Here is a 230,686-nt window from a genome sequence, read left to right on the forward strand (position 1 = left end):
GTTTCCTGTATCAAACAAACCCACTACATCGCCAGGATAAGCATCATCAACCACATTCTTCTCTCGTGCCATAAAAGAATATGGGTTAGAAAAGCGTACATCTTTATCTAAGCGTACATGGTGGAAGTATTTATTGCGTTCAAACTTACCTGAGCATACACGCAAGAAGGCGATACGGTCACGGTGCTTAGGATCAAGGTTGGCGTGAATCTTAAAGATAAAGCCACTGAACTTTTCTTCGTTTACTGCTACAGGGCGTTTATTGGTTTCGCGGTCGCGAGGAGTTGGTGCAATGCGAATGAATGTATCCAGCATTTCTTTTACACCAAAGTTGTTGATGGCAGAACCAAAAAATACAGGTGCCACATCGCCGCTCAGATAGCTTTTTGTTTCCAGTTCACCATATACGCCATCAATAAGTTCTACATCTTCACGTAAAGTAGCAGCATCACGATCTCCTATTGATTCATCCAATACGGAAGATGACAGATCTGAAAACGAAATAGTATCGTCATCAGTTGCCTTAGTATTGGCAGTGAAAAGACGCAGGTTTTTATTATGTAAATCGTAAACACCCTTGAAGTCCTTACCTTGGTTAATTGGCCAGGTCATAGGATGCAAGGAAATAGAAAGTTCTTTTTCAATTTCTTCTAACAGATCGAAACGGTTCTTACCATCGCGGTCCATTTTATTAATGAAGACGATAACAGGAGTTTTACGCATACGGCACACTTGCATTAAGCGGCGTGTTTGTTCTTCTACCCCGTTTACGCTATCTACTACAAGGATAACACTATCCACAGCGGTTAAGGTGCGATAAGTATCCTCAGCAAAGTCTTTGTGACCAGGAGTATCCAACAGGTTGATCAGTGTATTATTATACTCAAAGCTCATTACAGAAGTAGCCACCGAGATACCTCTCTGGCGCTCTATTTCCATAAAGTCAGAAGTAGCCCCTTTCTTTATTTTGTTGCTTTTTACGGCTCCCGCCACTTGGATGGCACCACCAAAAAGCAGGAACTTTTCCGTCAGGGTCGTTTTACCGGCATCCGGGTGCGAGATAATGGCAAATGTTTTCCTTCGGGCTATTTCGTTATCGTATTTCATGTCAAAAGTCAATAGTCAATGGTCTATGGCCAATAGAGGGTATTCTAATGCCCATCCACCTGAACTGTTTTAGCGGGTGCAAAGGTACGTTTTGAAGCCTTAGGGGTTTGCAAAAATGTAAGTTCTAAGGGCTCGTGGAAGAATATTTAAGTAGATGTTGAGGTTTGGGGCTTCTAAAAGTCCAATTATTCGCATCAGGGTTGCATGACACCTCATCCGTAGGACTACAGAGCATAACATTCTGTGTTAAAAGCGATTAACAAAAAGCAGGGTTCTTCTTCCACACTATTAGTCTAAACCCCTACCCGTCTTGCGACCCATTTTCCACAGCAGTTAGATTTTAAAAGGGAGTAAAAAAAGGCATCATTTTTAGCCTATTAGGAATTAAACGTTGTGAAAATGGAACAACCCAGAAAACGCGACGGTCGCACCAACGATGCAGCCAAACGGAATGTGAAGCAAGAACAACGACAGAATAAAGCACCCCAGGGATTGGAGGGAATGAACTTTGAGGAGCAACGGGGTAGCCTGAAAAACAGTGATTATGGTGGAGCAATTCGTAATACCAGTAGTGGACGTAACAGTTCGGATGTGAGTCAGGATGAAATTAAATGAGTTGAAAGGAAGAGTGCTTTTAGTTGATTCGTGTGGGATGGAAAATTTTGAGTACTAAGAGTAATGTGTGAAGGGAAGCCTTTAGGCAAGCGTTCAGTTGGTGAGTAAGCGTCTGATCATTTTGGTCAGACGCTTTTTTTGACCGCAGATGGATTGGATTTGGTAAAGATTAATAGGATCAAGTTGCTAACAGCTTTGTACTCTAGTAATAACCACTACGTTACTTATAAATAAAGAAAGCCCGTCTAAGTGACGGGCTTTCTTTTAGTAATTTTTTGATTATCGCAGATCAACTACTTCTACACCAGGGTATTTCTTTTTATCAAACACAAAATCAGCATCGGCTACAGAAGCTGCCGGCTTAAAGGTGTTGATAGTATAGCTATAGCGGTTACCACTTTTCTCTAAAATCTTAGCGCTATAGATTGTAGAAGAAGCTTTATCAACCCAAACATATACTTTGTGATAAGGACGTGTTTTATTGTTGGGTGTCAGTTCTATTTCTTGTATTGTTTTAGAACCTACTTTTTTCTCGCCGTTTAACTTATATAAGAAGTCTTTATCGTAAAAGTTAGTGAATAGCTTTTGAGGGGTCATTTCAGCGCCACTGCCATCTACATCTTTTACGGTTACCTCGTTTGCACTTTTGTCAAGGTTCCAGCTGGTTTTTCCATCACTAAAGATTTCCATCCCCGGGATCGTTACACGGTATTTTGTACCCTTCATAGTAACAGTGCCTTTCTTTGTAGAAAGAGCTTTCCCCTGAGCATTTTCAATTACATAAGTAAAACTAGCCTGCGGTGTTTTATAAGTCTTAAACTTGGCACTTACCGCATCAAGAATCTTTTTTGCATCAGCGTCGTTATTAACCGGGTTATTGGATGTAATCTTTTGCGCTCCTGCCAAAAATGTAGCAGATACAAAAGTCAAAAGCGTAAACCATCTCTTCATCTTATACTTTTATTTTGTTTTTAATAACGGGCTAAATATAGCCGTTTGTATACTTGTTAGAGGAATAAATGAGCCAATCGTTTAACTGCATCATTTTCTTAACAGCTTTCTAACTTAATGTTTGCAGATACTCAAATAGATCAGCATCTGTTTTAATAAGCACCTCTCTTGCTTTACTTCCCTGATTTGGCCCCACAACGCCAGCAGCTTCTAATTGATCCATTAAGCGGCCAGCTCTGTTATAGCCTAGCTTCATACGGCGCTGGATCAGTGAGGTTGACCCCACCTGGTTTTGTACAATAAGACGTGCTGCTTCTTCAAAGAGTGGGTCGCGATCTGAAGAATCAAAGTCGCCCCCTTTTTCCAATTCTTTTTCATCTACATATTCCGGCAACATAAAGGCTTGCGCATAACCGCGCTGATCGGAAATAAACTCAACAATCTTCTCTACCTCAGGCGTATCCACAAAAGCACATTGCAAACGAACAATCTCACCATTATAAGAGATCAGCATATCCCCCTTACCTATCAGTTGCTCAGCTCCTCCAGCATCCAAAATAGTGCGGGAGTCAATTTTTGAAGATACTTTAAAGGCAATACGTGCCGGGAAGTTGGCTTTAATTGTACCTGTAATAATGTTAACAGATGGACGCTGTGTAGCAATTATTAGGTGAATACCAATGGCACGGGCTAACTGAGCCAAACGGGCTATCGGCATTTCTACTTCCTTACCTGCTGTCATGATCAGGTCGGCAAACTCATCTACTACTAATACGATAAATGGAAGGTATTGGTGGCCTTTTTGAGGATTCAGCTTCCGCTTAACAAATTTCTCGTTGTACTCCTTAATGTTACGCGCTCCAGCCTCCTTTAGTAAGTCGTAGCGGTTATCCATCTCAATACACAAAGCATTCAATGTATTGATCACTTTCTTTGTATCAGTGATAATCGCGTCTTCTTCACCGGGTAGCTTAGCAAGGAAGTGACGCTCAATATGGCGGTATACACTAAGTTCCACCTTCTTAGGATCGATTAGAACAAACTTTAACTGAGAAGGATGTTTTTTATACAATAAGGAAACGAGTATAGCATTTAACCCTACAGATTTACCCTGACCAGTAGCCCCCGCCATCAGCAAGTGTGGCATGGTAGCCAGATCCACAATAAAGTTTTCGTTATCGATCTTCTTACCAATGGCAATAGGCAGACTATGTGCACTATTGGCAAATTTCTCTGAAGACAGCAGGGTTTTCATACTTACTACGGTCTTCTTCACATTGGGCACCTCAATACCAATAGTACCTCTACCTGGTATTGGGGCAATAATACGAATACCCAAGGCTGCCAGACTTAAGGCTATATCATCTTCCAGGTTCTTGATACGAGAGATACGTACACCAGCAGCTGGTACAATTTCATACAATGTAACTGTGGGACCTACGGTAGCACTGATCTTTTGAATGGTGATATCGTAGTTCTTCAGCGTATTGATAATCTGATTTTTATTAGCCTCCAATTCAGCAGGATCCTGAACGATCTTTTCACTACCATGAGTTTCCAGCAATTCGATTACCGGGTATTTATAGTCGCGGAGATCTAGCGTAGGTTCATAAGGTGGTAAATCAGCATACCCTTTTTCCCTTTCATCTTTCTCTTCAGCCGGTTTTTCTTCAGCCGATTTGATTTCAAGCGGCAAGTCTACTGAAGGAGGTGGTGGTGGTACAAAAGCCACTTTAGGTGGCAATGTTGGGTAAACCACTTCTTCCTCTGGCATTGCAACAGGCTCCTCTTTGGGTTGTTCTATAAATAATGTGGCACCTGAATACTTTTCTTCAATTGACGATTCTACCTCTAGTTCAACGTCCTCTTCTTCCTCAATTACTTCTTCCATTTCTTCTTCTTCCGGCAATTCTTCCAACTCTAATTCTTCAGAAGCCTCTTCCAATTCCAGCTCTTCTTGTCTTTCAATAATTTCAAATACAGGCCCATTTTCCTTATCAGTTACTACATTATCCGCAATCAACCCACCTTCTCCTTTCAAACTATTGCCTTTCTCGGCATACATATCATTAATAGAAGGTACATCAGTAGCAGCCACAGCGGGTGTAGCTGGTACGATAACAGGTGCTGTATTACGCTTTTCTCCTTCTTCTTTCAACTCCTCTTCCAGCGGAAACTCAATTTCTTCTCTTGGAATAACTGGTTTTCTTTCTGGCATCTTAAACTTTGGATTGAACTGCCAAATCAAATAGCTGGCACCTACCACCAGTAATAAAGCAGCCGTACCAAAATGGCCAAGGAAGTTAATTAACCAGTTATTAATCATTCCCCCTACTCTGCCACCAAAGGGGAAAGCGGCACTTGGAGAAATGAAAGCAAAGGTTACGGAAGCTATGAGCAGTCCAAAAGTTACATATTTCAGGTTACGCCAAATGGAGAATACTTTACGTTCAAATAATAGGTTGATACCTACCACAAAAAAGAACGTGCAGAATAACAAAGATGCTATTCCGAAACCACGGTAAATAAAGAAATGAGAAATATATGCGCCCAAGCGTCCCAATAAGTTGGACACCCGGACCTCATTATCGCCCAAGAAACCCGCATCATTATTTAAAACCTTATCCTGGTCTTCTTTCCAGGTAAAGAAATATGAAATAAAGGCTATAAATAAGAAAATAGATATTAGGAGGGAAACTGTACCAATGATCTTCCAGGTACGTTCATCGCGGGCAAGCTTTTTAAAATCAAGCGTTTCCTCTCGATCCTTTTTAAACTTTTCTTCAGCAGGAGCTTTTGACTTAGGTCTTGCAGCCTTCTGAGGTTTTTCCGCTTTAACCTCTTTTTCAGTTTCCTCAGGTACAGGAATAGTGGATTTCTTGAGCCGGTTCGCCATAACACAAAAATAGTGATGGAATGGATGAAATACTGATGAACAGTAGCTTATCGCTAAAAATAGCTATTTATTTTTTAAGTACGGCTACTAATAGTAAGACCCACCCCGCAATAAAGAACAGTCCTCCTATTGGTGTAATTATACCCACTCCCGAAAGTCCCACCTTATTCATCGCTTTTAAAGAAGCTAACAAGTATAATGAGCCCGAAAACAGTACAATACCCGCAATAAATAAGGCTCCTGCATAATTTAGCAGGCTATTATTCAGCCTTTCATAGAGCATTCCCACTATCAATAAGGCAAAGGCATGATACATTTGATATTGTACACCTGTTTGGTAGGTAGATACCGTCTCCAGGCCTACCAGCTTTTTTAAGCCATGTGCACCAAATGCACCTAGAATAACTCCTAAACCCGCCAAAAAAGTACCAATGCCTAAAAATAGTTTTTGCATAATGTTAATTTAATTGAGACACCCTGTCAATGATGCTGTCACCAGACACTTCATCCTCTGTTAATATAATTTTAGCCTGCTGGTAAAATATTCTCCGATCCCCTACTTTTCTCATTACATACAGATGCAGTTGTTCATCATCTAAATCCTTAATAAGGGGACGCTTTTCTTTTTCATCCTTCAAGCGATTTACCAGGCAGGTAGTGGAACAATCGATCCATATAGTTGTTCCTTTCTGATTCATATAATCTATGTTGTTGTAAAAGCACGGAGTTCCACCCCCACAGGCCATTACAAAACTCTCATGACTTTCTACTAATAAATGCAGAACCTCTTTTTCCAATAACCGGAAATATTCTTCGCCTTTTTCCTCAAACACTTCATTAATTGACTTTTCTTCTTTCTCTTCAATTTTCTGGTCAAGATCAAAGAACGGAATTTGCAGCTTATCACTTAACACTTTCCCCCAGTGCGATTTTCCACTCCCCATAAAACCAATAAGAAATATACGGCCGCCTATGGCACCTGAGGCAGATGACGTAGAAGCTTTTCTATTTTCTAGTGCAGGCATACTTGTCATTTTATTAAATAATACGCTAAATCTGCAACAATGGTTTTGCTATCTATGTTTATAGTTAGCCAATTTTTGCCGTGAGCCATAAAATTAACCAAGCGCTCTACCATAAGCGAATTCTGCACTTATTTAAAGGCATTAAAACCGGTAACATCCATACCCGTAACCAATAAATGGATGTCGTGAGTACCCTCATAAGTAATCACACTCTCCAGGTTCATCATATGACGCATGATTGGATATTCACCAGTGATGCCCATACCACCCAACATCTGTCGTGCGGCACGTGCAATATTTGTAGCCACTTCACAGGAGTTGCGTTTTGCCATAGACACCTGCTGTGGAGTAGCTCGACCCTCATTCATCAAAACACCCAACCGCCAGTTTAATAATTGCGCTTTGGTAATCTCAGTAATCATTTCAGCCAACTTCTTTTGCTGCAATTGAAAAGCACCAATTGGCTTGCCAAATTGTACACGCTCTTTACTATAGTTCAATGCAATATCATAGCAATCCATAGCAGCGCCAAGTGCACCCCAGGCAATACCATAACGCGCTTTTGTCAAGCACCCCAATGGGCCTTTCAATCCTTTAACCTCGGGAAAAATATTTTCCTTTGGAACTTTCACATTATCAAAAACCAATTCGCCGGTTGCAGAGGCCCGTAAACTCCATTTTCCATGAGTAGTTGGCGTACTAAAACCCTCCATTCCCCTTTCTACAATTAGCCCTCTTATATCTCCGGCTTCATCTTTTGCCCAAACCACAGCCACTTGTGCGTATGGTGCATTTGAGATCCACATTTTGCTTCCATTGAGGATCACATGATCACCAGCATCCTTGATATTGGTAAGCATGCCTGCAGGATTACTACCATGATCAGGCTCCGTTAAGCCAAAGCATCCCAACCATTCTCCACTTCCCAACTTCGGCAGGAATTTATTTCTTTGCTCTTCACTACCATATGCATAGATCGGAAACATCACTAAAGAACCTTGAACAGAGGCTGTAGAACGCACACCGCTGTCTCCTCTTTCCAATTCCTGCATCATCAAGCCATAACTGATATAGTCTAATCCTCCACCACCATATTTTACCGGAACAGTAGGGCCAAAACAACCCAGGTCCCCCAACTGCTTAACAATATGCTCAGGAAACTCTGCCCGCTGCGCATAATCTTCAATAATGGGTGAAATCTCTTTCTTAACGTAATTACGTACACTATCGCGAATGAGTTTATGTTCATCGGATAATAATTCATCAACTAAAAAATAATCTGGGGATTGAAACAAATCAGTTTTTGCAGCCATGTGTAGACATTAAGTGGCCGCTAATGTAAGAAAAACACCATTCATACGGATACCAAACCATTCTTTAAAACTATTTATAATTTTTAGGTGCCTCCATGCAACATTTTTAAACTTATTGTGACTTTATAATAAACAACATAATCAACCCGCTTGGAACTAACTGCTCCCCAACCATTGACCGCTTTACTAGCAGCCTGCAAACAGGGGCACACGGCCAGCTACCAGGCCTTGTATAACAGGTATGCCAAAGCCATGTACAATACCTGCTTGCGCATAGTAAACAACACTGCCGATGCAGAAGATGTGTTACAAGAGGCTTTTTTAGTGGCGTTCCGAAGTTTAGAAACCTTTGAGTGTGAAGCAGCTTTTGGTAGTTGGCTAAAAAGGATTTGTGTGAATAAGGCTATAAACAAAGTTAAGCGAGAACGAAAGCGATGGCTTCAAATGGATGAAGCCCCAATTATAAACTTTCAAGAAGAAGAAAGCATTGATGAAGATGAGTTTGCCTGGAAAATAGATGAAATAAAAAGGGCTATTCAAGCGCTGCCTGATGGATACCGTACGATACTATGCTTACACCTATTAGAAAACTATAAACACCATGAGATTGCTGTGATGTTGGACTTATCGGCATCTACAGTAAGAACACAATACATCCGTGCAAAAAGCAAATTATTACAACTAATAAATGGAGAGAAATGAAAGAGCGCCTGGAAGAATTTGTCAACACTAACCGTCAAGCTTTTGACGATGAACCAGTACCCGCATTTATATGGGATGAAATGAGCCAGCAACTTGATCAAAAACGCAAGCCTGCCAGAATAATCCGTTTGTCACGCTTTAATGTATGGGCGGCAGCTGTTGCAATGATCATAGCAGGTATCGTAATTTTTCTAATTGCAGAAAACAATCAACTCAAATCAGACCTAACAGCATCGCAGCAGCGATTAAAACAGCATCAGTTAGAACTTAACACAACAACCAACTATGATCAGGAGCTTGGTCAGTTTATGCAAATCGTTGCCAGCAAACAAAATCAGCTTTCTGGTATTCGCAAGGAATACCCCTCTTTATACCAATCGTTTACTGCTGACATTAATGATCTAAATGAAGAGTATAAAAAACTAAAAGAAGAACTCACTTCTGTACCAGAACAGGACCAGATATTGGATGCCATGATCCAAAACCTGAAGCTTCAGGCCGAACTTTTAAATGAACAATTGCTCATTATACAACAACTAAAATCGTCTAAAAAGAATAAAAATGAAAAAGCAACGTCTGTTATCTAATTTATTTATCCTGCTTACCTTTTCAGCCACCATAGCTTCAGCCCAGGACAAGCAAAAGAAGAAATATGAATTTGTAAAGGAGCGCGACTTCTCTCAAACCTATACTACTTCCGCAAATGATAAGCTAAAGATCTCTAACCAGTTTGGTACAGTAGATATCAAAACATGGAACAAAAATGAAGTTAAAGTAGACGTTCATATTGCCACTTCTTCAAACATTAAAGAAGCCAATGACGACCGATTTGAAAGCATAGAAATTAAGCATAGCAAAGAAGGTAACAATATCTACTTTGAAACTGAAATGAATAACACTGGAAACAAAAACTATAAAGGAAACCAAAACAACACGATTGATATTGATTATGTTGTTTACATACCAGCGACTATTGCCTTAAATGTTAAAAACAAGTTTGGGAAAACAACTGTTCCTGACTTAAATACCGAGGTAAAAATTGAACAGCAGTTTGGAGAACTTGTAGCCGGCCGCTTATCACAAAATGCAGATATTGAGGTAAAGTTTAGTAAGGCTTCTTTTGAATCTTTAAATAATGCGGACCTTACTATAGAATTTGCTAAAGATCAAGTAGTGATTAAAAATGCAACAGGCAAGTTAGATATCAACGTAAAGCATTCTAAGCCAGGCGTAACCGTTTATGCCGATCAATTAACGGAACTGGAAGCAGATGTTGAGTTTTCAAACTTTGGTTTAGTACTTACCAAAAATGCCTCCGCCGATTTTCGGATTAAAACCAACTTCGGTTCATTGAGTAATAAAACATCTTTTGCTATAAAAGACGAGGACGAAGACCGTGATGAAAGAAAATATGGCCCCACTTTCAGTCATTCATATAGAGGTACTGCCGGCAACGGCAAACTAAAAGTAGATGTTGACGGAAGACATTCCGACATCATTGTAAGTAATGAAGCGCCAGATTTTACTAGCATTAAACCCAAAAAGAACAAAGTAGTTATCTAATCCACTTCTTTACTACATACAAAAAGGTACCAATTGGTACCTTTTTGTATGTAGTAATAGCTCTACAATACCATCTTATTTCACTATTTCTTACTTAGTATTTTCACTTATTAAAAAAGAAAAGATAATTTGGCAATACAACGCTTGCTAATGAAAACTTTGATTATAACCATTACTTTCATTGTTGCCATTGTTACTGCGTCTAGCAACAAATCTGCATCAGGAAATCCAACTGCTTCAAAAGCTGATAACACGCCCGCTTATGACATGAAGAAATACTGGCTGGTGTTCTTGAAGAAAGGCCCCAATCGAAATCAATCTAAGGCTGATAGCGAAAAGATCCAGGCCGCACACTTAGCCAACATTACGCGCTTACACGAACAAGGCAAGATCATCATGGCTGGACCCATTGGTAATGAAAACGATGTTTTAGGTATTTTCATTATGGATGGAAAGGATTCCACTCAAATTGCCAGCTATGTAGCTGGCGACAGCGCTGTTATTACAGGCCGCCTCCGATTTGAAATACTGCCGTGGTGGACAGCGAAAGGGAAATATGAGTTTAAGTAAAGCCCCTCCCGGCCTCCCCCAAAGGGGGAGGAGACCTAAGGCACAGAGGCTCGCTTTGCAACGATACTTGACTTTTACAATTAGATAATAAACAAAAGCACTCCCTGAAGGAGTGCTTTTGTTATGTAATACTGTATCATCTTCTAGCGCTATGCGGTGGCGAAGTCCTCCCTTCGGGAGGATTTAGGAGGGCCACTCCTACCTCGCTCCGAACTCTTGCGTCCAAAAGTTTCCAAATCGGCCAACGCCCATTTCCTTGTAAAGCTTACTCATAATATTCTTACAGTGGCCTGGACTTTCAACCCAACCCTTCACCACTTCTTTTTCTGAGGTATAGCCGGCTGCAATATTTTCACCATAGGCCATCCAAGGATAGCCTGCTCTTTTAACCCTTACACCTCCATTTGACCCATCTGGCGCAACGTGAGCAAAGAATTTGTTCTTATACATATCCTCACTATGGCTAACAGCCGCTGTAGCAAGCTGGTCATTCCATTTTACTGCAGGCGCAGGACCATAATAGGTATCACCGCATTTACAGCCTTTCTTTCGCACATCGTTTACTAACTGTAATAGAACAGTCTTATTAACAGAAGTAGGAAGTGGTTTAACTGATGTTGTTGGTGGATCAAAAGGACCAACCGCTTCATCGTTAGCACCAACACTCATGATCAACGTAAAAGCTACTATATACAGGTTCATATCAGGTTGAGTATTTCCATTTAACTATTACCTACAACCTTTTATTGTCATAGGCTTCGTTAAAAAATTGTTGCATAAAAAAACCCGGAGTAAAACTCCGGGCTTCAAATAATTAACTTTTTATAAGGCTGCTCTTTTCTTTTGCCCGCTTAATTCTACTTCGCGGTTCATTTCCACCATATCAACGGGCTCTTCTTTGCCTTCCAATAAATATTCTTTAAAGTAGTCGGCCATTCTCCAGAAAAAGTATTCTGTCATGTCGCCGTAGCCGTGACGTTGGCCAGGCAGGATTAACATATCAAAACGCTTATTCGCCTTAATCAGGGCATTCACCATGCGAATAGTATTGGCCGGGTGTACATTGTTATCAATATCACCATGTGTTAACATCAAGTGACCTTTAAGGTTCTTTGCCAGCTCAGGGTTCTTTTCTATTGCATAGACAAACGAAGTATCACCTTTATCTCCGATTATTTCTTTCACACCATGGTGCTTTTCGCTCCACCAGCGATTGTAAATAGCATTATCATGATTACCCGCGTTAGAAACGGCTACTTTAAAGAAATCAGGATATACCAACATGGCTGCAGTACTCATGAAGCCGCCACCCGAGTGACCTTGTATACCTACACGATTGATGTCGACATATTTATAACGGTCTGCTAATTGTTCTACAGCTGCTTTTTTATCAGCTAGTCCATAGTCACGCAGGTTTCCATAACCATAGTTGTGATACCATTTTGAGCGGCTTGGATGTCCACCACGGTTACCTACAGTAACAACAATAAAACCTACTTGCGCCAGTCGATCAATACGATCCATACCTCTGCCCCAAGCTTTGTTCACAGCCTCTGTTTGTGGGCCTGGATATACATACTCGATGATGGGGTATTTTTTGGAAGAATCAAAATCAAATGGCTTATACATTACACCATACAAATCAGTAACACCATCATCAGCCTTTACTTTAAACACCTCTGGAAATTTGTAGCCTGCGCTCATTAAAGAAGACAGGTCGGCTGTTTCCAAGTCCATAACTTTTTTACCATCGGTAGTATATAATACCGATTTGGGAACCGCATTTACTCTTGAGAAATTGTCAACAAAATATTGCTTGCTGTCATTCAGGTTCATGTCGTGCTCATACTCACCCGGATTCAACAAGCGTAGACCAGTACCATCAAAGTTTACACGATACATGTGCTGATAGTAAGGATCCTCATTTTTTTCGCGTCCATTGGCAGCGAAGTAGATAACACGTTTGCTTTCATCAATACCTACTATATCTTCAACATGGTAACCTCCAGATGTGATCTGGTTTTTCAATTTACCATTGCCATCAAATAAATATAAATGTGCCCAACCATCACGCTCACTCCAATGAATATATTCTGTACCGCCATTTACCACACCTAAGCGACGTGTTTCAACGTAGGTATTCATTTCCTCGCTGATCAAGGACTTAACGCTTTCCGTATTAACATCAACTAAGCAAACATCAATACGCTTTAGGTCGCGACTAGTGCGCGTAAAGTATAAATTATCCTTAGTACCTAACCATACCAATGGACGATAATCATCATCACGAGAACTTTGCAGTTGCGGTGCGTTCCAAATTCCAATAGCCTGGTCTTTAAACTGTTTAATATCCAGTTCTTTTTGTTTTTTGGAAGCCAGGTCAAACAATAACACATGTGCAATAGGGGCATCTTTTTCACCCGGCATGTGATACTTATATGTTTCCAGTGTAGGGCGAGGTTCTGCTATACTATTGATCACCCATAGGTCTTTCACTAAGCGATTGTCGGTGCGTACCAGCACAAAACGTTTAGCGTCCGGAGACCAGTAAACAAATGCCTGCTTACGCTTATTCTTATTCTTTTCGCGGTCAACATTTGTTTCATTATAAGAATCGCCATAAGCATAGTTATCTACACCATCTGTTGTTAACTGGTATTCTTTAATTGTACTGTCTTCCTCATTTTGTAAAGCTTTCTCATAGTTAGCTTTATCCATCCAGTACAAATTGAAGTTGCGTGCAAATACTATCGTCTGACCATCGGGTGAAATAGACGCCCAATTAGGACGGCGCTTTGGTTTTTTAAAATCACTTAACTCAACCAGTTCGCCACTATTGATATTATACTCAAAGAAAAACTTCTTGCGTTCTTTTTTGGGAGGCGTTCCTTTCTTGGCCGTAGAATCTTTTATTTCAATTTCTTGTGAACTCAGTACTTCAAATTGGATCCAGTTCTCGTCTTTCACAAAGCGCATACTGTCTATGTTCAAGTGCTGGGCATCCATCGGATCCTTTACCCGTTGTGTTAACAAGGCAGCCAGCTTTTCATTATCAAACAACAAACGTTTTTCTCCTTTGTCCGGATTAACAATGAACCAGTTTTTGCCTGCCGTTGTTTCATACATATACCAAAAGCGATTGCTCTTTTTCAGCCAGTGCGGATCTACCGACGTGCTAAAAACCAGCTTGTCCAACTTCTTGGGTGAAAAACGGGCAGCGAGTGGATAGTTCGCCGTGATGGCAGGCGTTTGCGCCGATGCCAAGGCTACCATTGATATGGATAGCACAAGACCTAACAATTTTCTCATAGTGTGTAAAGTATAATTATTCCTAAAGGGATGTAGGATAAATGGATATGCCATTTATAACTGCTAAATATACTGCATTTAACGTTTGAACATTATTGCTTAATATATTGCTGCATTTCCACCTGGTATTGTTGTGCAATAGCTGCTGCCTCTTGAGCAAAATCTTCTTTCTCAGAAGCGTAAATAATGGCACGGCTGGCATTGACCAACAAACCACACTCACTGATCATTGCCTTTTCTGAAATCTCTTTCAGGCTGCCCCCTTGTGCACCCACACCTGGAACCAAGTAAAAATAGTTGGGGGTGATAGTGCGAATGTTCGTGAATTCATCAGCCTGTGTTGCGCCCACAACAAACATCAAGTTATCAGGCGTGCCCCACTCCGAAGCTTTGCGTAAGACTCTTTCATAAAGAAACTCTGTTTTATGTGAAGCAACATCCAACGCCAGTTCTGCGGACTCAACGCCAACCTTTGATTGTTGAATAACACGTTGCAATTCAAAATCAGCAGATCCTTTATTAGAAGTTAACCCTAGCAGGATCGTCCACTTGTCTTTGTATTCCAAAAAAGGTTGAATACTATCCGCTCCCATATAGGGGGCTACCGTTATCGCATCAAAGTTCATCGTCTCAAAAAACGCCTTGGCATATTGAGTAGAGGTATTGCCGATGTCACCCCGTTTTGCATCGGCAATTTTAAAATGGGTATCGGGAATATAATTAGTGGTACGCTCCATCGCTTCCCAACCTTTTACTCCTAGCGCTTCGTAAAAAGCGGTATTGATTTTATAGCTAACACAATAATCTTTAGTAGCGTCAATGATCTGCTTGTTGAATTCAAAAACAGCATCGGGATGACTTTGCAAATGTTTTGGAATCTTAGTTATATCGGTATCCAATCCCACACACAAATAGGATTTTTTTTGAAAGATCTGAGCTACTAATTGTTGGCGTGTCATGTTATAAAGTCGAGAGTTAAAAGTTAATGGTTACTAGTTGTCAGTTCGATCATTGAAATTGTTCACACGTTGTTTTCATGATCTGGGCAAACTGCCAAACTTCTTCAAAGGTATTGTACATCGGTACTGCGGCAATACGAATTACATTGGGTTCTCTCCAATCGGCAAATACCCCAGCATCGGTTAAAGCATCAAAAACTTCACGACCGTTACGCAACATCAACATCGACACCTGACAGCCTTTGTTCTCTTTTGGCGTAAGCACTTGTACAATTGGCTGACTGCTGTTTGCATTCAAATCCTGCAAAAGAAATAATAAATAATCACTCAGTTGCTGTCCTTTTTGATATAATGAAGACATGCCTGCCTTCTCGAACAATTGCAATGAAGAATAGTGAGCAGCATACAGCAATACCGAAGGCGTACTTAGCTGCCAACCTTCTGCAGAGGGAATTGGATCAAAGCCAGGCTGCATTTTAAAACGTGTAGCTTTATTATAACCCCACCAACCAGCAAAGCGAGGCAGTTCTTTATCATTATGAAAACGCTCATGTATATACACGCCCCCAATGGCGCCTGGACCCGAGTTTAAATATTTATAACTGCACCAACAAGCAAAGTCCACATCCCAGTTATGTAATTGCAGTTGTATGTTACCGGCAGCATGTGCCAGGTCAAAGCCAACCATAGCGCCAACCGCATGAGCGGCAGCTGTAATGGTTTTCATATTAAAAACCTGCCCGGTATAATAGTTTAACCCACCCCAGAATATCAGCGCCAACTCGTCTTTATTAGCTTCAATTGCAGCCAATACATCTTCATGACGAATATTCACTTCCCCTTCTCTTGGTGCTACTTCTACAATCACGTCTTCGGGTTTAAAGCCACGTTGCTTTACATGTGTCTCCAAAGTATATTGATCTGAAGGGAAGGCTTTGGCTTCACAGATGATTTTGTTCCGCTTTCCCTTGGGCTGGTAAAAGCTTGCCAGCATTAGGTGCAGGTTTACTGTAAGGCTGTTCATCACAACGATCTCACCAGGCAACGCACCTACTATTGCAGCCAGAGGCCCAACTAATTTGTCGTGGTATTGCAACCAAGGCTTGTCGCCTTTAAACCAGGATTCTACGCCTAGTTCCTGCCATTGCTGCATTACTTCAGCCATATCTGTAGCCGTACGTTTTGGCTGTAATCCTAAAGAGTTACCTAAAAAATAAATCGCATCTTTTCCATTATGCTGAGGGAAAAGAAATTGTTGACGAAACGAACGTAAAGAATCAGCAGCATCTAACTGCTGGGCAAAATCTTGTGTGTTTAGAAATTTCATAATTGCAATCGTTAAATTGTCCCCGTGCGTCCACCATCTACCGGTATACTCACTCCATTTACATAAGATGCTGCTGGCGAAGCCAGGAAGGCCGCCACTGCTGCTATTTCAGCGGCTGTACCAAACCGTTTCATGGGAATGCCTTTCGCAATCTCCCCAGCCACTTGTTCTTCGCTAGTTCCCGCTTTATTAGCCAGATTATGAACCAGACTCTTCAAACGTGCAGTCTCCGTATAGCCGGGCAAAACACTGTTTACGGTTATATTGAATTCGCCTAGTTCGTTGGCCATTGTCTTAGCCCAGGAAGCAACAGCCCCTCTAATGGTGTTAGACACGCCCAGGTTATTTAAAGGAATTTTTACTGAAGTAGAAATAATGTTTATGATACGGCCATATCCAGCATCTTTCATTCCGGGCACTACCGCTTTGGTTAAAATATGATTACAGATCAAATGCTGCTGAAAGGCATTAAAAAATGCCTGTTCTTCAGCTTCAATAATCGGTCCTGCAGCAGGCCCGCCTGTGTTATTGATTAAAATATGAACCGGATGTTCACCAACAATCGCTTCAATAGCTGCTCTCACTTGTTCGGTTTCTGAAAAGTCGGCAACCTTATAACTGTGCACCTGCTGCAATGAGTTATCCAGCAATTTCACATTGGTTTCCAATGTTTCTTTATTTCTTGCTACAAGGGTACAATGTGCTCCCATTGAAGCCAGTTCTTCTGCAATAGCTAACCCAATTCCTTGTGTGCTGCCACAAATAACCGCATGTTTACCTTCCAGTGATAAATTCATTTATGAATGTTTGAAAAGTGAATGTTGTCGCTGCTTCATTTCATCGGCAATACCTTTTGCTTCTGCATCGCCTTTATCCAGTTCGCCAATGATATTTTCATAGCTACGCTGATCTCTATTCTGGCTCAATTTGAAAACATGATCGATCGCCGTCACTTCTATTTCAAACCCCACAATTGCTTGACTCAATCGCTGTACATAGTCTTCAGGCAGGTTATGATAGGAAGCCGGTGACTCATCATTATTCTCATAATGGCGCGTTGTTCTTTCTAAAATTGATAATAGCTCACCTTGGCCTACGAACTGTACTTGCCCTCGTGCATGCACGCTCATATAATTCCAAGTTGACGCATTTTGAGGGGCCGTATACCAGCTGGCACTTACGTATGTATGTGAACCTGTAAAAACACACAACACATTGGAATTGGATTCTAATGCTTTATGATGATCAGTATTTCGCATCACATGGCCCAGCAAAAAAAATTTTCCTTCTCTTTCTTCAATAAGTAAAGGCACTTGTGTAGCCACAGGAATACCATTCATACTGCCTATCAGCATAGCAAAGGAATTTTGCCGCATAAAGGCTTTGATCACTTCAGGATCCTTTTCTTTAAATTGAGGTAGACTATACATATGACAGTTTTCAATAAAACGCCCCAAAAGTAAGGCAGTTTCGTGCACGACATCCTCCCTCCAACAGTCATTTATTCACTACTTTATTCACCTACCCTTATTCTCTCAACATAAATGGCTCTGGCTGAAGTAATCAGCCTATCACCGTTGACCGAAATACTTCTCTTTTAGTATTGATTGCCAAATACTATCTCTTTTTGTATTTTTCACTTCTCTAAACACGTATATGAAGAAAACAAGCTTATCCCTCCTTATGGTTACGCTGGGCCTGTCTGCCATTTCGCAAACAAGCCCCTCCTGGTTGCGCTACCCTTCTATATCGCCCGACGGTAAAACCATTGCCTTTACTTATAAAGGCGACTTGTATCGCGTAGCAGCTACAGGAGGTACCGCAATACCCCTTACCCAACATGAAGCGCACGACTTTATGCCCGTGTGGAGTCATGATGGAAAATCCATTGCATTTTCCTCTGACCGCTATGGCAACTTTGACGTCTTTACCATTCCAGCTACAGGAGGTGAGGCCCAGCGTTTAACGTATCATTCAGCCAATGAGTATCCTTACGAGTTCAGCCCGGATAATAAAACGGTTTACTTTGGCGCTGCGCGCTTAGATGCTGCTACTAACCGGCAATTCCCTACGGGCTCTATGCCTGAATTGTACGCTGTATCTGTAAATGCAGGACGCGTAGAGCAACTATTAACCACGCCAGCCGAAGATGTTAAATGGAGCAAGAACGGCAAAGTAATGCTTTACCACGATAAGAAAGGCGGTGAGAACGCCTGGCGCAAGCATCATGTATCTGCTATCACCCGCGATATCTGGATGTATGATGCACAAAGCGGCAAGCACACCATGCTTACCTCTTTTGCAGGAGAAGACCGCAATCCGGTTTTTGCCGATAATGATAAGACAGTATATTACTTAAGCGAAGTAAGTGGCAGCTTTAATGTGCTCAAAATGTCGCTCGACAAACCGGCAGCCACAACAGCTGTTACAAACTTTAAGAAACACCCTGTTCGTTTTTTAAGTACCTCGAATGATGGGACGCTTTGCTTTAGCTATGATGGTGACATTTATACTAAACAATCCAATGGCGCACCACAGAAAGTAGCCATTACCATTGCTGCAGATGCCAAGAACAATAATGAACGCACTGTTACTGTTACCGGTGGTGTACAAGACTTGTCTGTATCTCCAAATGGTAAGGAAGTGGCTTTTATTTACCGCGGTGAAGTATTTGTTACTTCCGTAGAAGGCGGCACCACTAAACGCATTACCAACACGCCAGAACAAGAGCGCAACGTATCGTTCTCACCTGATGGCAAATCCCTACTCTATTCGAGTGAACGCGGAAAGGGGTGGAAGATCTATCAATCACAAATAGCACGCAAAGAAGAACCCTATTTCTTTGCATCAACTGTTTTAAAAGAAACGCCGTTAATTGAGAATGACAAGTTGAATTACCAGCCTCAATTCTCACCCGACGGCAAAGAGATTGCTTTTATAGAAGACCGGCAAAACCTAAAAGTGTACAATATTGCTACTAAGCAAGTTCGCACACTTCTGACAGATAATGACCTGTTTGCTATGACGGAAAACGATCAATATTTTGCCTGGAGCCCTGACAGTAAGTGGATCCTGTTTCAATTCTCTGAACCTGGGTATTGGAATGGTGAAATAGGAATTATTTCAGCTGATGGCAAAGGAAAAAAGATCAACCTGACCGAAAGTGGCTTTCAGGATTTTGCACCTAAATGGACCAGCAATGGCAATATCCTGATCTGGAACAGTACACGTGAAGGCATGCGCAGCCAGGCCAATAGTGGTGGCGCTCAGTCAGACATTTTCGCAATGTTCCTGACACAAGATGCATTTGACAAATTTCGCATGACAAAGGAGGAATATGCCTTATGGAAAGAAGCCGATGAAAAAGAAGCAAAAGCTGATTCAACGAAGAAAGCCAAGGGCATCAATCAACCCGTACAAATTGACTGGGACGGTTTGAATTATCGTAAAGCCCGCCTAACCTTACACTCTTCTAACCTGGCCGATGCCGTAGTAGCCAAAGACGGTGAAACGCTTTATTACCTTGCCCGCTTTGAAAAAGGATACAACCTTTGGTCTACCAACCTGCGAACAAAAGAAACCAAAATGCTGGTGCCTTTAAATGCTAACAGTGCACGAATGCAGTGGGACAAAGAAGCCAAAAACCTTTTCCTGTTAAGCGACGGTCGTATTATTAAACTTGATCCCGCTACAGCCAAACAAGAAAGTGTAAATATTAATGGCGATATGAACCTGGATGTAGCAGCTGAACGCATTTTTATGTTGGACCATGTGTGGCGCCGCACGCGAAACACTTTCTATACCGCAGGCTTTCATGGCATTAAGTGGGATGAACTGAAAAAAGATTATGACAAATACCTCCCACACATCGGCAACAACTATGAATTCACAGAGATGCTGAGCGAATTGTTGGGCGAGCTAAATGTATCTCACTCCGGAGCTTCTTATGGAAATTCTGTACCCAATGCAGACGCAACAGCTTCACTAGGCATCTTCTATGACCAAAACTTTAATGGCAATGGTATGAAGATCGTTGAGATATTACCGGAAGGTCCATTGAGCAAAGCCGGCATGAACCTGAAGCCAGGAATGATCATTGAGGCAATTGATGGAGAAACACCTACTCCTGCAAAAGATTATGCGCAATACCTAAACCGGAAAGCCAACAAAAATGTATTGCTTGCCATATTTGACCCAGCTACCAATAATCGCAGGGAGCTAACTGTAAAACCTGTATCTCTGGGTGAAGAAAGCAGCCTCTTGTACAAACGCTGGGTTCGTCGAAATGCTGAAGAAGTGGACCGTTTGAGCAATGGCCAATTGGGTTACGTTCATATTCCAGGCATGAATGATCCAGCCTACCGTACCGTATATGAAGAAGTAATGGGCAAGTATGCCAATCGTCGCGGAATGGTCATTGACACGCGTAACAATGGAGGTGGTGACCTGGTTGCCGACCTTGCTATGTTCTTAAGTGGAAAAAAATTCTTAGATTACACCACAGATACCCGCTCGGTGGGTCTGGAGCCTTCTTTCCGTTGGACAAAACCTAGCATTGCACTGGCCAATGAAGCAAATTATAGTGATGGTCATTGTTTTGCGTTTAGTTATGTAGATTTGAAACTGGGCAAATTGGTAGGTATGCCGGTACCGGGTACTTGTACTTTTGCAGGCTGGGAGTCGTTGCAGGATAACAGTGTTCGCTGGGGTGTACCTCCACTGGGTGTAAAAGATGTAAAAGGCCACTACTTAGAGAATGCTCAAACCGAACCAGACATTAAAGTGAGAAACGAGTATGAAGTAGTTAGTAAAGGAAAAGACCAACAATTAGAAGCTGCCGTAAAAGAACTATTAAAAGAAGTTATATAGTTTTAAAAGAAGTTATATAGTTTCACAATTCAGCACATGAGAAAAAACAAAACCCCGGAATATTCCGGGGTTTATTATTACCACCTAAGTATGAATCATACTATTTTCAATTGGAGCCTAGAAAGGGAAATCCGAAAAATAAAATATCGAGAATCGAATGACAGGAACAAATTCCAAATATTCGATGCAATATTCTCTAATTGAATCGGCATTAGAAGTTATTAGCCGTCATTGCTTTTTCAATGCTATTAAACAAATTGGTCATTTCGGTATTTACCATGTCGACGATCTTTACAGCTTCTTTTTTACCGTTTTTAGCTTGCTCATTAGTTTTTACCAAATCCACATCTGGGCTTAAAGTAGAGTAATTACCATTACGGATAGATGGATCAATTACTTTAACGCCATTTAAGATGATTTTAGCTTTACCATCCTTAGACAGAATTGTTACCAGGTATTCTATTTCCATTTCTTTATCTGCACCCAACATTCCTTTATAAGAAGCCTTCTTCATTGATTTGATAGCAAATTGACCAGCGTTTGAATCGTCTACTTTTTTTGTAGAAGTTGACCAGTTTCTAACATACGTATCATACCATGCTCTGGCATAACCATGGATCTGACTTTTGGTTGCATCGTTTAACGTGATTACTTTTTCATAACTCACTTCACCATTTACTAATGGAAGTTCGGTGTTTTGAGCTTTTACCAATGCAGGAATTAACAATAGGGCAAGGATTAATCTTTTCATAAATGAACAGTAGTTTTAATTGTTCGCGAAAGTATCAGAAGCCCTTTTAGGTAGTAGTATGTACTTGCATGAATACGCAAAAACCGAGAATCAATTAGACTAAAGAGAACGTAAATATTGATCACGACCTCTATTTAAAGTCACATAGAAAAACACAGTAATACAAAGAACTATTTTACACTTGTACCAGAACGTTACAACCATTATTATTGATATAAAAATACCCCGGATCTCTCCGGGGTATTTCGTTAAACAGCTAGACATTTTTATGTCTCACTATTCTATAGTTAATTATTCATTATTGAACATTCTCTCTCTTCTTCCTCATCCTTCCTTGCGCTCTTTTATCTCCTAGCTCTATTCCTCCACTACCTCAGCAATTTCCTCGCTCTTCATATGCGCATTCCGCATAGAAACGCTTCGGGCTACGGCACCAGCAAACTCCGCAAAGGCTTGCTTGGTGATCTCATCATCGCTCATCATGATAGGCACTCCAATATCACCGCCTTCTCGGATACTTTGTACCAAAGGAATTTGTCCAAGGAAAGGCAGGTCATATTCTTCAGCTAAGCGCTTACCGCCTTCTTTTCCGAAGATGTAGTATTTACTGTCAGGCAGCTCGGCTGGCGTAAAGTAACTCATATTCTCTACCAACCCAATAATCGGCACATTCAGCTGGGCCTGGCCAAACATGGCTATACCCTTCTTGGCATCGGCCAAGGCCACGTCCTGTGGCGTTGTAACCACTACCACACCTGTAACCGGAGCTGTTTGCATTAGTGTTAAGTGAATATCACCAGTGCCAGGCGGCATGTCTATGACCAGGTAGTCTAGTTCACCCCATTGCACATCAGTAATAAACTGGCGGACAGCACTGCTAACCATAGGACCTCTCCACACTACAGCAGCCTTTTCATCTACCAGCAAACCAATACTCAACAGTTTCATATCGTAGCGGTCTAGTGGAATAATCATCCCCTTACCGTTGACTTCGGTCATCATGGGACGCTCGCCACGTACGCCAAACATAATGGGTACGCTAGGTCCGTAAATGTCGGCATCCATCAAACCTACCTTTGCGCCGCCTTGAGCTAAAGCCAGGGCCAAGTTGGCCGATACGGTACTCTTTCCTACACCACCTTTACCTGAAACTACGGCAATAACGTTTTTCACGCCAGGCAGGGCTGTATTTTTATCCGTACGGATAGTAGTGGTGCTGGAAGTAAACTTTACGTTTACTACAGCATTATTATTTAAAGTGGATTTGATAGCATCCACGCAGTCTTTCTTGATTTTATCTTTCAAGGGGCAGGCTGGAGTTGTCAATACAACGGTGAACGACACGTAATTGCCATCAATCTCAATATCGCGAACCATATTTAGTGTCACCAGGTCCTTCCCTAAGTCTGGCTCCTGTACACTACTGAGGGCTTTCAGCACATCATCATTTGTCATGGTGGTATTTGTTAATGAAGTGGCAAAGTTACGAGCAAACAGTTAAGCATTTTAAGAGATATAAAAAGTGTTGAGTTATTTTTGAAAGAGGTTACCCGTAAATTCGGGATACCAATCAGGCTATCCGCCCTATTGACAACGATCAACGAATGAAAAGATTTCTACCCATATTGCTTTTGGTTTTGTTTGGCGCTTTAAAGGCTAATGCTCAATTTGAAACAGTTAAAGACTCGGTGGTGCAGCTCTATGGGATTGTAATGACAGCCGACAGCCTGGTGGGCATACCAGCGGTAAGTGTTACCGTAAAAGGCTCCAACCGGGGTACCATGACCAATAACCAGGGGGTCTTTTCCATTGTTGTCTTAAAAGGCGACGAAATTGAGTTCACCCACGTAAGTTATAAGACAAAGGTTGTCACGATTCCACGCGACCTAAAGGGTTCACAACAAAGTATAGTTCAACTAATGGTAGAAGATACCGTCTACCTGCCAGCTACGATCATTCGCCCCCGTCCTACCCCACAACAGTTTGAGCGAGATTTTGTTAAAACCAAAGTACCTGACGATGATATTGAAGTAGCCAGACAAAACAACAGCGTAGCCAAACGTCGCGTTCTTATGCAATCGGTGCCTTCAGATGGCGCTGGAGCTACAGCTTTACAGTTCCGAAATATGGCCAACAAAGCAACTTATTATGGCCAGGTGCCTCCTCAAAACATCTTTAACCCTGCTGCCTGGGCGGAGTTTATCAAGGCCTGGAAACGGGGAGACTTTAAGCGTAAGTCGTACGATGAGTAGCGTGTTGAGCTGTGAATGGTGAATGGTGAGTAAGCAGCTGCGCTGCCGGAACCACGGAGGCACAAAGTACACAGAGAGGCACAGAGAAAATTAAAGGATGCATTTTCATTGAGATGCAAAAGTCCGTCCCATGAAAAAAGTCAGGTTCAAATACTAAAACACGTAATCCTGTCCATCCTACCAATTAATCCGCGGCCCAAATCAGACATTCTTTTTCTTAAAACTTGCTAATCCGCGGACCGCATTGTTGCCAGATCCTGTCCAAACTGCAACAAGTAGCCATTATTATCATAAATAGCAAATTCCCGCATCTCCCATTCAAAATCTTCAGGCTCATAGCAAACATTCGCCTTATCCTTTACACTTTCCCAAAGCTGATCTACATTATCTGTATTAAAATAAAAACTTCCTGTAAACACCGGACCGTCAAATGGAGTATGCGCATTAGGCTTAGCCAGCATAATTTCAACATCATCTTTAATCAAAGCGGCCCACCCCCAGGCATCATTTTTTTCACCTAATTGAAAGCCCAATAAGTTGCAATAAAAATCAATAGTTCCTCGTAGATCATTGGTCCATAACATAGGACGTAAAGCTGTCAGTTTCATAAGTAGCGCGATCAAGAAATTAAAATAATTAGAAAAATAAGCACCATTTCCAGCTTCACATACAGGCCAAGGAAATCTCATTAAGGAAGAATACGCTTCTTACTCAATTCCTTAAAAATAAGATTTGAAATCTGATTATAGCGACTGTCTTCGGCAAGGTCAAAATCCACTTTTAAATCACCTTGCCAAACTAATTGCATGCCCTCCTTCTTTGTATATAGGCTGACAGTATATTTATCTTTATATTGATTACCATAACCCGCTACGGTAGCGCCTGTAATGGCCACCCCTGTATACTTCACCTTAGTCATGTTCAAATACACATCGTCAGAAGCTTTAAATACCAGGCAGGCATCAAATGGAGCTGTAACCAAACTATCCAGTTTCAAATTTGCCAATTGCGGCACTTTACCAATGTATGAAAATTCAGAGGACACACCTTTGCGTTTAAACGTTTCCATCATCTTTGAAGAAAGATTATCCAAAAACATTCTGGACGCAATAGGCCCAGTACCTACCAACAAAACATTAGTAATATCTACTTCTTGTTCGCTGTAATTGGTTGGCTGTAAAGAAACCCGCCCTGTATAGGTAGGAACTACAATACAACCCGAAAGAAAGAAGCCAAGAATGGGTACAAATCGTTTAATAATAAGCATTAGTTTGGTTTTGTAGTATAGCAATAAGGCGGACAAGATATAAAAAACAGACAATAGTGGTTTCAATTGTAAAGGTTCACAAAAACTTTTGTACATGAAGTTGGCTATTCAAACCATCTTTTTAATGAGGTAACTTTGTATGGCTTGAAAGGCTATCATAACCCTAATGTTTTCGCTCGGCTGTATTGGACCGACAACCATTAGGGTTTGCTTTTAGACGCTTTTCCCAGCTATATAATGCTAGCTCTTTTTTGTCTTTGCAGCATTTTCTTTAACCCGAAATACAACAATTCGTTTTATTAAATCGAAAGGAATTGGTTTATCCAATGAAAACTGCACAGAGCCTTTCCCCTGCTTATATTTAGATAATTCGTCAGCAAAGGCAGCATGTCCTGTAGGAGTAGCATAAAATCCAATATGCTTTTTATAACCTGCAAAATAAACCAAGGGTTTTCCATTCATCTTGTAGGCCGGCATTCCATAACCTATTCCCTCCACAGCTTCAGGAGCATTTGATTTTATAACCACACGAATCTGTTTCAACAATTCTTGCGTTTCTTGAGGGAAAGAGTTTATGTATTCATCTACGGTTTGGAAAGCTGCATCCATATGCTGCTAGGTTTTGTTTATTGCTTTAATTCGATGACAGTTTATCAAAACAAGACTGGGTCACCTCCAGAATAAAATCAGGTGCTTGAAGTGTTTTGATAAATTCAAAAAGCGCATTCTTTTCAATATGCTCATTAACATATGCACGCCCGGCATCTGTTAGTTCAAAGAGAACCGGTGTATCATTGTCCATATATTGTGTTACCCACACCAATTGCAAGTCAAAAAGTACTTTCAGGTTCTCGCCTAGCAGGAATGGATAGTCTGCTCTTTCGTACACATTTACCATGGATTTGATATCCTTAATACCCGGATCGCAGTATAAAAGGAATAGAATTAGTTTTTGTTTATCTGAGATAGCTTGCAAAACGTATTGGCTTTATAGAAAACTAAAAATAGAATAAATCTGTTGCACTGTTTTAATAATCGACGACTTATAATAACAACAAACGGCAATTAATTAACTTTATATATGCACTTCCAACTATCAGTCTTTTACCAGGGCGGCTTGTTTTTATATAGCATTACTTCAGAAGACAAGCAGACTTTTCAATTTCAGCTAAAAAGCGCTCCGCCTGATAAAGAGGCTCCTCAACAATTCAATGTCCTTCACCCCGAAAAAAATGTATGGCAATTTGACCAGGAGTTTGATGAGAACTTTAAGGAAAATGTCATCCGCGTAATGAAACGCACTAAACTATAAAAAAGCTTTACCCAAGTTTCTTCTTCAATAAAAAATAGGCGATCACTAAAACCAGCAAGATCACAATCACAGGCACTAGCCAAGATGGTCTACCTGTTCCTTTTGATGTCTGTTCAGGAACAACATTCCTTTCACGGGTGCCACCTTGCTCATTCACAATAGTTGCTAGAGAACTGCTGCCCCCCTTTTCTATTATTTTCAGATAAGTAATAGGATGCACTTCCCAGGCAGTAGCACGCCAGTTTCGCTGACCAATTGCATCATCAGGATCATTGGCATAGGCCGCTGTTTCATGCTCCACATCATAGGTCAGCCAGCCGGCCAGTTCTACCCACTTCCCCTTAATCGCTCTACGCAGGGCAGCCGTAGACCAGTCTTCTCCCTTTTCTTTCATCTTAGCACGTAGCCTTGGCGTTACCTCTGCAATTACGCGATAGGCGGCATCCGTATATGCGTCATCCAGAACCAGTTCAATATGTGTATCGCGAAACTGCGGGTCTTTGGTTTTACAATTACAGGTTTCTACACCTCCCATTTTTACATCGTAAACATAACCGCGCAAAACAGCCGCTTTATTTTGCGAATACTGGTTAGGGTCACCGCTCTTCATTAGTGCTGCCAGTGTAATAGTCGTATCAAAATCGCTAATGGCTGGTGAGTTGTATCGGTTTTTAAACGCATTCAATGCATAAGCATCTTCTTTTTTAGCATTGCCATGTATACCACAGGGTTTACCATCGATAGTTATTTGTTCCTGAAGATGGGGATGAAGTGGTAAAAAACAAAATGCCACCAATAGTATAGAACCCAAGTAGCCAATTACTTTCTGCAATAAAGCGTACGAAACTGTGCATTTGGGTGTAATCATGACCAGAAATCTTGATGATTTAAAATCCTCGATGGTGTAGTTGAAACGACGTAGCAGGCCCAACTAACAATAGTAGTAAGATAGCTAACTTACGGTAAATCGTCTTGCTTTTTCAATGGTATTTATAAACACTGAATAATGTCTCAAACACTAACCTTGGCAACAAACAAATAAGAATAATAGTCCAAGCCTTAGACGTATACCTTTGATGAAACAAGCTTTTTTGGTCGCTCCAACAGCAATATAGTGGCAACTCCAAGGGTATAGGCCAACATATCCCACCACTCAAACCCATAGCCGATAACAATTTTCGCCATCGTATTACCTGTCAGTCCCAGTCTATCTACTATTCTAAAGTATTGTAATACCTCTATGGCGTAAGCAAACAGCAATACCCCAAATGCTATCTTCCATGTAGAAGCATTGACAAATGTTCGCACAGCACAATAAATCAATATAACTACCAGGTAGTCTCCAACGTATGGCCTTACAAAATGGTCGTGGACAAACAAAGCAATCAGCACTTCTATGATAAAGAGAACAAGAGCAAAGAAGAAATATTTCAGATTGAATGTTAACATAGTTCTGGATTGATGAAGTAAATACAGGCTACAAATATCGGGAAGAGGAAAATCCGAAAAAGTAAAATAGCGAAATCCGAATAGAGAGATCAAAATTCTAATTTCCAGCGATCAGAAGGAACCACTTTATTACCCTTACGCAGGTCTTATGAATGGAAAAGTATTTCTATTCATAAGACACAGCGTTCTAACAATTAAAGGGCTCGTACTAACTTCCAATTTGGAAACAGTCAGCTATAATGAATAGGATTGGATTTTGCTTAGCTACTGCTATTTAAAAGAGCGCAGCAGCCAGCGATTCATGTGGCCAAAACTGATGGTGTTGAGCCATTAGGGTATACAACTTATTGAATATTGCTTTCCTTATACTGCAGTTCCATTTTCAGTACTTTTATCTGTACATGGATCTTTTTCAGTAAAGAACGGTCACCATCTCCAATAAACTGCTCAACAAACTGCTCCTCCAAGGTGCTAATTTGATGGCATAAATCCCTTACTTCCTGGGAATGATTATGAGTAGCGACAATGTTCATGTAAATAAAACTTGAGAAATATTTGCCATGCGAATTTAGCCCTACCCCATTCCTTAGAAAATAGAACCCGGGGTCCTACTTTAACATCCTAGGTGGATTTTCTTATTAAATAATAATACTAAGTGTTGCACCTTTGCTGCCGTGTTTCCACGTCCACTATCCTTTAAACAATGGGGCTTTGTAATAGTACTTTGCCTGATCACAGTTTCAGGTCGTGCTGAGACTATTACACTTTCCGAAAAAAGCTTTACTCAACTTCCCTTACAGCCCTACTTTTCTGCCTGGGAAGATCTAACTGGTAAGACTAACGTTCAAGGGGTTATTCAACATCCAGAATCCTTTTCTCCTTTAAACAACCTGTCTTATTCATCTCCCACAAGTGTGTATTGGCTGAAGGTTAACCTGTCCTATTCTGGGGCTATAGACCCATCCATGGTGCTACGGTTTAACCATCTCACTTTCGTAGATGCCTATCTGTACAATGCAGGCCAACTAATTTGGCATCACCAGGCTGGAGCCTTCCGGCCCCGCTCTCAACTGGAGCCAGGCGATAGTCGCTTTCATTTTCGGCTACCACTGCAGGCTGGGCAAACCTATACATTACTACTTCGTGTCAATCACACAAAAGGTTATCGCCCCTTTTTTGATTTTACCTTACAAGACCAGGAGCAGTTTATGGAGGATACCCACACCCGCGAGCGGGCAGATACCTGGTCTCAGGGAGCCGTAGCTATTTTCCTGATCTATACCCTGATTTCCTGGTGGGTTAGCCGCTACCGACCCTACCTTTGGCTAGGGTTGTTCATTGCAGGCGTTAGCCTGTATGGCCTTTGCTCGGGGCGATATTTTATTGACTGGTTTTTGCCAGAAAACCCAACTACAGGTTGGCTCTTTAATGGTCCTTTCCTACACCTGGGACTTTTAGGATTTTATTTATTGATCGTTGATTTCTGGCAGCTGCCGAAGTATAATCCCACCATTTACCGTTTTGGCCAGCTTTGCATTGCTGCTTTACTATTGGTTTCAACCAGTGGTGTGTGTATCAATTATTTTACCGGCAATTTTAATCTTGCCAATACCATCAACCTTTGGGCTTTTGTTTTTCCATTTACGTTTGTTGTTTTCCTGATTGCTTGTTGCTATCGTAGGCTAGACAGAGCCCAGAAGTACTTGTATTATGGTATTGTACTATTTGTAGCAGCAGGCCTCTTTGTCACCTTAAGTTCAGCTATCATTAAAGAGCGGGCGCTGTTGATAGCGCCTTATGTATCTAACTTTACCTCGTTGGCCATATTCCTACTCTTTTCCACGGGACTGAAAGAGGCCCTGCGCCAACACGAGATCGACAAGCTGGCTGTATTACATCAACTAACACAGTTGCAGAAGGAACAAAACATTTTATTAGAAAATAAGGTAACTGAACGAACAGAAGCGTTATTTCAATCTAACCAGCTGCTTCAAGAGCAGGCCGACTTGCTGGCTAAGCGCAATGCCACCATTGAAACACTGATCAATGAATTGAGCCACCGCGTGAAAAACAACCTCCAGCTGCTGTACAGCCTAAACAGCCTGCAGCTGCCCCATGTAAGCGATGCAACGGCCAGCCATATGCTTAAAAGTAACCTAGCCCGTATAAAAGCCATGATGCTTGTCAACCAAAAGCTAGATTACATTGAGGACACTAGCCAAGTAAGCCTGGCCTCCCTGGTTATAGAGCTAACCAGACATCTGCAGGACATTTATGACCGGCCCAGGAGAGTAAAACTGCAGCAAAACATTGCCTCCGCTATTGAGCTGCCTTCCCACCAAGTGTTATCACTGGGATTGATTCTGACAGAAATGCTCACAAACTCTTATAAGTACGCATTTCCTAACATTTCGGACCCCTGTATTTCTATTTCCATTTCTCTGTCAGCTACTGGCCATATTCAATTAGTATATGCTGATAACGGTATTGGGATTCAACCTAAAGAAACAACACACGCTTCTTCCATGGGGTTATCGCTGATCAAAGACCTAACCCGACAACTCAATGGAAACGTATGTACAAATGGAGAACACGGATTGGCTTATACAATTGCAATACCGGCTTAAGCATTGCCATAAAACAAGATGCAGTAAGTTTACATCACGATCCTGCATAATATTTAAAATTCCTACCGGTGACACTACGAATATTAATTGTTGAAGACGAAATCATCATTGCCCGGTTTATTGAGCAACAACTAAAGACCAACTTTTCCTGTACCACTCAGATTGCCTTGTCTGCTAAGGAAGCACAAGTGGCTATGGAAAACTTTCAACCACATTTGTTGCTTTGCGATATTCACCTGGAGGAAGAATTAACCGGTATTACGTTGGTAACCGAACTACGCCAGCAGTATTACTTTGAGGTGATCTACATTACCTCCTACCAAAGTCGCCCCATCATTGAAAAAGCATCTGCAACTAACCCAGCCAACTACCTGATCAAACCAATTGATGAAGCGCAGTTATATGCGGGTATACAACTAGTGCTCCCCAAGATTCAAAACCAACCACAGTCAGGTAAAAAACCAGAAGCCCCTGATGCATTACTGAACGAAACAGAACTGCGTATATTGCAACTAATCAGGGAACAAAAAACGACTAAAGAAATTGCAGCCGATTTGCACCTTAGCCCCTACACCATAAAAAACCACCGCCACAAGATCTGTCGAAAGTTGGAATTGAAAGATGAAAATAATGCCTTATTGCGCTGGGCATTAGAGAACAATTACCCTGCTGGTAATTGATTTGAAAAAAAGTTAAGTGCAAGAGCTTTGCAGCGCCAAAGGGACTTTGTTTAAAATACTTAAACAAAGCTAAGACTTACGGATCACACTTACCTGTAAAGATCATTTGCCTTTTAGCACCTTTACACTCTAAGCTACTTATGTTTTATATCAAGGGATTGAAGTGTGCTACAAAACAGTTGCATTTGATTAATACGAATATTGCCCATTTTATGATTAAACAATCGGGATTTGAAATCCAAACGTACTACCCTCACCAAAAACACTTTTTACCCAAACCTTCCCACCCATTGCCTCCACAAACTCTTTACAAATAGCCAGGCCAATGCCGGAGCTTTTGGCATCTGACCGGCCAGGCACTTGAAAATAGCGCTCAAAAATGCGTTTCAGGTATTTCTCTTCGATTCCAGGTCCATTATCTTTAACAGAAAAGGTAATCATTCCATCCGCAGCCATTACAGCTACAATGATTCTACTTTCAGCTGGTGAATACTTGATAGCATTCGTCAAAAAATTATTCAACACCCATGTGATCTTATCGCCGTCTGCATAGCAGGCTGGCAAGTCATCTCCCAGCTCTTTAAATATTTCTACTTTTTTTTCCTTTGCCGACGTTGCTATTGCCTGTATGGAACCTTTAACTATAGCATCTGGCTGAATCATTTGCACATGTAGTTTTATTTTACCCGCTTCTACCTGCGACATATTTAGCAACTCACTTAAAATACGTAGCATCCGTTGGTTATCAGCTTTCAGATTTTGAATCAACTCTTTTTGCTCTTTTGATATAGCACCCACCCGCTCATCTTCTAATAGTTTTAAACTAAAGTCTGAAGAAGCCAATGGTGTTTTTAGCTCATGGGAAACAGTAGCAATAAAATTAGTTTTAGCCGCATCAAGCTCTTTGAACGTAGTAATGTTTTTCAAAATGATCACTTTACTAGAAGAACCTTCCTGTACTACGTCGACCGTTTCTTTGGTATAATAGTTCTCTCTATTGTCAACCACAATTTTAAAGGGCGTATTCCCTTTGTCTTCCAGTAGATACCGAAATAAATCATTACGCATACGTACGTTTGCCGCATCCTTACCAACAACATCTTTTGCTTCTAATCCCAGCAATTGTAAGGCTTGATTATTGGCAAAAAGAATAATATTGTTTTTATCAATACCTATACTGGCATCTCTCAAACTATTGATAACGGCTTCTGCCCTGGTTTTCTCAAATATGAGTTTGTTCAGGTTGCTGCTTTCAAAATATTCCAGGCGTTCAGCCATTTCATTGAAAGCATTAGCCAACTCACCAAATTCGTCTTTTGATTCTATATGAATGCGATGCTTATAATTCTTTTGAGCAATTTCTTTGATCGCCTCAGTAAATCGGCGAATAGGATCGGTAATGATGCCAGGAAAATTTATAACAAACGTAAAGCTCACCAGAAAAATGATAGATACGATTGTTATTTGGTAGGTCATTGCTTTTTGAATAGCTGCCGCAGCTTCATCACTTTTACGGTCAATGGCAACCATATTCAAACGAAGAATTTCCTGTAACCCAAAACGAATTGTTTTAACAATTGAATCATTACTATACCTCAATCTTTCAAACTCACGTCTTAGTCGTAGCGTAGCTTCAGGCTCACCAAGTTCTGTAATATTTGCTTCTTGTTTTTTTAATAGTAAATCAAACGTGTCCAGGTAGTTAATCTTTCCCTTTTCGATACTATCCAAGGCTACCTGCATTTGCAAAGCAAACTGAAGTGACTCGTAATTGGCTTTAAGGATGTTCTTGGACTGGGATTGAAGCTTAACCAAATAGTAAATACTAAAGCCCCCAGAGAGGAGGACTAAGAGGAAAAGGAAGATGGTACCTGCGCGAATTTTATTTTTTACACTGCTGGTCATTATGATAATATAACGAGGTCAACATCGTTTTTTGAAAGGGTTTTCAACAACTGGTTAAAAACATTTGTCTTTAGTATGATCTGCCATAATTTAAGGTGGGGCTTACCTATACAAACCGTTGTGATATTTTTTCTTCAATGGTTTGAATAATAGCTTCGGCAATATGCTCACCTTTTTTTTGAATGATCTCTGCACCCAATTCGGTTGCATTCTTAAAGTTATTAATTAAATGGCGTTGTTTGTCCAAGGGAATTTTGTCGTGAGCCTCTCTTGCTGTTTGTACATAAAGCACGCACCACTGACTGTTGTAGTAGGAGGCTAATCGTGCGGTTTTACGAATAATACGTTGTGCCATTTCATGATTACTGGAAATACAGGCCAAAAAGCGCTCATGACGGAAGGGATTTTTCTGGTAGGTAATGGAGTAATCCACTTTTCGTTCAACCTGGCCCGCCACTTCTTTTAATGCGAGTTCACGAAGCTGTAAAATCTTATCGGGTTGAAAAAAATTAGTAAGCGCTTGTTGAATTTTAGTCGAATCGTAAATCTTCCCTTCCCGAAGCCTTCTTATCAATTCATCTGCCGGCAAATCAATATTTACTACTTCATCTGCTACCTGTAAGATCTTGTCCGGTACACGCTCCTGTACTTCAACCCCGGTGATCTGTTTTACCTCTTCATTAATGCTTTCAATGTGCTGAATGTTTACAGCGCTGATAACATTAATACCGGCGGCTAATACCTCTAATACATCCTGCCAGCGTTTTTCATTTTTAGAGCCGGGTATATTGGTATGTGCTAATTCATCTATCAATACAATATCGGGGCGCGTCAATAAGATAGCTTGTACATCTAGTTCTTCTAGTTTTTTCCCTTTATAAAATACTTCTCGTCTGGGTATAGCCGGCAGTCCTTCTACCAAAGCAGCTGTTTCCAAACGTTCATGGGTTTCTATGTATCCAATGCGAACGTCTACACCGCTTTTTAGTAGCTGGTGTGCTTCCTGCAACATCCGGTAGGATTTGCCCACACCTGCACTCATGCCGATATATACCTTGAGCTTGCCTTTGTTGTTCTCGGCTTGTTGCACGCGCTGCAACCACTCTTCGGGTGTATACTTTTTTTCTAACATTAAAAGGAAATAGCTGTTGAAAATGTAATTGCATTATTACTGCTCACCTGTGTTCCTTCTTTTTCAAAGATATTGTCTTTGCTTTTGAGGAATCTTCCTTCCATTCGGATGGCCACATTTTTCATAGGCAGATAATCTACATTCACAGAATAGCCAACAGTTTTAAATCCATTTGGGGTGCCGGTGCTGATGATTACTCCATCTTTATCACTATAATATTCGCCGCGTGCGGCTATAGCGCATTTTTCATTTGGTGTAAAACGCAGGATACCTACTGGGGTAAACCAATCTGATTTTTGATTGCCATCTTTTTCCTTTTGCTCTTTGCCATAGTCAAAACCTGCAATGAGACCTATTTTGTTTGTGAACTGCATGATAGCAAATACATCATGAAAATAACGCCACTTGCGGTCAACATCGGGCTTGTCTGTTCCAAAGAATGTGCTGTAGTTAATTAATATTTTTTCAGAAGGTTTGAATTGTACTTGCGTACCCCAGCTCATTAAAGAATTACTATCCACCCGTTGAATACGTTGCCAGCCATTTAACGCTAATGCACTTACCAGCCACTTACCATTATTAGATATGTAAGTCAACTTGGCACCTGTTTCATAATATGGCGAGTTGTCGGCAGCCATGCTGCGAGTGAGTGTCCAGCAACTGGGTGCATGTGCGGACTCCCAACCTATGTGTGAAGGCATGATTCCGATATCAAACCAAAGGTTACGGATGTTACTTAGTTTGTAGCCCGCATCCGCTTCATAGATGTTTTTTAAAACGCCAGGCTCTGCGGCATAATTGGCGTTCATATAGGTGCCAGCAGCTAATGTCAGATTAGCCCTTACTCTTTCGGTTGTATAGCTGCCTTTTAAAAAAGCCAGGTTTATATTGAACTCATTGTGCCGGTTATGACTATAAATGAAGGCCGGCCGTTGATGGTTTGCCGGCTTATTGAAATCATAACTATAATAGCCTTCCACAAGTCCACTAATTGTAAGTGGATTTGTGCTTTTATCTTTAGTTACTACTGTTGTGTCTTGTGCAGTACTTGTCATTGCTAGAACAATAGCTGCAGCTGTTAGTTTTATTTTCATTGTTTCTATATCATCCATTTAAAACTTAGTGCCATTCTTTAATTCATCTAATGCTATGTTGAGTTTCAGCACATTGATCACATCTGGCCCAATGGGATTTTTCTTTATGTGCTGGTCAACCAAAGCGGCTATTTTATCTTCTTGAAGGCCACGCGCCTTGGCCACGCGCTTTACCTGAATATAGGCTGACGCAGGAGAAATATTAGGATCGAGACCGCTTCCTGAAGCCGTTACCATTTCTGCAGGAATTTGCTCTTTTGTAACACTTGGATTGTGTACCAAAAAAGTATCAATCCTATCTTGTACCATCTTTATATAGTCGGTATTGGAAGGGCCTTTGTTAGAACCAGCAGATCCGGTGGCATTGTAGTCAACAGCAGAGGGGCGCCCCCAGAAATAGCGATCTTCTGTAAACTTTTGACCAATGTTGGCATAGCCAACCACTTTTTCATTTACACGTAATTTTTCTCCGCCACCATTGCCGGGCGTTAGTTTACCCACACTGGCAACAAGCAGAAAGTAAATGCCGCAGCAAAGCACCAGCATTACCAGGGTTAATTTTATAGAGGGCAATAAATACTTTTTCATACAATTCAATTCACTTGTTTTATAAGAATAATCCAATGATCAGGTCAATCAATTTGATACCAATAAAGGGAACAATCACGCCACCAACGCCATAGATCAACAGGTTTCGCCTAAGCAAGGCTGAAGCGCCAATAGGTTTGTAGGCAACACCTCGTAAAGCCAACGGGATCAACAGTGGTATTATCATCGCATTAAAAATGACGGCTGATAGAATGGCACTTTCCGGACTGTGCAAGTTCATAATGTTCAAACCTTGCAGAGCTGGTATAGAAGCCACAAACAAAGCGGGTACAATTGCAAAGTATTTGGCCACATCATTGGCAATGGAGAAGGTGGTTAACGTACCCCTGGTGATCAGCAACTGCTTTCCTATTTCCACTACCTCAATCAATTTAGTTGGGTCATTATCTAAATCTACCATGTTGCTAGCTTCTTTCGCAGCCTGTGTACCACTGTTCATTGCTACCCCTACATCGGCCTGCGCCAGAGCAGGTGCATCATTGGTACCATCACCCATCATAGCTACTAGTTTGCCACCTTGCTGTTCCTTGCGTATGTAATTCATTTTATCCTCCGGCTTGGCTTCTGCAATGAAGTCATCTACGCCTGCTTTGTCAGCAATATATTTAGCTGTTAATGGATTATCACCGGTAACCATAACGGTTTTTACACCCATCTTGCGCAAACGCTCAAACCGCTCTTGTATACCAGGTTTAATAATATCCTGCAGTTCAATAACGCCTTGCACCTTTTTATTCATAGCAACCACTAACGGCGTACCACCGTTTTCGGCAATTAGTTTAACCCGGTTCTCTATTTTCTGCGGAAAATCATTACCTGCCTTTAAGCACATATTTTTAATGGTATCATAGGCCCCTTTTCTTATTTTACTTCCATCAGGCACATCTACCCCACTACACCTGGTTTCGGCTGTAAATTGAACAAAGTGCATGGACTCCTGCTTTGATTTTGAAATGCCTTTACTAGAAGCCAGCTCAATAATTGACTTACCTTCTGGTGTATCATCGGCCAATGAGCTTAAAGCTGCCATTTCAATAAAGTCGGTTTCTTCTACGCCATTTGCCGGGTAAAAATGAGTAGCCTTACGGTTCCCAATAGTAATTGTACCCGTTTTATCTAACAGCAAGGTATCCACGTCGCCAGCCGTTTCAACTGCCTTACCACTTTTAGCAATCACATTAGCGCGTAAGGCCCGGTCCATACCGGCAATACCAATGGCGCTTAGTAAGCCACCAATAGTGGTGGGAATCAAACAAACAAATAAAGAGATAAAAGCAGCTATGGTAATTGGCGTGTTAGCATAATCGGCAAACGGCTTCAAGGTGACACATACAATAATGAAGACCAGTGTAAAGGCCGCCAGAAGAATAGTGAGAGCAATCTCATTTGGTGTTTTTTGCCGGTTAGCGCCTTCTACCAAGGCAATCATTTTATCTAAGAAGGTTTCACCGGGTTGCGTGGTCACCTTTACCACAATCTTGTCGGATAAGACCTTTGTACCCCCGGTTACAGAGGATTTATCACCACCAGCTTCCCGGATCACAGGCGCTGACTCACCTGTAATGGCACTTTCATCAATTGTTGCGATTCCTTTTACAATCTCACCATCCATAGGAATGATATCGCCGGCTTCACACACAAACAAATCTTCCAATTGTAACTCGGAAGAATGAACCTCTCTTACTTCATCCACATACATTTCCCCAACTGGAAAGATCTTTTTAGCGGGTGTATCCTGGCGGGTTTTTCGTAAGGAATCGGCCTGCGCTTTACCTCTCGCTTCAGCTATGGCTTCAGCAAAATTGGCAAACAACACCGTTAGGAATAAAACTACAAATACAGCTATATTGTACCAAAGCGGGCCTTCCGAAATATCCCCCGTGGCTAAACTATAAATTACTACTAGCAACATTACAACAGTACCTAATTCGACGGTAAACATCACTGGGTTCTTTACCATCAATCGAGGATTGAGTTTAATGAAGGATTGCTTGAGCGCAGTTTTTACCAGTGCAGGCTCAAACAAACGATACGTTTTTCTTCTATGAATTGACATAATTAGTTCGGATTTAATAAAGTGAGAAATATTCAGCCAATGGTCCCAAGGTTAGTGCCGGGAAGAAGGCTAAGGCAGCAATAATGGCAATCACGGCAAAGGTCATCAGGCCAAATGTGTAGCTGTCCGACTTTAAAGTGCCAGCACTTTCCGGAATGTATTTTTTCTGTGCCAGCAAGCCTGCAATGGCAATAGGACCAATGATAGGTAGGTAGCGTCCTAGGATGAGCGCAAAGCCACAGGTTACATTCCAGAAAACATTGTTATCTCCCAAGCCTTCAAAGCCACTACCATTGTTAGCAGCACTGGATGTGTACTCATAGAGCATTTCACTAAAGCCATGATAACCTGGATTATTCAGCCAACTGGCCGGCTTAACCGCCCAATTCGCTTCCGGATTATGCACCAACACATATGATGACAGGGCTGTAAATGCCAGGATAATTAATGGATGCAGCAACGCAATGATGGAGGCTATTTTCATTTCCTTCGCCTCAATCTTACGACCTAAAAATTCTGGCGTCCGGCCTACCATCAGACCTGAAATGAATACGGCGATGATGAGAAAAATAAAATAGTTGAGAATACCTACGCCACATCCGCCATAAAAGGAGTTTATCATCATTCCTAACAATAGCATAGCGCCGGTTAATGGCATGGTACTGTCATGCATGGAGTTAACAGAGCCGGTAGATATAATCGTCGTAACCGTACTCCAATAGCCAGAGATGGCGGGACCAAACCGCACTTCTTTACCTTCCATGGCACCGGTAGGCTGAAGCACGCCCATTTTTGCAATGGCTGGACTGCCTCCTATTTCTGAAACCATTGTAGGTATGAGCAGACAAAGAAAGCCTACTGTCATGACACCAAAAATTACATAAGCCAGCTTGCGGCGTTGCAAATAAAAGCCAAGAGCAAAAACCAGTGCAATGGGAATAAGCACCTGTGCCACCAGCTCAACAGTATTCGTCAGGTAATTGGGGTTTTCAAGAGGATGTGCGGAATTAGCCCCAAACCAGCCACCACCATTTGTGCCCAGGTGTTTAATAGCAATCATGCCAGCAGCAGGCCCACGGCTTACTTGTACACTATCACCTTGCAGCGTTACAATACTGTCTTTTCCTTCTGCAGAAGTAGGTGTGCCATTAAAAGCCAGGATAACAGCTATTACAAAAGCAATAGGCAATAAGAGTCGCGTAATCGATTGTACAAAGAACACCCAAAAGTTGCCTAACTTATCAGTTACTTTATCGCGCAAGGCCTTAAATAAAATGAATACAACAGCAATACCGGTAGCTGCCGAAACAAATTGAAAAAAGGCAATGGCTGCTATCTGTGTGAGGTATGTAACGCCAGTCTCACCAGAGTAATGTTGCAGGTTGCAGTTAACAATAAATGAGATGACAGTGTTAAATGCCAGATCTGGAGTCATGGAAGGGTTGCCGTCTGGGTTTAAAAACAGGGATCCCTGTGTGATCAATAGCACAAAGCCATAAATAAACCAAACCAGGTTTATGGTCAGCATGGCCTTCAGATGCTGCTTCCAGTTCATTTCATCATTGGGATCTATACTGCAGAAGCGATAAATAGCACTCTCTAAAGGAGCCATAAAATCCCATATCGACTTTTCACCACGCAACCACCGTGCAATAGCTTTTCCTAGCGGAATAGCTAATATCAAAGTGAAGCCGTAAGTAAGAAATACACCAATCAATTCTTTGTTCATAATGGTTCGTCTTTAAAATTTTTCAGGTTTTATCAGCACATAACAGAGGTAGATAAATACCAGAATGGAGAGAATAAATAAAGCGGTCATCATAGCATTATATTTTTTCAAAAAAGTCAATCGATTTATAAAACAACCAGAAGCAAATCAGTCCTACGAGTAGTAATAAAAACGCCAGTAACATATTGTATTTTTCCAACTATACAGGAATACTGTACCGGAGAAATGTATAGACATGCCAACCCTGAAAAGATGGAGTACAGTAGCGGCTTTGATAGAAATAAATTATTATTCTGCAAAATGCGCGTCATAAAAAAACCCTTTCAAAATGAAAGGGTCTATTCCAAAATGAAAGGGTTTGTTTATTTGGGAAGCTCATATTCGTCCAGCTTTCGATATAGGGTTACCAAACCAATACCTAAGATTTTAGCCGCCTGTGTTTTATTACCATTTGTATAAGCTAATATCTTTTGGATATGCTGTTTCTCAACTGCGGCTAATGATACCGGGCTTAGCACATCGGTACGGTGTTGCAATTCATAAGGCAGGTGCATTGGCAATATCTGGCTTTCATCCGTTAATATAACAGCACGCTGCATCACATTTCGCAATTCACGGATATTGCCTTTCCATGAATATGATTTCAATAATTGTATAGCCTCTTTGCTTAAAAGTAATTGCTTGCCCTCTTGTTGACTAAATTGTTTGAGGAAAACCTGGCTCAATGTTTCTATATCTTCCAGACGTTCCCTCAATGGGGGGAGTTGAATGGTAAAGGCGTTCAGTCTGTAATACAGGTCTTCCCTAAAATGTCCTGTTTCTATTTCTTTTTCTAAGCTCCTGTTTGTTGCCGCAATGATGCGTACGTTTACCTTCGAAACCCGAGTATCGCCTAATTTAATATACTCTCCATTTTCCAGTACGCGTAGCAACTTAGCTTGTAAATCCGGATGCAATTCACCAATTTCATCCAGGAACAAGGTACCACCATCAGCCATTTCAATAAGGCCTTTTTTATCCTTACTGGCACCGGTAAAAGCACCGGCCCTGTGACCAAACAACTCACTTTCTAATAAATCTTTTGCAAAAGCACTACAATTTAGAGCTATATAGGGATGGTCTTTTCGTTTGCTGGCTACATGAATTGCATTAGCAAACACCTCTTTTCCTGTACCGGTTTCACCTAACAATAACACAGTAGCATCGGTTGGTGCTATTCTCTTTGCCAATGAAACTGCCTGCTGGATACTTTTACTTTCTGCAGCTATCGAATCAAATGAAATGACAGATGGGGTATTTATTTTAACAGCGGCTTTTTTCTGAGCAATCACTTTTCCCATAGCTTGGGAAAGGAGCGGAAGTATGCGGTCATTATCATTGCCTTTTGTGATGTAGTCAAACGCACCATTTTTAATGGCCTGCACCCCATCTATAATATTGCCAAAAGCCGTCAGGAGTATAACCTCAGATAAAGGAGAAAGTTTTTTTACTTCTTTGATAAACTCAACGCCATTACCATCAGGCAGTTTTACATCGCAGAGGAGAATGTCGACGTCTTTCCTTTTTACTATTCCTAAACCCTCTTTTAATGACCCTGCCTGTTCAACCTTATAGCCTTCTAAACCGATAATCCGACTTAAGAGTTTTCTTAGTTGCTCCTCGTCATCTATAATAAGAATACTGCCTTGCATAATAGAACAAAGCTAATATTTCAATTAAAATGACACCTTACTATTACAACTTGAAGCAATAAGCCAATTTACTGACAGAAACCAATAGCTACTTTCATTAATTCCGCATACAAAGTAGATTGCTGTAACAGCATCATACAAAGTGTAACGAACCCTTTAAAAAATAGCCACAAGCTTACAAGTTTTCCTACACCATTTTTGATACAACCAAGTAGCCCAAACATGGAAGCAAGGCGTACATTCACCTTGCATTTTTGTTATAATCATAAGACACTCCTTATGTCTTTTAGTGAACAAAACTTTGGCTTAGCACTTTTACACTTCACACAAACTAGAGAAAGTACAATCACAGTTAACGTATTTGCCCTTTACAAAAAACTATTTAGAGCCTTTGTATTGTTCATCTGAAACTTTTTCCATCCAATCCACCACTTTTCCGTTTAGATTTTCCTGAATGGCGATATGTGTCATACCATTAGTTGCAGTGGCACCATGCCAATGCCTTTCGTTGGGCTCAAACCATACAACATCGCCAGGATGCACTTCTTCAACAGTACTTCCCTCCTTTTGCACCCAGCCACAACCAGCTGTTATAATAAGCGTTTGTCCCAGCGGATGCGTATGCCATGCGGTTCTAGCTCCCGGCTCAAAAGTTACACTTGCTGCAGCTCCACGTCTTGCATCGTTTGGTGCAAATAAAGGATCAATACGTACAGCACCAGTAAACCAATCTTCTGGTCCTTTTGAGGAAGGCTGTGAACCGATTCTTGTTATTTCCATTATTATCTTTTTTGTCTTTTCACCAATTCTATTGTTTTAAAGAGGCCATATCTATAACAAATCGATATTTTACATCGCCTTTCAGTAAACGTTCATACGCTTCATTGATCTGCTGAATGTTGATCATTTCTATATCAGAAACAATATTGTGTTTACCACAAAAATCCAGCATCTCCTGTGTTTCAGCGATACCGCCGATCATAGAACCAGCAAAGTTTCTGCGATAAGGAATGAGGCTGAAAGCCGCCACTGGCAGGGGATGTTCCGGTGCACCTACCAATGCCAGGGAACCATCTACTCGCAATAGACTTAGGTAGGCGTTGATATCGTGCTGCGCAGAAACGGCATCTAATACAAAGTGCAGCTTACCTGCGTAACGCGCCATTTGCTCATCATCTTTTGACAGCACCACATCATCAGCTCCCAAGCGCTTTGCATCCTCAACCTTTGAAGGAGAGGTCGTAAATACAATTACTTCCGCACCCAAAGCCTTTGCCAGTTTAACACCCATGTGCCCTAAGCCACCTAAACCAACAACACCTACTTTCTTACCGGGCCCTACCTTCCAATGCTTGAGTGGTGAATAGGTAGTGATGCCCGCACATAATAACGGTGCTGTTGCAGCCAGGTCAAGGTTTTCAGGTACTCGTAGAACAAAAGCTTCATCTACTACAATGCTCTCTGAATAACCGCCAAAGGTTTGTGTACCCAATAATTTATCGGGCGAATTATATGTTCCAGTATTGCCGGCTTCGCAATATTGTTCCAAACCTTCCTTACAGTAATCGCACTGGCGGCAGCTGTCAACCATACAGCCTACTGCGGCCAGATCTCCTACTTTAAACTTCTTTACATGATCACCTACATTTACAATTTTGCCAACGATTTCATGTCCGGGCACACAAGGATAAATTGTACTGTGCCATTCGTTTCGTGCAGTATGAAGGTCAGAGTGACAAACACCACAATACAATATCTCTATTTCTACATCATGCGGTGTGGGTTTTCTTCGCTTGATAGTTAACTGGTCTAATGGTGCCGTTGCTGCCTCTGTACCAAATGCCTTTACATCCTTTGCCTTGATGGTTGTTGCGCCTTCTGTTGTTGGTCTTACTGCTTCCATATGAATGAGTTTTTTATTGCTGATTAAGAGTTATTAATTTATCTATTTTTTCATAGCTGGTAACTGTTGAACGTAGCACCCTTTGCAAGAAATCTCTTACGAGTGCAATCATCGTGTTGTTTTGTTTTCCATTATGTATTGCAATACGTTTTGATCAGTTTACTTTAACGCGCTATTTACCAGAATCTTGATGTCCTTTACTTCCACTACGTTTTTTTCGTAACCATTTTGTGCCGCATAAATCATTGCCTGCCCTACCTGGCGTAACGTGCTTGTCGCATTTGGTAACACAATTTTGAAAACAGGATAGAGACGTGATAGGAATTTGTTCATCTTGGAAACATTTTTTTGTCCCTCGGTAAATTTCATAGCACCCGGACGGAACGCAATCACCTGCTTGAACGGCAGTTTCATCAAATCATTTTCGGTTTTACCTTTGACACGTGCCCACATTAACCTCCCCTTTTCGCTGCTATTGGTACCAGCGCCACTCACATAAGCGAATGTCATTTGAGGCTTGGGGCCAACGGCTTTGGCGAACGTAAGCGTCGTGTCATAGGTAATGCGGGTGTATTCCGGTTCTTTCATACCTACGCTACTCACCCCTGCACAGAAAAAACAAGCATCATAACCGTTCAATGTTTTATCCCCCTCCTTCAGCAACAAGAAATCTGCCACGATGTATTCCTTTAGTTTGGGATGAGTCATGCCTGTGGATTTTCGGCTAACACTTAACACTTCCTTTATTTGTGGGTTTCCCAAACATTCCTGCAAAACCCCTTCACCTACCATACCAGTTGCTCCTGTTACAATGACTTTCATATACATTTTTTTACTGGATAAATTTATAAGTTATAGTGTTTGCTGGGCGAAGAAGCGGCCCCTTGTTTCTTTGGATTTTGTTATTGCTTTGGTATCCACTCATCAGTTGCCCATATATTATTTATTTACTCTGATTCAAAAATAACCGTTACACTTCCGGAACCCACGGCAGCAGCAAGTCCAGAAGGGTCATCAATACGCCCAAGCCTAGTGTAATTATAGGAGGTAGAAAATGTTTTATAAAAGAGTACCAGCGTCGAAGAACCGTATAGCATCAAATCACCCGCTTGAATAGTTCCGGGATTGGAAGCGTTGGTTGAGAGACTACGGGATAAATCAACATACTTCTCATTTCCATTCAGCTCAACCATACTAACGGTCATTGGTAGCTGGGCTTTGAATGCAGCTGCAGTGGCATTGTCGTACAGCGTTGCAGTGAACGTGCTGGTTCCAATTTTTATTTTCATTTTACCTCCCGCCGGGTTTGTGTTATTATTACCATTTCCGGCGATGGCAACATCACCGTTCTTATCACATGATGCACAACTGGTGATAAGTGAGAATGCACTGAAAACAAGCAAGAGTATTCTTTTCATAAAACTCGTTTTAGAATGTTGCCGCATCGATCACATAACGGTAACGCGCTTGTTTGTTCACCACTTTTTCCCATGCATCGTTAATTTCTTCAGCCTTGATGATTTGTATTTGCGGATGAATTTTATTTTTAGCACAATAGTCCATCACTTCTTGTGTTTCAGGAATACCACCAATTAGTGAGCCATTGAAATTCACCCGGTTAAAAATCATATTGAAATTGTTAATCGTGAGTTCGCCGTTTATGGGTTGGCCCACTTGTGTAAAATAACCATAAGGCTTTACACAAGAAATATAGTTGGACATATCGTAAGCATAGGGGACGGTAGAAATCATATAGTCCAGCTTGCCGAACCAAGATTTTAATTTGTCTGCTCCATCAACCACGATGACTTCCTTCGCGCCAAAGCCTTTGCAATCACTCACTTTTGAAGAAGAAGTAGTGAACGCATATACTTCAGCACCTTTTGAAACAGCGATTTTAATTGCCATGTGTCCTAAACCGCCAATGCCAACCACGCCTACTTTATCACCTTTTTTAATTTGGTATTGCATCATGGGCGAGTAAGTAGTTATACCCGCACAGAGCAGGGGTGCAGCGTGCTGCAAGTCAATGTTGTCCGGTATCTTAATAGCAAAGTGATCTTTTACTACAATATTGTTTGAGTAGCCCCCTTGCGATATACCTGAGGGTGAGGATTTTTCAGGTGAACCGTAAGTGCCTGTAAATCCCATGGTTTCGCAATGATGTTCTTCACCTTTTTTACAGCTTTCACATTGCATACAACTGTTTACCATACAACCTACGCCGGCTTTATCACCCACTTTAAACTTGGTTACATTTTTACCAACGGCCGTAACAACGCCTGCAATTTCATGGCCCGGCACCTGTGGATATTGTTGTTTTCCCCAATGGCCTCTAATGGTATGTATGTCGGAATGGCAAATGCCGCAGTATTTAATCTCAATTAAAACATCGTTGTCTCCAACTGCCCGGCGTTCAAAATTCCACAGGGCTAATTTTCCGTGTTCGTCTTTTCCAGCATAGCCTTTCGATTTGATATTGTATGCCCTCGTTCCTTGTTCATTTGCCGTTGCCAATAACTGTGCAGGTTTAGCAAGGATAACACCTGCACTCAAAAATGCAGACTGCTGAATAAATCTTCGTCTTGAGTGATCACACGCATGCATGCTGTTGCTGTTTTCCATTTGTAAAGTGTTTACTGGTTATTGTATTCCTGATCAGTTACAGGTTGCAACCATTGCACAATACCTTTTTCGGTATTGGGTACAATGTACAATTGCTGTAGTCCTGTATCTGGGCTGGCGCCATGCCAATGTTCAACATTTGGCGGACATTTCACTACAGCTCCCTTTCGAATCGTTTGCCGGGGCTGTCCTTTTATTTGGTGGTAACCCACACCATCCGTAATAATCAGGATCTGACCGGCCGGGTGTGTATGCCAGTTGCTTCTTGCACCCGGCTCAAAATAAACGTTGCCTACAACAGTATTATATAGACTATCATTGGTCACCAATCCGTAATTCCAGGCCTTACCGGTGAAGTTTTCATCAGGGCCGGCATCTCCTTTTGGGAAGATGCTTTCTGACTCATTATTGCTGGCATTCTTACCTGCTTGCTTATTACAACCTAGGCTTAATAGCGTTGCAAAGGCAAGGGAGGTAATCATGAATCGTTTCATTCAGTTCCGTTTTATGTGTTACCTAATTCCCAATGGCTGCGTTTGCCACAACTTTACCGTTTGCCTGGCTCAGGTGTTCGTTAAAGAAGGCCGTTAGTTTATCAAAGGAAATGATATTGACCCTGTCATATAAATCAACGTGACTGGCATTTGGGATAATCATCAATTCCTTTGGCTCAGCTGCTGCCTTGTAGGCGTCTTCACTAAAATAACGGGAGTGCGCTTTTTCGCCGGCAATCAACAATACTGGTCGGGGTGCAATTTCTTTAATATAGGTCAGCAGCGGCATATTCATGAATGACAGCGCATTAGTAGCAGTCCATGAACCGTTTGAATTGGGCGAATTTGGATGAAAGCCTCGTGGAGTGCGGTAGTAGTTGAAATAATCCACCACAAATTGAGGTTCGTTACCTTCCAATTTTTCAGGTAAAATGCGTGGGCCGGGAGCTGAAGTTCCCTTCTCTGCATCTTTCCAACGTTGCAGCCCCATTTGCTCCAGCATGGTTGTGCGTTGCTCAATGGTCAACTTATCATAGTATCCTTTTGCCATAACGCGTGACATATCATACATGCTGGTGGTAGCAACGGCCTTGATGCGTTTGTCTACAGCGGCAGCGTTCAGCGCCATGCCAGCCCAACCGCAAATACCAATGATACCTATCCGGTTCCTGTCAACAAAAGATTGCAAACCGAGAAAGTCTACTGCTGCACTGAAATCTTCCGTATTGATATCAGGTGATGCTACATTACGTGGCTCACCCCCACTTTCACCTGTGTAAGAGGGGTCGAATGCAAGTGTAACAAAGCCACGCTCGGCCATTGTATTAGCATATAGTCCCGAAGCTTGTTCTTTAACCGCACCAAATGGACCACCAATAGCAAGTGCTGCCAAGGACTCACTGCCACGATTTTTAGGAAGATATAAATCACCCGTTAGGATAATACCATAGCGGTTTTTGAAAGTCACTTTTTGACGACTTACCTTATCACTTAATGAAAATGTATAGTGATCTGTTTGCTCTTTCATACTCATCTTATCTGCTTTTTTTATTTGTGAAAAAGCCTGCCCCAACAATAGAAGGGATGCGGCCATTATGAATGTCAGCTTCTTCATGTCCTGCTATCTTTTAATTGTATTAAATGATTTGTTTTGTTTTTAATCGATGGTCTTAATAAGTTTTGCAGGGATGCCGCCTACAACTGTATTGGCTGGCACATCCTTAGACACTACGGCTCCAGCTGCTACTACTGCATTTTCACCAATGGTAACGCCTGGCAGTATGGTAGCGCCAGCACCGATCCATGCGTTGCGCTTAATTAAAATGGGCTTACAAATAAGGGCTCTTCTATCTGCTGGATCTAAGGGATGATTTTCAGTGATTAGATTCACTTTTGGTCCAATTAGCACCTCATCTTCTATGGTAATTCCACCCATGTCAAGAAAGGAGCAGGCGTGGTTGATAAATACGTTTTTACCGATTTGGATGAACCGGCCGAAATTGGTGTAGAAGGGTGCAAATACGGTCGTGCTTTCATCCAGTTGCGTACCAATAATTTTACTTAACCGTTCCCTTATTTGCTTTACGTCAGTAGATGCATTGAGATCAGCAGACAATGCTATGGTACGGTTGACCACGTCCAATACTTTAAAATATTCCGGATCATCTAATCGGATGGGCTCACCGGCTTTCATTCTCTTAAAAATGTCTTTATTGCTTTGATGAAAGACATTTTGACTTTTCAATTGATCCATTGTCACTGCATTTGATAACATACCTCAAAGGTATTTTAGCTATTACCCTCACTAGTAATGATTATCAAACCAATGATTAAGAATTTCAAACCTCTTGCGCCCGTAAAGCCTTTGGGTTTGTACCGGTGATGCGTTTGAAGTAGTTGTTGAAATAGGTAGGGTATTCAAAACCCAGTGCATATGCTATATCAGCAATGTTCCAGTCGGTATGTTGCAACAGGGCTTTGGACTCACTAATAATGCGGTCGCTGATATGGGCGGTAGTTGATTTACCAGTCACTTCCTTTACGGCACGGTTCAGGTAATTAACATGCACAGAAAGGCTATTAGCATAGTCCTGGGCCGTTTTTAACTGAAGCGGTCGGTCAGTACCTTCAATAGGAAACTGTCGTTCTAAAAGTTCCAGAAACACAGCCGTAAGTCGGGAAGCGGCGTTTTTGTGTTGATCATAATTATCAGAAGGCTGCAGCTTTAAGGCTTCGTGAATGATCAGGTGGATATAATTGCGAATAAGGTCGTCTTTGTAGGCATAGTCACTCTGTTGCTCCTGTATCATTTTCTGGAAGATGGCATTTAAAAACTCACGCTGCTGGTCTGTTATCTTTAAAACAGGAGTACCCCCAATCTTAAATAACGGTGACTGCAACAGGCTTTCAGAGCGATCACCTGCCTTTAGAAAATCTTCTGAAAAGAGGACTGTGTAGCCTATATAACTGGTGGAAAGGGTTTCCCAGGAATAAGGGATGTGCGGGTTGCCAAAAAACAAAATAGTGCCCTCGGTTTCAAAACTGCGGTCAGCATATTTGATGACACTCTTGCCTGTGGTCAGGCAGATCTTGTAAAAGTCTTTGCGGCTGTAAATGCGGGTAGCAGCTCCATCGCTTTCTATTTGAAACACATTAAAGCCCTTTAGCTTTAACTCATTATTGAAAGAGGAAACCGAACGCACTTGCTTGCTTGCCATTTAGCAAAGTTAAGAAAATCAAATCTGGAAGGCATCATAATGCTTTGTTATAGGCTAATGGCTAAATCTATTATTTTCTGCCTATAATGACCAAGCCAATGTTATGGGCTGCCTTTTACTTTTCTTTTCGATTGTTCAATAGTAGCTTCATCATGATGTCTGTCTGCTCATCATTGCCTAATTTGAAAATATGCTTATCAAAGGCAACAAAGCCATTTTTCTTATAGAAGTTTAGGGCTCTCTGATTTTCTTTCCAAACGCCTAACCACACATAGTCCACTTTTTTATGAATTGCAACCTGAATAGCCTTTTCATAAAGTAGTTGCCCAACTTTTTTCCCATAATATTCCTTGATCACATAGATCCGTTCTATTTCCAGAGCTTTGTCGTCCTGTAATTCAGTTTGAGAGGGTCCAACGTTTAGCTTTAAATAACCAACTACATTTTGATCAGAAATAGCAAAATAGAATTCAGAGTTTGGGTTATTCAGTTCTGCCGTCAACTTTTCATTAGCAAAGCCTTCTACCAAATATTTTCTCATATTCTCCTCTGTATTGTATGCTGAGAAGGTCTCATAAAAGGTTAGCCGCCCAATCTTTTGCAATTGGTCAATATCGATTAGCGTTACTCTTTTTACGACTATATCTTCCATAATTTATAAACGCGATTGATTGTAAGATCACCCCTAACTATTAAGCTTACACCGACAACCATCTTTTTAAAAAAGATTGCAGTTATTTACTATTACGAAACGTTCACCAACCACCCATATACACTTTTAATAGCGCCACCATGGTCATAATTAGCCAAATACTATTAAGCACCCAACTGGCATGCGCCTTTTTAGAAAGGGCATACAGGATCAGGAAGAAACAACCGAAAATATTCATCAGCAAATAGGCTACAGACTGACTCCCAACGATGTTTAGGCTATTTAAACTATATGCGCTTAAAGAGATCGTAGCGCCTGTCCAACCCACCAGCTCCATCTTATATTTTCTTAAAATGACCATGACGCTTAATTTTAAGTACAAAGCACGTACGAATTAACCGGCAAATCAATGCCGGTTTCTCATTGATTAATGCATTTTACACATTAATAGATTCATGGAGCTACAACAGATACAATACTTCCTCACCCTTGCGCAAGAGCTGCATTTTTGGAACAGCGCAGAGAAACTTTTCATTACCCAATCCGCCCTAAGCCGGCAGATAAAAGCGCTGGAGGAAGAATTAGGCATACAGCTATTTGAACGCACCAAACGCACGGTAAAGCTAACCGAGGCTGGTATTTTTCTTAGAGACCAATGGCTTCGCATGATGGATGATATAGACCGTATACACCGGCAAGCCAAGAGTATAAACGAAGGGGTATATGGCACTATCCGCATTGGCTATCCAGGTTCTATATCCTTTGGCTTTTTACCTGAGATAATCAGCAACCTTTCCACAACGCTACCAGATGTACGCATTGAACTCATAGAGCCGACCGATATCAGCTTTGAGCAGCTATTGCTCAACTATAATATGGACATCGCCTTTCGCAGAGATCCGGCCGAGAATCCAGCTCTGCAATCCATTTGTTTATATGCAGAGCACTTCTCATTAGCAGTACCCCATAATCACCATCTGACGCAAAAAAACTTCAAGGGTCTGCAGGATGTAAAGAACGAACGATTTATTCTCTCCGGCCTTCACCATAAAACGCTTTATGTATCCAGTCTGCGGCAGATATTTAGTGATTACAATTTCACACCCGATGTATATATTGAATCAGATTATGGTAGCATTATACTAGGGTTGGTTGCCAAAGGGGTAGGCATATCTGTACTACCGGGCTCCTATGCCTTTAGTGCGCCGCCAGATGTGCGCTTTATACCTCTTCCTCACTCTACCAACCTTTATGTTACCTGGCGAAAAGATGATCACAGTCGGTTGTTACAAAATGTGCTGTTGCTGGTGCAGGAACAGGCAAAGGTGTTTAGTAAAAAGCAGTTGTAGGAGACATTCATAGCATCGAGAGCGCTACCATTGAACAGTCCTACCTATAGACGCAGCCCAACAACCGAGAGGCTAATTTTTTCCGAACACCAATGGTGAGACACGAACTACAGGAAAGGCGGTAACCGAGAGAGATTCAATTATAATTCTTATGTGAATCCATAATATCATTTGCTGCCAGTTGTAACTGGTTTCGGCATCTGCTGTTGCCTAAAAGGAAGAATAAGTACATTTAAACCTCTTCGCTTTGGGAGCATTTTCGGCTCTGTTTATTCCTTTTATTTTATGATTGATGGATGTTCAATGAAGAGAGGAGTAGTATAGGAGGATGGTAGGAGGCGTAGTGAATGTGGAAGGCAGGTAGAGGGCTTTATCTGTGCAGTTGGTACGGACTTACCTACAGAAGAGGTACAGATTAGGTACAGACTAGGTACAGGAGAGGTACAGGCTAGGCACACCCCCAGCCCCTAAAGGGGAGCACCCGCGCACAAGAAGACTCCCGCCGCTAGCGCGGATTGACCACGGAGCATTTATGATATTAGCAGTGGCCTACATGTGTATAAATAAAGGGGGTGAAAGGTTTTGAGGGGGGCCTTTAGTTGGGTAGATTTGCTAAGATAATTAGTAATCAAGACTCAGGGGACAAGATCCAGGAAGCAAGTGGAGGCCTGGATTTCACACCTTGGACTTTACACTTTTAACTCTCCACCATTAACCTGTACTCTTTATGGCAAAACAAGTAGGCCCCGTCTTTATTACCGGCACCATTGATGGCATCATCTTTTATAAGTTAGGAGATACGTATTACCTGCGTAGCAAAGGCGATTATAAAAGCGCTAAGAGGATGCGCAAGGATCCCGGCCTCCAGCGCACGATGGCCAATGCCGAGCGGTTTGGGGTGGCTGCCAGGATGGTGAAGCGGGTGTACTACCGCCAGCTTCCAGGGACCGTGCGCAAACCTGGTTTGTTTGCCAGGCTAACAGGTATGGTAAACCGCTGGATGTACCAGGGCAAGACCAAGGAAGAAGCACAGGAACTGCTGCTGGCCCATTGCCAGAAATTAGCTGCCAAGCCAACGACAATAGAGGCTACGCCTTCTGTACGTACAACTGCACCTGTGTTGCCACCACTGTTTACTTCAGCGCCTGCTACCACAGAAAAGAAAAAGGAGATAACAAAACCAACTTCTCGTGTTAAGCAGGCCCGCTACCTATCCAAATGGAAGGTTAAACGCAATGGGCGCCTGCAAGTACCAAGAAGCGAGGCCATGAATTTATCGCTAAGTAGGTCTGAACAAAAGCTTGACAATAAGGAAAGGACTATTACACAGGTATTAGAAGATCCAAAGCATTTAAGCACAGAATTACCAAAGCACAATCCAAGAGAATAAAGAATCACTTAAATAATTAGTTGATTAGCTGATGTGATAATTAGCTGATGAAAGAGTAGCTGCAAGCCACACGCTGCAAGCTGCAAGCTAACAGCCACGCAGAATAACGAACAAGGAACAAGGAAGGATGAATAATGAGTGATGAGTAAGGAGAGAAGAAATGTTCAATGCTCAATTCTCAACGATCAATACTCAATGGAGAAAGAATTGGAAATTTGGGATTTGGAATTGGGGAATAAAAAGGGCCCCTGGTAGAAACCAAGGGCCGAGCTTATCTGTATTTACTGTTAAGTGGTTAAGGGGTCTCTTTATTGAAGTATGGTTACCGAGCCGGTAATGGGCTGGAATCCATTTTTCAGTGTAATCACATAATAGTAGGTGCCCTGTGGCAGAACTTGTCCGGCCACTTTTCCATCCCAAGACTGTGCGTAACCGGTAGAACGGTAAACACCCTGGCCATAGCGATTGAAGACTTCTACGATGGCGCCGGGGTAATCAGAGAGATTTTGGATCTCCCAGCGGTCGTTAATGCCATCGCCATTGGGCGAGAACGCATTGGGCACTTTTACTGGTAATAATATTTTTACGCTTAGAAAATCACTGGCTTCGCAATTACCATCATTTGCATACAAAGTATACGTTTGGTTGGCATTGGCTACCATTGTTGGTCGAAGTACAGTTGCATTGGATAGTCCAATAGATGGCGTCCAACGGAAGGTGATTGTTGAATCATTCACCTTCGGATTGAAAGTGATAAGCGTTCCTTGAGGAACCACAAAGGAAGGTCCCGCATCTACCACCGGCTGCACCAGTACCACCACTCTCTTTTTAAAGGTATCCGATACGCAACCAATGGTATTGGTTACCGTTAAGGCTACATCAAAATTTCCTGCTTTATTGTATTTCTTTTTAGGATTTTGAACAGCAGAAGTTGTACCATCGGCAAAAGACCAGCTCCACGCTTTCAATGTGCTATTCGGCGCTGTACTTTGATCGGTAAAGCTATTCTCTGCGCCCTGGCATAAGATCTGTGGCGCCACGGCAAATGCCGCAATTGGTTTGTTATAGAAGGAACTAAAGGTCTTGGCAGTGTCTTTGCTACAACCGTATGCTGATGTTACCTTCAATTGAATCTTATAGCTTCCTGCTATTGCATAGATATGTGAAGGATCGGCAACCGTACTTTGCGCACTACCATCGCCAAAGTTCCATTGGTAACTTAATGCGGAATTATCTGAAACAATTGAAGCATTGGTAAACCCTGCTGCACCATTTGGCATACAAACACCCGCAGGTAATACAAAATCAGCCATAGGCAGAGGATGAACCGCAAGCGTTTGTGAAGCGGTATCACTTACGCAAGATTTATCACTAACAGCGACAAGTTTTACTGTGTATGTTTTATCCGTTGTATACGACCTGGTAAATGGACTGTTGTTGGTATACGATATTTCTGGTGAACCCTCGCCCAAGTTCCAGTTCCATTTTACCACACTACCAGAAGTAATGGTAGTTCTATCTGTTAGCGTAGCTACTCCCCCACTACAAATATCTGGCGTTAGTGTGAAAGAAGCTTGTGGTTTAGGATAGACTACAATGGTTTGTGATACTGAATCAACACAACCGCCCGGTGTAGTAAATACAAACCAAATAGTATGCGTGCCTGATCTAGCAACAGATGGACTGAAATTACCAGCCGCATCTGTACCAGCTCCTTTATATACACCAATGCCAGGAACGCCATTGGTTACTGATCCTTTTGCTATGGATACCGTACCCTTCACACTTTCACAAACAGCTGCAAGGGTAGCAAAGCCCAGTTGAGGCTTAATACTAAACGTGGCAGTAATAGTGGTATCGGCACTACAACCATTCACTGAAAGTGCTGACAACCTGATGTTATATGTACCGGGTTTGGTATAGTTATGCGTGGGGTTCGTTTGTGTTGATGTATTTGGGTTCGCGGCCGTTGCATTGGTATCGCTAAAATCCCAGGTATAGGTCATCGATTGGCCATCGCTAATAGTGGCCGCATTTGTAAACGCTGCCAGTCCGGAGGCCGGTAAACAAGCAAGGGGATATTGGAAATCTACTTTCGGTTTAGCATAAACGTTAATCTCCTGAGAAACAGAGTCCGTACATCCACCATTAGTGGCATACACATACCATATTGTATGTTTACCAGCCCCTGCCTGAGAGGGCGTGAATTGTCCGGTGGTGGTTGTAGCGGGTCCTTTATATACCCCATTGCCCGGCACACCATTGGTTACCAAGGCCCTGGCCACTGTAATGGTTCCTGTCTGTGACTCACACACTGGCGACAGTGATGCAAACGTCAAAACAGGACGCACACTAAATGTAGCCTTTACAGTGGTATCCTTTGTACAGCCGTTTATTGTTATCACTTTATAGTTTATAGTATAGCTGCCATAGGCATAGGTATGTGAGGGACTTGCCTGAGAAGAGGTATTTAAATTACCGGCCGATGCATTGGGGTCGCCAAAGTTCCAAGCATTGCTACTAATAGCCTGTCCGTCCGGTACCGTGGTAGTAGAATTAAACTGCACTACCCCATTTACCGGCAGGCAGCCCACGGGATATGTAAAGCTCGGTTTTGGATTTGCAAAAACGGTTATCACCGAACTGGCCGTATCACTGATACAGGTTTTGCTGGATGCAACCGCATGACGAATTGTATACTGCTTATACGTGGGATAGGTTATCGTTTGCGGATTATTGTTAGTTATTGTAACGGGTGTACCGCTTCCCATATCCCAGTACCAGCTATTAATAGCCGGGCCACCTGTTATCGTTGACTGATCATTAGCCACTACACTCCCGCCTTCACAAAGAGACAAGGCTGAAACAGACAAAGCCGCTGTAGGTGGGGCAAATGTGGTAATAGCTATAGCGGTGTCTCCAACACAACCTTCATTTGAAATAGCTTTTAATGTAATAGCGTTACTTCCTGAAGCAGGGAGTTTTACAATTGGGTTTTGCAGATTGGAAGTTGATCCATCCGGGAATGTCCAATTCCATTTACTAATTGCAAAGTCATTGGCGGCGCTATTAGAAGCAGAAAAATAAACAGAGTCTTTTATACAACCCGTATGAGTAAACGAAAATTGGGCATTAGGCGTGTTGCGCACTTTGACCATAAATTTGATCTCTTCGCTCTGGTCGCAACGCTCCAGGCTGGGACTGGTAGAAACTACTGTTATCTCATATTCACCCGTATCCTTGAACTGGTAGCTTTGAGGAAGTTGGAAGCGATAGTAATCGACACCCTTTACCGTAACCGTATCTATTGCTTTAGGGTTGGTGAGTGTAACATCGCTGCTGAGTGAAATGGCATTACCCAGTTTGCTTAATTGCCAAACCATTTTGGTGGGTTGATAGGCCACTCTTACGCCAAGCTGAACAGGTGTGTTAGCACAGGTATACTCGTGCTCTGACTTAGTGGAATCCAATTCATTGTGCAGCGAGCCCATGATACGCAGGTTATTGATCATGGTACCGGCATTATAGGCATAACTTTCCGCATCTCCCAAACCATATGTGACGGCGGTGAAGGCGGAATCACTTTCTGCCCAGCTTTGCGCTTTACCGGCACTCCAACGCTTAATCACTATTGAGTACCCGGGTAGCTTTGGATGTACCATTGTTGTATAACCGGAAGTACTGCCATCAATTTTTAAAGACTGAACACCTGCCGTTGGGATGATAAGGGTTAGATAATTGACTGTAATAATTTCTTTGTTATTGCGGTAAAAGCCAATTTTATTGATACCCTGTTCTAGTGGACTAATAAAAAACATCTCCGGATCGCCATCACGGTTTGCTGCATTAAGACAAGGCGATCCTCCTGTCATAAATTGCCCTACCAATATCGGTTTATCCGCTATAATGTATTCCGGTTTATTACTTTCAAACTGGTAATAACCTCCTGGCAGAAGCGGTCCTAATGTGCCACCCGTACGTGTGACCTTTGTTGTTGGATCTTTTACTACTACCTTAAAGGTATTGGTCATAAATGAGGTAGTAGAAGTGGAATTGGAGGTGGGGGCAGTCAAATAACGTTTTCCCCAAGCCTGGTAGGGGAATAACTGCTGATTATCATTATCACCGCCACCCTGGCCACATGAGGCTGGATTATAGGTACGACTACTACCCGAAAAAACGGCGATGGGATAACATTTTCCGGCAGAATTCGCAATGGAACGAACCTGGGTACCTGTTAACTCATAGCCAGCGGAACCTCCCATATTTGCTCCAATGATCTGGTAGGCCTCCCCTTTATTAAGTGTTGCTGTAAAAGGCTTATTTGCCGGCTTACCATAGCGTGTGGGAACAGAAGGCGTTATTTCTACAACTGTATTATCATCCTTAGCAATCACATACATCCAGGAATAACAATCTGCCGCATAATCCTGCTTACTATTTACTGAGGTATAAGCATAACCCCAGGTATCTACAGGCATCAGCATGGTAGCGCCAGATGATGTATTTCCGTAGATATGTGCATAAGCCACAATGGGTACATCGCTTACAATATGAATGGCTTTATTGGTAAAAGCTCCTTCCCCACCCGTACCACCATAAGACGGTGGAAATGTAAAGAAACGGGCATCAATGGTTCCTGACTTAGGAATAAAATCTGATACAATAACTGTATTTGCAGGTACGGTATAGTTTTTCACCCAAGCGCCTCCCGCCATGCTTACTGTAACATGGGCAGTTTGTTCTGCACTTAAGTAGATCACCATTTCCTGGCTATTCGCAAACAGACTAGTTGGATTTGTAACAGACCATTCCATATACTGATGGTGGCCATAGCCTACCCAGAACTCTTTCCCTTTGTTGGAAAGATCCTGGGCAGTGCTTGCCATTCCAATGAGTACTGAAACCAGTACTGTAAGCCGTTTTATTGTGTTCTTCATAAGGTTAGATTTAACGTACCAGGTTAATGCTACCCTTCTTATTTACCACTGTTCCATCATTTAAAATCAATCTGCACACATACAGATACACTCCCGATGGTTGCAGCTTGCCTTTTTGGGTACCATCCCAAGCACGCTTCTGATCTTTCGATTCATAGATCTTTTCACCCCACTGGTTATACACCATGAACTGCATTTCTTTTATTACATAACCATATACTTGCAACACATCATTCATTCCATCACCATTGGGCGAGAAGCTGTTAGGAATATAGATCTGGTCTACTTGCGCTTTTCCTGTAACGGCTAATGACTGCATGTCTTTACAACCACCTTTGGCTTTCACCGTCAGGGTTACGGATTGTAATGGCATCAGACCTGATACCGTATGTGTTAGACTGTTAGGTGTTGTTGCTTCCCAAGTGTTGCCACCATCTGTAGACACATCATAGGAAGTAGCTCCTTGTACAGCGCTCCACTTAAAGCGAACCATGTTCACACTTGCAGAATCTATGGTAACAACCGGTGTTGCCAGATCGATCAACTGCGTAGCTGTTACTTTTTTGCGGCTGGTGCTTGCACAACCTGTACTAATAGCTTCCACGAAATAATCGGAAGTGCCGTTCACGGTAGTTGTGAAATTGGTACCCGTGCCTACCTGGTTGCCTCCGGTAGCTGCATTGTACCATTTGTAGGTTACTGCAGCAGCAGGGTTCTTAATCGTAAAGGTGACATTGCTACCCTTGCAATTAGAAAGCGTATCTTTTACTACGTCTACTGTTGGACGTGCATTTACCGGCACCTTCTTGGTTGTATCGCCCACACAACCATCCGGAGTTACCAACTTCAATCTTACATTAAAGGTGTCGCTTGTACCATATTGTTTGCTTGTGTTTTGGGTTGCAGCAGAAGTACCATCGCCAAAGGTCCAGTTCCATTGGGTTACGGTTACACCATTTCCACCTGAACCACTGAAGTTGGCTATATCTCCAATACAGTTTGTATAATTTACTGTAAAGTCAGCTTTTGGTGCTTGAACCACCTTCACCGTCAACATCGTCTCCAATGTATTGTTACAGCCTTCAATCTCCGGATGTGAATAGCTAACCGGAATATTATACGTACCTACTTTGCTAAACGTATAATCCTGCGTTAATGTGAATTTGTAATACTTCTTATTGTTAACCACTACTGAATCAATAGCAACAGGGCTTAGCAGGGTAACATCTGTTTTTGGATTTAACTGAGGTACCTGGCTAAATCTCCAAGTGAGTGAAGTAGGTTTCACTGGCACCAGTACCGTTACCTTAAATGGTGAATTGGTACAAGCATATGCACTGGTAGCTCCTGTTGTGCTCAACGTGTTAGTAATAGAAGACAATACATTCAGGTTCTTCACCAATGTACCCAGGTTGTATCCATAACTTTCCTGGTTGCCTTCACCATACACAATACCTGTAAAGGCAGAATCACTCTGCACCCAGCTTTGTCCTGAAGTGCCACCCCACTGCTTCACCACTACTGAGTATCCCGGCAAATTAGGATGCGGATAGGTATGATTGAACGTGTTAGAACCGTCAATGGTTAATGAATTCAAGCCATTGGTTGGGATGACCAACGTGAGATAATTGACATTAATGGCATCCAGATTATTTCTATAAAGACGCGTCTGTTTAACAGCCTGCTCAATTGGGCTTAGGTAGAACAGTTCCGGATCGCCATCTACTAAGGAGCTACTTCCAGGACAAGAGCCGCCTGATGATGCCATATACTGGGCTACCATTACTGGTTTATTAGCTTCGATATAGTCGGCTGTGCCACTTTCAAACTGGTAATAACGATCATTTACCAAACCAAACAGTGTTGTGCCATTTACTTTCACCTCTGTTGCAGGGTCTTTTACCATTACGCGGTAAATACTGGTCTGGAAGTTTTTAGGCGAAGCCGCAATAGAAGTAGGCGCTGTCAGGTAACGCGTACCCCATGCCTGAGATGGGAATACTTGTTGGAAGAGCAGATCTCCCCCATCACCTTTCGATGTACTACATCCTAAACGGGTACGAGAACTTCCGGAGAACACCCCAATAGGGAAACACTTTCCACTTGCGTTAGGCACTGACACAATCTTACTTCCTGTCAGATCAACACCGTCAATACCATTTAAGTTGGCACCCAGTACCTGGTATACTTCTCCTTTATTCAATGTAACTAAAAAAGGTACATCGGCAGGGTGGCCTCCCACAGTTTGATTCGATGGTGTTATTTGTATATAAGTACTGTCGTTATCAGCCACTACAAAGAATGACGAGTAAGTCGGTTTGCCGGTAGCACCTGGATAGCTTTGTCTTGCATTCAAGCTGTAATATTCATAGCCATAAGTGCCTACTGGCAGCAACATGGTAGCGCCAGAGTTTTTAGAAGAATAAATATGCGCATAGGCTACAATTGCCACATCACTCTCAATGCTAATACCTCTATTTGATTTACCTTCTATCAACAGACGGCTATCATAGAAACCTGTTTTAGGCATCCTGTCTGAAGTAATAGCCGTGTTGGCTGGAATGCTATAGGTTTTCATCCAGTCGGTACCATTTACTTTAACCGTAACGGTAGCAGGTTCTGCACCTGTACTTAAGTAAAGCACCATTTCCTGAGCGTTCTGATCTATAAAGTCATAGCTATTAGCATAACCTACCCAGAAGCGTTTACCCGTATTAGAACTATCTGTCTGCAGGGTAATTACCTGTGGTGGCGGAACTGCATTTACATCGGACAAGCCGGTAAAGCGATATAGCTGATTCAATGCTTCTTCCGTAATAGCATTGGCGGCTGTATCTACGGTACTGTTGGCACCTACCAACCAACTACCAATGGCATCGGTTCTACCCATGCGGATCTGGAATTGGTGGTTGATAAAGCCTTGCCAAGGATCAATGAAAAAGTCTTTCTTGGTAAAGCCAGTTGCACTACCAGTTGTTTGTACATCTGTGTAATAGTACATATATGGCGTAGCTGATGTTAAGCCCGGAGGTGTAACTCCAGAATAACGGCGCATTTTCACTTCCGTTGGCACGGTGGTACCCCATGAGATCGTAGATACAGTATCCGTACCCATCATAAAGGTTTGCATACCACCAGCCACTGGTGTAGCCGGAATAGCGGTTAACACCGGAGGTACAGATGTAGGTACAAACTCATAGGCACCTAAATCGGGCACACCGGCTGTTAGCGTTGTTGGCCTTGGCGCATTATTGAAATCATAATCGTTACCCGCAATCTGCACACCACGACCATGCATAGCCCACACTGCTGAATCAGCTATATTAGGCTGCAGGTCTACCTCACTCATAAAGGCTGGCTTGTAGGCAATGGAATTCAGATCCCACATACTTGCATTTCTCCATCCGCGGAGGCTAGAATAGAACCCTGTAGGTGTTTGTATTATTGAAGACCCGCTTGAATACAACATGTTGTAATCACTGGCGGTAAAAGATTGATTAAATGTATAGAAGGCTATTCCTCCGCCATTGTGCGCAAAGATGTTGTTGCGGATATCTACCGTGTTATTGGCATGATAGAAATATGCTGCATAATTATGACGGGTAGAAGCAGAAGCGCTATAAATAGAATTGTTATAGTATTTCGTGCTATCGTCATTAAAGCTATATAAAGCGTAAGAGCTATCAGCTGTGGTTGCCGTTGTTTTAATACTCACCACGTTGTTGACGGTATTGCTGTTGGTTGTGTAATAGTTACTCAAACCATAAACCTTACCGGTGATGTTGTTGGTAGCCAGTACGGTATTTCCCGCCACCTTACCACGCTCCGCATTCGTACCATCGCTGTAAAACATGTAAATACCTTTTATAGTATCCTTAGCATTACTAAAGGTTACCTTATTGCCAATAACCTGGTAAGCCGAATCAGCAAATCCAGCATAAACTCCATATGAAATAGAATTCAATGGAGCAGCCTGATTGACGGTATTATTACTAATACGAATACGGCTGGTATAGGATGTATGAATACCGTGATGATAGGCACCATTTATGGTATTGCTATCAATGACATTCAAGGAAGTTAAATTGGTTTCTGATGTACCACGGAAGTAAATACCGTTGGAACCATTGGTGATGGTATTCTTTTTAATGACATTATTTCCTCCCTTTAAATTATTGGCATAAATACCTACTACGTTTTGCGTTGTCGTTGCAGTTACCGGAGCACTAATCGCTGTGGTATTAATTCTCAGGTTTACCAAACTGTCGTAAGAGGTTGTATTAGCCATATCAATTACACGCCCGTTGGTAGCGTTCAGAGCGGCAATAGTCATGTCCTTATAAGTAATATAGCTGGCACTATCCAATTGCAGCACATAGTTTTTGGTAGCACTAGTAGCATTAAAATTCAATGTTACAGAAGCTGGATCGCCATTCGCACTTTGGAAAGTAACGCGGCTGTTTGCACCAGCACCAGGTACTTTGTGCATACGTACTTGTTCTGTGTATATACCAGGGGCCACATTAAACGTTACACGACCTTCAATACCGCATTCCATAGCTAAAACTGCATCTTTAAATGACACGTAGTTTTTAGGAGCTGCTCCCAATGCCGGATTTATGGTGTAGTCATCCGCCGCCATCAAGCCCGAGTTCAACGATATCGATACCGGTAATGTACGCACTGTGTTACCGCTACAAGTTACCGCTACGCGTATGTCCATAGAAGCACTGGCTTCAATTACTGTATCAGGGAAAAGCTTCGGCGCGCCCAAGGGCAAATAAGGTCCACCGGCCTTTGAGTACTCCCACTGGAAGGAAATGCCACTACCGAACGTATTTCCGCTTAAGCTTAATACTATAGGTGTACCCATACAAATACCTGATGAAGGTGTAGCTGTAACGCTACCTGCGGTAGGAGGCGTGGTACATGCCGGCACTGCTATTTCATACGCACCTACATCTGGCGTTGTGGCAAGACGAGCGTTTCCTTCAATATCGTCTGCGATAATGACACCCGTTCCCCTATTATCGAAATTCGGAGAGGTAGGCTTCAGGTTGCCGGTAGCCGGGCTAGTATAAACCGGATCAATATTACTTGAGTTCAGGTCTTTACCTGTATTGGATCTCCAGGTAGCCAGGCTAGTACGGTTGGCACTTAGGAAACCTATATATGACGAAGCCACAGGTGCCAGGTTAAAGTTGTTATAATCGGAAGTAAATCGAGTGGTAGGTGTAAAGAAGTACAGACCATATTTATTTCCTGTACCGCCACGCATGATGGTGAAAATATTGTTTTTCAGATTAATGCCTTCAGCATCTGTAGTCTGGTAGAAACCATACGTAGGATTCGTTGAAGTATTAGCTGTATTATCTAATGAAATGGTATTATGATAATAGGCAACGTTATCTGACCCAGCATTATAAATACCATACATTTCCCCTTGTCCATTGGTGTTATAGATCAGGTTATTGCTAACCAGGTGCGGCCGGTCAATGGCTGCATCTGTACCGGTAAAGTAAATACCATAAAACTTAGCTGTGCTAGATGACAATTGATCAAAAGAATTATGGATCCGGTTTTTAGAGATACGCATTCCATCACTTACACCTGTTGCGTAAATAGCATAAACATCTGTTGCTGTAGAAGTGTTACGCAATGGACGATAAAGTTCATTACCCTCTACCAGTGTATTAGTGGTGTTACCCAAATAAATACCATAAACATGGTAATCTTTTACCTTATTATTTATAACGCGGTTATCAGTAATCAAAGCGTTGGTATTACCAACTACAGTAATACCCCACTGACCACCATTGACAGTATTACCTTCAAACGTATTATTATCACACATTGAATTTCCAGCAATACCTCCACTTGTATTAGACGCATTAATTATAATACCGGCGTAGGAAGTTGTTGTGCCACTAATATTCGCATTGACTGTACACCTTCTGATCCAATTGTAATCTGCGTTGTTCATCAAATGCACACCAAATTTGAATGCATCGATTGTCAGGCTATCAAAGGTGACATAATCCGCTCCATTCAACTTAATGACTGCCAGCTCTGTAGTGGAATTAGAATTAAACGTAAGGGTGTTACCATTACCATTGAATGTAACGGTGTTAGTGGCCGAAGTACCACGGATTGAGTCCAGGATCACCTGCTCGAAATATGGCCCACTACCGCTTACAACATCAAAGACAACAGGCCCGGCGATACCACAGCCCATGGCATTTTTGGCTGCATTGAAGCTAACAAAGTTGGTAGCAGAAGCAGGGGCATTTTTATTGATCGTATACGTACCACTAGACAGTGGTTGTGTTACAGTAATCAATATAGGTTCGGAAACACTGGTAAGTCCGCTACACGTTGAAGTCAGTCGGTAGTATAAGTTAATAGATGGCGCCAAAATAGCTGTATCCGGATTTGAAAGGGCATAGCCCAGATTGCTGAATGGCCCTGCAGCAGTAGTGGCATATTGCCACTGGAAAACCTGGCCTACACCAAAGGAGTTACCTGTAGCTGTTAACATCACAGGCGTTTCGCTACAAACCGGGGTTTCGCTTACGGCAATAGAGCCAACAATTGGCGGTGTCACACAAGCTGGTGCTGTAAACTCAAGAGCACCCAAATCAGGACTAGTAACATTGCGCACTACACCATCAAAATCGGTAGTGATGCCTGTAGGAGTACCTCTATTGTCAATAGAAGCATTTTTAGGTTTCAGATCACCGTTAGCCAGATCCGTAAAGAATGGATTGCTGGAAACGGAGTGGGCATCCTGACCGGTTGCGCCGCTCCAGCTGGCCAATGTTAATCGCGCTGCATTCCAGAAACCTATATTATTTACTCCGTTAGTGGAAGAAATGTAAAAGTCGTTATTATCGGACAGCAACAAGTTAGTACCCGCATTCATATACACCGCCGCCTTGGAGCTGGAACCATCGCGGGTAATGTTTATGATATTGTTTTTCAACTCAACACCATTCACATTATTGCCTTTTTGGTAATAGCCGTAGGATTCTTGAGTTGTTGTACTGCTAACAGGTTTTCCATCTATGGATAGCGTGTTGTGATGGAACCAAACGTTGGATGAACCGTTGTTATAAAATCCATAAACATTAGAGCTACCGGTGAGATTATAGATCTTATTGTTGCTCACCATGTTTTCGAAAGTAGAAAGAGAAGCAACGCTATTAAAATAAATACCGTAAAAGGCAAAAGTGGCGGCAGGATACGCTCCAAACGGATTTGTTATAATATTCCTTGTAACGTTGGCCTTGGTGCTTAGATTGGTAAAATAAATTCCATAGAAGTCTTTATCCAGCACTCTTTCAGGACGCGAAATGGTATTACCTTCTACAAGTGTATTAAATGAATAAGCTACATAGATACCATAGTTAAAAAAGTCCTTGACGGTATTATTAATGATCTTATTACTACCTAGTGCGTCCGTAGCGCTTCCCACCAGGATCACACCATAATGCCCTCCATTAACTGTATTTCCGCTAATGGTGTTGTTATCGCATTTTGCAGGCCCTGCATCTGTAGGGAAGCTTGCTGCATTACTCACCACAATACCGGCAAGGCTAATGTTTTGCGTAGTAGCAGACTGGTCGATATTGACCGTACAATTATTAATTGTATTGTTATCAGCGTCGTTTAATAAATGAACGCCATATGCATTTTGTGTGCCCTTAGCTGTTATAATAAGGTCATTGAAGGTGATATAATCTGCCCCATTCAACTTAATTACAGCTGGATTAGTGCTGCTCGTTGAATAGGAAAGCGTATTACCATAACCATTAAAAGTAATATTGTTGACCGCTGAAGCACCCGTTATTGGTTGTATGGTCAGCTGTTCGTCGTATGGCCCGCTACCAGCCACTACGTTAAACGTTACCGGGCCACCGATACCACACTTCAAGGCATTATAGGCGTCATTGAATGACTGGAAGTTCGATGCACTTTTTGGCGCCAATTTATTAATGGTAAATGTCCCTGTAATGGTAGCTGAATTGCTAACTTTCACACCTGCAGAAGGAGCCGAACTACCACCATTTGAACAGATTACCTTTACACGATAATATGTAGTAGCAGACTGTGTAGTAGTAAGCGTTGAAGCAGTAGCATTATTAATATCATTCCAATTGATACTATCTGCAGACGATTGCCATTGGTAAGTGATACCAAGCGCTTCTGTAGCACCGGTAACGCTTAATGTAAATGTCTCAGTACATACAAACGCTAAAGAAGAAACGGCAGTACCTCCTACTGGTGTACCCGTACAATCCGGGAAATCAATTACATTGATATTATCTAATCCAATATCTGAAACTGATGCATCTGATACGCCCTCAAAACGCAAGACAGTAGCAGCTGACGTAGCGTTGAAATACAAGGTTTTTGTTCTCCACACAGCAGAAGCCCGTGCACTATCCAGCCTGGTATAAGTAGCCCCGTTATCGGTAGACAATGATATCACCAAGCTATCGTTACCAGCTGCATTGATGTAATCGAACATCAGTCTTTTCCTGGCGACCACGGTATTGGCATTTAGATAAAGATCCAATTTACCCTTGGTGCCATTTGTTGAATTAGCAGAATGGAAACGAGCGGAATAAACCCCAGCCGAAGCAGCTGGTGTATATGAACCATTACCAGATGTCCATTTAGCGGAGCTAATATCATCAGACCTGCGCCAAGCGTTATTACCAGTAGCAGGGCTGTTACGCCAGTAGCTATTTGGCACATCACTCACATCGCAAATACTTCCCCATGCAGCTTCAAAGCTCTCGCTATAAGGTAGCGAAGCATAAGTTGGGGTAGCAAAATTGACCATTACCGAATTGGTATAAGTTGTATTGCCCGAACAAATAATTGCTCTTCTGAAATAGGTAGTACTGTTGATACCGCTGGAAGTATAATCTTTGATTGTAGCAGCAGGAATATCTGTCCAGTTACTATTATCCGTAGAACTTTGCCACTGGTAAGTGATACCTGTACCGGTAGTCGCACCCGTTACAGTGAAAGTAAAGGAAGTGCTGCTATTACACACACTAGAGAGTGAGGATACTGCTACACCTGGAACAGGCGGCGTAATACAGGCGCCTATTGTAAACTCCATAGCACCAGCATCGGGTGTAGTTAATGAGCGAGATCTATCATCAATATCTTTATCAATATTTACATAGTCGCCAAGATTATCAATAGAAAGATCAGTAGGTGTATAGTTTCCAGCACTTGCATTTGCAAACAGCGGATCCACGTTTTTGCTTAGAAGATCATACCCTTTTGAGTTCCAGTTGGCCAAGGACACCTGGTTTCCAGAATAGAATCCTATACCATTTGTACCCGCAGGTGAGTTTATATATAAAATGTTATTATTAGAAGTGATCGTCGAGGTAGTTGTATTAAAATAAAGACAGTTCTTGGCTCCGCTTCCGCCCCTGGTAATATAGAATATATTGTTCTTCAAGTCGATACCAGTTGCTGCAATTGTCTGGTAAAAACCACAGGTGGCGCCGGCTGTAGCAGCTGCATTATCCAGCACTACCGTATTGTGATAATACTGCGCATAGTCTGAGCTGTTATTATACAACGCATATATAATTCCTGAACCACTGTTAAACTTATAGATCAGGTTATTGGATATCTTGTTTTCTGAACCGCTTGTAGCATCACAGGCATTTGCATAAATGCCATAGGCATTTTTTGCTTGTGTTGTAGCATCGGAAATTGTATGCGTGTCGTGGATGCGATTGGCATTTACTATACATTTTTTATTTCCTGCAGCTAATTGAATACCTGTGAAAATGTCACCATCCACCCTGTTTCCACGACTGATGTCATTAAATGAAACCACTGCACCATTGTTGTTGGACAGATCAATACCATTAGCATAGAAATATTTGATGGTATTGCGTGTAATAGTATTGCTTACTGCGTTCAAGCTACCTGCTGCGCCATAGATAATAACCCCTTGAAAAGCACCGGTAATTGTATTATTACTGATGATATTGTTGCTAGCGCTTCCTGTAGCTGTTACAGAAGTATTGGAATTAGAAACTACAATACCGGCACTGTTATTTTGAGTTGTATTGGTAACAGCCGAAATATCGATGTTACAATTGGTAATGTTATTATTATCGGCACCATTGGCTAAATGGATACCCCAGCCAAAGCTTGAACCAGCCTTGGCTTTTATAGTAAAGTTGTTGATGGTCACATAATCGGCTCCATCTAAACGGATAAGATACGGTGTAGCACTGAGTGGTAAAGCCTGGATGGTGGCGCCGTTCCCATTAAAAGTTATGGTATTTGCAATCGATGCCCCATTGATAGCGGGAATGATCACCTGCTCATTATAGGGTCCGCTGCCGGATTGAACATTGAATACTACAGGTCCGTTTATACCGCACTTCAGTGAGTTAATGGCATCTGTAATTGTCTGGAAATTGCTTCCGCCTGTTGGTAAGGCTGCATTAATAGTAAAGGTTCCTGAAATAGCCCCTCCACCAGTTACTCGCACGCTGGCAGAATATCCTGTAATGCCAGTACAAGTAACAGCTACGCGATAGTATGTAGGTGAAGACTGAGTTGTTGTCAATGCGGGAGAAGCGGAAGATGCACCTAAATTAGTCCAGGTGGCATTATCCGGTGAGCTTTGCCATTGGTAAGTCTGACCGGTACCAATAGAGCCACCCGTTACATTCAATGTAAAGTTGGTGCCCTCGCAAGCACTTGTTGCAGAAGCTATAGCCTTTCCTCCTAATGGCGGTGTGGTACAGGCTACCGATGGCTGAAACGCAATACTGCCAATGAAGCCAACTGGCGTTGTGGCAGGCGCGGCCGAGAAAGCGCCCGCATAGCCTGGACTAAGTGGATTATCCTGCGTATAGATCTCCAGACCGCCTCCTTTATAAACGTTAGGCGTAGAACCAGCCAAACCATACGAAGGGCCATTTGCTGGCCCTGAAATAGCGAAACGATAGGTAGTATTGGCAGGTAGAATAATATTTAAACCTGTAAACAGGGGGGTGATACCCGATGTAGCGGGGGCACTCTTGGTAACATTAGCTACTGACACCCAGCCATTTGCCGTGTTAATTGCTAATGGAGCACCAGTTGTGCTAGATGTATTATACCATAATGAGAATGAGCCGGAAATGCTATCCGGAACATAATTACTAACATCGGTAATAACGATGGGCGTAGCATTGGTGTTTCTAACCCCGAAAACAACAACACCGGGTACGGTTGCTGAAGGGGGAGTGATACTTCCAGATGCCGGCACCGGCGAAGTGACCGTCATTTGCGCCTTCAAAAAGGTCACAGACAGGACTGTTATTAGAAGAAATAGTACTTTACTTCTAAAGGCAGCCATACAGCTTGTTCTCATAGCAAGATTTTATATTGTACAGATCAGTAATTAACCAATAGTTAAAGCCGTAACTACATCATTCAACACATGCATGATCACATTCCATTTTCCACTTGCAGATAGGGCGGTATATAAAAGCATTAGCAATCCTTAGGTTTGCTAATGCCAGCATATCATTTTCTTTTTTTGTATAAAGGATAGTATTTCCACATCCACTTCCCTCTCTTCTCTCCTACCCGATTTAAACAATCATTAAACAGGATAAGACGTCATATGACGCCTATTTAAAAATTAGTGACATGTGTACAACAGGCACAATAGCAAGCAATCGTTCATTCGTAAATCTGAATGTGCCTGTACATTTATTGAATACACACAGAAACAGAAAACGGGGGGATAGATGTTAAAGAAATTTTAAAGGAGCTAAGAGGTTAAAGAGGGAAAGAGTATGGTTCACAGGTTGAAAAGTTGACAAGGAATAAGGAAGAAAGAAAAGCGAATATTGAACAAGGAACAAGGAATGTTGAATTTTGAACAAGGAATGTTGAATTTTGAATGAGGGAGGGAATGTTCAAGGTACAAAGAGGGAATTGAGAGATTAAGGTAAAAAGGGCCCCAGGTTGAAACCAAGGGCCGAGCTTATCTGTATTTACTGTTTATGAAGAGACTCTTTTATCTATATATACAGCACACAAGGTTCATACTGGTTTTTCTCTGAAAACCAGATACCTGCAGTGCATCGTTTTAGCTATCACCATTGGATAGGAAACTGTTGGGATACGGCTTAACCAACCCAGCCTTTTACCTTTAGCCATTACACGCCTTTATAATACCTATTTAATTAATAGAAAGGCTTTGAATGACACCTTATTATTAAGTTGAAAGCACCTCTCCAAGAGATGAAAAGGCAAGCAATCGTTTCACCGTTTGACGTATACAAATGATGGTGTCGGTTAAATACAAACGCCAGTGTACTATAAATACAGTGAACACAAGAAATGGGGGGATTGGGTTAACGAGTTTTTTTTAAAAAACTTTAAATACGGTATCCGTTCAAGTAGTGACCAACCAATTATTATTTCAGTTTTTCCATTTTATACATTTGCATTATGATCACCTCTCTACATATAAGCCCTGCCACAACTGATGACATTCCTAACCTTGTTCGGCTGGTTAATAGTGCCTACCGTGGGGATAGTGCCAAAAAAGGATGGACACACGAGGCCGACCTGATCAGTGGGACTGAGCGTATTGATGTTGCGTCAATTAAACAAATGCTGAAGAAACCCAGTTCGGTTATACTAAAGTGTACAGATGACACAAACACAATTGTGGGGTGCGTATACTTGGATAAGCAGGCAGATAAATTATACCTGGGTATGCTTACCGTTTCCCCCGACATCCAAGCCCGGGGCATTGGGAAACGTTTATTACAGGCAGCTGATGAATATGCCCAGCAGAATCAGCTGCACCATATTATTATGACAGTCATTAATGTTCGTAAAGAGTTGATTGACTGGTACAACCGCAACGGTTATACTGATACGGGTGAGCGCCAACCCTTTCCTACCGATGGTCGCTTTGGTTTGCCTCAAACCCAACTGGAGTTTGTCGTATTGCAAAAGACCATATCTGCCGCTCCCTAACATCAGAAAAGCCGTCCCGGTTATTTGCGTTTCATTTCTTAGGTTTGCGCCTCTTAAACTATATGAATGAAAAAAGTAGCTGTAATAGGTGCGGGTACCATGGGTAATGGTATTGCACACGTTTTTGCACAGAATGGTTTTTCTGTAAACCTTATTGATGTTTCTCAACCGCAGCTGGACAAAGCGCTGGAAACTATCTCCAAAAACTTTGACCGACAGATTGCAAAAGGCAGCATTGGAGCAGAAATAAAGGAGGCTGCCATGAATAATATTACCTGTTTTACTACTATAGGTGCTGGTGTTGAAGAAGTAGAATTGATTATAGAAGCCGCTACCGAAAATGTAGACCTTAAGCTGGAAATTTTTAAGCAGATAGATGTTCATGCACCAGCCAACTGCATACTTGCTACTAACACGTCTTCAATATCTATTACCAAAATAGCCTCCGTTACCAATCGTCCCGAGCAGGTAATTGGTATGCATTTCATGAACCCGGTTCCAGTAATGAAACTGGTGGAGATCATCAATGGCTATGCTACAACAAAAGAAGTATCTACTACCATTGTAGAATTAAGCCGCCAATTAGGCAAAGTACCTTGTGTAGTAAACGACTATCCTGGCTTTATTGCCAACCGCATTTTGATGCCTATGATCAATGAAGCTATCTATAGCTTGTTTGAAGGTGTGGCTGGCGTAGAAGAAATAGATACCGTAATGAAGTTAGGTATGGCCCACCCAATGGGGCCGTTACAACTAGCCGACTTTATTGGCCTGGATGTATGTCTTAGCATTTTGAATGTATTGCATGAAGGCTTCGGCAATCCCAAATATGCTCCTTGTCCCCTGTTGGTTAACATGGTTACCGCCAAGAAACTTGGTGTCAAATCTGGCGAAGGTTTCTACACCTATACAGCCGGCAGCAAAGACATGGTAGTTAGTAAAAGTTTCAAGAAATAACAAAGGGCTGCAAAAATGCAGCCCTTTTAAATATTAATTCATTTCTAATGTGGCACTAGCAAGATTGCAACTACTTTCGCGACGTCAAGTACTAGTCAATAGAAATCGAAAAAGTTGGAAGGGTGTTAATTCACTTTCCTAACATCTAAGGAATGCAGTTCTTTTAATTGTTTTAGACAGGAATCTTCATCAGCTTTTGGCACACCTATTTTAGTCCGGCAAAAGAGCTGCATTTCATTTTCTAATACCACACAACCGAAACGTTTTACAATCAGCATCACCTCATTCATTAACGTATAGTCGAAGTTAAGCTCATATTCTACCAGTACAGGCTTTTGCAAAATACGTGTCAACTGCAGGGCTAATGTAGTTGAAGTTTTATAGGCATTGATCAAACCAGGCACTCCTAACAATGTACCTCCAAAATAACGTACCACTACTACGGCAGTATTAGTCAACCCCTTGCTATCGATCTGCCCTAAAATTGGCTTGCCGGCTGAACCAGAAGGTTCTCCATCATCACCAGCCCGAAAATTGTTCATATCAAATCCTAAGCGGTAACCAAAACAATGATGCACCGCTTTTGGATGTTCTTCTTTCAGCGCTTTCCAACGCTTCTTAAAGTCTTCTGCAGTTTGTATAGGAAAGGCATAGGCCAGAAACCGGCTTCCCCGGTCTTTATATTCGGCCACCGCCTCTTTCTCAATCGTATTGTACGTATCCTTCATGAAGGCCGCAAAAGTAGGCATAAATGCTATGTTTCACGCAGAAGGGAGAATTTCATATTGCAGGTTGCAAATTACCTTAACCAAATGCGATTAAGGCAATGGCACCAATAGCCAGAAGTATTCCTATCCAATTAATAATCGATAGTTTTTCTTTAAACAGTAAAGCTGCCATTATAGAGCTAAAAAGTACAATGCCCATATTGTTCATAGGAATAATGGCTGCGCTGTTACCCGGGCTATCTTTCAATACTTTAACCAGGCACCAGATGGAAAAATAATTGGGTACACCAATTAATATACCAGCTAAAATACTGTAAGGGTTAAAGCGTTGCTTGCCTTTAAGAACAAAAATTAGTAAGGCGATTAAACCAAAGGTGCTGGCTGTACCAAATGAAGCAATGAGGTATGCATTACTATTTGATTCATTCAAGAAGCTTTGCTCTACATACTTTACCAGTGTATCTAACGATCCGCTTCCAATGAATAAAATAACAGGTAGTATTATAGGCAATAAACCCAACGGCTTTTGCTTATCCGTAGGATCTTTTTTGTGCGGTATACAGGTAAATATTACAGCAACCAACGCCAAAAGCACCCCCACTATTTTTAGCCATGTTGGCTCTTCATTGTACAAGTAAATGGAAAAAGCAAAAGGAATAACCAATGAAAGCCTGTTGGCAACAGACGCTACCGTTACCCCCAATTTTTGTGTAGTGTACCCTATGACATTAAATAGACTTATAAATATAGAGCCCATAATCAAGGCCCACTTAAACCAAGGCTCTTGAATGGATTCACTATTTAACGGGAAGGCGCCATTTACAATAGAACCCGTTATCACACAGGTCAAATAATTAAAAACAATTGCCTGAAAAGCAGGAATATTATAGCGCTCTACTACCTTAAAAGACAGTGTGAGATAAGACGTTAATACAATGGATCCAAGTAAATAGAACAAAGGTGTACAGTTTTAGTCGAGCAATTTTTTATAGGAACGGATACAGTCTGATTGCACTATTTGCGAGAGAACTAAGTCATGGTTTTTTAAAATTGGTGCTGCCAATCCTTCACCAAGAGCCAGCTTCTCATTTGTAATTACACAAGCCTCATCCCACATACCCTCATCAATAAAACTTTGTAGTAGTCGCGTCCCTCCTTCTACCAGCACAGACTGTATATTTAGCTGGTATAAGGCATTAGTGATCTGGTGCACAAGACTCAAATCTTCCGTAACCTGGTAAGATTGAAGACCAACCAGATACCAGTCAATATTCTTTTGCAACTGGAGTGTGTGCTTATGCTTATTAAAAACAATTGTAGGAGTAACGCCATCGAACAGCTGCAATGTTGAGGGCAAACGCAGATCCATATCTACCACCAGGCGAATGGGGTCTTTACCAGGCCAAAGCCTTGTGGTTAGTGAGGGATCATCATACAAGGCAGTATTCGTTCCTACAAGAATTGACATTTGTTGGCTACGCCAGAGATGAACCAATCGATTCGTATAGGCGTTACTGATAAGCACACGACTATAATCATCATTAGCGATTTTACCATCAGCAGTTTGCGCCCACTTCAATACAATAAATGGCCGGTGCTTGGTATGAAAGGTAAAAAAACGTTTATTGATAGCGAGGCACTCCTTTTCAAGAACCCCCAATGTTACTGATACACCAGCCGCTCTTAGTTTCTCTATGCCTTTTCCATTGACTTCACTAAATGGATCGCGGCAACCAACCACAACTTGCTTAATACCCTTTGTAATGATCAGATCGGCACAGGGTGGCGTTTTTCCAAAATGCGCACAGGGTTCTAATGAAACATAAATTGTAGCTTCTGGTATCAAGGACTTGTCCTCATCCGCCACACTATTAATACAATTCACTTCAGCATGCGCCTGACCATATTGGCGGTGATAGCCCTCACCTATGATGCGGCCATTATACACCAACACAGCACCAACCATAGGATTGGGAGCAACGGATCCCTCTCCTAGTTGTGCCAACTGCAGACACCGGTACATGTATGTTTCGTGCATTGCCAAAATTCAAAAGTAAAGAGTAAAGTTATAACTCCCTTTAGTAAACCTAATAAGTTCGGGATGCGAGAATCGGCAATCGGGTGCAGCTTACAGCAGCAAGCTCCAATGAATCGTTTTAAGGTGTACTATCATGATTGCCGATTCCCGCTTCCTAATAAAAACGCTATTACCATTTAAGATAACTTCTCACTAAGTTTGATCTGCAAAAGTATTGTCTTCAAATAATATGCGATGAAAACAGGAGCAGCAGAACAATGGTTACGCCAGCAGCTAAAGAATATATACGAGGAAAACGAGGCTAATAATATAGCAGCCATGGCGATGGAGCACATTACACAGGCCAATAAAATGGAGCGGGTTCAAAGACAAGAAGAATTATTAAATGAAAAACAGCTGCAGCAACTAACAGTGATAGAACAGCGATTACATCAACATGAACCCATTCAATATGTTTTAGGAGAGGCCTGGTTTTACAACATGAAGCTGTTTGTAGACAAACATGTTTTAATTCCCCGCCCTGAAACTGAGGAGTTGGTGTATTGGATAATCAATGATGTTAAGGCAAAAGGTCTTGATGTATTTCAACGTGGTTCTGCCGATGCCACTTCACAACTTAAAATTCTTGACATAGGCACAGGCAGTGGCTGCATTGCTTTAGCGCTTAAAAACGAGATACCGAGAGCTGAAGTTTGGGGATGTGATGTAAGTGAAGAGGCCTTAAATGTAGCCCGTAGAAATGGTTCAGAGCTTGATATCCGGGTCGACTTCCAAGGTGTCAATATTTTGGATGACGCACAGCAAAAATTATTACCAACAGTTGATATCATTGTCAGCAACCCGCCCTATATCCCACTAAAGGATAAAAACAGCATGCATGCCAATGTGCTAAATCATGAGCCGCACCTGGCCTTATTTGTTCCGGATAATGATGCGTTGAAGTTCTATAAAGCCATTGCCCATTTTGCAAAGAAACGGCTCCACGCCAATGGCCTTCTTTATTTTGAAATACATGAAGATTTAGGAGAAGCTGTAGTAGCCTTATTAGAAAGCGAAGGATATCAAGCCGAACTCAAAAAAGATATGCAGGGGAAAGAAAGGATGGTGAAGGCGGAAAGAATAATGAACAAGGAACAAGGAATGATGAGTGATGAGTGATGAGTAATGAGAGATTGAATGTTCACTGTACAATATAGATAGCAGAAAATTAAATAGAAAAGCACTCCGCCAAGTGGAGTGCTTTTCTATTTAATTGCTCTTTTTATTCTATGCGTTTCTCCGTGTTTCTGCGCCTTATCGAGAAGCCTAGCCCTCCCTTTAGGGGCCGGGGTGCTGCGCTGGCCTTTCACGTCTCACGATTGACGTTTCACGATTTTCTTTACTGCCCATTCTTATCTACTGCCAGCACCGACTTCGCTCCCATTTCACGAGCTACCCGCATAACTGCTACCACGTAGTCAATAGGAACTGTTTTATCAGCATTGATAACAACCGTAGGGTCTTGTGTTTCTTTTTGAATTAAAGGGCGTAATGCTGTAACCAAGGCACTGTCGCTCTCTACGCGTGCGGTGCCTACATAGTAAACTTTATTCGCATCAATGGAAACAACCACTGTTTGCTTGGCTTTTGTATCGCTTTTTGATTTTGGAGCAGACAACTTAATTACGTTGGGATTTGCCAAAGTTGCCGCTATCAAAAAGAATAACAACAGGATAAACAAGATATCATTTAATGGCCCTGTATGTATTTCTGTATGTGCCTTTAACTTTCTTCTGATGTTCATAGAACCAAGATTAATTAAATGAGAGGATGAAGTTTCTTTAAACAGGTATTTATAGTCAAGATATTTAACTATAAACTACATCCTATCTCGTTGGCTCCTGTAGGATATCAATAAACTCCGCACTGGAAGCTTCCATTTTATTGGCTGTCTTGTCTACCTGGGTAGACAGATAGTTATGAGCGATATAGGCTAACAAACCAATGATCAAACCCGTGGCAGAAGTCACCATCTTTGTATAGATACCATTAGCCATGGATTGGATGGTAAACTCACCCGTTGCGGCTAGCTTATAGAACAATTGGAACATACCCACAATGGTACCCAAGAAACCAAACATAGGGGCAATACCAGCAATCAGGGAAAGAATACCCAGGTTGCGCTCCATATTGTACAACTCCAGCTTACCCACATTTTCCATGCTCTTTTCGATATTATCGATTGGTTTTCCAATGCGCTGAATACCCTTATCAATGATACGCGCCACTGGATTATTGGTATTTTTTGCAAAGCTGCGGGCTGCAGTAACATTCCCATTTACAATATGGTCACGAATAATATTCATGAAATTACTATCAATACTAGACGCCTTGCGCAACGCCATTAGACGTTCAAAGAAGACATAGATCGTGGCCAGGAACAAAACAGCAAGTGGTACCATCAACCAGCCACCGAGTGTCAGCAACTCTCCTAAACTAATACTTCCGTCTTTATTGGCATCGTTTTCGGCTACGGCATTTGCAATTCGGGTAGTGGTATCAACGATCTGAAGCAGGTTTATCATATCCTTTTGGTCTTTAATGTACTAATCGGTTCAATAACGTTTGGCAAAAATGAATATTGTTTCAAATATAAGAGGTAAAAAAAATGTCACCGTTTAAGTGACATATAAGATTGTTAATTCTTTAACAAAGCTCCCTATACCCCGTTTATTCCGTGTGTCGTTCCCGCTTGTTTCACCATTAAGGCCTGGATCTGCTTCATGGTCTTTTCCATTCCATCGGCACTGCCATCCAGGAAAATGATGTTTCCTTTACCATATTCAGCAAAATTCTTTACAGCCTCGGTCCACATACTGAACAGGATCACATTGGTATCCAGGTTCGCTTGCTTCATTTGTTCGGCCGCCTCTGTCATACCGCGTGCTACTTCTTGGCGGAACAGGGCCACCCCTTGACCACGCAAACGGGCCGCTTCGCGCTCGGCTTCTGCGGCAATCTTTATGGCATTACCTTCTGCCTCAGCACCTTTTGTTTTAGTAATCAATAAGGCTTGTCCTTCATTCTCAGCTGCCGCTTTCAAATTGTTAGAAGCCACCACCTTACTCATACTGTCCATAATAGCTTTATCGAACGTAATATCATTGATCTGTAGATCTTGTAAATGATACCCCCATTGCTCCAGCGTATGGTCAATCTGGTCTTTTACATAATCAACGATTTCCTTTCGTTGTCCAAGAATCTCTGATTGCCGCTTCGTAGCCACAAAGGCACGTATAGAACCTTCAATCGTTCGGGTTAATGCCTGCATTAAATCTCTATCACTGATAAAAACAAAAGCTACCCGCTTAATGGTTTCTTCATCTTGGTTTTGAACGGAATAAAGCAGCATGCTTTTAAAATAAACATTGGCTTGGTCAATCGTTACAGCCTGAAATTCCATTTCTACTGATCGGTTCTGTACCGATATTTTTTTCATTACTTGTTCCAGGAAAGGAATTTTGAAATTGAGTCCCGGCCGGGCGGCACGACGGTATTTACCAAACATGGTAATAACGCCTACATATCCTTGGTTGATTGTAAATAAACCACTAAAAAAAATCAGGATAATTAAAATAAGCCACCAATTGTTGGCCAGCCATTGTGCGATATTCATAAGTGTCAGTTTTGAAATGTGATACAAATTACGAAGGATGGCGCAATAAAAACGAAATGACTATTCACGTTTATACAATAGTATCTCTACTCGTCTATTTTTTTGTCTACCTATAGCTGTCTGATTATCTGCCACTGGGCGTTCACTACCGTAGCCCCTGCTAATAATTGATTGATGCAACCGCTGCTGTAAATAAGAAGCAACTGTATTTGCTCGTCGCCATGACAATTCACAATTTGCCATATCAGTTCCCCTGCTATCTGTATGCCCATTCACTATTATAGAATCGATTGTAGCAGCGCCTATCTTTTTAGAAATACTATCCAGTAGGCTTAGCGTTTGTTTTGTAACAGTAAAACTATTGGTAGCAAAATAGATCTCTGGCACAAGGAAAGTATCCACCTTCAAAGTAATAGTAGCCGAAGGTAGTGGTACCACTGGTGGTGGGTTTGTTTTATATTTCAGCATTAGCATAGCCTGGTACTCATGCCGTTCATCCTCTGCATATATATCGTCCCGGGTTAGTCGCCAATCTTTACACAATACTTCGTTGGGATCAGTAATCAAAAGTTCTACTTCATCAAAGAGCACAAAAAAGCTATTCTCTAAAGGAATACCAGTGGGGCCTGTTATATCCCTTTTACTGAAGTTGCCAATTGCTATAAACACTTCATTCCCTTGTGCTATATAATCAAAACTTATTTTTTGCCACCCGGTATCTCTTGTTGGTTTATTTTTTCCATTACTGAAATAAAAGGAAGGCTTGATCTTTTGATAAGGCTGTTTTTCAAACAAAAAATCATAGGATGAAAAATAGACGCCCATACTGTCAAGAATCGGATGAGCTGACTTTATATAACATTGGAACCGATAGGTTTTTCCCCTTTGTAACTGACAAAGCAGGCGACTTCTAACAAACGTCCGGTAATAAGGCTTTTTTGCATGACCTGCAATCAACGCCACAAAATGTTCACCATTGTGCGCTAAAGCCCGGTCTTTGAAATAATAGATGAAAGAAGGTACTGTATATATCCAGGCTTCCGGAGCACAATTCACCTTGTATTCAGAACAAATATTCTCTTCCTCAAAATCCCCGTTAACCAACAAGTTTTGAGCATGTGCCTTTAGGGCTACAAGTAGTAGTATGAAGGGTACTAAACGCATTTATTTTAAGACACCAAAAGCAAGCTTAATGGCTGCATCAGCTTCTCTCTTCCCAGATCTGCGCCAAGTGTACAATGGTCTCTACCGCCTTATTCATATCCTGAACAGAGATGAATTCTTTTTTAGAGTGTATGGCCTGCATACCTGTAAACAGGTTGGGACAAGGCAGGCCCATAAACGATAAGCGACTACCATCTGTACCACCACGAATACTTTCCATTCTAACCGTAAAGCCTGAACGTTGTATAGCCTCTCTGGCATATTCCACTACTTGCGGATGCTGATCCAGAACTTCCTTCATATTCCGGTATTGTTCAGTAACCTTAAATTCAAAAGAGGCAGTTGGATAGTTTTCCATTACCATTTCCACAACACTCAACAGGAAATCTTCCTTTGTTTTCAAGCCAGCCGTTACAAAGTCACGGATAATAAAATCAATTGTACATTGCTCTGCAATTCCGTCTAAACGTATTGGATGTATAAACCCTTGTTTTCCCTCTGTGGTTTCAGGGGATAGCTCAGCCCTAGGTAAAGAGGCCAGTACATCACTTGCAATTTTCAAGGCATTGACCATTTTATCTTTTGCATAGCCAGGGTGGGTAATTACACCTTTAATGATCACCTGCACACCATCCGCACTAAAAGTTTCGTCCTCAAGATCTCCGGCTTCACCTCCATCCAGTGTATAACCAAATTGTGCACCCAGCTTTGGTATATCTACTTTAGCAGTACCCTTCCCTACCTCTTCATCAGGCGTAAATAAGATCTTGATCGTACCATGTTTAATTTCAGGATGGTTGATCAAAAAGTTCGCTGCATCCATAATTTCAGCTACGCCTGCTTTATCATCCGACCCCAATAATGTTGTACCGCTAGCCGTAATGATGTCGTGTCCTATTAGTTTATTCAAATAGGCAAAGTCATTTTTGCTCAGCACAATACTTTTATCGTCTGGCAATACAATATCCTCACCTTGATAACTCTTATGCAACAATGGTTTTACACCTTTACCGCTGGCATCGGGAGCTGTATCTACATGCGAGCAAAAACAAATAACAGGCACCTGCTTTTCTGTATTGGCCGGTATAGTTGCATACACGTATCCCCATTGGTCCATATGCGCATCTTCAATGCCTATTGCTTTCAACTCTTCTACTAACAAACGTGATAAATCTTTCTGTTTTTCTGTAGTTGGGTGCGTATTTGAAAGCGGGTCGCTTTGTGTATCAAACTGTACATATTGCATAAAGCGCTCGGCTGCTGTAAAGGTGTAGTCCTGAAACATAATTAAAAATACAAAAGTAGAAGTATGGAATTTGAAATTCGAAATCTGAAATTTGAAATCTGAAGGCTATATCAACAAGAAGGCTGAAAACAATACTGTTTTCAGCCTTCCTATTTGGAATTTATTATTTGGGATTTCAACCAACTTATGGCATGATAATACGAGAAGTTGGTACAATCTCAACCAATTCAATATCAAAAATCAAATCTTGACCTGCCAGGGGATGGTTCGCATCTAAGATCACACTTTGATCTTTTACTTCAACAATAGTTACTGGAAATTGCTGACCAGAGCCATTGTTCATCATTAACTGCATACCTACTTCAGGATTCATATCCGGAGGGAATTGATCTTTAGGGAACTCAATGATCATTTCCTGGCTTTTTTGGCCGTATGCATCATCCACAGCAATTTCCACTGTTCTTTTATCTCCTACCTGCATGCCTTTTACGCCTTCATCAAAGCCTTTTATTACCTGGCCACCACCTACTGTAAACTCTAATGGATCACGACCCTGAGAGGAGTCAAACGTTTCGCCACTACGAAGTTTACCGTGATAATGAACCTTTACTTTATCGCCTTCTTTAACCTGTTGTTGCATGATTTTTATTTTTAAAATAACGATTGAATAACTAGTGTCCTTCGCTACGACGCATGGCTGTAATTAACGTTTGCATGCCCAACTAATAGGTTGCAGGTTGTACTATACGGCGAATGAAGAACTGGCAAGGTACAACAAACTGCCGATTCTCACCTAAACCACGGAAGGTTGCCTTTAACAAGTCACTTTTAAATTTCTACCTACTTTTAAGGTCACAGATTACCGTTCAAAATGATTACTATGATTCGTAGGCTAAAAACTATTTTGTTATTCTTTACCCTTTTAACGTCATCTGCTTTAATGGCACAGCACAAATCCGCAGTGAAAAATCAATCATCACAAATCATGCCCGCTGCGGAACGTTTGGATAAATACCTGCCCTTATTAAAAGGCAAAAAGGTGGCAGTATTTGCCAATCAAACCTCTACTGTCGGCAATACACATCTGGTTGATACTTTGCAGAAAAGTGGCGTAACCATTAAGGTGATCTTTGGACCAGAACATGGTTTCAGAGGCACAGCAGACGCGGGAGAAAAAGTAGAAAGCACTATTGATCAAGCTACCGGAGTTCCCGTTGTTTCATTGTATGGCAAAAAACGAGTGCCTTCAAAAGAAGACCTGGAAGGTGTTGATGTTATGTTATTTGACATACAAGACGTAGGTGTACGTTTCTACACCTATATCTCTTCCCTGCAAGAATACATGGAAACAGCTATCAAATACAATATTCCACTGATTGTTTTAGACCGGCCTAACCCTAACGGACATTATGTAGATGGTCCGGTATTGGAAACAAAATACAAGTCATTTGTAGGTATGCAACCTGTACCTGTTGTATACGGAATGACCGTTGGTGAATATGCTAAAATGCTACTGGAGGAAGGATGGCTGAGCAAAGAAGCAATGGATGCCTATACTCAAAATGTATTAGCGGCTACCTACCCTCCGGGGGCTTCTTATTTCTCACTAAACGTTATCCCCAATGCCAATTATACACATAAAAGCAAATATGTATTACCTGTAAAACCTTCACCCAACCTGCCCGATATTCAATCGATCTATTGGTATCCCTCTACCTGCTTTTTTGAAGGTACCGTTTTAAGTGAAGGGCGAGGCACTGATAAACCTTTCGAGATCTTTGGACATCCTTCTATGCCAAAGAACTTATATCAGTTCACACCTACCTCTCGCGATGGCGCTAAGGATCCAAAATTAAAAGACCAGGTTTGTTATGGTTGGAATGTTAGCGGTACACCGGCTGAAGTATTGAAGAAAGTAAATAACAAAGTTCAATTAAGCTACCTGCTAAAGGCCTATCAACTATTCCCAGAAAAAGACAAGTTCTTTATTCTGCCAAAATCAGGTAATGCTGACGAAAGTTTCTTTAATAAGCTGGCAGGTAATGCTAGCCTCATGCAACAAATAAAAGCTGGTAAGTCGGAGAAAGAGATTCGCAAAAGTTGGGAGACAAAGCTGAAAGCGTTTAAAAAAATACGTAAGAAGTATCTTCTTTATCCAGACTTTGAATAGAGTGAATAAGTTGACAGGTTTACAAGTTGAAAGGTGATACTTTCGCATCTTAACAGGTTAGTACAGACTCAAATTGTTAACCGTAAACCTGTCAACTTATCAACTTAACTATTTTGAAATACTATAAAGATCTCCGCATTGTTTTCATGGGCACTCCTGAGTTTGCTGTTGCTTCCTTGGATGCTCTGGTAAATGCAGGCTGTAATATTGTTGGCGTTATTACAGCTCCCGACAAGCCCGCAGGACGTGGTATGCAATTGCAACAAAGTGCTGTAAAGAAATATGCTGTTGAACACCAACTACATGTGCTTCAACCCGAAAAACTAAAGAATCCACAATTCCTGGAAGAACTTAAAGCCCTACAGGCCGATCTTCAGATAGTGGTGGCCTTCCGTATGCTTCCGGAAGTAGTCTGGAATATGCCTCACATGGGCACTATTAATGTACACGGCTCTTTACTCCCTCAGTATCGTGGTGCTGCGCCTATCAATTGGGCTGTGATCAATGGTGAAAAAGAAACGGGCGTTACCACCTTTAAACTCAAGCATGAAATTGATACGGGAGACATTTTACTCCAAGAACGCTTTCCCATTGGTGATAACGAAACCTCCGGCTCTGTACACGACCGCATGAAAGAAATTGGAGCCCAGCTACTTGTAAAAACAGTGCAAGGATTGGCAGAAGGCACATTAAATGAAACCCCTCAATCAGACATCACCCATCAGACATCAGACATCAAACATGCTCCTAAGATCTTTACTGACACCTGCCGCATTGATTGGAACAAGCCAGTAGCTGATATACATAATCAAATAAGGGGTTTATCGCCCTTTCCTGGAGCCTTTACCCAACTGGAAGGCAAAACATTTAAGATCTACCAAGCCACAAAAGAAGAAGGTAATGCAACCGAAACGCCGGGTACAGTTCTTACTGACAAAAAAACGTTCTTGAAGTTTGCCTGCGCAGATGGCTATCTTAATGTAAAAGAGTTGCAACTAGAAGGTAAAAAGCGTATGCTAACAGAAGACTTCTTAAGAGGCTATCGCTTTCAAGAGTAAGCACACAAAAACTCATTAAACTAAAAAGCCTGCAAAGAACATTTATTCCTTGCAGGCTTTCTCATTTTATTAAGAATCTTGGCAATCCTTTCTAAATCCAATTAATCTGCGGTCGTTAGTAGTTGACTTTCACAACAAACTTCTCTGCGTCTGTAATATCCAGCACACTGGCGGCCGCATTACTGATGCGTACATCCAGTCCAGCGTTCTGACGAATGCCGCTCATGCCTCCTAATACTTTGGCATAAATCGCCTTGTTGTTAGAGGGGTTTATCACACGAATTATTGTACCAGGATCTACACCATCCATTAATGCATAATACTTTGTATCCTGCCAACCACTAGCTGTTTTGAAGATGCTTGCTGTTGCGGTGGATTCCTTATTTGCATTCATGGATTTCGACTGTTGTTCAAAGGCCGATTTAAAATAACCACCATTCGCATCTCTAACAGCTGTTTGCGCAGGCACTGTAGCTATTGACTTAGCTGGCGCTTCTTTTGGAGGTTCAGTTGAAACCACTGGCTCTGCCTTCTTAGGCTCTTCTTTTGGTGCCTGTGGTTCACCTTTAGTAGTAGTTGAAACGGGCGTCGTAGTTACTGGTGTAGTAGTAACAGGCGTCGTAGATGCTACAGCGCCATTTTCTGATTTAACATAACCTACAATCAGTTTCTGACCTGCAGAAATAGCATCACTACTAAGGTTATTATACTTGCGCAGTGTAGCCATCAACACATTATTATTTTTTAAGCTTACACGGTACAATCCTTCCTTATCGCCTACTTTATAATACACGGGAATGTTAGCAGTAGTAGTTTGGGTGAAGTTGGAAGCCGTTAACGGAATCATTACCTGCTGCCCCACGTTCAAACCATTATTCATATCCAAGCTGTTGTAGGTAGCAATTTCTTTTGGAGCAATGCTATACAACCGACCAATAGAATAAAAATTTTCTTTAGACTGTACAGTATGTGTTATATAAAAGCCCTTGTTGCTATTTTGGATAAGCAGCTCGTGTTGAGCAAAAAGGCTTATCGTAGTGAAAAATAAAAATAAGGATAAGACAAGCTTTTTCATGCGGTTCCAGTTTTTCAATAGTGATTTTAATTCCTGTAAATAAATACTTGGTACGAAGCGTTCATTTACAGCAGATTAGCAAATACAAATATGCCTATTTTTTAGTTGCCACTGTCATAATACTGCTTCAAAATACGCATTTCTTTGGGATAGTAATTGTTTATGCGGTTAGGCAAAGCATTTATCCACCCTAAAACCTGATTTTGATAAGTAACTACTTGCCAACCTTTTACAGGTGGATCTATTGAAAGATCGGCCCGTTGCAGGTAACGGATGGCTTCTTCTAGGCTTAATTCAAAGCGCGTGATATTGGCTAATAACATGCCACTTACGGCTAAAGCATGGTCAGGCACCAATTTATTTTTCATGATCTCACCCAATGTAGTACCCGCATATTGCAGGTATAAATTGGCTTGTATGACTAAAAAAGCTTCTATCAGTATTTTTGGTAAAGCAAATAACATATCCCCTTGCTTTAGTACTTCTAATTGATTTAAGTTAATATATGTCTCTAACAATGCTTTCTCCTTTGCTGTAGCTATATCTGGCTTCGCCATCTTATACCGGCGCTCTCCTCCTTCTTTTTTGCGAAAGCAACTAAGAAAGAATCCTTCCCCTTTTACCTTATCAGGGTAAAAGCGATAGCCCTCTGCTCCTGCTTTCGATGTGGTCGTTACAATCTTCCATTCTGCAGGCACTTGCAAGGCTATGTTTTCCATTCCTTGCTCTGTTACCAACCAATCCATTATTTCTTCATCTTCTTCCGTAGAGTAAGAACAGGTAGAATAGATCAATACACCATCCTGTTTTAAGGCAGGTAAGGCATCAGCCAATATACGACGCTGTCGGCCACAACAAAGTTGCACATTATCAGGGCTCCACTCTTCTATAGCTTCCTCATCGCGACGAAACAAGCCACTGCCGCTACAAGGGGCATCTACCACCATCACATCAAAAAAACCTTCCAAGCGGTTAAAATGCTGAGGATCGTTATTAGTAACAATCACATTACTGGCACCCCATTTTATGATGTTCTGCTTCAAAACGCCAGCACGCGCCTTTATCACTTCATTACTGACCAGTAAACTATCTGGAGAAATCAATGACTGTATATGGGTAGACTTACCACCCGGAGCAGCGCACATATCCAGCGCTTTAATAGGTTTAGTCAGATCAACGGTTTGCTTTAATGCCTGCTCCAAAAACATACTGGAGGCTTCCTGAACATAATAGCAACCGGCATGAAATAAAGGATCAAAGGTGAAGGAAGGACGCTGTGAAAGATAATAGCCATATTGTGTCCAGGGAACAGGAGTTATTTCAGATTTCAGATTTCGGATTTCAGATTTCTTTCTTGGGTTGACTCGGATAGAAGTAATCTGTTCGCCACTTTGATGAACCGTTTCAAAGGCCTCTTTGTCAAAGCCAGGCAAACCTTCTAAGGATGCTATAAATTCTTGAGGTAACTGCACCAAACAAAACTAGTAACAATCAGGCATCAATACGTTCTTAATCTAACGTTTTACAGCTTTCAGAAGTACCGTTATTTTGAAGACTTCTGCTTGATTTACGTCCTAATGGCAATTTGACATCTAGGGGGGCAACTCTTATTCGTCAGCCCTTATTTTGAAAGCTGATGCTGCTTGCTTCGTCTGCAAAGATGTAAAACACTTCCACCAAGCGTCATTTTTTTGAGCTAATTTCCGTTGGTCTATTTTGGTTTTATCAAAATTCATATTGCTCATAGCGTGTTCGATAAACTCACTAGGAAGCCAAACACTATGTTCTTTGATGTAATGGCTTAATCCCTCTGGCCACGCAAATGTGCCGTCTGTTAAATCAGAACATCCCATTTCCCATTCTGGCTTACCACAATTGAACCGGCAAAAGCTATGTCCTAAATAATGAAAGAATGCAAGGCCGTTTTCCAAGTACTGAATAATTGCTTGCCTTTGCTCAGTTGAAATACTAAAATCAATGAAATTATGCGGGTCTGGTAAATCTGGCAAACTTACAGATTTCCAGTAGCCTATTGCTTTTGGTTGTATAACATTCTCGGGATATGTAATCATTGGGGCCTTAGGTCAAAATAGAGTAAAACAGAGATTGCAATATTGAATATCTCTCCGAGCTAAAAATACTTACAGATTTTTAATCTCTCCAATCAGATCCTGCAATACTTTCTTAGCATCACCAAACAACATCGAGGTTTTAGGTTGAAAGAACAGATCATTCTCAATACCTGCATAACCGGGCTTCATACTACGTTTATTGACAATTACTGCTTTTGCCAACTCTACATCCAACACGGGCATTCCATAGATTGGTGACGCAGGATCTGTTTTAGCAGCAGGGTTTACCACATCATTGGCTCCTAATACCAACACTACATCTGTGGTACTGAATTCATCATTCGCCTGCTCCATTTCCAAGAGCTTATCGTATGGTACATCGGCTTCTGCCAGCAGCACATTCATATGCCCAGGCATACGACCAGCAACTGGGTGAATGGCGTATTTTACATCAACACCTCTTTCATTCAACATCTTCTCTAATTCATGACAAGCATGCTGCGCCTGCGCTACTGCCAGACCATAACCCGGCACAATCATTACTTTATTGGCATAGGCTAACACCACAGCCGCATCACTTAAATTGATTTCTTTAAACTGCCCTTGCTCCTTTGTAGCGCCACCTGATGCCGTGGCTCCCCCACCAAACGAACCAATCAATACATTCTTCAAAGAACGGTTCATAGCCTTACACATCAGGATGGTTAGCAAGGTACCCGCTGCACCTACCAGTATACCACCTGTCAACATCACTTTGTTATCATAAAGGAAACCACCACAAGCTGCAGCCACACCAGTAAATGAGTTTAATAAAGAGATCACTACTGGCATATCTGCACCGCCAATTGGCAAAACGAACAAGATGCCGTATGCCAATGAAAACACCAAGACAGCATAGAACACCGCATAGGTAGATGCCGAGAATTCTATCAACTTAATACCCCTGCCAAAACGTATGCGGTGCGCATTATTGATTACTTCGTCAGAACTAATCTCAAAGGAGTTGCTGATCACTTTCAGCAAGCTAAAGGTTAAGACAATGATGGCCACCAACAATGCTATGTTTACGATATGTTGTCCTTTAAATGAACGGTCTTTTATAGTACCATTCAGTTTACCAAATGCCACCATACTGCCTGCAAAAGAAACAGAGCCAATGATCAATCCTACGAAGATCGTGATCAACATGCCTGTTGGCATGGGTAATTGAAATACAGCTTCTTCCGTCATACCATTTGCTTCCAGGGCTTCAGAGATCTGCAGCGTAAAGTCGGTAGATGCAAAATGATGGAATTCTACTATCGATATCAGCATAGCACAAGCACCACCCATACCGTTAAACAAACTCACCATTTCCGGCATCGCGGTCATCTTCACGCGCTTGGCAGTTACAGTACCAATGATACTACCGATAATAAGCCCGCTAAAGATCCAGGCATAATTATGCAAGCGTTCATCAGAATTGGGATCCTCATATAAAAAGATGGTACCAAAAATGGCAAGCCCCATTCCCGCTGCCGCTACCAGGTTACCTTTCCTGGCTGTCTCCGGATGCGAAAGCATTCTTAATCCTAAAAGGAATGTTACTGAGGCTATAAGATATATGACACTTAATAATTCCATGGGTTACTTCTTCTTTTTGGATTTAAACATTTCGAGCATTCTGTCAGTTACTACAAATCCCCCAACGACGTTCAGGGTTCCTAAAACGACTGCTAAGAAACCAAGGATCAAGGCCAGATAGTTGCTGGTTTCCGCCCTACCCATTATAATGATGGCCCCAATAACAACCACACCATGAATAGCGTTAGCGCCACTCATTAATGGGGTATGTAACACACTCGGCACGCGACCAATCACCTCGATCCCCACAAAAATCATGAGTATGACGATGTAAATAATTTGCTGATGAAAGGCAATCCAGGTAAGTATATTATCCATTAAAGATTACTTATTTTATTTTAAAACTTCTTTTATTGTTGACAGCTGTCTTTTTTAGTTGACGGTTGTTAGTTGACAGTTGACAGCCTTATATCCCCTCATGCCCTTCTATCAACTGTCATCCATTTTTATTTTCTGTCAACAGTCAACTTTCATCTGTCATCTATTAACTTAAAAAACTAAGCCATTGCTGTTTTTACACGCTCATGAACAACCTCTCCTTGATGCGTTACACAAGATCCTTTTACCAAATCATCTTCCCAATTCAAATTTAGGTTACCCTCTTTCGTTAGAATAAGGTTGAAGAAGTTCAATATGTTCTTGCCATATAGCTTGCTGGCGTCTGATGGCATGGTGCCTTGCAGGTTACTATTACCCACAATGGTCACACCATTATATACTACCGTTTCTCCATTTTTAGTGCGAGGCGTATTACCACCCGAAATGGCCGCCAGGTCTATGATCACCGATCCATTGCGCATGGTATTCAACATTTCTTCTGTGATCAATATAGGCGCTTTCTTTCCCGGAATCTGTGCCGTCGAAATTATGATATCAGCCTTGGCGGCACTTTCAGCTATACGTTGCCGTTGCTTTTGTTGGAATTCTTCTGATTGCTCCACGGCATAACCGCCCGCTTTGGAAGCATCAGCAGCACCCTCTACTTCAATAAACTTAGCACCCAAGCTCATCACTTCTTCTTTCACAGCCGGGCGTGTATCAAATACTTCCACTACAGCTCCTAAACGACGGGCTGTGGCAATAGCCTGCAGTCCCGCCACACCGGCGCCCAATATCAGCACTTTTGCAGGAGCAATACTACCGGCTGCCGTCATAAACATAGGCAGGTAACGCGGGTATAAATTAGCTGCTAACAATACAGCTTTATAACCAGCTATATTGGCCTGCGACGATAATACGTCCATGCTTTGCGCCCGCGTGGTACGCGGCAGCATATCCATACTAAATACCGTATTTTGTTGGGCAGTCCACTGTTGTACCAGCGCCGGATTGAACAGCGGCTGGTATACACCAATCAAGATCTTGGAAGATGTTTGAATAGTAGGCGTGTTGATGGACAATATCACATCGGATTGCGTAGCTATAGCTTCAGACTTACTAATGGAGGCTCCTGCCTTTTCATAATCTGCATTAGAAGCAGCTGCATGTGCGCCTGCACCATCTTCTACCCATACCGTAACTCCTTTTTTTGTCAACGCACTCACTGCCTCTGGCAGCAATGAAACTCTTGTTTCGCCTAAAGATTCTTTTAATACACCTACAATCATAAGTTCAAATTATAAAACTTTTAATTGTTAACCCGATTATTTCTTTTGTTTTGAGAATAACCACATCAAAAAATCTGGCTCTTTAAAGGCATTGCCCCAGCTATCATGCTTTACCCCCGGATATTCTGTAAAACGTACATCTGCATGAAGCTTGGTCAACTTATTATAATAATCCTGGGAAAAGGATACGGGAACCACATCATCTTTTTCTCCATGTATCAACCAGAGCGCTACTTGATTGCTGAAGCGTTTTGCCGTACTTACATTACCAGCCCCACAAATGGAAATGCCGGCAGCAAATGTCTGCGGATAACGAGCTACAAGATCCAGTACTCCCATGCCTCCTTGCGACAAACCAACAATATAAATACGCTTAGTATCGATTCGCTCCTTCTGTACCAAAGAGTCTATCAATTCTTTTAATACGAAAGAAACGGTTGTTGGTTTCCTTTGAAACGGGAACTTCCAGTCTTCCGCCTGCCCGGTAGTTTCATTGACCTTATTTTCAAAATACGCCCAGGAGTCCAGCTCGGGACATTGCGGGAAGAGAACATAGGACGGATAGGCCTTACGAACCGAATCTCTCAAAAAGAAACGGCCACCTATCCTTAGCTGCGTTTCGTTATCTCCCCCTTTCTCAAAAGCTCCATGCAAAAAGATGACCAAGGGAAATGAAGAACCCGATCCCAACTCCAAAGGCTTCAACAACCGGTAGGCCAACCGTAGATCCTTTGCATCGTAATAATGCTTCTCATATGGCGTAAAATCTTGTGCCTGCAAAGTGGAGAATATACTCAGGCCAAGCAATAGAAAGCTTATGGCCCTAATACCGGATGGTAAAATGCTGTTCCTCCTTGAATTCATTTCTGAAAAATACAAAGCCTAAAAAGAATATATCTACCGTACATGTAACAGCCGGATGCGCCTTTATCTGCTCCCAGGCCTGCTCCATTTCGGCACTCCAGTGAATATCATCGAAAATAAGGATCGTATCGTTGTGTGCATGTTGCAAAAACTGCTCAAAATAGGAAAGCGTGGGCGCTAACCGGTGATTGCCATCTATATACCCCAAGTCTACCTTCGGCAAGTGCTGAAGCACTTGTGGCAGCACGTTATCAAAGTTTCCCTGCAACGCTTCTATATTACCAAGCTTTAATGTTTTAAAATTAGCTTGTGCTACCTGGTGAATGGCTTCACTCCCTTCAACAGTGATCACTTTGGCTGCCGGGTTAGCAGTAGCTACATAAGCAGTTGTAATGCCCAAAGAAGTTCCTAATTCTACGATCGTTTGTGGTTGATACCGTTTTACCAAACGATACAGCAGCTGACTGTATTTCTTTGGCTTAACTGCACTCTTTGCCAATTGCTGCACACTGCGCTGTTTGCCAGCACCCGTACGCGAACCAGCACCCATGTCTTCTATGTTCAAGACAGTAGTATCTTTTAGCAAATGCTTACGTAAGGCTTCTATAGTTGCCGGCGACTTATAATGGCTATTGTTATTCAGCACATGCAGAATAAACTGGAACACAAAGGGCGAGTGCATGCCATGCCCTTTTCCATTGAGTGCTGTACGGTAATAATGCAGGTATTTTTTGGACAGTTGAAGCGGACTATACACAGTTCAAAGGTAAGTGGGAAAATCGATCGGCTATTTGCGTTCCCACACTTCAAATGTATGAGCGTATGCATTCTTTTCATCGGCCTCACAGTGCTTGGCGCTTACCCGCTTCCATTTTGTTTCATCAATGGGAGGAAAATAAGCATCACCCTCTACTTTGTGATGTATGCGGGTCATATAAAGACGATCTGCTTTATCAAATGAAGTATGGAAGATCTCGGCACCACCAATCACAAAGATTTCTTTTACATCTTGCTCTTTGGCATAGTTGATAGCTGCCTCTACCGAATGCACCACTTCTACATTCTCGTGCTTCCAATCTTTATTGCGGGTAATCACCACACTTTTTCTACCCGGCAATGCCTTACCAATCGACTCAAACGTCTTGCGTCCCATGAGTATGGGCATACCCCATGTAAGATTCTTAAAGTATTTCAGATCATTTGGTAAATGCCAAGGCAACTGGTTTTCCTTACCAATCACATTATTTTCAGCAGCGGCAACAAGAAGACTTAAAACCATTGGATTGTAGATTTTAGATTGGCGATTGCAGAAACTTTAATCTAAAATCTGCAATCTGCATTCTGCAATTTTATTTACACAGCTACAGGTGCTTTGATCGCCGGATGAAACTGGTAGTTTTCCAACTGAAAATCTTCAAACTTGAAATCAAAGATCGACTTCACATCTGGATTGATCTTCATGGTAGGCTGGGCGTGCGGCTCGCGTGTTAGCTGCAGCTTCACTTGTTCCAGGTGGTTGCTATAAATATGCACATCGCCAAACGTATGTATGAACTCACCGGGTTGCAGATCACAAACCTGGGCCATCATCATTGTAAGCAATGCATAAGAAGCAATATTGAAAGGCACACCCAAGAATACATCGGCGCTGCGTTGGTACAACTGGCAGCTTAGCTTACCATTGATCACATAAAACTGGAACAAGGCATGGCATGGCATCAGTGCCATTTCAGGCAATTCGGCCACGTTCCAGGCACTTACGATCAGGCGACGGCTATCGGGGTTCTTTTTGATCTGATTGACAACATCGGTGATCTGGTCTATGGTCTGTCCATTGGCCCCCGCCCAGCTACGCCATTGCTTGCCGTATACCGGTCCCAGCTCGCCATTGGCATCAGCCCATTCATCCCAAATACTTACGCCATGCTCTTTCAAGTAGGCAATATTGGTCTCGCCTCTCAAAAACCACAACAGCTCATAAATAATGCTCTTTAAATGCAACTTCTTGGTGGTTACCAGCGGAAAACCCTTTTGCAGGTCAAAACGCATCTGGTAGCCAAATGTGCTGATTGTTCCCGTACCAGTACGATCGCTCTTTTCTACACCATTATCCAATATATGTTGAAGAAGTTGTAAGTATTGTTGCATGGTCGCAAGTTACAAATACAGGGCTAAACTCCTACCCGTATTGGCTTTATAAAGTTGTTCACCATATGTGACAAACTAATTATCCAAAAAAACACTGATTAGCCCTCCATTCTATTTCCCTACCGTTAGCCATTACTATAGGTCGGGGTATCCTAAAACGCTTATAACCCATATATAAGCTGTATATAACCCGCCTATAAGCCATATATAAGCCGCCCCTATTAGAGACGGTTTATATGTGTATAACTAACAGGTAAAATTGCTAAATTATTTAGTATATTTAAGGAAGAAATATCCAAGAAACATGGAAAGCCCTATCACTTAAGTAATCCGATTAAAACCCTATATAATGGCACAAATGACACCCGGCTTTATGTTTACCGGTTCCATCAGCAATCTATCTGCTTATAAACGATGGGATTCTGACAAAGTAATACTTCGCACTAAAGGCGGTGCTTCCAAAACAAAGATCAAGCAGTCCCCTGCTTTGAGAAAACAAGAAAGATCAATGTAGAATTTGGTGGCCGTTCTACGGCTTGTAGTTGGATACGTAAAGCCTTATATCAACAACTGCCACTAGCCGACTATAATATTGCCGGTCCATTAAACGCCTTGCTCAAACCAGTGCAGGCATTGGATATGGATAATGAACCCGGCAGGCGAAACATTTATTTAAGCCGTCAGCCCCAACTACTATCGGGCTTTTCACTCAACCGCACCTATACCTTTGATAGCATAGTGCGAAACACTTTACCGTTTGCCCTTTCCCGTGATACGCTTTCTGGTTATGTAGAGATACCCGCCCTACTACCCGGCATCAACTTCCAGGCTTCTGATAAACACCCACTTTACAGCTTTATAGCTGCATTAGGTGTAATACCCGATGTAGAATATAATGGGGTGAAATATGATGCTCCAACCGAATACCAGTCGTCTGGGGCTATAGGAACTGAAAGCGCGTGGTATCCTGTGCTCAATGGCTCTCCGGCCTTTCGTCTGGATTTGAATCTACCAATAGTACCTCCGGGTCCTGCTTTTAGTTTGATGTTATCGATTGGTGTCCGTTTTGGCACCATAGCCGAAGGTGGTACTGTGCAGCAGGTGAAGCATGCAGGAAGCGCTAAGGTATTGGCAATGGGGTGAGAATTTCTTTCTCTATAAGTTCTACTGATAAATATTAAATACAGTCAGATGTAAACAGAGGCATTGTATAAATAACAATGTCTCTGTTGATGATTCCATATCCAAAAGGCAGCTGTAGTATGCAGTTAGAATAATTAAATGGACAAACAATAAAGGCTTGTTTATTATCTGTAATAGTAAATAACATCAACCTATCAACTCCTATTGCATTTTGTACGCATGTTGCTACAGTTTACACCACTTCCACTTTAGCCAGATAAGTCCGTAAGATACTTTTACAAATAACCTTAATTAATTACACCGTTATGCGTAAAATTTATCTGGCCGTTGCAGCCTTATCGTTAACCTTTTTTACTATTTCCTGCAGTAAATCTTCAGGTGGCGAAGAACCTGGAGATCCAATAGACAACAGTACTTCGTTTGCCCTAAAAGTGGGTGGAACTGCCTATACATTGGATAGCTTTATAGTTACTGAAACTTCTCAAGGTTATTACATCAGGGCCTCACAAAAAGGCAATACGAATAATGCTTACGGTGTTTCTCTGTTTATCAATACCAAATCATCTAATAGCAGTACAAGTTTTGGAAAATTATCTGAGGCTGGAAAAATATTTGTAGGAGCCAGTCTGGGTACGGATAAGAATGTAACGTCAACCTATACCAATCCTGCTAATGGAACAGTTACTACCAGCAATGGTACTGTGAATGTAGTCGTAAGCAATAGTACCATTACAGCAGCGGTTAATACCCAATTGTATGATGCGGTTACAGGTACACCTGTATCATTTGAATTCTCCCTTAGAACACCAACTTCTGTACAACCAACGAATAACCCAAGCCAGGAGTTTTTTGACTTTGAATTCAATGGCGCTACGTACAATCTGAGAGCGCTGTCAGCAGCTGCTTTTGATAAAGGATACTTAATTTCAGGACTTGCATCTAATAACCAATCTGTAGCGATTGTTATCAATACAAAAACATCTGATAATAGTATTCCGTTTGGAGATTTAGAAGAATCAGGTAAAGCTTCAGCCAGCTTCAACCTTCCAAATGAGTCAGTTGTATATCTTACAACTGGTCAGAATTGCCAAGGTCAGGATGTTCACAACCAAGGCAATGCAAAATTGACTTCTATTGGAAATATAGGCGGTTATGTTGAAGGTTATATATCAGGTTCCGCCTATAAAAATGAAAATGCTTGTGGCGAAGGTGGTAGAACAGTAGATAGCAAACCATTCACTGGTTATTTTAAAATACGTAGGTTCAATTAAACATTTGATAACCGTAAAAATTAAAAGCCTGGATGTTAGTCATCCAGGCTTTGTTCGTTTAAGTGTTTATTGAAGAACACTAATTCGTTGCTATATGGTTGTTATAGTGGGCTGTGTCGGATTCGAACCAACGACCCTCACGTTGTCGACGTGATGCTCTAAACCAACTGAGCTAACAGCCCTCCCAACAAATATCAGGTAAAAAGTTTAAATGCTTACGACTTTCGACGTTTCAATTCTTTTTGAATCAAACTAAGCTCGCGTCCTGTCTGTCCACCTACAGATGTATTCTCCTGTGCACGGCGCATCAGGTAAGGAATTACATCTTTAATAGGTCCAAATGGCAGATACTTACTTACACTGCATCCAGCTTTTGCCAGGTTGTACGTAATATTATCGCTCATACCATATAGTTGGCTAAAGTGCACATGCGGATGATTAAGCGGCAATCCTTTTTCACGTAACAGTTGCGTTGCTAATAAATTGCTGTATTCATTATGCGAAGCCACGATCAAACCAATACGATCCAGGTTATCTATACAGAAACGAACACTTGCATTGTAATCGTTATCAGAAGCTTCTTTAGTAGGCTGAATGGGAGATTCATAACCTTTTTCAACTGCACGCTTGCGCTCTTTTTCCATATAGGCACCGCGCACCAGTTTGGCACCCAATAAGAAGCCACGTTCTTCAGCTATCTGGAAGCTTTCTTTTAAGAAAGCGAAACGATCATGACGATATAATTGAATGGTATTGTACACCACAACTTTTTCTCGGTTGTAGGCATCCATCATCAGTGTGGTCAATGCATCTACCGGGTCTTGGATCCAGGTTTCCTCTGCATCAACCAATACACCAATGCCTTGTTGCTTAGCAGCTTCACAAACACGTTTGGTGCGATCATATACTTTCTGCCACTCTTTCATTTCTTCAGCAGATAACTGCTGCAGTGCGTTGTTATAATCCAGTATCAGTGAATTATCCTTAGAAGCCTTCATTAAAGCATCTAATTTTTCCAGTAAGCCAAAGCGGGCAAAGCCTGTCACTTTAATGCTCATGAATGGAATATTGGGCTGTGTAGCGGCGTATTCAATAACACGAATGAATTCATCGCGCGCATGGTCAAAGGCGCTCTCGCCTTCCATACCTTCTACACCATAGTCCAGTATCACCTGCACATTGCTTTCGGCAAGCTTCTTAGCTACTGTTGCTGTTTCACTTAAGGTTTCGCCACCTACAAACTGTTTGAAAATGGTTTGACGGATAAGCCCCTTCACAGGCAAGCCAACCTTGATAGACCATGGAGCCAACCGGGTACCCAATTGTACCAACCAAGGCTTTCCCATCATAGAAAACAGGAAATGAGAATCTTTTAGGTCTTTATTGGATTTGTGGGCAAAAGCTATTGCGGTATTGTCAAAAGAAATTATTGGGTGAGCTTCCATAGCAATCATTTGATCGGGGCAAATTTAGGAAAGAATGAATGAGTTTCAGTTGACAGTTATCATATTGTAATTGAGCCCTGTCATTTTAACTTTCCGGGTTTTTAGAAGTTATTAACACAAATACAGCGGGGAATCATTGGACCTTGAGTGAAAGTGGAAACATTTTTCACCCAAGGCAACAGCGGTTATCTTTGCCTCAAATTACGCGTATGCAAACAAGAACTCCAGCAGAGAGTTATACATCAATGACTGAATTGGTTTTACCTAACGATACAAACTATTTCGGCAACCTTATGGGCGGTCGATTAATGTACTGGATGGATATAGCAGCGGCTATTGCGGCACAACGGCATTGTAATGCACCAGTGGTGACAGCCTCTGTAGATAATATTTCTTTTGAAAACCCAATTAAACTGGGCAACACGGTTCATATTGAGGCGAAAGTGACCAGAGCCTTCAACACCTCTATGGAAATACATTTAAAAGTGTGGGGTGAAGATTTTACACAACAATACAAATACAAAAGCAACGAAGCCTACTACACATTTGTAGCGTTAGACCCAAACCGCAAAGCGCGTCCTGTACCTCAATTAGTACCAGAGACAGATGAGGAAAAGAAACTGTTTGAAGGTGCCCTGCGTCGTCGCCAGGTACGCTTGATCCTAGGTGGTAAAATGAATCCAAACGATGCCGCTGAATTGAAGGCGTTGTTTATTAAGGAGTAAGTCTGTCTGAACCAGGATTTGGGGGATTAAGAGATTTAGTAGAAAATGGTCGATTGATTAGAATTACAACTATTAAAAAAAAAGCTATTTATAAAACAAAAGCTGGCACATATTGCCAGCTTTTTCTATTTACTCAAGTAAAGAAATTGAATTATCAAATTCCCTGTAAACTTATCAACTTGCCTACCTGTCAACTACCCACTATCATTTGTCAACTACTCTTCCTCCTAATCCCTTCATTTCCCCAAATCCCGGTTCCGACTATTTCAAATACGCCGAATACATCCACACCAACTTCTCCTGCTGGCGTATATAATCACTTATTAGGGCATTTGTGCCTTCATCTGAGGCATCTTGCGCAGCAGTGAGTATTTCGCGTTGTAATGAGAGAATATTACCGAAATTATCAACTATTGTTTGTACAGCTTTTGTGCCTTCTGAGATATTGGTAGCCTCTTTTACAGAAGATAGTTTTAAATACTCTGTAAACGAATGCAACGGAGTATGTCCTAAGGTTAAAATACGCTCTGCTATTTCATCTACTTTTTCCAGTAAGTCGTTGTAGAGTTCTTCAAACTTTACATGCAATACAAAAAACTTGTCGCCAGTTATGTTCCAATGCAATCCTCTAACGTTGATATAAAACACCTGGTAGTTTGCCAACAAGTTATTTAGTTTTTCTGCCAGGTCTTTACTTTTCGTTTGGTCTAAGCCAATCCAATTCTTCTTTGCCATATTGTTTAGTATTTGCTTGTAATTAAGCCATCAAACAATATGCTAGATGTAGAAGAGTAAATTTAAATAGTCAAAGAAGATGATAAATGCGAAGGAGAATGTTTGAAACAGGTGAAGTCTAGATGGCTTTCTTTATTTCAGGTTCTGTTTTCCAATGATGAGCACCTTTCATCATATGCTCTTTGCTTTGTTCAATAGCATCCATTATCTGGGCTAAAATATTATCAGCAGTGTCGTTATAATCAATTTTCATTGGAGGTTTAAAGGTTACAGTTAACTGTACCCCTTTCTTTTTAAACTTCAATCCTTTCTTATCAAACGCTCGCCAAAAGCCTTGAATCACTACGGGTATAACTATAGGCTGGCAATGTTTAATTATATAGGCAGTACCCTTACGTCCTGGTGCATAAGGTTTTGTAGTTCCTTGTGGGAAGGTTATTACCCAAGCATTACTTAATGCTCTCTCAATCTTGCGTGTATCAGAAGGGTCTAAACCGCGACGAACTTCACTACCATCCTTTTTCCATGTGCGTTTAACGGTTAACGCCCCTGCCAGTGTAAACAACCGGCTGATAAAACTACTCTTCATTGTCTCTTCTGCCGCTACATAATAAACACTCGTGAAAGGATTCAACAAATAATAAGGCATACCCAAACGGTTACGCTTACGCCATTTTACAGCACAAAATATATGTAGAAAGGTAATAACGTCGGCAAAGTATGTTTGATGGTTGGATACGAAAAGAACATTGCGCTTTGGCAGGTTCTCTATATGCTCCGTGCCGCTTATTTTTAGTTTGTTTACTATAGCTAATCCTGGATAGGAAACAATACCCACAATAGCATACACTACCTTCCTTACCAATTTGAATTCAGCTAATCGTTTCCATAAACTCATCTGCTAGCAATTGTAGTCGTAAAGTTATGGGTTTACAATTTGTTAACTATAAAACCTGTGCCAATAAAAAAGGCCCCACTTTCGTGGAGCCTTCAGTATTAGTAAGAAAAGATTACTTCTGATCGTTGTTATCTTTTTCTTCTTGCTGTAATTTTTCTTTGATCTGAGCCAAAGCACCTAAGTCACCCAAGGTAGCTTTTTCAACTTTGCCTTGAATAGTCTTCACAGCTTTCTTTGTTTTTTCAGCATCAGCTTTAGCCTCTTTTCTAGCGGCGTCTTTTTCGTCAGCTGCCGCTTGTTCCCAAATACGAGCGTGAGAAACTACAATGCGTTTTTCGTTGCGATCAAATTCAATTACCATGAATTCTGCAGTTTCATCAGCACCTACACTCTTACCATCTTCTTTTGCTAAGTGACGGTTAGGAGCAAAGCCTTCTAAACCATAAGGTAATTGTACAATAGCACCTTTGTCATCTTTACGGCTTACAGTACCCTCATGAATAGTACCTACAGCGAATGTATCCTGCAGGCTGTTCCAAGGATCTTCTTCCAGTTGTTTATGACCCAGTTGCAATTTGCGGTTTTCTTTATCGATACCTAAGATAACCACATCGATATTTTCACCAACCTTAGTGTATTCACTTGGGTGGTTAAAACGCTTCAACCAGCTCAGGTCAGAGATGTGGATCATACCACCAATACCAGGAGTTAATTCTACAAACACACCGTAAGGAGTGATGTTCTTAACTACACCAGTATGACGGCTACCTTCTGGGAATTTAGTCTCGATATCAGACCAAGGATCGTCAGAAAGTTGCTTGATAGACAAGCTCATCTTACGGCTTTCTTTATCAAGAGTTACCACTTTAGCTTCATGCTCATCACCCAGCTTAAAGAATTCTTTAGCGTTGATTGGCGTGTTAGCCCAAGTGATTTCAGAAACGTGTACCAGACCTTCAACACCTGGCAGGATTTCCAGGAATGCACCGTAATCTTCAATGTTCACAACTTTACCGCGAACAGTTGAGCCTTCTGCAATTGTTTCAGGCAGCACATCCCATGGGTGTGGAGTCAATTGCTTCAGACCTAAAGAAATACGCTTCTTCTCGTCGTCGAAATCCAATACCACCACGTTGATCTTCTGATCCAACTTCAACACCTCTGAAGGGTGGTTGATACGACCCCAAGAGATATCGGTGATGTATAACAAACCATCTAAGCCGCCAAGGTCCATGAACGCACCGAAGTCAGTGATGTTCTTAACAGTACCTTCCAGTACCTGACCTTTTTCAAGCTGACCGATGATCTGAGCACGTTGTGCTTCAATATCGCTTTCAATAAGAGCTTTGTGAGATACAACTGCGTTCTTAATAGCTTCGTTGATCTTAACTACTTTGAACTCCATTGTTTTACCTACAAACTGATCGTAGTCAGTTACAGGCTTCACGTCGATCTGAGAACCTGGTAAGAATGTTTCCATACCAAATACGTCTACGATCAAGCCACCCTTTGTTTTGCTAGTAACAGTACCGGTAACGATTTCACCAGTTTTGTGAATCTCAACGATACGCTCCCATGCGCGGGTAATACGAGCTTGCTTACGGCTTAGGTTCAGATTACCATCACGGTCTTCTTTCTCAACCACCATAACTTCTACTTCATCACCTACTTTCAGGCCTTGTAAGTCGCGGAATTCGTTCAAAGAAACCAGACCATCAGATTTGAAACCGATGTTCAATACCACGTCAGTTTTAGTGATACCTACTACTGTTCCTTTGATCAATTCACCGTCATTCAGTTGTACGAAAGTGTTTTCATACACTTTGTCGTACTTTTCTTTTTCTTCATTGCTGTAAGAAGCAACATTACGTTTGTCTACACTCCAGTCAAAATCATCATGAGCAGTAGCTACTTCTTGAACTGGTTGTTGAACAGGTACATTTGTTGTCGCTGTAGCAGCTTCTGCAGATGCAGCAGCTTGCTCCTGTCCTTCAGCGTTTGGGTTAACAATATTGTTATCAGACATAAAATAATCCCGAGGGTTTTTGTTCGGGTCGGCAAAGATACACTTTCCTTCGGGCTTTGAGAGCCACCCGAGCTGTTTTTTGATATTATTAAGGCTGTCTTTGATCGTATTTATCGGGTTCTACAGCCCTTTTAACGACACCTCATCCATTCTTTTCAACCTTTATGGCCTGTTAGTTATGGAAAACTGGAAACTATTGCTCAGTTTTGCACCTACTACCAATGCTATTCACCTGCTATGAAAAGCCTGAAACAGACGCTTCTTTACTTATTGGTTACGGTAATCGTTCATTCAACGACTCAAGCACAACAATGCTTCTTTAAACGCTCTTCCTTGGGCTCCCAATTTCATTACGGATCTTTTTTAACCAATGCGCCTAAAGCAGTTTACGTAAGAGATAGCTACTCCTATTTTGGTGAACTATATTTCCAGCAGCCAGCATTCAATGCCAGCAGGCCCAACCGTCCTTTAACACAATGGGGAGCAGGACTTTTCTTTGGACAAACAGGAAGTAAGAAATACATAGGCAAAATGGGCGGCGCTTTTTCCTATATCAAACTCCCGGTTTTTAAATACAGATCGCTAAACAGCAGTATACGTCTGGGAGCTGGTTTAGGTTGGATTGAAAAGCCCTACAATACCGTAACGAACCATAAAAATGTGATTATCGGATCAGCTATCAATGGATACATCAATGCACTTTGGCAAAACGAGTTTTCTGTTTCTAATAATGTGTCCCTAAATGCAGGACTCAGCTTCAGTCATCTCTCAAACGGCTCTTCTACCCTTCCCAACTTGGGTTTGAATATTCCTGCGCTGTCCTTAGGCGTTCGTTATCATGTAACACCCAACAAATCACGGGTTTTACCAGTAGGAGAAGGTAAAACAGGAAAATGGTCGCTAGATGTATTTACTTCTGTTGGCGTTAAACAAGTTCCATGGATCGGTAGCAAACGTTATTTAGTCAATGTGGCCAATATAGAGACAGCAAAGAATGTATCATTAAGAAGCAGCTTTGGCGGTGGTATTTTTCTATTCTACGATCGCACCTATAAACTGGATATGTCTGATATTTATCCATATACGCGCGATGTAAGTAATGCCCAAGCTGGTCTTTATGCCCTATATCGTTTTCAAGCGGGCCGAGTGACTATTCCAGTACAGTTTGGTGTCCCCTTAGTGAATAAAGAAGCTAACAGTCAACTTTTCCAACAAGTTGGTGCTCGATACGCTATTTCAAAAAAATGGTCAGGACAGGTTTTACTAAAAACCTTTGGTGGAAAAGCTGACCTTATTCATTTAGGTGTTGGCTATAAAATCAAGTGATGCTATGCGAAAGGTTTTATTCAAAATATTAATTGGCTGCTGTTTTCTTTTAACCCAATGTAAGAAGCCCGGTTGCTTTGAGAACGCAGGTACAGTAACTACAACAGATCGTATTTTACAACCGTATAATAAGATTTATCTCAACGATGATCTTAACCTTATTCTGACGCAGAGCGAGGAGTTTGCTGTGAAAGTAAATGCTGGACAAAACTTACAGCCTAATATTACCACTATTGTAAAAGACAGTACACTTATTATTGAAAATACAACCTCGTGTGATTGGCTCCGTAATCCTAATGAAACCATCAATGTATCAGTATCCATTCCCAATCTTAAACGCATTGATTATGATGGCAGCGGGTCAATAACATCAACAAATACAATACTGGCAGATACCATTATGATCTACTCTTATTTAGGAGCTGGGAATATAGATCTAAATTTGAACGCCAAGCATACAACAGTTCATTTACAAGGACAAAACGCAGATGTAACACTTCACGGAAAAAGTGATTATTGTTACACACTTATACATCCCCGCAGTAGTATTTACCTGTCAGATTTTGAAGTAAAAAATATGGATATGGTATATGTAGGTGTTAGAGACGCTTTTGTAAATGTAACAAACACACTGAACGCCTATGTTTGTCATCTTGGAAACATATATTACAAAGGAAATCCCAACACTGTTGTACCAACTTATTTTAGCTCAGGCAGATTAATCAAAGCACCTTAATGAGTTGCTAATTGACTAATAGCTTTAGCAGCAATCCAGCCACTAGCCCAGGCATGTTGAAAATTGAATCCACCTGTTATTCCATCAACATCAAGTATTTCACCAGCAAAAAACAGATGTGACAGCTTTTTACTCATCATGGTATTGGCATCAACTTCCGATAAGTGAATACCTCCAGCCGTTACAAACTCATCTTTAAACGTTGTTTTCCCTCTCACGTCTACTACAAAATCGATTAAATATTTGATCAGCAAATTCTCTACTTTGGCGGGCAAATCAGCCATACGCATGTCGTCATTTACACCCGCCTGCTCCAATAAGAATTGCCATAATCGATTCGGCAAATGGCCAATATTTTGATTGCTCACCTTTTTGCCGGAAGCACTACCTCTTAATTCTTGAAACTTAGACTTTAACGTTTGCTCATTATAGTTAGGCAGCCAATTGATGTGCACTTTAAACTCGTAGTTTTTTTCTTTTAATTCTCTAGCCCCCATGCACTTAAACGTAATACAGATGGCCCACTCAAGCCCCAGTGCGTAATGAGAATGGGGCCTTCTTCTTGAAGTTTCGTCCCCTCTATCTTTACCCTTGCGCTCTCTACACTAACGCCCATCAAACTATTCAAAGGGTGTTTCGGCAAATTAAAAGTAAATAAAGAAGGTACCGGTTCCGCATTAGTATGTCCTAAGTCTAACAGCCATTGAAACATCGCTTGTTTAGGATAACCTCCGCAGGCTATGCACGCATAATCCGCCTTTAAACTTTCACCACTTGCCAGCTTAACCTGAAATTGGTTAAGCCTTGTTTCATTAGCTGAATTAGGAGCAATTAACTCTTTTACATCTGCGTTCATTCTAATTACAACGCCATATCCTCTAGCTTCATTTAAAAGACAATCAATAATGGTTTCAGAAGAATCCGTAATGGGAAACATCCTTCCATCTGGCTCCGCCTTTATCTTTACGCCACGTTCTTCAAACCATTTTATGGTATCCGTTGTATTAAACTGATGGAATGTTTTCTTAACGAAGTTTTGCCCTCTTGGATAGCGTTTACTTAATTCAGTAATATCAAATAAATGGTGCGTTACATTACAACGCCCACCACCTGAAATACGAACTTTTGATAAAAGCTTATTGGTTTTCTCCAATAGAATAACTTCTAAGCTAGGCTGCAAACGGGCTGCATTTATCGCACAAAAAAAGCCAGCCGCCCCACCACCAATAACTACCAAACGTTTTTTACTCATAAAAAAGAAAGCCCTTTCGGGCTTTATTAATACTCGGCAAAGAGATTAGGATTTGCTTTTTCAGCAGCTTCTATGGTGCTATAATTTGAAAGGACATCAGCTTGACCCTTTTTAATACAAACATCATGTTCAAAATGCACAGAGGGCTTACCATCTGCGGTACGTACTGTCCAACCATCGCTATCGGTAAACACATCTTTTTTACCCATATTGATCATGGGCTCAATAGCCAGCACCAGACCTTCTTTTAACACTGGCCCAGTACCTCTTCGTCCATAGTTGGGTACTTGTGGGTCTTCATGAAGGTGACGCCCTAAACCATGTCCTACCAACTCACGCACTACACCATATTTATGCTTCTTTTCCGTATGCTCCTGAATGGCAAAAGATATATCGCCTAGGCGGTTACCAGCTACAGCTTTTTCAATTCCTTTATACAAGGACTCTTTGGTAATCTTTACTAATTGAATCACATCATCGGCAGGCTTACCAATCATAAACGTATAAGCATGATCTCCATGCCATCCGTTTTTAATCACACCTACGTCTACGGAAACAATATCGCCTTCTTTTAACTCTTGTTCATTGGGAAAACCATGTACCACTACATCGTTTACGGAAATACAAGAATTAAATGGGTAACCATTATAATTCAAAAAGGAAGGGATAGCCTTATTATCCCTGATAAACTCACCTATTATTTTATCAATAGCGAGTGTGGTTAAACCAGGTTTCAAGATAATAGCCACTTCAGTCAGTGCTTTACTTACCAGCAAGGCACTTTCCCGCATGAGCTCTATTTCCTGATCATTTTTATAATAAATCATATTGGCTGCAAAAATAAAAACCTGGCAAGTAGTCTCACCAGGTTTTTATGATATTCTAAAAAAATTAAGCTTAGTATGAAGCCTGAGTTACAGTTTGACGTCCTTGAATACGACCGCTCTTCATTAAGCCATCATATTGACGCATCAATAACTGAGTTTCAATTTGCTGTAAAGTGTCAAGGATTACACCTACCATGATCAGCAGTGAAGTTCCGCCAAAAAAGGTAGAGAAACCATGAGTTACACCTAAACGCTGAGCAATACCAGGCAGAATACCAACTAATGCCAATAACAAGGCACCTGGTAAGGTAATGCGATCCATTACCTGGCCGATATAATCAGCTGTAGGCTGACCAGGTTTTACACCTGGAATGAATCCATTGTTCTGCTTCAGGTTATCAGCAATTTGCTTTGGATTAAAGATCAACGCTGTATACAAGAAAGTAAAACCAATTACCACTACGGCGTAAATGACCATGTACCAAACATTGGAATGATCAGTAAATACCGAAGCAATGCCTTGGCCAGTTGCGGTACCTGTAAAGTTGAACAATGTTGGCAGGAACAATACAGCCTGAGCAAAGATGATAGGCATTACACCAGCGCTATTTACTTTGATTGGCAAGAATTGACGTGCACCACCAAATTGACGGTTACCTACAATTTGTTTAGCATAGTTTACAGGGATCTTTCTTGTACCTTGAACCAGCATGATACAACCCATAATGATTGCAAACAGGATAGCTAATTCAATGATGAAGATCAGGATCTGACCAGTACGTACTGACTTATTGGTAAATTCTTGTAAGAACGACTGAGGCAGACGAGCCAAGATACCTACCATGATGATCAGAGATGTACCATTTCCTAAACCTTTGTCAGTGATTTTTTCACCTAACCACATTACGAATAGAGTACCAGCAGTTAGAACAATCACTGTAGAAAGCCAGAAATAATCAGCATATCCTGGAATAATGGCTTGTGATTGAGAAGTTATTTGGCGTAAATATGCCACATATGCAGAAGCTTGAACCAAGGTAACTCCAACTGTTAGGTAACGAGTCCACTGGTTAATTTTCTTGCGACCGCTCTCCCCTTCTTTTTGCATTTTTTGAAACTGAGGAACTAAAACAGTCATCAGCTGCATAAAGATAGATGCAGAGATATAAGGCATGATACCCAATGCAAAAATGGAAGCCTGGGAAAAGGCACCACCAGCAAAAGTATCGATCAAGCCCAAGATACCACCACTTGCAGAGGCACCTAATTGCTGTAATCGAGTTGGATCAATACCGGGCAATACAATATGAGTACCTACTCTGTAGATGAAGATCAATAGAAGTGTAAAAAGGATTTTGCTACGCAGTTCCTCTATACTCCAGATATTCTTTAGTGTTGCAATGAATTTTTTCACGGAAAATTGAAAGGTTTACGGTCCTGAAACAAAAAAAGACGCACTTGTTGCGCGTCTGTGCAATTTAAGGAAAATTAAGCTACAATTTCAACAGAACCACCGGCTCCTTCAATAGCTTCTTTTGCTTTTCCGCTAATTGCGTTCACTTTAAAAGTAACTTTTGATTTCAATTCACCATTACCTAACACTTTCACGCGGTCAGTTTGGCTGATTAAACCATTAGTATACAAGTTTTCTAAAGTAAACTCCGTGATACCATATTTTTCAACAATTTGATCAATTTGACCTAAGTTGAATACTTTGTACTCAATGCGGTTGATGTTCTTAAAGCCACGCTTTGGAACACGACGCTGAATCGGCATCTGACCACCTTCGTGAGCCATTTTACGCTGATAACCGGTACGAGATTGTTGGCCTTTGTTACCTTTTGTTGAAGTTCCACCATGTCCGGAACCTTCACCACGACCTAAACGTTTTTCTTTGTGCACAGCGCCTTTCGCAGGGCGTAAATTGTGTAGTTTCATTGTATTTGATTTTTACTCTACGGGGAATCACCCCTCGCTTTGTTAACAAAAAGTTCGCAAAAATAAAAATGTAAAATGATATAGCCTGAGATTTCAGGCTTTCATTTTACATTTTACAAATATATTATCCATTAACTTCTACAACAGATACCATATGTTCAACTTTGCGAACCATACCTAGGATCTGTGGAGTAGCTTCAACTTCTTTAGTAGCATTCAATTTATTCAAACCTAAAGCTTTCAAAGTCTCTTTTTGACGCTCTGGTCTGTCGATTGGGCTCTTTACTAAAGTGATTTTAATTTTTTTCATAAAAAGTCTTTTGTCACTAATCAGCAATCATTGGCTTAAGTCAAAAAATATTGACCATTGACCATTGACCATTGACTAATTATTATCCGTTAAATACTTTCTTTAAACCAATTCTTCTGGTTTTAGCCACATCAATTGGCTCGCGTAATAAAGCTAAAGCTTTGAAGGTTGCTTTTACCACGTTATGAGGGTTAGCAGAACCTAAAGACTTAGCTAATACGTCGGTAACACCAGCGCTTTCTAATACTGCACGCATAGAACCACCGGCAATTACACCAGTACCGTGTGCAGCTGGCTTGATTAACACTTTAGCAGCACCTTCTTTGGCTAACTGATCGTGAGGAATGGTACCGTGCATTACTGGAACTTTGATCAAGTTTTTCTTTGCATCTTCAATTCCTTTTGTAATCGCTTCTTGTACTTCTTTTGCTTTACCTAAGCCATGTCCTACAACACCTTGTTCATTACCCACAACCACTAAGGCAGAGAATGAGAAAGCACGACCACCTTTAGTAGTTTTTACTACACGATTGATAGCAACTACCTTTTCTTTTAATTCAAGGTCGCCTGCTTTTACTCTGTTTAAATTAGCTTTTGCCATTGTAATATTTAGTAATTACGTTTTAAGATTAATTAGAATTGCAAACCACCTTCTCTTGCACCATCAGCTACAGCTTTTACACGACCATGGTAAAGATTACCACCTCTGTCAAAAACTACAGTTTCAATACCAAGGTCTTTAGCTTTGCGAGCAATAGCCTGACCTACTAATTTGCTTTTCTCTGATTTTGTACCTGTTTGAGCTTTAATGTCTTTATCTCTTGAAGATGCAGAAGCAATAGTAACTGCACTAACATCATCAATCAACTGTACATAAATATCAGCATTGCTACGGAAGACAGACAAACGAGGCTTTTGAGCAGAACCAGAAATCTTTGTTCTGATACGGTAGCGAATGTTTTGTCTTCTTGTTGTTTTTGCGCTTGTTCTCATTTTTATTCTATTTATTTCCCTGATACTGCCAGGGAAAAGAAGGATTTATTTTAAAAAAGCTGAATAGTTGATGAATTCAACATCAACTATTCAACTAGTTAACTTTATTTACCAGCAGCTTTACCAGCTTTCTTACGTACCACTTCACCCATATAACGTACACCTTTTCCTTTGTATGGCTCAGGCTTACGCAGGCTACGGATTTTAGCAGCTACCTGACCTAGTAATTGACGATCAATACCAGTCAACGTAATTTCAGGATTTTTACCCTTTTCTTGTGCTGTAGCTACAGTCAGTTCTTTTGGAACTTCAAAAATGATATTGTGAGAATAACCCAGAGCTAAGTCTAAAAGGTTACCAGTGTTAGAAGCTTTGAAACCTACACCAATTAATTCCAGTTTCTTTTCGTAACCATCAGTTACACCTTTAACAAGGTTAGCAACTAAGGCGCGAGAAAGACCATGTAAAGCACGATGACGGATTTGATCAGTAGGACGAGTGATGTTAATTTGACCATCTTTCAATTCTACTTTGATATCGCGATCAATTGGCTGCTTTAATTCACCTTTAGGTCCTTTCACGGTAACAACGTTATCGTTACCTATTGTAACTGTTACACCGCTAGGAACTGTAATGGGAGCTTTACCTATACGAGACATAATTTATATTTTTTGTTCTTCCGACCGGTCAGCCTTGTATAGGAAGGCTTAATGTATCGAAAGAAAGTTTGAAAACAGGATTAATAAATGTAGCAAAGAACCTCGCCACCTACGTTTTGAGCTTTCGCTTCTTTGTCAGTCAAAACACCTTTAGAAGTAGAAATGATAGCTACACCTAAACCGCTTTTAACACGACGGAAATCAGCAGGCTTAGAATAGTGACGCAAACCTGGACGGCTTACTCTTTCTAAGCTATGGATTGCTGGTTGCTTAGTTTGTGGATCATACTTTAAGGCGATTTTGATTACACCTTGTTTGTTATCATCTTCAAACTTGTATTTCAAAATGTAACCTTGATTGTACAGGATCTCTGTCATACGCTTTTTCAGGTTAGAAGCTGGGATCTCAACGATTCTGTGACCAGCCATTTGCGCATTACGGATTCTTGTCAAGAAATCTGCTATAGGATCTGTTACCATATTATGTGCCCTCCTACATCTCGCCAGAACGAGATAATTGGAAAAGTTTTGTAGTTAATTGTTTAGTTATTCCGGTCGGCAATTTTCATTGCTTTCGTGGGTAGTGATTGTCAAGAAAAACTCTAGCCATTCACCATTGACCATTCACGATACTACCAGCTTGCTTTTTTCAAACCAGGAATTTTTCCGTTTAAAGCCATGTCACGAAGAGCAACACGAGAAATCCCGAAGTAACGAGAATATCCTCTTGGGCGTCCAGACAGCTGACAACGGTTTTTCAAACGCACTTTAGAAGAGTTTCTAGGTAATGCATCTAATGCAGCCCAGTCTCCAGCAGCTTTTAACGCTTCTCTTTTCTCAGCGTATTGAGCTACCATTTTCTCTCTCTTACGTTGTCTGGCTTTTATTGATTCTCTAGCCATAGTTCTATATGAGTTTTAGAATTTATTTTTTAATGTTTTTGAAAGGCATACCTAACTCTTTCAGTAATTCGTATGCTTCTTCATCAGTTGTAGCTGTTGTTACAAATGAGATATCCAAACCAGTAATTTTATTTACCTTATCGATATCGATCTCCGGGAAGATAATTTGCTCAGTTACTCCCATTGTATAGTTACCGCGACCATCAAAAGACTTTTCATTGATACCTTTGAAATCACGTACACGAGGAAGAGCTACAGCGATCAAACGATCTAAAAATTCATACATCTTCTCACCACGTAAAGTTACACGTGCACCAATTGGCATGTTCTTACGCAGTTTGAAGTTAGAGATATCCTTTTTAGAGTATGTTGCAATTGCTTTCTGACCGCTGATAGTAGTCATTTCTTCGATAGCGATATCGATTAATTTTTTATCAGCTACAGCACCGTTTACGCCACGGTTAATAGCAATTTTCTCTAATCTAGGAACCTGCATGATAGATTTATAGCTAAAGCGCTTCATCAAAGCAGGAACGACTTCGTCTTTATATTTAGACTTTAGACGTGGTTTAGTTGATACAGTTGCCATTACTTAATTACCTCCCCTGATTTTTTAGATACACGAACTTTTGTTTCACCCTGCTTTTCTCTCTTCACTTTGGTAGCTTGCTTGCCATCCCACAACATAACATTGCTGATATTGATAGGAGCTTCTTTCTTTACAATACCACCTTTTGTGTTTTGTGCAGACGGTTTGGTATGCTTAGTAATGATGTTAACACCTTCCACAATCACTTTACCTTCTTCAACCAGTACTTCCTTTACCAGGCGTGGTTTTTTCAGATCTTTATCATCACCAGTGATAACAACAACCTGGTCGCCTTTCCTGATGTTATACTTTGGTTTGAATCTTGTTTTCATTTTTTTATCCTCTGGTTCCGAAGAACCGTTTTACTTTCCTGATACTGCCAGGAAACCTATTTAAGTGAACGTTAGTTATTAATTCAACTGCGTCGTGATTTCCGATACATCGGATATTCCCAGGCTTACAGAACTTCTGGAGCCAAAGAAATGATCTTCATGTAACCTTTATCACGAAGCTCTCTTGCTACAGGTCCAAAGATACGAGTACCTCTTGGCTCATCAGCAGCATTTAAGATAACTACAGCATTATCATCAAAACGGATATATGAACCATCTTTACGACGCAGCTTGTTAGTAGTACGTACAATTACAGCTTTAGCAACGGTACCTTTCTTAATACCACCGGCAGGGATTGCATCTTTTACAGTAACGACAATTTTATCACCCACTCTTGCGTAACGCTGACCGCTATTACCCAATACACGGATACAAAGTACTTCTTTGGCACCACTGTTATCCGCTACATTCAAACGGGATTCTTGCTGGATCATTTTTCTAAGCTTTGAGCTATGAGCTGCTAGCGTATGGCTGCAAGCTGATAGCAATTAAAACAATTATATTTCAATAAGTACGGCTCGTAGCACATAGCTCGTAGCTCGTCGCTTTATTATTTCACTTTCTCTACAATCTCCACTAATCTCCAACGCTTCGTCTTACTAAGAGGACGAGTTTCCATGATGCGAACGATATCACCAATGCTCGCCTCATTCTTTTCATCATGAGCATGGAACTTAGTCGTCTTTTTAACGAACTTACCATAAATTGGGTGCTTTACTTTACGCTCAACCGCTACAGTGATGGTTTTAGTCATCTTGTTGCTGGTTACTACCCCAATTCTTGTTTTTCTTAAATTTCTAATAATTTGAGTTGTTGTCTCAGCCATATTATTAAGCTTTACGCTTCAAGCTTTATGCTACAAGCTTAAGGCTTATAGCTTGCAGCATGCAGCTAGTTATGCACTTAGTTGTTTCTTCTTTAATTCTGTTTTCAAACGAGCCACTTCTCTGCGCAGGTTACGAATGCTCATTGGATTTTCCAATGGAGAAAGGGCGTGAGCAAATTCAAGCTTCTTTAAGCGCAACTCATCTTCTTTTATACGAGCTTGCAAATCTTGCTCGCTTAAACCTTGAATGCTTTTTTTGAAATCAATTGTCTTTGACATCTTCTTCTAGTTTATAGATGGTTTAGGCGCCTATTAAATCACGACGCTTCACAAATTTTGTTGCGATTGGTAGCTTTCCAGCTGCTAAGTGTAAAGCTCCTTTTGCAATTTCTTCAGTTACACCATCAATTTCGAAAATGATGCGACCTGGTTTTACAACAGCAGCCCAGTACTCTAAGTTACCCTTACCTTTACCCATACGTACCTCTGCTGGCTTGTTGGTAATTGGCTTATCAGGGAAAATACGGATCCACACGTTACCTTCACGTTTCATGTGACGGGTCAAAGCTTGACGTGCAGCCTCGATCTGACGATCGGTGATCCAATGACTATCCAAAGCTTTTAATGCAAAAGAACCAAAGGAAATAGTAGTTCCTCTTTTAGCATCGCCTTTCATGCGACCTTTCTGCATTTTCCTATGCTTCGTTCTTTTTGGCTGTAACATTTTATATCAATTTGATAATTCGAAAATGGTTTTCAATTAGCTAATTAGTTCATTAGCTAATTAGCTAATTTTTAATTTATTGGTGTTGACCTCTTCCGCCACGACCACGAGAGAAATCACGACCACCTTGTCTTCTGTCGTCTCTTCTATCGCCTCTTTCGCCGCCTCTTCTTTCACCACCCTGTGCACCGGCTTCTTTACCACCGATGAAGTTTGGATTCAGATCTCTCTTCGCTAATACTTCACCTTTAGAGATCCATACTTTGATACCGATTTTACCGTATACAGTTTGTGCAAATACGTTAGCATAATCAATATCCATACGGAATGTATGAAGAGGTACACGACCTTGCATGAACTTCTCGCTACGGGCAATCTCAGCTCCACCTAAACGACCGCTTAACTGGATTTTGATACCTTCAGCACCCATACGAAGCGCAGAAGCAATTGCCATTTTAGTAGCTCTTTTGAAGTTGATACGGTTCTCGATCTGACGAGCAATTGTATCACCAACAATGTTTGCATCTAATTCTGGACGACGGATCTCCAGGATATTGATCTGAACATCATCTTTACCAGTAAGTTTCTTCAACTCTTCTTTGATGCGGTCTACTTCACCACCACCTTTACCAATGATGATACCTGGCTTAGAAGTATGGATTGTAACAATCAATTTACCTAAAGTGCGCTCAATAACAATCTTAGCGATACCGCCTTTGTTAATACGTGCATTCAGATAAGTTCTGATTTTGTTATCCTCAATCAGCTTATTGGCAAAGTCTTTTTTGCTACCATACCAGTTAGATTCCCATCCTCTGACGATACCTAACCTGTTACCAATAGGATTTGCTTTTTGACCCATGTTTATTGGTTATTCTTTAAATGTTTTAATTAAGATTTCGCGTCAACAATTACAGTTACGTGATTGCTTCTTTTACGTACACGGTATCCACGTCCCTGAGGAGCTGGGCGCATACGCTTTAATGTTCTGGCACCGTCTACAAAAACGGTCTTTACAAACAACTGACCTACTTCACCACCTTCATTCTTCTGCTTCCAGTTGCTGATAGCGCTCAACACCAATTTACGCATAGGCACTGCTGGATGTTTTGGATTGTGCTCCAATACAGCCAAGGCCTTTTCTACTTGCATACCACGGATCAAATCAGCCAATAAGCGCATTTTACGTGGAGATGTTGGATAATTTCTCAGTTTTGCTACTGCTTCCATTTTATTATTAGTTTCCAGTTCTGAGTCTTTAGTTCTGAGTCTTTTATGAACTCAGAACTAAGAACTCTAAACTATTTATTAACCTTTTTTACTTGAGTGTCCTTTGAAGTTTCTTGTAGGAGCAAATTCACCTAATTTATGACCTACCATAAATTCTGTTACATAAACAGGAATGAATTTGTTACCATTATGCACAGCGAAGGTGTGACCTACAAAATCAGGAGTGATTGTAGAACGACGGCTCCAGGTTTTAATCACGCCTTTTTTGTTTTTGCCTTCATTAATAGCAACCACTTTCTCTTCTAAGTGAGCGGCTACATAAGGACCTTTTTTAATTGAACGAGCCATGTTATTTAATTTCTAGTTTCTAGTTTAATGTTTCTGGTTGACTTCAGTAACAGGCTTATTTAGCCAGCTTGCTACCATTCTTACGTTGGATAATCAGTTTATCGCTTCCTTTACCCTTCGTACGTGTTTTCAAGCCACGAGAGTACTTACCAGTTCTAGAACGAGGTTGACCTCCAGAAGCTCTACCTTCACCACCACCCATTGGGTGATCTACTGGGTTCATCGCAACACCACGGTTTCTTGGTTTAATACCTTTCCAACGGTTACGACCAGCTTTACCCATTGATTGCAATTGGTGATCGCCATTTGAAGCAACACCTACAGTTGCATAACAATTGATCAATACTTTTCTTAACTCACCACTTGGCATTTTCAACACAGCATATTTCTCTTCTTTGTTAGAAAGCTGTGCAGAAGAACCAGCGCTTCTTGCAATCTTACCACCTTGACCAGGCTGCATTTCAATGTTGTGAACAACAGTACCTAAAGGCATGTTTTTCAACATCAAAGAGTTACCTAATTCAGGAGCTACTGCATCACCACTAACAACAGTCATACCTACTGTTAAGCCCTGAGGAGCTAGAATATATCTTTTTTCACCATCAGCGTAGTTCAACAACGCGATGAAAGTTGTACGGTTTGGATCGTACTCGATAGAAGCTACTGTAGCAGGGATTTCTTTCTTATTACGTTTGAAATCAATGATACGGTAAGCCTTCTTATGACCGCCACCGATGTAGCGCATAGAACGACGACCAGATGAGTTACGGCCACCAGTGCCTTTTTTGCTTTCTACTAATGATTTCTCTGGAACGTTAGTAGTAACCTCTACATATGCATTACCGATTCTCCAACGAGTACCGGCCGTAATGGGTTTAAATTTTCTTAATGCCATGACTTACTTTTCTTTATCAACATTTGCGGCTGTTGAGGCCATTCGTGTTAACTAATTAAATATTAGAATACAAATCAATTGTTTCACCTTCAGCTACAGTTACCAAGGCTTTTTTATAAGCAGATTTCTGTCCTTTAGTAAAACCTTTTTTTGTATAGCGGGTTTTGTTTTTAGCTGGAACTACTACTGTATTTACATCAGTGATAGTAACACCATAAAATTCTTCTACCGCTTTTTTAATTTCAAGCTTATTCGCTTTACGAGCCACTTTGAAAGCGTAACGACGCAAGCTCTCTTGCTGGCTATTTGCTTTCTCAGTTAAAATGGGCTTTATCAATACTTCAGAAAGTTTCATCTGAATTCTTTTTAAGTCTTTAAAAATTAAGCTGCTACTTCAGCTTCTTCGCTTGCAAAAATTTTTGCAACGCTTTCAGTTAACACTAATACTTCAGAGTTAACGATGTCGTATGTATTTACATCACTCAGTAACACACCTAAGACAGATGGAACATTACGTAAGCTTGCATATACTACATCATTGTACTCAGGCAGTACAAACATCATTTTCTTCTTAGCTACTTTCAAGCTGCTCATGATGTTCATGAAGTTTTTAGTCTTTGGAGTTTCGAAGTTTAAATCTTCTACAACTACAATAGCATTATCTTTTGCCTTATGAGAAAGAGCAGAGATCTTAGCCAGGTCCTTCACTTTACGATTCAATTTGATATCGTATTTGTGAGGTTTAGGTCCGAAGATCGTACCACCACCCTTATATAAAGGGTTACGGATATTACCTTTACGAGAACCACCAGTACCTTTTTGCTTATGCAGCTTACGGCTGGCACCTTTTACTTCAGCACGGGTTTTTACTTTGTGTGTACCCTGGCGCTGTGCAGCTAAATATTGTTTAACAGCTAAATAGATAGCGTGGTTATTTGGCTCAACACCAAATATTTCTTCAGGAAGCTCAACAGTTCTACCTGTTTCTTGTCCTTGTATGTTTAATACTTTCAGTTGCATGATTACTTCTGGATTAAAACGATTGAACCATTGTGGCCTGGAACAGAACCACTTACCAATATGTAGTTTTTGTCAGCAAAAACCTTAACGATTTTTAAGCCTTTAACTTTTACTCTGTCAGTACCCATACGGCCAGCCATTCTCATCCCTTTGAATACTCTTGAAGGATAAGAAGAACCACCGATAGAACCTGGAGCTCTTTGACGATCGTGCTGACCGTGAGAACCTTCACCCACACCAGAGAAACCATGGCGTTTAACAACACCCTGGAAACCCTTACCTTTTGTAATACCCACTACATCAACTTTTTCGCCTTCAGCGAAAATGTCAACAGTGATAGTATCACCGATATTTTTTTCTTCAGAGTAATTTCTAAATTCTTTTACGAATTTCTTGGCCGCAGTATTGGCCTTAACGAAGTGATTTTTTTCAGCAGCAATAGTGTGCTTTTCTTTCTTGTCGCCGTACGCGATCTGGAGGGCATTGTAGCCGTCAGTAGCTTCAGTCTTAACTTGGGTAACTACACATGGACCGGCTTCGATAATTGTGCAGGCAATTTGCTTACCACCTGGATCGAAGACACTGGTCATCCCAATTTTTTTACCAATGATTCCTTTCATTTTTTCTTACGGTTTTTCCCCGCAAGGTTGTACAAGACAGATCCCTGGAATATGGAATCTTCAATCCTGGTTTATCACCGACCTTTTCCCGAGTCGACACTTTCTGTCTGGGGAAGTACCGGTGACAAACAAACCTCGAAGGGCTTGTTTATATGTTAAGCGTGGTTGCAGTTGGATCAGATCCCGTCCGATCTACTTTCATCCACAATGATATATTCAGAGCTCTTTTTTCATCCCCCACATAAAGCGGGTTAAGATTGAGAGATGACAAATAATTAGTTGATAAGAACTATTTCACTTTTACTCCTCCTATGAGGAAAGGATGTGATTCCTTTTCGGCTTTGATCTTTTACGCTTTGATCTCAACCTCAACACCTGAAGGCAGGTCTAGCTTAGATAAAGCATCCACCGTTCTTGAAGAAGACGTATAGATGTCTAATAAGCGTTTATGAGTTGCTAACTGAAACTGCTCACGGCTCTTTTTGTTTACGTGCGGTGAACGCAAAACTGTAAAGATCTTTTTACGAGTAGGAAGAGGAATAGGACCTGTTACTACTGCACCTGTGCTGCGAACTGTCTTAACAATTTTCTCAGCTGATTTGTCTACCAGGTTGTGATCGAAAGACTGTAATTTGATTCTAATTCTCTGTGACATAAGTCCAAACCCATTTTTGGAATGGGAGTGCAAAGGTAAGGGGAGTTTTTTACACAGACAAAAGTTTCCCAAAGAAATTTTGTGAAGAAAGCTTTAATACCTGTCAGAAGATTCTTTCGGTTGTAAGTTAATTTAAAAAAGAACACCTTTTTTATCTCTACAGTATTAAGTCAAAAAAATAAATAGTTACCCAGTAACTCTAGACATACACTATTGACTACTAATATATTATGCGTCTTGTTTAGCTTTTCATTTTATCACTTTTCTTCATTATTCCTTTTCTTGCCGGCGTACTGTGGATATAGTTCACTTTACAACCAGTAAAAACCCACTATTTATGTACTGTCATCACTAATCAATCATTACTCACCACTCACGAGCTAGGCTTCTGCCGCGCTGCCCTCCTTAGTCTCTTGCACCTTTCCTGTACCTAATCTGTACCTAGTCTGTACCTCTCCTGTACCTCTTCTGTAGGTAAGTCCGTACCAACTGCACAGATAAAGCCCTCTACCTGCCTTCCACATTCACTACTCCTCCTTCCATCCTCCTATACTACTCCTACTTACATCCATCAATTGTAAAGTAAAATTCTAATGCAACCACCTGAGAACCAAGTCAAAGTGATGAGCCCTAATAAACTCTTTTAGGAAAAGCTGTTACAGAAACCAATTCAGCCTGATAAGGAGTGACATCAATACTCGCAGGCATGTTGCGAACGGAAGGCTGAAACCTGCAACATGAAATCTTGTAATATGAAATTTTAAAATTTAGCTCCTTTTCTCCCTAGCCCCTATTCTCTCTGCAATACAATTTTTTAATTCATGGTTTTGCGCTTACTTGCAGCGTTTTTTCTGTTGAACTAAATTTAAGGCATGCAACCTGAGGCAGATATTGTTGTAGAGAAGCAAGAATCAGCTGGCAAAAAGCTGATCAAATTGCTCTTTAAGATCCTTATTACGGCGCTGTGTTTTTGGTATATCTCTACAAAGATCGATTTCTCTAAAGCCTTCGATGCCCTCTGGAAAGCCAACTGGTGGTTACTTTTATTAGCGGTTCTTTCCTTCATGTTTTCAAAGCTGTTAGCGGCATTCCGACTCAACATTAACTTCCGTAATATTAATGTTAAACTAACTGAATGGAAAAACATCAAGCTCTACTGGTTAGGCATGTTTTACAACCTCTTCCTTCCCGGTTCCATTAGTGGTGATGCCTATAAGGTTATTATACTCAACCGTAAGCACAATGCCCCCTACAAAAAAACAAGTATAGCAGTTTTACTTGATCGATTTAGTGGTTTATTAGCACTTGGTGTGATCATGGCCGTATATGGGGCTATTGTATTAGATATCTGGTGGTGGGATGTGATTTTGATTGCTGGAGCTATCTTGGCCATTGCAGCGCTTTATATTGTCGTTCGATTCATCTTTAAAGATTTCTTACCAGGCTTCTGGCCTACCTTCCTCTGGGGGATGGCTGTACAGGTCTTCCAGGTGGTTTGCTTGTATTGCATACTCTTCAGCTTAAAAGATGTGTTTGCGGCCTTGGGAATGGCTCCTCATCAGCCTGAATGGATCTTTATCTTCTTGGTAGCATCCGTTGTTTCCGTGGCCCCCATTTCTTTAGGCGGTGGCTTAGGTACTCGGGAGTTTATCTTTGTTCAGGGTGCTACATTCTTTCATTTAGATGCTCATGTGGCAGTGATTATTAGCTTGTTATTCTATTTAAGTAACCTGCTTTCTTCTATATGGGGCGCGTATTTTATTTTTCACGACCCGCTGAAAGAAGACAGTATATAGCAACTACCTTTGTGCCCTGAAAAACTGACACAGGTGCCACAATCTAAAACGTTCGACAAATCTTTCTGGTTCTTAATCCTTCTTTCTGCCGTACTTCTTTTTCCTTCTTTAGGCAAAATGCCTTTATGGATCTATGATGAGGTACGCAATGCAGAGTGTGCGCGTGAAATGTGGGAACGCCACGATTGGATTGTGCCCACTTTTAATGGAGAGCTGCGTACACTCAAGCCCCCCATTCATTACTTCTTTATGTTTGGCGGCTTTGAACTTTTTGGTGCTACTGAGTGGGGCGCACGCATCTTTTCTGCAGTCTTTGGTGTTCTGACAATAGCCATCACCTATATTTTTACGGCTCGTTATACTACTAAACTAGCAGCCTTTACCACAAGTGCAGTTCTGTTGGCTTCTTCCCACTGGCTATTTGAATTTCGGATGTCAGTTCCTGACCCTTATTTGATCTTCTTTAATACCTTATCCATTTTTACAGCATATGCTTATTTCCAGGAAAAGAAGTTCAGCTGGCTACTGGTAAGTGCTGTTTCCTTTGGTCTAGGAATCTTGGCGAAAGGCCCTGTTGCTGTTGTCCTACCTGGGTTAGGTTTACTATCCTGGTTAATTTGGGAGAAGAAGTGGAAAGCCATCTTCCATTGGCACATCCTGGCTGCAGGTATAGTAATGCTGGCTATTTCAGTGCCCTGGTATGTATTGGTGCATCAAGCTACAAATGGCGAGTGGACAAAAGGCTTTTTCTTACAGCACAATCTTGGCCGTTTCTCTGAGCCTATGGAGGGGCACGGTGGTTTATTTATCATAGTGCCACTATTTGTGTTGGTAGGGTTGCTGCCAGGTTCTTCTTTTATTGGTGAAGCGGTTAAAGACTTTCGCCAGCGTTACAGTCAATCATTCCTTCGAATGGCGCTTTGCATTTCGCTAGCCTTTGTCGTGTTTTATAGTATTTCTGGAACAAAGCTCCCCAACTACCCTATGCCTTGTTATTCCTTTGTGGCTATTTTACTGGGCTATTTAATTTCGATTGGTGTATCCGGACAAACTAAGATAAAACAGTATCCTTTCTGGATTCTATTGGTTATTAACCTGGCCATTCCTATTGCTGCTTATTTTGGTATCAAAGGCGAGGTAGAAACAAGAGGATTTGAAAACCAAACGCTCCTAACAGCTATTCTTACTGTTGCTGCGGCAGTATCACTTTATTTGCATAAACGCTCAGGATTTAAAACAGCCGTAACTGCTTTGTTTGGCTTTTATATCCTGTTCAATCTGGTTTTGTTGAACTACCTCTACCCCATGGTTTACAACAATAACCCACTTTCAAAGACCATAGATAAAGTCAAGCAGTACGATAATGTAGTTGCGTACCAGATCTTTCACCCTTCGTTTACTTATTACTTACCCAAGCGCGTTCGGGTTTTTGATAATAAAGACTCACTACAACAATATTTAAAAACAAATGAAGCCTTAGTGATTTCTCGGGAAAAATTGCTTCCTGAATTAGAATCATTAAAACTAGATACGGTAGCTATTCATCACGATCTATTTGAAACATCTACTACTGTATTAATGACAAACAAGAAAAAATAAAGCCACTCCGAAGAATCGGAGTGGCGTCTATCATTCATCAAAAAAACACAATTATTGTAAGCGCAGGGTATCCACAGTAGTAACAACGTTGTTCGTTACAGTTACTCCTGTTTTTACTTTATTCGAAATTGCGCTGTCAGATGGCAAGAAATGAAGGTCATAAGTACCTGCATTTAAGCCTTTGATTATATAGCTACCAGCAGCTGTATAGGTGCTGGCTACTGTATCAGTTCCTTGAATGGCAAGAACAGAAGTACGTACAGAGTCTGGTAACACAAAACCACGGATAGAACCACCCATTGCTTGCATTACGGCACGGATCACAGGCTTCAACATATACTTGCCGTTACCATTTCCATTACCAGTTTGATGTATAGACTTAGCCACATCAAAATCCAATAATAGTTTGTATGTGATGCCTTCATTCAAATCTTGGTGAATATTGATCTTTAATCCAGATTGTTGTGCACTTGGTGTAGTAAGCATATACTTTACGCTATCCACCAATACATAGTTATTAGTGCCAAGGATCAAACGAATCTGTTCAATTTTACCTGGCTGAATATCAGCATCTGTCAATAAAGTATCCTTGTCATTTACTAAGTCCAGAAGGTTATAGGCACCTTTTTTTACGTTAGGCAAGCTTACCCAACCTTGAGATGTGTCTGTAGAATAATTGATGCGCACATCTTGTAAGTCAATGTATACAGCGTCATAATCCCCAGGATCATCTGTTAGAGCTACTTGTAAACGGGCTTTATCGGCCCCTCCTGTGCTGGAGTGTTCCTTGTTGCAAGACGTAAAAGTTAAAAGGGCAGCAGCGGTCAGTACGGATAAACCATAGAGTGTTTTTCTAAGCATCATAAAATACTTTTAGGTGAGCAGGTGTTTGCTCGGTTAACATTACACTAACAGACCGTTAGGAATCCCTTAAGTTTAATCGCGCCCAAAACTTTTATTAAAACAAAGGGTTATACATACACAAATACTAGTTATAACCCTTATTTATAACCGCCTATTCTTGCCCATTAGGCATAAAAAAAAGCCCCGCCAAAAAGCGGGGCTCATATAAAAAGCAATGAATTATTATTCAGCGCTCACTTTTCCTTTGCTCTTAGCAATCACTTCTTCAGCGATGTTGTTTGGAGCTGGAGCATAGTGAGAGAACTCCATGGTAGATGATGCACGACCAGAAGATAAAGAACGTAATTGAGTTACGTAACCGAACATTTCACTCAATGGAACTTTTGCTTTGATTACCTGTACACCAGCACGGGTATCCATACCTTCCATCATACCACGACGACGGTTCAAGTCACCTGTTACATCACCCATATATTGGTCTGGAGTCAATACTTCTACTTTCATGATTGGCTCAAGTAATACTGGTTTTGCTTTACGGGCAGCTTCACGGAAACCTTGCTTAGCACACAATTCGAATGACATAGCATCAGAGTCAACCGCGTGGAATGAACCATCGTAGATTCTGATCTTCATGTTATCTACAGGGTAAGAAGCCAATGCACCGTTAGTCATGGAAGCTTCAAAACCTTTCTGAATTGGTTGAATAAATTCACGAGGAATAGAACCACCAAAGATGTCGTTTACGAACTGGAAGTTCTTATCAGGATTTGCCTCTTTCCAATCAGCATCAACAGGTCCTAAAGTGAACATGATATCAGCGAACTTACCACGACCACCAGACTGCTTTTTCAGCACCTCACGGTGTTCAACAGTATTATGGAAAGCTTCTTTGTAAGCTACCTGAGGAGCACCTTGGTTTACTTCCACTTTGAACTCACGACGCATACGGTCAATGATGATTTCTAAGTGTAATTCACCCATACCACGCAGGATAGTCTGACCAGTATCTTCGTCTGTGTTTACACGTAATGTTGGATCTTCTTCAACCAGCTTGGCGATAGCCATACCCATTTTATCAACGTCAGCCTGAGTTTTAGGCTCAATGGCGATAGCGATTACCGGCTCTGGAATGAACATGTTTTCAAGAACGATTGGGTGGTTCTCATCACAAAGAGTATCACCAGTTTTGATTTCTTTAAAACCTACAGCTGCACCAATATCACCTGCTTCAATGAAATCAATTGGGTTTTGCTTGTTAGCAAACATCTTCATGATACGAGAGATACGCTCTTTCTTACCGCTTCTTACGTTCAATACATAAGAACCAGCATCTAACTTACCTGAGTAAGCGCGGAAGAACGCCAGACGACCTACGAATGGGTCAGTCATGATCTTGAACGCCAAGGCTGCAAATGGTTCTTTTGCATCTGGCTTACGTGTAATTTCTTCACCAGTGTTAGGATCTGTACCTGTGATGGCTTCGATATCTACTGGAGAAGGCAGGTAACGACAAACCGCGTCAAGTGCAGTTTGTACACCTTTGTTTTTGAAAGAAGAACCGCACATCATTGGAACGATGCTCAGGTCGATGGTAGCTTTACGGATAGCTTCGTGAATTTCAGCTTCAGAGATGCTGTCTGGATTATCGAAGAACTTCTCCATCAAAGTATCATCGTATTCAGCAACAGCTTCAATCAACTGAGCTCTCCAATATTCTACTTCTTCTTTCATATCTTCTGGTACAGGAATCTCATCGAAGGTCATACCTTCAGTTTCCATATGCCAAATGATACCTTTATTAGTAATTAAGTCTACTACACCTTTGAAGTCATCTTCAGCACCGATTGGCAATTGAAGAGGAACAGCTTTAGCACCTAACATTTCACGCACCTGCTTAACTACGTTTAAGAAGTCAGCACCGGAACGGTCCATTTTGTTTACGAAACCGATACGTGGTACACGGTAACGGTTTGCCTGGCGCCATACAGTTTCAGACTGAGGTTCAACACCATCCACAGCAGAGAATAACGCAATCAAACCATCCAATACACGCATAGAACGCTCTACTTCTACAGTAAAGTCCACGTGTCCTGGAGTATCAATGATGTTGAAATAATATTTTTTAGTGTTTGCATCAGCCTTACCTTTTACAGTAGGGAAGTTCCACTGGCAGCTAACAGCAGCAGAAGTAATAGTGATACCTCTTTCTTTTTCCTGTTCCATCCAGTCAGTGGTAGCAGCACCGTCATGTACTTCACCAATTTTGTGAATCATACCGGTGTAGCGTAAGATACGCTCAGTAGTAGTGGTTTTACCGGCATCAATATGCGCGGCAATACCAAAGTTGCGTTGAAATCTCAAGTCTGCCATGAGTATTAAATTGATTGTTGTGTACTAATTTTTTAATGTGGATTTCCATACCTTAGCAGCGCCCAATTGCTTTACCTGCCTGCATTTCCGCCCACTTTTCAAATATCAGATTTGTATTGAATTGTAAACTCAAGTTCATTTAAACTTAACATTCACCTTTCATCACTCTCGAATTTGAGGGTGCAAAGGTAATGAAATACAGGTCAATTCCGCATCTTAACGAAACTTTGTTTGTTAAAGATGAAAGCAATTATGTATAGCACGTAGTTAAGGAATAGTACTTTACCTTCGCACAATTTTTGCAATTCACTTACAATCGTTGTATTTTTCCAACATTGAAAATTTATTAACCCTCTCAAAACCCATTAAACATGGCAAAAGCAACCAAGAAAGCAGCCGCTAAAAAAGGTGGCCAAGCGTCTAAAGGCGGTGGCCGATCTATTTCAAAAGGCGCATCTAAGGGTGCAACAAAAACAGCATCTAAAAAAACCTCTAAAAGCGCAAGCAAAAGCGCTAGCAAAGGTGGATCTAAAGCTGCATCCAAATCAGTAAGCCGTGGCGGTGCTTCTAAAGGAGCTTCTAAAGCCGCTTCTAAATCTTCTACCCGTAGTTCGGTTAGCAAAAAAGCTGCCGCTAAAAAAGCAGCCCCTGCAAAGAAGGCAGCAGCTAAAAAGGCAGCTCCGAAAAAGGCAGCAGCTAAAAAAGCCGCTCCTGCTAAGAAAGTTGCAGCCAAAAAAGCTGCTCCTGCTAAAAAAGGCGGAGCCAGCAAGGCAGCAGCAAAAAAAGGTGGCAGTTCTAAGAGTGCATCTAAAGGTGCTTCTAAATCAGCAGCTAAAGGCGGTCGTAGCGTAGCAGCTAAGAAAGGTTCTAAAGCTGCCGCTAAAAAAGCAGCCCCTGCAAAGAAGGCAGCAGCTAAAAAGGCAGCTCCGAAAAAGGCAGCAGCTAAAAAAGCCGCTCCTGCTAAGAAAGTTGCAGCCAAAAAAGCTGCTCCTGCTAAAAAAGTTGCCGCTAAAAAAGCAGCACCGGCTAAAAAGGCAGCTGCAAAAGGTGGTAGCAAAGCAGCAGTAAAAACAGCTAGCAAAGGTTCCAAAGCAGCAGTAGCTAAAAAAGCAGCACCGGCAACTAAAGGAAGCAGTGCTACAAGAACTGGTGGTTCTTCTGCAACACGTTCTGGCGGCACTTCTGCTACTCGTACTGTAGCGCCTAAACCAAGCCGCAGCACTACTCCTGCTAAAACGCGCAGTGCATCTGGTGGCCGTCGTACCAACGTAGGTAATCGTTCTACAAATGGCACATCTGGATTAGGTCGTGATAATGTTGCAGAAACTACTCGCACTACCAATACAGAAGATATTACGTCTATAGATCAACCAGTTGGTGATTTAAGTACAGGCCTGGGTGATACAGTTGGTAGCCCCGCTCCTGACTTTAACAATGAAGCTATTGATGTAAATACTAGCGATATTGATATTACCAGTGGTGGTGCAGATGAAGGCGATATGAACAACAATCGTTCATAAGTAAATCACTATAAATAAAAAACCCGTTTTGAGTGTCAAAACGGGTTTTTTATTTATATCTACTACGTCAGTAAATAGTGCTCAATAAAAAAAGCACCCAATTGGGTGCCTTTAGTAATATATATCAAAAGAATTGACTTATTATACTTTAAAGTGAGCAAACGCTTTGTTAGCTTCAGCCATACGGTGAGTATCTTCTTTCTTTTTGAAAGCAGCACCTTCACCTTTGCTTGCAGCAACGATTTCGTTAGCTAATTTGTCAGCCATGCTACGACCGTTACGCTCGCGGCTATAACGGATCAACCATTTAATGCTCAAAGAGATCTTACGATCCTGACGAACCTCAGATGGAATCTGGAAAGTAGCACCACCAATACGACGGCTGCGTACTTCTACTGCAGGCGTAACATTAGATAAAGCTCTTTTCCATACTTCATAGCCATCCTCACCAGTTTGCTTTGCTACTTTTTCAACAGCATCATAGAATATCTCGTAAGCAACACTTTTCTTGCCTTCCCACATGATATTGTTTACAAAACGGGTAACCAGTTTATCGTTATAACGAGGATCTGGAGCTAGAGGGAGCTTTTTCGCTTGTGATTTACGCATCGAATTTTAATTTTTAAGTCACCGCAGGGGCAGAACGTCTTCAAGTATTAAAACTTTACTCTGTACTGCGGTCGTTTTTATAAATAATTATTTTTTGCCCTTAGCTGCTGGTTTAGCACCGCCTTTATCTTTCTTGGTACCATATTTAGAGCGGCTCTGCTTACGGTCTTTAACACCGGCAGTATCCAGAGAACCACGAACAATATGATAACGCACACCTGGTAAATCCTTCACACGACCACCGCGGATCAACACGATAGAGTGCTCTTGCAGGTTGTGACCTTCACCAGGAATATAAGCGATAACTTCAACTTTATTGGTCAAACGAACTTTGGCTACTTTACGTAACGCAGAGTTTGGTTTCTTTGGTGTTGTAGTATAAACACGGGTACATACTCCGCGACGCTGAGGACAGCTATCCAAAGCTCTCGACTTGCTTTTTGCACGGATGATTTCTCTTCCTTTACGAACTAATTGTTGAATAGTAGGCATTACAAACCTTTATTTTTGGGACGGCAAAGGTAGGGGAAAATTTAGATTATCAATATTGGTTTCCAGTTTTTTTTCCCTTTTAAAGATTTTTTGACAAAAAGAAACCCCTTTTTCAGCCTTAAAACGAACCATTCTGTGATAAAATAATGCCCGGCGTTTGGCCGGGCATTTATATAGTTAAACCTTTTAATAGACAATTATCCTATTTTGGTCATCCAACCATACTTATCTTCTCTTTTCCCCTCGCGGATGTCGGTCAACCATTTTTTAATAGTTGGAGCTGTTTTCCACTGATCTACGTTAAAGTTCATTACGAAATCTTTGTAACGCAATTCCTTGATCATAGTAATCGTAGCAGCTGTACCTGTACCAAATACTTCATACAATACTCCTGCTTTATAGGCATCAATAAGCTCATCTACGCTAATTGGACGCTCTTCAATCGTAAATCCAGCTTCTTTTAATAAAGTAAGGGCACTATCTCTGGTAACACCAGCCAAAATAGTTCCAGCACCTAGATCCGGTGTTACAGCCTTATCACCAATGATAAAGATCACGTTCATGGTACCGATCTCTTGTACATACTTGTGTTCAAAAGCGTCAGTCCACAATACTTGGTCGTATCCTTTTTTCTTAGCCTGGGCTGTAGCATACATAGAAGCGCCATAGTTACCAGCAGCTTTAGCATATCCTATACCACCAGGTACCGCACGCACATATTGCTCTTCTACATAAATACGCATTGGGGTATTATAGTAAGGACCTGTAGGGCTTAACAGGATCATGAACTTATAAGATTCAGACGGCTTCACACCAATTACTTCGTCTGATGAGAACATGAATGGACGAATATAAAGTGAATGATCTTCTGTCTGAGGGATCCAATTTTTATCTAATGCCACTAACTGCTTCATGCCTTCCATGAAGATCTCTTCAGGAACTTCAGGCATTTGCATGCGCTCAGCAGAAATGTTAAAGCGGCGGAAGTTGTCTTGCGGACGGAAAATATACGAATTGCCTTCGCGGTCTTTGTAGGCTTTAATACCTTCAAAAATAGCCTGACCATAGTGCAGTGCAGCTACAGATGGACTTAATAATAATGGCTGATAAGGTTTGATTTCAACGTTTTTCCACTCCCCGTTTTCGTAGTCAGCTTCCAGCATATGGTCGCTGAAGAACTTTCCAAAGGGTAAATTTTCCAGATTAAGATCCTGCAATTTGCTCCTCTCAACCTTGTTAATAGTAATATCAGAAGTAGCCAGCATGATAGAGATGTGATTTTTTTATGTTTAGCAATCGTTTTACGTTAAATCCTATTATATGATGCAATATTGGGGGAAGCTCCTGTTAACAAGCATATATAATATAATTTAGCGCTGCAAATAAACGAAAAAGAATTCTAATAAGGGGTGAAAACCAAGCAGTACCAATGAGCCTGAATCAAATAAATTTAACACCACAATTACTGACAGACCTATATGCTAATGCTTTGATAGAAACACATGCAATTGCTGTGCCTAAGAGCACGCCAACTGAAGAAAGCGCAAAACCAGTCAAAAGCAGTACTATCAGCTATTTAGGCAACAATCGCAGGCACATTTTAGTCATTGTTAATGACGATCGCGTTAGCTTTTTAACAGAGGAGGAATTAACATTTTTTACTAAAGTATTAGGCGCATGCGAGCTAGGAATTGATGATGTAGCCATTGTCAACTGGAGTCATCTTCCTAAAAAAGATTACCAATCGCTTCTGGAAGAATTACAGAGTAAGAAGGTGTTACTCTTTAACCTTACTCCCATCGAATTTGGCTTACCGCTACACTTCCCTCCCTTTCAAATCCAAGAATTTGATCAACGCACCTATTTACAAGCGCCCAGTTTGGCTAGCATAGAGCAAGATGTTACAGCCAAAAAACAATTATGGACAGCATTAAAGAAACTTTTCGCTATTTAACCCTTTTACATGAAACTCATATTTGCCACGAACAATCAACACAAGGTTGAAGAAATCAGAGCTGTACTACCCAAACAGCTATCCATTATAACATTAAAAGAAGCCGGTATTGACAAAGACATTCCGGAGCCTCATCCTACACTTGAAGAAAATGCCCAGGAAAAAGCTACTGTTATTTATAAAATGACTAGTACAAACTGCTTTAGTGAGGATAGTGGTTTGGAAATTAGAGCCCTTAATGGTGAGCCTGGAGTAAAAAGCGCCCGGTATGCTGGTGATGACAAATCATCTGCCGATAATATTAAAAAAGTATTGACCCAATTGCAGGACCAAGCCAATCGTGAAGCACAGTTTAGAACAGTCATTTGCTTAGTATGGAACGGAGAAGAACATTTTTTTGAAGGGATATGCAAAGGCCAGGTTATTCAAGAAGAAATAGGATCTCAAGGCTTTGGATATGACCCAATTTTTATACCTGACGGTGCCCAAAAGACCTTTGCCCAAATGACCATGGAAGAGAAAAACCAGTACAGTCACAGACGCAAAGCCGTAGGCAAACTGGTAGCATTTTTGAATGATGTAGCAGTAAAATAGTAATTTGAGCGGTTTAAGCAACCAAATGATTTCCGATACCGACTTAATAGAAGGATGCCAACGCGAAGACCGTAAAATGCAACAGCAGTTGTATCAACGGTTTGCCCCCAAAATGTATGGTGTTTGTTTGCGCTATGCTGGGAATATAGAAGAAGCTGAAGACATCCTGCAAGAGGGTTTTATTAAGGTGTTCAGAAAGATTGGAAGCTTTCGTGGAGAAGGGTCTTTTGAAGGATGGATCCGCCGAATTTTTGTCAATACTGCTATTGAACACTTCAGGAGAAAATCATACCTGCAGCCTATTACAGAAAGAGAGGAAACTACGGTAGAGAACAAATACCTATCGGTACTTGACAGCTTGGCCGAAAAAGACATTATCAATCTGGTGCAGCAATTGTCGCCGGGATATAGAACAGTGTTTAACATGTATGTAATAGAAGGTTATACACACAAGCAAATTGCCGAAATGCTGGGTATCAGTGAAGGTACCAGCAAATCACAACTATCGCGCGCCAAATCGATCTTACAGGAATTAGTGCAAAAGCATATCGAAAAACATAAAAGAGTACCGTAGACATGAGCAGCCAACTACAACATAAATTTCAACAGTTTGAGGCAACACCTCCTAAAGATGCTTGGCTTGCTATAGAAGAGCGTTTAGATGATGCATCCTCTACTTTGCAGGAGCGACTTTATGATTATGAAGCTGCTCCCCCTTTTTCAGCATGGAATGAAATAGCGACTACACTGGGAAAGCATTCTACAAATAAAGCTGTTACAACACCTATTTATCAAACCAAATGGTTTCGCTTAGCCACAGCTGCAGCTATTCTTGGACTTATAGCTCTTGGCATTTTTAACTTTGGTATTAATAGGCCCACTGCTACCATTGCCAAACAGCAACCTGTGCTTAAGCAAGTTCAACCGCTTTCAACATCACCAAAAGCCACCCCGGCCACAAGTACAACAAACACGCATAAAGAGCCTGTAAAAGCTATAACACCCATTAAAGAAGAAAGTATTAGTGTACCCGCTTCAACTTCTCCAAAAGAGAACACAGCCATTATTACCAAACACTATAAAGTGGTAGCTAAAGAAGATGGACAAATTGTACGTCTTTCCCAAAAAGCCTATGCCGTTTTTGACTGTGCAGTAAAAGGTGCTGCGCAAAAAAGCTCTACCTGCAAGGAGAATATTCAAACTATGCAGGCCAAAATGGCTTCCTCGCTTGTCACTCCATCTACCGACTTTGCCGGCTTGATTGATATGATCAAGACGCTTGAAGAAAATAAGTAATCCTGAACATGCCCAGAATCAAGATTGATCTACCGAAAGAATTTTCGTTTACCTGTTCTATACCTGTACGTATTTCTGATGTAAACTATGGTGGCCACGTAGGCAATGATGCTATTCTTTCTATCCTGCACGAGGCAAGACTCCAATTCTTAAAAAGCTATGGCTGGACAGAAATGAACGTTGCTGGCGTTAGCCTCATCATGAGCGATGTAGGTATTGAATTTAAAGGAGAGGCTTTTTATGGTGAAACTATCATTGCATCTGTGGTTGCTGGAGATGCTAGCCGCGTAGGCTTTGACCTGTATTACAAATTAACAAAGCAGACCACTGATAAAGAAGTAGTGGTAGCATTGGCCAAAACAGGCATGGTTTGTTTTGACTATAATACTCGTAAAGTAGCATCCTTACCACCTGCAGCTGCAAAAGCACTTAAGCTAACTAAAGAGTCATAGGTTCAATTTATCTTTAACGTTCACTGGACTACATCATTTAAAAAAAAGCCTGCAATATATTTTCAATTTGACTACAATCTGCTCTTGTATTAAGATCTATAGTTTCAATTACTCCTAGTATTTAAAAGCATTGATTGGCTTAAAGTGCACTTTAAAAATGGGCGACTTTAAGCCATTGATATTATTAACCTTACTAGTGGTTTAAAAAGCCACTAGCTAAATTCAACCTACATACATTTACTATATACCTAAATGCACCTTTGTTCGAGACTTGTTCGAGACTTGTTCGAGACTTGTTCGAGACTTGTTCGTAGCAGCCCGAAGGATTCCCGAAGAAGCCCCGACGAAAGGTAGAACAAAAGGAAGGGAAAAGATTCAAGAAATCGTTTCGTTTGCTTGAGTTGGAAAGGCTTGTTAAAATAATAAAGTAAAACTTGGACTCTGCTCAAGACACCTGATTAGCAGCGTTTTAGTAACAGCCCCTTACTATAAGTATACTGTTTTCTGCTATTAAAAAAGCTAAAGCGTATTCCAGATTCGCCAGCTTTCTTCGGCCTGGCCAATCAGCATATCATAACCGTTAGCGGTTTGAGAACCTTGCTGAGCACCTAATTGCAAAAACTTGGTCTGTGTGGGATTGTAAATTAGATCAAAGAGGAAGTGTTTTGAAGAGAGAAGGTTATAGGGTATTTGCGGTGCATCATTAATGTTGGGATACATGCCCAAAGGCGTAGTATTAATGATCAATGTATACTGTTCCAAAAGAGCTTTATCGATATCACTATACGTGATTGTCTTTTCCGCTTTCTTTCTAGACACTACTAAGTAATCAATGCCTAAAGAAGTTAGAGTGTATGCTACCGCTTTTGCAGCGCCACCCCACCCTAGTATCAAGGCCTTGGTGTGATGCGGCTTTAACTGAGGTTGCAATGAGTCTCTAAAACCAATAACATCGGTATTAAAGCCATAGAACTTACCGTCAATAACTTTTACGCAGTTACAGGCACCAACAGCTTGAACAATTTCATTTTGTTGAAATAAGAAGGGAAGAATTTCCTCTTTGTAAGGAATGGTAATATTGAATCCCTTAAGGTCAGGATATTGACTCAATAAAGAATCAATATCCTGAATTTGAGGAAGTTCAAAATTTTGATAAGAACAGTCGGCTATACCCTCCTGTTCAAACTTTTTTGAAAAGTATGTTTTGGAAAATGAGTGGGTTAATGTTTTACCAATTAAACCGAACTGTCTCATTTAAACTGCTCTTTATTTAAGAACAAGTTGAATGTATCGCCACGAAGACCAACGCGCATGGCCTCTAACGCTAATATCTCTGTTGGAGCGATATTTCCCAAGTTTACATTGCAACCGATCAACTCGATAAAGTACAGTTGTTGTGCTTTTTGAGGAGCTTCCCAAATGATCTTGTCGGCAGGAATCTGCGTTAGGATCTCTTGAACCAGACCTTCACGTACTTCACCACTACCACGGTAGATACCTACGTTACCAGCTTCGCGCGCTTCTGCAATTACGTAAGAAGCACCAGCGTCCAATTCAGCACGCATTAATTCAATCCACTTATAAGGAGGAATAATGTGCGCCGCATCTTTGCTACCGACTTCACTTAGTACAGTACCATGCTGTGTTAGTTTTTCAATATATCCACATTTCTCAGAATGAGGGATGGTAATTGAACCATCACTTACTTCCATATACTGAATGCCGTAGTTTTTACAAACAGCTATGTAATCGTCAAATTGATTACGAATTAAGAAAGCTTCAAATAAAGTACCTCCAAAATAAATAGGTACATTATAGGAACGATAAACTTCCAGCTTTGCTTCCAAATTAGGAGTAACGAAAGAGGTTCCGAAACCTAACTTAACGATATCTACGTGAGGATAACCAACGCTCATGAAGTTTTTGGCTTCTTCTACGCTTAAGCCTTTATCCATCACCATTGTTAATCCAGCGGTACGGGGCTTTTGATGCCTGTCAGGAATTTGCGACAAATTAAAATTCATTCTCTGCAGTTTGATGCTTTAAAAAGTGTCGCAAAATTAGGGAACTACCTCGACTAATTGTTATTTAGAACGTTTGCGTTTGTTTCGAGCTATTACTTCTATTACCGCATTATTCTGCAAAATGGCTGAATCTAAGGCTAGAAGCTTGTTTAGCGAACGGGGAGCCGCACGCAATGCCTCTTCTAGGTATAAAAATGCCTCTTTCGGTTTGCCCATAGCAAGTAAAACCGCCGCCAAATAGTATATAAATAACGGCTTCTGATGTGTGTATTCTAAAGCGGCCAACACTTGATCGTAGGCCTCCTCGTAATATTCGGCCTGATACAAGCAGCGTATAAGAGCTTCCCAACCAGCAGAATTCTTAGGCTTCGCTCTAACTACAGTAGTAAAATAGGTTATAGCATCTTTAATTAAGCCTAATTTAAGCTTACACTCTCCCATCAACAGATTATATTCTGTTTGTAATTGATGGATCTTTAAAGCCGCTTCTAAGTGTTTGCTGGCACTTACCCAATGCTCCTCGTTATAATAGGTACAGGCGATTTTATAATGCAGCTTACTGTCATCTGGCGACATATGAGAAGCCTTGCGGTAATGAAACCGTGCCTGGGCGAAGTTCTTCAAACGATCATAACAGTGGCCTATAGCCTCATATATCACTTCTTCCGGCTTAGACAACTCCAGTACCTTTTCTAAAGCTTCTATAGCCTCGTGGTATTTACGAATACGTATATAAGCGTCGCCCATATTGCGGTAGGCGTAATCAAATTTTTCATCAATCACAATCGCATATTGATAGGCATCGATTGCTTTTTCATACAGCTTCAGGCCTTGGTAAGCAGCTGCCAGGTTGAACCAGGCCAACTCATTATAAGGATGTTCATCTATGATATTTAAATGCAGGCGAATGCTTTCTTCATTACGTCCAGTAAAGTCCGTCCAGAAGCAGATCTTATAGAGCGCCTCTTGATTGGTAGGATCTTCTTGCAAGATCATGTGTAAGCAATCAAACACTTTTTCAAACTCCTCATAATCGTCGTAAACATCAGCCAGCTCAAACAAAAGTTCAATCTTTTCTTCGCCTTCAAACCGGGCAATAGCTTCCTCTAAGAGCTCAACTGCACGCTCTTGCTTGTCCAGCGCCAGATAAGCATCTGTTTTAAGGATATAAAGGTTTACATCCGTACCATCAAACATTTCAGCTTTTTCCAGTACCTCTAAAGCCTCATGATACTTCCTGGAAATCAATAAGATATTTGCTTTACGAAGTAATAAAGAAGAGGAAAAGGGAAAATACTCCAGGCTCGTTTCTACAGCTTCAAGTGCTTTTGTGTAGTCTTCCTGGTCGTCGTAGTAATCAATAATTTTTTCGAAAGATTCTTCTTCTAAAAAGACAGCGCTCTTACCGTAACGAAGGTTATTGTAGTGTTTCAATAACTCTATAATATCTTCTTTATCGTTCTGATAGGGATCTGTAATCATTCTATAATTTCCTAGTACAATATAACATAATGCAGAAAAAAGCCAATTTTCTGTAACTAATTAACAACTCATGCGTATAATTAATGTAGAAAGAAATGCCCGAAAATAGTGTAATTGTTAAAATTTTTAGTATTTTTGCAAAACACATGAATCTAACCTCCTTCATAAAAAGAAATTGCTCCAAAAGAAGACTGGCAACTGCAGTTTGCTTTTCGATTTCTGTGGCAGCCTTTGCCGCATTGGGAGATGTAGGTTTTAGAAGAACTCCTTCTCCAAACCAGTCTTTATTGGGGTTCAAGCCTGAATATAATCATGTGAAAACCTTTACCTTAAAGTCTACTTACAATTATAGAGGTAATTCCGTTTTCAGCTTGGATAAGCCTGATGACCAATATGTGTTAATGAACACTTTTGTTACTTATCAAAAAGGCAATACCACTTATACCCTTCCTTTAAAAAAGAAAGTTTTACTTAATAAAGTAAAACTTGGTACAGGCACTCAGTCTTATTAATACCTATTGCCCTTTACTTTCTTCATAGCTTAATACACGGAAGCCTGATTTTGGCAAGTCAAATTTGGCTGCAGGCACAGGGCTTAAGTTTATCTTAGCAACAGTATACGTCACCTTAAAATTGCCCACGTTTGACTCATACTCCATTGCCAAACCAGGTAAGGTTCTATTTAAATACTGAAAATCTTTATTATCAGGCACTAAATCAGTAGCATACCACACTGTGAATGAGGTTCCATCAGCCAGTTTACCAATTGCTTTTTTACAATTATATCCAAGAACGGTTTTTGTTTCATCCGTATAGGTAAAATCTACCTTTTCACTTTTTTGATTGGCTTCTTTCCAGTTGGCAGGTGTATAATTAATCAGGTATTTCTGATCACCATATTCCTTCAAAATAGTAATGGTATTCTTACTTCCATCAATAATAGTAGATTGGGTACCTAAAGAGCTCACCATCTCTGTACGGCTTTTATTGCCTTTCAGATAGACAGTTGATGTGGCACCATCAAGAAAATCGGCGGCCTGAGGTTTATTGGAGCTGGTATTGATAACAATATCATAAGCTATAGTGCCTTCTGACAGTTTTTTCTGAGCTATTGCTGATGTATTCCATCCTAATAAAAGAGCCGTTGCTGCGTAAAAGAATCTTTTCATGGGTTTTTATTCAGTGTAAAGACGTATCAAATATCACAATTAGTTGCGTACGAAAAAGCCCCGCTTTTTGCGGGGCTTTCAAAATGTGTATAATTACTTCTTATTTTTTGTTGCATTTCCTGCACTTTTCGTTGCTGATCCTGCATTTGCTCCATTCTTTCTTGCCACTTGGACTTAGTCTTTGGCTTTTTCCTATTTTCTTCCATTTTAGCCAAAATCTTATCATGGTTGATGATATAGTTCTGGATAACAAACTGCAATAACAATGTTATAACGTTTGACACCGTGTAATACCATGTTAAACCTGCAGGCAAGCTGTTAAACACAAACAACAAGATTACCGGGAAGATATAAGGCATATACTTCATTACCGGATTACCTTGATCAGGCATGCTATTCATACTGTATAATGAAATAGCCAAGCTGGTTAAGATAGCGGTAATGGTAAACAAACTCACATGATCGCCATAGAAAGGTACATTGAAAGGCAATTGAGCAATGGAGTCATACTGTGATAAATCATGAGCCCACAAAAAGTTCTTACCTCTTAATGCCACATTTGAATTAAAGAAACTGTACAAGGCAAAGAAGATAGGGATCTGTAATAATGATGGAATACATCCTCCTAGTGGGTTTACGCCTGCTTCGCGGAACAGCTTCATCTGATCCATGCTCATAGCCTGCTGATCACCACCATGCTTTGCTTTTAGCTGCTCAATTTCTGGACGTAACACCTTCATTTTAGCACCGCTCAGGTAGCTGGTATATGTTAAAGGAGAAATAAGCAGACGAATAAATAAGGTTAAAAGCAAGATAACAATACCAAAGTTGGAGGTCAGCTGTTTGAATAAGTCAAACACTGGGATTACGATCCAGCGGTTGATATACTTTACAAATGCAAACATACCGCTGCCCAGGTTTACCATATCTTCCATATCATTGCCATACTGCTTCAATATCTTATAGTCAGTAGGACCATAGTACATACCTAATGGCACACTAGCTTTGCTTCCAGCAGGAAGTTGCATCTTCAAATTGGCTGTTGCTTCAACTACTACATTTCCGGTTTTTGGAGTTACCCATTGAATGCTACCTGATGTAAAGTTATTTTTAGCAACAAAGGTTGAGTTAAAGAATTGTTGCTTAACGGCCACCCAGTTTACTCCCTTATTAAAGGTTTCAGCATCACTGCTTAAAGCAGTAGAGTGGTCATAGTCTCCGTTTTCACGATAAGCAACATTGGATTGTTGTCTTTCATACTTCAAATCCTTTTGTAGCTGTACAGCACGATTCTGCCAGGTAAAGTTGATTTGATTCTGAGATAACAAATTATTGGCGCCCTCTACTCCTAGGTTGAAATCAACAAAGTAATTTTTAGGCTTAATAACATATTGATGTACCAAAGCACCTTGTGGAGATTGCAATTGGAAGGTGATTACCTGGTTTCCATTGGCATCTTTTGTTACCTGACCACCACTAAAGTAGAAGCTAGAGATGTCAGCTGTTTTATTATTGCCAGTGTTTATGGAATAGGTAAACTTATCAAAATCAGTTGCTGCCAGTTTTACGGTAGAGCTATCTGGAGCCTTAAATTCCTTTAATTCCACCCACTTAGGTTGGCCACCTTTATTGGTGAAGCCTACACGAATGAATTCATTTTCTACAGGGATAATGGTTTCTGTTCCATTTATAGCGCTTGCAAACTCTCCAGCCTGTTGTTGTACACGTTGTGAGTCTAAACGAGCAGAGTCTTTGCCAGTTGTGCAGGATTGGGCTTAGGATGTTTTAGTAACTCGATGGAATCAAGGCGGGCTTTCTCTTTTTGATAAGCTTGTTGTTCTTTACTGGTATAAAAGAAATAACCAAAAAACAGAACCGCTAGGACAACGAAACCGATGACGGTATTACGGTCAAAATTCATTGTGAATCAATTGATATGATTAGGAGGCAAGAAGTGAAAACTTATCGACTTCATTGCTACCTGTTTTAAAGGCGGCAAAGATATGTAGAAGTAAGCTATAAGAAGCAAGAAACCAGAATGGCAGCCTTATAGGACTGCCATTCTTAACAAAGATTATTTAAAATAAGGTATAGAACCCTTTTGTTCTTATTTCATTATTTCACTTTGCAACAAAGGATTACGTGCAGAGGCCTTTCTTTCATTATTAGCTTTAGCAGCTTTTACAAAATGAACAAACAAAGGATGCGGCGCCTCTACTGTGCTTTTTAGTTCTGGATGGTACTGACAACCAATAAAATAAGGGTGGCCAGGCAACTCTATTATCTCTACTAATCCTGTCTCTGGATTTTTGCCAGAAGCAACCATACCAGCCTGTTCGTATTGCTCCAAATACTGGTTATTAAATTCATAACGATGGCGGTGACGCTCTGTTATTTCAGTTGTGCCATATACTTGTTCAGCCAATGAGCCTTGTTTAATTTCACAAGGATATGATCCAAGACGCATAGTGCCGCCTTTTGTGGTAATGGCTTTTTGCTCTTCCATCATATTAATAACGGCATTTTCTACATGCGGATCCATTTCCATTGAATGGGCATCCTTGATATCCAATACATTACGACCATATTCGATTACAGCCATTTGCATTCCTAAGCAAATGCCGAAAAATGGTAAGCCAGTCATACGCGCATGCTTTACGGCCTCAATTTTCCCTTCAATGCCTCTGTTTCCAAAACCTGGAGCCACTAACAAGCCATCCAGATTAGCGAATTTTTCAGCTACATTCTCTGGAGTAATAAATTCAGAGTGTATAGATACCACTTGCACCTTGCACTCATTTATTGCGCCGGCATGAACAAATGCTTCCAAAATGGATTTATACGCATCCTGAAGCTCAATGTATTTTCCAATCAGACCAATTGTAATTTTAGACTTTGGATACTTTAATTTATCCAAAAACTCCTTCCAACGACCTAATTCTGGTTCGTGATAGCTAGTCATATTAAGTTTCTTCAAAACAATCTGATCTAGCTTTTCATTCATCATCAACAGCGGCACTTCATAGATAGTGCTGGCATCTGGAGCCTCAATAACCGCTTCTGGCTTTACATTACAGAACAGGGCAATTTTACGCTTAATATCATTTGAAATAGGCTCCTCAGTACGGCAAACAATTATATCGGGGAAAACACCGCTTTCGCTTAGCATCTTCACAGAGTGCTGCGTTGGCTTGGTTTTTAGCTCTTTAGCCGCTTTCAAATAAGGTATCAGGGTAAGATGAACAACTAAAAGATCTTCTTCTGGCAACTCCCACTGTAACTGACGAACTGCCTCTATATAAGGAAGCGATTCAATATCCCCTACTGTTCCCCCCAGCTCTGTAATCACTATATCATACTGCCCGGTTTGTCCCAAAAGCAACATGCGTCTTTTAATTTCATCTGTAATATGAGGGATTACCTGAACCGTTTTACCCAGGTAGGCACCTTCTCTTTCCTTTGTGATAACATGCTGGTAAATTCTACCTGTTGTTACGTTATTAGCTTGAGTTGTATGAATATTTAAAAAGCGCTCATAGTGCCCTAAGTCTAAGTCTGTTTCAGCACCGTCTTCTGTAACATAACACTCACCATGCTCATATGGGTTTAAAGTACCCGGATCCACATTAATGTAAGGATCAAATTTTTGAATTGTTACACGCAAGCCTCTTGCTTGTAAAAGTTTAGCTAAAGAAGCTGCAATAATACCCTTACCTAAAGAAGATGTTACACCACCGGTAACAAAAATATATTTTGCCATTGCTGAATGGTTATTAATAAACTATGATCAATGATTTATAAAGACAGCCTTAATGCTAGCAAGCAATCCGTTGTGTCGCACTCTGAGCTGTTAATGTCTTAGAAATAAAGCGACCAACGGAATAGTAAATTATTCGGGAGGTCATGCAAACCTACACCAATTTTTGGACTGCCAACTTGCTTTTAACAGACCTGTGGAAAAATGGGGATTAACATTATTCCACTATATTGATTAAAAACAAAGTTGCATGGAGTAAAGTAGAGTTTCCTCAATCCATGCAACTTAAAATATTTAGCGAAGTCTTATAGTCTTACAACATTGCTAAAGCACCTTCACTCTCTAAGTCTTTAGATAGGTGCTTTTCAATAGCTGTTAAATAGATATTTTTCCAATAACCTATTTCATTCCAATTTTCGCCATCAATTTGAATAGCGCCACTTGTAACTTTACCGATAGCTTTAAAAGGAACTCCTGCCACTAACCCTTCAAATGCTTCTTTATTTTCTGCAGCTACAGAAACCACAACACGGCTCTGCGCTTCACCAAATAAGAAAGCATCTTTTCTTACTGAAGTATCTGAAGAAATTTCAAATCCTTTATTCTCTGTAAATCCTTTTTCACAAAGTGTTATAAATAAACCGCCTTCACTTATATCGTGAGCGGATGAAATAACGCCCTGACTAATCAGCTCAGCAATTTTTTGCTGTAATTCAAATTCCTTATCCAGATCAAATGAAGGAGCAGGACTCATTTCAACACCCACAATTTTATGCAGGTATTCACTACTGTTGATGTCATTTGCAATCTCACCAATAATATAAATTATGTCTCCGTCTTGCTTAAAGTTCAAGGTCATCTTTTTGTTCAGGTCTTCAACTGAACCTACCATACCAATTGTTGGGGTTGGATATACTGGCCCGTCAGGACTCTGATTGTAGAAGCTTACATTACCACCAGTAACAGGGGTATCAAACTTTCTACAAGCTTCGCCCATTCCTTTTACAGCATGTACAAACTGATAATAAACCTGAGGATCAAATGGGTTACCAAAATTCAAGCAATTGGTTACACCTAAGGGCTTTCCGCCACTACAAACAATGTTACGTGCAGCTTCAGCAACAGCAATCATTGCACCTTTATAAGGATCAGCATGCACATAGCGGCTATTACAATCAACTGTAACAGCTAAACCTTTACCAGTTTCTTTTACAACTACAATAGCTGCGTCTGTAGGGGCATTGGTAGAAGCATTTACTGTTCCAACCATACTATCGTATTGATCATACACCCAACGCTTAGAAGCAATTGTTGGCAATTTTATTAATTGCTCAGCTACTTTCTTTAAATCTTTAGGTTCAGCGATTGAGTTGCTATCAAACTTATTAATCTCTTCAAAATAAGCTGGCGTCTTGTATTCTCGATCATATTGTGGAGCACCACCGCCTAATACTAACTCCTGAGCTGGAATTTGAGCTTCCAACTCACCATTCATATAGAAGCTTAGTATACCGTCATCAGTTACATGACCGATTACGGCACTTGGCAGGTCCCATTTTTCGAAAATGCGTTCTACTTCTTGCTCACGCCCTTTTTCTACTACCAGTAACATGCGCTCCTGGCTTTCACTTAATAAAAGCTCCCAGGCTTTCATATTTTGCTGGCGCATTGGTACTTTATCTAAGTCAATTCGCATTCCTACTTCGCCTTTTGCACTCATCTCTGCAGTAGAACAAATAATACCTGCAGCACCCATATCCTGCATACCCACAACTGCACCGGTAGCTATTATTTCAAGGCAAGCCTCTAAAAGTTTTTTCTCCTGGAATGGATCGCCAACCTGTACAGCTGGTAACTCCTCAGCACTTTCTTCTGTAATATCAGCGGAAGCAAACGATGCACCACCTATACCATCTTTACCGGTAGCACTACCAACATACATCACAGGATTTCCAGTTCCAGCAGCTGTAGCAGAAACAGTTTCACCAACTTTTACTACACCAACGCTCATAGCGTTGACGAGAGGATTGGTATGGTAGCAATTTTCAAAATAGATCTCGCCACCTACTGTTGGCACGCCAAAACAGTTACCGTAATGACTAATACCATGTACAACGCCTGCTAATAGATGTTGCGTTTTACCATCCTTTAAATTTCCAAAACGTAAAGAATTTAACGCAGCAATTGGACGGGCTCCCATTGTGAAAATATCACGGTGAATACCACCCACGCCCGTTGCAGCACCTTGAAATGGCTCAATAGCAGAGGGGTGATTATGTGATTCAATTTTAAAAACAACACCAAAGCCATCACCAATATCCATTAAACCTGCATTCTCTTCGCCGGCCTTTACCAGCATTCTGCCACCTTCACGAGGTAAGGTCTTTAACCACTTAATTGAGTTCTTGTAACTGCAGTGCTCACTCCACATTCCGGAAAAAGCACATAACTCATTGAAATTAGGAGTGCGGCCGAGTTTCTTTTTAATTAACTCGAACTCTTCTTCTGTTAGGCGAAGCTGCTGGGCTGTTTTTGCTGTAATTTCCATGATTGATTAGAAAGCGGCAAAGCTACAATGCCTTCGATTGCATACCTATTTTTTTATTCAAAGCTTGTGGATAATAATTTCTATTTTGCGCAGATTAAACTCTCATATTGATTGGACCACCTGTTGTTTGTAGCTTATTTACTGCTTTTTGCATGGCTGGTAACAAAGATTGACTTCTTTATTAAATCAGGATTAAATTCCACTCAGCTTATCATCCTATTTCTGCTTAAAGTTATTGCTGGTATCTTTTACGGATGGCTTGGCGTTTATTATGGCCAACAGCTGCAGATGGTAGATACCTGGTATTTTCACTATAATGGTCTTAAACAATATCAACTTCTTTTAAACCATCCATTGGATTTCATTACCAGTCTGTTTCACACCAATTATGATGAGGGGTTTTCAAAGTTTTTAGATAGTAAAGACTCCTGGTGGAACGATGTTAAGTATCTTTTCTTTGATAAGTTGCTGGCAGTTTTCAATCTATTCAGCCTTGGCAATTATTATATCAATGTCATTTTCTATTCCTTTTTAACCTTTTTTGGCCCTATAGCCCTTTATAGGGTTATGAAAAACGTTTTTCCCGCTAAAGAGCAGAGCCTACAAATCGCTATATTCCTAATCCCTTCCTTTTTGTTCTGGAATAGTGGACTTCATAAGGATGGGCTTGTTTTCTTAAGTTTTGCGCTGATTTGCTATCATGTATATTTGGGGTTAAAAGAGAAGAAGTTTTCATGGCAACGATGCGCCATCCTCCTTTTAGCCTTGTTTTTAATGATTTTACGCAGTTTTGTTTTAATCATTTTACTCCCAGCGGTTACAGCCTGGCTTATTGCACAAAAGTCAAAGTACAAACCTGTATATGTTTTTGGAGCCACCTACTTTATCTGTATCCTGTTCTTTTTTACAGCTCACTATCTCTTACCCAATGTTAATTTAATGGAAGCTGTTGCGGTCAGGCAACAAGAGTTTTTAGACTTACATGGTAATTCGAGCATAAAAGTTCATCCATTAGAACCCAGTTTTTGGGGTTTTATTAAAAATGCTCCGCAATCAGTTGCCCTAACAGTATTACGCCCCTATCCTACCGATGTACACCATTTCTTTTCCCTCATTTCTTGTATTGAAACACTGCTCTTCCTGTTCTTATATATAATATTCTTCTTGTTTAAAAGAAAGGATATTCATCTTACCCCCTTTCTTCTTTTTTGTTTAACTCTATCAATTACCATGTTTTTAATGATAGGCTATACAGTAAATATTTTAGGGGCAATAGTCCGCTATAGAAGCATCGCCCTACCTTTTTTACTATCGCCGATCATTGCTATGACGGATTGGAAAAGAGTGAAAACATTCATTTATATTAAATTATTTAATAACATATAGTTTTAGAGTAAACTCTTCCGTATTCATCACATCACTTCTGATTTTTTTGACATTTTTTCTACATTAAGCGACACATTTTAGAGTTTTATCGTTTTTTTTATCACTTTTATGCTTCATCTTCTTTTTCTTTGTTGAAAATTTACTTTATGTCGCTTCGCTTTAACGCTTTACAAAACCTCTTTCACTCGGCTCCTTTAGTACAGGACCATCCTACTAAGATTACAGCCATTTTTGCAGAGAACGTTTTTACTCATGAAGTAGCCCGACAATTTTTAAGTGATGAAGCTTACAAAAGCCTAATGGGCTCTATCAAAGCCGGTCAGAAGATTGATCGCGTTATGGCGAATCAAATTGCCAATGGAATTCGCGCCTGGGCCGAAAGCAAAGGTGTTAGCCATTTTACACACTGGTTTCAACCATTGACTGGAACTACGGCAGAAAAACACGATTCATTCTTTACTGTAAAGAGTGATGGTACAGCCATTGAGCAGTTTGAAGGCGACGCTTTGATCCAACAAGAGCCAGATGCTTCCTCTTTCCCAAGTGGTGGTTTACGCGCTACTTTTGAAGCTCGTGGATATACAGCCTGGGATCCTTCTTCTCCTGCTTTTATTATGGATATGGGATTAGGCAAAACCCTATGTATCCCCACTATCTTCGTTTCGTATACTGGAGAATCTTTAGATTACAAAGCCCCTCTTTTAAAGGCCTTAGACGCTGTAAACCGCGCTGCGGTTGACGTTTGTAATTACTTTGATAAAAATGTAACCCGCGTTACACCTACCCTAGGCTGGGAGCAAGAATATTTTGTGGTTGATGAGGGGTTGTACAATGCCCGTCCAGACCTGGTTATGTGTGGCAGAACGGTTTATGGCCATAGTCCTGCAAAGGGTCAACAATTAGAAGACCACTACTTTGGCTCTATTCCAGAGCGTGTTTATGCGTTCATGCGTGATTTTGAAAAAGAATCTTATCGCTTAGGTATTCCACTGCGCACTCGTCACAATGAGGTTGCACCTTCTCAATTTGAGTGCGCTCCTATTTTTGAAGAAGCCAATATAGCAGTTGATCACAACACGCTTTTGATGGATATCATGACCCGTGTTGCTGAACGTCACAAACTAAAGGTACTTCTTCATGAAAAACCATTTGCCGGTATCAACGGTAGTGGTAAACACAACAACTGGAGTTTGGCTACTGATACTGGTGTTAACTTATTAGCGCCAGGTAAAACGCCAAAAACCAACTTAATGTTCCTAGCTTTCTTTGTAAATGCTATTAAAGCTGTACACGATTATAATGATTTGCTAAGAGCTGCTATTGCATCTGCTACAAATGACTATCGTTTAGGAGCTAATGAAGCGCCGCCTGCTATCATTTCTGTTTTCATCGGTCAATATTTATTTAAAGTATTAGAAGATGTAAAACAAAGAGTTGGTGATAAGTTTGACGAGCAAGATGAGAGCATGTTGAAGATGGATATCTATAAGAGTATTCCTGAATTGTTCATGGATAATACTGATAGAAACAGAACTTCTCCTTTTGCCTTCACCGGTAACAAATTTGAATTCCGTGCTGTAGGGTCTTCTGCTAACTGTGCTAACGCTATGACTGTATTGAATACGATCATGGCACAAACACTTAAGCAATTCAAACAGGAAGTGGATAGCTTGATCGAGAAAGGTGAGAAGAAGGAAATTGCCATCATGCATACGATTCGCGAATACATCGTATCCAGCGAAAAGATTTTGTTTGAAGGTGATGGTTATAGTGAAGAGTGGGAAAAAGAAGCAGAACGTCGTGGGCTACCTAACGTTAAAACTACCCCTCTTGCTTTAGATGCAATGGTAACTGAGAAAGCGAAGTATTTGTTTGAGAAGAACCGCATCTATACCCATTCAGAATTGGAAGCGCGCCATGAGATTGAACTAGAGAAATACATCAAAAAAGTTCAAATTGAAGGCCGCTTGATGGCGGAATTGGCAACAAGTCACATTTTACCAGCTGCCATTCGTTATCAAAACCTGTTAGTAAATAACATTCGTGGATTAAAAGAAGTAGGTTTACCAGAAAAGAGCTACGCTAATCAGCGTCAGATCCTGGAAGTTATTTCTGGCCACATCAATAACCTTAGCGACTTAGTAGAGCAAATGATTGAAGCACGTAAAACGTGTAACAACATGACTGATACTCGCGAAAAAGCTATTGCATATTGCGCTGATGTGAAAGAGAAATTCTTTGATCAGATTCGTTATCATGGCGACAAGTTGGAACTGTTGGTTGATGATAAGGAATGGTATTTACCAAAATACAGAGAGTTATTATTCTTACGTTAATACAAGAAAAATCCCGCTCAGTGAGCGGGATTTTTTTATTTTGAAATTGTCTTCTTCTTTTTTCGCTGAAGTGCATTTAAGAAAATGTGTTCATAGCCAATCATGAACTGCCTCCTGGAAAGCCGATAGATATCACTGCTTAGCTCAAAGCGATAACCCAAATTCAATTTACCTGTACTCTTAAAAATAAACTGAATAGAGGGCGCAAGATCAACATAATACGTCTCCCCTTCAAAGCCAAGGTTTCTTCCACCCAACAATTCAGCATACAGATTCACATTTGTCTGATCATAATCAGCATACTCCAAAGGAAACAGTAAATAGCCTGCCGATAAAGAATAGTTAAGTGCCCGATAAGCATACGAGTCTGCTTCAGCACTCTTTTTCGTCTTTTGATTCAGCACTTCCATTATACTGCCCGTACCCGAAATGGCTAACTTATTCCAAAGCTGAGTAGCTATCAACCCGGCCTGTATACCACTTTGGTCGCCCATCATATTAAGCTCATTGTGCTCTAACTGATTACGACTATAAGTAGCAGCAGCAAAAGCAGCCATCCGGAAGTGTTTGTGTACTTCATCATTAGATAAAAAGCGGTATTTACCATATACACGGGCTCCTTCCCATTTAAATTGCTCATCCTGCATGTCAGAAAAGAGAAGCCCTCCGTGAACCATCCACTTCTTATCCAATCCTAACATTACCTCAGGCATATGTCGCTGAACTATTTGACCAGAATGCAATGCGCGCTCAAACATCGAAGTCATTTTTACACTAATTGACTTAGATGGCATATTAGAAGCTGGCTCTGTGTAGGGATACAACTCTTGCGCACAGAGCTGACTGCCCACACTTAGCAAGCCAATCAAAAACAATAAATTCTTCATGATTATAAATAGCCCCTGCGGATGCAGGGGCTGCATTGAATTATATTACAACATGATAAATACGGGCTTGCTCTGCTACGTTTTCCTTGGCGCAGCAGGCTGCTGCCTTGCCAGTTTGTACGCAGGTAAGCTTTGAAGCACTACTCCACTTCTTGAACTCTTTTGCAGAAACAAAGCTTTTATCTACAATACTAAGTGTTGTAGCACCATTAAGCTGTTTGCCTGCTGCATTTAAAAAGTGAAAATATTGCCCTCCCAACTCAAAGTGCTTGTCTTTCTCAATAGTTACATTATTAAGATCAACATTCACTTTTAAGCTTGCCACAGAGAAGCCTGCATCTTGTACGGCTTTACTCAAAGCATCAAAATCTACAGCTGCACCAGACTTAAATGTCAAATTGTATTGCTGATTTTTAATATCCACTTGTACTTTTTCAACAAATGGCACGCCTTCCAAAGCCACTTTTACAGCCTTTGAGCACATAGAACAGGTTAGACCGCTGGCTTGTAGAGAAGCTTTAGAAAATTGCGCATTGGCTTGCATACCTATAAGGAAAGCAGCCAGCATAAGAATACTTTTCATATGAAAGCTGTTTTAAGGTTATGACTTTTTGCAACAAGCAGCGCCTTCTTTTCCAGCACCCGCAGTTTGAGCATCATGACTGCACTTGCCGTCTTTGCAGCAATCCATGCTTGCTGTACACTTACCATCAGCACAGCATTTCTTACATTCTTCTTTTGTGCAGGAAGTACCATCGCAACAGCTCTTCTGATCGCCTACTCTTTCATATTTACAACAATCGTGAAGTTTGTTATAAGCCTCGTCTGTAGCTTTATAATTAGGAGTATCGTATCCAACAGCAGCTATACCTTCCTGGATTTTTGCTTCGTTGGAAGATTTGCTGTTGTATTTAATAGTTAGCGATTTTGAGTCTACATTCCATTGAGCATAGGAAGCTCCGGCATTTTTTGCAGCCGTTTCAATTTTATTCTTACACATACCACATTCACCCGACACTTTAAATGTGGCAGACTTTGTTTGTGCATTTACAAGTTGAGCGAACAGAATAAACAAAGAGGAGAAAAGAACTATTTTAAGCGTTTTCATTTTTTAAATTTTTACTTGAATAAATAATATAACCTGCCTTAATAGCAAAAGCAGCCAATGACTAGATAAAACATTGTGTCTATAGTCTGAAAACGCAATTATTCAAGTAAGTATCCTGTTTAGATAGAAGAGGTGGACCATGTATTCGATCCTCCTGAGTAGAAACTGATTTTATTACAGGCAATAAAAACTCGGGAACAAAAGAAGCGGGAATTGCAGGCGCACTAAACAGGTAAATAGCTGTAGCGGACATAACCTGGTCCTGTTTCAGCTTCATAACCTTTACCTCATCGCGGCAGCAACCATGTTTTTTTTGAGTAGACATGCCGCACTTCTCACACTTCTCCTTTTCAGAAGTTCCTAGCTCCCATGAATGAAACTTGTTCATGCAGTAATGCAGGTTTACAGTAAAACCTGTGCTTACTACAAAGTACAAAGTCAATAATATGGAAGCCGCAAACCTCTTCATGAACGTAACAAAGTTATAGGAGCTTTATTATAAAGCAAACCTGATTTTTGTCAAGGATCAAGATTAAGTATCAATTAACAAAGCTCCAGAAAATCCCTAGGCGTAGCACTAAGCCAGGATAAGGGTAATCGGGTGCAGAAAAGTTTTCATTTGTGAACGTAATGCCATTTGAAAACTTAAATGCATTCAAATTTTCCGCTCTTATGTATGCCTGGAAACCACGAATGCGGAAATTGAAATAAGCATGGATATCAGGCTTGTTCTTAATAGAAGTAGTATCCTGAAATACAAACTGTCCATTGACAGGCGAATAGTTATCTGCATCAAAAGGTGTATGATAGCGAATATCAATCCCGGTAGACATAAACAGGTTTCTAAAGAAATTACCCTCAAATGCTATGCGGTTACGTGTTAAAAACAAAGGAACATTTACATCCACATTACCGGTTTTCTGCTGCAAATATGCCTCCATGTACCAGTTCACATGACGTGCAACTTTGAATGTTTTAAAAGCGCTAATACGTAATATGTTGAATAAGGCACTCTCCTGCTCTACGGTATAAAAGTTTTTATAATAGAGGTAGTTACCCATTAGAAAATAATCGCCCCCGAGACTAAGCTTCAATTTAGGGTTTGAAATGGTTGCAAAAATGTGGGAGGTATTTTCTTTATTCAACGACAATGTTGGATTAAAGTTAAAACTACTCAGCCCTTTTTGAATATACGCCGGAGATCGGTTACTGTTTTCAAAACCTACTTGTAGACTACCTAACTTGCTACTAAGCAAACGCTGCAAGCTTATATAGGCATGATAGTCGCCTTGATTGTATCCACTAACATGCAAACGTCCGGATGCTAACATATCCCATTTCTGGTTTCGGGTACGGTTGCGATACTCACCATGTAAAACGGTATTGACAAAGTTTTCTTTGTTACCGTCCTTCACCTTTCCATTTAACAATTGCAGCTCTGCCCCAAGCTTTAAAAACTGTTGCAGGTTCTTGGCATCTGGGAACGTGTAGATGGAAAAGTCATTATTTAACTCACGCCAACGGTCTTGTAAATACACTGTATCCCCTGTGTGTAATTGAATATTATAGTAGGCGGGATAATAGGTTGTATCAACTGAATAATCCTGAAATGTATAGCGGTTGCGGCGATACTGGAAAGTATGTTCAAACCGGAGGCGCGGATAAAACAACGGTATAACAGTTGAATCCGTTACAATTGAATCTTTCTTACCGAAATCATATTGCTGACGGAGCAATCCAACAAACTCGCGGTAATCATTACCTGTAACCAAGCTTACACCGAACGGAGTACGCGTATAATCTTCGTTTTGAGGGCCAAACTTGGTAGGAATTGAAATCCGTTCTTCAAACACAGGATCATCCATATAGTTCCTGTCATTACGAATGCCACCATTTTCAGCTACCTGTAGCTTATTACCAATTAAGGCAACATAATTATTGTAACGCTTATTGGGTGATTGATACCAGGAAGTAAAGAGATAATTATTGTGATTCGAACGTTGGTTTTTCAAATACCCGGGACTATTGATCAATCGATAGTGCAATCCAATATTCCAGTAAGGTTTAAAGTTTTGCGTATGATGTACTTGAATGATTTGCTGCGTTTTGCTTCCTAATAAATAGGCCAGCTCTGTATAAGGCCGGGTAGTATTAAAAAACTGAATCTTATCTGCTGTCCATTTATATAAATCCAAAGCATGAAACCCGGGATCAAAACCAGTACGAATAATTGGAGCAAATAAAATGGAATGGGCCGCTGTACCCGTATTACCTAAATAATTATAAGTAGTGGGAACCGGAAATCGTCGATAAAAATCGTTAATGGAGGAGTCCAACGAATAACTGCGTGTAGAGTCCAGATAACGGGCACTAATAGTTATACTGTCCTCAAACTTATTCCGACGTTGTAAGCTATCATTGTTTCCACCACCGCCGCCACCTTTAAAGCGGTTACCAATATCCCGAATAACGCCTTGCGCTTGTACACCAGGTGCACTAAGCAAGAGCATTAAAGCAAAAAGGAGTTGGTATATACGTTTAATCTGCACGAATTAATTGACGCTTCTTATTAGCTCACGAAATATAGTAGAGAACTTAGGTTCTGCTGCTGTTGCTGCTTCCAAAACCTCTTCATGCGTTATAATGTTATCTTCCTCACGGATACCGATATCAGTAATTACGCTCATGGCAAATACGTCCATACCCATATGTACAGCAGTTATTACCTCCTGAACGGTACTCATTCCTACCGCATCTCCACCTAGCACATGAATCATTTTATACTCAGCCCGTGTTTCAAAAGTTGGACCTGTAACACCAAAGTACACGCCTTCTTTTAATTCAATACCTTGCTCAGCAGCTATTGCTTTAGCTTTAACAATTAATTCTTTTTTATAGGGCTCGCTCATATCAGGAAAACGAGGTCCTAAGCGATCGTCATTTTTACCCAATAGAGGATTTACAATGGCCAAGGAAATATGATCATTAATGATCATTAAATCCCCTACTTTCAAACCAGGCTTAACCCCACCAGCGGCATTTGAAATCAATAATGTAGTAACACCCAATAGTTTTAAAACTCGAATGGGAAATACAACTTCCTCTGCCCGGTAGCCTTCATAAAAATGAAAGCGGCCAGCCATAGCTATTATAGGTTTATCGGCAATTGTACCAATGATCAACTTACCATGATGTCCCTCAACGGTAGACACCGGAAAGTGTGGAATATCCTCATAGGGTATTTCCTTTTCAATTACAATTTCTTTGGTAAAGTTTCCTAAGCCACTTCCCAACACCACTGCTGTTCTAATGGGTTGAGAAATCAACGGTTGTAAAAAAGCCGCGGCTGCTTGCAGTTTTGAATATGCGTCCATAAAAAGTGCCGCAAAGATAACCTTACTGTGTTAATATGGGTATTTATATAAGTCACAATATTCTTCATCACACACCAGCTTACGCCAGACGGGGTGTTGCCACACATCTTTGTAATCATACCATCGCCCATTGACCTTTATCTTGTTGTACACCAAACGTGTACCATGACTATAATCGGTATACCAATTGGCATGCCCGGTGTAGAGAGGCTGAATAGGTTTTCCATTTAACTGGTGCCAGCCATAGATAGCGACTTTATCAAGCCGATTTTCCTTAACCAGTTTCCCGGTAGTAACAATATCCTTCTTAATTCCACCTATTAAACCTTTCTGCCCTTTTCGCTGGCCTTCTATGATCAGGTGATGTTGATACATGGTGGGTGTGCTATCCCGAAAGGCAAACATAGGTACAGGTTCCAGCTTTACTTTTGCGGCTGCATAAATAGCATCGACCAGTTTTCGCGTGGGTAGAAAACAATGGAATTGATCAGCCAGTTTCTGCGCTGTTATAGGCGTAAGACAAACCCGCACCCAATCTGTATTCGTTCCCACACTCAAATAATCTGGTGTTACATATATAATAGCTTTTATCGTTTTCTGACTGGCCGTATCGAAAAGTTGTAAATGTACAGGTGTCAATTGCTGTAAGAATGAAGGCATATTTCCCTTCGAAATCTCGGCAATAACCATGGAATCTCTTTTTCGCCAATCATTGGCTGCGCCCTCTTTAAATAAAATAGTACCCGCCTTTCTATCTGAAGTTGTTTTTTGTAAAACCAGCTTAGGAGCAGACGAACATCCTATAACAATAAATCCTAAAAAAACTAACAGCCCTTTCATACTGGAAAGATCATAAAAAATATACATGAGTTGACAAAAGACAAAAAAATCAAATTAGACAAAAGCTGCCTTTCTGATTTTGCATTGACATATTCAATAAGGTGTCGAATTAAATAACCACTATACTTACCTTATTGTGCGCGGCTTTGTTTCGATATTTATGATCTTTTTCTTCCCTATAACACACATTTATCCTGTATATATCTCGTCTCTATTAGGGGCGAGATATATACGAGATATATACGAGTTATATACGGGTTATATACGGGTTATATACGAGATATTGCAGAATGAGGGCAGGCAATAAGCAGGTTACTGGCTATATGCGCAGTTTCTATTTATAAAAGGACTGTTTTATCTAACAGTGGGTCCTTTCTTAATATTGGTAATCAACCATCACTTCTTCTGCTGGCCCTCCCTCCTAAAAGCAGGACAGAAGCAGCTGAAAACCCGTCATCAGCAAACGCTTTGTTTATTCAAAATTGAGATTTGCTTATTGGCAGACTGATTCTCTTATCTTTGCCGCAAATTTTTAACATGAAGTGCAGAAAGCATTTCATCTAACCTTAATTAAATTATTTACAGATGAATTTGCACGAATACCAGGCAAAAGAACTGTTGAAGAAATACAATGTGCCTGTGCAAGAAGGATTCGCTTGTAGCACACCTCAGGAAGCCGAAGAAGCGTACCGTACCATTAAGACTACTTACGGCAGCAGCTTTGCTGTAGTAAAAGCTCAAATTCATGCGGGTGGTCGCGGTAAAGGGAAGATCCGTGAAACAGGCATCAACGGTGTGAAAGTTGCTAAATCGCTGGAAGAAGTGAGCGATTTCGCTACAAAGATCTTAGGTGGTACACTGGTAACCATTCAAACAGGCGAAGCTGGTAAAGTGGTAAATAAGATTTACGTAGCGCAGGACATGTACTATGATGGTCCAACTGAGCGTAAAGAATTCTATCTGTCTATCCTTTTAGATCGTTCTAATGGTCAGAATGTAATTATGTACAGCACAGAGGGTGGAATGGACATTGAAGAAGTGGCTCATAACACTCCTGAAAAAATATTTAAAGAGTGGGTATACCCAGGTGGTGGCTTAAACGGTTACCAGGCTCGTAAGATTGCTTTCAACCTTGGCTTGAGTGGTGAAGCATTCAAGAACATGACCAAGTTCGTTACCAACCTGTATAATGCTTATATCGGTTTGGATTGCGCTATGTTGGAAATCAACCCATTGTTTAAAGCTGCTGATGATAAGATCGTAGCAGTAGACTGTAAGATGGGACTGGACGACAACTCATTGATGCGTCACCCAGACCTGGCACAACTGCGCGATATTTCTGAAGAAGATCCTACAGAAGTAGAAGCAGGTAAATACAACCTGAACTTTGTGAAACTGGATGGTAACGTAGGTTGTATGGTAAACGGCGCTGGTTTGGCTATGGCTACAATGGATATGATCAAATTAAGTGGTGGTGAGCCAGCTAACTTCCTGGACGTAGGTGGTACAGCTAACGCTACTACTGTAGAAGCAGGTTTCCGCATTATCATGAAGGATCCTAAAGTAAAAGCAATCCTTATCAATATATTCGGTGGAATTGTACGTTGTGACCGTGTGGCACAAGGTGTAATTGACGCTTATAAAAACATGGGCAATATCGAAATTCCAATCATTGTACGTTTACAAGGTACCAATGCTGAGGAAGCCAAGAAGTTGATTGATGAGAGTGGTTTAAAAGTGCAGTCAGCTATTTTATTAAGTGAAGCAGCTGCATTGGTAAACCAAGCAGTTTCAGCAGCATAAGTTTCAACAACTGATTCTTTATAAAACCCAGCTAATCAGCTGGGTTTTCTTTTTTTCTAGTACTTGCTTCTACACTTATAGTAATAAGCAAAAAAATTCCCCTCTTAAGAGGGGAACCCAGTTTCATCAGGCGCGGACAGATTAGGTTAATTGTTGCTGGCAAAACGCCTGGTTTAGTTTTTCATAAGGATTGGAAGTTGGTTTTTCGGACTCGGATTTTTTTGGTTTTTCGGATACTTGATTAGCTTTTCATGGCTATTGGATAATGTTTCCGAGAGAAAAGTTAAAATGGTTTCCATCTTTTTATTATAGGCAGTCGACTTTGTTTATACCACTAACTGAAAGACTTAAAACCCGCTACAGGATTGCACTTAGCCATTTGAACATAGGAATTTTTATATACATATGATTAAAAATCAATGCGTTATTATTTAGAATTTATAGTCCATTTAAAACAATCATTTTACCAAGACAGTTGGTTAAAGTAACATTGCATTCATGCTTACTAATGTTCAAATCAGACCCATTCAATTAAATGATAACCCTGGCATTGCACAGGTTATTCGAACTACCCTGGAAGAATTTGGTGCCAATAAACCAGGTACGGTTTACTTTGATAATAGCACCGATCATCTCTTTGAACTGTTTCAGGTGCCAGGTGCTATTTACCATGTAGCAGTACTTGATGGCGAGATTATCGGTGGCGGTGGCATCTACCCCACGGAGGGCCTACCCACCGATACATGTGAACTAGTAAAAATGTATGTGCTTAAAAAAGTAAGAGGCATTGGTCTGGGACGGGCTCTTATTCAAAAAAGCTTAGACTATGCGAAAGAGGCTGGTTATAAAAATGTGTATTTAGAAACAATGCCTGAACTGCAGCAAGCATTGGCCACCTATCAAAAGTTTGGCTTTGAGTATATCAACCAGCCATTGGGCAATTCCGGCCATTTTGGTTGCGACTTGTGGATGTTGAAAGAGCTGTAAAGACCGATTTCAACCAGAGAGCGCTTCGCGCTGATTGGTGTCACGCAGAGGCGCTAGGAACGCAGGGAAAAAGTTTCGCACAGAGGAAAGGGGAAAAGGAGTAGGATTTCACGCAAAGATTAAAAGGCGTTAAGAAGCACAAAGAGTAATAAACAAGAAACAAGGAATGATGAAAGTAGAAGGGAGAAAATGTTCAATGAAGAAATAGAACTATAAAACAAAAGCACTCAGATTAAAAGAGTGCTTTTGTTTTATAATACGGTTTGAACTTCTGATATTGTGCGTTGGCCCTACTCACCGCTCACCAATGACCATTCACGAGCTTGGCTTCTTCCGCGCTGCCTTACCCTTTAAGGGCCGGGGGTGAGCAAAGGGCCGTGTCCAGTAAGTTCTTCTACCTCATAAACTGGGCTAAACAAGTACAAGCGTCCAGTCTTTACTTCTACGCATTTAAAGCGTTTGCGCATCTTCTCCCCTTTCTGAAATATGCGGCCGTCGTGTGTTTTAAAAAGTGCGTTATGCAATACTTCCTCCACCATCTTTAAGTGACTAGGGGTGTCATCATAATTTTTTAACGTACGCAGTAATATTTCGTCTGCACAACTGCTAGCGGCGGGGTTGTGCAACGTCCTTAAAAGAGCCTGTTTTATATCATCAGGGAAGGTGCCGTTTTGTATAAATTGTGCCAGCAACTGGCCAAAGATGCTTTTCCATTCTTTACCATGAGAGGCTACACTATTGCCATATTGCTCATACTGAAGCAGGTGAGCAATTTCGTGTATTAAAGTGATCAGGAAAGCATATGGATTTAAATTCCCATTGACACTGATACGGTGATTTTTATCACGGGTGCGGTGTCTATAATCGCCTAAAATGCTTTTCCTTTCCTGGGCAACTGTCAAATGCACCTTATACTGGTGCAAATACTGCAAAACAGGCTCAAAGGTATTAGGTGGCAGGTAATCCTGAAGTTTATGGATTGGTGCCTCTTTTTTAGCCATTGGGATTCTTCTTCAGCAGCTTTGTCAACGAACTCACCTCCAAAAACGTGTACAAAAGGTATAAGCCCATTAAAGCAAATAAAGCCGGTTTGTTTAAATCTTTTTTATAGATCGCTATATAAACTAAGGCAGCAATCATACAAGCAAATAGTTTTATTGTAATACTGCCAAATACACCTCGCACAAACGCATGCGGATTAGTGCTTTTCAAACTACGGATAGCAATCAACGCAGAAACGATCGTAACTAAAAACAAGATTAGATTTCCAATAATCAATACATTTTGATCAGCCCCCCAGCGGGCAAGCATAGATTTCCCAGAAATAAAGAATGCATTAAGTGCAATAAATAGAAATAGAATAACAAACAGCGGCCGTCTACGATTCTGCATTCGTCTTGTTTCGTTTAGAGGTTTCTTTAATCAATTTATAAATCATTAAGCAGAGCACAACAAACGGCAGTATCCAAACCAAGAGTGGTAAGGGCGCCTTTAGCCATGCATCTGCTTTATAGCCAACAAAAACGGCAATTCCCAAGGCAGCAAAGATCTGGCTACCCAAACCTGCATAACGCATGAGGTCGGAAGAAGGTTTATTTTGCTTTTGCTGGTAACTCATTTTCAGTCATTTGCACAATATTGGCTACTGCAGCTCCCATCTGGCAATGGCCATTAAAGGTGGTGGTGGGGTCTACTTGTAATTTAGCTGCTGTAATATTGCCTTCTATGGTTCCTTCAGATTTTAACTGAAGCAGGTCTTTTACAATAATATTACCTTTCACTTTTCCAGTAATATCTGCCTGTTGCCCCTCTATATTTCCATCCACAAAACCTGTGGGTCCCACTATGATCTTAGCGTTGCAACGAATATTACCTTTAATAGTTCCATCTATCCGAAGGTCATTATCACTAATAACATCTCCCTGAAAGGTAGTGCCAGCGCTGATTAGCGTAGCGCTATTAGGTGTACGGTCGTTTGGTTGTTTTTCTTTAAACATAAGATAGCGGTTTAGTCGTTAGAAAATTCTTCTTGAGGAAGTTGCAATTGAGTGGTGTCCAAATTTTGGTTAGCATCGCCACTTAGCACCTTTTTAACGTCATTAATATACTGCGTTTGAAAGTGTATCTGTTTTTCTAGTGAATCTGTAACATACTTCAATTGCCGGTATTCTCTACCTATACTTGCACTTCCGTAACCGGGAATATAGTATTTCAACGGGGTAAATACAACTAAAGCCACTGTTAAACCAACCAATAAGACAAAAAGGGTACTAAAAGCTATATAAACACTCATACGAGAAAGGCGGAATGTGACCACTTCTTCATAGGTATCATCATTCATTATCACCAACCGGTATCTATTCTGCAGACGTTTTAAGGTGGAGCCTGCTTCCATTTTGGCCATAGTACGATATTGAGCTTTAAAGGTAGCGTAAACAATGTCGCAAGGTCCAAAATTTATCCTATCTTTTATACTAAATTGTTTGAAAATCAGTTATTACTCTTTTAGTTTGCGCTTTTGATCATGGTATTTTCACGATATATAGTTCGCTTTTTTTGCCTGCTTTTATTAACAATTGCCTATAATACTTCAATAGCGCAACTGGGTTTTGATCTGGATATCAAAAAGCCAGAACCCTATGATAACCGAGAATTAAAATCAGAAAAAACAACTACTACCAAGCTAAAAGCCCCACAACGGTTTTTTCAAAACACCTATACTCACTACAATTACTTTTATAATTCAAAGACAAAGCTTAATAACATACTGGAGCGGGCCAAAGAGGCTCACCGGGACAACTATGCAACCCTCCTTCCCTTTTACAACTATTCCTTATCGGTTACCGCACAGGACAGCGTTCAACTAGACTCTGTGATCTATAAAGCAAAGACGGGCATAGTTTTGCATGACTTACGAAACGACTGGATTGATGACCTATATCTTTTATGGGGTGTTTCCTACTACATGAGGCAGCAGTTTGACTCCGCCTACCAAATGTTTCAATTCATCAATTATGCCTTTGCCGAGAAAGAAAAAGATGGTTATTATAAATACATAGGCAGTCCAGCAGATGGTGCTAAAACTACAAGTATTGTAACTAAAGAAAATGAAAGTGTTCTAAATCGAATGGTGGCTGACCCTCCTAGTAGAAACATTGCACTTATATGGTTGGCCCGTACACAAATACAACGAAAAAATTACGCCCAATCAGGAAGTCTATTGGCTTTATTAAAAGCAGACCCTTTCTTTCCTGAACGATTAAAAGGCGCCTTAGAAGAAACACAGGCATTTTGGTTTTACAGACAAAACATGTGGGACAGCGCTGGAAGCCATTTAGTGGCAGCCTTGGGTGAAGCAAAGAATAAACAGGAACGTGCGCGTTGGGAGTTCCTGGCAGGTCAGCTTTTTGAACGCTCTAGTCAATCAGAGAACGCAGCAAACTATTATACTAAAGCCATTGGCCATACAACAGATCCTGTATTGGATATTTACGCACGCCTTAATCTTGTACGAATCAATAAAGAAGGTGGTAATAACTATATAGACAAGAACATTGAGGCACTCTTAAAAATGGCCAAAAAGGATAAATATCAAGATTACCGAGATGTTATTTATACAATGGCTGCTCAGATGGAAATTGAGCGACAAAACTTTGAGGCAGCGCAACTGTATCTTGCCCAAGCAGCTAAGTACCGTACAGACAATATAGAAGCCAAGAACAGCGCCAATATGCAATTGGCAAATCTTGCTTATGATCGTCATGACTATATACATGCCGCAGCTTATTATGATAGCATAAACATCCAAGAGGTCTCAAACGAAGACATTGACCGCTTAATAGAACGCAAAACTAATTTATCGCGCTTAATAGCTCATCTGAATATTATACAACGACAAGACAGTTTACAACACATAGCTGCGCTGCCTGAAGAAGAACGTGATGCTATTGTCAAAAAAATGGTGCGTCAGCTCAGAAAACAGCAGGGACTTAAAGATGAAGAACCTACCAAAGCTGCCGTGATAGCTGGCCCATCTTCAGATGCCTTTACTATACAGCAGCCTAAAGGCGATTGGTATTTTTATAATGCTAGTTTAAAAACAGCAGGAGCAAGCACATTTAAGCAAGTTTGGGGCAACCGTCCTAACGTAGACAATTGGCGACGCCAAAGTGAGATAACAGCCCAACTGAATAGAAACAATCCATCAGCGAATTCAAAAGGCGGTATAACTAGCACCGGTTCAGTGGACAATAACTCAAACTCCCCCAGTTATGAATCCCTGATAAGCCAATTACCCTTAACGCCAGAAGGCCTACAACGATCTAATGACAGCATCTCAAGAGCCCTCTTTAGTTCGGGTAGTATGTATGTGAATCAGCTTGAAGATTATCCATCAGCTATTACCACACTTGAACAATTGCGCAGCCGTTTTAAAGAAGGGTATGACGAAGCACAAGCACTGTTTCATTTATATTACAGCTATACCAAGGTAGGCGAACCAGCCAAAGCAGCCAGCATTAAAAACCTCCTAATAGAAAAATATCCAAATAGTAGGTATGCATCTATCTTGACAACAGGGAAAGACCCTCAATCCTCAAAGCCAAGAGAAGATATTACCAAAACTTATGAAGGCATCTACGATCTGTATTTGGAAGGAAAGTTTTCAGAAGCTCAGGAAGCTAAACGTAAGGCAGATAGTATTTATCATACCAACTACTGGTCTCCACAATTACTCTATATAGAAGCGGTATATCATATTAAACAGCGGGAAGATAGTGTAGCACAAGAAAAGCTAGCCATGTTAATTGAACTTCATGGAGGAACGCCAATAGGAGCAAAAGCTAAAAATTTAAGTAATGTACTGAGCCGTCGCAAAGAGATTGAAACTGAATTGGCCAATCTCCAAATAGAACGCCCGAAAGAGGACACCATTTATATAGAACCAATGCCGACGGCGCCAAATGTTGTAAAGAAAGAGACCGTAAATGCCCGTCCAAAAGATTCAATCGTTATAGCACAACCAGTTGCAGCTAAACCTGTGGTTGATACTACCACACGAAAAGCTGTTGTAACAAAACCCGGCTCACCATTCAGTTATAAGCCTGATGCCCAACAATATGTGGCGGTCATATTGAATAAAGTAGATGTCGTTTTTGTTAATGAAGCTAAAAATGCATTTAACCGTTATAATAAAGAACAATTCTACAACCTCCCCTTAGAAACTAACCTTGTTAATATTAACGATGATGTAAAGGTGGTTTTAATTGGAAACTTTAGTAGTGCTCAAGGCGCCATTGATTATATACAAAAGACCAAGCCTATTACAGCTAGTGAAATTGTTCCCTGGCTCAAAGGAGGCAAGTTCTCTTTCAGCCTGATTTCTGAAGAAAATCTCCGCATTGTGACCGAAACCAAAGAATTTGATACCTATCTGAAATTTTTGGAGCAAAACTTGCCTGTTAAATTTTAACCTAGCATTACACCCTATTAATTAGCTTTGACTTATTCTAAGAGTGTAAGCCTTATGTAAACACATAGGTCAATGCATCATTCTATGAAAACCATAAAACCCTACAGATGAAAAAAAGTGTTCGCATTTTTTGGATTGTCTTTTTTACTGGCTTTGGCATTTTTGTAATGGTTATTTTACTGGCCATGATGGGCGCATTTGGAAAGATGCCTTCACTGAGACAATTGGAAAACCCCAGCTTATTGCAGTCCTCAGAAGTATATGCTTCTGATGGCACCTTGATGGGGAAATACTATTTAGAAAAAGGAAATCGTAGTAACGTTGACTATAAAGATATTTCCAAGCATGTTATTGATGCACTGATTGCAACAGAAGATGAACGTTTTTATGACCACTCGGGCGTTGACGTAAAATCGACTTTGCGCGCTGTCGTATTACTTGGTAAAGAAGGAGGTGGTTCTACTATAACGCAGCAGTTGGCAAAAAACCTTTTTAATGGAGAAGGTGCAAGCAATGCATTAGAACGCGGTATACAAAAAATAAAAGAATATATAATCGCCATTAGGTTAGAGCGCAATTTTACCAAACAGGAAATTCTTGCCTTATACCTAAACGCTGTACCATTTGGAAACAATATTTATGGTATTAGAAATGCCGCGAAAAGCTATTTTCAAAAAGAGCCAGACCGCCTAAATCCGGAAGAGGCTGCCTTATTAGTAGGTATGCTGAAAGGCAACACCCTTTATAATCCACTTCGAAATCCTGTAGCAGCTAGAGACCGCAGGAATGTTGTTTTAGGACAAATGGAGAAAAACGGATTTTTAACAGCCGCAAAATTAGAACAACTAAAGGCCCTACCTGTGAAAATTAACTATAAGAAAATGGATGAGAACACAGGCTATGCTCCCTATTTCCGTGAAGTGTTACGCGACGAGTTAAAAAATATTCTAAAAGATTTGGAACGGCCAGATGGCGAACCTTATGATATTTACGATGATGGTTTGAAAATTTATACAACCATTAATCCACGCATGCAGGAATATGCAGAAGAAGCTGTTGCCCAACAAATGCCTCTTTTGCAAAAGTCCTTAAATACACAACGCAATATTAAAACTGGCAATGTTTGGAAAGGACATGATAATGTTCTTGAGGCTTCTATGCGTGCTAGTGACCGTTGGCGTTTTTTGAAAGATGAAGGATTAAGTGATGCTGAGATAAAAAAGACTTTTTATCAAAAAGTGCCAATGAAAATTTTTGCGTGGACAGCAAAGCGTGAGAAGGATACAGTAATGACGCCCATGGATTCTATAAAATATCATAGACAAATGCTTCAAACTTCGTTTATGGTTATGGATCCGGTAACCGGCGAAGTAAAAGCTTGGGTAGGCGGTATTGACTTCAAAACGTATAAGTACGACCACGCTAACTTGAAAACTAAACGCCAGGTAGGTTCTACCATAAAGCCATTGCTTTATGCACAAGCTATGGAAGAGCGTGGATTCACTATGGAAAGTGAAGTACTGGATCAGCAACAGGACTTTGGTGGAGGACGATTAGTACCCGCTACTAGTAAAACATGTTCTGGCCGATCTATGTCTATGGCATCTGCCCTAGCCTGGTCAAAGAACTGTGCAACCGCCTATATTATGAAACAGGTAGGACCTGCGCAGTTTGCCAACTTCCTGGAGCGTATTAATATTCCTACAAAAGTAGAGCCTCATCCATCTATTGCACTCGGCTCTTGTGATTTGTCACTTTATGAGATGATGTGGGGCTATAGCATTTTTGCTGGAAGAGGCTTTTCAACGAAGCCTTATTTTATCAGTCGTATTGAAGACCGTAATGGCAATGTGATTAAACGATTTGATTATAGCACAAACCGTAAAGAAGTAATCAGCGAGGTAACGGCCTATAATATGTGTAAAATGATGGAAGGTCCTGTTACAAAAGGTACGGCAGCAGGCTTAATGTATCGATTAGGCGCCACTGAAATGGGAGGTAAAACCGGAACTACAAATGACAACGCCGACGCCTGGTTTATGGGCTACACTCCTCAATTATTAGCAGGCACTTGGATTGGTTGTGATGACCGCTTTATTCGCATTGAAAGTAACTCGGGTATGGGAGGCCAAGCTGCTCGCCCCATTTGGGAAGCATTCTTTAAAAAGGTCTATGCCGATAAAAGTTTAGGAATATCTAAAGAAGCAACTTTCCCCAAACCAGCAGATCTGGATAATAAAATGATTGATGCAGATCCTGCTTCTATTATTGAAGATAATCTTGAGAATGCTGAAGGCAATGACTTTGGAGTAGGAAATGCAAATGATTATAGTTTAGATGAATCATACGACTCTATTGGTGCGGAATCCAAACGACCAGTAGATGACAATAACAATGCAATTAAGCCAACCACTAAACCTAAAAAAGACAGTTCTACTCAAAAAACACCAAAGATTGGTGAAATGAATACTGAAGAAAAGAAAGAGAAGAAAGGATTTCTTAAAGGCATATTTGGTGGCAAGAAAAATAAAGAGAATAAACAATCTAACGAATACTAAATAGTAAAAGCCAATAATAAAGCCCTGCACAAAATGCAGGGCTTTATTATTGATATCAAATTCTTATTGTAATTACTTATTTCAGCAAACCATTTACTATTTAATTATGAAGCATAAAAAAGAAAGCACTACCGAGGTAGTGCTTTCTTTTTAGCAGTCTATTAAAACTTACTTACCAATAGTACCGGCAATACCAATACTATTAAAGAAATGATAAGCAGAAGTTGTATTTGTTACAGGAACACGATATTGAGAGCTAATGAAGATTGCAGCTTCATTAAATAAATTAAACTTTAAACCACCTCCTAAAGGAAGGAAAGCACCTGCTTTTCCATTATATAAACTTGCGCCAACACCAACGTTAATATAAGGAGTAAAGAAAAAATTATCTGGCAGCATCTTTAAATTCAAAGAAGCATCTGTTTCCAATAAAAACTTATCAGAAGACGGCGTTTCATCATCAACACTAAATTTAACGAAAGAACCAGCCATAGTTGCAGCAAAGTCAACGTGGTTTTGCAAACCTTTGAAATAAGTAACAGCAATGCCAGGAGACATTTCTTTGGTTTTAGCCCATTGATCATTATTAAATACAGAACCAATTGAGCCAGAACGAATACGGCCAGGTGTTTGAAAATCGTTTAGAACGAAGCTTACAGCTAAAGCCTTGGGTCTTATATAATTGGTATTTGAGGTAGTGTTTTGAGCAAAACCATTGAATGCAAAGGCAGCCAATGCCACTACAGACACCATAAATTTCTTCATAAGTAGGTTGGTTGATTATTTTAAAGGGACAAATTTAACAGCTCTGCAGTAAATATCTAAAATTATTTATTGTATTGGCTTTACTTCTGGGTAAGCTTCTTTTTCCCTAATACTTCCACTTTTACCTGTGTAAGCCCTCGGCCTATATAACCCAACTTCTGAGCTGCCAACCTACTCAGATCGACAATTCGTTTATTCTTAGGATGTAGTCGGTCATTTACTTGCACAATGACCGTTTTATTATTTTGAAGATTTGTGACACGTATCCAAGTGCCTAATGCCAAAACATTACAGGCTGCGGTTAGTTTTTCATGATCATAGGTATCGCCAGTAGCTGTTTTACGACCAGTAAATTTATCAGCGTAATAGCTGGCAGTACCATAATAGGCTTTTAATTCCGTAATTGATTTGGGAGAGGTCTCTGAATTTATAGAATTATCAATAGTAGAAAATTGAGCAGATACAGAAAAAGAGCATAAAAACAGAAAAAAGAAAAAGCTTAGGATCCTCATAGGGATGGATTTGGTGACAAAATTTCACGCACACATCTCTTTACTGCAGAGTAAATATCCTGATAAAAAAGCAAAGTTCGTACCATCTTACATGCTCTTTACGGTTGTTAATAAGCATAAAGACTTAGTAACATTTATTCCAAAACACGTAATGTGCGATGTTCGATAAGCATTAGATCTGCTAAAACCATGGCAGTAACAGCTTCTAAAACAGGTGGAACCCGCAACGCAATACAAAGATCATGTCTTCCTTTAACTGAAAATGTTTCCACTGATTTTGTTTCCCAATTCCAACTTTCCTGCTCTTTAGGAGTAGAAGATGTCGGTTTTACTGCTACACGAAACACCAGTTCATTTCCTGTACTGATCCCACCGATAATACCTCCAGCGTAATTCGTGCGTGTATCCCCTCGTTCATTTATGATAGCATCATTATGAACACTACCAAACATATGAGCAGCTGCAAAGCCAGCCCCAAACTCTATACCCTTTATAGCTGGAATTGAAAATGCAGCGTGACTGATTAAAGACTCTACTGAATCAAAGAATGGTTCACCAAGTCCTGCTGGCAACCCAGTAGCGCGACATTCAACGATGCCACCAATTGAGTCCTTGGCATTTATGGCTTTTTGCAAACCCGCTTCTATATCTTTTTCTCCGCCTATTTCAAGGATAGAGGCTTCAATAGAAATAGACGATAAGATTTTTTTAGCAACTACACCCGCAGCTACCAAACAAACAGTTAATCGTCCGCTAAAGTGGCCACCGCCTCTAAAGTCTTCAAAGCCTCCAAACTTTTGATGTGCAACAAAGTCTGCATGTCCTGGGCGAGGTACAGCACGTTGCTTTTCATAATCGCCAGAGCGCGTATTCTTGTTTTCAAAGAGGATCGTAAGTGGAGCTCCAGTTGTCTTATTATTATAAATGCCTGTTACGAAAATTGGAATATCATCTTCTTTACGAGGAGTCGTTCCTTTTTGTTGTCCTCCTTTCCTACGCTCTATATCAACTGTAAAATCCTCTTCCTGTAATGGCAATCCTGCAGGAACACCATCTATTGTTATTCCAACTGAAGGGCCATGTGACTCTCCAAATATGCTGACCTTAAAAAAACGACCAAAAGAATTCATAATTGTTATTACAATTTATTAAAGCGCCTTTAAAACAAAAAGCAACGAAAGCGGTTTTAGTGTTTGTGGATGAACAGGCTCTCTGATTTCTTCAATCTTAAAACCTGCATTTATAAACAATTGACACCAATCTTGCAATGTTCTGAAATACCATTGATAGGGTAAAACAAATGGCTGTTTAAGCCCTGTCCAACTACCCTCCTTCCATCCGCTAACGTAACTACCTGTTTCTGCTATTACTAACGGATGTAATGTTTGAATGAATAATAATCCCTGAGGAATTAAAATGCTTGGTAAGTAACGGATCAGTTTTTCACTCTCCTCTTTGTCAAGCAAGGCAAAATTAATTACCGCACTGTCATAATTATAAGGCTCTAAAACTTTACCGGATACGATATCCGAATATGAACCAATAAAATAATGAGGACCTCCTTTTACAATCGCATTATTTACCAAAATCTCAATAGCGTCTACACCTTCTGCCTCTATATCCGCTTGTTGCAAAGTACGTGTTAGCCAGCCCTCTCCGCATCCTATATCAATGATACGTTTTGGCGAATACTTCTTAATAGCGTCTACTATAGCCGCATTGGTCACCAGCTTTCGACTCTCAATTTCTTGATTATCGATCGTAACAATCCAATTAGTTGCATTAGCTTCCCAAGATTCCAGTATAGTGGCTGATTGGCTCATTACTATTTAAGATTTCTGCAATTGTTCTAAATGCGACCAAAACGCAGGATATGATTTATTTACCGCCTCGGCTCCTTCAACATGCACCTCACTTTCTGCTTTCAATGCAGCCACTGCACATGCCATTGCAATGCGATGATCACCGTGCGATGAAACAACAGCACCATTTACAGGCTCACCGCCTTTTATTATCATCAAATTATCCTGTAATACAACCTCGACACCCATCTTTCCAAACTCTTCTTGCAAAGTAAGCCCCCTGTTACTTTCTTTATGGGCCAAGCGATTTACCCCCTCAATTACACTTGTTCCCTCACAATAAGCAGCTAATGCAACTAATGGTGGAAACAAGTCAGGACAATCAGTTGCATTGAAGTGAAAAGCTTTCAGCTTGCTTTTTTGGATTGTTATTTTTTCCACTTCCACACTCATTATCACTCCAGTCTGCATTAGCGCCTGAAGGACAGCCTTATCCGCCTGAGAAGAGTATACATCTAAACCCCTTACTTCAATATTACCATTGATAGCACCAGCCACTAATAAAAAAGCACCACCACTCCAATCGCCTTCTACTGTATAATGAAGTGAATCAGTTGGTTTGCCATTGGACTTGTATGAGAAATGAAACCGTTCATAGTTCTCATTAGAGGGCACTTGCAAACCAAAATCTTTCATCACTTGTAATGTAAGATCTATATAAGGTTTGCTTGCAAGGTTATTTACTTTGATAGTAACGTTATTAGCACTAGCACCTGCAAACGCCATTAATAGTCCTGTTAGAAACTGTGAACTTAATGAACCATCAACCTCAATATCCTTAGGCTGTAATGGCCCTTTTACTTCTAATGGCAGATATCCATTATTGCTTTTACACTGCACATCCAATTGGGGCAATACTTCATTAAAAAAATGCAATGGCCTCTTTGTTAAACTACCATGGCCATTAATAAAAATTACATTTTTATACAAAGAGGCAATCGGTGTAAACATACGAACCGACAAGCCGCTTTCGCCACAATTGATTGTTTGACTTACCGGATTAACTCCATTGCTGGTTATGATAACAGTATCATCTTGTTGCATTACGGTAGCACCCAATTGTTGTATGATATCCAATGCAGCCATATCATCAGCTGAAATACCGGGGTTATGCAAAACTGTTTCACCACCCTTTATTAGAGAAGCCGCACAGGCTCTTTGCATTGCACTTTTTGATGCTGGAGCTGTAATAGTCCCTGAAACCGTTGAGGGTTTTACAATTACCTTCATGCTAAGGTTTGATAGATTTGATCAATAGAAATTGGTTGAATGACAGCTTTGCCTACTTTTTCCAGAAGTATAAATTGAATACTATCTTTTACCTTCTTTTTATCCTTACTCAACACACTAATCACCTTGTCTTTATTGAACTGGGCAAAGGTGGGCAACTGATACTTTTCTAAAAGAGATATAACACGATCTGCCTGCTTAAATCCATTAATACTTTGAGATAAGTTTGCTGCATATGCCATTCCAATAGAAATCGCTTCACCATGTGTTAGCTCGTATTGATTTTCTAAGGCATGACCCAATGTATGTCCGAAATTTAGCAGCTTACGATCGCCTTTTTCAAACTCGTCCTGTTGCACAACCTTAGTTTTAATCAAGGCATTACGCTTTACCAAATCAGCTATCAACTGTTTCTTTTTTTGAAATGCAGCAATTGAATTTTCTTCCAATTGCTTAAACATGGCAACATCTTTTATACTGGCATGTTTAATAATTTCAGCAAATCCACTTTTCCATTCTTCTGCAGGTAGTGTATTTAAAAAAGCCAGGTCATGAAGAATAAAAGCTGGCTGCCGAATGGTTCCGGCCATATTCTTATAGATACCAACATCAATCCCGTTCTTACCACCAATAGATGCATCTACCAAGGCTAATATAGTAGTAGGAACAAATCCAAATGATATACCGCGCATATAGATGGATGCTATATAACCAGTAAGATCCGTAATAACTCCACCACCTACTCCAACTAATGTTGCTGTACGATCGGCCCCCATTTCAATTAACTGGTCAATAACAGCATCTACTGTTGCCTGCACTTTATATTGCTCTCCTGGCTTTAATACAATTACATCCCAATTCTTAAACTTAGCAGTATGGTTATTGTATATGTTTTCGTCTGTTATTAATATCGCTTTTTTAGGATCTACAACTTCTTTAAGTTTTGTAAAACTCCCCGAAAAGAAATAGTCCACAGCAGCAGTACTAAACTGAAATTTCTTTTTCTCCATTCTTATAAATTCAAAATCTTAGTCTGGTGGGTAATACTCTCCAAATGTATTGCGTCAAAGTATTTGGTAATAAACTCTTTGCTTAATCCAAGTTGTTCACCTTTCTTGTATGCACGTTCCAAAATTTCATTCCAACGACGTGTTTGCAGAACCGTTATATTATTTTCTTTTTTGTATTCAGCAATTCGCTCAGCTATCTTCATACGCTGTCCCAGAATGAACATCAGTTCATCATCCAAATGATTAATCTGCTGTCTTAACTTCTCCAGTGCGATATGATATTCTTCTGAAGCCACATCTTCTTTACGCCATACGATTGCCTCCAACATTTCCACTAATTGTTCTGGTGTTATTTGTTGCTTAGCATCACTCCATGCATTGTCCGGATCAATATGCGTTTCAATCATTAGTCCATCATAGTCAAGATCAATGGCCCGCTGGGCAACTTCTAAAAGAATATCTCTGCGGCCGCATATGTGTGAAGGATCATTAATGATCAATAACTCAGGGTTACGGCGCTTCATCTCAATGGCCAAATGCCACATTGGTGCATTGCGATACTCGGTATTACCATAAGAAGAAAATCCTCTATGAATTAATCCTATTTGCTCAATACCGGCTTTTGCTACGCGCTCAACTGCGCCTGTCCAAAGCTCTAAATCTGGATTAATTGGATTCTTAATTAACACTGGCACTTTTACACCACGTAAAGCATCAGCCACTTCCTGTACACTAAAGGGGTTTACAGTTGTACGTGCACCAATCCACAACACATCTACATCAAAGTGTAAAGCGTCCTCTACTTGCTTTGCAGTGGCCACTTCTACTGCAGTAGGAATACCTGTTATTTTTTTGGCTTGTTGCAACCAAGGTAATCCTTTTGTTCCTATACCTTCAAAGCTACCGGGTCTAGTACGCGGCTTCCAAATACCAGCACGCAGTAAATCTACCTTACCAGTTTTTGCTAATCGGGTAGCTGTTTCTACTACCTGGGCTTCCGTTTCTGCGCTACAAGGCCCAGAAATGATGAGGGGACGTTTACCCCAAACTTCTTGTATGCTCTTTGGTGTTGTGTTCTCAATCGTTTGCATATGCTATTGTTTTTTCATCAATACCGTTTTGCGGTTTCTTTTATAAAGTTGGTAAATAATTTACTAGTCTTGTTTATCTATCAGATGCTCTTCAATGGTAGACTACAGTTTATCAATCTCTACTTCACATCACTTAATAATTCGCCTGATCTTATTTGCATTCTCAATCAATTCTTGCAAATAGTCATAATTCTCTTTTTCCAGACAAGCTTTGAACTTGCGCAGCTGACTGATGTGCTCATTAAGTACATCTAATACATTATCTCTATTCTGCATAAAGATGGGCACCCACATGCTAGGGTTGCTTTTTGCCAATCGCACTGTGCTTTCAAAACCACCACTGGCTAATGTAAAAATAGCATCCTCTTCCCTCTCCTTTTCCAAAACGGTATTTGCTAACGCAAATGAAGTAATGTGAGATATATGACTCACATAGGCCACGTGTATATCATGCTCATCTGCACTCATATAAACCATTCGCATATCCAATGCATCATAAATTCCTTTTACCAGTTCTAACGCGTCGGCATCACTATTTTCTTTATCACATATAACAGTTGCTTTATTTACAAAAGCTCCTTTCACGGCTGCTTCCGGACCACTATATTCAGTACCCCACATAGGATGGGTAGCCACAAAGCGTCCTCTTTTGGGATGCTCACTTATTACATCAATAACCTTTTGTTTAATGGAACCTACATCCATAACTACTTGTTGATCTAAGTTTTTAAAGATCTCGGGTAGTAAGGCTTCCTCTGCATCTACTGGCGTTGCTAACACAATTAGTTTAGCTTGTTCAACTGCTTCATTTAATGAAACGATTTCATCTACTAAGTTCAATTCTTTTGCTTGCTTAGCATGCTGTTCGCTCGCTTCCACACCCAGCACTTTCGATGCAATGCCTTTTTCTTTTAAGGCGATAGCCATAGAACCTCCAATTAAACCCACACCTACGATTGCTACTACCATTGCCTACGATTTTAATATTCTTGAAATTGCTTCCTCAAAGAGTGCTACAGGACTACATAAACTAACTCTTATATACTTGTCACCAGCTGAACCAAAGATGCCGCCTGGTGTAATAAACACTTTAGCTTGCTGAAGTATCTTATCACTCAACTCAAACCCTGATTTATAAGTAGAAGGAATTCGTGCCCAAACAAACATTCCTACCTGATCCTTGGCATAAGTACATTCCAAATTATCTAAAAGAGAAAATACCTTTTTACGACGTTCTGTATACTCAGCATTCAATCCATCATGCCACTCCTTACCAAGCTTTAATGCGGTTGCAGCTGCTACCTGCAATGGCAAGAACATACCACTATCCATATTACTTTTGAAACGCAATACTTCTTCAATCCGCTCTTTGGCTCCGCACAGCATACCTATTCTCCATCCTGCCATATTATGCGACTTGCTGAGCGAGTTTAATTCAATCACCACATCCTTGGCTCCATCCACGCTTAACAAGCTCATTGGCTTATCATTAAGAATGAAACTATAAGGATTATCATGGCAAATAAGAATATTATGGTTCTTACCAAAGGCCACAATTTGTTCAAATAATTCTTGCGTAGGTAACTGGCCTGTAGGCATTTGAGGATAGTTCACCCACATCAGCTTTACATTTGATAGATCTTGTTGCTCTAAGGCAGCAAAATCAGGCATCCAATCAGCTTCTTCCTTTAATTCATACTCTCTGACTTTACCACCAGCCAGCTGCACAGCACTTCTATAAGTAGGGTAACCTGGGTTTGGAATTAAAGCCTCATCACCTTCATTTAAATAGGTCATGCAGATATGCATAATTCCTTCCTTAGAGCCAATGAGTGGTAACACTTCTGTATTTGGGTTCAGTGTAACATGATACCAACGTTGATACCAATTGGCAATAGCTTCTCTAAACGCGGGGATTCCTTTATAACCTTGGTAACCATGTACATTTGATTTACGACTCTCTTCCTGCAATGCATTTATTACTTCTGCATGAGGAGCCAGATCTGGACTACCAATTCCCAGGTTTATCACTTTTTCTCCCTGCTTATTCAACTCTTCAATCTCTCTAAGCTTTTGCGAAAAGTAATATTCATGAATGGACTCTAAACGTTTTGCGGTTTTCATGTTACAAGAAATAGATTATAGTATAGTGGTTCCTTTTTTATAAATACCAAACACACGGATGCCGTTTGTAAGTGGCAGCATCTTTTCTTTTACTTTTTCAAATTGCGATACAGAATCAAATTCTAAATCGGCGTGAAAGCTATATTTCCATTGAGTACCAGGAATAGGGAAACTTTGCAGTTTGCTTAAATTGATCCCTTCATCTGCTATTACAGTAAGCACTTTTGCTAACGCGCCTTGTGTATGGGACACTTGAAAATTGATCGATGCTTTATTAGCATTTTCAATTGCGTCCGCCCCTTCAGCTCTTTGTACAATCAGGAAGCGCGTGTAATTATCTTTCTCATCTTGAATATTTGGCTTCAACACTTTTAAGCCAAATAATTCAGCAGCCAGTTTGCTTGCAATTGCTGCAATATGCTTACTACGATGTCGATGTACTTGTTTGGCACTCAGGGCTGTATCCTCCGATTCTACTAACTTCCAATTGTGCTTATCTAAAAAATGTAAACATTGCTGTAAGGCCATTGGATGCGAATGCACTTCTTTGATATCCTCTAACGTCACATCCGGATTGACCAATAAGTTTTGATTGATTTGCAAGTAAACTTCACCGGTAATCTGCAGATCACTCTTTTGCAGCAAGGCATAGTTTCCCAGGATACTTCCCGCAATCGAGTTTTCAATTGCCATTACACCGCCATCACTATCTCGTTTATTAGAAGCCAGTTTTACTACTTCACGAAATGTAGCACAGGGAATTACCTCTACTTCTTTTCCGAAAAATGAGCGGGCGGCCATTTGATGAAAGCTGCCTTCATAGCCTTGGATGGAAACTTTTACTGCCATAATTAAAAACAAAAATCCCGGCAGTTTTGCCGGGATTTCTTATGTTGAATTTTATAGTTCCTAGTTAATAGTCAACAAAAGCATTCCCGGCTTCATTTTAAAATAAAAGAAGTTAAAATAAAACCAACGATATGCCTTTGTAACGATCATTCTACTGACGAATATAAAAAACAATCAGATTTGAAAAAATTATTTTTTATCGACGCACGGAATCTGCTTCATTCATCCGGATACGACGTCCTTTATATTTCTTACCATCAATTGCCTTGATCATCTGACCAGCGGCTCCTTTATCAATTTCTATCCAGCTGTTCATTTCCTTCATATCAATGCGACCTAACACGTCTTTATTCAGGTCACTCATATCTAATATAAACTGAAGGAATGAAGCTTTATAAAAGCCATCTTTTGTACCCAGGTTTACAAACAAGCGTTCATAATTACCATTTCCTTTACCAAATTCACGTTTTCCTTCACGACGTTTATCTCCCTGGCGCTCACCTCTACCTTCAGGCTGACGGCCTCTGTCCTCACGTCCTCTCTCACGGGCATTCAGGTCTTCGGCATTTTCATAATAACGCAGGAAACGGTCAAATTCTAAAGCAGCTACCCGCTTCAACACTTCTTCTTTAGTTACATCGGCAAACTTCTCTGCCAACATAGGCATATACGTTTCATAATCGCCATGGCTTATATCTGTTTGCAGCAGCTTATCCATAAAGAAATAGAACTGCTTGCGGCACACATCTTTTCCAGAAGGTATTTCCAATTTATGGAAAGGAGCCTGCACCATTCTTTCAATTTGGCGTATACGGCCTACCTCACGGGCATGTACAATTGACATACAAACACCTGTTTTGCCGGCTCTACCCGTACGACCACTACGGTGCGTGTATACCTCCACGTCATCTGGCAACTCGTAGTTGATAACATGCGTAATACCAGAAACGTCAATACCCCTGGCGGCTACGTCAGTAGCGATTAAAAGTTGTAATGATTTTTCACGGAATTCATCCATTACTTTATTACGCTGCGCCTGGGTCAGATCGCCATGTAAGGCATCTATATCATAACCTTCCCTGGTAAGCTTTTCAGCAATATCCTGAGCGTCAGCCTTAGTACGTGTAAAGATGATACCATACATACCCGGGTTGAAGTCGATTAAACGCTTTAACGTTTCATACCGGCTATGCGCTGGTGTTACAAAATATTGATGGTCAATATTTTTATTAGCTGTATTCTTTTTACCTACCGTTAATTCTACCGGATCTTGCATGTAACGCTTGCTTACGTTACGGATCTCTGGCGGCATAGTAGCACTAAACAACCAGGTACTGTCACGCTCCGGTGTGTTTTGCAGAATAAACTCAATATCTTCTTTGAAGCCCATGTTTAACATCTCATCGGCTTCGTCCAGAACAACGTATTTAATCTGTTGTAGATTAATTGCTTTTCTTTCAATAAGGTCAATTAAGCGACCAGGTGTGGCCACCACAATTTGTATTCCTCTCCTGATATCGCGGATCTGCATAGAAATAGATGATCCACCATATACAGCCACTATATGTATAGCAGGCAGGTATTTTTTGAAAGACTCCACTTCTTTCTCAATCTGCAAACACAACTCTCTGGTAGGACAAACAATTAATGCCTGGGGGTGTTTCTGTTGCGCATCTATTAATTGTAAAAGGGGCAAACCAAAGGCCGCTGTTTTACCAGTACCTGTTTGAGCCAGCCCGATTAAATCTTTTGTGCCTGATAATAAAACAGGAATGGCTTTTTCCTGTATGCTCGTTGGCTCTGTAAATCCTAAGTCTTCTACTCCTTTCAACAACTTTTCATTCAAACCCAACTCTGAAAACAAACTCATGAAATTTCTGATTTTTGGCAAAGGTAACTTTAGATAAGGAGGAATTAGTAGGGATTAACAGGATTATTGCCATTTTGCCAGAAAAAGTCGTTTTTAATAGACAAAACCCTGACATTCATTCCAGATTCTTACTCTGCCACAGTTAAAACAATAAAGCCGCCTTGATATCAAGGCGGCTTTCTAACGATTGCTTGCCATTTAAATGAGACTCTTAAAACTATATTCAATAACAGTTATAGCTGGCAAGAGACTATAAACTAACCAAACAATTACTTTGTTTTAGTTGTATCTACGCTAGTTTTTGCAGTATCAACGGTAGGAGCTGTAACAGTTGTGTCTACAGTAGTTGGAGCTACAGTAGCAGCTGTATCAGTAGTTACAGTTGTAGTAGTTGTAGTATCGGTAGTAGTTGTAGATTCACCACCGTTGTTACAAGCTACCAATGTACCTGCGATAGCCGCAATTGCTAAGAACTTTTTCATTTTCAATTACTTATTATAATTACTTGTGAGATGTTGTATCCTTACCTTCAACATGGTTAGTATCAGTAGTAGTTGTTGTAGTAGTTACAACTTGAGTTGTATCAGGAGCAACTGGAGTTACAACAGTTGTTGTATCTTTTGTTTCAGTTGTTTTAGATTCATTGTTACAAGCTACTAATGTACCTGCGATAGCTGCGATTGCTAAGAACTTTTTCATGATTTGTTTGAATTTAATTGTCTTTAAATGGTTGAATTATATTATTTCCCGGAAACGGACTAATTACGGGTTGAATCTTTCTTACTTTTTATGAGCTGTATCAGCCAATGCTTTATTGGCAGAATCAGTTTTATCAAAAGAAGCCTCTACCTTATTTTGTAAGCTATCAGTAGCTTGTTTAACTGAATCCACGCGTGCATCACCCGCAGAATCAATCTTTTCTAAAGCTGAATCCTTTACATCAGCCGATCCTGTATTACCAGAACTATTACAAGCTGAAATAGATGCAGCGATTACAAATAGGGCGAATAATTTCTTCATTTCACCGCGTTTAAAGGATTAATGCCCAGATTGAAAAAAGGTAACCCACAATTTTTAAAAATTTTTTTCCCCTTGTTCGGGTTACTATTTTTAATGCTTGGTATTAAATCTTGATACATTGAAAGCAACGGACAACGAAATAGAATTGCTCCAGGGACTGGCTAAGGATGATAAAAAAGCGGTTGAAACGATATATAAGAACAATTATAACACGATTCAGGCACTGATTATCAATAACAACGGTACAGCTGATGACGCTAAGGATGTGTTTCAGGAGGCTATGATTGTATTGTATCAAAAGGTAAAAACAGGCTCTTTTGAACTTAATTGCCAGATAAAAACTTACCTCTACTCTGTTTGCCGCCGCCTATGGCTCAAACGGTTGTTACAACAAAATAAGATTTTGAGTAGCAACCATAGTCATGAAGATCTAGTTATAGTAGACGATGACCTTGAAGAGCACGAGAAGAGAGATACGGAGTTTACCATGATGGAAAAGGCAATGAACAGCTTAGGAGAACCCTGCAAAAGCTTATTAGAAGCTTTTTACCTACAAAAAAGGCAGATGCAAGACATTGCCAGCAGCTTTGGTTACACCAATGCAGACAATGCCAAGAACCAGAAGTACAAATGCCTGATGCGATTAAAAAAATTATTCTTTACGCAGTATAAAACGGAATCCTGAAGATGGATGACATTAAATTACTAGAAGCAGTCGAACTTTATATTTCAGGGCAAATGTCACCTGATGATCGCGTGTATTTTGAACAGCTACGCAAAACCAACCCTGAAATTGATCAGTTGGTAGTAGAACACACTTTCTTCCTACAGCAAATGAACCGCTTTGATGAAACCAAGGCGTTCAAGAGCTTGCTGAACGATACGCATACTCATTTAGCTGAAACAGGAGCTATTGCCTCCCCTACGGTGAAAGGCAAAGCCAAGGTTATTCAATTGTATAACCGTTATAAGCGTACTGCTGCCATTGCGGCTTCGATTGCTGGCATTACAGCATTGACAATGAGTAGCTTGATTTGGTATATGTCGCCAGGAAAACAACAAAAGAATGAACTGGAATATCTAAGTGGCCAGCTCAAAGACATAAAAGACCAGACTATCATTCAAAAGCAAGAAATCAATTCTATTAAACAGAATATTGCTACTCCTGTCATCAACTATACTACCGGAGGTACGGCATTTCTGATTAATGCAAAGGGATTGGTAGTAACGAATGCTCACGTTATTAAAGATGCACGCAATATTGTAGTCCAAAACAACGAGGGTAAGGATCTTAAAGTCAAAGTGATATATAATGACATTGCCCGCGATGTAGCCATCTTAAAAATAGAAGATACTGCTTTCAAAGCGCCTACTGCCCTGCCATATGCTATCAAGAAAACAGAGCCAGAAGTTGCCGAAACGGTTTACACCTTAGGTTTCCCTAGGAACGATATGGTTTATGGCGAAGGCTATATGGCTGCGAAAACAGGCTTTAATGGCGATACACTTACCTGCCAGATAGCAATTGCCGCTAATCCAGGAAACAGTGGAGGTCCTATTTTTAACCGTAACGGTGAAGTAATTGGTATTTTAAGCGCTAAGCAAGTGAGTGCTGAAGGTGCTGTATTTGCTACACAATCTAAATACATCCACCAGGCTATAGCTGCCCTGCAGTCAGATACCGGTTATAAAAAGGTAAAACTGCCAACCTCATCTTCTATAAAAAGCTTGGATAGAACTCAACAGGTTAAAAAGATCAGCGAGTTTATCTATATGGTGAAGGTGAACTAAGGCTGCGCGGCTGAAGCTCAGCTAGTCAGTGGTCAATAGTCATTAGTCATTGATCCGTCACACAAAACCAGAAGATCAAAACCTCTTTATAAAACAAAAGCACTCCATTTAACGGGGTGCTTTTTTATTTCCGGTTAACCAGACAGCCCGGCCTATTACCTGCATTTTAGCCAACCCTTCATAGGTTAAACCTACAATTTAAGGAACATAACTTATTATTTTCCAACCACTTACCAATTTGTTTCAACTATCCCTTTTATGGTCGTTTACAAATCGTAGCCAGATCACACTCCACTCACAAATCCTCAGTATTTATGTAGCAACTGGTTAAGAGAAGGATTTTTTTCACCCGGCAATAGTAAATAATACCACCTCCGGAATACAAAGCTGTTTGAACCATATGTAGAAAGGTGCATTAGAAGGAATCATTCTTAGCTCTTTTTCACATAAATCGACCGATTCTGCACCGTATTTCGTTCGATCCTATCTATTGAAGGAATATCGAAGAAGAATCGAAGGAAAATCGAAGAAAAGGGGATGAAGACCAGGCAAGGAATGACTAAATTCTTTAATAAGTAGCTATCTGTAGCTTGGGGCCCTGTTTTCCTTTTTCAGAAAACCTGGCATTAGGAAGGGAAAGCTCTTAAAACAAATAAGCACCCCTGAGGAGTGCTTATTTTATGTAGAAAAGATGAACTTTCGGATTTCCCTTTCACGTCTCACGTTTGACGTTTCACGAGCCGAGCCTTTCCTTTAGGGGATGAGCATGCGCTGCCAACCTTACTTCCACAATCCGTTAGGATAGGAGCCACTTTTTACCTGATTATTAATATTTTCAGTAACCACAGGAGCGTCTTCTTTGTAAGTAACACCAAACCATTGAGCGTTTGTAGGAATTACCTTGATATTGCCTCTACCGGTTTTAATAAAACGATCGGCTGTATAAGGAATCAAAAACTCTGCTTTAGGGTCGCTTACATTTTGTTCTAAAAAGGTCATGAACTCTTCTTGCAAAAAGCTAAATAAAGAAGGATGGAAACACCAGAAGTTCATTGATGCTTTTGCATCTTCTGGCACTGGGTGCTTGCTGCCATCAGCTTCTTCATATACCATTTTGCCATTTTCTCTATAGAGCTTAACCCGCTCATTAATAGCCACCAGGTTATTATTCTCCCCTACTTCACAAACACCACGGCTAACAGAACCGTTTTCAGAAAGTGTTTTATTCAGCTCATAACCTACTAAGCCATACGTTTTTTCATCACATTGAGTTGTCAGGAAGTCATATGCTTTCTGAAAACCATCGCTACCATAAAAGTCATCAGCATTGATAACGGCAAAGGGCTCGTTTACAACGGTCTTTGCACATAATATAGCGTGCGATGTACCCCAGGGCTTTTTACGATCAGCTGGTACACTAAAATCGCCTATATAAGCATCCATATCCTGGAAAACATATTCAGTCTTGATCTTACCATTCAGCTTAGGTTCAAAAATGGCTTTAAAGTCTTCAGCAAAATCTCTACGTATAATAAAAACCACCTTATCAAATCCAGCGCGGATAGCATCATAGATAGAGTAATCCATAATAGTTTCACCACTGGGTCCGAACTGTTGAATTTGTTTCATGCTGCCATAGCGAGATGCCATACCAGCGGCCATAATTACTAATGTTGGTTTCATCTGATTATTTTTAATTAATCTGTTTTTGTTTTTTTGTTTTCCAGGCGTAGCCTGTTTGATCATTCTGGATTTATTCCGGACAATTGGCAGCGAAAATAAATAAATTCGCCTCGAGCTTCACTATGCATTTTTTATCCTTTCCATCAATTAGCGTTCAGTCGCTAAAAAATTTATACCAGCCCTTTGGCGTAAACGTAGATGTATTGCGGCTAGATCAGATCCATCCATTGGTTTCCGGCAATAAATGGTTTAAGCTGAAGGAGTATGTAAAGCAGGCGCAAGAACAAAACAAAAAGCAACTCCTCACCTTTGGTGGCGCTTTTTCTAATCATATTGTGGCTACAGCTGCGGCAGCCAAAGAATTAGGATTACAGGCCATTGGTATTATTCGTGGGGAAAGATCGCAGCAATTGTCCCACACTTTACAAGAAGCAGAAGCATTGGAAATGGACCTGTATTTTGTTTCCAGGGAAATGTATAAGCTAAAAGAGATTCCACCTGTTGTATTTGAGCACTACGAAGGGCATGACATGCTGGTAGTGCATGAAGGCGGTTATGGTACTGCAGGCAGCATGGGAGCCGCCACCATACTTGATCATTGTGATCAGCGTAAATATAGCCATTTTATTACTGCTGTAGGCACAGGCACCACCTTATCCGGACTGGTAAGAGCAGCAAATATTGGGCAAAAAATCATAGGTATCTCTGTATTAAAAAACGCTTTCAGCTTGATAGAAGAGATCAATGCATTATTACCGCAACCGCTGCAAAACCGATATACACTGCTCCATGATTTTCATTTCAGAGGTTATGCTAAATCCACTCCTGAATTAATAGCATTTATGAACCAATGGTATGCAGCTACCACTATCCCGCTGGATTTTGTATACACTGGCAAGGCCTTTTTTGCTGCCGACCAGTTAATAAAGGAAGGATACTTTGCTGAGGGAAGTAATATTTTACTAATACACAGTGGAGGATTGCAAGGCAACCGTTCCCTGCCGAAGGATTCGTTAATATTCTAATGTCTATATTCGCTCCAATTATATTTGCGCATCGTTTTTGCTAAAAGACCCAACAATCCTGTGTTTATGAAAGGACTTATTCGCTTTTTTATTATAGCCGCCTTATCAACATCGGCTTCGTCACTTTTTGCACAGGATACACTGCCTCATTTCTCGGCTCGTCATATTGGTAATGGACGTGTGATCATAGGATGGATGAACACATTTACCAACATTAATCAAATCAGTATTCAACGCTCACACGATAGCTTGCAATTCTTTAAAACGATACTTACCGTAGCTGACCCAAAAGCGATCCAAAACGGCTACGCGGATAATAAAGCGCCTAATGACCATATGTTTTACCGGATCTTTTATGCCATGGAAGGTGGTTCATTTTATTTTACCCCCTCTAAAAGGCCTATACAGGATACAGCCGGAAAAATGGCCGTGCAGCCGCTAATACCGGGTGATAAAAAAGCATCTGATACAGCCAAATCAGTTAATGGTACTACGAATGGTAACATAGCGAAGAAACCAACCTTTGTTCCTTCTTTTTATGTGTATACTAACAAAGAGGGCTATGTGTATATCAACCTGCCGGACGCAGATAGCAAAAAGTATAGCATCAAGTTTTTTGAAGAAAACAATACGCCACTTTTTGAAATAAAGCCTATTAAGGACAAGGCATTAACACTGGATAAAGCCAACTTTATTCATGCCGGCTGGTTCAACTTTGAACTTTATGACGATGACAAATTAGTAGAGCGCCACAAGTTTTACTTAAATAAAGATTTTTAAGCAGTAGTTAATTCCACGTTGAAGACCTTTTCAAAATTCTTCTTCAACTTGCTTTTTACTTCTTCAAAATCTACTTCACGTCCTAATTCTTCTTTTATAGAGGTCACTTTTTTATTCTGTATACCACAGGGAATTATATAATTGAAGTAGTTCAAATCAGTATTTACATTCAGCGCAAAGCCGTGCATGGTAACCCAACGGCTGCAGCGTACGCCCATAGCGCAGATCTTGCGTTCCTTTCCTTTTATAAATGCATCTATCCAAACACCGGTTTCCCCTGCTGAACGTCCAGCCACAATACCATAATCCGCTAGTGTTAAAATGATCACTTCTTCCAGCTCACGCAGATAGCGACCAATGTCTGTATAGAATTTTTCGAGGTCTAAAATGGGATAACCGACAATTTGAGCAGGGCCATGGAAAGTAATATCACCACCCCGATTTGTTTGGAAAAACTGAATGCCTTTTTCAGTACGCTCTTGCTCATTGATCAGCACATGCTCCATCTTTCCACTTTTACCTAGTGTATAAACAGGCGGATGTTCTACCAGCAGCAAATGGTGTTGAGTAGGAAGTTGAAGTGGATCAACTTTCTCATCTGAACTATGAACCATTGACTTAAGCTTCACATTATCCTGAAGTAGCTTTTCCTGATAGTCCCAGGCCGACTGATAATCCATTTTTCCCAGGTCCTGAAAATGCACTGCTTGTTTTTCCATAACAGGATGCAAATTTACAGTCTTCTGAGTCGTTATTTTTGCAAACAATGAATCAGGAACAGGAACTCCCCGAAAATATAGAAAACGCCGAGAGCAGTGATGAACTGTATGAGCGATTCCAATTCAAGATCGATAAAGGCCAGGAGCCCTTTCGGATCGATAAGTTTTTAATGGGCCGTATAGAAGGGGCCACGCGTAATAAACTGCAACAGGCCATCAATACCGGTATGGTACTGGTAAATGGCAAGGAAGTAAAGCAGAATTACAAGATCAAGCCCCTTGATGAAATCATTGTGTATTCAGATGTATCGCCGGAAAGCACGGACGTAGTGCCAGAGAAAATGGACCTGAATATCGTGTATGAAGACGACGACTTGATGATCATCAACAAACCGGCTGGCATGGTGGTTCACCCCGGCAGCGGTAATTACACTGGCACCTTACTAAATGGGGTGGCGTATTACCTGCAACAAAAGAATCCAGAGATCAGCGAAGAAACCCTTCCACGGTTTGGATTGGTACACCGTATAGATAAAAACACCAGCGGACTGCTAGTGCTGGCCAAAACCGACAAAGCTATGCGCCACCTGGCCAAGCAGTTCTTTGACCACACCGTTAAGCGTCAATATGTAGCCTTAGTATGGGGTGAAGTAGAACAAGATAGCGGCACTGTGATTGCCCATGTGGGTCGACACCAACGCTTCCGCAAGCTATTTGCGGCCTACCCGGATGGTGAACATGGTAAAGAAGCTATTACACACTATAAAGTTATAGAGCGTTTGAACTATGTAAGCGTTATTCAATGCGTATTGGAAACCGGGCGTACACACCAGATCCGTGTGCATATGAAACACCTGGGCCACCCGCTTTTCAACGACGACTTCTACGGCGGTGACCGCATTGTAAAAGGAACTGTTTATACCAAGTACAAACAGTTTGTAGAAAATTGTTTTGCTATTTGCACCCGTCAGGCTTTACATGCCAAAACGTTAGGTTTTGTACACCCTACTACCGGCAAGGAAATGTTCTTTGATACAGAAGTGGCTGAGGATATTAAAGCGGTAATAGAGAAGTGGAGAAACTATACGGCACCTAAAAACTATGAGAGCTAACGGAGGCCCTCCTAAATCCTCCTTAAGGGAGGACTTCGCCACCATACAGAACCACAAGTACAAACAGCACTATATAAGAATAGCACTCCTACAAGCGGAGTGCTATTTTGTTTGTTGACTTAAATGTAAAAGAAATGTGCGCTGTTAAGCTGGCTTCTGTGCCTTGGGTCCCTCCCCCTTCGGGGGAGCTGGAGGGGGCCGCTATTTTACATCAAATATTGTCGCTGTAAACACGCCTCGCTCTCTACCCTTTCCAAACACATACCAATTGCCGGTATACCGCATAAGACGAGGTACAATATAGTTGCCCACTTGCTGCATTTCTACATCCATGTGAACATCAAAGTCATACACGCCGGCATCATAGCTTAGATCGTAAGAGCGGGCAATGATCTCCATGGTCCTTTGATTAAACCAAGTGGTAATGTTATCGTAAACAATCTTGTTTCTTTCTGAAGAACTCAAATCTGCTTTGCGCTTGATGGCAAAGACATAGGCAGGTTGGCCATTGAGGTCGGCAGTGTCAATAGAAAAGTCGTAATACTGCGCTACATCTTCATCAAACACATCTAGCTTGTCGCCAATGAAGGGAATACCCGGGATCTTTTTGCCGGGATTAAAGAACAACATTTTTAGCTGCTCTTTGTGCTTTTCTACACCCTTTTTGTCTTTTACATTGCGCTCTACTCCACTGACAATATTGGATTCTCCGCAGACAGTGCCCTTGGTAAAAAAGAGAGACGCATAGAGTTCGGCTGTATAATAATTATAGGCCCCGTCGTCATAAAAGTCGCCGCTTACTTTTTCTTCCAATACATCCATACTGCGACAGCCATTAACCCGTTTCTGGCGGGTGCGGCTATTTAAGGACGCCACTACACTTCCCTTTTTATCCCTCATTTGGATGGAGTTCAAAGAGGTAAATCCAAGTACACGCAGGTTTTTAAACGCTTTATAATAGGAACTATCGTTCTTAACACGTTGCAGAAAGCGCGGTACATTGAGGTCACTACGCACCACTACCTCGCTTAGGTTTACAGTGCGCCGTACCGCTTCTATGTCAGCAGTATCCTGACTAAAAACATTTGCAGTAAATAGAAGAAGGCAAAAGCAGAGCAGTACCCTCATGATATTCTCTTTATTTAGGGAACATCATTTTGTAATCTACGCGGATATTTCCTTTTGCGATATCGTCCAGCTTACGCTTGATCAATTTGCGTTTTAAAGGAGAAATATGATCAATGAAGAGTTTTCCTTCAATATGATCGTATTCGTGCAGGATGATACGAGCAGTTATACCATTATAGGTTTTGGTATGTTTTACAAAATGCTCATCCAGGAACTCAATAGTTACCTCTTCAGCACGGTAGATATCTTCCCGGATCTTAGGAATACTTAAACAGCCTTCATTGTAGGCCCAATCATCGCCTTGCTCTTCAATGATCTGCGCATTGATAAAGACTTGTTTGGTGCCCGGATCATCAGGATAGGTTTCTTCAGCACGATCCTGATCATCCATGTTCTCAAAGATTTGAGCACTGTCAATCACAAACAGGCGGATATCACGATTGATCTGGGGGGCAGCCAATCCCACACCATTAGAACCATACATGGTTTCCCACATATCCTCAATTAGTTTATCCAGCTGAGGATAATCCTTATTAATATCCGTTGCTACTTTACGCAGGATAGGGTGACCATAGGCTACAATTGGTAAAATCATTCGATTGCTGATTTGAGATTTACGATTTGTGATTGAGCGCAAAGGTAAGAAGAACACTCTCTGCAATCGCCAATCAAAAATCTAAAATTGCCTTAGGTACTCTTGTAGCATGATGGTAGCGGCTACTTCGTCCACTAAGGCTTTATTTTGCCGCTGCTTTTTCTTTAAACCCATTTGAGCAATGGCTTGGGAGGCCATTTTGGAAGTATAACGCTCGTCAACTTCTTTAACAGGCATAGCTGGGAAGTTCTTTTTAAACTGTTCGATGAACTTTTTTACTAAGGGCGTGGCATGTGTATCTGAATCATCCCAATTGGTAGGCATTCCAATTAGTATCAGCTCTACCGGCTCTTTAGCAAAATAATCCTTTAGAAAGCTCATTAGCTTGGGGGTTTCCACAGTGCAGAGGCCTGTTGCAATAATCTGCAAAGGATCTGTCACCGCTAATCCTGTTCTTTTACCACCGTAGTCTATTGAGAGAATTCGAGCCATTTTTGATGAGTAATGAGTGATGAGTAATGAGTTTCGTGAGTGGTGAGTTGTGAATGGTGAGTATGGACTCCAATAAATATTCCTTTTCCTCCCAATCCCTTAATTCTTTAAAATCCTAGTTCTATTTCTTCCTTATCCCTTAATCTCCCCAAATCGTGGTTCAGACAAATAAATCCGCGATTACAAACACCGCAAATACTACAGAAGCAATGCCATTGGCGGTCATGAAGGCAATATTTACGCGACGCAGGTCATTAGGCTTTACAATGGAATGTTGGTAAATGAGCATACCACCAAATACTAAAACACCAATCCAATATAACCAGCCAAAGCCACCAAACTTGCCTGCTGCTACCACACAGGCTGCGCTTAGCAAGTGTAATATTTCTGAAATACGCAGTGCATTTGCTTTTCCTACTGCCACTGGAATGGAATAAAGCTTATTGGACTTATCAAACTCCTCGTCTTGTAAAGCATAAATAATATCAAAGCCACTTACCCAAAACAATACGGTAAAAGAGAACAGAATAGGCAACCAGTGAAAATAACCGGTAACAGCAAGGTAGGCTCCTATAGGCGCCAGCGATAAACCCAGTCCCAAAATTAAATGGCAAAGAGGCGTAAAACGTTTAGTATAACTATATCCTAAAACGACCGCCAGGGCTACAGGTGATAAAGCTAAGCAGATCGTATTGATAAAATAAGTGGTTGCGATGAACAATACACAGCAAACAATAGTGAATGCCAAAGCATTCTTAGCCGTAATAATACCTTTAGGAATTTCCCTGATTGCTGTTCTTGGATTCAATGCATCCCACTTACGATCTAAATAACGGTTAAACGCCATTGCTGCGCTGCGGGCAAATACCATACACAACAGAACCAGTCCTAGTTTCCATACAAAAAAACTCCACTCATGAATATCATATCCCAGTGCATCTTCAAACTCATGCCATGAACCATATTCACGAGATAATGAGTTTAGGAATTTATATCCCAAAGAGAACCCTATCATTGCAAATGGCATCGCAAAAATGGTATGCGAAAACTTGATCAGCGATAAATAATTCTTCACCGTTCCTCCAACCCCTAAACTTGTGCTATTAGCCATAAAAGACTCTTTATATTCTTTGTTTGAAAAATTCCATTTTCTGAAGAAATGGAATTGACATAAACATAACTCTATTTCTCCCTAATCCTTACATCTCCCCAAATCCTGGTTCAGACAACTTAGCTCTCACCAACTCCCACAACACTACCCCACCAGCTACAGATACATTCAGGGAGTGCTTCATACCCAACTGCGGAATCTCTATACAACCATCACAAGCAGCAATCGTTGACTGCTCCACCCCTGTCACCTCATTTCCCAAGATCACGGCGATCTTCTCGTCAGGCTTAAAGCTCGCAGCATGAAGCTTAAGGCTATTCTCCGCCTGCTCTACCGCATAGATCTTATAACCCTCTGCACGCAGTTCAGCCATGGCTTCTTCAATTGGCTTAATGTATTTCCAATGCACGGTATCCTCAGCGCCTAAAGCAGTTTTTTTGATCTCTTTATGAGGCGGATGGGCCGTATAGCCACAGATATAAATGGCTTCCAGCAGGAAGGCATCAGCTGTACGGAACATGGACCCCACGTTATAGGCACTACGGATATTTTCCAAAATCACTACAATTGGCAGCTTATCCGACTGCTTAAATTCATCTACTGTTTTGCGGTTCAGCTCGTCCATGGAGAGCTTCCGCGGAATGATCTCTTCGTTTTTCACGGTGCAAAAGTACAGTTACTGAGGAATTGCTGTTGATAAATAGTCCATTGAGAACAAAGGATTTAGTTTGGTGTCTGTTATTTTTGCCGCTGCCACTATGAGTAAGCAAAAGACAGCCGAGACGCCACTGATGCAGCAACACAAAGCTATTAAAGCCCGGTACCCAGATGCCGTACTGCTGTTTCGTGTGGGTGATTTTTATGAAACGTTTGGACAAGATGCAGTAATTGCTTCTCAAGTTCTGGGGATTACACTTACTAAGCGTAACAATGGATCAGCCTCTGAAAACGAGCTGGCTGGCTTTCCGCATCATGCCTTAGACACCTATTTACATAAACTGGTAAAAGCAGGTTACCGTGTAGCCATCTGCGACCAGCTGGAAGATCCTAAAACCGTAAAGGGTATTGTAAAGAGGGGTGTTACCGAAATGGTAACACCTGGTACCACTACCAATGACAAATTACTAGAGCACGGCACTAACAACTTCCTGGCAGCGGTACACTTTGCCAACGAACAATACGGCCTGGCCTTCCTCGATATCTCAACCGGTGAATTCTTTACCGCTCAAGGTGATAGAGAATATGCCGAGAAACTATTAACTGGTTTCAAACCAGCCGAAGTAGTGTACCAGCGTCACCATCAGAAACGCTTTAAAGAAGAATTTGGCGCTAAGTTCTATACCTATACCCTGGATGAGTGGATCTTTAGTGAACAATACGCCCAGGAGAGCTTACTCAAACATTTTGATACCCACTCGCTGAAAGGTTTTGGTATTGACTCTTTTCATTTAGGTTTGGTGGCCGCCAGTGCAGTGCTGCATTATTTAAAAGACACAGAGCATCCTAACTTGCAGCATATTACTTCCATCCAACGCATAGAACAACATGACTACCTGTGGATGGACCGCTTTACCATTCGCAACCTGGAACTGTTACACAGTACAACTGAGAATGGCAATACACTCCTGAAAATATTGGACAATACAGTGACGCCCATGGGTGCCCGCTTGCTTAAACGCTGGATTGTATTTCCTTTAAAAGATATCAATAAGATCAATGAGCGACTGGATGTAGTAGAGCATTTTGTTTTGAACACAGACCTCAGAAATAAGTTGATGCATGCCGCTCGACAGTGTGGCGATATGGAACGCTTAGTGGCCAAGATCCCACTGAAAAAGATCAACCCAAGAGAACTATTACAACTGGCACGTGCATTACGCCAAATCGAAGTGATCAAGCAATTGTGCAACACCAGTGATAACGCCTATTTAAAGCGCCTGGCCGATGCGCTCAATCCTTGTTTCTATATTGCTGATAAGATTACATCGCACATTATAGACAATCCACCAGCACTTGCTTCTAAAGGCGGATTTATCAATGCATCTGTTCATGCGGAACTGGACGAGCTACGCAATATTGCCCATAACGGTAAAGAATATTTGCTGCAAATGCAGCAACGCGAATCGGAAGCAACCGGCATTTCTTCTTTGAAGATCGGGTTCAACAATGTGTTTGGTTATTATTTAGAAGTAACCAACGTACATAAGAATAAAGTACCCGCGCAGTGGATGCGGAAGCAGACATTGGCCAATGCCGAACGCTATATCACACCCGAGTTGAAAGACTACGAGGAAAAGATTGTTACGGCAGAAGAAAAGATGCAAGCTATTGAAATGCAGTTGTTTGACAGCCTGGTAAACGAGCTGCACGACTTCATCTCCAATATTCAAACCAATGCACAAGTAGTAGCTACATTGGATTGCTTGTGTTGTTTTGCCAACAATGCCTTGCAATACAATTATAAGAAGCCGCAACTTCATGATGGTAATGAATTGATCATTAAAGAAGGGCGCCACCCTGTAATTGAACGAACAATACCAGCCGGGGAAACCTATATCAGCAATGATCTGGAATTAAATAAATCAGAGCAGCAGATCATCATCCTTACGGGCCCCAACATGAGTGGTAAGTCTGCGCTCCTGCGCCAGACAGCTCTTATTACATTGATGGCGCATATGGGATCTTTTGTCCCAGCATCAGAGGCACATGTTTCATTAACCGATAAGATCTTTACTCGTGTTGGTGCTTCTGATAACCTCAGTGCCGGCGAAAGTACCTTCATGGTTGAAATGAATGAAACTGCTTCCATTATCAATAATGTAAGTGATCGTTGTTTGATTCTGTTGGATGAAATTGGGCGTGGCACCTCTACTTACGATGGCATCTCTATTGCCTGGAGTATTGCAGAACATCTGCACAATTCGCCTTTCCAACCCAAAACATTCTTTGCTACACACTATCATGAACTGAATGAGCTTGAAGAAAAACTATCGCGTGTTAAGAATTACCATGTAACCAATAAAGAGGTTGGAAACAAGATCATCTTCCTGCGTAAGCTAGCACCCGGAGGTTCTACCCACAGCTTTGGTATTCATGTGGCACGCATGGCGGGAATGCCGCCTGAGTTGGTAGACCGCGCTAAAGATGTATTAAAACAACTGGAAACCAAACATGTGGATGGAAATACCAAGCAGGCTATTAAAGAGATAAGCGCCCCCAAAATGCAGCTAAGTATTTTTGATGCCCATAGTCAAACCTTTGATGATATACGCAAAATGTTGGATGGTATTGATATTAACCGCCTAACGCCAGTGGAGGCTTTATTGAAGCTCAATGAGATCAAAGGAATGGTGAAATAAACGACCGCTACTATTATTAATTCAGAAATACGTTTTACTAAAAAAATAAAGATGCACCTGTTTTAATCAGGTGCATCTTTATTTTTTACTAGTACCTTGGTAATTATTAGATTAAGATTACTATTCACCTTCAAGCTACAGCATAAATTGTTATTCTGCGCTCTGGCCAAGAAAAATGGAAGCCACCTTTCCCTTCTCCATAGTGAAAACTAGTCCTCCATAAATACTGCCGGCTATAATTTTTGAAGAGTCAGCGATTGGTCTTTCAATATTTTTATTATAGGCAGCCAATACTTCATTTAAAGTGCTACCTATTTTGATGCCTTTACGAGTTGCCAGATCTGAGGAGGAAGTTACTTTAACGGAATTAATGGTGTAATTATCATCCTTGCTAACCATATCTATAACGATCCCGTTTTCATAAGTAAGGGTTTTGTGTTCTACTCCATCGGTTCCCCAAATTTCAGCTTCTGACTCTGAGTCGGCAGGCCCCAATATCTTATTTGTATAAAACATATCAGCCCCGAAACTAAGCGGGCCGAGTGCTTCATCTTTCATAAACAAGTTTTCTTTCGTTGCAGGTTCTTCTGATTTAAGTGTAGTATCAGCTGCAATAAGAGTAGTTTTTGTTACCGTACCACTTTCTGCTTTTGGAGGTTTATTTTCGTTAGAAGTACAGCTGAAGATTCCAATAGAAAGCAGACCTGTAACTAAAATAACATTTTTCATAAGGGATGAATTTCTGGTAAATCTACAGACCTGCTTTTTTGAAAACCCTTACATAAATAATAGACTGTAATAATCGTAGCGTCAACTGTTTACAGGAAATGCTATATTAAAATAACCTTTACTATAGAATACTACAATGTCTATTCCACTGAAAAGATTGGCATTTTCATAAGACACATTTCAGGATCATTCCAAACTATTTCGCATCAAACCAAAGTGGAGTTCTATCATTTGCTTCGCCATTATAATTAATTAACAACTCTCCTCCGGCTTCAATGGGCTGCACCGTAACTATGGCAATGAGTTGTTGGCGAAAATTCATCTGATAATCACAGTTGGAAGTATAGGCATGATTGTAAAGGGGTATATAGCCCAAGGCCATACAACATTGTTTTTCTGCTTTTCCCCATTTAAAAATGTAGTCGTGTAGTAGCGTTTGATCCAGCAGCGTCCAGTCTTTTCCAGACATTACAATAACTGGAGATATTTCAATGACTGTACCAGCATCTAAAGGCTCGCTAGTAAACACGCCTCTCCCCATCTCCTTTGTTTTTGCTACATATAATGCCTGGTGCAGAAACGATATTGGCTTCATAATGGCCGCAAAGATGGGAAATAGTCAATAGTTAACTGTTAACAGATATCCTAAATTCAGATACAAACAGGTGATCACAGAACAGTTAAGGCCATATCTTTTTTGTATCTTTAGCGTCTTCTCTTAAGGGTAAAATCTACCCTTCTTATTACAACTTTCACTACTATCTCTTACCATTTTAAAGCAGTAGCCAAGCAGCGAATACGGATCAGGGTACGGGTGAGGTAGGGCCGAGGTACGGGTGAGATACGGAGTTAAGTAGGCTTCCATACGGAGTAACTGACCATTCTATACGGAGTAACCATGAAGGAACAGAGGAGGAGCCATGAAGGTAGAGAGGCGTAGCCATGAAGGAAAGGAGGAGCTGCAGGCAAGGAAGGGTGAAGAAACCATCAAAATAGTAGGCCAGATGAGAAGATTTGATTGGCGTCAACCATATCCCCTTTTATTTCAATGATTAGTTCCAGACAAAAGCCTTGTTACCGAACAAGATCCTAGTGAACGGAATTCTAAAGTCCGATGCTTTTTTGATCCCAACTAGCACAAACATATCCTTCTTTACATTCAAGCAAGGAATTTGCATATTGCCCTGTAATTTTGAGGCATGGCGTTGGAGCAATTGACACAGGAATTTGAACATCTGTTGCAAACAGGCGACAATTTGGAGATCCGTCAGTTTCTGGATGACCAGAATATCAGTGATATAGCAGAATTGGTGTATGAGTATCCGGAGCAGGAGAGCAAGATCATTGCTGGCATGGCTGTGCATCGCGCCGTGGGCGTATTTAAAATACTTGAATTCCCTACCCAACAACGGATTATTCAAACCCTCCCTCCTAGCAAAACAGCCGAATTGCTTAACGAGCTGCCGGCAGATGACCGCACCTCTTTCCTGGAAGAATTGCCCAGCAATGCTGTACGAGAACTGATCAAGCTGATGGATCCTAATGAACGCAAGATCACCTTGTCTTTGTTGGGGTACCCGGAGAACAGCGTAGGCCGCCTTATGAACCCCGACTATGTTTATGTATACGAATACAACACCGTAGCGGAGGTATTGGATACAATCCGTAAGGTGGGCAAGAACACAGAGACCATTGACGTTATTTATGTAATCAATGAAAAGGGCGAGCTTTTAGACGATATCCGAATACGTGAATTTATCCTTGCTGACCCGGATATGAAAGTTGCGGATCTAATGGACGAGCGGACTATTGCCCTTAATGCATTTGATGACCAGGAAGTAGCCAATGAGGCGTTCAAGATGAATAACCGTGTGGCACTGCCAGTGGTAAGCAACAGCAATAAACTGCTGGGTATTGTAACGATCGATGACGTTTTGTGGGTAGCCAGTGAGGAGTTTAGTGAAGACATACAAAAGATTGGTGGTACAGAAGCGTTGGACCAACCTTACCTGGAAATGCCGCTTTTACGCTTGTTCAAAAAGCGGATCGTTTGGCTGATTGTATTGTTTCTGGGAGAAATGTTAACTGCCACCGCCATGGCTTATTTTGAAGACGAAATAGCTAAGGCCGTAGTGTTAGCGCTCTTTGTCCCCCTGATCATTTCCAGTGGCGGTAATAGCGGCTCACAAGCTTCTACGCTTATTATTCAAGCAATGGCGGTTGGTGAAATCTCCTTACGTGACTGGTGGCGTGTAATGCGCCGGGAGATCTCTTCTGGGCTATTATTAGGAACTGTATTAGGACTGGTAGGCTTCTTACGCATTTTTGTATGGCATTCCGTTACACCAGAAATCTATGGAGAACACTGGATGATGCTTGGCATTACGGTAGGTGTGGCCCTTTTAGGTGTGGTATTATGGGGAACACTTTGTGGAAGTATGTTACCCATGATCTTAAAACGCCTTGGCGCAGACCCCGCTGTAAGCTCTGCGCCATTTGTAGCCACCCTTGTTGATGTAACTGGCCTGATTATTTATTTCTCCGTGGCGTTCCTTACCTTAAGTGGAAAACTCCTCTAAGGTTATTGACTTATTTTTTGGCTTATGCCGCTTTTTTTAGATTTTCGCTATTATACAATTACTAAAAATTAAACCCTTACATAATCATGTGTGGAATTGTTGCCTACATCGGACCCCGTGAAGCCTATCCTGTCATTTTAAAAGGTCTAAAGCGCCTGGAATACCGTGGGTATGACAGTAGCGGTGTTGCCTTATTAAACGGATCTGGCTTACAAGTACATAAAAAGAAAGGCAAAGTAGCCGAACTGGAAGAAACCCTTCAAGGCAAAGACCTACACTCTCATATTGGTATAGGGCATACGCGTTGGGCAACACACGGTGAGCCCAGCGACCGTAATGCACACCCGCACACTTCTGCCAGTGGTAGATTGGCAATGATCCATAATGGGATCATTGAAAACTACGCCCAACTGAAACAAGACCTTATTAATAAAGGCTATACATTTCATAGCGATACCGATACAGAAGTATTATTGAACTTCATTGAAGACATCTTAAAGAACAACAACAGCTCGCTGGAAGAGGCGGTGCGTATAGCATTAAAGCGCGTAGTAGGCGCTTATGTAATTGTGTTGATCGATAATGAAACACCAGATACTTTGATTGCAGCCCGCAAGGGAAGCCCATTGGTAATTGGTATCGGTAAAAATGAGCATTTCCTGGCTTCTGATGCCTCTCCAATTATTGAGTACACCAAAGAAGTAGTGTATGTAAATGATTATGAGATGGCTATAATTAAGCCCGATGAATTGATCTTAAAGAACCTAGGTAATGAGCGTCAAACGCCATTCATTACTAAGCTGGATATGGAGCTGGCGGCTATTGAGAAAGGGGGCTACGACCATTTCATGCTGAAAGAGATCTTTGAACAGCCTCAAACAATTTATGACTGCTTGCGTGGCCGTTTAGACGCGACTGCAGGTACCATTACCATGAGCGGTGTTGAAAAATATGCCGAGCAGATCATGAATGCTAATCGCATAGTAATGGTAGCATGTGGTACCAGCTGGCATGCCGGCTTAGTGGCTGAATACATCTTTGAAGAACTATGCCGCATCAATGTAGAAGTAGAATATGCTTCTGAGTTCCGGTACCGCAACCCGGTTATTAATAAAGGCGATGTGATCATTGCCATTTCCCAAAGTGGTGAAACGGCAGATACGCTTGTAGCTATTGAGAACGCAAAAGCAAAAGGAGCCATTATACTTGGAGTCGTAAACGTAGTAGGTTCTTCTATTGCACGTATTTCTGACGCCGGCGCTTATACGCACGCAGGTCCAGAGATTGGTGTAGCATCAACAAAAGCCTTCACTGCTCAATTAGCGGTATTAACCATGATCGCATTGAAGGTGGCGCACATGAAAGGCTCTATCGACCAACAGCGCTACATACACTTATTAAAAGAACTGGATGCTATACCTGAAAAAGTAACACGCTTACTGGAGCAAGAAGAACAAATCAAGAAGTTAGCTGAGAAGTATAAAGATGCGCAAGACTTCCTGTTCCTGGGTAGAGGGTATAACTTCCCTGTAGCCTTGGAAGGTGCATTAAAGCTGAAAGAAATCTCTTACATCCACGCAGAGGGTTATCCAGCAGCAGAAATGAAGCACGGTCCTATTGCGTTGGTAGATGAAAACTTACCTGTGGTATTTATTGCGACGAAAGATTCGTACCATGAGAAAGTGATCAGCAATATGCAGGAAATCAAAGCCCGTAAAGGAAAAGTGATTGCCATCATTACAGAAGGCGATGAACATAGTACGGCACTGGCAAATGATGTAATTGTTGTTCCAGAAGCTGATGAAATTGTAGCACCAATGCTAAGCACCATTCCTACACAGCTACTAGCCTATTATATTGGCGTAGCGAAAGACTTTGATGTAGACAAACCAAGAAACCTGGCTAAGTCTGTTACAGTAGAATAATGATTAATTAATATAAAAATTATGAGTGATGAGCAGCTTCATTAAAAGAGTTCCTCATCACTTTCTTTTTTCGCCCTGTTAACCTTCTTTACATGAATGAGATAAGGAAAAAACCTTTACATGCCATAGGATACAACTTTGTTGCGGATCCCTATTTGCCCGCTGGTGCCGATGAATACCACTTACGAAATCTTCAAAACCGAAGCGGCATTCCCTATCGAAACCTCTCTGCGTACGAAATAGAAGTATTGGTACGCAATAACAACACCTCTGACGATTGGAACAAGATACAGGTATCTAATGCCTTTAATCCGGAACTGGTAAAGAACTGTAAGTTCTATGGCTTGGTACGCATTGGTAAACTAGAGACCATATCCTTAGAGTTTCACAATATTATTATGCCTGTTGGATTGTACAACAGTACTATTATCAGTTGTGATTTTGGTGACAATGTGGTAGTGAGCAATGTTAACTATATGTCGCATTACATCATTGGCAGCGAGGTAGTGTTATCTAATATTCACGAGCTGCATGTTACAAACCACTCTAAGTTCGGTAATGGTATTATTAAAGAAGGCGAAGATGAATCCGTAAGAGTTTGGTTAGAACTCTGTAATGAAAATGCAGGTCGCAAGATTATTCCATTTATTGGCATGCTGCCCGGTGATGCCCACTTATGGTCAAAATACAGGAGCGACGAACTGCTAATGCAACGCTTTAGAGAGTTCACAGAAAAGAAGTTTGATAAGCAACGTGGATACTATGGAAAGGTTGGTGACCGCTCGGTTATAAAAAACACCAGTATCATTAAAGATGTTTGGGTAGGTAGCGATGCCTATATAAAAGGAGCCAATAAGTTAAAAAACCTAACCATCAACTCTAACGATGAAGCACCCTCGCAAATTGGTGAAGGCTGCGAGTTGGTGAATGGTATTATTAATGAAGGATGTCGTGTGTTTTATGGGGTGAAGGCTGTACGTTTCATTATGGCCTCTCACTCGCAATTAAAATATGGCGCCCGTTTGATCAACTCTTACTTAGGCAATAATGCCACCATTTCTTGTTGCGAGGTACTGAATTCCTTAATCTTTCCTGCGCATGAGCAACACCATAACAACTCCTTCTTATGTGCAGCAACCATAATGGGACAAAGCAATATTGCTGCTGGAGCTACCATTGGCTCTAACCACAATAGCCGCGCTGCTGACGGAGAAATAGTAGCGGGTCGTGGCTTTTGGCCCGGCCTCTGTGTTAGCTTAAAACACAATTCCAAGTTTGCGTCATTTACATTGATCGCAAAAGGTGATTACTCTTATGAGCTAAACATTCCTATTCCATTCAGCTTAATCAGTAATGACGTTAGCCATGACAGACTAGTTGTTATGCCTGGCTTTTGGTTTATGTACAACATGTACGCCTTAGCACGCAACTCCGGAAAATATATTGACCGCGATAAGCGTACAGATAAAATTCAGCATATAGAGTACGACTTCCTGGCCCCCGATACCATCAATGAGATGTTTGATGCTCTTGTACTATTTAAGAAGTATACTGCTATTGCTCATCACAAAAAGCAAGGAAGTACTATAAATGAATCTTCATTAGAAGAAGAGGGTAATGCTATACTTAATGATGATCAATATGATTGGAAAGGGCTTCAAGTAATAGCCTATGGCTTTGAAAACAATCATCGCCCCACACATTTGATCAAGGTCAAAGAGGCTTTTCAACTTTTCCAAAGATTAATCAGGTATTATGGAACTACACAGTTAATGCAATCCATTCAGAATGGTGTTGTCAACTCTTTGCAAGAAATACAACAAATAGACACTACAACAGAGCGCCTGACCTGGAAAAATATCGGCGGGCAATTATTACCCGAAACCAAGTTTAACCAATTTATTGAAAGTATCCATAAGAATACCATTGGATCATGGGAGGCAGTACATGGCTTTTATAAAGAGTGTGGCGCTACTTACGATGCAGACAAACTGCAACATGCCTATTCATCATTATTGGAAATTAAAGGCCTTACCACTGAAGAATTTACAACTGATATTTTCAATGAACTAATGCAGGAAGCATTAGCCACTAAAGAGTGGATGGTACAGAACATTTACGACTCGCGTGCCAAAGATTACCAAAGTGCCTTCCGCAAAATGGTTTATGACAATGAAGAAGAGATGGTTGAAGTAATTGGTAAACTAGAGGACAATGTATTTATTCAACAACAACAGAACGAGTTGGAACAAATGCGTGAAAGCGTAGTGCAGATTCAAAGTAGCTTTAAATAACAATTAAAAAGCCCTCTGCAAGCAGAGGGCTTTTTAATATTTTGACCTACTAATTAGTGTTTAGTAGTATCAGTAGTAGTTGTAGTAGTTGTAGTTTTCACAGTAGTATCTACAGTAGCAGCAGTTGTATCTACGGTTGTTGGAGCTACAGTAGCAGCTGTATCAGTAGTTACAGTTGTAGTAGTTGTAGTATCAGTAGTAGTTGTAGACTCACCACCGTTGTTACAAGCTACCAATGTACCTGCGATAGCTGCGATTGCTAAGAACTTTTTCATTGTACTTTTTTTAAGTTTTAGTTAACTAATGGGCGCAAAGGTAACAGTCTGGTGGAAATAACCAAATGCTAAGCTCAACTTTTTTCCCACACTAAGTATTTTACTTTTTTCTAAAGAAAATACGTACCGGCACACCTGTAAAATCAAAGTTCTCGCGCAACTGATTTTCAAGGTAATTACGATAAGGAGTTTTGATATCTTCTGGAAAATTACAGAAGAAGGCAAATGAGGGTACTACAGTAGGTAATTGAGTAACATATTTAATACGTACTGGCGCACCTCTTACAACTGGTGGATGATTAGCCTCAATAGCTTTCAGCATCACATCGTTTAGTTTGGAGGTGGCAACCTTACGTTGGCGATTCTCATAAACATCCAACGCTATCTCAATGGCTTTGAAGATTCGGGTCTTTTCTTTTGCTGAAATAAACAGAACTGGCACATCGGTAAACGGTGCTAATTTCTGTTTTAATGTTTTTTCATAATCACGGGCTGTATTGGTTTCTTTTTCCATCAGATCCCACTTATTTACCAATACCACAACACCTTTACCCTTGCGTGCTGCTAAACTAAAAATGTTCAGATCCTGCGCTGTAATACCTTTTTCAGCGTCTAATACAATCATACAAACATCTGCTTCATCCAGTGCTTTTATAGCTCGTATTACAGAGTAAAACTCTAAATCCTCATGCACTTTTGCTTTACGACGCAAACCAGCAGTATCAATAAGAACAAAATCTTTTTGGAAAAGATTATATCGTGTATGAATGGTATCGCGTGTTGTTCCTGCAATATCACTTACAATGGTACGTTCCTGCCCTATCAATGCATTTAACAACGATGATTTACCTACATTCGGCTGACCAATGATGGCAAACTTGGGCAATCCTTTTTCCTCCTCAGAAATAGCCTCATCATCTTCTTTCATCAAATCTGTTATAGCATCTAATATCTCCCCAGTGCCACTACCACTAATAGATGATACAAAGTACACCTGATCAAAGCCCAAGCTATAAAACTCGGTAGCCTCCAACATGCGTTCATTGTTATCAACCTTGTTTACAACTAGAAATACAGGCTTTGTAGAACGGCGCAATATATCTGCCATAGCATCATCCAAGTCGGTAATGCCTGTTGCAGCATCTGCCATAAACACAATGGCATTTGCTTCTTCTACAGCTATTGTTACTTGCTTACGAATTTCTCTTTCAAATACATCTTCACTGTGCGGCACAAAACCGCCAGTATCAATAACGTTGAATGTTTTTCCATTCCATTCTGCAATACCATATTGCCGGTCGCGTGTTACACCGGGAGTATCTTCCACAATGGCTTTCCGCTGCTCCAGCAAACGGTTAAAAAACGTACTCTTCCCTACATTTGGTCGGCCAACTATGGCTACTGTAAAACCCATTCGATTTCAGATTTAAGATTTCGGATTTGAGTTTATGATTCCAAATCCTCTTTTATATATCGCGTATACGATGTTATTTTTTACTGATTCGTTTTAAAAAAGCAGCGGTACCTTTTCACAAACAACTTGACTGATTTCAATTAACCATTCTTTTAACTATATCCATACTCTTTCAAGAACAAATCATTTTCTCTCCATTTAGGGCGCACTTTTACAAACAACTCCAAGAAAACCTTTTGCCCAAGAAACTTTTCTATATCCTTCCGGGCATCACTGCCTATCTTCTTGATCATCTTCCCACCTTCACCAATAATAATTGACTTTTGTGTTTCCCGCTGCACTATAATATTCGCACCTATTTTGATCAAGGTAGACTTGTGCTTGAACTCATGTACTAATACTGTTGTTTGATAGGGAATCTCCTCTTCAAATAGTTCAAAGATTTTTTCCCTCACGATTTCACCTACAAAAAAGCGCTCAGATAAATCGGTTAGCTCGTCTTCCGCATAAAAAGGATCGCCTTCCGGCAATAGAGAAACAATAGCATCTAATAATTCTTGCAAATTATTCTGCGCTAAAGCTGAAATGGTAACCAACTTTTTACAATAACTTTTCGAACTAAAGAATGCCTTTGCAGCCTCTATCTTTTCTTTGTCTGCCGTATCTATTTTATTCAAAACGACAATAGACCCGACTTTTAATCGCAGTGAAGAAAAAACAGCGTCACACTCTTCCCAGTTATCATTTATATCAACTAACAGCATGGCCACATCGGCGTCTTCCAGGGCGCTTTTTACAGCTCCCATCATTCTTTCATGCAATTTGTATTTGGGCTCAATAATGCCTGGTGTATCAGAGAAAATAATTTGATACTGATCAGTCGTTAAGAATCCTTTAATACGATGACGCGTAGTTTGCACCTTTGAGGATACAATAGCTAGCTTTTCACCAATGAGGGCATTAAGCAAAGTGCTCTTCCCTGCATTCGGTTTTCCGAATATGTTAACAAAACCTGCCTTCACGTTATAAAAACTATTCGGCAAATTTAATTGATTAAAAATTGTTTGGTGGAAATTGATGAACGCTCTATATTTGCACTCCACATCGCGAAGTAGAGCAGCGGTAGCTCGTCGGGCTCATAACCCGAAGGTCGCTGGTTCGATCCCAGCCTTCGCAACAAAGCAAAAGCCTCAGTACATCTGAGGCTTTTTTTATGAACTGAAACGCTTTTCAACTAAGGATCTACTCTAGTTCGGCAGGCTTTGATTCTTGTATAAATTCATTAGCCAGTTGCACCACTTTATCCATTTCATCAGGTATCTCAAAACAACCAGCAGCCCCAAGCGCCATTAACAATTCACTAACTACCGGCTTCATAGCTGTAGAATAGAAAACAATTGGAATATTTTTCATATCCTCTCCTTTGCGTATAAGCGCCAGTACCTCATTGCCATTTAGCCCTGGCATATTCATATCAAGGATAATTAACGAAGGATAAAAAGAAGGCGAAAGCTGCTGCAAGTATTTCAACGCCAGCTCCCCAGAATCCATAAATTTTAATGGAACTGCCCAACCCGCAGACGTAAAAGCTGTATAGAGTAAATAGCGATTGTCTTCGTCTGCTTCCACAATTAGAACATATGGGTGCATTTCACTCATAACAAAACACATTATTTTATAAAAAAAGAAGTACTACTCTGAAAGGAACAATCTGGTTTTACCTACACAATCAACTGCACTACGTGGATGAAGGATACGTTTTACGATAAGGATCTGGGTTAAACAATAGTAAGATAACTATATATTTTGAAAAAGCATATACTTAAAACGGTTCTGTAAAAAATTTTAAATAGAAACTAAAAACCAGTTTCAGGTTCCTCAAAAGAGTAATCGTCACTAATGGCCATAACCGCTAATTTCTACAGAATTACAAATGCTATTTTTAGATAATACCCTCTATTTGCCTATCCCCCAGTCAATTGCCAATTATCTGAAATGGCACTAAACACGTCAATTAACCTAGTGATGTAAGCGCTTTTTTGAACAACTATTGCAAAAAACAGAAATCACTCCACTTACCTACTGATTAAAACGCATATACTTTATGTCCAATTAAAGGCTAAAGTTTAGCTGAATTCTGACCAACTCCGTAACATTACGGAGTTGGTCAGAATTCAGCCAGGTTAATGCCACAACCTGGGCTGGTTTACACAGGCTTATATAAGCAAATTTTTATAGTATAGATACCAAAAAGCATCACATTTAACCAATAAAAAAGGGCTCCGATTGGAGCCCTTTCTATAAAATTTAGTCACTTAAGATTTTTTTGAAACGCTACTGGAGCCACTAGTTTTTACATCTTTAATAACAGCATTCCCTTTGTAAGAAAGGCTACTGGCCCCACTCAGTTTAACAGACATCTCTTTGTCGGCTGTAATCCGCACGCTACTAGCTCCACTGGCTTCTACAGAACAGGTATTGGCTTTAAATTCATAGGCCTTTACATCACTGGCGCCATTGGCATCAATAGTTACTTTATCAGCAGAGCCGGAGATGTTTATATCAGAAGCTCCACTCAGGTCAATTGACAACTCATTGGTGACCGTTATGGCCCCTTCTAAGTCACTTGCCCCTGACAAGTCCAGTTTTAACTCCGCCACTTTCAATACTCCTTCTATATTTATATCTGCCGCACCACTTGCCTTGATCAGATCCAGGTCTTTTACAGAGATATACGCTTTTAACTTAGGATTTTTTGACCACCACTTATTGCCATCATCAAACCAAATATGCAATGTGCCGCTTTTGACCACTGTCTTGATATGAGTCATAGCATCTTTATTATTAGCACTTACGGCTAGCCCCTCTGTATTCGACTGACTCAGTACCACATCAAAAGCACTGGAGATTTGTATAGCATGAAAAGATTCTACCGTACGCGCTTCTGCATTTGGGTCATTTATGGTCATTTGCGCCTGAGCACCTATACCCGCTAGTATAAACAGTGAAAAAAGGATTTTTTTCATATTGTATGCAATGATTTATTAATGGAACGTAAGCCCTTCAGAAAAGTTACAGGTATTCTGAAAAATTCTTCTATACCTTTGCGGCTGAATTCCCGGGGTGCCCATCAAAGGCTGAGATCATACCCGTAGAACCTGATCAGGGTAATGCCTGCGCAGGGAAGGCTGTTTCTAAATACCTATCCTCCTTCTCTTCGGCTGCATTTCCCTTTCATTTAAATTTTAAAAAAAATGAAAAGGACTGCTTTATTAACCATTTCAACCTGTGCATTATTAGCAGCACAGGCTCAGACAGACACGATCGACCTTGTACCCGTTGAAGTAAAAGCCGTAAGGGCTTCTGCTACGGCCCCCTTCACAAAAACGAATATCAAAAAAGAAGAGATTCGTAAGCAAAATTTGGGGCAAGACCTACCGTTCATTTTAAACAACACTCCTTCTGTAGTGGTAAATTCGGATGCTGGCAACGGCGTGGGCTATACAGGTATTCGTATCAGGGGCACTGATGCTACGCGTATCAATGTAACCCTTAATGGCGTACCATTTAACGATGCAGAAAGTAGCGGAGCGTTCTTTGTTGATCTCCCCGACTTTTTATCTTCTGTAAACAGTATTCAAATACAGCGCGGTGTGGGCACATCATCCAATGGTGCCGGAGCCTTTGGTGCTACGATCAATCTGAGTACCAACGATCTTGTAAAAAACCGGAATATTGAAATAAACAATAGCTATGGTTCTTTTAACACACTAAAGAACACCGTTCTCTACAACAGCGGCCTATTAGGTAAACATTTTACTGTAGATGCCCGGTTATCACGTCTGAGCAGCGATGGCTATATTGACAGAGCCACCAGCGATCTGCGTTCCTATTATTTATCTACTGCCTATACTACAGAGAAAACAGGCTTACGCTTTACCACCTTCTCTGGTAAAGAAATAACATACCAGGCTTGGAACGGCGTGTCTGAAGCGGATTTGAAAGTAAATAGACGGATCAACTATGCCGGCATGGAAAAAGAAGGCACACCCTATGATAATGAAGTTGACAACTACAGACAGGACCATTATCAATTATTCTTCAATCACAAACTGGCGCAAGGCCTCACTTTCAACACTGGCTTGTTCTTAGTACGCGGCAAAGGATATTATGAACAATACAAAGCAGATGAGAACTATGCTGACTATAATCTTCCGGTACCGGCTAGTGGTGAAACTTCTTCCGACCTGGTGCGCCAATTATGGTTAGACAACTACTATTATGGCAACACCTTTTCATTACAATATGAAAAGGAAGGTACAGCCTTAACGCTAGGTGGTGCAATAACTAATTATGACGGCAACCATTATGGAAAAGTAATATGGGCTGAAAAAGGCTTAAGTGAAATTAAAAAATGGTATGACCTGGACGCTCAGAAAAGTGATGCTAACGTGTATGCAAAGTGGCAGCAAAAATTAGGAGCTTACTGGCAACTTTATACAGATTTACAATGGAGAGGTGTAACACACGACATTGAAGGCTTTCGCTATAATCCTACCCTAGGTGTTAAGCAATTCTATAATTTTTTAAACCCTAAAGCAGGCATTAGTTATAATCGCAACAACTGGCTGTTGTACACCTCATATGGCGTTGCCAATAAAGAGCCAAACAGGGATGACTTTGAAGCGGGTGTTGCACAACAACCTTTAGCCGAGCGTTTGCATGACTTGGAGTTGGGTATTGAAAAGAATGAGAAGGCGTACAATTGGGGAGCCACTTTATATTACATGCGTTACGACAACCAGCTAGTTCTTACTGGTAAAATAAATGATGTAGGTTCCTATACCCGCACCAACATTAAAGACAGCTATAGAGCTGGAATTGAATTACAAGGTGCAACCCGTATTACTCCTTGGTTACAGGCGGCTGCCAACCTTACCCTCAGCAAGAATAAGCTTAAAAACTTCGAGGAATATATCGACAACTATGACGACGGAACACAAAAGCAAAACATGTATAACGAAACGACAATTGCTTTTTCTCCTAGTGCAATTAGTAGTGGCATTTTAACCTTTACCCCGGTAAAGAACACAGAGCTTCAGTTAATAGGAAAATATGTAGGCAAACAGTACTTAGATAATACAGAAAACGAGCAGCGCAAACTGGATGCTTATTATACACAAGATATTAGGGCCAATTATACGTTTCAGAAAAAATGGTTAAAGGGCTCTAAGTTGATATTTCAACTTAACAATATCTTCAATACGCTGTATGAGCCAAATGGCTATACGTTCAGTTATTATTATAACAATGCGCTGACCACAGAGAACTATTACTTCCCAATGGCTGGCACCAATTGGACCATAGGTTTAAATATCAAGCTATAAACAATAATTAAAAACCCCGCTAAAGCGGGGTTTTTAATTATTGTTGTACACCAAATTTTTCTTGCCAGGCTAATATACCACCTGTAACATTATTGGTGTTTGTAAATCCCATTTGCTCTAAAATCAAACAGGCCATCATACTACGTTTGCCACTTCTGCAATGAATAATTACTTCCTCATCTTTCAAATCCTCAATATCTTCTATCTGCATAGTTTGAATCTTACCTAAGGGCACCAACTTTCCACCCAGGTTTGCTTCCTCATATTCATGTGGCTCGCGGCAATCAATCAGATTGATCTTTTCACCATTATCAAGCCTTTGTTTCAACTCTTCAACCGAAATTTCTTTCATAATTAGCTATACTTTAAAAATCATTTTCTGTTTTCTGGCCATCAGGGTTTACACTCGGAGCTCTCATAGATTTCTCAAGAGAGTCCACATTAGGTTTTTGTGCACTTAACCAGATATCCATCATTTGCCCAGGACGAATACGGAACTGGCGTCCTTTGTCGTCCCGAGTGTTTGGGCTTTGTCTATAAACAAATGCATTAGCTGTATCCTTCACATCAGGGTCAGGAAGCGCAACTCCCAAAATTAGTCCTTGCGACTCTAATAAGATCTTTGCTTCCTCATAGGTCAAACCTAGCAAACGAGGCACCGCCATTTCTTCATTTCCAATACCAGTACCTAGCACCAGGGAAATAGAGCTACCCACTTTTATCTTAGTGCCTGCTCCAATGGTTTTCCCATCATATAGTTGTTCCAATACAGAATTCTTGGCAAAATCCGGACGGAACGTCGTATCGCCTAAACGCAAGCCCATATTGGCCAGAACCAGCTCTGCATTTCGGAAGCTGTATCCAACCAGGTTAGGCATTTCTACATCTGGGGGAACTGTTCTGTTAATTGTTACATATACAGTACGATTGACCTTTACCACCGCATCAGGCTCAGGTATCTGCTTGATAACAACAGAAGGAGGAAGTGAGTCATAATATACTGAATCCTGTATAACAACCTGAAAGCCCTGATCTTCTAGCAGATCACGCACCTCATCAATTTTTTTACCAGTTACAGAAGGTACATTACGAGCAACCCCATGCTGGGTAATCCAATTGAGTGATAGAGAAAAGATTAAACCTAGAAGAAAAACCAGGGTAAGACCTATCAATATATTATACCAAAGTGGTTTCCCGGTGATGTATTTTTTAATTATTCGATTCAAGTGTATGGTGTTAAAAATTGAGTTGCAATATAAATAAACAGTCCAGAAGCCTTAGGATTTACTCTTTAAAGCTTGATTTACCAGTTTAGCATAAAAATCCTTCAGCTCCCATCCTTTGGCTCTTACCTGCTGTGGTATAATACTCGCTTCACTTTGCCCAGGTATCGTATTGATTTCCAGCATATAAGGCGCATTTTCCGATTCTTTATAAATAAAATCTATTCGTACAACACCACTGCAATTAAAAACCTGGTAAATTTTCTTAGCTGCAGCCTCAACATTTTCCTTCCACTGTGAGTCCATTTGCGCAGGTGTTGTTTCTGTTGATTTACCCTGGTACTTGGCTTCAAAATCAAAAAACTCATTCAATGCCACTACTTCTGTAATAGGCAGCACCTGTATTTCATCATCCGATTTAAATACGCCTACTGTGAATTCTCTACCAACGATCATCTCCTCGATCAATACCTGGTCATCTTCATTAAATGCTTTAATTATAGCACCTTCAAGTTGGGCAGCCTCTGTAACCTTACTCATACCGATACTGGAACCGCCATTATTAGGTTTTACAAAAAGAGGAAGTCTCAAAGTGGCCAATATCTTATTGACATCGTAAGAAGTATGTTTAAATAAATGCACGGACTTAGCCACGTTTATACCGGCCATAGCCGCTACAGCCACTGTATAGCGTTTATTAAAGGTCAAAGCTGATGTAGCTGCGTTGCAGGAAGTATAGGGCAATCCTAAAACATCAAAATAGCCTTGAAGCTTGCCATCTTCTCCTGGTGTGCCATGCATACCGATAAAGACAGCATCAAATTTTATTTTATCACCCTGTACTGTTAAAGAAAAATCGTTTTTATCTACTTCTATTTTCTGTCCATCGTTTGCATAAAACCAACCTTGTGGATTTATGTCAATGGTATAAACGTCAAATAATTCCTTATCTAAATGATTAAAAATTGTAGTTGCCGATTTGTAAGAAATAGTGGCTTCTCCGGAATATCCGCCTGTTACTAGGGCAATTTTTTTCTTCATGGAAAGTGGTCTTAAAGCTGAAAAGTAGAAAATTATTTGTTACGGGAAGGAAGTTAGTGCAATGGGCTCATAAAAATCTGTGTTAATCCTTATATCAGCCACTCCTGTTTATAGAAATAATAAAGGTGAAGATTTCTTTAACCTTCACCTTCTTACACAGGAAATATCACCTGTTTATTGAAGCAGTTGCCTGCTTTACTTTGTAGTACTAAGTTAACGAATTATATATGTAAACGCTCTTTTTTACCCAACAATTCTTCAACAGTTTCTTGATACATTTCATCTGGAACACAGCAGTCCACTGGACAAACTGCCGCACATTGGGGTTCTTCATGAAAACCCTGACACTCCGTACACTTGCTGGGAACAATATAATAGGTATCAACAGCAATAGGAGCATTGCGCTGGCTAGCATCTACAATCGTACCGTCTACTAAAGTATATTGACCTTTTACGTTTGTACCATCTGCAATAGACCATTCTACCCCACCTTCGTAAATTGCATTATTAGGACATTCAGGTTCACACGCGCCGCAGTTGATACATTCATCAGTTATCTTAATTGCCATAAATTGAACGAGTTGATTTTACATTTGCTGGACAAAAATAATTGGTACGTATCAATTTTCGCTTGTAAAATATACTGATACCCTAAAATCAAGCACTTTATTTGAAGACTAGACCATAAAATATTAATAATACATGCAGTTACAGGACAGAATAGCCCTTTTAGTACGACTAGGTGAATATATGCAGGGCCGCGAGGAAGCTTGGCAAAGCGCAAAACATAAAGCCTTTACTGAAAACAACTGGTTTATCCCAGAATTTATAGAAACTGCTATCCGCCACATAAGCACCGCTTTTTTAGAGGAAAAAGCACTGAAAAACCTAGCGCAAACCTACCAATTAGAAATCCAGCCGGTAACAGCAAAAAAAGTAGGTATCGTATTACCAGGGACTACCCCATTAGCTGGGTTTCATGATATAGTTTCCGTATTCTTAGCGGGTCATTACTCATTGATCAAAACTTCCTCACGAGATGAAGCTTTATTGAAGCATTTAATATATAAGCTTCAGGAATGGCTACCTGGCGACCTACCCTACTTCAATTTGGCGCCAATGCTAAAAGGTTGCGATGCCTATATTGCTACCAATTCAAAAGAGTCAACCACTTCTTTTGACCAATATTTCAGCAAGTATCAAAGTATCATTCGCAGAAACACGACATCTGTTGCTGTTTTAACTGGTCAGGAAACCACTGAAGAGTTAGAAAAGCTGGCAGATGATATACACTTGTATTTTGGATTAGGCTCCAGGAATGTTACCAAGCTATATGTGCCCGAGAACTATGACTTTGTGCCTTTATTGAATGCTTTTAAGAAATATGAGTATTTCAGCAACCATCACAAATTCAAGAATAATTACGATTACAACCTTTCTATTCAGATTTTAAATAATCGTTTCTACATGACCAATGGCAGTATACTATTAACAGAAAACCCAGCCAGGTTTTCTCCTATTAGCCAGGTTTATTATGAGTTTTATTCCAATGTAAACTCGCTCATTTCCCAATTGGAAAAACGAGACGAAATTGAAGGAATCGTAGGTCTGCAGCACATTCCATTTGGTGAGTCCAACTTCCCATCTCTTGCTACCTTTGAAAAAGGTACGAACACTCTGACTTTTTTAAATAACTTAAGCCTTTAAAAAAAGAAACTAGTAGTACTACGAAGACCTTAGTAAATTTATTGTTAAACTGGCTGAGTGGCGTTTTTTTGAGCAAAGAGGATTGTTATTTTGGTTTGCCAAGGCACACATTTTGAAAGTATTACATTACATACTACAAACATTAGAATATGAAAGGAAGACAGATCCTATTGATGTTCCTGATCAGTGCTGTAACAGCATTTGGCAGCATTTGGACCTACAACCGCTTCTTCAACAAGAATGAATATGTTATTGGGTCTGCACAAAATGGCTTGCCCGCCAACTACGCAGGCTTTATTGACGGTAAAACGTCCGGTATCCCCGCCGATATTGTAGATTTCACTAAAGCGGCAAATTCAACGGTTCCTGCAGTTGTACATATTAAAACACGTATTCCTGCAAAAAAACAAACAAACGGAATTAGCAGACGTGGCAGCAATGATCTCTTTGATCAGTGGTTTGATGACTTTTTCGGTAATGGATATGGTCCCAACATTATTCCAGAACAAAGAGCTTCTGGTAGTGGGGTTATCATTAGTGAAGATGGCTACATAGTAACCAACAACCACGTAATTACAAACGGTGGTGAAGGTGTTGCAGATGAAATCACGGTAACGCTACATAACAGAAAAACATACAAAGCTCGTGTGATTGGCCGTGATCCAAGCTCTGATCTAGCAGTTTTAAAGATCGATGGCAACAAGTTTCCCTTCCTAATTTATGGTAACTCAAACAACCTGCAATTGGGTCAATGGGTATTAGCAGTTGGTTATCCACTAACGCTAGAAACCACTGTTACAGCAGGTATAGTTTCAGCAACTGGTCGCACTATCAATATCAATCGTAGACAAAGTGAATCACCAGTTGAGTCCTTTATTCAAACAGATGCAGCAGTAAACCAAGGGAACAGTGGTGGTGCATTAGTAAACACCAATGGAGAATTGGTAGGTATTAACTCTGCTATCTTAGCTCCTAATGGAACATATGCCGGATACTCATTTGCTATCCCAGTTACCATTGTAAAAAAGATTGTTGAAGACATTGTTAAGTTTGGTGATGTACAGCGTGGTTACCTAGGTATTACCTATGCTGCTACAGAAGACATGTCTGAAGACCAGATCAAAGCGCTTGGCATCCCTACTAATCTTGAAGGTGTTTATGTTTCCGGTGTTTCTCCAGATGGTGGCGCAGCCTCTTCTGGTATTAAGAAAGGTGACGTCATTACCAAAGTAAATAATGTAGCTGTTAACAGTGGTTTGGAAATGACAGCTCAAATTGCAAGCTACCGCCCTGGCGACCGCGTTCCTATTACCTACCTGCGTGGGGGTAAGGAATCAACAGTAACCATTACATTAAAGAAAAGAGGTGATGTGGTTTCAATGAATATTGGCAACCAGTTAGGCGCTGAATTAACTACTTTAGATAAATCAAAAGCTCGCCAATACGGTATCCCAGGCGGTGTAGTTGTAAACAGCATTACAGAAGGTGGCCCAATTGGTCGTACGCGTATGCAGGCAGGCTTTATCATTACAAGCGTTAACGGGCAGGATATAACCAGCGTAGAAGAATTAACTAAGATATTAGCTAACGTTGGCGGCCCTGTTAAAGTGGAAGGTATCTATCCTGGATATGATGGTACTTACACTTATCCTTTAAACCTGGAACAATAAAACCGTAAATAAAATTTATTATCAAGATCCCGCTTCTGCGGGATCTTTTCATGTAGGGTCTTATACCTCACTGACAAACGCACATACAAACTCTTAGTGATTCTTTAATAATTTATACTTATAAACTAATAGCACTAAAGGCTACATTACATTTGTAAACCAAAAATGCCTTATTTAAGGGCACTGTAACTGTTTTATGAATTTATCCGAAATAAAGAAACAAGACTGGATTATACTGTATACCATGATGCCAGTGGTTGCTCTTGGGATAAATTTCATTTTATTTGGCAAACGCTTTTTTAGTGATAGAGACACATTCATCTGGGGTTCACTAGCTGCATCAGTTATAGCATTTCTTACTTGGGCTGTACATACATGGACACTAATCTTTGTCCGTAAAAAACTTGACAAACTCTATAAAAAGCAACTGCAGGTTGTTTATACGTTTGTTATACTGATGCTACTAACGATGACAATAGTAGTTAGCGTTTGTTGGATCTACCACACTACACATTTTTTAGGCTTTGTTCTTGACACTAAAACATTTCTAATACTGCTCTCGTTTGGATTGGTGATGAATATCATTGCCACCAGTTTTAATGAAGGCGCCTTTATTAGTGATGATATAAACAAAGCCTCTTTAGAAACCGAGCGCCTAAAGCGGGAAGCTTTACAACGTGAATTAGATAACTTAAAAAGCCAGGTAAATCCCCATTTTTTATTTAACAGCCTAAACTCTCTATCCTCTCTTATTTCAGAAGACCCTACACAGGCAGAAGAATATGTAAACGAAATGAGTAAGGTGTATCGGTATTTTTTACAGGTTAACAATGTAAAACTGGTTACACTGGAAGAAGAATTAAAGTTTATACAAGCCTACTATAACCTATTAAAAACCAGGTATGGAAAAGGCATTTCCTTAAATATAAACATTGACCTGGTGGTAGTAAAATATATGATTCCACCTATGACACTGCAGTTGCTAATAGAAAACGCCGTTAAACACAATAAAGTATTAAAAGACGCTCCTTTAGCCATTACTATTTCTTTGAATGAAAATAGCTGGCTACAAGTAGAAAATAACTTGCAACCCAAACCCGCCAACCTTCACAGTAATGGTATTGGCTTACAAAACATATCAGACAAGTATAAGCTAATGGATTGTGATGATATCATAATTGAAAAAGCAAATAGCTTCTTCAGAGTTTCAGTACCGCTTATAAAACCAGAAGTGCAAGAAGAGGTTTATTAAGATAAAACAGGGCAAACACTACTTCTTTAATATCATTTAATAGCAATAATAAAAAAGGGTAACCAGAACTTTTTGGTTACCCTTTTTATTTACAACATCTTCCTCTTACTTTTCTAATACTACATATTCCCAAGGTTGCAGCAATAGTTGCTTATTGCTTGTTAGATCTACCACACTATTAGTAAATGCATTGCGATAAGTTCCACCTACATGACTGTCAGTCAAATTCACGTTAAGATTACCATTTCTAGATAGATTCAAAACAACAACCACTTGCTTCTCCCCTTTTGTTCTTGAATAAGCAAGAACATTGTGTGGCTCAGAGGTCTGAACGTAATTCACACTTACTTCAGCATTTAAAGCCGGATGATTCTTTCTTAAACCAAATAAGGTTTTATAAAAGGGAGCCAACTCATTCTTTCCATTCCAGGCAATGGTATCTTTTTCAAAAAACTCTAGTCGTTTATGATTAGGCAATTCTTGCCCGCTATAAACCAAAGGAACACCTTGCCAAGTAGAACTAAATACCGCTAAAGCTTTAGCAGCGTCGCCATATTTTTCATACTCTGTACCGTTCCAGCTATTCTCATCATGGTTTGCGGTAAACCAAGCCTTCATACCAGGTGCTTGATTATAGCGATTCAACACGCTATCTATGCTCTCCAATGGCAAATGCTGCTGGTAAAAGTCTTTAGACTTGTGCATCCACGTCCAGGTATATGCTGCATCAAATACCTGCATGTACTCTGGATTATCTAGCGGATCAGTTTCTGCCAGCCAGAACAGCGGCCTTACTTTATCCAGTTCTTTTTTTGCTTCTAACCAGAAATCAAGCTCTACCCAAAAAGCCAGGTCACAACGGAAGCCATCAATTCCTGCCTCCTGCACCCAAAACTTCATAGCATCTATCATGGCTTGACGCATTTGAGGATTCTTATAATCCAGCTCAATGATATCATCCATACCAGAAGCTATTTTAAAATCATTGGTAGCGCTATCCTTTAAGAACCAATCAGGATGTTCCTTGGTCCAGCGATGATCCCAACCTGTATGATTGGCGACCCAGTCAATTATCACTTTAAACCCTTGTGCATGGGCTTCTTTTACCAAATTTTTAAAGTCATTAAAAGTGCCAAACTCTGGATTAATAGCCGTATAGTCTGAACAGGCATAAGGACTCCCTAAAGTGCCCTTTTTATTCTTTTGCGAAATTGGCGTAATGGGCATAAACCATAAGGTTTCTACGCCCATCTCTTTTAAGCGGGGCAGTTCGTTTTTAAAGGCATTAAAAGTGCCTTCCTTGGTGTATTGGCGCACATTGACCTCATAAATATTGGTTGTCTTGATCCAGTCTTTATTGGCGGTATATTCCATTTTTCTTTCCTGATTATTGTTGGTTACAGAATTTGAATTACAAGCAGCTAACCAGCTTGTAATCAGAAGAAAGCCAACGAGTTTTCGCATACGGTGGTTTTATAAAAAGTACCAAAATACTACATTAAAGAACTATTAGCACAATAGGAAGTAATTTTGCATCCAGCAGAAAATAGCTGACCTCCCAGCTTCAGCTGTTGAAAAGACGCAATTGGCATATGAAAACATTTGATGTTCCTGTAAATTACCGCAGTCCCCTGATTTCCGCTATTAAGAAAAAAAGGAAAGAGAGTGACCGGATGAAAAAAGACTTCGCGCCTACGCTTCTGGACTTTGGTCCGGTACAGATCTACCTGGCCCGTCATTTTGGATTTTGTTATGGCGTTGAAAATGCTATTGACATTGCTTTTAAAACAGTAGAGGAAAATAAAGGCAAACGCATCTTCTTATTAAGCGAAATGATTCACAATCCTCAAGTGAATGCTGATCTAAAGGCAGCCGGAGTAGAATTCTTACAAGATACCAAGGGCAAGCAACTGATGCCATTTGAGCAATTAACTGCTGACGATATTGTATTGATTCCTGCTTTTGGCACTACGTTGGAAATTGAAAGCAAACTGAAAGCCATTGGCATTGCCACTGAAAAATATGATACAACCTGCCCCTTTGTTGAAAAAGTATGGAACCGCAGTGAGGTGATCGCCAAAAATGAATACACGATTGTTATTCATGGCAAGCCCAAGCATGAGGAAACAAGGGCAACCTTTTCACATGCTGCCGCCAATGCCCCTTCGGTTGTAGTTACAGATATGAAGGAAGCGCAAGAATTAGCCAAGTATATTTTAGGTGAAAAGCCGGTAGCCCAGTTCTATGAAGAGTTTAAAGGACAATACTCAGAAGGCTTTGATGTAGCCAACCATTTGCAACGCATAGGCGTGGTAAATCAAACCACCATGCTGGCATCTGACACGCAAGCCATTGCCGATTTTTTGAAAGAAACAATGATCAAAAAGTACGGCCTTTCTGAAGCAACAATTAAAGACCATTTCGCAGATACTAGAGATACCTTGTGCTATGCCACAAATGATAACCAAACAGCTGTAATTGGCATGTTAGATGCTCCGGCAGATTTAGCGATAGTGGTAGGTGGTTACAACTCCTCTAACACGTCGCACCTGGTAGAACTCTGTGAAGAAAAATTACCAACCTATTTTATTAATAGTGATGAAAAAATCCTTTCAAAGGAAACGATTCTTCATTACAACTTTCACAACCATACTGAATTGGTTACAGAACAATATTTACCAACCAAGGAACCTGTTAAAATATTGATCACTAGCGGAGCTTCTTGTCCTGATGCTCTTGTTGAAAGTGTAATAAAAAAGTTAGTAGGCTTTTATCCGAACAGTAAGACGATTGAAGAAATAACAGCCAGCCCCCTGTCCCCCGAAGGTGGAACGAAGGCCTAATAAACCTTTCTTATACAAATATTATTACTTATAAATATAAATGAGAAAGCCTCCCTAAAGGGAGGCTTTCTCATTTATATAATTCTTTCCAAATAGCGTCTAATAAAAAAAGTACATCACCACCTTAGTTCCCCCTTCGTGGGACAGGGGCCTCTTACTTATGATTATACAACAACTCGTAGTATTCATTAGCCATGCGGTTGCTGTCAAACTGTAGCTGCACATCGCGCATACCATTCTTTACGATCTGCCTCCAGGTACCATAGTTATCGTAATACAATGGCAGTATCTGGTTGTTCAGGATTTCATAGATCTTGTTCAAATCATATTCATCCTGCTCTTGTGTATGCATATGTGAATAATCAGCTGGCGGCACTACAAATCCATTGTTACCATTGTGTACAAATTCAGGGATCCAACCGTCGTTGGTAGAGAAGTTAACAGCACCATTCATTGCAGCTGTCATACCACTAGTACCTGAAGCCTCGCGTGGTACGCGAGGATTGTTTAACCAACAGTCAGCCGCCTGTTTCATGCGTTTTGACAAGGCCAGCTCATAACCAACCATAACCGCCATGTTCTTATAGTTCTTACTTAAATGCACCAGTTCATTGAACTCAGAAATAGCTGGGTAATCAACCGGGTAAGGTTTACCTGCCCAGATTATTTGTACAGGATATTTCTTATTGTGCATTAAAGCATTGAAACGCTCTATATCTCTAGTGATCAAGTTGGCTCTTTTGTAACCTGCAAAGCGACGTGCCCACACAATGGTAAACACATTAGGGTCTAACAACTTACCCGTTTGATCAGCAACTAGTTCAAAGGCACGTTTCTTCATCCATTTCTTACGGTCGTCAAATGACCAGTCGTCGCCTTCTTCTCTTGCCTTATATAATTGTTTATCGGCCCAGTAACGATAGTTCTGTGCGTTGGTAATGGACAAGATATCACAGATACCATCGTACTTTTTCCACATATGACGAGATACCTCTCCATGCAATTGAGACACACCATTAGCAATACGTGCAAAGCGCAACGCAGCTAATGAATGATTAAACTGATCGTCTGGCATGCCCGTCAATGATTTCACCTCCTCTACCGACAAGCCACAGAAGTAACTCATTTTATGACAGAGGTAGATATCATGCTTTTCATTACCCGCTTCTTCTGGTGTATGCGTTGTAAATACCAAACGCTTTCTTACCTCTTCTTTCTTTCTGCCAAACTTGTTATACAAGTAGAAAGCAGCAGATACCCCGTGGGCTTCGTTTAAGTGATATAATTCTGGACTAAAACCAATTTCATCCAGCAACTTAGCACCACCTACACCCAACAAAATGAACTGCGCCACTTTGGTAGCCACGTTAGCATCATACAAACGGTGAGTGATTGTTTGAGAAACATAATCGTTCTCTGGTATATCGGTAGTCATCAAGAACAACGGTGCAGCGTTAAAGGTCTGCGGAGGCAGATACATTACTTTAACTTTTACCGGGTGTTCATGTATGATGATTTCAAAAGTGATTCCAGTATCTTCTAAAAAGCTGTAGTGCTTTTCCATCCAGGTCACCTGTAAGGTTTGATCCTGATTACGCGCTTGATCATAATAACCATACTTCCACAATATGCCAACCCCTATCAGGTTTTGGCGTAATTCATAAGCACTACGCAAATGAGAACCAGAAAGAAAGCCTAAACCACCACTATAGATTTTTAATGGCTGGTGCACAGCAAACTCCATGGAGAAATAAGCAACTCGTTTATTATAGCGTTCATCAATAGGATAAGGAACCTGAAAGGATCTAAAATTCATGTGAAACTCTTTATAGCACTGCAATTTAGGGGAATTTGCCAAACATTGTGTATCTATGACACAGTGACAAAAAATATTATGATTTTTTCTGCTTTCCGCTTTCAGTCTTGCTTTCCCGCTTTTTAGGGAAAGAGCCTTCAATAATACATTTCACACCACGGTATTGTCCACAGCCTTCCGCTTCTTTTAAACGTACGGAATTAGATGTAAAATGAAACTCTAGTCTGCAGGGGTCTCCACCTTGATTGTAAACAGCTGTTTTACTGGAGGTCATAAGTGCCGTACCTTTTAACTCACCGTTGCACTCGCCATTCATCCGTTCAAAATGAACAAAGAACTGGATTTCCTTTTCATTATGTCCATCACGAATAGAAACAATGTTCCGTTTGTCTTTGATATAGTCTCCGGCAAACGGCGTCTTTTTGGAAAGCGTATCAATGGGGTTAATTAACTCCTGGTTGTTATCTTCAAGAACATCCGTCATAACTAAGGCAAAGCTCTTAGTGGCACCATCAAAAGCATACACATCCTTTCCCTCTACAATCACATCATTTGGCATTTTACGAGAGATAGCACGATTAATTGAAAAGTATTTATCGATAGAACTTACCTGGCTGGTTTTAGGATCTGCATCAGGTACTAAGAATGGAAAGGCATTTAAGAACTGGGCATCCTTATCAAACACTGCTAGCATCGCCGTTTTTTTACCGCCGCTTACCGCTTTAACAACATAATACTGTTCGTTATTGGCCTGCTTAAAGTACACTAAAGGAACATACTTCACCTTAGCAGTTGTTTTACCAAAAAGCTTTGTTTTAACACTATCACTTATATAATGAGCAAACACTTCACTTCTGATAGTAGTGGTGTCTTCGTTATTTAAAAGTCCAGAATCGGTTAGCTGATAGGGTAAGGAAGCTCCTTTAAACCACCCAGTAAACGTTTCATAATTAAATGCAGTGTCACTCTCCTCTTCCTTTGTTGTCGTCTTCTTGTTGTTGTTACATGCCGCTATAGCCAAAAGCAATAAAAAAATGCCGTATCGTACCATATCCTGCATAATTAATATAAATAAATGTAAATATCGACAATCCTTAAAAGGCGGCATAAATTTTACAGTAAGAGAATTAATATTTAGATTAGCCTAAATTTTTAATTAGACAAGGTGAACTTTTCTAACAGTGAAGAAAACTACTTAAAGGCCATTTATCATCTCCAGGCAGAGAGCGATACGGTAAGCACATCAGCTCTAGCTCAGCAGCTGAAAACAAAACCCGCTTCTATTACGGATATGATGAAAAAGCTGAGTGCGAAAGGGCTTCTCAACTACAAGCCTTACTATGGCTTTACTTTAAGTGCAGAAGGCAAAAAGATCGCGTTAACTATTATCCGTCGTCACCGCCTTTGGGAGTTCTTTCTTGCCCAAAAGCTGGGCTTTAATTGGGATGAAGTACATGAAGTAGCAGAAGAATTGGAGCATGTAAGCAGTAAAAAATTAATAGAAAAACTGGATGCTTACTTGGGCTTCCCTGAATTTGATCCACATGGCGATCCTATACCAGACAGTAAAGGCAGAGTGCGCCCTGTACAAAAGATCTCACTATACGAGCTGGCTTTTCATCAGCCCGCCTTTGTACACCATGTCAGCAATCAATCTACAGAATTATTGGAGTTATTAAAACACAAGCATATTACCATCGGCACGCAACTGGAGGTAAAAAAGCATTTCCAATTTGACAACTCGCTACAAATAAAAATCAAAGCCAATAAGACAGAAACGATAAGTGAACAGTTGGCCAAAAACATCTTCGTGACGTATGAACAAGCTAAAAAATATTGATTCTTCCCTAAGTGAGGTGCATAGTAGTGTGGACACCACCGCTACTTCTAAACCCGCATGGAAACGAATATTATCCTTCTTTGGACCAGCCTACCTGGTAAGCGTAGGCTATATGGACCCAGGCAACTGGGCTACAGACCTCGCCGGTGGTAGCCAGTTTGGCTATACATTGATCTGGGTGCTATTAATGAGCAACCTAATGGCCCTGCTCTTACAAAGTTTATCTGCCCGACTAGGAATTGTAAGAGGACGAGATCTGGCACAAGCCAACCGTGAAACCTACCCAAAAGCTGTAAACTTTTGTTTATACCTATTAGCAGAGGTAGCCATTGCCGCCACCGATCTGGCCGAAGTATTGGGTATGGCCATTGGTATTCAACTCTTAACAGGCATGCCGCTTATTTGGGCTGTATCGATAACGGTACTGGATACCTTTATTTTATTAATACTGCAGCGCTATGGTATGCGCAAAATGGAAGCCTTTATTATTACACTGGTAGCCATAATTGGTGTTTCTTTTTTAGTAGAGATCATTTTAGCCAAACCTAACCTGGCAGAAGTAGCTACAGGCTTTGTTCCCTCCATACCCAACGAAACGGCGCTTTACATAGCCATAGGTATTATTGGAGCAACCGTTATGCCGCACAACTTATATCTACACTCTGCGCTGGTACAGACCCGTAAGATTCAACGCGATCATAAAGGCATTAAGCGGGCACTAAAGCTCAATTTCATAGATAGTGCAGTGGCCTTGAACCTTGCTTTTTTTGTTAACGCTGCGATACTGGTATTGGCTGCTGCTGTCTTTTTCAAAACCGGCCGTACCGATGTAGCAGAGATCAGCCAGGCCCACCAGCTACTGGCACCTTTATTAGGTTCCAGCATGGCCCCTACTCTTTTTGCCATTGCTTTAATTGCTGCCGGACAAAGCTCTACTGTTACCGGCACACTTGCTGGCCAGATTGTAATGGAGGGTTATCTACGCTTACGCATCAACCCTTGGGTGCGTCGTTTGCTTACGCGACTGGTTGCCATCATTCCAGCAGTTGTTGTTATCCTGATCAATGGAGAAAAAAATATTGATAGTCTGTTGGTATTAAGTCAGGTGATTCTAAGCCTTCAACTGGGCTTTGCTATCATTCCACTGATCCATTTTGTAAGTGACAGACAAACCATGGGAGAATTTACCATTAAGCCTTCTGTACAATTCTTATCATGGCTGGTTACAGCTGTGTTGGTTTTCCTGAATATACGCATGGTAGTAGGCCAGGCCGGCGACTACTTCCAGGAAAGCGGTCATATTTTCTGGAAAGCCGTTATTATAGTTGGTAGTTTATTGTTTGTAGGCCTGTTGCTTATTTCAATCTTCTACCCCATATTGAAACGCAAGCCAATGGAAGCAGAAATTCCTGTTCACCACTTCCCTTCAGGTGCCATTGGCAATCCGGTGTTACCAGAGTACAAACGTATTGCTGTAGCCCTAGGTTTTGACAAGGAAGATCATTCGCTCCTGGCACACGCTATGGGACAGGCCACACCGAGCACAACGTTTATTTTGATACATATTGTAGAAAGTGTTTCGGCATCTTTCCTCGGCAGTGAAGCCGACGACTTCGAGTCCAGAAATGATAAAGAGAACCTGGAATCCTATGCTGTACAACTAAAGGAAAAAGGCTTACAAGTAGAAGTAGCCTTGGGGTTCCGCAACCGAAAAACAGAAATTCCCCGATTGGTAAAAGATTCCAACGCCGACCTGCTGATCATTGGTGCACATGGACATAAGGGTGTCAAAGATTGGTTGTATGGTGAAACCATTGATGCCGTACGCCACCAATTAAAGATACCGGTGTTGATTGTAAGCGCATAGAGCTGTTTCAGGTTTATCGTTTCAAGTATCAAGGGCTTATACTTAAGCCCTTTTCTATTTTTAAGCTAGTGCATTTTTAAAGTAGTTGAAGTGACAAAAAACTGTTCCTCCAAAATGCCTATTCAAGTATTACTACTTACAGAAAAATGGAGGCCGCCTTTTTTTCATCGACGCGTTGCGCAATAAAATAAGCCACAATCATATTGGGCACCCAACACAACCAGGAAACGATCTTATAGGAGATAAAGTAGTCTCCAATAAGTGATATCAACAAAGGAAGCCATATTCGAAGTGTAACAGCTGCAAAGCAGGCTGCATAACTGTATATCATCATTTTTTGATGTACTACAATGTGCCGATTACGAATAGCGCTATAAGCCATACATGTAGTAGAGATCCAAATAAGGCCCAAAGATGAAAACCCCAATGTTGAAATAAGACCACCGTTTGCAAATTCAGCAATATATAAACTGGCAAGAGCACTTATTAATGCCGCGCCTACATATACCTTCCCTATAGTTTTATGCCGCGGTAACTGTTTATTTTTGAACGCAGTAATAAACTGTGTCCACCCTATTAGCAAAGCCAATCCGCCAAATGTAATATGCGCGTAGAAAAAACTAAATACGGTGTACTGCTAGTAAGCGCTTCTGACTTTGAGCTTAATAATCCAAACCGATTATCATGGAAATAATAGATGGCGGGATAAAGGCCAATCAGTATAGATAAGATAGCAAAGATGATCCACAATCCTCTTTTCATAGATTGGGCTTTTTTAATTTAAGCAGTGCTCATCCCAGATGACGGCTGCAAGTTGATAGAGAATGGATAGCATAGTGCCCACTGCCATCTGCCAACAGCTCTCTGTCAACTATCATCTGTCCTCTACCAACTAAATACACGCTGTTAAAAGTTACATCTTTTTAAAAGTATAGCTGTCATTCCCTAGCTTTACTTTGCTTCAATTTTCAAGGATCATACAGAAACATGGTAACATCTTACATATGGCTTGTGCTTTTATTGGGTTGATCTTGCTATTCACCAATCGCCATCTAATAGCATCAAGAAGAGCACCATTAAAACCCAATGGAAATACTATTATTGAAGCGATTCAGCACACCTATGAAATTGAAGAAATAGAGCTAAAGAAAAGTGTAAGGCAGCATGAAGATGATCCTCTCAAACTAATTGTAAGATTACTTTTTAATCATCCCTTACCAGATGCAGATGTATTAGCTGGTGCAGCACCCCTTATTGCTTCTCAAATAAAAAATGCGCTCCTTCACCCGGAAGATTTTCAATCTTTCAAATTGTACTTTATCAACAAAGAGGAGTCGCAAAAACAATCACGTAATAGCATTTCGCTATTTGAATTTGATGCGTCCAGTATCTAATCGTCTTTAAAATTGTTCACCACTTACCTCCTATTTATTGCAGCCGCTTTATTTCACCCGGCCCATTAGTTCTTTACCCACATCCAGCATTTCTACAATGATCTTTTCATACAGTTTATAACCATTATCGCCATTGGTAAAGATGATCAAACCTTGCTTAGAAGCCGGCAAAATAATAACAAGAGTTCGAACCCCAGCATCACTACCACTATGTGTTACAGCAACTTCTTTATTAGACCCCAAATCTAGGAATAGCTCCCAACCAAGGCTCATATAGCGCCCACCGCTTGTAGGTACCAGTGGACGAATCATTTGATTAAATACCGCTGTATCTAACCCAGCTCCCTGCAATACATACGTTGCAAACTTTCCGTAATCTTCTATGGTAGTTATTAAATCGTCAGCGGCACTGGCAGTAGTCTTTTTATAATCTTGCTCATGTTCAATTCCAGCTGTATCAAACCAGTGCGCAAAGCGGGATTCCTCAATTGATGGATCCCACTTAAACCGGGTATCATACATTTTTAGTGGCTTAAACAAAAGAGAATCAGCCAGTTTATCCAAAGGCTGTTTGAATTTGTTTTCCAATGCCTTCCGTAGGTATTCAAAACCTTCTCCTGAATAGCCGAATTTGGTACCAGGGTCTACATCAAAAGACAGCTTGTTATTTGCATTTAAATATCGCCAATTTTTAAACCCCGTTTGATGACTAAGCACCAATCGCGTTGTTAACATCTTATGCCTGGGATCATTGGCAATATCAGGATCTACCCAATAGTGATATAGTGGCTCGTCCAGGTTCCAACTGCCATTGCTTACCAGTTTTAGTGTTAGCAGTGTAACTATTGGCTTGGTCAGAGATGCCACATTAAACAAGGCATTTGCAGGCGCTGGCACACCCTTTTTCAACTCGCCGTACATGCGAATCTCACGTAGCGCACCATTACTTATAACACCAATGCCCAAGGCGGGCACTTTGTTCTCTTTTATCCATTGCTCTACCTGTAAACGCTTATCAAAAAGAGCAGAATCTGCTTTCTGGGCCATAGCAAATGATGTGCTTAGCAACAGCGTAAACAACGTATAAGAATATACAACAGCGTTCATAAAACAGCCATTTTTCAAGTATTAGAATGAGCAGGTGAGTTTAAAAGTTACAAGAAATAAAACACATTCCCTATCGCAAAACAAGTAATAGCCTCCGCTTTGCTAAACCTAACAAAGCCTTAAACGATCTCTGTAATTTTACTTTTTAAATCCCAACCGCTTTTGTTAGAACCTCTCTATACTACCATTGCCGTTTTACTAAGAATTCTTTCCAACCCTTTGGGAAATGTATTTCAAAAGCAACTTACCATAAAAGGCCATCACCCATTGTTGATCAATTTTCTCACCTACTTCATGCTATCTCTTGTATGCATAGTGATAGCTGTAAGTGTTAGTTGGCCTGTACTATCCTCAACATTTTGGCTATACTCGATTCTCGGTGGTATAGCTGGCGCATTAGGCAATGGTCTTTTAGTAAAGGCATTACAAACGGGCGATCTTTCGGTACTAGGACCTATCAATGCTTACAAGTCAGTGGTAGGTGTTATAGCTAGCGTTTTTCTACTTGAAGAAATACCTAATCTATGGGGACTGTTAGGCATTACCTTGATCATTTGGGGAAGCTATTTTGTATTGGACACTACTGAAGAACGCTTTTCATGGGCGCTATTGAAAAGAAGTGAAATACAGTACCGGATCTGGGCCTTGATATTAACCGCCATAGAGGCTGTTTTTATTAAGAAGGTCATACTGGCCACCTCTCCCACCATTGCCTTTTTTAGCTGGTGTTGGTTTGGCGCCCTGTTTTCTTTTTTATTGTTATTTGTTTATCGGTTACCGGTCAAAACAGAAATAGGCAAGCTAGGCGCGGCTAACGTAAGCAGCTATTTATTTCTTGTTTTATGCATAGGGGTGATGCAGTTTACGACCAACTATGCATTGGATCATATGCCGGTTGGTTATGCGCTGTCGCTATTCCAGCTTTCTACTATTGTAAGCGTACTGCTTGGTCATCGCATTTTTAATGAATCCGATATCCGTAAAAAGCTGATAGGATCCCTGATTATGATAGCAGGTTCAGTAATGATCATACTGTTAAAAAACCGGTAGTAAAAACAGGCGTTGATAAGCAGGTATAAACTAGTGTAATGGCTTATGGGTTACCCACTTAGAAATACTTTACCTTCTAAAACATGTGAATACCCATTAACCAAATAACCGGTCAACTTCTCTTCCTGTAAGGCATCGTTGTAGGCAGTTATTGCCCTCTGATTGAACTCTATATCACTTGGTTGACAATAAGGCGATTCAAATGACAAAAGGTTATGCGTAAAAGTGGAACTTACTATTGTTTCCTTGAATGCTGTTTCTACTACAGCCACGCCACAGGTCTTCAGGAGCTCTAGCTTTACGGCTTCCTTACTCTTTCCGTTCATCAGTTTCTTGTGAGCCCAACCCGTAAGTGTGCCTATAAAGCCTCGCTTCTTTAATTCTTGAGGCAACAAGTGATACACTTCTGCAGCGAGCTTACTGGCCTCACCAAACTCCACCGCCCGTTTTCTACTGCCTTCAAAGGCTTTGTCTTCATAGAAGCGTTTTTTATCCAGCGTACCCTTGGTGCGTATACAAAAGACATCCCGCCACTGGTAGTAGAGCAGGTTGCCCTGCCGGCCAATATAGTATTGATTCTTTTGTTTAGCCATACGGTAGAAAGCGGTTTAATACTAAATTATTTAGCAAATTTACCATTCTAACCACCCCTTTCCAAGTCTTCCGCCACCTTTACTTATACACATGTAATAAAAGCAAACTATGAGCTTTGAGCTGCCGGCTATAAGAAAGAATACCGTGGTCTCGGCAGCACATACTAGCCTTTTTCTACGCTAAAAGGTAAGCCCACTTTCTGCCCCAGGATTGCCAGTGTTCTGACCAACTCCGTATCCTTACGGGGTTGGCTAAAGCTCATCTAGGGTCCGGGCGTAGCTTAAATAGCTCATAACCACAGATAGCCATTGATCCGCCTTAAATGATGGTTTTGAATGAAACCTGTAACGAGAAACTTGAAACCCCAATTACCTTGGTTATTTCTTTTCCCTCAGAATATGCTTAAACCGGCTAAAGGTTTCCGGTTGAATGTTGAGGTAAGATGCCAGGTATTTTTGAGGTACCCGTTGCAGCAGCTCGGGGTTGCGCTCCATAAATTTGAGAAAGCGCTCGCGGGGCGTTAGTTTTAGCGCTAGCATTTGCCATTTGTTTTGCGACACAAAGGAGAAGGTAATAACCAGTCGCCCCAGTCGCTCCATTTTATGGTTGCTGGAATAGATCTGTTCCAGGTCATCAAAACTAATGGAGGCAATAGCTGTTGGCTCCAGCGCTTCTATCGTATACTCCGAAGGTGTTCGGCTATGAAACGATTCCTGGGCGTGAATGATCTGCCCTTCTGTGGCAATCTGAACAATATGCTCCTCCCCATCCTGCTTATAATATTTGAGAGCCAGGCCCTCCAATATAAAATTGAAAAACTGCTCAACTTCTCCAGTTGAGGTAATTATTTCTCTTTTTTTAAAATGCCGCACCTGAATATACGGCTTTAAATACTGGTCAAATTCGTCGTGACTTAACTCAACAAACTTGTGCAGATAGAGGAATAAGGGATGTAAACTGACCATATGGGGTGGTTTAAAGGTGGAGACCCTTTGGTGACTGTACTTTATCAGCTTAGAAACTGCAAAAACTATACTATGTTAAATCCCTTAGCTTTGCGATTCTGTTTTAAAAACTAAACCACAGCTAAAATGACGCAGAAGATTAAAGTAGCTAACCCAGTAGTAGAACTGGATGGCGATGAAATGACCCGTATTATCTGGAAGTTTATTAAGGACAAACTGATCCTGCCCTATATCGACGTTGACATCAAATACTTTGATCTGGGTGTAGAATATCGTGATCAAACAAACGACCAGGTTACTATTGATGCCGCTAACGCTATCAAACAATATGGCGTAGGTATCAAATGCGCTACCATTACTCCAGACGAAGCTCGTGTAGAAGAGTTTAAGCTAAAACAAATGTGGAAGAGCCCTAACGGTACTATTCGTAACATTTTAGATGGTACAGTATTCCGCGAGCCTATCGTTATTAAAAATATCCCGCGCCTGGTTACTACCTGGGATCAACCGATCGTAGTTGGTCGTCACGCTTTTGGTGACCAGTACCGTGCTACTGACTTTGTAGTAAAAGGTAAAGGCAAGCTAAAAATAACCTTTGAAGGTGAAAACGGCGAAAAACAAGAATTTGAAGTTTACAACTATACTGGAGAAGGTGGTGTAGCCCTGGCTATGTACAACACCGACGAGAGCATCCGTGGCTTTGCCCGCAGCTGTATGAATATGGCGTTGCAAAAAGGCTGGCCGCTTTACTTAAGCACGAAGAACACCATCCTGAAAAAATACGATGGTCGCTTCAAAGACATCTTCCAGGAAGTATTTGACAATGAGTTTGCTACACAGTTCAAAGAAGCAGGTATTGTTTACGAACACCGCCTGATCGATGACATGGTAGCTTCTGCTATGAAGTGGAACGGTGGCTTTGTATGGGCTTGTAAGAACTACGATGGCGACGTACAAAGTGATTCAGTAGCACAAGGTTTCGGTTCTTTAGGTTTGATGACTTCTGTATTGGTTACACCTGATGGTAAGACCATGGAAGCAGAAGCAGCACACGGTACCGTTACCCGCCACTACCGCGAGCACCAAAAGGGTAACCCCACTTCTACCAACCCTATCGCTTCTATCTTCGCATGGACACGCGGTTTAGCTTTCCGTGGTAAACTGGATGGCAACCAGGAGCTGATTGACTTCTGTAATGCTTTGGAAGCTGTTTGTATTGAAACAGTTGAAAGCGGTAAAATGACCAAAGACCTGGCGCTGAACGTTAACCCTAGCGGTAAGCTGGTTGCTGGTAAAGATTTCCTGTACACCGAGCAGTTCTTAGACGCAATCGACGAGAACCTGCAAAAGAAAATGGCTAAATAAGTAGCTGTTACATAAAATAAAAAAGCCCCGCAAATGCGGGGCTTTTTTATTGGTTTAAGGTTAAAGGTCTACGATTTAGAGCTGTTTGATCCAATCAGGCTTTCTAGATCCTCACAACCTTAAACCTTAACCTTGAAACTTTAACTGCTACGCCAGAGCTACCATTCATTACGGCATAACATTTTATATAGTTTAGGAAAAGCAGATTATGAAGCGTCAGAATAACAACGATAAAAGAGGTTCAAACATACCAGAAAACAATCCATCAAAAGCCATGGATAGTAAACGGGAAGTAGAACAATCGCCAGATAATAAAACGGATCAGGATTTTCCCGGCTACCCGCACTATCCAGCAAAAGAAGATATAATGGACCAGCGCACCGACACGAAGCGGGTAGATATGGATATGGAAGAGCTATCAAATGCGAAGAATAGAACAGGTGTTAGCCAGCGTTATAGTAGTGAAAATGAGGAAGAACAACGCAGTAGCAGAGCCAATCCACAACAAGAAAATGATGAATTTTCAGATTTAAATCCGCGAACTCCTGCTTCTAATGACAGCTTAGAAACTACTAATTCAAGACTTTCTGAAATAGGTATTCCGCAGAATGTAGAAAACAGCGATTTAGACAGAGACCGCCCAGGAACAGACCTGAATGAAGCGGCTACCGATGCCGACGTAAGCCGGGAAGAGCGTATGGCCCTGGAAAATATGTACATGCCTACTAACGATGAGGAGAACCTCCGCAGATCCAGGCTAGATAACACGGACTTTGATGGCGATGAACTAAACGAGGGGAGCTTTGGAGAAGTACTGAGTAGTGCAGAACTGGACATTCCTGGCGAAGTAGACGAAACGTTAACTACCTCCATGGGCCAGGGTGACGAAGAAAATAAATACTATAGTTTAGGAGGCGACCGCCAGGAAAGTAACGATGAAGACCCCTATTCTGGTCCCGTACGCGGCAATGAAGCCTGAAGTAAAACGTTCATTAATCAATGAAGGGCAGCCACGTGCTGCCTTCCTTATTTTTACTGAAAAGGATTTCTCTATATTAGAGGTTGAAGCGAATGACTGAGTGGAAATTCATGTAATTTTAATTCAACCATCACGTAGCACCTGAACCAATACGCTATTGCTGGCAACTGGAAACAGCTGCTTAGCAAAGTAATTAAACTATTTTTTGTGAAAACTATAGATGAAACCATACACTCGCTGCACTTCCGTTTCTTACCCTCCTATGCACAATACTTACTAGATCAAAATCTGGATGCATTTATCCAAATTCAATTTGAAGTAGGTACCCAGTTAGACGTTCCTCTTTTAAGAGCCTTCAAAAACTTGGGAGCTGAAGAAACGCGCGAAATTGGCTTAAAAAACAATACTGAATTTCTTTCCTACTTAGCATCCAATAAGGCTGAGGAATTTATACTGTTGGCTATAGACCAGTGGATCAGTAATGCACTCCCTATAGTAGACAAACACGAGGTGATACCAGAAGACATATCCATGATTGTGTTCATGCGCAAAAAAGCATTTCTGCAACTATTACCATCTTATTGTACTGATCCTGAGCAGATGATTCAGATCATTGCAGAAATTGATTATTTCCTGGCCCGCTTAACGTCTGCTACTACTGACACTTATATAAAACTCCTTCAGGATAAAATTGCGCATCACACCCATTTCATTGAAAAGGTCAGCAGCACCTCTCCCAGCGCCATTTATGTTTTTGACCTTTTAGAACAAAAGCTTGTCTTTACAAACGATAAGTTCAAAGATATTTTTAGTGTATTAATGGGTGAATCATCGAAACTAGATATTAATTTCTTTGACGCCTTTATACACCCCGATCACGTGCAGGAAGTAAAATCCTACTTCAAAAAGCTTCAAAACATACCAGATAAAGAAACAGGTACATATAAGTACTGCATTAAGAGCAAAGAAGGAAACTATCGCTGGGTACGCAGCTACGACTCTGTTTTTAAAAGAACAGAAGAAGGAAAAGTGCAGCAGATCATAGGGGCTATAATTGATGTTAATAAAGAAAAGACGGTATCTGATGAGCTACGAAGAAGAGAAGAGCAATTAACAGAGGCACAAGCCTTAGCCCACATGGGTAGTTGGTCATGGAATATTGAAACAGGAGAAGTCTTATGGTCGGATGAAATGTATCGGATCTATCAATTAGATAGTAATACTGCGCTTAGCTATGATCGTTTAATGAATTTCAACCACCCGGAAGACAGAGAACTTGTTCAATTAAAACTCACAGAAACACTGGAAACAAAGAATTCCACTGAGTTTCAAAACCGGATTGAACTAAAAGACGGAACTATAAAATATATACATGCTACAGCTGAAGTTAGAGTGAACCGGGAAGGGCAGGTTGTGGAAATGCTTGGCACTGTTCAAGACATCACAGAGCGACAAGAGTTGCTAAATCATCTAAAGAGAAACGAATCCTTGTACCGCCAGGCAGAAGAGCTGGCCAATTTAGGTAACTGGATTTGGGACCTAAAGAACAACACCGTTGAATGGACCGACCAGCTCTATAAAATTTACGGTCTGGAACCTCAATCCGAGAAAATAACCATTGACCGATTCTTATCACTTGTACACCCTGATGATCGGCCTTACATAAGGGAATCGATAACGGAAAACATGAAGTTGGATTATGTAGATCGCAACTTCAGAATTATTACTCCACAAGGGATAATAAAGACCTTACGATCTATAGCTCAAACCCAACGTAACGGTAATGGACAATTGCTGAACATCTTTGGTACAGAACAGGATATCACAGAACAGCAAAGCCTTATAGAGCAATTGCGGCAAAGTGAAAGCCTATATAAACAAGCACAGGCCTTAGCCCGTATAGGCAACTGGAGCATAGACTTAACTAACAACGAAGTTAAATGGTCAGAAGAATTATACAACATTTATGAACTCGATAAAGGTCAGGAACTGTCGGTTGAAAAATGGTTTGACTATTTGCATCCTGAAGACAAAGAGTCTGTTTCCCACTATTGGCAGGAATGCTTAGCACAAAAGCATCCTTATGACAAAGTGCATCGGGTAATTTTACCTAGTGGAAAAGTAAAAACATTGCACCGAAAGGGTGAGTTTGTTTTTGACAGCAATGGAACAGCCATTAAGTTGATTGGTACTACTCAAGATATTACTGACCAGTTCCTAATTCAGCAAGAGTTAAAAGAGAAACAAACCTTTATTCAAAAAATCACGGATGCCACACCAGCCCTTATTACATCGTACAATGTAGCTACTGACCAATACGAGTTTGTTAATGAAGGCTTATACAAATTATTAGGTTACGACCCCAAAGAGGCCATTGGCCAAGGCTCCATTTTCTTTACCCAACTTATTCATCCAGATGATGCGTTGGAGTTAATACAGAAAACAATGGCTGCTTTGGAGGATGCCAACCGGCATCCAGATGACAATCAAATAGCTGAATACGCCTATCGGATACGTCATAAAAATGGCCAGTACCGCTGGATTAATACGTACGCCACCGTATTTGACCGAAACAGTAATGGACAAGTAGAAAGAATATTACGCATATCGCTGGATATAACGGAACATGCTATTGCCAGGGAAAAGATTGAAGAACAAGAGCTCTTTATTAAACAGGTAGCCGATGCTTCTCCTACCATTCTTTACTTATTTGACACCACTACCAACACATTTTCCTACATAAACCATGAGGTTTATTATGTGCTGGGCTTTACACCAGAAGAGATATTAGAAATGGGCGCTGAAGCCATAACAGCCCTTTACCACCCGGAAGATCTACACCTGTTACCAGAACGCAGGCAGTCAGAAAAGAAATTTCAGCATACAAATTCAATGATGCAGTATGAGTGCCGCTTGAGAAGTAAAACAGGCGAATGGTGCTGGATGGTAGTAAGGGAAGTGGTCTTTAAGCGTAATGATGCCAATCGGCCGGTTCAAGTACTAGGGGCAGCACTGGACATTTCGAAACGAAAGGAAATGGAGCGCTCATTATTGCAAAATACCTATCAACTGCAGCAATCCAATGCAAGCCTGGAAGAGTTTGCCTATGTTGCCAGTCATGACTTGAAAGAGCCCCTGCGCAAGATCTCCACCTTTGGAGATCGCTTGGTTAATACACAACAGGACCGACTAAGCGATGATGGGAAAATCTATCTTAAAAAGATCATAGATGCCTCGCAGCGTATGCAAACCATGATCAATGATTTGCTCTCGATCTCCATGATCACAGGCAATCATTCCTTCCAGCCTTATAGTCTGCAAGCTATTGTAGAAGAAGTAAAACAGACGCTGGAATATAAGGTTGAAAAGGAAAATGCCATTATAGATGCAACCGGCTTACCTGAAGCCAATATTATACCATCACAGTTTCGCCAGCTTTTCCAAAATCTATTGAGCAATTCCTTAAAGTTTACACGAGAAGGTGTGCAACCTCATATACAAATTACCTGGGCCTATATCAGGCCGGAAGAGCTCAACCACATCCAAATCAACAAGGCCAATCAATATTTAAAACTGGAGTTTTCCGACAATGGAATTGGCTTTGAAGATGAATATGCCGGAAAGATTTTTCAGATCTTCCAACGCCTACATGGAAGAAGTGAGTATGAAGGCACAGGTATAGGATTAGCTATTTGTAAAAAGATTGTTGAACACCATGGAGGAGCTATCTATGCGCACGGTCATCCTGATCATGGCGCCGTATTTACCATTCTATTACCAGCTTAACTACAAAAGGATAGCGTATTGCGTTTTAGGTAAACCAGCTTCTTCCATTATACAGTTTGTATAGGAAAATGGCACTATTATTTTATAGGGCTTTGTATGCAAGACATGCAATGGCATATTGGATGTTCGGGATTCTACTACAAGGAGTGGAAAGAGATTTTTTATCCCAAAGGCTGGCCCCAAAAGAAATGGTTTGAATATTATTGCCAGCACTTTACTACTATAGAAATCAACAACAGCTTTTACCGGTTTCCAGAACACAAAAACTTGCAAAGCTGGTATAACCGTTCGCCAGACAATTTTATCTTTGCTGTAAAGGCCACGCGCACCATCACACATGTAAAGCCATTTATTGATACTGATATTTTAGTGGAAGACTTTTATCATGTTGTAAAAGAAGGGCTAGGTAACAAACTAGGACCTGTTC

The 230,686-nt window shown here is 40.8% G+C and carries 213 protein-coding genes, 2 tRNA genes, 1 pseudogene and 1 riboswitch (2 of these 217 running past the window's edge); of the genes and pseudogenes, 61 read left to right on the top strand and 155 right to left on the bottom strand.

The annotated features are described in order from the left end of the window. Positions 1-1,107 carry the 5' portion of a peptide chain release factor 3 gene (locus SY85_RS05700; RefSeq protein ID WP_066402322.1) on the bottom strand. It extends 480 nt beyond the left edge of the window, so the window shows 1,107 of its 1,587 coding nt (coding positions 1-1,107); it begins with the start codon at positions 1,105-1,107; its stop codon lies off the left edge, out of view. Between the two features lie 399 nt (positions 1,108-1,506). Between SY85_RS05700 and SY85_RS05705 the strand changes: the two genes are divergently transcribed. Then, a complete protein-coding gene (locus tag SY85_RS05705) occupies positions 1,507-1,722 on the top strand; it encodes a hypothetical protein (protein ID WP_066402324.1) in 216 nt (71 codons plus the stop codon). A 279-nt stretch (positions 1,723-2,001) separates the two neighbouring features. On the opposite strand, the gene lolA1 is transcribed toward SY85_RS05705, so the two are convergent. The 5 genes from lolA1 to SY85_RS05730 all read right to left on the bottom strand — a co-directional run bounded on the left by lolA1 (position 2,002) and on the right by SY85_RS05730 (position 7,907). Next, a complete protein-coding gene (lolA1, locus tag SY85_RS05710; RefSeq protein ID WP_066402326.1) occupies positions 2,002-2,673 on the bottom strand; it encodes an outer membrane lipoprotein periplasmic chaperone LolA1 in 672 nt (223 codons plus the stop codon). 109 nt (positions 2,674-2,782) lie between these two features. Beyond that, positions 2,783-5,569, bottom strand: a complete 2,787-nt coding sequence (locus tag SY85_RS05715) for a DNA translocase FtsK (protein WP_082886309.1) — start codon at positions 5,567-5,569, stop codon at positions 2,783-2,785. A 67-nt stretch (positions 5,570-5,636) separates the two neighbouring features. Continuing rightward, the gene (locus SY85_RS05720) at positions 5,637-6,023 is read right to left on the bottom strand and encodes a DUF423 domain-containing protein (RefSeq protein WP_066402328.1); all 387 of its coding nucleotides are present in this window, start codon (positions 6,021-6,023) and stop codon (positions 5,637-5,639) included. Positions 6,024-6,027: 4 nt separating this feature from the next. Further along, entirely contained in the window at positions 6,028-6,594 is a 567-nt protein-coding gene (locus tag SY85_RS05725; RefSeq protein WP_066409416.1) for a shikimate kinase, read from the bottom strand. A gap of 128 nt (positions 6,595-6,722) precedes the next feature. Continuing rightward, positions 6,723-7,907 carry an acyl-CoA dehydrogenase family protein gene (locus tag SY85_RS05730; protein WP_066402334.1) on the bottom strand — a complete coding sequence of 395 codons (1,185 nt, stop codon included), beginning with the start codon at positions 7,905-7,907 and terminating at the stop codon, positions 6,723-6,725. Between the two features lie 150 nt (positions 7,908-8,057). Here SY85_RS05730 and SY85_RS05735 point away from each other — a divergent pair, with 150 nt between their 5' ends. From SY85_RS05735 to SY85_RS05750, 4 genes are all read left to right on the top strand, one after another. Next, the gene (locus tag SY85_RS05735) at positions 8,058-8,609 is read left to right on the top strand and encodes an RNA polymerase sigma factor (RefSeq protein ID WP_066402335.1); all 552 of its coding nucleotides are present in this window, start codon (positions 8,058-8,060) and stop codon (positions 8,607-8,609) included. Beyond that, a complete protein-coding gene (locus SY85_RS05740) occupies positions 8,606-9,196 on the top strand; it encodes a hypothetical protein (RefSeq protein ID WP_066402337.1) in 591 nt (196 codons plus the stop codon). Before SY85_RS05735 ends, SY85_RS05740 begins: the two co-directional genes overlap by 4 nt. Next, entirely contained in the window at positions 9,171-10,172 is a 1,002-nt protein-coding gene (locus tag SY85_RS05745; RefSeq protein WP_066402339.1) for a DUF4097 family beta strand repeat-containing protein, read from the top strand. The genes SY85_RS05740 and SY85_RS05745 overlap by 26 nt, the downstream gene beginning before the upstream one ends. 150 nt (positions 10,173-10,322) lie before the next feature. Further along, complete coding sequence (locus SY85_RS05750; protein ID WP_066402341.1) at positions 10,323-10,742, top strand: YciI family protein; 420 nt, start codon at positions 10,323-10,325, stop codon at positions 10,740-10,742. A gap of 198 nt (positions 10,743-10,940) precedes the next feature. Here SY85_RS05750 and SY85_RS05755 read toward each other — a convergent pair whose 3' ends face one another. The 6 genes from SY85_RS05755 to SY85_RS05780 all read right to left on the bottom strand — a co-directional run bounded on the left by SY85_RS05755 (position 10,941) and on the right by SY85_RS05780 (position 17,767). Further along, the gene (locus SY85_RS05755; protein WP_066402342.1) at positions 10,941-11,444 is read right to left on the bottom strand and encodes a CAP domain-containing protein; all 504 of its coding nucleotides are present in this window, start codon (positions 11,442-11,444) and stop codon (positions 10,941-10,943) included. Between the two features lie 120 nt (positions 11,445-11,564). Continuing rightward, on the bottom strand, positions 11,565-14,051 hold the full coding sequence (locus tag SY85_RS05760) for a S9 family peptidase (RefSeq protein WP_066402344.1): 2,487 nt from the start codon (positions 14,049-14,051) through the stop codon (positions 11,565-11,567). Positions 14,052-14,143: 92 nt separating this feature from the next. After that, complete coding sequence (gene pyrF, locus SY85_RS05765) at positions 14,144-15,010, bottom strand: orotidine-5'-phosphate decarboxylase (protein ID WP_066402346.1); 867 nt, start codon at positions 15,008-15,010, stop codon at positions 14,144-14,146. A gap of 49 nt (positions 15,011-15,059) precedes the next feature. Further along, positions 15,060-16,337 carry a kynureninase gene (gene kynU, locus SY85_RS05770; RefSeq protein WP_066402348.1) on the bottom strand — a complete coding sequence of 426 codons (1,278 nt, stop codon included), beginning with the start codon at positions 16,335-16,337 and terminating at the stop codon, positions 15,060-15,062. 11 nt (positions 16,338-16,348) lie between these two features. Next, positions 16,349-17,134, bottom strand: a complete 786-nt coding sequence (locus SY85_RS05775) for an SDR family oxidoreductase (RefSeq protein ID WP_066402350.1) — start codon at positions 17,132-17,134, stop codon at positions 16,349-16,351. After that, a complete protein-coding gene (locus SY85_RS05780; protein ID WP_066402352.1) occupies positions 17,135-17,767 on the bottom strand; it encodes an FMN-binding negative transcriptional regulator in 633 nt (210 codons plus the stop codon). Between the two features lie 226 nt (positions 17,768-17,993). Between SY85_RS05780 and SY85_RS05785 the strand changes: the two genes are divergently transcribed. Then, on the top strand, positions 17,994-21,206 hold the full coding sequence (locus tag SY85_RS05785; protein ID WP_066402354.1) for a S41 family peptidase: 3,213 nt from the start codon (positions 17,994-17,996) through the stop codon (positions 21,204-21,206). A 211-nt stretch (positions 21,207-21,417) separates the two neighbouring features. Here the strand turns inward: SY85_RS05785 and SY85_RS05790 are convergent, their stop codons facing one another. Together SY85_RS05790 and SY85_RS05795 are read right to left on the bottom strand one after the other, a co-directional pair. Beyond that, entirely contained in the window at positions 21,418-21,957 is a 540-nt protein-coding gene (locus SY85_RS05790; RefSeq protein ID WP_066402356.1) for a DUF4468 domain-containing protein, read from the bottom strand. A gap of 357 nt (positions 21,958-22,314) precedes the next feature. Then, positions 22,315-23,412: an Mrp/NBP35 family ATP-binding protein gene (locus SY85_RS05795; protein ID WP_066402358.1), complete on the bottom strand. Its 1,098-nt coding sequence runs from the start codon at positions 23,410-23,412 to the stop codon at positions 22,315-22,317. Positions 23,413-23,561: 149 nt separating this feature from the next. Between SY85_RS05795 and SY85_RS05800 the strand changes: the two genes are divergently transcribed. Then, entirely contained in the window at positions 23,562-24,209 is a 648-nt protein-coding gene (locus tag SY85_RS05800) for a carboxypeptidase-like regulatory domain-containing protein (protein ID WP_066402359.1), read from the top strand. 227 nt (positions 24,210-24,436) lie between these two features. On the opposite strand, the gene SY85_RS05805 is transcribed toward SY85_RS05800, so the two are convergent. From SY85_RS05805 to SY85_RS05820, 4 genes are all read right to left on the bottom strand, one after another. Then, positions 24,437-24,817 (bottom strand): VOC family protein, encoded by a 381-nt coding sequence (locus tag SY85_RS05805; RefSeq protein WP_066409419.1) that lies wholly within the window; start codon positions 24,815-24,817, stop codon positions 24,437-24,439. Positions 24,818-24,897: 80 nt separating this feature from the next. Continuing rightward, positions 24,898-25,476: a hypothetical protein gene (locus SY85_RS05810; protein WP_148661122.1), complete on the bottom strand. Its 579-nt coding sequence runs from the start codon at positions 25,474-25,476 to the stop codon at positions 24,898-24,900. Positions 25,477-25,716: 240 nt separating this feature from the next. Further along, positions 25,717-26,085: an iron chaperone gene (locus tag SY85_RS05815; protein ID WP_066402361.1), complete on the bottom strand. Its 369-nt coding sequence runs from the start codon at positions 26,083-26,085 to the stop codon at positions 25,717-25,719. A 25-nt stretch (positions 26,086-26,110) separates the two neighbouring features. Continuing rightward, the gene (locus tag SY85_RS05820) at positions 26,111-26,452 is read right to left on the bottom strand and encodes a hypothetical protein (RefSeq protein WP_066402363.1); all 342 of its coding nucleotides are present in this window, start codon (positions 26,450-26,452) and stop codon (positions 26,111-26,113) included. Positions 26,453-26,557: 105 nt separating this feature from the next. Between SY85_RS05820 and SY85_RS05825 the strand changes: the two genes are divergently transcribed. Continuing rightward, positions 26,558-26,788, top strand: coding sequence for a hypothetical protein (locus tag SY85_RS05825; protein WP_066402365.1), 231 nt, complete (start codon positions 26,558-26,560; stop codon positions 26,786-26,788). Between the two features lie 7 nt (positions 26,789-26,795). On the opposite strand, the gene SY85_RS05830 is transcribed toward SY85_RS05825, so the two are convergent. From SY85_RS05830 to SY85_RS05840, 3 genes are all read right to left on the bottom strand, one after another. Continuing rightward, a complete protein-coding gene (locus SY85_RS05830; RefSeq protein WP_066402367.1) occupies positions 26,796-27,656 on the bottom strand; it encodes a hypothetical protein in 861 nt (286 codons plus the stop codon). A 191-nt stretch (positions 27,657-27,847) separates the two neighbouring features. Beyond that, positions 27,848-28,237, bottom strand: a complete 390-nt coding sequence (locus SY85_RS05835; protein WP_066402369.1) for a ribosomal maturation YjgA family protein — start codon at positions 28,235-28,237, stop codon at positions 27,848-27,850. A gap of 344 nt (positions 28,238-28,581) precedes the next feature. After that, positions 28,582-28,770: a hypothetical protein gene (locus SY85_RS05840; protein WP_066402371.1), complete on the bottom strand. Its 189-nt coding sequence runs from the start codon at positions 28,768-28,770 to the stop codon at positions 28,582-28,584. Positions 28,771-28,911: 141 nt separating this feature from the next. Between SY85_RS05840 and SY85_RS05845 the strand changes: the two genes are divergently transcribed. Both SY85_RS05845 and SY85_RS05850 read left to right on the top strand, forming a co-directional pair. Next, entirely contained in the window at positions 28,912-30,864 is a 1,953-nt protein-coding gene (locus SY85_RS05845; protein WP_066402373.1) for a 7TM diverse intracellular signaling domain-containing protein, read from the top strand. A 68-nt stretch (positions 30,865-30,932) separates the two neighbouring features. Next, complete coding sequence (locus tag SY85_RS05850; RefSeq protein ID WP_066402375.1) at positions 30,933-31,544, top strand: response regulator transcription factor; 612 nt, start codon at positions 30,933-30,935, stop codon at positions 31,542-31,544. Positions 31,545-31,760: 216 nt separating this feature from the next. Here SY85_RS05850 and SY85_RS05855 read toward each other — a convergent pair whose 3' ends face one another. The 19 genes from SY85_RS05855 to SY85_RS05940 all read right to left on the bottom strand — a co-directional run bounded on the left by SY85_RS05855 (position 31,761) and on the right by SY85_RS05940 (position 50,512). Further along, the gene (locus tag SY85_RS05855) at positions 31,761-33,449 is read right to left on the bottom strand and encodes a HAMP domain-containing sensor histidine kinase (RefSeq protein WP_066402377.1); all 1,689 of its coding nucleotides are present in this window, start codon (positions 33,447-33,449) and stop codon (positions 31,761-31,763) included. 106 nt (positions 33,450-33,555) lie between these two features. Continuing rightward, positions 33,556-34,581 (bottom strand): sensor protein KdpD, encoded by a 1,026-nt coding sequence (locus SY85_RS05860; protein WP_226999019.1) that lies wholly within the window; start codon positions 34,579-34,581, stop codon positions 33,556-33,558. Beyond that, positions 34,581-35,675 carry a porin gene (locus tag SY85_RS05865; protein WP_082886708.1) on the bottom strand — a complete coding sequence of 365 codons (1,095 nt, stop codon included), beginning with the start codon at positions 35,673-35,675 and terminating at the stop codon, positions 34,581-34,583. Before SY85_RS05865 ends, SY85_RS05860 begins: the two co-directional genes overlap by 1 nt. Positions 35,676-35,693: 18 nt before the next feature. Continuing rightward, on the bottom strand, positions 35,694-36,263 hold the full coding sequence (locus SY85_RS05870) for a K(+)-transporting ATPase subunit C (protein WP_066402379.1): 570 nt from the start codon (positions 36,261-36,263) through the stop codon (positions 35,694-35,696). A 19-nt stretch (positions 36,264-36,282) separates the two neighbouring features. Next, on the bottom strand, positions 36,283-38,340 hold the full coding sequence (kdpB, locus tag SY85_RS05875) for a potassium-transporting ATPase subunit KdpB (RefSeq protein ID WP_066402381.1): 2,058 nt from the start codon (positions 38,338-38,340) through the stop codon (positions 36,283-36,285). A 13-nt stretch (positions 38,341-38,353) separates the two neighbouring features. Continuing rightward, entirely contained in the window at positions 38,354-40,069 is a 1,716-nt protein-coding gene (kdpA, locus tag SY85_RS05880; protein ID WP_066402382.1) for a potassium-transporting ATPase subunit KdpA, read from the bottom strand. A 12-nt stretch (positions 40,070-40,081) separates the two neighbouring features. After that, on the bottom strand, positions 40,082-40,162 hold the full coding sequence (gene kdpF, locus SY85_RS25000) for a K(+)-transporting ATPase subunit F (RefSeq protein WP_071890938.1): 81 nt from the start codon (positions 40,160-40,162) through the stop codon (positions 40,082-40,084). A 269-nt stretch (positions 40,163-40,431) separates the two neighbouring features. Further along, positions 40,432-41,760 (bottom strand): sigma-54-dependent transcriptional regulator, encoded by a 1,329-nt coding sequence (locus SY85_RS05885; RefSeq protein WP_066402383.1) that lies wholly within the window; start codon positions 41,758-41,760, stop codon positions 40,432-40,434. Between the two features lie 378 nt (positions 41,761-42,138). Beyond that, entirely contained in the window at positions 42,139-42,540 is a 402-nt protein-coding gene (locus SY85_RS05890; protein WP_066402384.1) for a (R)-mandelonitrile lyase, read from the bottom strand. Positions 42,541-42,568: 28 nt separating this feature from the next. Continuing rightward, a complete protein-coding gene (locus SY85_RS05895) occupies positions 42,569-43,663 on the bottom strand; it encodes an NAD(P)-dependent alcohol dehydrogenase (protein ID WP_193408749.1) in 1,095 nt (364 codons plus the stop codon). Positions 43,664-43,822: 159 nt separating this feature from the next. Beyond that, a complete protein-coding gene (locus SY85_RS05900; RefSeq protein ID WP_226999021.1) occupies positions 43,823-44,485 on the bottom strand; it encodes an NAD-dependent epimerase/dehydratase family protein in 663 nt (220 codons plus the stop codon). Positions 44,486-44,610: 125 nt separating this feature from the next. After that, positions 44,611-45,081 carry a cyclophilin-like fold protein gene (locus tag SY85_RS05905; RefSeq protein ID WP_066402387.1) on the bottom strand — a complete coding sequence of 157 codons (471 nt, stop codon included), beginning with the start codon at positions 45,079-45,081 and terminating at the stop codon, positions 44,611-44,613. A 10-nt stretch (positions 45,082-45,091) separates the two neighbouring features. Then, a complete protein-coding gene (locus SY85_RS05910) occupies positions 45,092-46,288 on the bottom strand; it encodes an NAD(P)-dependent alcohol dehydrogenase (RefSeq protein WP_226999022.1) in 1,197 nt (398 codons plus the stop codon). 11 nt (positions 46,289-46,299) lie between these two features. Then, positions 46,300-46,782 (bottom strand): cupin domain-containing protein, encoded by a 483-nt coding sequence (locus tag SY85_RS05915; protein ID WP_066402390.1) that lies wholly within the window; start codon positions 46,780-46,782, stop codon positions 46,300-46,302. A 22-nt stretch (positions 46,783-46,804) separates the two neighbouring features. Next, a complete protein-coding gene (locus SY85_RS05920; RefSeq protein ID WP_066402391.1) occupies positions 46,805-47,896 on the bottom strand; it encodes an alpha/beta hydrolase in 1,092 nt (363 codons plus the stop codon). A gap of 42 nt (positions 47,897-47,938) precedes the next feature. Continuing rightward, the gene (locus SY85_RS26150; RefSeq protein ID WP_066402392.1) at positions 47,939-48,535 is read right to left on the bottom strand and encodes a DapH/DapD/GlmU-related protein; all 597 of its coding nucleotides are present in this window, start codon (positions 48,533-48,535) and stop codon (positions 47,939-47,941) included. Between the two features lie 85 nt (positions 48,536-48,620). After that, a complete protein-coding gene (locus SY85_RS05930; protein ID WP_066402393.1) occupies positions 48,621-49,499 on the bottom strand; it encodes a helix-turn-helix domain-containing protein in 879 nt (292 codons plus the stop codon). A 115-nt stretch (positions 49,500-49,614) separates the two neighbouring features. Beyond that, positions 49,615-50,151 carry a GNAT family N-acetyltransferase gene (locus SY85_RS05935; RefSeq protein WP_066402394.1) on the bottom strand — a complete coding sequence of 179 codons (537 nt, stop codon included), beginning with the start codon at positions 50,149-50,151 and terminating at the stop codon, positions 49,615-49,617. 103 nt (positions 50,152-50,254) lie between these two features. After that, positions 50,255-50,512, bottom strand: a complete 258-nt coding sequence (locus SY85_RS05940; RefSeq protein WP_066402395.1) for a CBU_0592 family membrane protein — start codon at positions 50,510-50,512, stop codon at positions 50,255-50,257. A gap of 94 nt (positions 50,513-50,606) precedes the next feature. On the opposite strand from SY85_RS05940, the gene SY85_RS05945 reads away from it, so the two are divergent. Both SY85_RS05945 and SY85_RS05950 read left to right on the top strand, forming a co-directional pair. Then, the gene (locus SY85_RS05945) at positions 50,607-51,500 is read left to right on the top strand and encodes a LysR family transcriptional regulator (protein ID WP_066402397.1); all 894 of its coding nucleotides are present in this window, start codon (positions 50,607-50,609) and stop codon (positions 51,498-51,500) included. A 727-nt stretch (positions 51,501-52,227) separates the two neighbouring features. Beyond that, on the top strand, positions 52,228-52,890 hold the full coding sequence (locus SY85_RS05950) for a hypothetical protein (protein ID WP_066402399.1): 663 nt from the start codon (positions 52,228-52,230) through the stop codon (positions 52,888-52,890). A gap of 308 nt (positions 52,891-53,198) precedes the next feature. Here the strand turns inward: SY85_RS05950 and SY85_RS05955 are convergent, their stop codons facing one another. Then, on the bottom strand, positions 53,199-57,830 hold the full coding sequence (locus tag SY85_RS05955; protein ID WP_066402401.1) for a PKD domain-containing protein: 4,632 nt from the start codon (positions 57,828-57,830) through the stop codon (positions 53,199-53,201). Between the two features lie 10 nt (positions 57,831-57,840). Beyond that, positions 57,841-69,237 (bottom strand): Ig-like domain-containing protein, encoded by an 11,397-nt coding sequence (locus SY85_RS05960; protein WP_066402403.1) that lies wholly within the window; start codon positions 69,235-69,237, stop codon positions 57,841-57,843. Positions 69,238-70,328: 1,091 nt separating this feature from the next. Between SY85_RS05960 and SY85_RS05965 the strand changes: the two genes are divergently transcribed. After that, entirely contained in the window at positions 70,329-70,865 is a 537-nt protein-coding gene (locus SY85_RS05965; protein ID WP_066402405.1) for a GNAT family N-acetyltransferase, read from the top strand. Between the two features lie 66 nt (positions 70,866-70,931). Further along, complete coding sequence (locus tag SY85_RS05970) at positions 70,932-71,822, top strand: 3-hydroxyacyl-CoA dehydrogenase family protein (protein WP_066402407.1); 891 nt, start codon at positions 70,932-70,934, stop codon at positions 71,820-71,822. 125 nt (positions 71,823-71,947) lie between these two features. Here SY85_RS05970 and SY85_RS05975 read toward each other — a convergent pair whose 3' ends face one another. The 3 genes from SY85_RS05975 to ribD are packed head-to-tail and all read right to left on the bottom strand — an operon-like array spanning position 71,948 to position 74,573. Beyond that, positions 71,948-72,571: an IMPACT family protein gene (locus SY85_RS05975; protein WP_226999024.1), complete on the bottom strand. Its 624-nt coding sequence runs from the start codon at positions 72,569-72,571 to the stop codon at positions 71,948-71,950. 55 nt (positions 72,572-72,626) lie between these two features. Next, entirely contained in the window at positions 72,627-73,508 is an 882-nt protein-coding gene (locus SY85_RS05980; protein WP_066402411.1) for an EamA family transporter, read from the bottom strand. Between the two features lie 12 nt (positions 73,509-73,520). Next, a complete protein-coding gene (ribD, locus tag SY85_RS05985; protein WP_066402416.1) occupies positions 73,521-74,573 on the bottom strand; it encodes a bifunctional diaminohydroxyphosphoribosylaminopyrimidine deaminase/5-amino-6-(5-phosphoribosylamino)uracil reductase RibD in 1,053 nt (350 codons plus the stop codon). Positions 74,574-74,822: 249 nt separating this feature from the next. Between ribD and prmC the strand changes: the two genes are divergently transcribed. Further along, on the top strand, positions 74,823-75,746 hold the full coding sequence (prmC, locus tag SY85_RS05990; RefSeq protein WP_066402421.1) for a peptide chain release factor N(5)-glutamine methyltransferase: 924 nt from the start codon (positions 74,823-74,825) through the stop codon (positions 75,744-75,746). A gap of 220 nt (positions 75,747-75,966) precedes the next feature. On the opposite strand, the gene SY85_RS05995 is transcribed toward prmC, so the two are convergent. The 6 genes from SY85_RS05995 to SY85_RS06020 form a co-directional block, all read right to left on the bottom strand. Further along, positions 75,967-76,371, bottom strand: coding sequence for an ExbD/TolR family protein (locus SY85_RS05995; RefSeq protein WP_066402422.1), 405 nt, complete (start codon positions 76,369-76,371; stop codon positions 75,967-75,969). An 82-nt stretch (positions 76,372-76,453) separates the two neighbouring features. Further along, on the bottom strand, positions 76,454-77,152 hold the full coding sequence (locus SY85_RS06000) for a MotA/TolQ/ExbB proton channel family protein (RefSeq protein WP_066402423.1): 699 nt from the start codon (positions 77,150-77,152) through the stop codon (positions 76,454-76,456). Between the two features lie 134 nt (positions 77,153-77,286). Then, complete coding sequence (locus SY85_RS06005; RefSeq protein ID WP_066402428.1) at positions 77,287-78,243, bottom strand: SPFH domain-containing protein; 957 nt, start codon at positions 78,241-78,243, stop codon at positions 77,287-77,289. Positions 78,244-78,303: 60 nt separating this feature from the next. Next, positions 78,304-79,407, bottom strand: a complete 1,104-nt coding sequence (locus tag SY85_RS06010; protein ID WP_066402430.1) for an OmpA family protein — start codon at positions 79,405-79,407, stop codon at positions 78,304-78,306. A 37-nt stretch (positions 79,408-79,444) separates the two neighbouring features. Further along, positions 79,445-80,692 carry a peptidase T gene (pepT, locus tag SY85_RS06015; protein ID WP_066402432.1) on the bottom strand — a complete coding sequence of 416 codons (1,248 nt, stop codon included), beginning with the start codon at positions 80,690-80,692 and terminating at the stop codon, positions 79,445-79,447. A 145-nt stretch (positions 80,693-80,837) separates the two neighbouring features. Further along, positions 80,838-81,293: an FKBP-type peptidyl-prolyl cis-trans isomerase gene (locus SY85_RS06020; protein WP_066402434.1), complete on the bottom strand. Its 456-nt coding sequence runs from the start codon at positions 81,291-81,293 to the stop codon at positions 80,838-80,840. Between the two features lie 240 nt (positions 81,294-81,533). Between SY85_RS06020 and SY85_RS06025 the strand changes: the two genes are divergently transcribed. Together SY85_RS06025 and fmt are read left to right on the top strand one after the other, a co-directional pair. Next, a complete protein-coding gene (locus SY85_RS06025; protein WP_066402436.1) occupies positions 81,534-82,823 on the top strand; it encodes an exo-beta-N-acetylmuramidase NamZ family protein in 1,290 nt (429 codons plus the stop codon). Between the two features lie 113 nt (positions 82,824-82,936). Further along, positions 82,937-83,881: a methionyl-tRNA formyltransferase gene (gene fmt / locus SY85_RS06030; protein WP_226999026.1), complete on the top strand. Its 945-nt coding sequence runs from the start codon at positions 82,937-82,939 to the stop codon at positions 83,879-83,881. A 115-nt stretch (positions 83,882-83,996) separates the two neighbouring features. Here fmt and SY85_RS06035 read toward each other — a convergent pair whose 3' ends face one another. From SY85_RS06035 to SY85_RS06080, 10 genes are all read right to left on the bottom strand, one after another. Beyond that, a complete protein-coding gene (locus tag SY85_RS06035; protein ID WP_066402440.1) occupies positions 83,997-84,956 on the bottom strand; it encodes a LysM peptidoglycan-binding domain-containing protein in 960 nt (319 codons plus the stop codon). Between the two features lie 101 nt (positions 84,957-85,057). Then, a complete protein-coding gene (locus SY85_RS06040; protein WP_082886709.1) occupies positions 85,058-86,428 on the bottom strand; it encodes a methyltransferase RsmF C-terminal domain-like protein in 1,371 nt (456 codons plus the stop codon). Between the two features lie 135 nt (positions 86,429-86,563). Beyond that, positions 86,564-87,028, bottom strand: coding sequence for a hypothetical protein (locus SY85_RS06045; protein WP_066402444.1), 465 nt, complete (start codon positions 87,026-87,028; stop codon positions 86,564-86,566). A gap of 69 nt (positions 87,029-87,097) precedes the next feature. Next, on the bottom strand, positions 87,098-88,651 hold the full coding sequence (locus tag SY85_RS06050) for an NAD(P)(+) transhydrogenase (Re/Si-specific) subunit beta (protein WP_066402446.1): 1,554 nt from the start codon (positions 88,649-88,651) through the stop codon (positions 87,098-87,100). A gap of 3 nt (positions 88,652-88,654) precedes the next feature. Beyond that, entirely contained in the window at positions 88,655-88,969 is a 315-nt protein-coding gene (locus SY85_RS06055) for an NAD(P) transhydrogenase subunit alpha part 2 (protein ID WP_066402448.1), read from the bottom strand. A 179-nt stretch (positions 88,970-89,148) separates the two neighbouring features. Beyond that, positions 89,149-90,258 carry a Re/Si-specific NAD(P)(+) transhydrogenase subunit alpha gene (locus SY85_RS06060; protein WP_066402449.1) on the bottom strand — a complete coding sequence of 370 codons (1,110 nt, stop codon included), beginning with the start codon at positions 90,256-90,258 and terminating at the stop codon, positions 89,149-89,151. A gap of 36 nt (positions 90,259-90,294) precedes the next feature. After that, positions 90,295-91,038 (bottom strand): carboxylesterase family protein, encoded by a 744-nt coding sequence (locus SY85_RS06065; protein ID WP_158512938.1) that lies wholly within the window; start codon positions 91,036-91,038, stop codon positions 90,295-90,297. Positions 91,039-91,081: 43 nt separating this feature from the next. Further along, on the bottom strand, positions 91,082-91,879 hold the full coding sequence (locus SY85_RS06070; protein ID WP_226999027.1) for an O-methyltransferase: 798 nt from the start codon (positions 91,877-91,879) through the stop codon (positions 91,082-91,084). A gap of 30 nt (positions 91,880-91,909) precedes the next feature. Next, a complete protein-coding gene (locus SY85_RS06075) occupies positions 91,910-92,401 on the bottom strand; it encodes a dihydrofolate reductase (protein ID WP_066402452.1) in 492 nt (163 codons plus the stop codon). A 74-nt stretch (positions 92,402-92,475) separates the two neighbouring features. Beyond that, positions 92,476-93,270: a thymidylate synthase gene (locus tag SY85_RS06080; protein ID WP_066402453.1), complete on the bottom strand. Its 795-nt coding sequence runs from the start codon at positions 93,268-93,270 to the stop codon at positions 92,476-92,478. Positions 93,271-93,619: 349 nt separating this feature from the next. Between SY85_RS06080 and SY85_RS25600 the strand changes: the two genes are divergently transcribed. The 3 genes from SY85_RS25600 (at position 93,620) to SY85_RS06090 (ending at position 95,684) form a co-directional block, all read left to right on the top strand. Next, positions 93,620-93,784, top strand: a complete 165-nt coding sequence (locus SY85_RS25600; protein ID WP_158512939.1) for a hypothetical protein — start codon at positions 93,620-93,622, stop codon at positions 93,782-93,784. 98 nt (positions 93,785-93,882) lie between these two features. Beyond that, a complete protein-coding gene (locus tag SY85_RS06085) occupies positions 93,883-94,413 on the top strand; it encodes a hypothetical protein (RefSeq protein ID WP_148661123.1) in 531 nt (176 codons plus the stop codon). A gap of 305 nt (positions 94,414-94,718) precedes the next feature. Continuing rightward, entirely contained in the window at positions 94,719-95,684 is a 966-nt protein-coding gene (locus SY85_RS06090) for a hypothetical protein (RefSeq protein WP_066402456.1), read from the top strand. A 107-nt stretch (positions 95,685-95,791) separates the two neighbouring features. Here the strand turns inward: SY85_RS06090 and SY85_RS06095 are convergent. Together SY85_RS06095 and SY85_RS06100 are read right to left on the bottom strand one after the other, a co-directional pair. After that, positions 95,792-95,866 (bottom strand) — tRNA-Val (locus tag SY85_RS06095). 33 nt (positions 95,867-95,899) lie between these two features. Next, positions 95,900-97,129, bottom strand: coding sequence for a proline dehydrogenase family protein (locus SY85_RS06100; RefSeq protein WP_193408750.1), 1,230 nt, complete (start codon positions 97,127-97,129; stop codon positions 95,900-95,902). A 209-nt stretch (positions 97,130-97,338) separates the two neighbouring features. Here SY85_RS06100 and SY85_RS06105 point away from each other — a divergent pair, with 209 nt between their 5' ends. Next, positions 97,339-97,854 (top strand): acyl-CoA thioesterase, encoded by a 516-nt coding sequence (locus tag SY85_RS06105; protein WP_066402460.1) that lies wholly within the window; start codon positions 97,339-97,341, stop codon positions 97,852-97,854. A 261-nt stretch (positions 97,855-98,115) separates the two neighbouring features. On the opposite strand, the gene SY85_RS06110 is transcribed toward SY85_RS06105, so the two are convergent. The 3 genes from SY85_RS06110 to rpsA all read right to left on the bottom strand — a co-directional run bounded on the left by SY85_RS06110 (position 98,116) and on the right by rpsA (position 101,513). Beyond that, positions 98,116-98,589: a Dps family protein gene (locus tag SY85_RS06110; protein WP_066402462.1), complete on the bottom strand. Its 474-nt coding sequence runs from the start codon at positions 98,587-98,589 to the stop codon at positions 98,116-98,118. A gap of 118 nt (positions 98,590-98,707) precedes the next feature. Then, positions 98,708-99,487 carry a lysophospholipid acyltransferase family protein gene (locus tag SY85_RS06115; RefSeq protein ID WP_066402464.1) on the bottom strand — a complete coding sequence of 260 codons (780 nt, stop codon included), beginning with the start codon at positions 99,485-99,487 and terminating at the stop codon, positions 98,708-98,710. Positions 99,488-99,599: 112 nt separating this feature from the next. Next, positions 99,600-101,513, bottom strand: coding sequence for a 30S ribosomal protein S1 (rpsA, locus tag SY85_RS06120; RefSeq protein ID WP_066402465.1), 1,914 nt, complete (start codon positions 101,511-101,513; stop codon positions 99,600-99,602). A gap of 237 nt (positions 101,514-101,750) precedes the next feature. On the opposite strand from rpsA, the gene SY85_RS06125 reads away from it, so the two are divergent. Continuing rightward, the gene (locus SY85_RS06125; protein ID WP_082886310.1) at positions 101,751-102,839 is read left to right on the top strand and encodes an acyloxyacyl hydrolase; all 1,089 of its coding nucleotides are present in this window, start codon (positions 101,751-101,753) and stop codon (positions 102,837-102,839) included. Positions 102,840-102,843: 4 nt separating this feature from the next. Further along, positions 102,844-103,575 carry a head GIN domain-containing protein gene (locus SY85_RS06130; RefSeq protein WP_148661124.1) on the top strand — a complete coding sequence of 244 codons (732 nt, stop codon included), beginning with the start codon at positions 102,844-102,846 and terminating at the stop codon, positions 103,573-103,575. Between the two features lie 79 nt (positions 103,576-103,654). Here SY85_RS06130 and SY85_RS26030 read toward each other — a convergent pair. From SY85_RS26030 to rpsJ, 24 genes and pseudogenes are all read right to left on the bottom strand, one after another. Continuing rightward, a pseudogene (locus SY85_RS26030) lies at positions 103,655-104,827 on the bottom strand (hypothetical protein); the annotation flags it as partial. Positions 104,828-104,853: 26 nt separating this feature from the next. Then, entirely contained in the window at positions 104,854-105,654 is an 801-nt protein-coding gene (map, locus tag SY85_RS06140) for a type I methionyl aminopeptidase (RefSeq protein WP_066402468.1), read from the bottom strand. 70 nt (positions 105,655-105,724) lie between these two features. Further along, positions 105,725-107,068 (bottom strand): preprotein translocase subunit SecY, encoded by a 1,344-nt coding sequence (gene secY / locus SY85_RS06145; protein WP_066402471.1) that lies wholly within the window; start codon positions 107,066-107,068, stop codon positions 105,725-105,727. 74 nt (positions 107,069-107,142) lie between these two features. Beyond that, a complete protein-coding gene (gene rplO / locus SY85_RS06150) occupies positions 107,143-107,592 on the bottom strand; it encodes a 50S ribosomal protein L15 (protein WP_066402472.1) in 450 nt (149 codons plus the stop codon). A 124-nt stretch (positions 107,593-107,716) separates the two neighbouring features. After that, a complete protein-coding gene (gene rpmD, locus SY85_RS06155) occupies positions 107,717-107,902 on the bottom strand; it encodes a 50S ribosomal protein L30 (protein WP_066402473.1) in 186 nt (61 codons plus the stop codon). Between the two features lie 82 nt (positions 107,903-107,984). Next, positions 107,985-108,503, bottom strand: coding sequence for a 30S ribosomal protein S5 (gene rpsE / locus SY85_RS06160; protein ID WP_066402476.1), 519 nt, complete (start codon positions 108,501-108,503; stop codon positions 107,985-107,987). A 32-nt stretch (positions 108,504-108,535) separates the two neighbouring features. Beyond that, positions 108,536-108,895 (bottom strand): 50S ribosomal protein L18, encoded by a 360-nt coding sequence (rplR, locus tag SY85_RS06165; protein WP_066402478.1) that lies wholly within the window; start codon positions 108,893-108,895, stop codon positions 108,536-108,538. Positions 108,896-108,999: 104 nt separating this feature from the next. Beyond that, complete coding sequence (rplF, locus tag SY85_RS06170) at positions 109,000-109,554, bottom strand: 50S ribosomal protein L6 (protein WP_066402480.1); 555 nt, start codon at positions 109,552-109,554, stop codon at positions 109,000-109,002. A gap of 80 nt (positions 109,555-109,634) precedes the next feature. Beyond that, on the bottom strand, positions 109,635-110,033 hold the full coding sequence (gene rpsH, locus SY85_RS06175; RefSeq protein WP_066402482.1) for a 30S ribosomal protein S8: 399 nt from the start codon (positions 110,031-110,033) through the stop codon (positions 109,635-109,637). 152 nt (positions 110,034-110,185) lie between these two features. Further along, positions 110,186-110,455, bottom strand: a complete 270-nt coding sequence (gene rpsN / locus SY85_RS06180) for a 30S ribosomal protein S14 (RefSeq protein WP_066402483.1) — start codon at positions 110,453-110,455, stop codon at positions 110,186-110,188. 22 nt (positions 110,456-110,477) lie between these two features. Beyond that, a complete protein-coding gene (gene rplE / locus SY85_RS06185; RefSeq protein WP_066402484.1) occupies positions 110,478-111,044 on the bottom strand; it encodes a 50S ribosomal protein L5 in 567 nt (188 codons plus the stop codon). Beyond that, on the bottom strand, positions 111,044-111,376 hold the full coding sequence (gene rplX / locus SY85_RS06190; protein WP_066402485.1) for a 50S ribosomal protein L24: 333 nt from the start codon (positions 111,374-111,376) through the stop codon (positions 111,044-111,046). Before rplX ends, rplE begins: the two co-directional genes overlap by 1 nt. 125 nt (positions 111,377-111,501) lie before the next feature. After that, positions 111,502-111,870 carry a 50S ribosomal protein L14 gene (gene rplN / locus SY85_RS06195; protein WP_066402486.1) on the bottom strand — a complete coding sequence of 123 codons (369 nt, stop codon included), beginning with the start codon at positions 111,868-111,870 and terminating at the stop codon, positions 111,502-111,504. 116 nt (positions 111,871-111,986) lie between these two features. Further along, a complete protein-coding gene (rpsQ, locus tag SY85_RS06200) occupies positions 111,987-112,262 on the bottom strand; it encodes a 30S ribosomal protein S17 (RefSeq protein WP_066402487.1) in 276 nt (91 codons plus the stop codon). 69 nt (positions 112,263-112,331) lie between these two features. After that, a complete protein-coding gene (rpmC, locus tag SY85_RS06205; protein WP_066402490.1) occupies positions 112,332-112,541 on the bottom strand; it encodes a 50S ribosomal protein L29 in 210 nt (69 codons plus the stop codon). Between the two features lie 22 nt (positions 112,542-112,563). Further along, positions 112,564-112,986, bottom strand: a complete 423-nt coding sequence (gene rplP, locus SY85_RS06210; RefSeq protein WP_066402492.1) for a 50S ribosomal protein L16 — start codon at positions 112,984-112,986, stop codon at positions 112,564-112,566. Positions 112,987-113,062: 76 nt separating this feature from the next. Beyond that, the gene (gene rpsC / locus SY85_RS06215) at positions 113,063-113,848 is read right to left on the bottom strand and encodes a 30S ribosomal protein S3 (RefSeq protein ID WP_066402494.1); all 786 of its coding nucleotides are present in this window, start codon (positions 113,846-113,848) and stop codon (positions 113,063-113,065) included. 29 nt (positions 113,849-113,877) lie between these two features. Continuing rightward, positions 113,878-114,216, bottom strand: a complete 339-nt coding sequence (gene rplV, locus SY85_RS06220; RefSeq protein ID WP_066402495.1) for a 50S ribosomal protein L22 — start codon at positions 114,214-114,216, stop codon at positions 113,878-113,880. Between the two features lie 78 nt (positions 114,217-114,294). Further along, entirely contained in the window at positions 114,295-114,564 is a 270-nt protein-coding gene (gene rpsS, locus SY85_RS06225; protein WP_066402497.1) for a 30S ribosomal protein S19, read from the bottom strand. Between the two features lie 55 nt (positions 114,565-114,619). Further along, positions 114,620-115,459, bottom strand: coding sequence for a 50S ribosomal protein L2 (gene rplB / locus SY85_RS06230; protein WP_066402500.1), 840 nt, complete (start codon positions 115,457-115,459; stop codon positions 114,620-114,622). 55 nt (positions 115,460-115,514) lie between these two features. Beyond that, positions 115,515-115,814, bottom strand: coding sequence for a 50S ribosomal protein L23 (rplW, locus tag SY85_RS06235; RefSeq protein ID WP_066402502.1), 300 nt, complete (start codon positions 115,812-115,814; stop codon positions 115,515-115,517). A gap of 26 nt (positions 115,815-115,840) precedes the next feature. Further along, on the bottom strand, positions 115,841-116,479 hold the full coding sequence (gene rplD / locus SY85_RS06240; RefSeq protein WP_066402504.1) for a 50S ribosomal protein L4: 639 nt from the start codon (positions 116,477-116,479) through the stop codon (positions 115,841-115,843). 2 nt (positions 116,480-116,481) lie between these two features. Beyond that, positions 116,482-117,099, bottom strand: a complete 618-nt coding sequence (gene rplC / locus SY85_RS06245) for a 50S ribosomal protein L3 (protein ID WP_066402506.1) — start codon at positions 117,097-117,099, stop codon at positions 116,482-116,484. Positions 117,100-117,448: 349 nt separating this feature from the next. Continuing rightward, on the bottom strand, positions 117,449-117,754 hold the full coding sequence (rpsJ, locus tag SY85_RS06250) for a 30S ribosomal protein S10 (protein WP_066402508.1): 306 nt from the start codon (positions 117,752-117,754) through the stop codon (positions 117,449-117,451). An 872-nt stretch (positions 117,755-118,626) separates the two neighbouring features. Here rpsJ and SY85_RS06255 point away from each other — a divergent pair. Continuing rightward, the gene (locus tag SY85_RS06255; RefSeq protein ID WP_066402512.1) at positions 118,627-119,550 is read left to right on the top strand and encodes a lysylphosphatidylglycerol synthase transmembrane domain-containing protein; all 924 of its coding nucleotides are present in this window, start codon (positions 118,627-118,629) and stop codon (positions 119,548-119,550) included. A 33-nt stretch (positions 119,551-119,583) separates the two neighbouring features. Beyond that, on the top strand, positions 119,584-121,149 hold the full coding sequence (locus SY85_RS06260) for an ArnT family glycosyltransferase (protein WP_066402514.1): 1,566 nt from the start codon (positions 119,584-119,586) through the stop codon (positions 121,147-121,149). 51 nt (positions 121,150-121,200) lie between these two features. On the opposite strand, the gene SY85_RS06265 is transcribed toward SY85_RS06260, so the two are convergent. Beyond that, positions 121,201-122,013 (bottom strand): DUF4382 domain-containing protein, encoded by an 813-nt coding sequence (locus SY85_RS06265; RefSeq protein WP_099459373.1) that lies wholly within the window; start codon positions 122,011-122,013, stop codon positions 121,201-121,203. 222 nt (positions 122,014-122,235) lie between these two features. Further along, positions 122,236-124,383 (bottom strand): elongation factor G, encoded by a 2,148-nt coding sequence (fusA, locus tag SY85_RS06270; RefSeq protein WP_066402516.1) that lies wholly within the window; start codon positions 124,381-124,383, stop codon positions 122,236-122,238. Positions 124,384-124,754: 371 nt separating this feature from the next. Between fusA and SY85_RS25780 the strand changes: the two genes are divergently transcribed. Then, positions 124,755-125,903: a hypothetical protein gene (locus SY85_RS25780; protein ID WP_071890947.1), complete on the top strand. Its 1,149-nt coding sequence runs from the start codon at positions 124,755-124,757 to the stop codon at positions 125,901-125,903. Between the two features lie 141 nt (positions 125,904-126,044). Here the strand turns inward: SY85_RS25780 and rpsG are convergent, their stop codons facing one another. From rpsG to SY85_RS06290, 3 genes are all read right to left on the bottom strand, one after another. Beyond that, positions 126,045-126,512, bottom strand: coding sequence for a 30S ribosomal protein S7 (gene rpsG, locus SY85_RS06280; RefSeq protein WP_066402519.1), 468 nt, complete (start codon positions 126,510-126,512; stop codon positions 126,045-126,047). A gap of 87 nt (positions 126,513-126,599) precedes the next feature. Beyond that, positions 126,600-127,004, bottom strand: a complete 405-nt coding sequence (gene rpsL / locus SY85_RS06285; RefSeq protein WP_066402521.1) for a 30S ribosomal protein S12 — start codon at positions 127,002-127,004, stop codon at positions 126,600-126,602. A gap of 197 nt (positions 127,005-127,201) precedes the next feature. Further along, positions 127,202-128,269 carry a branched-chain amino acid aminotransferase gene (locus SY85_RS06290; protein WP_066402525.1) on the bottom strand — a complete coding sequence of 356 codons (1,068 nt, stop codon included), beginning with the start codon at positions 128,267-128,269 and terminating at the stop codon, positions 127,202-127,204. Positions 128,270-128,433: 164 nt separating this feature from the next. Here SY85_RS06290 and SY85_RS06295 point away from each other — a divergent pair, with 164 nt between their 5' ends. The 5 genes from SY85_RS06295 to SY85_RS06315 are packed head-to-tail and all read left to right on the top strand — an operon-like array spanning position 128,434 to position 131,300. Then, a complete protein-coding gene (locus tag SY85_RS06295; protein ID WP_066402526.1) occupies positions 128,434-128,958 on the top strand; it encodes a hypothetical protein in 525 nt (174 codons plus the stop codon). Positions 128,959-128,967: 9 nt separating this feature from the next. Next, positions 128,968-129,552 (top strand): RdgB/HAM1 family non-canonical purine NTP pyrophosphatase, encoded by a 585-nt coding sequence (gene rdgB, locus SY85_RS06300; RefSeq protein WP_066402527.1) that lies wholly within the window; start codon positions 128,968-128,970, stop codon positions 129,550-129,552. 25 nt (positions 129,553-129,577) lie between these two features. Next, positions 129,578-130,126 carry an RNA polymerase sigma factor gene (locus SY85_RS06305; protein ID WP_066402528.1) on the top strand — a complete coding sequence of 183 codons (549 nt, stop codon included), beginning with the start codon at positions 129,578-129,580 and terminating at the stop codon, positions 130,124-130,126. 2 nt (positions 130,127-130,128) lie between these two features. Beyond that, the gene (locus tag SY85_RS06310) at positions 130,129-130,848 is read left to right on the top strand and encodes a hypothetical protein (protein WP_066402529.1); all 720 of its coding nucleotides are present in this window, start codon (positions 130,129-130,131) and stop codon (positions 130,846-130,848) included. Positions 130,849-130,856: 8 nt separating this feature from the next. Continuing rightward, positions 130,857-131,300, top strand: a complete 444-nt coding sequence (locus SY85_RS06315) for an acyl-CoA thioesterase (RefSeq protein ID WP_066402533.1) — start codon at positions 130,857-130,859, stop codon at positions 131,298-131,300. Between the two features lie 519 nt (positions 131,301-131,819). Here SY85_RS06315 and SY85_RS06320 read toward each other — a convergent pair. The 3 genes from SY85_RS06320 to SY85_RS06330 are packed head-to-tail and all read right to left on the bottom strand — an operon-like array spanning position 131,820 to position 134,806. Next, on the bottom strand, positions 131,820-132,554 hold the full coding sequence (locus SY85_RS06320; protein WP_066402534.1) for a shikimate dehydrogenase family protein: 735 nt from the start codon (positions 132,552-132,554) through the stop codon (positions 131,820-131,822). Continuing rightward, on the bottom strand, positions 132,551-133,324 hold the full coding sequence (locus SY85_RS06325; RefSeq protein ID WP_066402535.1) for a phosphosulfolactate synthase: 774 nt from the start codon (positions 133,322-133,324) through the stop codon (positions 132,551-132,553). Before SY85_RS06325 ends, SY85_RS06320 begins: the two co-directional genes overlap by 4 nt. A 60-nt stretch (positions 133,325-133,384) precedes the next feature. Next, the gene (locus SY85_RS06330; RefSeq protein ID WP_066402536.1) at positions 133,385-134,806 is read right to left on the bottom strand and encodes a tetratricopeptide repeat protein; all 1,422 of its coding nucleotides are present in this window, start codon (positions 134,804-134,806) and stop codon (positions 133,385-133,387) included. Positions 134,807-134,952: 146 nt separating this feature from the next. On the opposite strand from SY85_RS06330, the gene SY85_RS06335 reads away from it, so the two are divergent. After that, positions 134,953-135,318 carry a hypothetical protein gene (locus SY85_RS06335; protein WP_148661125.1) on the top strand — a complete coding sequence of 122 codons (366 nt, stop codon included), beginning with the start codon at positions 134,953-134,955 and terminating at the stop codon, positions 135,316-135,318. Between the two features lie 3 nt (positions 135,319-135,321). On the opposite strand, the gene SY85_RS06340 is transcribed toward SY85_RS06335, so the two are convergent. The 5 genes from SY85_RS06340 to purL form a co-directional block, all read right to left on the bottom strand. Then, on the bottom strand, positions 135,322-135,975 hold the full coding sequence (locus SY85_RS06340) for a DUF4412 domain-containing protein (protein WP_066402543.1): 654 nt from the start codon (positions 135,973-135,975) through the stop codon (positions 135,322-135,324). A 26-nt stretch (positions 135,976-136,001) separates the two neighbouring features. Then, positions 136,002-137,666, bottom strand: coding sequence for a membrane protein insertase YidC (gene yidC, locus SY85_RS06345; RefSeq protein ID WP_226999087.1), 1,665 nt, complete (start codon positions 137,664-137,666; stop codon positions 136,002-136,004). Positions 137,667-137,710: 44 nt separating this feature from the next. Further along, positions 137,711-137,896: a hypothetical protein gene (locus tag SY85_RS25895; RefSeq protein ID WP_066402554.1), complete on the bottom strand. Its 186-nt coding sequence runs from the start codon at positions 137,894-137,896 to the stop codon at positions 137,711-137,713. Between the two features lie 186 nt (positions 137,897-138,082). Further along, positions 138,083-139,735 (bottom strand): CTP synthase, encoded by a 1,653-nt coding sequence (locus SY85_RS06355; protein WP_066402560.1) that lies wholly within the window; start codon positions 139,733-139,735, stop codon positions 138,083-138,085. Positions 139,736-140,045: 310 nt separating this feature from the next. Next, positions 140,046-142,280 carry a phosphoribosylformylglycinamidine synthase subunit PurL gene (gene purL, locus SY85_RS06360; RefSeq protein ID WP_066402567.1) on the bottom strand — a complete coding sequence of 745 codons (2,235 nt, stop codon included), beginning with the start codon at positions 142,278-142,280 and terminating at the stop codon, positions 140,046-140,048. A 567-nt stretch (positions 142,281-142,847) separates the two neighbouring features. Between purL and SY85_RS25605 the strand changes: the two genes are divergently transcribed. Together SY85_RS25605 and SY85_RS06370 are read left to right on the top strand one after the other, a co-directional pair. Then, positions 142,848-143,666, top strand: a complete 819-nt coding sequence (locus SY85_RS25605) for a hypothetical protein (RefSeq protein ID WP_158512940.1) — start codon at positions 142,848-142,850, stop codon at positions 143,664-143,666. 146 nt (positions 143,667-143,812) lie between these two features. Further along, the gene (locus SY85_RS06370) at positions 143,813-146,002 is read left to right on the top strand and encodes a glutamine synthetase III family protein (RefSeq protein ID WP_066402569.1); all 2,190 of its coding nucleotides are present in this window, start codon (positions 143,813-143,815) and stop codon (positions 146,000-146,002) included. A 35-nt stretch (positions 146,003-146,037) separates the two neighbouring features. Here the strand turns inward: SY85_RS06370 and SY85_RS06375 are convergent, their stop codons facing one another. The 7 genes from SY85_RS06375 to SY85_RS06405 form a co-directional block, all read right to left on the bottom strand. Further along, on the bottom strand, positions 146,038-146,889 hold the full coding sequence (locus SY85_RS06375; RefSeq protein WP_066409444.1) for a hypothetical protein: 852 nt from the start codon (positions 146,887-146,889) through the stop codon (positions 146,038-146,040). A 40-nt stretch (positions 146,890-146,929) separates the two neighbouring features. Then, entirely contained in the window at positions 146,930-147,472 is a 543-nt protein-coding gene (locus tag SY85_RS06380; protein WP_066402571.1) for a heavy-metal-associated domain-containing protein, read from the bottom strand. An 18-nt stretch (positions 147,473-147,490) separates the two neighbouring features. Beyond that, entirely contained in the window at positions 147,491-147,997 is a 507-nt protein-coding gene (locus SY85_RS25135; protein WP_066402572.1) for a heavy-metal-associated domain-containing protein, read from the bottom strand. 79 nt (positions 147,998-148,076) lie between these two features. After that, a complete protein-coding gene (locus tag SY85_RS06390; RefSeq protein WP_418251534.1) occupies positions 148,077-148,466 on the bottom strand; it encodes an HYC_CC_PP family protein in 390 nt (129 codons plus the stop codon). A 70-nt stretch (positions 148,467-148,536) separates the two neighbouring features. After that, on the bottom strand, positions 148,537-150,507 hold the full coding sequence (locus tag SY85_RS06395; protein ID WP_066402574.1) for a putative porin: 1,971 nt from the start codon (positions 150,505-150,507) through the stop codon (positions 148,537-148,539). A gap of 42 nt (positions 150,508-150,549) precedes the next feature. Then, a complete protein-coding gene (locus SY85_RS06400; protein WP_066402575.1) occupies positions 150,550-151,371 on the bottom strand; it encodes a purine-nucleoside phosphorylase in 822 nt (273 codons plus the stop codon). Between the two features lie 30 nt (positions 151,372-151,401). Continuing rightward, entirely contained in the window at positions 151,402-152,211 is an 810-nt protein-coding gene (locus SY85_RS06405; RefSeq protein ID WP_148661126.1) for a hypothetical protein, read from the bottom strand. A gap of 585 nt (positions 152,212-152,796) precedes the next feature. On the opposite strand from SY85_RS06405, the gene sucC reads away from it, so the two are divergent. After that, on the top strand, positions 152,797-154,014 hold the full coding sequence (gene sucC / locus SY85_RS06410; protein WP_066402580.1) for an ADP-forming succinate--CoA ligase subunit beta: 1,218 nt from the start codon (positions 152,797-152,799) through the stop codon (positions 154,012-154,014). Positions 154,015-154,512: 498 nt separating this feature from the next. Then, positions 154,513-155,001 (top strand): GNAT family N-acetyltransferase, encoded by a 489-nt coding sequence (locus SY85_RS06415; protein ID WP_066402581.1) that lies wholly within the window; start codon positions 154,513-154,515, stop codon positions 154,999-155,001. A 350-nt stretch (positions 155,002-155,351) separates the two neighbouring features. Here the strand turns inward: SY85_RS06415 and SY85_RS06420 are convergent, their stop codons facing one another. The 5 genes from SY85_RS06420 to SY85_RS06440 are packed head-to-tail and all read right to left on the bottom strand — an operon-like array spanning position 155,352 to position 157,405. After that, positions 155,352-156,002 (bottom strand): SprT-like domain-containing protein, encoded by a 651-nt coding sequence (locus SY85_RS06420; protein ID WP_066402582.1) that lies wholly within the window; start codon positions 156,000-156,002, stop codon positions 155,352-155,354. Beyond that, complete coding sequence (locus SY85_RS06425; protein ID WP_066402583.1) at positions 155,995-156,393, bottom strand: hypothetical protein; 399 nt, start codon at positions 156,391-156,393, stop codon at positions 155,995-155,997. The genes SY85_RS06420 and SY85_RS06425 overlap by 8 nt, the downstream gene beginning before the upstream one ends. Beyond that, positions 156,380-156,619, bottom strand: a complete 240-nt coding sequence (locus tag SY85_RS06430; RefSeq protein ID WP_066402584.1) for an AtpZ/AtpI family protein — start codon at positions 156,617-156,619, stop codon at positions 156,380-156,382. The genes SY85_RS06425 and SY85_RS06430 overlap by 14 nt, the downstream gene beginning before the upstream one ends. Continuing rightward, positions 156,594-156,998: a bactofilin family protein gene (locus SY85_RS06435; RefSeq protein ID WP_066402585.1), complete on the bottom strand. Its 405-nt coding sequence runs from the start codon at positions 156,996-156,998 to the stop codon at positions 156,594-156,596. The genes SY85_RS06430 and SY85_RS06435 overlap by 26 nt, the downstream gene beginning before the upstream one ends. An 11-nt stretch (positions 156,999-157,009) precedes the next feature. Continuing rightward, a complete protein-coding gene (locus SY85_RS06440; RefSeq protein WP_066402587.1) occupies positions 157,010-157,405 on the bottom strand; it encodes a hypothetical protein in 396 nt (131 codons plus the stop codon). 120 nt (positions 157,406-157,525) lie between these two features. Here SY85_RS06440 and porW point away from each other — a divergent pair, with 120 nt between their 5' ends. After that, positions 157,526-160,471 (top strand): type IX secretion system periplasmic lipoprotein PorW/SprE, encoded by a 2,946-nt coding sequence (porW, locus tag SY85_RS06445; RefSeq protein WP_066402589.1) that lies wholly within the window; start codon positions 157,526-157,528, stop codon positions 160,469-160,471. Positions 160,472-160,578: 107 nt separating this feature from the next. Continuing rightward, on the top strand, positions 160,579-163,029 hold the full coding sequence (locus tag SY85_RS06450; protein WP_066402590.1) for a penicillin-binding protein 1A: 2,451 nt from the start codon (positions 160,579-160,581) through the stop codon (positions 163,027-163,029). A 168-nt stretch (positions 163,030-163,197) separates the two neighbouring features. Here the strand turns inward: SY85_RS06450 and SY85_RS06455 are convergent, their stop codons facing one another. The 14 genes from SY85_RS06455 to SY85_RS06520 all read right to left on the bottom strand — a co-directional run bounded on the left by SY85_RS06455 (position 163,198) and on the right by SY85_RS06520 (position 175,362). Further along, complete coding sequence (locus SY85_RS06455) at positions 163,198-163,794, bottom strand: hypothetical protein (RefSeq protein WP_066402591.1); 597 nt, start codon at positions 163,792-163,794, stop codon at positions 163,198-163,200. Between the two features lie 80 nt (positions 163,795-163,874). Then, entirely contained in the window at positions 163,875-164,306 is a 432-nt protein-coding gene (locus SY85_RS06460; RefSeq protein ID WP_066402593.1) for a septal ring lytic transglycosylase RlpA family protein, read from the bottom strand. Positions 164,307-164,440: 134 nt separating this feature from the next. Further along, complete coding sequence (locus tag SY85_RS06465; RefSeq protein ID WP_066402595.1) at positions 164,441-165,436, bottom strand: chorismate synthase; 996 nt, start codon at positions 165,434-165,436, stop codon at positions 164,441-164,443. An 18-nt stretch (positions 165,437-165,454) separates the two neighbouring features. Further along, a complete protein-coding gene (locus tag SY85_RS06470; RefSeq protein ID WP_066402597.1) occupies positions 165,455-166,129 on the bottom strand; it encodes a class I SAM-dependent methyltransferase in 675 nt (224 codons plus the stop codon). Between the two features lie 6 nt (positions 166,130-166,135). Beyond that, the gene (aroA, locus tag SY85_RS06475) at positions 166,136-167,398 is read right to left on the bottom strand and encodes a 3-phosphoshikimate 1-carboxyvinyltransferase (RefSeq protein WP_066402599.1); all 1,263 of its coding nucleotides are present in this window, start codon (positions 167,396-167,398) and stop codon (positions 166,136-166,138) included. Continuing rightward, positions 167,395-168,408 (bottom strand): 3-dehydroquinate synthase, encoded by a 1,014-nt coding sequence (gene aroB, locus SY85_RS06480; protein ID WP_066402601.1) that lies wholly within the window; start codon positions 168,406-168,408, stop codon positions 167,395-167,397. The genes aroA and aroB overlap by 4 nt, the downstream gene beginning before the upstream one ends. Positions 168,409-168,410: 2 nt before the next feature. Next, complete coding sequence (locus tag SY85_RS06485) at positions 168,411-169,499, bottom strand: chorismate mutase (RefSeq protein ID WP_066402603.1); 1,089 nt, start codon at positions 169,497-169,499, stop codon at positions 168,411-168,413. 129 nt (positions 169,500-169,628) lie between these two features. Further along, a complete protein-coding gene (locus SY85_RS06490) occupies positions 169,629-170,468 on the bottom strand; it encodes a prephenate dehydrogenase (RefSeq protein WP_066402605.1) in 840 nt (279 codons plus the stop codon). Between the two features lie 3 nt (positions 170,469-170,471). Beyond that, complete coding sequence (locus SY85_RS06495; RefSeq protein ID WP_066402607.1) at positions 170,472-171,623, bottom strand: pyridoxal phosphate-dependent aminotransferase; 1,152 nt, start codon at positions 171,621-171,623, stop codon at positions 170,472-170,474. A 15-nt stretch (positions 171,624-171,638) separates the two neighbouring features. After that, positions 171,639-172,472: a prephenate dehydratase gene (locus SY85_RS06500; RefSeq protein WP_066402609.1), complete on the bottom strand. Its 834-nt coding sequence runs from the start codon at positions 172,470-172,472 to the stop codon at positions 171,639-171,641. Between the two features lie 196 nt (positions 172,473-172,668). Then, entirely contained in the window at positions 172,669-174,342 is a 1,674-nt protein-coding gene (locus SY85_RS06505) for a DEAD/DEAH box helicase (protein WP_066402614.1), read from the bottom strand. A gap of 269 nt (positions 174,343-174,611) precedes the next feature. After that, positions 174,612-174,824, bottom strand: coding sequence for a hypothetical protein (locus SY85_RS06510; protein ID WP_066402616.1), 213 nt, complete (start codon positions 174,822-174,824; stop codon positions 174,612-174,614). Between the two features lie 19 nt (positions 174,825-174,843). Continuing rightward, a complete protein-coding gene (locus SY85_RS06515) occupies positions 174,844-175,041 on the bottom strand; it encodes a hypothetical protein (RefSeq protein ID WP_066402619.1) in 198 nt (65 codons plus the stop codon). 81 nt (positions 175,042-175,122) lie between these two features. Further along, positions 175,123-175,362: a putative periplasmic lipoprotein gene (locus tag SY85_RS06520; protein WP_066402620.1), complete on the bottom strand. Its 240-nt coding sequence runs from the start codon at positions 175,360-175,362 to the stop codon at positions 175,123-175,125. A gap of 118 nt (positions 175,363-175,480) precedes the next feature. Here SY85_RS06520 and SY85_RS06525 point away from each other — a divergent pair, with 118 nt between their 5' ends. After that, complete coding sequence (locus SY85_RS06525; RefSeq protein WP_066402622.1) at positions 175,481-176,047, top strand: RNA polymerase sigma factor; 567 nt, start codon at positions 175,481-175,483, stop codon at positions 176,045-176,047. A gap of 2 nt (positions 176,048-176,049) precedes the next feature. After that, positions 176,050-177,153 (top strand): S1C family serine protease, encoded by a 1,104-nt coding sequence (locus SY85_RS06530; RefSeq protein ID WP_066402623.1) that lies wholly within the window; start codon positions 176,050-176,052, stop codon positions 177,151-177,153. Positions 177,154-177,933: 780 nt separating this feature from the next. Here the strand turns inward: SY85_RS06530 and SY85_RS06535 are convergent. Then, entirely contained in the window at positions 177,934-178,836 is a 903-nt protein-coding gene (locus tag SY85_RS06535) for a sugar phosphate nucleotidyltransferase (protein ID WP_066409445.1), read from the bottom strand. A 122-nt stretch (positions 178,837-178,958) separates the two neighbouring features. Between SY85_RS06535 and SY85_RS06540 the strand changes: the two genes are divergently transcribed. Together SY85_RS06540 and SY85_RS06545 are read left to right on the top strand one after the other, a co-directional pair. Further along, on the top strand, positions 178,959-179,861 hold the full coding sequence (locus SY85_RS06540; protein ID WP_066402625.1) for a 1-aminocyclopropane-1-carboxylate deaminase/D-cysteine desulfhydrase: 903 nt from the start codon (positions 178,959-178,961) through the stop codon (positions 179,859-179,861). A gap of 66 nt (positions 179,862-179,927) precedes the next feature. After that, complete coding sequence (locus SY85_RS06545) at positions 179,928-180,641, top strand: hypothetical protein (protein ID WP_066402626.1); 714 nt, start codon at positions 179,928-179,930, stop codon at positions 180,639-180,641. On the opposite strand, the gene lipB is transcribed toward SY85_RS06545, so the two are convergent. Next, positions 180,638-181,360: a lipoyl(octanoyl) transferase LipB gene (gene lipB / locus SY85_RS06550; RefSeq protein WP_066402628.1), complete on the bottom strand. Its 723-nt coding sequence runs from the start codon at positions 181,358-181,360 to the stop codon at positions 180,638-180,640. The two genes, SY85_RS06545 and lipB, sit on opposite strands and share 4 nt — an antisense overlap. 47 nt (positions 181,361-181,407) lie before the next feature. Between lipB and SY85_RS06555 the strand changes: the two genes are divergently transcribed. After that, on the top strand, positions 181,408-182,472 hold the full coding sequence (locus tag SY85_RS06555; protein WP_066402630.1) for an RluA family pseudouridine synthase: 1,065 nt from the start codon (positions 181,408-181,410) through the stop codon (positions 182,470-182,472). A 201-nt stretch (positions 182,473-182,673) separates the two neighbouring features. Here SY85_RS06555 and SY85_RS06560 read toward each other — a convergent pair whose 3' ends face one another. From SY85_RS06560 to SY85_RS06580, 5 genes are all read right to left on the bottom strand, one after another. Beyond that, entirely contained in the window at positions 182,674-183,600 is a 927-nt protein-coding gene (locus SY85_RS06560; protein WP_066402633.1) for a hypothetical protein, read from the bottom strand. A gap of 10 nt (positions 183,601-183,610) precedes the next feature. Then, the gene (gene def, locus SY85_RS06565; protein ID WP_066402635.1) at positions 183,611-184,195 is read right to left on the bottom strand and encodes a peptide deformylase; all 585 of its coding nucleotides are present in this window, start codon (positions 184,193-184,195) and stop codon (positions 183,611-183,613) included. Positions 184,196-184,276: 81 nt separating this feature from the next. Further along, positions 184,277-184,687 carry a Holliday junction resolvase RuvX gene (gene ruvX, locus SY85_RS06570; RefSeq protein WP_066402636.1) on the bottom strand — a complete coding sequence of 137 codons (411 nt, stop codon included), beginning with the start codon at positions 184,685-184,687 and terminating at the stop codon, positions 184,277-184,279. A gap of 160 nt (positions 184,688-184,847) precedes the next feature. Beyond that, complete coding sequence (locus SY85_RS06575; RefSeq protein ID WP_066402638.1) at positions 184,848-185,798, bottom strand: UbiA-like polyprenyltransferase; 951 nt, start codon at positions 185,796-185,798, stop codon at positions 184,848-184,850. An 88-nt stretch (positions 185,799-185,886) separates the two neighbouring features. After that, on the bottom strand, positions 185,887-186,459 hold the full coding sequence (locus SY85_RS06580) for an RNA methyltransferase (RefSeq protein WP_335583200.1): 573 nt from the start codon (positions 186,457-186,459) through the stop codon (positions 185,887-185,889). A gap of 70 nt (positions 186,460-186,529) precedes the next feature. On the opposite strand from SY85_RS06580, the gene mutS reads away from it, so the two are divergent. Continuing rightward, the gene (gene mutS, locus SY85_RS06585) at positions 186,530-189,157 is read left to right on the top strand and encodes a DNA mismatch repair protein MutS (protein WP_226999088.1); all 2,628 of its coding nucleotides are present in this window, start codon (positions 186,530-186,532) and stop codon (positions 189,155-189,157) included. A 150-nt stretch (positions 189,158-189,307) separates the two neighbouring features. Here mutS and SY85_RS06590 read toward each other — a convergent pair whose 3' ends face one another. Together SY85_RS06590 and SY85_RS06595 are read right to left on the bottom strand one after the other, a co-directional pair. Further along, positions 189,308-189,886, bottom strand: coding sequence for a hypothetical protein (locus SY85_RS06590; RefSeq protein ID WP_066402644.1), 579 nt, complete (start codon positions 189,884-189,886; stop codon positions 189,308-189,310). Positions 189,887-190,082: 196 nt separating this feature from the next. Then, the gene (locus SY85_RS06595; RefSeq protein ID WP_066402646.1) at positions 190,083-190,481 is read right to left on the bottom strand and encodes an SET domain-containing protein-lysine N-methyltransferase; all 399 of its coding nucleotides are present in this window, start codon (positions 190,479-190,481) and stop codon (positions 190,083-190,085) included. A 604-nt stretch (positions 190,482-191,085) separates the two neighbouring features. Here SY85_RS06595 and mgtE point away from each other — a divergent pair. The 3 genes from mgtE (at position 191,086) to SY85_RS06610 (ending at position 196,684) form a co-directional block, all read left to right on the top strand. Then, positions 191,086-192,465 carry a magnesium transporter gene (gene mgtE, locus SY85_RS06600; RefSeq protein ID WP_066402650.1) on the top strand — a complete coding sequence of 460 codons (1,380 nt, stop codon included), beginning with the start codon at positions 191,086-191,088 and terminating at the stop codon, positions 192,463-192,465. 86 nt (positions 192,466-192,551) lie between these two features. Then, entirely contained in the window at positions 192,552-194,390 is a 1,839-nt protein-coding gene (gene glmS, locus SY85_RS06605; protein ID WP_066402652.1) for a glutamine--fructose-6-phosphate transaminase (isomerizing), read from the top strand. A 92-nt stretch (positions 194,391-194,482) separates the two neighbouring features. Continuing rightward, a complete protein-coding gene (locus SY85_RS06610) occupies positions 194,483-196,684 on the top strand; it encodes a DUF4954 family protein (protein ID WP_066402659.1) in 2,202 nt (733 codons plus the stop codon). A 53-nt stretch (positions 196,685-196,737) separates the two neighbouring features. Here the strand turns inward: SY85_RS06610 and SY85_RS06615 are convergent, their stop codons facing one another. The 3 genes from SY85_RS06615 to era form a co-directional block, all read right to left on the bottom strand. After that, positions 196,738-196,959 carry a hypothetical protein gene (locus SY85_RS06615; RefSeq protein WP_066402662.1) on the bottom strand — a complete coding sequence of 74 codons (222 nt, stop codon included), beginning with the start codon at positions 196,957-196,959 and terminating at the stop codon, positions 196,738-196,740. Between the two features lie 100 nt (positions 196,960-197,059). Then, complete coding sequence (gene der / locus SY85_RS06620; RefSeq protein ID WP_066402666.1) at positions 197,060-198,373, bottom strand: ribosome biogenesis GTPase Der; 1,314 nt, start codon at positions 198,371-198,373, stop codon at positions 197,060-197,062. Between the two features lie 152 nt (positions 198,374-198,525). Next, positions 198,526-199,416, bottom strand: a complete 891-nt coding sequence (gene era, locus SY85_RS06625; RefSeq protein ID WP_066402668.1) for a GTPase Era — start codon at positions 199,414-199,416, stop codon at positions 198,526-198,528. Between the two features lie 62 nt (positions 199,417-199,478). Here era and SY85_RS06630 point away from each other — a divergent pair. Further along, positions 199,479-199,550, top strand: a tRNA-Met gene (locus tag SY85_RS06630). 65 nt (positions 199,551-199,615) lie between these two features. Here SY85_RS06630 and SY85_RS06635 read toward each other — a convergent pair. Continuing rightward, positions 199,616-200,032 (bottom strand): response regulator, encoded by a 417-nt coding sequence (locus tag SY85_RS06635; protein WP_066402671.1) that lies wholly within the window; start codon positions 200,030-200,032, stop codon positions 199,616-199,618. Positions 200,033-200,688: 656 nt separating this feature from the next. Further along, a complete protein-coding gene (locus tag SY85_RS06640; RefSeq protein WP_066402676.1) occupies positions 200,689-201,399 on the bottom strand; it encodes a head GIN domain-containing protein in 711 nt (236 codons plus the stop codon). 83 nt (positions 201,400-201,482) lie between these two features. Then, positions 201,483-201,575: riboswitch (TPP riboswitch) on the top strand. A gap of 52 nt (positions 201,576-201,627) precedes the next feature. On the opposite strand from SY85_RS06640, the gene SY85_RS06645 reads away from it, so the two are divergent. Further along, the gene (locus tag SY85_RS06645) at positions 201,628-203,760 is read left to right on the top strand and encodes a TonB-dependent receptor (RefSeq protein WP_066402678.1); all 2,133 of its coding nucleotides are present in this window, start codon (positions 201,628-201,630) and stop codon (positions 203,758-203,760) included. A 37-nt stretch (positions 203,761-203,797) separates the two neighbouring features. Here SY85_RS06645 and SY85_RS06650 read toward each other — a convergent pair whose 3' ends face one another. The 4 genes from SY85_RS06650 to SY85_RS06665 all read right to left on the bottom strand — a co-directional run bounded on the left by SY85_RS06650 (position 203,798) and on the right by SY85_RS06665 (position 206,593). Further along, a complete protein-coding gene (locus tag SY85_RS06650; RefSeq protein ID WP_066402681.1) occupies positions 203,798-204,112 on the bottom strand; it encodes a rhodanese-like domain-containing protein in 315 nt (104 codons plus the stop codon). Between the two features lie 13 nt (positions 204,113-204,125). Beyond that, positions 204,126-204,986 (bottom strand): PASTA domain-containing protein, encoded by an 861-nt coding sequence (locus SY85_RS06655; protein ID WP_226999029.1) that lies wholly within the window; start codon positions 204,984-204,986, stop codon positions 204,126-204,128. Positions 204,987-205,037: 51 nt separating this feature from the next. Continuing rightward, positions 205,038-206,024: a D-alanine--D-alanine ligase gene (locus tag SY85_RS06660; protein WP_066402684.1), complete on the bottom strand. Its 987-nt coding sequence runs from the start codon at positions 206,022-206,024 to the stop codon at positions 205,038-205,040. Positions 206,025-206,245: 221 nt separating this feature from the next. Further along, positions 206,246-206,593, bottom strand: a complete 348-nt coding sequence (locus tag SY85_RS06665; protein ID WP_066402685.1) for a 4Fe-4S dicluster domain-containing protein — start codon at positions 206,591-206,593, stop codon at positions 206,246-206,248. 133 nt (positions 206,594-206,726) lie between these two features. Here SY85_RS06665 and SY85_RS06670 point away from each other — a divergent pair, with 133 nt between their 5' ends. The 3 genes from SY85_RS06670 to SY85_RS06680 all read left to right on the top strand — a co-directional run bounded on the left by SY85_RS06670 (position 206,727) and on the right by SY85_RS06680 (position 210,653). Beyond that, the gene (locus SY85_RS06670; protein ID WP_066402688.1) at positions 206,727-207,731 is read left to right on the top strand and encodes an acyl-CoA reductase; all 1,005 of its coding nucleotides are present in this window, start codon (positions 206,727-206,729) and stop codon (positions 207,729-207,731) included. Between the two features lie 149 nt (positions 207,732-207,880). Beyond that, positions 207,881-209,401 (top strand): trypsin-like peptidase domain-containing protein, encoded by a 1,521-nt coding sequence (locus SY85_RS06675; RefSeq protein ID WP_066402689.1) that lies wholly within the window; start codon positions 207,881-207,883, stop codon positions 209,399-209,401. Positions 209,402-209,597: 196 nt separating this feature from the next. After that, positions 209,598-210,653 (top strand): sensor histidine kinase, encoded by a 1,056-nt coding sequence (locus SY85_RS06680; RefSeq protein WP_066402691.1) that lies wholly within the window; start codon positions 209,598-209,600, stop codon positions 210,651-210,653. Between the two features lie 105 nt (positions 210,654-210,758). On the opposite strand, the gene SY85_RS06685 is transcribed toward SY85_RS06680, so the two are convergent. Continuing rightward, on the bottom strand, positions 210,759-212,117 hold the full coding sequence (locus SY85_RS06685) for an alpha-amylase family glycosyl hydrolase (RefSeq protein ID WP_066402694.1): 1,359 nt from the start codon (positions 212,115-212,117) through the stop codon (positions 210,759-210,761). Positions 212,118-212,245: 128 nt separating this feature from the next. On the opposite strand from SY85_RS06685, the gene SY85_RS06690 reads away from it, so the two are divergent. Next, positions 212,246-213,496, top strand: coding sequence for a 4-hydroxy-3-methylbut-2-enyl diphosphate reductase (locus SY85_RS06690; protein WP_066402697.1), 1,251 nt, complete (start codon positions 212,246-212,248; stop codon positions 213,494-213,496). A 154-nt stretch (positions 213,497-213,650) separates the two neighbouring features. On the opposite strand, the gene glgP is transcribed toward SY85_RS06690, so the two are convergent. Further along, positions 213,651-215,312: an alpha-glucan family phosphorylase gene (gene glgP, locus SY85_RS06695; RefSeq protein WP_066402699.1), complete on the bottom strand. Its 1,662-nt coding sequence runs from the start codon at positions 215,310-215,312 to the stop codon at positions 213,651-213,653. A 76-nt stretch (positions 215,313-215,388) separates the two neighbouring features. Beyond that, positions 215,389-216,363, bottom strand: coding sequence for a hypothetical protein (locus tag SY85_RS06700; RefSeq protein ID WP_148661127.1), 975 nt, complete (start codon positions 216,361-216,363; stop codon positions 215,389-215,391). A gap of 114 nt (positions 216,364-216,477) precedes the next feature. Here SY85_RS06700 and SY85_RS06705 point away from each other — a divergent pair, with 114 nt between their 5' ends. Further along, entirely contained in the window at positions 216,478-217,152 is a 675-nt protein-coding gene (locus SY85_RS06705) for a metal-dependent transcriptional regulator (protein WP_066402710.1), read from the top strand. Then, positions 217,130-219,019, top strand: coding sequence for an Nramp family divalent metal transporter (locus SY85_RS06710; RefSeq protein ID WP_066402713.1), 1,890 nt, complete (start codon positions 217,130-217,132; stop codon positions 219,017-219,019). The genes SY85_RS06705 and SY85_RS06710 overlap by 23 nt, the downstream gene beginning before the upstream one ends. Before the next feature lie 136 nt (positions 219,020-219,155). Here the strand turns inward: SY85_RS06710 and SY85_RS06715 are convergent, their stop codons facing one another. Together SY85_RS06715 and SY85_RS25900 are read right to left on the bottom strand one after the other, a co-directional pair. Next, entirely contained in the window at positions 219,156-219,608 is a 453-nt protein-coding gene (locus SY85_RS06715) for a DUF2306 domain-containing protein (protein ID WP_236938268.1), read from the bottom strand. After that, on the bottom strand, positions 219,596-219,781 hold the full coding sequence (locus SY85_RS25900; RefSeq protein WP_226999030.1) for a hypothetical protein: 186 nt from the start codon (positions 219,779-219,781) through the stop codon (positions 219,596-219,598). Before SY85_RS25900 ends, SY85_RS06715 begins: the two co-directional genes overlap by 13 nt. A 242-nt stretch (positions 219,782-220,023) precedes the next feature. Between SY85_RS25900 and SY85_RS06720 the strand changes: the two genes are divergently transcribed. After that, positions 220,024-220,413 (top strand): hypothetical protein, encoded by a 390-nt coding sequence (locus SY85_RS06720; RefSeq protein ID WP_066402715.1) that lies wholly within the window; start codon positions 220,024-220,026, stop codon positions 220,411-220,413. A gap of 48 nt (positions 220,414-220,461) precedes the next feature. Here SY85_RS06720 and SY85_RS06725 read toward each other — a convergent pair whose 3' ends face one another. Then, positions 220,462-221,520, bottom strand: a complete 1,059-nt coding sequence (locus SY85_RS06725; RefSeq protein WP_066402717.1) for a serine hydrolase domain-containing protein — start codon at positions 221,518-221,520, stop codon at positions 220,462-220,464. Positions 221,521-221,682: 162 nt separating this feature from the next. Here SY85_RS06725 and SY85_RS06730 point away from each other — a divergent pair, with 162 nt between their 5' ends. Further along, positions 221,683-222,570, top strand: a complete 888-nt coding sequence (locus SY85_RS06730; RefSeq protein ID WP_066402719.1) for an EamA family transporter — start codon at positions 221,683-221,685, stop codon at positions 222,568-222,570. 50 nt (positions 222,571-222,620) lie between these two features. On the opposite strand, the gene SY85_RS06735 is transcribed toward SY85_RS06730, so the two are convergent. Both SY85_RS06735 and SY85_RS06740 read right to left on the bottom strand, forming a co-directional pair. Then, the gene (locus SY85_RS06735) at positions 222,621-223,163 is read right to left on the bottom strand and encodes a hypothetical protein (protein WP_066402722.1); all 543 of its coding nucleotides are present in this window, start codon (positions 223,161-223,163) and stop codon (positions 222,621-222,623) included. 378 nt (positions 223,164-223,541) lie between these two features. Beyond that, the gene (locus SY85_RS06740) at positions 223,542-224,129 is read right to left on the bottom strand and encodes a Crp/Fnr family transcriptional regulator (protein WP_066402726.1); all 588 of its coding nucleotides are present in this window, start codon (positions 224,127-224,129) and stop codon (positions 223,542-223,544) included. Positions 224,130-224,255: 126 nt separating this feature from the next. On the opposite strand from SY85_RS06740, the gene SY85_RS06745 reads away from it, so the two are divergent. The 4 genes from SY85_RS06745 to SY85_RS06760 form a co-directional block, all read left to right on the top strand. Continuing rightward, complete coding sequence (locus SY85_RS06745; RefSeq protein ID WP_066402729.1) at positions 224,256-225,494, top strand: isocitrate dehydrogenase (NADP(+)); 1,239 nt, start codon at positions 224,256-224,258, stop codon at positions 225,492-225,494. 208 nt (positions 225,495-225,702) lie between these two features. Continuing rightward, a complete protein-coding gene (locus SY85_RS06750; RefSeq protein WP_066402733.1) occupies positions 225,703-226,473 on the top strand; it encodes a hypothetical protein in 771 nt (256 codons plus the stop codon). A 207-nt stretch (positions 226,474-226,680) separates the two neighbouring features. Continuing rightward, a complete protein-coding gene (locus SY85_RS06755; RefSeq protein WP_066402735.1) occupies positions 226,681-230,259 on the top strand; it encodes a PAS domain-containing protein in 3,579 nt (1,192 codons plus the stop codon). 96 nt (positions 230,260-230,355) lie between these two features. Next, positions 230,356-230,686: the 5' end (the start) of a DUF72 domain-containing protein gene (locus tag SY85_RS06760; protein WP_226999031.1), read on the top strand. It continues 434 nt past the right edge of the window; 331 of the gene's 765 nt are visible here — the first part of the coding sequence; the start codon lies at positions 230,356-230,358; its stop codon lies off the right edge, out of view.

Source organism: Flavisolibacter tropicus (assembly GCF_001644645.1).
Classification (GTDB): domain Bacteria; phylum Bacteroidota; class Bacteroidia; order Chitinophagales; family Chitinophagaceae; genus Flavisolibacter; species Flavisolibacter tropicus.

Excerpts from the sequence above, each read along its gene's own strand:
- fusA (WP_066402516.1), bottom strand. The coding sequence starts at position 124,383 with ATGGCAGACTTGAGATTTCAACGCAACTTTGGTATTGCCGCGCATATT.
- rplC (WP_066402506.1), bottom strand. The coding sequence starts at position 117,099 with ATGAAAGGAATCATTGGTAAAAAAATTGGGATGACCAGTGTCTTCGAT.
- rpsA (WP_066402465.1), bottom strand. The coding sequence starts at position 101,513 with ATGTCTGATAACAATATTGTTAACCCAAACGCTGAAGGACAGGAGCAA.
- SY85_RS05790 (WP_066402356.1), bottom strand. The coding sequence starts at position 21,957 with ATGAAAAGATTAATCCTTGCCCTATTGTTAATTCCTGCATTGGTAAAA.
- rpsL (WP_066402521.1), bottom strand. The coding sequence starts at position 127,004 with ATGCCTACTATTCAACAATTAGTTCGTAAAGGAAGAGAAATCATCCGT.
- SY85_RS06025 (WP_066402436.1), top strand. The coding sequence starts at position 81,534 with ATGATTCGTAGGCTAAAAACTATTTTGTTATTCTTTACCCTTTTAACG.
- SY85_RS06590 (WP_066402644.1), bottom strand. The coding sequence starts at position 189,886 with ATGAAAAATGTTATTTTAGTTACAGGTCTGCTTTCTATTGGAATCTTC.
- SY85_RS06465 (WP_066402595.1), bottom strand. The coding sequence starts at position 165,436 with ATGAATTCTTTTGGTCGTTTTTTTAAGGTCAGCATATTTGGAGAGTCA.
- rdgB (WP_066402527.1), top strand. The coding sequence starts at position 128,968 with ATGAAACTCATATTTGCCACGAACAATCAACACAAGGTTGAAGAAATC.
- SY85_RS06325 (WP_066402535.1), bottom strand. The coding sequence starts at position 133,324 with ATGAATTTTAATTTGTCGCAAATTCCTGACAGGCATCAAAAGCCCCGT.
- SY85_RS06055 (WP_066402448.1), bottom strand. The coding sequence starts at position 88,969 with ATGGATAATATACTTACCTGGATTGCCTTTCATCAGCAAATTATTTAC.
- SY85_RS06265 (WP_099459373.1), bottom strand. The coding sequence starts at position 122,013 with ATGATGCTTAGAAAAACACTCTATGGTTTATCCGTACTGACCGCTGCT.
- SY85_RS05780 (WP_066402352.1), bottom strand. The coding sequence starts at position 17,767 with ATGTATAGTCTACCTCAATTTAAAGAAAAGGATCCTGAAGTGATCAAA.
- SY85_RS06640 (WP_066402676.1), bottom strand. The coding sequence starts at position 201,399 with ATGAAAAAAATCCTTTTTTCACTGTTTATACTAGCGGGTATAGGTGCT.
- SY85_RS06050 (WP_066402446.1), bottom strand. The coding sequence starts at position 88,651 with ATGGAATTATTAAGTGTCATATATCTTATAGCCTCAGTAACATTCCTT.
- SY85_RS05755 (WP_066402342.1), bottom strand. The coding sequence starts at position 11,444 with ATGAACCTGTATATAGTAGCTTTTACGTTGATCATGAGTGTTGGTGCT.
- SY85_RS06460 (WP_066402593.1), bottom strand. The coding sequence starts at position 164,306 with ATGAGGATCCTAAGCTTTTTCTTTTTTCTGTTTTTATGCTCTTTTTCT.
- SY85_RS05825 (WP_066402365.1), top strand. The coding sequence starts at position 26,558 with ATGCACTTCCAACTATCAGTCTTTTACCAGGGCGGCTTGTTTTTATAT.
- SY85_RS06090 (WP_066402456.1), top strand. The coding sequence starts at position 94,719 with ATGCGTAAAATTTATCTGGCCGTTGCAGCCTTATCGTTAACCTTTTTT.
- rpsC (WP_066402494.1), bottom strand. The coding sequence starts at position 113,848 with ATGGGTCAAAAAGCAAATCCTATTGGTAACAGGTTAGGTATCGTCAGA.
- SY85_RS06470 (WP_066402597.1), bottom strand. The coding sequence starts at position 166,129 with ATGAGCCAATCAGCCACTATACTGGAATCTTGGGAAGCTAATGCAACT.
- SY85_RS05940 (WP_066402395.1), bottom strand. The coding sequence starts at position 50,512 with ATGGTCATTTTAAGAAAATATAAGATGGAGCTGGTGGGTTGGACAGGC.
- SY85_RS06495 (WP_066402607.1), bottom strand. The coding sequence starts at position 171,623 with ATGAAAACCGCAAAACGTTTAGAGTCCATTCATGAATATTACTTTTCG.
- SY85_RS05995 (WP_066402422.1), bottom strand. The coding sequence starts at position 76,371 with ATGAACATCAGAAGAAAGTTAAAGGCACATACAGAAATACATACAGGG.
- rpsG (WP_066402519.1), bottom strand. The coding sequence starts at position 126,512 with ATGCGTAAATCACAAGCGAAAAAGCTCCCTCTAGCTCCAGATCCTCGT.
- SY85_RS05740 (WP_066402337.1), top strand. The coding sequence starts at position 8,606 with ATGAAAGAGCGCCTGGAAGAATTTGTCAACACTAACCGTCAAGCTTTT.
- SY85_RS05785 (WP_066402354.1), top strand. The coding sequence starts at position 17,994 with ATGAAGAAAACAAGCTTATCCCTCCTTATGGTTACGCTGGGCCTGTCT.
- porW (WP_066402589.1), top strand. The coding sequence starts at position 157,526 with ATGGTATTTTCACGATATATAGTTCGCTTTTTTTGCCTGCTTTTATTA.
- SY85_RS06000 (WP_066402423.1), bottom strand. The coding sequence starts at position 77,152 with ATGATAAACCTGCTTCAGATCGTTGATACCACTACCCGAATTGCAAAT.
- kdpF (WP_071890938.1), bottom strand. The coding sequence starts at position 40,162 with ATGATGACCGCTTTATTTATTCTCTCCATTCTGGTATTTATCTACCTC.
- SY85_RS05855 (WP_066402377.1), bottom strand. The coding sequence starts at position 33,449 with ATGACCAGCAGTGTAAAAAATAAAATTCGCGCAGGTACCATCTTCCTT.
- SY85_RS05905 (WP_066402387.1), bottom strand. The coding sequence starts at position 45,081 with ATGAAAAGAATACTCTTGCTTGTTTTCAGTGCATTCTCACTTATCACC.
- SY85_RS06020 (WP_066402434.1), bottom strand. The coding sequence starts at position 81,293 with ATGCAACAACAGGTTAAAGAAGGCGATAAAGTAAAGGTTCATTATCAC.
- SY85_RS06685 (WP_066402694.1), bottom strand. The coding sequence starts at position 212,117 with ATGCGAAAACTCGTTGGCTTTCTTCTGATTACAAGCTGGTTAGCTGCT.
- glgP (WP_066402699.1), bottom strand. The coding sequence starts at position 215,312 with ATGAATTTTAGATCCTTTCAGGTTCCTTATCCTATTGATGAACGCTAT.
- SY85_RS25135 (WP_066402572.1), bottom strand. The coding sequence starts at position 147,997 with ATGAAAACGCTTAAAATAGTTCTTTTCTCCTCTTTGTTTATTCTGTTC.
- SY85_RS06555 (WP_066402630.1), top strand. The coding sequence starts at position 181,408 with ATGAATCAGGAACAGGAACTCCCCGAAAATATAGAAAACGCCGAGAGC.
- SY85_RS06735 (WP_066402722.1), bottom strand. The coding sequence starts at position 223,163 with ATGGCTAAACAAAAGAATCAATACTATATTGGCCGGCAGGGCAACCTG.
- SY85_RS06060 (WP_066402449.1), bottom strand. The coding sequence starts at position 90,258 with ATGATTGTAGGTGTATTAAAAGAATCTTTAGGCGAAACAAGAGTTTCA.
- rplO (WP_066402472.1), bottom strand. The coding sequence starts at position 107,592 with ATGAAACTACACAATTTACGCCCTGCGAAAGGCGCTGTGCACAAAGAA.
- purL (WP_066402567.1), bottom strand. The coding sequence starts at position 142,280 with ATGGAAATTACAGCAAAAACAGCCCAGCAGCTTCGCCTAACAGAAGAA.
- SY85_RS05890 (WP_066402384.1), bottom strand. The coding sequence starts at position 42,540 with ATGGAAATAACAAGAATCGGTTCACAGCCTTCCTCAAAAGGACCAGAA.
- SY85_RS06505 (WP_066402614.1), bottom strand. The coding sequence starts at position 174,342 with ATGAGTTTGTTTTCAGAGTTGGGTTTGAATGAAAAGTTGTTGAAAGGA.
- SY85_RS06315 (WP_066402533.1), top strand. The coding sequence starts at position 130,857 with ATGCCCAGAATCAAGATTGATCTACCGAAAGAATTTTCGTTTACCTGT.
- SY85_RS06725 (WP_066402717.1), bottom strand. The coding sequence starts at position 221,520 with ATGAACGCTGTTGTATATTCTTATACGTTGTTTACGCTGTTGCTAAGC.
- rplN (WP_066402486.1), bottom strand. The coding sequence starts at position 111,870 with ATGATCCAGCAAGAATCCCGTTTGAATGTAGCGGATAACAGTGGTGCC.
- SY85_RS06100 (WP_193408750.1), bottom strand. The coding sequence starts at position 97,129 with ATGGAAGCTCACCCAATAATTTCTTTTGACAATACCGCAATAGCTTTT.
- SY85_RS05930 (WP_066402393.1), bottom strand. The coding sequence starts at position 49,499 with ATGGCAAGCAAGCAAGTGCGTTCGGTTTCCTCTTTCAATAATGAGTTA.
- SY85_RS06595 (WP_066402646.1), bottom strand. The coding sequence starts at position 190,481 with ATGAAGCCAATATCGTTTCTGCACCAGGCATTATATGTAGCAAAAACA.
- rpsH (WP_066402482.1), bottom strand. The coding sequence starts at position 110,033 with ATGGTAACAGATCCTATAGCAGATTTCTTGACAAGAATCCGTAATGCG.
- sucC (WP_066402580.1), top strand. The coding sequence starts at position 152,797 with ATGAATTTGCACGAATACCAGGCAAAAGAACTGTTGAAGAAATACAAT.
- SY85_RS06675 (WP_066402689.1), top strand. The coding sequence starts at position 207,881 with ATGAAAGGAAGACAGATCCTATTGATGTTCCTGATCAGTGCTGTAACA.
- SY85_RS26150 (WP_066402392.1), bottom strand. The coding sequence starts at position 48,535 with ATGGATCAATTGAAAAGTCAAAATGTCTTTCATCAAAGCAATAAAGAC.
- pyrF (WP_066402346.1), bottom strand. The coding sequence starts at position 15,010 with ATGACACGCCAACAATTAGTAGCTCAGATCTTTCAAAAAAAATCCTAT.
- SY85_RS05900 (WP_226999021.1), bottom strand. The coding sequence starts at position 44,485 with ATGAAAGTCATTGTAACAGGAGCAACTGGTATGGTAGGTGAAGGGGTT.
- SY85_RS06515 (WP_066402619.1), bottom strand. The coding sequence starts at position 175,041 with ATGAAAAAGTTCTTAGCAATCGCAGCTATCGCAGGTACATTAGTAGCT.
- SY85_RS05745 (WP_066402339.1), top strand. The coding sequence starts at position 9,171 with ATGAAAAAGCAACGTCTGTTATCTAATTTATTTATCCTGCTTACCTTT.
- SY85_RS06440 (WP_066402587.1), bottom strand. The coding sequence starts at position 157,405 with ATGGCCAAAATGGAAGCAGGCTCCACCTTAAAACGTCTGCAGAATAGA.
- SY85_RS06750 (WP_066402733.1), top strand. The coding sequence starts at position 225,703 with ATGAAGCGTCAGAATAACAACGATAAAAGAGGTTCAAACATACCAGAA.
- SY85_RS06355 (WP_066402560.1), bottom strand. The coding sequence starts at position 139,735 with ATGGCAAAATATATTTTTGTTACCGGTGGTGTAACATCTTCTTTAGGT.
- SY85_RS06295 (WP_066402526.1), top strand. The coding sequence starts at position 128,434 with ATGAGCCTGAATCAAATAAATTTAACACCACAATTACTGACAGACCTA.
- aroB (WP_066402601.1), bottom strand. The coding sequence starts at position 168,408 with ATGGAGAAAAAGAAATTTCAGTTTAGTACTGCTGCTGTGGACTATTTC.
- SY85_RS06645 (WP_066402678.1), top strand. The coding sequence starts at position 201,628 with ATGAAAAGGACTGCTTTATTAACCATTTCAACCTGTGCATTATTAGCA.
- SY85_RS06005 (WP_066402428.1), bottom strand. The coding sequence starts at position 78,243 with ATGAATATCGCACAATGGCTGGCCAACAATTGGTGGCTTATTTTAATT.
- SY85_RS06610 (WP_066402659.1), top strand. The coding sequence starts at position 194,483 with ATGAATGAGATAAGGAAAAAACCTTTACATGCCATAGGATACAACTTT.
- pepT (WP_066402432.1), bottom strand. The coding sequence starts at position 80,692 with ATGTTTCAGGACTACACCTTTACAGCAGCCGAGCGCTTTATGCAATAT.
- SY85_RS05965 (WP_066402405.1), top strand. The coding sequence starts at position 70,329 with ATGATCACCTCTCTACATATAAGCCCTGCCACAACTGATGACATTCCT.
- SY85_RS06490 (WP_066402605.1), bottom strand. The coding sequence starts at position 170,468 with ATGGTAGTAGCAATCGTAGGTGTGGGTTTAATTGGAGGTTCTATGGCT.
- ribD (WP_066402416.1), bottom strand. The coding sequence starts at position 74,573 with ATGTACCGGTGTCTGCAGTTGGCACAACTAGGAGAGGGATCCGTTGCT.
- SY85_RS06545 (WP_066402626.1), top strand. The coding sequence starts at position 179,928 with ATGAAAGGACTTATTCGCTTTTTTATTATAGCCGCCTTATCAACATCG.
- SY85_RS25895 (WP_066402554.1), bottom strand. The coding sequence starts at position 137,896 with ATGAATTTTGACCGTAATACCGTCATCGGTTTCGTTGTCCTAGCGGTT.
- SY85_RS05860 (WP_226999019.1), bottom strand. The coding sequence starts at position 34,581 with ATGTTAGAAAAAAAGTATACACCCGAAGAGTGGTTGCAGCGCGTGCAA.
- SY85_RS06420 (WP_066402582.1), bottom strand. The coding sequence starts at position 156,002 with ATGGCTAAAAAAGAGGCACCAATCCATAAACTTCAGGATTACCTGCCA.
- SY85_RS06650 (WP_066402681.1), bottom strand. The coding sequence starts at position 204,112 with ATGAAAGAAATTTCGGTTGAAGAGTTGAAACAAAGGCTTGATAATGGT.
- SY85_RS06335 (WP_148661125.1), top strand. The coding sequence starts at position 134,953 with ATGAATCTAACCTCCTTCATAAAAAGAAATTGCTCCAAAAGAAGACTG.
- rpsQ (WP_066402487.1), bottom strand. The coding sequence starts at position 112,262 with ATGGCTGAGACAACAACTCAAATTATTAGAAATTTAAGAAAAACAAGA.
- SY85_RS06395 (WP_066402574.1), bottom strand. The coding sequence starts at position 150,507 with ATGCTCTTGCTTAGTGCACCTGGTGTACAAGCGCAAGGCGTTATTCGG.
- SY85_RS06400 (WP_066402575.1), bottom strand. The coding sequence starts at position 151,371 with ATGGACGCATATTCAAAACTGCAAGCAGCCGCGGCTTTTTTACAACCG.
- SY85_RS05725 (WP_066409416.1), bottom strand. The coding sequence starts at position 6,594 with ATGCCTGCACTAGAAAATAGAAAAGCTTCTACGTCATCTGCCTCAGGT.
- SY85_RS05800 (WP_066402359.1), top strand. The coding sequence starts at position 23,562 with ATGAAAAGATTTCTACCCATATTGCTTTTGGTTTTGTTTGGCGCTTTA.
- SY85_RS06575 (WP_066402638.1), bottom strand. The coding sequence starts at position 185,798 with ATGGCTAATAGCACAAGTTTAGGGGTTGGAGGAACGGTGAAGAATTAT.
- SY85_RS05950 (WP_066402399.1), top strand. The coding sequence starts at position 52,228 with ATGGCAAAACAAGTAGGCCCCGTCTTTATTACCGGCACCATTGATGGC.
- SY85_RS05840 (WP_066402371.1), bottom strand. The coding sequence starts at position 28,770 with ATGAACATTGTCGCTACTCATAATCATTCCCAGGAAGTAAGGGATTTA.
- SY85_RS06375 (WP_066409444.1), bottom strand. The coding sequence starts at position 146,889 with ATGAAGAATTTATTGTTTTTGATTGGCTTGCTAAGTGTGGGCAGTCAG.
- SY85_RS06665 (WP_066402685.1), bottom strand. The coding sequence starts at position 206,593 with ATGGCAATTAAGATAACTGATGAATGTATCAACTGCGGCGCGTGTGAA.
- SY85_RS06110 (WP_066402462.1), bottom strand. The coding sequence starts at position 98,589 with ATGGCAAAGAAGAATTGGATTGGCTTAGACCAAACGAAAAGTAAAGAC.
- SY85_RS06405 (WP_148661126.1), bottom strand. The coding sequence starts at position 152,211 with ATGAAAGGGCTGTTAGTTTTTTTAGGATTTATTGTTATAGGATGTTCG.
- SY85_RS06125 (WP_082886310.1), top strand. The coding sequence starts at position 101,751 with ATGAAAAGCCTGAAACAGACGCTTCTTTACTTATTGGTTACGGTAATC.
- SY85_RS06415 (WP_066402581.1), top strand. The coding sequence starts at position 154,513 with ATGCTTACTAATGTTCAAATCAGACCCATTCAATTAAATGATAACCCT.
- SY85_RS06390 (WP_418251534.1), bottom strand. The coding sequence starts at position 148,466 with ATGAAGAGGTTTGCGGCTTCCATATTATTGACTTTGTACTTTGTAGTA.
- prmC (WP_066402421.1), top strand. The coding sequence starts at position 74,823 with ATGAAAACAGGAGCAGCAGAACAATGGTTACGCCAGCAGCTAAAGAAT.
- SY85_RS06745 (WP_066402729.1), top strand. The coding sequence starts at position 224,256 with ATGACGCAGAAGATTAAAGTAGCTAACCCAGTAGTAGAACTGGATGGC.
- SY85_RS06530 (WP_066402623.1), top strand. The coding sequence starts at position 176,050 with ATGGATGACATTAAATTACTAGAAGCAGTCGAACTTTATATTTCAGGG.
- SY85_RS05895 (WP_193408749.1), bottom strand. The coding sequence starts at position 43,663 with ATGGAAGCAGTAAGACCAACAACAGAAGGCGCAACAACCATCAAGGCA.
- rplR (WP_066402478.1), bottom strand. The coding sequence starts at position 108,895 with ATGAGAACAAGCGCAAAAACAACAAGAAGACAAAACATTCGCTACCGT.
- rpsE (WP_066402476.1), bottom strand. The coding sequence starts at position 108,503 with ATGGCAAAAGCTAATTTAAACAGAGTAAAAGCAGGCGACCTTGAATTA.
- SY85_RS06115 (WP_066402464.1), bottom strand. The coding sequence starts at position 99,487 with ATGAGTTTATGGAAACGATTAGCTGAATTCAAATTGGTAAGGAAGGTA.
- SY85_RS05960 (WP_066402403.1), bottom strand. The coding sequence starts at position 69,237 with ATGAGAACAAGCTGTATGGCTGCCTTTAGAAGTAAAGTACTATTTCTT.
- kdpB (WP_066402381.1), bottom strand. The coding sequence starts at position 38,340 with ATGTCAATTCATAGAAGAAAAACGTATCGTTTGTTTGAGCCTGCACTG.
- mgtE (WP_066402650.1), top strand. The coding sequence starts at position 191,086 with ATGGCGTTGGAGCAATTGACACAGGAATTTGAACATCTGTTGCAAACA.
- lolA1 (WP_066402326.1), bottom strand. The coding sequence starts at position 2,673 with ATGAAGAGATGGTTTACGCTTTTGACTTTTGTATCTGCTACATTTTTG.
- SY85_RS06500 (WP_066402609.1), bottom strand. The coding sequence starts at position 172,472 with ATGGCAGTAAAAGTTTCCATCCAAGGCTATGAAGGCAGCTTTCATCAA.
- rplV (WP_066402495.1), bottom strand. The coding sequence starts at position 114,216 with ATGGAAGCAGTAGCAAAACTGAGAAATTATCCAACATCTCCACGTAAA.
- ruvX (WP_066402636.1), bottom strand. The coding sequence starts at position 184,687 with ATGGCTCGAATTCTCTCAATAGACTACGGTGGTAAAAGAACAGGATTA.
- SY85_RS06425 (WP_066402583.1), bottom strand. The coding sequence starts at position 156,393 with ATGCAGAATCGTAGACGGCCGCTGTTTGTTATTCTATTTCTATTTATT.
- SY85_RS06310 (WP_066402529.1), top strand. The coding sequence starts at position 130,129 with ATGAGCAGCCAACTACAACATAAATTTCAACAGTTTGAGGCAACACCT.
- SY85_RS05720 (WP_066402328.1), bottom strand. The coding sequence starts at position 6,023 with ATGCAAAAACTATTTTTAGGCATTGGTACTTTTTTGGCGGGTTTAGGA.
- SY85_RS05885 (WP_066402383.1), bottom strand. The coding sequence starts at position 41,760 with ATGCAAGGCAGTATTCTTATTATAGATGACGAGGAGCAACTAAGAAAA.
- rpmC (WP_066402490.1), bottom strand. The coding sequence starts at position 112,541 with ATGTCAAAGACAATTGATTTCAAAAAAAGCATTCAAGGTTTAAGCGAG.
- SY85_RS06720 (WP_066402715.1), top strand. The coding sequence starts at position 220,024 with ATGGCTTGTGCTTTTATTGGGTTGATCTTGCTATTCACCAATCGCCAT.
- rplE (WP_066402484.1), bottom strand. The coding sequence starts at position 111,044 with ATGGCAACTGTATCAACTAAACCACGTCTAAAGTCTAAATATAAAGAC.
- SY85_RS05830 (WP_066402367.1), bottom strand. The coding sequence starts at position 27,656 with ATGATTACACCCAAATGCACAGTTTCGTACGCTTTATTGCAGAAAGTA.
- SY85_RS05865 (WP_082886708.1), bottom strand. The coding sequence starts at position 35,675 with ATGAAAATAAAACTAACAGCTGCAGCTATTGTTCTAGCAATGACAAGT.
- SY85_RS05870 (WP_066402379.1), bottom strand. The coding sequence starts at position 36,263 with ATGAAAAAGTATTTATTGCCCTCTATAAAATTAACCCTGGTAATGCTG.
- SY85_RS06435 (WP_066402585.1), bottom strand. The coding sequence starts at position 156,998 with ATGTTTAAAGAAAAACAACCAAACGACCGTACACCTAATAGCGCTACG.
- SY85_RS05760 (WP_066402344.1), bottom strand. The coding sequence starts at position 14,051 with ATGAGAAAATTGTTAGGTCTTGTGCTATCCATATCAATGGTAGCCTTG.
- rpmD (WP_066402473.1), bottom strand. The coding sequence starts at position 107,902 with ATGAAAAAAATTAAAATCACTTTAGTAAAGAGCCCAATCGACAGACCA.
- SY85_RS06740 (WP_066402726.1), bottom strand. The coding sequence starts at position 224,129 with ATGGTCAGTTTACATCCCTTATTCCTCTATCTGCACAAGTTTGTTGAG.
- SY85_RS25600 (WP_158512939.1), top strand. The coding sequence starts at position 93,620 with ATGGCACAAATGACACCCGGCTTTATGTTTACCGGTTCCATCAGCAAT.
- SY85_RS06075 (WP_066402452.1), bottom strand. The coding sequence starts at position 92,401 with ATGGTTTTAAGTCTTCTTGTTGCCGCTGCTGAAAATAATGTGATTGGT.
- SY85_RS05730 (WP_066402334.1), bottom strand. The coding sequence starts at position 7,907 with ATGGCTGCAAAAACTGATTTGTTTCAATCCCCAGATTATTTTTTAGTT.
- SY85_RS06305 (WP_066402528.1), top strand. The coding sequence starts at position 129,578 with ATGATTTCCGATACCGACTTAATAGAAGGATGCCAACGCGAAGACCGT.
- SY85_RS06010 (WP_066402430.1), bottom strand. The coding sequence starts at position 79,407 with ATGCGTTTAGTACCCTTCATACTACTACTTGTAGCCCTAAAGGCACAT.
- SY85_RS06105 (WP_066402460.1), top strand. The coding sequence starts at position 97,339 with ATGCAAACAAGAACTCCAGCAGAGAGTTATACATCAATGACTGAATTG.
- SY85_RS06340 (WP_066402543.1), bottom strand. The coding sequence starts at position 135,975 with ATGAAAAGATTCTTTTACGCAGCAACGGCTCTTTTATTAGGATGGAAT.
- SY85_RS06710 (WP_066402713.1), top strand. The coding sequence starts at position 217,130 with ATGAACAAGCTAAAAAATATTGATTCTTCCCTAAGTGAGGTGCATAGT.
- SY85_RS05715 (WP_082886309.1), bottom strand. The coding sequence starts at position 5,569 with ATGGCGAACCGGCTCAAGAAATCCACTATTCCTGTACCTGAGGAAACT.
- rplP (WP_066402492.1), bottom strand. The coding sequence starts at position 112,986 with ATGTTACAGCCAAAAAGAACGAAGCATAGGAAAATGCAGAAAGGTCGC.
- SY85_RS05810 (WP_148661122.1), bottom strand. The coding sequence starts at position 25,476 with ATGCTTATTATTAAACGATTTGTACCCATTCTTGGCTTCTTTCTTTCG.
- SY85_RS06130 (WP_148661124.1), top strand. The coding sequence starts at position 102,844 with ATGCGAAAGGTTTTATTCAAAATATTAATTGGCTGCTGTTTTCTTTTA.
- rplX (WP_066402485.1), bottom strand. The coding sequence starts at position 111,376 with ATGAAAACAAGATTCAAACCAAAGTATAACATCAGGAAAGGCGACCAG.
- SY85_RS05815 (WP_066402361.1), bottom strand. The coding sequence starts at position 26,085 with ATGGATGCAGCTTTCCAAACCGTAGATGAATACATAAACTCTTTCCCT.
- aroA (WP_066402599.1), bottom strand. The coding sequence starts at position 167,398 with ATGAAGGTAATTGTAAAACCCTCAACGGTTTCAGGGACTATTACAGCT.
- SY85_RS06035 (WP_066402440.1), bottom strand. The coding sequence starts at position 84,956 with ATGAAAAAGCTTGTCTTATCCTTATTTTTATTTTTCACTACGATAAGC.
- SY85_RS06660 (WP_066402684.1), bottom strand. The coding sequence starts at position 206,024 with ATGAAGAAAAAAATTGCCCTAGTAACAGGCGGATATTCCGGAGAAGCC.
- kynU (WP_066402348.1), bottom strand. The coding sequence starts at position 16,337 with ATGAAATTTCTAAACACACAAGATTTTGCCCAGCAGTTAGATGCTGCT.
- SY85_RS25780 (WP_071890947.1), top strand. The coding sequence starts at position 124,755 with ATGGCAAAAGCAACCAAGAAAGCAGCCGCTAAAAAAGGTGGCCAAGCG.
- SY85_RS06485 (WP_066402603.1), bottom strand. The coding sequence starts at position 169,499 with ATGCAAACGATTGAGAACACAACACCAAAGAGCATACAAGAAGTTTGG.
- glmS (WP_066402652.1), top strand. The coding sequence starts at position 192,552 with ATGTGTGGAATTGTTGCCTACATCGGACCCCGTGAAGCCTATCCTGTC.
- rplB (WP_066402500.1), bottom strand. The coding sequence starts at position 115,459 with ATGGCATTAAGAAAATTTAAACCCATTACGGCCGGTACTCGTTGGAGA.
- SY85_RS06535 (WP_066409445.1), bottom strand. The coding sequence starts at position 178,836 with ATGAAACCAACATTAGTAATTATGGCCGCTGGTATGGCATCTCGCTAT.
- SY85_RS06330 (WP_066402536.1), bottom strand. The coding sequence starts at position 134,806 with ATGATTACAGATCCCTATCAGAACGATAAAGAAGATATTATAGAGTTA.
- SY85_RS06510 (WP_066402616.1), bottom strand. The coding sequence starts at position 174,824 with ATGAAAAAGTTCTTAGCAATTGCGGCTATCGCAGGTACATTGGTAGCT.
- rplD (WP_066402504.1), bottom strand. The coding sequence starts at position 116,479 with ATGCAACTGAAAGTATTAAACATACAAGGACAAGAAACAGGTAGAACT.
- SY85_RS06255 (WP_066402512.1), top strand. The coding sequence starts at position 118,627 with ATGCAACCTGAGGCAGATATTGTTGTAGAGAAGCAAGAATCAGCTGGC.
- SY85_RS05935 (WP_066402394.1), bottom strand. The coding sequence starts at position 50,151 with ATGGAAGATATAGTCGTAAAAAGAGTAACGCTAATCGATATTGACCAA.
- SY85_RS06380 (WP_066402571.1), bottom strand. The coding sequence starts at position 147,472 with ATGAAAAGTATTCTTATGCTGGCTGCTTTCCTTATAGGTATGCAAGCC.
- der (WP_066402666.1), bottom strand. The coding sequence starts at position 198,373 with ATGGGTTTTACAGTAGCCATAGTTGGCCGACCAAATGTAGGGAAGAGT.
- SY85_RS05795 (WP_066402358.1), bottom strand. The coding sequence starts at position 23,412 with ATGACAAATGATGATGTGCTGAAAGCCCTCAGTAGTGTACAGGAGCCA.
- SY85_RS05975 (WP_226999024.1), bottom strand. The coding sequence starts at position 72,571 with ATGCCTACTTTTGCGGCCTTCATGAAGGATACGTACAATACGATTGAG.
- SY85_RS06370 (WP_066402569.1), top strand. The coding sequence starts at position 143,813 with ATGTCGCTTCGCTTTAACGCTTTACAAAACCTCTTTCACTCGGCTCCT.
- SY85_RS06615 (WP_066402662.1), bottom strand. The coding sequence starts at position 196,959 with ATGAAAAAGTTCTTAGCAATCGCAGCTATCGCAGGTACATTGGTAGCT.
- SY85_RS05835 (WP_066402369.1), bottom strand. The coding sequence starts at position 28,237 with ATGTTAACATTCAATCTGAAATATTTCTTCTTTGCTCTTGTTCTCTTT.
- rplW (WP_066402502.1), bottom strand. The coding sequence starts at position 115,814 with ATGAAACTTTCTGAAGTATTGATAAAGCCCATTTTAACTGAGAAAGCA.
- SY85_RS05920 (WP_066402391.1), bottom strand. The coding sequence starts at position 47,896 with ATGAAGAAGCTGACATTCATAATGGCCGCATCCCTTCTATTGTTGGGG.
- SY85_RS06045 (WP_066402444.1), bottom strand. The coding sequence starts at position 87,028 with ATGATTACATATCCCGAGAATGTTATACAACCAAAAGCAATAGGCTAC.
- SY85_RS06430 (WP_066402584.1), bottom strand. The coding sequence starts at position 156,619 with ATGAGTTACCAGCAAAAGCAAAATAAACCTTCTTCCGACCTCATGCGT.
- rpsN (WP_066402483.1), bottom strand. The coding sequence starts at position 110,455 with ATGGCTAGAGAATCAATAAAAGCCAGACAACGTAAGAGAGAGAAAATG.
- def (WP_066402635.1), bottom strand. The coding sequence starts at position 184,195 with ATGATTTTACCAATTGTAGCCTATGGTCACCCTATCCTGCGTAAAGTA.
- SY85_RS06680 (WP_066402691.1), top strand. The coding sequence starts at position 209,598 with ATGAATTTATCCGAAATAAAGAAACAAGACTGGATTATACTGTATACC.
- SY85_RS06455 (WP_066402591.1), bottom strand. The coding sequence starts at position 163,794 with ATGAAGAAATTTATGGTGTCTGTAGTGGCATTGGCTGCCTTTGCATTC.
- SY85_RS06450 (WP_066402590.1), top strand. The coding sequence starts at position 160,579 with ATGAAAAAAAGTGTTCGCATTTTTTGGATTGTCTTTTTTACTGGCTTT.
- SY85_RS06690 (WP_066402697.1), top strand. The coding sequence starts at position 212,246 with ATGAAAACATTTGATGTTCCTGTAAATTACCGCAGTCCCCTGATTTCC.
- SY85_RS06540 (WP_066402625.1), top strand. The coding sequence starts at position 178,959 with ATGCATTTTTTATCCTTTCCATCAATTAGCGTTCAGTCGCTAAAAAAT.
- SY85_RS25605 (WP_158512940.1), top strand. The coding sequence starts at position 142,848 with ATGAAAAACGTTTTTCCCGCTAAAGAGCAGAGCCTACAAATCGCTATA.
- lipB (WP_066402628.1), bottom strand. The coding sequence starts at position 181,360 with ATGGAAAAACAAGCAGTGCATTTTCAGGACCTGGGAAAAATGGATTAT.
- SY85_RS06080 (WP_066402453.1), bottom strand. The coding sequence starts at position 93,270 with ATGCAACAATACTTACAACTTCTTCAACATATATTGGATAATGGTGTA.
- SY85_RS05955 (WP_066402401.1), bottom strand. The coding sequence starts at position 57,830 with ATGAAGAACACAATAAAACGGCTTACAGTACTGGTTTCAGTACTCATT.
- SY85_RS06670 (WP_066402688.1), top strand. The coding sequence starts at position 206,727 with ATGCAGTTACAGGACAGAATAGCCCTTTTAGTACGACTAGGTGAATAT.
- SY85_RS05775 (WP_066402350.1), bottom strand. The coding sequence starts at position 17,134 with ATGAATTTATCACTGGAAGGTAAACATGCGGTTATTTGTGGCAGCACA.
- SY85_RS06560 (WP_066402633.1), bottom strand. The coding sequence starts at position 183,600 with ATGAGGGTACTGCTCTGCTTTTGCCTTCTTCTATTTACTGCAAATGTT.
- map (WP_066402468.1), bottom strand. The coding sequence starts at position 105,654 with ATGATTTATTATAAAAATGATCAGGAAATAGAGCTCATGCGGGAAAGT.
- SY85_RS05805 (WP_066409419.1), bottom strand. The coding sequence starts at position 24,817 with ATGAAACTGACAGCTTTACGTCCTATGTTATGGACCAATGATCTACGA.
- SY85_RS05910 (WP_226999022.1), bottom strand. The coding sequence starts at position 46,288 with ATGGAAAACAGCAACAGCATGCATGCGTGTGATCACTCAAGACGAAGA.
- SY85_RS25900 (WP_226999030.1), bottom strand. The coding sequence starts at position 219,781 with ATGAAAAGAGGATTGTGGATCATCTTTGCTATCTTATCTATACTGATT.
- SY85_RS06520 (WP_066402620.1), bottom strand. The coding sequence starts at position 175,362 with ATGAAGAAATTATTCGCCCTATTTGTAATCGCTGCATCTATTTCAGCT.
- SY85_RS05750 (WP_066402341.1), top strand. The coding sequence starts at position 10,323 with ATGAAAACTTTGATTATAACCATTACTTTCATTGTTGCCATTGTTACT.
- SY85_RS06290 (WP_066402525.1), bottom strand. The coding sequence starts at position 128,269 with ATGCTGGCTACTTCTGATATTACTATTAACAAGGTTGAGAGGAGCAAA.
- kdpA (WP_066402382.1), bottom strand. The coding sequence starts at position 40,069 with ATGAACAAAGAATTGATTGGTGTATTTCTTACTTACGGCTTCACTTTG.
- SY85_RS05970 (WP_066402407.1), top strand. The coding sequence starts at position 70,932 with ATGAAAAAAGTAGCTGTAATAGGTGCGGGTACCATGGGTAATGGTATT.
- SY85_RS05915 (WP_066402390.1), bottom strand. The coding sequence starts at position 46,782 with ATGAAACGATTCATGATTACCTCCCTTGCCTTTGCAACGCTATTAAGC.
- SY85_RS05705 (WP_066402324.1), top strand. The coding sequence starts at position 1,507 with ATGGAACAACCCAGAAAACGCGACGGTCGCACCAACGATGCAGCCAAA.
- SY85_RS06320 (WP_066402534.1), bottom strand. The coding sequence starts at position 132,554 with ATGAGACAGTTCGGTTTAATTGGTAAAACATTAACCCACTCATTTTCC.
- rplF (WP_066402480.1), bottom strand. The coding sequence starts at position 109,554 with ATGTCTCGTATAGGTAAAGCTCCCATTACAGTTCCTAGCGGTGTAACA.
- SY85_RS06700 (WP_148661127.1), bottom strand. The coding sequence starts at position 216,363 with ATGGTACGATACGGCATTTTTTTATTGCTTTTGGCTATAGCGGCATGT.
- SY85_RS06635 (WP_066402671.1), bottom strand. The coding sequence starts at position 200,032 with ATGAGTGAAATGCACCCATATGTTCTAATTGTGGAAGCAGACGAAGAC.
- rpsJ (WP_066402508.1), bottom strand. The coding sequence starts at position 117,754 with ATGTCACAGAGAATTAGAATCAAATTACAGTCTTTCGATCACAACCTG.
- SY85_RS05945 (WP_066402397.1), top strand. The coding sequence starts at position 50,607 with ATGGAGCTACAACAGATACAATACTTCCTCACCCTTGCGCAAGAGCTG.
- rpsS (WP_066402497.1), bottom strand. The coding sequence starts at position 114,564 with ATGGCTCGTTCAATTAAAAAAGGTCCTTATGTAGCCGCTCACTTAGAA.